At 46.9% G+C, this 230,686-nt stretch carries 236 protein-coding genes, 1 rRNA gene, 5 pseudogenes, 4 riboswitches and 3 other annotated features (2 of these 249 running past the window's edge); of the genes and pseudogenes, 146 read left to right on the forward strand and 96 right to left on the reverse strand.

Going from position 1 to position 230,686, the window contains the following annotated elements; translation table 11 throughout:
* A 23S ribosomal RNA gene (locus tag FO446_RS04490) occupies positions 1–104 on the forward strand; it begins 2,825 nt to the left of the window's first position.
* Positions 105–218: 114 nt separating this feature from the next.
* On the opposite strand, the gene FO446_RS04495 is transcribed toward FO446_RS04490, so the two are convergent.
* The 3 genes from FO446_RS04495 to FO446_RS04505 form a co-directional block, all read right to left on the reverse strand.
* A complete protein-coding gene (locus tag FO446_RS04495; protein ID WP_237900002.1) occupies positions 219–905 on the reverse strand; it encodes a class I SAM-dependent methyltransferase in 687 nt (228 codons plus the stop codon).
* 130 nt (positions 906–1,035) lie between these two features.
* Complete coding sequence (locus FO446_RS04500) at positions 1,036–1,761, reverse strand: hypothetical protein (RefSeq protein ID WP_237900003.1); 726 nt, start codon at positions 1,759–1,761, stop codon at positions 1,036–1,038.
* Between the two features lie 13 nt (positions 1,762–1,774).
* Positions 1,775–2,404, reverse strand: a complete 630-nt coding sequence (locus FO446_RS04505; RefSeq protein ID WP_173611219.1) for a YczE/YyaS/YitT family protein — start codon at positions 2,402–2,404, stop codon at positions 1,775–1,777.
* 121 nt (positions 2,405–2,525) lie between these two features.
* Between FO446_RS04505 and FO446_RS04510 the strand changes: the two genes are divergently transcribed.
* The 3 genes from FO446_RS04510 (at position 2,526) to FO446_RS04520 (ending at position 5,063) form a co-directional block, all read left to right on the forward strand.
* Positions 2,526–3,509, forward strand: coding sequence for a LacI family DNA-binding transcriptional regulator (locus FO446_RS04510; protein WP_221868367.1), 984 nt, complete (start codon positions 2,526–2,528; stop codon positions 3,507–3,509).
* Positions 3,510–3,592: 83 nt separating this feature from the next.
* Positions 3,593–4,462: an AraC family transcriptional regulator gene (locus tag FO446_RS04515; protein WP_237900004.1), complete on the forward strand. Its 870-nt coding sequence runs from the start codon at positions 3,593–3,595 to the stop codon at positions 4,460–4,462.
* 106 nt (positions 4,463–4,568) lie between these two features.
* The gene (locus FO446_RS04520) at positions 4,569–5,063 is read left to right on the forward strand and encodes a GNAT family N-acetyltransferase (protein WP_221868365.1); all 495 of its coding nucleotides are present in this window, start codon (positions 4,569–4,571) and stop codon (positions 5,061–5,063) included.
* Positions 5,064–5,387: 324 nt separating this feature from the next.
* On the opposite strand, the gene FO446_RS04525 is transcribed toward FO446_RS04520, so the two are convergent.
* Positions 5,388–7,484 carry a sigma-54 interaction domain-containing protein gene (locus tag FO446_RS04525; protein WP_221868364.1) on the reverse strand — a complete coding sequence of 699 codons (2,097 nt, stop codon included), beginning with the start codon at positions 7,482–7,484 and terminating at the stop codon, positions 5,388–5,390.
* Positions 7,485–7,701: 217 nt separating this feature from the next.
* Between FO446_RS04525 and FO446_RS04530 the strand changes: the two genes are divergently transcribed.
* Positions 7,702–8,835, forward strand: coding sequence for a M20 peptidase aminoacylase family protein (locus FO446_RS04530; protein WP_237900005.1), 1,134 nt, complete (start codon positions 7,702–7,704; stop codon positions 8,833–8,835).
* 30 nt (positions 8,836–8,865) lie between these two features.
* On the forward strand, positions 8,866–10,278 hold the full coding sequence (locus tag FO446_RS04535) for a YfcC family protein (RefSeq protein ID WP_221868362.1): 1,413 nt from the start codon (positions 8,866–8,868) through the stop codon (positions 10,276–10,278).
* 99 nt (positions 10,279–10,377) lie between these two features.
* Here the strand turns inward: FO446_RS04535 and FO446_RS04540 are convergent, their stop codons facing one another.
* A complete protein-coding gene (locus tag FO446_RS04540; RefSeq protein ID WP_232774761.1) occupies positions 10,378–11,736 on the reverse strand; it encodes a TrkH family potassium uptake protein in 1,359 nt (452 codons plus the stop codon).
* A gap of 396 nt (positions 11,737–12,132) precedes the next feature.
* Here FO446_RS04540 and FO446_RS04545 point away from each other — a divergent pair, with 396 nt between their 5' ends.
* From FO446_RS04545 to FO446_RS04565, 5 genes are all read left to right on the forward strand, one after another.
* Complete coding sequence (locus FO446_RS04545) at positions 12,133–13,884, forward strand: ABC transporter ATP-binding protein (RefSeq protein WP_232774762.1); 1,752 nt, start codon at positions 12,133–12,135, stop codon at positions 13,882–13,884.
* 4 nt (positions 13,885–13,888) lie between these two features.
* Positions 13,889–15,946 (forward strand): ABC transporter ATP-binding protein, encoded by a 2,058-nt coding sequence (locus tag FO446_RS04550; protein WP_232774763.1) that lies wholly within the window; start codon positions 13,889–13,891, stop codon positions 15,944–15,946.
* Between the two features lie 73 nt (positions 15,947–16,019).
* Positions 16,020–16,346 carry a DUF1904 family protein gene (locus FO446_RS04555; protein ID WP_232774764.1) on the forward strand — a complete coding sequence of 109 codons (327 nt, stop codon included), beginning with the start codon at positions 16,020–16,022 and terminating at the stop codon, positions 16,344–16,346.
* Between the two features lie 237 nt (positions 16,347–16,583).
* Positions 16,584–17,156, forward strand: a complete 573-nt coding sequence (locus FO446_RS04560; RefSeq protein WP_173611230.1) for an RNA polymerase sigma factor — start codon at positions 16,584–16,586, stop codon at positions 17,154–17,156.
* Positions 17,137–18,111 carry a hypothetical protein gene (locus FO446_RS04565; RefSeq protein ID WP_237900006.1) on the forward strand — a complete coding sequence of 325 codons (975 nt, stop codon included), beginning with the start codon at positions 17,137–17,139 and terminating at the stop codon, positions 18,109–18,111. The genes FO446_RS04560 and FO446_RS04565 overlap by 20 nt, the downstream gene beginning before the upstream one ends.
* Positions 18,112–18,251: 140 nt before the next feature.
* On the opposite strand, the gene FO446_RS04570 is transcribed toward FO446_RS04565, so the two are convergent.
* The gene (locus tag FO446_RS04570; RefSeq protein ID WP_237900007.1) at positions 18,252–19,175 is read right to left on the reverse strand and encodes a DMT family transporter; all 924 of its coding nucleotides are present in this window, start codon (positions 19,173–19,175) and stop codon (positions 18,252–18,254) included.
* 109 nt (positions 19,176–19,284) lie between these two features.
* Between FO446_RS04570 and FO446_RS04575 the strand changes: the two genes are divergently transcribed.
* The gene (locus FO446_RS04575; protein WP_237900009.1) at positions 19,285–20,712 is read left to right on the forward strand and encodes an aminotransferase-like domain-containing protein; all 1,428 of its coding nucleotides are present in this window, start codon (positions 19,285–19,287) and stop codon (positions 20,710–20,712) included.
* A gap of 53 nt (positions 20,713–20,765) precedes the next feature.
* Here the strand turns inward: FO446_RS04575 and FO446_RS04580 are convergent, their stop codons facing one another.
* On the reverse strand, positions 20,766–21,479 hold the full coding sequence (locus FO446_RS04580; protein ID WP_173611234.1) for an alpha/beta fold hydrolase: 714 nt from the start codon (positions 21,477–21,479) through the stop codon (positions 20,766–20,768).
* 178 nt (positions 21,480–21,657) lie between these two features.
* On the opposite strand from FO446_RS04580, the gene FO446_RS04585 reads away from it, so the two are divergent.
* Positions 21,658–22,317: a Crp/Fnr family transcriptional regulator gene (locus FO446_RS04585; RefSeq protein ID WP_237900011.1), complete on the forward strand. Its 660-nt coding sequence runs from the start codon at positions 21,658–21,660 to the stop codon at positions 22,315–22,317.
* A gap of 179 nt (positions 22,318–22,496) precedes the next feature.
* On the opposite strand, the gene FO446_RS04590 is transcribed toward FO446_RS04585, so the two are convergent.
* From FO446_RS04590 to FO446_RS04600, 3 genes are all read right to left on the reverse strand, one after another.
* A complete protein-coding gene (locus FO446_RS04590; protein ID WP_007721941.1) occupies positions 22,497–22,697 on the reverse strand; it encodes a cold-shock protein in 201 nt (66 codons plus the stop codon).
* Between the two features lie 214 nt (positions 22,698–22,911).
* Complete coding sequence (rluF, locus tag FO446_RS04595; RefSeq protein ID WP_237900013.1) at positions 22,912–23,598, reverse strand: 23S rRNA pseudouridine(2604) synthase RluF; 687 nt, start codon at positions 23,596–23,598, stop codon at positions 22,912–22,914.
* Between the two features lie 15 nt (positions 23,599–23,613).
* The gene (locus FO446_RS04600; protein ID WP_237900015.1) at positions 23,614–24,264 is read right to left on the reverse strand and encodes an MOSC domain-containing protein; all 651 of its coding nucleotides are present in this window, start codon (positions 24,262–24,264) and stop codon (positions 23,614–23,616) included.
* Positions 24,265–24,409: 145 nt separating this feature from the next.
* On the opposite strand from FO446_RS04600, the gene FO446_RS04605 reads away from it, so the two are divergent.
* The 10 genes from FO446_RS04605 to FO446_RS04650 all read left to right on the forward strand — a co-directional run bounded on the left by FO446_RS04605 (position 24,410) and on the right by FO446_RS04650 (position 34,627).
* The gene (locus tag FO446_RS04605; RefSeq protein WP_173611238.1) at positions 24,410–25,858 is read left to right on the forward strand and encodes a nicotinate phosphoribosyltransferase; all 1,449 of its coding nucleotides are present in this window, start codon (positions 24,410–24,412) and stop codon (positions 25,856–25,858) included.
* A 197-nt stretch (positions 25,859–26,055) separates the two neighbouring features.
* On the forward strand, positions 26,056–27,315 hold the full coding sequence (locus FO446_RS04610) for a Glu/Leu/Phe/Val family dehydrogenase (RefSeq protein WP_221868353.1): 1,260 nt from the start codon (positions 26,056–26,058) through the stop codon (positions 27,313–27,315).
* 142 nt (positions 27,316–27,457) lie between these two features.
* On the forward strand, positions 27,458–28,378 hold the full coding sequence (gene metA / locus FO446_RS04615; RefSeq protein ID WP_106785588.1) for a homoserine O-acetyltransferase MetA: 921 nt from the start codon (positions 27,458–27,460) through the stop codon (positions 28,376–28,378).
* 132 nt (positions 28,379–28,510) lie between these two features.
* Positions 28,511–29,701, forward strand: a complete 1,191-nt coding sequence (locus FO446_RS04620) for an ROK family transcriptional regulator (RefSeq protein ID WP_229087956.1) — start codon at positions 28,511–28,513, stop codon at positions 29,699–29,701.
* Between the two features lie 93 nt (positions 29,702–29,794).
* Positions 29,795–30,907, forward strand: coding sequence for an Ig-like domain-containing protein (locus FO446_RS04625; protein ID WP_237900016.1), 1,113 nt, complete (start codon positions 29,795–29,797; stop codon positions 30,905–30,907).
* 111 nt (positions 30,908–31,018) lie between these two features.
* Entirely contained in the window at positions 31,019–31,915 is an 897-nt protein-coding gene (locus FO446_RS04630) for a LysR family transcriptional regulator (RefSeq protein WP_232774773.1), read from the forward strand.
* Between the two features lie 114 nt (positions 31,916–32,029).
* A complete protein-coding gene (locus FO446_RS04635) occupies positions 32,030–32,419 on the forward strand; it encodes a CidA/LrgA family protein (RefSeq protein ID WP_173611242.1) in 390 nt (129 codons plus the stop codon).
* A complete protein-coding gene (locus FO446_RS04640) occupies positions 32,397–33,095 on the forward strand; it encodes an LrgB family protein (RefSeq protein ID WP_173611243.1) in 699 nt (232 codons plus the stop codon). Before FO446_RS04635 ends, FO446_RS04640 begins: the two co-directional genes overlap by 23 nt.
* A 96-nt stretch (positions 33,096–33,191) precedes the next feature.
* Complete coding sequence (locus FO446_RS04645) at positions 33,192–33,617, forward strand: GNAT family acetyltransferase (RefSeq protein WP_221868350.1); 426 nt, start codon at positions 33,192–33,194, stop codon at positions 33,615–33,617.
* 98 nt (positions 33,618–33,715) lie between these two features.
* Positions 33,716–34,627 carry a DMT family transporter gene (locus FO446_RS04650; RefSeq protein ID WP_232774775.1) on the forward strand — a complete coding sequence of 304 codons (912 nt, stop codon included), beginning with the start codon at positions 33,716–33,718 and terminating at the stop codon, positions 34,625–34,627.
* A gap of 171 nt (positions 34,628–34,798) precedes the next feature.
* Here FO446_RS04650 and FO446_RS04655 read toward each other — a convergent pair whose 3' ends face one another.
* The 3 genes and pseudogenes from FO446_RS04655 to FO446_RS29070 all read right to left on the reverse strand — a co-directional run.
* Entirely contained in the window at positions 34,799–35,188 is a 390-nt protein-coding gene (locus FO446_RS04655; protein ID WP_106785582.1) for a hypothetical protein, read from the reverse strand.
* Positions 35,189–35,348: 160 nt separating this feature from the next.
* A complete protein-coding gene (locus tag FO446_RS04660; protein ID WP_237900017.1) occupies positions 35,349–36,392 on the reverse strand; it encodes a hypothetical protein in 1,044 nt (347 codons plus the stop codon).
* A gap of 216 nt (positions 36,393–36,608) precedes the next feature.
* A pseudogene (locus FO446_RS29070) lies at positions 36,609–36,970 on the reverse strand (IS4 family transposase); the annotation flags it as partial.
* A 450-nt stretch (positions 36,971–37,420) separates the two neighbouring features.
* Between FO446_RS29070 and FO446_RS28995 the strand changes: the two are divergent.
* Both FO446_RS28995 and FO446_RS04670 read left to right on the forward strand, forming a co-directional pair.
* Positions 37,421–37,693 carry a GNAT family N-acetyltransferase gene (locus FO446_RS28995; protein WP_330873239.1) on the forward strand — a complete coding sequence of 91 codons (273 nt, stop codon included), beginning with the start codon at positions 37,421–37,423 and terminating at the stop codon, positions 37,691–37,693.
* Positions 37,694–38,375: 682 nt separating this feature from the next.
* Positions 38,376–39,206: a protein-glutamine gamma-glutamyltransferase gene (locus FO446_RS04670; protein WP_237900018.1), complete on the forward strand. Its 831-nt coding sequence runs from the start codon at positions 38,376–38,378 to the stop codon at positions 39,204–39,206.
* A 56-nt stretch (positions 39,207–39,262) separates the two neighbouring features.
* Here the strand turns inward: FO446_RS04670 and solA are convergent, their stop codons facing one another.
* On the reverse strand, positions 39,263–40,402 hold the full coding sequence (gene solA / locus FO446_RS04675) for an N-methyl-L-tryptophan oxidase (protein ID WP_237900019.1): 1,140 nt from the start codon (positions 40,400–40,402) through the stop codon (positions 39,263–39,265).
* A gap of 176 nt (positions 40,403–40,578) precedes the next feature.
* Between solA and FO446_RS04680 the strand changes: the two genes are divergently transcribed.
* A complete protein-coding gene (locus tag FO446_RS04680) occupies positions 40,579–42,306 on the forward strand; it encodes a methyl-accepting chemotaxis protein (protein ID WP_232774780.1) in 1,728 nt (575 codons plus the stop codon).
* A gap of 132 nt (positions 42,307–42,438) precedes the next feature.
* Here the strand turns inward: FO446_RS04680 and FO446_RS04685 are convergent.
* Positions 42,439–43,769, reverse strand: a protein-coding gene (locus tag FO446_RS04685) for an IS1182 family transposase (protein WP_237901043.1) whose coding sequence is annotated in 2 segments (ribosomal slippage) — positions 42,439–43,229 and positions 43,229–43,769 — 1,332 coding nt in all. Because the reading frame shifts where the segments join, the coding sequence is not laid out codon by codon here.
* A gap of 349 nt (positions 43,770–44,118) precedes the next feature.
* Between FO446_RS04685 and FO446_RS04690 the strand changes: the two genes are divergently transcribed.
* From FO446_RS04690 to motB, 7 genes are all read left to right on the forward strand, one after another.
* A complete protein-coding gene (locus FO446_RS04690; RefSeq protein WP_237900020.1) occupies positions 44,119–44,898 on the forward strand; it encodes an ankyrin repeat domain-containing protein in 780 nt (259 codons plus the stop codon).
* A 103-nt stretch (positions 44,899–45,001) separates the two neighbouring features.
* Positions 45,002–45,604 (forward strand): flavin reductase family protein, encoded by a 603-nt coding sequence (locus FO446_RS04695; protein ID WP_221868345.1) that lies wholly within the window; start codon positions 45,002–45,004, stop codon positions 45,602–45,604.
* Between the two features lie 110 nt (positions 45,605–45,714).
* Positions 45,715–45,957 (forward strand): helix-turn-helix domain-containing protein, encoded by a 243-nt coding sequence (locus FO446_RS04700; protein WP_173611252.1) that lies wholly within the window; start codon positions 45,715–45,717, stop codon positions 45,955–45,957.
* A gap of 4 nt (positions 45,958–45,961) precedes the next feature.
* Positions 45,962–46,477 (forward strand): peptide deformylase, encoded by a 516-nt coding sequence (def, locus tag FO446_RS04705; RefSeq protein WP_173611253.1) that lies wholly within the window; start codon positions 45,962–45,964, stop codon positions 46,475–46,477.
* Positions 46,478–46,575: 98 nt separating this feature from the next.
* On the forward strand, positions 46,576–47,307 hold the full coding sequence (locus FO446_RS04710; protein ID WP_047073459.1) for a ZIP family metal transporter: 732 nt from the start codon (positions 46,576–46,578) through the stop codon (positions 47,305–47,307).
* Between the two features lie 91 nt (positions 47,308–47,398).
* Positions 47,399–48,214 (forward strand): flagellar motor stator protein MotA, encoded by an 816-nt coding sequence (gene motA / locus FO446_RS04715; RefSeq protein WP_173611254.1) that lies wholly within the window; start codon positions 47,399–47,401, stop codon positions 48,212–48,214.
* Positions 48,207–49,016, forward strand: a complete 810-nt coding sequence (gene motB, locus FO446_RS04720; RefSeq protein WP_173611255.1) for a flagellar motor protein MotB — start codon at positions 48,207–48,209, stop codon at positions 49,014–49,016. Before motA ends, motB begins: the two co-directional genes overlap by 8 nt.
* A gap of 574 nt (positions 49,017–49,590) precedes the next feature.
* On the opposite strand, the gene FO446_RS04725 is transcribed toward motB, so the two are convergent.
* Positions 49,591–49,971: a winged helix-turn-helix transcriptional regulator gene (locus FO446_RS04725; RefSeq protein ID WP_012684609.1), complete on the reverse strand. Its 381-nt coding sequence runs from the start codon at positions 49,969–49,971 to the stop codon at positions 49,591–49,593.
* 203 nt (positions 49,972–50,174) lie between these two features.
* On the opposite strand from FO446_RS04725, the gene FO446_RS04730 reads away from it, so the two are divergent.
* Positions 50,175–50,993: an alpha/beta hydrolase family protein gene (locus FO446_RS04730; protein WP_173611256.1), complete on the forward strand. Its 819-nt coding sequence runs from the start codon at positions 50,175–50,177 to the stop codon at positions 50,991–50,993.
* A gap of 26 nt (positions 50,994–51,019) precedes the next feature.
* Here the strand turns inward: FO446_RS04730 and FO446_RS04735 are convergent, their stop codons facing one another.
* The gene (locus FO446_RS04735; RefSeq protein ID WP_173611257.1) at positions 51,020–51,490 is read right to left on the reverse strand and encodes a low molecular weight protein-tyrosine-phosphatase; all 471 of its coding nucleotides are present in this window, start codon (positions 51,488–51,490) and stop codon (positions 51,020–51,022) included.
* Positions 51,491–51,558: 68 nt separating this feature from the next.
* On the opposite strand from FO446_RS04735, the gene atoS reads away from it, so the two are divergent.
* The 6 genes from atoS (at position 51,559) to FO446_RS04765 (ending at position 58,397) form a co-directional block, all read left to right on the forward strand.
* Positions 51,559–53,382, forward strand: coding sequence for a two-component system sensor histidine kinase AtoS (gene atoS, locus FO446_RS04740; RefSeq protein WP_237900021.1), 1,824 nt, complete (start codon positions 51,559–51,561; stop codon positions 53,380–53,382).
* Entirely contained in the window at positions 53,382–54,785 is a 1,404-nt protein-coding gene (locus FO446_RS04745; protein WP_232774428.1) for a sigma-54-dependent transcriptional regulator, read from the forward strand. The genes atoS and FO446_RS04745 overlap by 1 nt, the downstream gene beginning before the upstream one ends.
* A 166-nt stretch (positions 54,786–54,951) precedes the next feature.
* Positions 54,952–56,277, forward strand: coding sequence for a short-chain fatty acid transporter (locus FO446_RS04750; protein ID WP_237900022.1), 1,326 nt, complete (start codon positions 54,952–54,954; stop codon positions 56,275–56,277).
* Between the two features lie 80 nt (positions 56,278–56,357).
* Positions 56,358–56,461: riboswitch (guanidine-I (ykkC/yxkD leader) on the forward strand.
* Between the two features lie 140 nt (positions 56,462–56,601).
* Positions 56,602–56,955, forward strand: coding sequence for a DMT family transporter (locus FO446_RS04755; RefSeq protein ID WP_173611261.1), 354 nt, complete (start codon positions 56,602–56,604; stop codon positions 56,953–56,955).
* Complete coding sequence (locus FO446_RS04760; protein WP_173611262.1) at positions 56,952–57,266, forward strand: DMT family transporter; 315 nt, start codon at positions 56,952–56,954, stop codon at positions 57,264–57,266. Before FO446_RS04755 ends, FO446_RS04760 begins: the two co-directional genes overlap by 4 nt.
* Before the next feature lie 153 nt (positions 57,267–57,419).
* Positions 57,420–58,397: a cation diffusion facilitator family transporter gene (locus FO446_RS04765; RefSeq protein WP_221868342.1), complete on the forward strand. Its 978-nt coding sequence runs from the start codon at positions 57,420–57,422 to the stop codon at positions 58,395–58,397.
* 72 nt (positions 58,398–58,469) lie between these two features.
* Here FO446_RS04765 and FO446_RS04770 read toward each other — a convergent pair whose 3' ends face one another.
* From FO446_RS04770 to sspK, 5 genes are all read right to left on the reverse strand, one after another.
* Entirely contained in the window at positions 58,470–59,807 is a 1,338-nt protein-coding gene (locus FO446_RS04770) for a hemolysin family protein (protein WP_237900023.1), read from the reverse strand.
* A gap of 217 nt (positions 59,808–60,024) precedes the next feature.
* Complete coding sequence (locus FO446_RS04775; protein WP_173611265.1) at positions 60,025–61,137, reverse strand: site-2 protease family protein; 1,113 nt, start codon at positions 61,135–61,137, stop codon at positions 60,025–60,027.
* Between the two features lie 68 nt (positions 61,138–61,205).
* Complete coding sequence (locus FO446_RS04780) at positions 61,206–61,508, reverse strand: iron-sulfur cluster biosynthesis family protein (RefSeq protein WP_173611266.1); 303 nt, start codon at positions 61,506–61,508, stop codon at positions 61,206–61,208.
* A gap of 143 nt (positions 61,509–61,651) precedes the next feature.
* A complete protein-coding gene (locus FO446_RS04785; RefSeq protein ID WP_173611430.1) occupies positions 61,652–62,008 on the reverse strand; it encodes a DUF3905 domain-containing protein in 357 nt (118 codons plus the stop codon).
* A 127-nt stretch (positions 62,009–62,135) separates the two neighbouring features.
* A complete protein-coding gene (sspK, locus tag FO446_RS04790) occupies positions 62,136–62,267 on the reverse strand; it encodes a small acid-soluble spore protein K (protein WP_007724732.1) in 132 nt (43 codons plus the stop codon).
* A gap of 96 nt (positions 62,268–62,363) precedes the next feature.
* Here sspK and FO446_RS04795 point away from each other — a divergent pair, with 96 nt between their 5' ends.
* From FO446_RS04795 to FO446_RS04805, 3 genes are read left to right on the forward strand one after another with little or no spacing between them, the layout of a single operon-like run.
* Complete coding sequence (locus FO446_RS04795; protein ID WP_173611267.1) at positions 62,364–62,639, forward strand: DUF3886 domain-containing protein; 276 nt, start codon at positions 62,364–62,366, stop codon at positions 62,637–62,639.
* Entirely contained in the window at positions 62,639–62,785 is a 147-nt protein-coding gene (locus FO446_RS04800; RefSeq protein WP_173611268.1) for a hypothetical protein, read from the forward strand. Before FO446_RS04795 ends, FO446_RS04800 begins: the two co-directional genes overlap by 1 nt.
* 48 nt (positions 62,786–62,833) lie before the next feature.
* A complete protein-coding gene (locus tag FO446_RS04805; protein WP_007724726.1) occupies positions 62,834–63,010 on the forward strand; it encodes a hypothetical protein in 177 nt (58 codons plus the stop codon).
* A 95-nt stretch (positions 63,011–63,105) separates the two neighbouring features.
* Here the strand turns inward: FO446_RS04805 and FO446_RS04810 are convergent, their stop codons facing one another.
* From FO446_RS04810 to FO446_RS04820, 3 genes are read right to left on the reverse strand one after another with little or no spacing between them, the layout of a single operon-like run.
* Complete coding sequence (locus tag FO446_RS04810; protein WP_173611269.1) at positions 63,106–64,293, reverse strand: ABC transporter permease; 1,188 nt, start codon at positions 64,291–64,293, stop codon at positions 63,106–63,108.
* Entirely contained in the window at positions 64,290–65,009 is a 720-nt protein-coding gene (locus FO446_RS04815; RefSeq protein ID WP_047073491.1) for an ABC transporter ATP-binding protein, read from the reverse strand. Before FO446_RS04815 ends, FO446_RS04810 begins: the two co-directional genes overlap by 4 nt.
* 26 nt (positions 65,010–65,035) lie before the next feature.
* Positions 65,036–66,313: an efflux RND transporter periplasmic adaptor subunit gene (locus FO446_RS04820; protein WP_232774426.1), complete on the reverse strand. Its 1,278-nt coding sequence runs from the start codon at positions 66,311–66,313 to the stop codon at positions 65,036–65,038.
* 210 nt (positions 66,314–66,523) lie between these two features.
* On the opposite strand from FO446_RS04820, the pseudogene FO446_RS04825 reads away from it, so the two are divergent.
* The 10 genes and pseudogenes from FO446_RS04825 to FO446_RS04865 form a co-directional block, all read left to right on the forward strand.
* Positions 66,524–67,873 (forward strand): annotated as a pseudogene (locus FO446_RS04825) (glucose-6-phosphate isomerase); the annotation flags it as partial.
* Positions 67,874–67,888: 15 nt separating this feature from the next.
* On the forward strand, positions 67,889–68,113 hold the full coding sequence (locus FO446_RS29000; RefSeq protein ID WP_307723640.1) for an excisionase family DNA-binding protein: 225 nt from the start codon (positions 67,889–67,891) through the stop codon (positions 68,111–68,113).
* A 64-nt stretch (positions 68,114–68,177) separates the two neighbouring features.
* A riboswitch (TPP riboswitch) is annotated at positions 68,178–68,294 on the forward strand.
* Between the two features lie 629 nt (positions 68,295–68,923).
* Entirely contained in the window at positions 68,924–70,027 is a 1,104-nt protein-coding gene (gene thiO, locus FO446_RS04830; RefSeq protein ID WP_221868798.1) for a glycine oxidase ThiO, read from the forward strand.
* Between the two features lie 88 nt (positions 70,028–70,115).
* A complete protein-coding gene (locus FO446_RS04835) occupies positions 70,116–70,910 on the forward strand; it encodes an LSm family protein (RefSeq protein ID WP_173611273.1) in 795 nt (264 codons plus the stop codon).
* 151 nt (positions 70,911–71,061) lie between these two features.
* Complete coding sequence (locus FO446_RS04840) at positions 71,062–71,460, forward strand: YugN-like family protein (protein WP_173611274.1); 399 nt, start codon at positions 71,062–71,064, stop codon at positions 71,458–71,460.
* Positions 71,461–71,556: 96 nt separating this feature from the next.
* Positions 71,557–72,006, forward strand: coding sequence for an NUDIX domain-containing protein (locus tag FO446_RS04845; protein ID WP_173611275.1), 450 nt, complete (start codon positions 71,557–71,559; stop codon positions 72,004–72,006).
* 100 nt (positions 72,007–72,106) lie between these two features.
* Entirely contained in the window at positions 72,107–72,904 is a 798-nt protein-coding gene (locus FO446_RS04850; RefSeq protein WP_173611276.1) for an NAD kinase, read from the forward strand.
* A gap of 24 nt (positions 72,905–72,928) precedes the next feature.
* Entirely contained in the window at positions 72,929–73,666 is a 738-nt protein-coding gene (locus tag FO446_RS04855; RefSeq protein WP_221868797.1) for an MOSC domain-containing protein, read from the forward strand.
* Positions 73,663–74,151, forward strand: a complete 489-nt coding sequence (locus tag FO446_RS04860) for a YbaK/EbsC family protein (protein ID WP_173611278.1) — start codon at positions 73,663–73,665, stop codon at positions 74,149–74,151. The genes FO446_RS04855 and FO446_RS04860 overlap by 4 nt, the downstream gene beginning before the upstream one ends.
* Positions 74,148–74,711 (forward strand): hypothetical protein, encoded by a 564-nt coding sequence (locus FO446_RS04865; protein ID WP_237900024.1) that lies wholly within the window; start codon positions 74,148–74,150, stop codon positions 74,709–74,711. Before FO446_RS04860 ends, FO446_RS04865 begins: the two co-directional genes overlap by 4 nt.
* Positions 74,712–74,779: 68 nt before the next feature.
* On the opposite strand, the gene FO446_RS04870 is transcribed toward FO446_RS04865, so the two are convergent.
* From FO446_RS04870 to FO446_RS04910, 9 genes are all read right to left on the reverse strand, one after another.
* Positions 74,780–76,033, reverse strand: coding sequence for an MDR family MFS transporter (locus tag FO446_RS04870; protein WP_173611280.1), 1,254 nt, complete (start codon positions 76,031–76,033; stop codon positions 74,780–74,782).
* Between the two features lie 225 nt (positions 76,034–76,258).
* Entirely contained in the window at positions 76,259–76,750 is a 492-nt protein-coding gene (locus FO446_RS04875) for a GNAT family N-acetyltransferase (RefSeq protein ID WP_237900025.1), read from the reverse strand.
* 54 nt (positions 76,751–76,804) lie between these two features.
* Positions 76,805–77,512 (reverse strand): exonuclease domain-containing protein, encoded by a 708-nt coding sequence (locus tag FO446_RS04880; protein ID WP_221868794.1) that lies wholly within the window; start codon positions 77,510–77,512, stop codon positions 76,805–76,807.
* Between the two features lie 11 nt (positions 77,513–77,523).
* A complete protein-coding gene (locus FO446_RS04885; protein ID WP_330873252.1) occupies positions 77,524–78,537 on the reverse strand; it encodes a DUF294 nucleotidyltransferase-like domain-containing protein in 1,014 nt (337 codons plus the stop codon).
* Positions 78,538–78,586: 49 nt separating this feature from the next.
* On the reverse strand, positions 78,587–79,921 hold the full coding sequence (locus tag FO446_RS04890) for an ammonium transporter (protein WP_173611283.1): 1,335 nt from the start codon (positions 79,919–79,921) through the stop codon (positions 78,587–78,589).
* Between the two features lie 125 nt (positions 79,922–80,046).
* Positions 80,047–81,294, reverse strand: a complete 1,248-nt coding sequence (locus FO446_RS04895; RefSeq protein WP_173611284.1) for an MFS transporter — start codon at positions 81,292–81,294, stop codon at positions 80,047–80,049.
* An 80-nt stretch (positions 81,295–81,374) separates the two neighbouring features.
* On the reverse strand, positions 81,375–82,559 hold the full coding sequence (locus FO446_RS04900) for an MFS transporter (protein WP_173611285.1): 1,185 nt from the start codon (positions 82,557–82,559) through the stop codon (positions 81,375–81,377).
* A 77-nt stretch (positions 82,560–82,636) separates the two neighbouring features.
* On the reverse strand, positions 82,637–82,927 hold the full coding sequence (locus FO446_RS04905; protein ID WP_173611286.1) for an ArsR/SmtB family transcription factor: 291 nt from the start codon (positions 82,925–82,927) through the stop codon (positions 82,637–82,639).
* A 48-nt stretch (positions 82,928–82,975) separates the two neighbouring features.
* On the reverse strand, positions 82,976–83,134 hold the full coding sequence (locus tag FO446_RS04910) for a hypothetical protein (RefSeq protein ID WP_173611287.1): 159 nt from the start codon (positions 83,132–83,134) through the stop codon (positions 82,976–82,978).
* Positions 83,135–83,268: 134 nt separating this feature from the next.
* Between FO446_RS04910 and FO446_RS04915 the strand changes: the two genes are divergently transcribed.
* On the forward strand, positions 83,269–83,628 hold the full coding sequence (locus tag FO446_RS04915) for a toprim domain-containing protein (RefSeq protein WP_237900026.1): 360 nt from the start codon (positions 83,269–83,271) through the stop codon (positions 83,626–83,628).
* Between the two features lie 64 nt (positions 83,629–83,692).
* Entirely contained in the window at positions 83,693–83,899 is a 207-nt protein-coding gene (locus tag FO446_RS04920; RefSeq protein WP_173611289.1) for a hypothetical protein, read from the forward strand.
* 33 nt (positions 83,900–83,932) lie between these two features.
* On the opposite strand, the gene FO446_RS04925 is transcribed toward FO446_RS04920, so the two are convergent.
* Positions 83,933–84,712, reverse strand: coding sequence for an undecaprenyl-diphosphate phosphatase (locus FO446_RS04925; RefSeq protein WP_221868792.1), 780 nt, complete (start codon positions 84,710–84,712; stop codon positions 83,933–83,935).
* 190 nt (positions 84,713–84,902) lie between these two features.
* Between FO446_RS04925 and FO446_RS04930 the strand changes: the two genes are divergently transcribed.
* Positions 84,903–85,832: a CvfB family protein gene (locus FO446_RS04930; protein WP_221868791.1), complete on the forward strand. Its 930-nt coding sequence runs from the start codon at positions 84,903–84,905 to the stop codon at positions 85,830–85,832.
* Between the two features lie 75 nt (positions 85,833–85,907).
* Here the strand turns inward: FO446_RS04930 and FO446_RS04935 are convergent, their stop codons facing one another.
* The 3 genes from FO446_RS04935 to FO446_RS04945 are packed head-to-tail and all read right to left on the reverse strand — an operon-like array spanning position 85,908 to position 89,402.
* Positions 85,908–87,854 (reverse strand): TRAP transporter permease, encoded by a 1,947-nt coding sequence (locus FO446_RS04935; RefSeq protein WP_237900028.1) that lies wholly within the window; start codon positions 87,852–87,854, stop codon positions 85,908–85,910.
* Positions 87,855–88,388 (reverse strand): DUF1850 domain-containing protein, encoded by a 534-nt coding sequence (locus FO446_RS04940; RefSeq protein ID WP_173611293.1) that lies wholly within the window; start codon positions 88,386–88,388, stop codon positions 87,855–87,857.
* Between the two features lie 6 nt (positions 88,389–88,394).
* Positions 88,395–89,402 carry a TAXI family TRAP transporter solute-binding subunit gene (locus tag FO446_RS04945; protein ID WP_237900029.1) on the reverse strand — a complete coding sequence of 336 codons (1,008 nt, stop codon included), beginning with the start codon at positions 89,400–89,402 and terminating at the stop codon, positions 88,395–88,397.
* A 167-nt stretch (positions 89,403–89,569) separates the two neighbouring features.
* Between FO446_RS04945 and FO446_RS04950 the strand changes: the two genes are divergently transcribed.
* From FO446_RS04950 to FO446_RS04960, 3 genes are all read left to right on the forward strand, one after another.
* Complete coding sequence (locus tag FO446_RS04950) at positions 89,570–90,853, forward strand: sensor histidine kinase (protein WP_221868789.1); 1,284 nt, start codon at positions 89,570–89,572, stop codon at positions 90,851–90,853.
* A 4-nt stretch (positions 90,854–90,857) separates the two neighbouring features.
* Positions 90,858–91,796, forward strand: a complete 939-nt coding sequence (locus FO446_RS04955; RefSeq protein WP_173611296.1) for a response regulator — start codon at positions 90,858–90,860, stop codon at positions 91,794–91,796.
* Positions 91,797–91,919: 123 nt separating this feature from the next.
* Positions 91,920–92,975, forward strand: a complete 1,056-nt coding sequence (locus FO446_RS04960; RefSeq protein ID WP_221868787.1) for a tetraprenyl-beta-curcumene synthase family protein — start codon at positions 91,920–91,922, stop codon at positions 92,973–92,975.
* An 11-nt stretch (positions 92,976–92,986) separates the two neighbouring features.
* Here the strand turns inward: FO446_RS04960 and FO446_RS04965 are convergent, their stop codons facing one another.
* Positions 92,987–93,160: a YlaF family protein gene (locus tag FO446_RS04965; RefSeq protein ID WP_007722723.1), complete on the reverse strand. Its 174-nt coding sequence runs from the start codon at positions 93,158–93,160 to the stop codon at positions 92,987–92,989.
* A 119-nt stretch (positions 93,161–93,279) separates the two neighbouring features.
* Here FO446_RS04965 and FO446_RS04970 point away from each other — a divergent pair, with 119 nt between their 5' ends.
* Together FO446_RS04970 and FO446_RS04975 are read left to right on the forward strand one after the other, a co-directional pair.
* Positions 93,280–93,900: a PilZ domain-containing protein gene (locus FO446_RS04970; RefSeq protein ID WP_173611298.1), complete on the forward strand. Its 621-nt coding sequence runs from the start codon at positions 93,280–93,282 to the stop codon at positions 93,898–93,900.
* A 339-nt stretch (positions 93,901–94,239) separates the two neighbouring features.
* Positions 94,240–95,358 carry a PQQ-dependent sugar dehydrogenase gene (locus FO446_RS04975; protein ID WP_232774408.1) on the forward strand — a complete coding sequence of 373 codons (1,119 nt, stop codon included), beginning with the start codon at positions 94,240–94,242 and terminating at the stop codon, positions 95,356–95,358.
* Here the strand turns inward: FO446_RS04975 and FO446_RS04980 are convergent.
* Genes FO446_RS04980 through FO446_RS04990 form a run of 3 tightly spaced genes read right to left on the reverse strand, consistent with a single transcriptional unit; the run spans position 95,330 to position 99,507 of the window.
* Positions 95,330–96,586, reverse strand: a complete 1,257-nt coding sequence (locus FO446_RS04980) for an MFS transporter (RefSeq protein WP_232774407.1) — start codon at positions 96,584–96,586, stop codon at positions 95,330–95,332. The genes FO446_RS04975 and FO446_RS04980 overlap by 29 nt on opposite strands.
* Before the next feature lie 57 nt (positions 96,587–96,643).
* Complete coding sequence (locus tag FO446_RS04985; protein WP_237900030.1) at positions 96,644–97,783, reverse strand: winged helix-turn-helix domain-containing protein; 1,140 nt, start codon at positions 97,781–97,783, stop codon at positions 96,644–96,646.
* Entirely contained in the window at positions 97,774–99,507 is a 1,734-nt protein-coding gene (locus tag FO446_RS04990; protein ID WP_237900031.1) for a sigma-54 interaction domain-containing protein, read from the reverse strand. Before FO446_RS04990 ends, FO446_RS04985 begins: the two co-directional genes overlap by 10 nt.
* 201 nt (positions 99,508–99,708) lie before the next feature.
* Here FO446_RS04990 and FO446_RS04995 point away from each other — a divergent pair, with 201 nt between their 5' ends.
* The 7 genes from FO446_RS04995 to FO446_RS05025 all read left to right on the forward strand — a co-directional run bounded on the left by FO446_RS04995 (position 99,709) and on the right by FO446_RS05025 (position 107,186).
* Complete coding sequence (locus FO446_RS04995) at positions 99,709–100,629, forward strand: proline dehydrogenase family protein (protein WP_173611303.1); 921 nt, start codon at positions 99,709–99,711, stop codon at positions 100,627–100,629.
* A 74-nt stretch (positions 100,630–100,703) separates the two neighbouring features.
* The gene (locus FO446_RS05000; RefSeq protein WP_237900032.1) at positions 100,704–101,633 is read left to right on the forward strand and encodes a DNA-3-methyladenine glycosylase family protein; all 930 of its coding nucleotides are present in this window, start codon (positions 100,704–100,706) and stop codon (positions 101,631–101,633) included.
* 119 nt (positions 101,634–101,752) lie between these two features.
* Entirely contained in the window at positions 101,753–103,087 is a 1,335-nt protein-coding gene (brnQ, locus tag FO446_RS05005; RefSeq protein ID WP_237900033.1) for a branched-chain amino acid transport system II carrier protein, read from the forward strand.
* Positions 103,088–103,281: 194 nt separating this feature from the next.
* Entirely contained in the window at positions 103,282–103,980 is a 699-nt protein-coding gene (locus tag FO446_RS05010) for a response regulator transcription factor (RefSeq protein ID WP_304502556.1), read from the forward strand.
* Complete coding sequence (locus FO446_RS05015; protein WP_237900034.1) at positions 103,980–105,416, forward strand: sensor histidine kinase; 1,437 nt, start codon at positions 103,980–103,982, stop codon at positions 105,414–105,416. Before FO446_RS05010 ends, FO446_RS05015 begins: the two co-directional genes overlap by 1 nt.
* A gap of 170 nt (positions 105,417–105,586) precedes the next feature.
* The gene (locus FO446_RS05020; RefSeq protein ID WP_173611307.1) at positions 105,587–105,958 is read left to right on the forward strand and encodes a hypothetical protein; all 372 of its coding nucleotides are present in this window, start codon (positions 105,587–105,589) and stop codon (positions 105,956–105,958) included.
* 208 nt (positions 105,959–106,166) lie between these two features.
* Positions 106,167–107,186, forward strand: coding sequence for a S66 family peptidase (locus FO446_RS05025; RefSeq protein WP_237900036.1), 1,020 nt, complete (start codon positions 106,167–106,169; stop codon positions 107,184–107,186).
* Positions 107,187–107,241: 55 nt separating this feature from the next.
* On the opposite strand, the gene FO446_RS05030 is transcribed toward FO446_RS05025, so the two are convergent.
* From FO446_RS05030 to FO446_RS05040, 3 genes are all read right to left on the reverse strand, one after another.
* Complete coding sequence (locus FO446_RS05030; protein WP_237900037.1) at positions 107,242–108,201, reverse strand: DMT family transporter; 960 nt, start codon at positions 108,199–108,201, stop codon at positions 107,242–107,244.
* 147 nt (positions 108,202–108,348) lie between these two features.
* Positions 108,349–108,867, reverse strand: coding sequence for a GNAT family N-acetyltransferase (locus FO446_RS05035; RefSeq protein ID WP_237900038.1), 519 nt, complete (start codon positions 108,865–108,867; stop codon positions 108,349–108,351).
* On the reverse strand, positions 108,864–109,319 hold the full coding sequence (locus FO446_RS05040; protein ID WP_237900039.1) for a DinB family protein: 456 nt from the start codon (positions 109,317–109,319) through the stop codon (positions 108,864–108,866). The genes FO446_RS05035 and FO446_RS05040 overlap by 4 nt, the downstream gene beginning before the upstream one ends.
* 140 nt (positions 109,320–109,459) lie before the next feature.
* Here FO446_RS05040 and FO446_RS05045 point away from each other — a divergent pair, with 140 nt between their 5' ends.
* The gene (locus FO446_RS05045; protein ID WP_173611312.1) at positions 109,460–109,870 is read left to right on the forward strand and encodes an acyl-CoA thioesterase; all 411 of its coding nucleotides are present in this window, start codon (positions 109,460–109,462) and stop codon (positions 109,868–109,870) included.
* Between the two features lie 5 nt (positions 109,871–109,875).
* On the opposite strand, the gene FO446_RS05050 is transcribed toward FO446_RS05045, so the two are convergent.
* Positions 109,876–110,151, reverse strand: a complete 276-nt coding sequence (locus tag FO446_RS05050; protein ID WP_237900040.1) for a hypothetical protein — start codon at positions 110,149–110,151, stop codon at positions 109,876–109,878.
* 99 nt (positions 110,152–110,250) lie between these two features.
* Here FO446_RS05050 and FO446_RS05055 point away from each other — a divergent pair, with 99 nt between their 5' ends.
* Positions 110,251–110,955: an HAD family hydrolase gene (locus FO446_RS05055; RefSeq protein ID WP_173611314.1), complete on the forward strand. Its 705-nt coding sequence runs from the start codon at positions 110,251–110,253 to the stop codon at positions 110,953–110,955.
* Positions 110,956–111,031: 76 nt separating this feature from the next.
* Here FO446_RS05055 and FO446_RS05060 read toward each other — a convergent pair whose 3' ends face one another.
* Genes FO446_RS05060 through FO446_RS05075 form a run of 4 tightly spaced genes read right to left on the reverse strand, consistent with a single transcriptional unit; the run spans position 111,032 to position 113,044 of the window.
* Complete coding sequence (locus FO446_RS05060) at positions 111,032–111,193, reverse strand: hypothetical protein (protein WP_173611315.1); 162 nt, start codon at positions 111,191–111,193, stop codon at positions 111,032–111,034.
* Positions 111,194–111,223: 30 nt separating this feature from the next.
* Positions 111,224–111,421, reverse strand: a complete 198-nt coding sequence (locus FO446_RS05065; protein ID WP_232774401.1) for a hypothetical protein — start codon at positions 111,419–111,421, stop codon at positions 111,224–111,226.
* Positions 111,411–112,331 carry an ABC transporter ATP-binding protein gene (locus FO446_RS05070; protein ID WP_232774400.1) on the reverse strand — a complete coding sequence of 307 codons (921 nt, stop codon included), beginning with the start codon at positions 112,329–112,331 and terminating at the stop codon, positions 111,411–111,413. The genes FO446_RS05065 and FO446_RS05070 overlap by 11 nt, the downstream gene beginning before the upstream one ends.
* On the reverse strand, positions 112,331–113,044 hold the full coding sequence (locus tag FO446_RS05075) for an ABC transporter permease (RefSeq protein WP_173611317.1): 714 nt from the start codon (positions 113,042–113,044) through the stop codon (positions 112,331–112,333). Before FO446_RS05075 ends, FO446_RS05070 begins: the two co-directional genes overlap by 1 nt.
* Before the next feature lie 109 nt (positions 113,045–113,153).
* Here FO446_RS05075 and FO446_RS05080 point away from each other — a divergent pair, with 109 nt between their 5' ends.
* Together FO446_RS05080 and FO446_RS05085 are read left to right on the forward strand one after the other, a co-directional pair.
* Positions 113,154–113,870 (forward strand): response regulator transcription factor, encoded by a 717-nt coding sequence (locus FO446_RS05080; RefSeq protein WP_173611318.1) that lies wholly within the window; start codon positions 113,154–113,156, stop codon positions 113,868–113,870.
* Complete coding sequence (locus tag FO446_RS05085; protein WP_237900041.1) at positions 113,867–115,606, forward strand: sensor histidine kinase; 1,740 nt, start codon at positions 113,867–113,869, stop codon at positions 115,604–115,606. The genes FO446_RS05080 and FO446_RS05085 overlap by 4 nt, the downstream gene beginning before the upstream one ends.
* A 53-nt stretch (positions 115,607–115,659) precedes the next feature.
* On the opposite strand, the gene FO446_RS05090 is transcribed toward FO446_RS05085, so the two are convergent.
* The gene (locus FO446_RS05090; protein WP_173611320.1) at positions 115,660–116,154 is read right to left on the reverse strand and encodes a GNAT family N-acetyltransferase; all 495 of its coding nucleotides are present in this window, start codon (positions 116,152–116,154) and stop codon (positions 115,660–115,662) included.
* Between the two features lie 310 nt (positions 116,155–116,464).
* Between FO446_RS05090 and FO446_RS05095 the strand changes: the two genes are divergently transcribed.
* From FO446_RS05095 to FO446_RS05105, 3 genes are all read left to right on the forward strand, one after another.
* Complete coding sequence (locus FO446_RS05095; protein WP_232774399.1) at positions 116,465–118,270, forward strand: hypothetical protein; 1,806 nt, start codon at positions 116,465–116,467, stop codon at positions 118,268–118,270.
* Positions 118,271–118,286: 16 nt separating this feature from the next.
* Entirely contained in the window at positions 118,287–123,662 is a 5,376-nt protein-coding gene (locus FO446_RS05100; RefSeq protein ID WP_237900042.1) for an RHS repeat domain-containing protein, read from the forward strand.
* 873 nt (positions 123,663–124,535) lie between these two features.
* On the forward strand, positions 124,536–124,688 hold the full coding sequence (locus tag FO446_RS05105; protein ID WP_221868780.1) for a hypothetical protein: 153 nt from the start codon (positions 124,536–124,538) through the stop codon (positions 124,686–124,688).
* Positions 124,689–124,789: 101 nt separating this feature from the next.
* Here the strand turns inward: FO446_RS05105 and FO446_RS05110 are convergent, their stop codons facing one another.
* Entirely contained in the window at positions 124,790–125,671 is an 882-nt protein-coding gene (locus FO446_RS05110; protein WP_173611324.1) for a YitT family protein, read from the reverse strand.
* Positions 125,672–125,912: 241 nt separating this feature from the next.
* On the opposite strand from FO446_RS05110, the gene FO446_RS05115 reads away from it, so the two are divergent.
* From FO446_RS05115 to FO446_RS05125, 3 genes are all read left to right on the forward strand, one after another.
* Positions 125,913–126,398 carry an SRPBCC family protein gene (locus tag FO446_RS05115; protein ID WP_221868779.1) on the forward strand — a complete coding sequence of 162 codons (486 nt, stop codon included), beginning with the start codon at positions 125,913–125,915 and terminating at the stop codon, positions 126,396–126,398.
* A gap of 83 nt (positions 126,399–126,481) precedes the next feature.
* Positions 126,482–126,808, forward strand: a complete 327-nt coding sequence (locus tag FO446_RS05120) for a YnfA family protein (RefSeq protein WP_047073594.1) — start codon at positions 126,482–126,484, stop codon at positions 126,806–126,808.
* A gap of 19 nt (positions 126,809–126,827) precedes the next feature.
* Positions 126,828–127,472 (forward strand): DUF2625 domain-containing protein, encoded by a 645-nt coding sequence (locus tag FO446_RS05125; RefSeq protein ID WP_221868778.1) that lies wholly within the window; start codon positions 126,828–126,830, stop codon positions 127,470–127,472.
* 37 nt (positions 127,473–127,509) lie between these two features.
* Here the strand turns inward: FO446_RS05125 and eutH are convergent, their stop codons facing one another.
* The 4 genes from eutH to FO446_RS05145 form a co-directional block, all read right to left on the reverse strand.
* Positions 127,510–128,781 (reverse strand): ethanolamine utilization protein EutH, encoded by a 1,272-nt coding sequence (eutH, locus tag FO446_RS05130; RefSeq protein ID WP_173611328.1) that lies wholly within the window; start codon positions 128,779–128,781, stop codon positions 127,510–127,512.
* 376 nt (positions 128,782–129,157) lie between these two features.
* The gene (locus FO446_RS05135) at positions 129,158–129,358 is read right to left on the reverse strand and encodes a cold-shock protein (RefSeq protein WP_048031362.1); all 201 of its coding nucleotides are present in this window, start codon (positions 129,356–129,358) and stop codon (positions 129,158–129,160) included.
* 247 nt (positions 129,359–129,605) lie between these two features.
* The gene (locus FO446_RS05140; protein ID WP_237900043.1) at positions 129,606–130,205 is read right to left on the reverse strand and encodes a nitroreductase family protein; all 600 of its coding nucleotides are present in this window, start codon (positions 130,203–130,205) and stop codon (positions 129,606–129,608) included.
* Between the two features lie 333 nt (positions 130,206–130,538).
* Complete coding sequence (locus FO446_RS05145; RefSeq protein WP_221868777.1) at positions 130,539–131,324, reverse strand: class I SAM-dependent methyltransferase; 786 nt, start codon at positions 131,322–131,324, stop codon at positions 130,539–130,541.
* A gap of 149 nt (positions 131,325–131,473) precedes the next feature.
* On the opposite strand from FO446_RS05145, the gene FO446_RS05150 reads away from it, so the two are divergent.
* Both FO446_RS05150 and FO446_RS05155 read left to right on the forward strand, forming a co-directional pair.
* Positions 131,474–132,136, forward strand: coding sequence for a futalosine hydrolase (locus FO446_RS05150; RefSeq protein WP_237900044.1), 663 nt, complete (start codon positions 131,474–131,476; stop codon positions 132,134–132,136).
* Positions 132,133–132,978 (forward strand): 1,4-dihydroxy-6-naphtoate synthase, encoded by an 846-nt coding sequence (locus tag FO446_RS05155; RefSeq protein WP_173611332.1) that lies wholly within the window; start codon positions 132,133–132,135, stop codon positions 132,976–132,978. The genes FO446_RS05150 and FO446_RS05155 overlap by 4 nt, the downstream gene beginning before the upstream one ends.
* Positions 132,979–133,043: 65 nt before the next feature.
* Here FO446_RS05155 and FO446_RS05160 read toward each other — a convergent pair whose 3' ends face one another.
* Positions 133,044–133,580 carry a superoxide dismutase family protein gene (locus FO446_RS05160; RefSeq protein WP_237900046.1) on the reverse strand — a complete coding sequence of 179 codons (537 nt, stop codon included), beginning with the start codon at positions 133,578–133,580 and terminating at the stop codon, positions 133,044–133,046.
* Between the two features lie 157 nt (positions 133,581–133,737).
* Here FO446_RS05160 and FO446_RS05165 point away from each other — a divergent pair, with 157 nt between their 5' ends.
* From FO446_RS05165 to FO446_RS05190, 6 genes are all read left to right on the forward strand, one after another.
* The gene (locus tag FO446_RS05165) at positions 133,738–134,415 is read left to right on the forward strand and encodes a response regulator transcription factor (protein ID WP_173611334.1); all 678 of its coding nucleotides are present in this window, start codon (positions 133,738–133,740) and stop codon (positions 134,413–134,415) included.
* Positions 134,412–135,851: a sensor histidine kinase gene (locus FO446_RS05170; protein WP_173611335.1), complete on the forward strand. Its 1,440-nt coding sequence runs from the start codon at positions 134,412–134,414 to the stop codon at positions 135,849–135,851. Before FO446_RS05165 ends, FO446_RS05170 begins: the two co-directional genes overlap by 4 nt.
* A 114-nt stretch (positions 135,852–135,965) precedes the next feature.
* Complete coding sequence (locus FO446_RS05175; protein ID WP_237900048.1) at positions 135,966–137,054, forward strand: Fe(3+) ABC transporter substrate-binding protein; 1,089 nt, start codon at positions 135,966–135,968, stop codon at positions 137,052–137,054.
* A gap of 2 nt (positions 137,055–137,056) precedes the next feature.
* Complete coding sequence (locus FO446_RS05180; protein ID WP_237900050.1) at positions 137,057–138,712, forward strand: ABC transporter permease; 1,656 nt, start codon at positions 137,057–137,059, stop codon at positions 138,710–138,712.
* Complete coding sequence (locus FO446_RS05185) at positions 138,709–139,350, forward strand: ABC transporter ATP-binding protein (RefSeq protein WP_237900052.1); 642 nt, start codon at positions 138,709–138,711, stop codon at positions 139,348–139,350. The genes FO446_RS05180 and FO446_RS05185 overlap by 4 nt, the downstream gene beginning before the upstream one ends.
* A 135-nt stretch (positions 139,351–139,485) precedes the next feature.
* Positions 139,486–140,211 (forward strand): DsbA family oxidoreductase, encoded by a 726-nt coding sequence (locus FO446_RS05190; protein ID WP_173611339.1) that lies wholly within the window; start codon positions 139,486–139,488, stop codon positions 140,209–140,211.
* Between the two features lie 138 nt (positions 140,212–140,349).
* Here the strand turns inward: FO446_RS05190 and FO446_RS05195 are convergent, their stop codons facing one another.
* Positions 140,350–140,682, reverse strand: a complete 333-nt coding sequence (locus FO446_RS05195; protein ID WP_064203004.1) for a hypothetical protein — start codon at positions 140,680–140,682, stop codon at positions 140,350–140,352.
* Between the two features lie 321 nt (positions 140,683–141,003).
* Here FO446_RS05195 and FO446_RS05200 point away from each other — a divergent pair, with 321 nt between their 5' ends.
* From FO446_RS05200 to FO446_RS05210, 3 genes are read left to right on the forward strand one after another with little or no spacing between them, the layout of a single operon-like run.
* Entirely contained in the window at positions 141,004–142,530 is a 1,527-nt protein-coding gene (locus FO446_RS05200) for a YcdB/YcdC domain-containing protein (protein WP_232774394.1), read from the forward strand.
* Between the two features lie 16 nt (positions 142,531–142,546).
* Positions 142,547–143,086 carry an RNA polymerase sigma factor gene (locus FO446_RS05205; RefSeq protein ID WP_173611341.1) on the forward strand — a complete coding sequence of 180 codons (540 nt, stop codon included), beginning with the start codon at positions 142,547–142,549 and terminating at the stop codon, positions 143,084–143,086.
* Positions 143,070–144,632: a YcdB/YcdC domain-containing protein gene (locus tag FO446_RS05210; RefSeq protein ID WP_232774393.1), complete on the forward strand. Its 1,563-nt coding sequence runs from the start codon at positions 143,070–143,072 to the stop codon at positions 144,630–144,632. Before FO446_RS05205 ends, FO446_RS05210 begins: the two co-directional genes overlap by 17 nt.
* 82 nt (positions 144,633–144,714) lie before the next feature.
* Here FO446_RS05210 and FO446_RS05215 read toward each other — a convergent pair whose 3' ends face one another.
* Positions 144,715–145,287 (reverse strand): hypothetical protein, encoded by a 573-nt coding sequence (locus FO446_RS05215; protein ID WP_232774392.1) that lies wholly within the window; start codon positions 145,285–145,287, stop codon positions 144,715–144,717.
* A 16-nt stretch (positions 145,288–145,303) separates the two neighbouring features.
* Complete coding sequence (locus tag FO446_RS05220) at positions 145,304–146,095, reverse strand: aminoglycoside adenylyltransferase domain-containing protein (protein WP_237900054.1); 792 nt, start codon at positions 146,093–146,095, stop codon at positions 145,304–145,306.
* A gap of 161 nt (positions 146,096–146,256) precedes the next feature.
* Here FO446_RS05220 and FO446_RS05225 point away from each other — a divergent pair, with 161 nt between their 5' ends.
* The 3 genes from FO446_RS05225 (at position 146,257) to FO446_RS05235 (ending at position 148,640) form a co-directional block, all read left to right on the forward strand.
* Complete coding sequence (locus FO446_RS05225; protein WP_237900056.1) at positions 146,257–147,180, forward strand: GNAT family N-acetyltransferase; 924 nt, start codon at positions 146,257–146,259, stop codon at positions 147,178–147,180.
* 166 nt (positions 147,181–147,346) lie between these two features.
* Positions 147,347–148,090: a suppressor of fused domain protein gene (locus FO446_RS05230; RefSeq protein WP_173611346.1), complete on the forward strand. Its 744-nt coding sequence runs from the start codon at positions 147,347–147,349 to the stop codon at positions 148,088–148,090.
* 88 nt (positions 148,091–148,178) lie between these two features.
* Entirely contained in the window at positions 148,179–148,640 is a 462-nt protein-coding gene (locus FO446_RS05235; protein WP_237900058.1) for a GNAT family N-acetyltransferase, read from the forward strand.
* 83 nt (positions 148,641–148,723) lie between these two features.
* On the opposite strand, the gene FO446_RS05240 is transcribed toward FO446_RS05235, so the two are convergent.
* The 9 genes from FO446_RS05240 to FO446_RS05280 form a co-directional block, all read right to left on the reverse strand.
* Positions 148,724–149,644 carry a hypothetical protein gene (locus tag FO446_RS05240; protein WP_237900060.1) on the reverse strand — a complete coding sequence of 307 codons (921 nt, stop codon included), beginning with the start codon at positions 149,642–149,644 and terminating at the stop codon, positions 148,724–148,726.
* Between the two features lie 142 nt (positions 149,645–149,786).
* The gene (locus FO446_RS05245; RefSeq protein ID WP_173611349.1) at positions 149,787–150,317 is read right to left on the reverse strand and encodes an RNA polymerase sigma factor; all 531 of its coding nucleotides are present in this window, start codon (positions 150,315–150,317) and stop codon (positions 149,787–149,789) included.
* 111 nt (positions 150,318–150,428) lie between these two features.
* Positions 150,429–151,013 carry a hypothetical protein gene (locus FO446_RS05250; RefSeq protein ID WP_173611350.1) on the reverse strand — a complete coding sequence of 195 codons (585 nt, stop codon included), beginning with the start codon at positions 151,011–151,013 and terminating at the stop codon, positions 150,429–150,431.
* Between the two features lie 149 nt (positions 151,014–151,162).
* Positions 151,163–151,954 carry a TatD family hydrolase gene (locus tag FO446_RS05255; protein WP_173611351.1) on the reverse strand — a complete coding sequence of 264 codons (792 nt, stop codon included), beginning with the start codon at positions 151,952–151,954 and terminating at the stop codon, positions 151,163–151,165.
* Positions 151,955–152,112: 158 nt separating this feature from the next.
* Positions 152,113–152,505, reverse strand: a complete 393-nt coding sequence (locus tag FO446_RS05260) for a DUF1259 domain-containing protein (protein ID WP_173611352.1) — start codon at positions 152,503–152,505, stop codon at positions 152,113–152,115.
* Between the two features lie 95 nt (positions 152,506–152,600).
* Positions 152,601–153,038: a hypothetical protein gene (locus FO446_RS05265; RefSeq protein WP_173611353.1), complete on the reverse strand. Its 438-nt coding sequence runs from the start codon at positions 153,036–153,038 to the stop codon at positions 152,601–152,603.
* 168 nt (positions 153,039–153,206) lie between these two features.
* A complete protein-coding gene (locus FO446_RS05270; RefSeq protein ID WP_173611433.1) occupies positions 153,207–155,531 on the reverse strand; it encodes an ABC transporter permease in 2,325 nt (774 codons plus the stop codon).
* Between the two features lie 2 nt (positions 155,532–155,533).
* On the reverse strand, positions 155,534–156,238 hold the full coding sequence (locus tag FO446_RS05275) for an ABC transporter ATP-binding protein (RefSeq protein ID WP_173611354.1): 705 nt from the start codon (positions 156,236–156,238) through the stop codon (positions 155,534–155,536).
* 253 nt (positions 156,239–156,491) lie between these two features.
* Positions 156,492–157,199, reverse strand: coding sequence for a DNA alkylation repair protein (locus FO446_RS05280; RefSeq protein WP_173611355.1), 708 nt, complete (start codon positions 157,197–157,199; stop codon positions 156,492–156,494).
* A 145-nt stretch (positions 157,200–157,344) separates the two neighbouring features.
* On the opposite strand from FO446_RS05280, the gene FO446_RS05285 reads away from it, so the two are divergent.
* The 4 genes from FO446_RS05285 (at position 157,345) to FO446_RS05300 (ending at position 159,982) form a co-directional block, all read left to right on the forward strand.
* Complete coding sequence (locus tag FO446_RS05285; protein ID WP_012684714.1) at positions 157,345–158,154, forward strand: TrmB family transcriptional regulator; 810 nt, start codon at positions 157,345–157,347, stop codon at positions 158,152–158,154.
* Positions 158,155–158,236: 82 nt separating this feature from the next.
* Positions 158,237–158,971, forward strand: coding sequence for an AzlC family ABC transporter permease (locus FO446_RS05290; RefSeq protein ID WP_173611356.1), 735 nt, complete (start codon positions 158,237–158,239; stop codon positions 158,969–158,971).
* Positions 158,962–159,294 carry an AzlD domain-containing protein gene (locus FO446_RS05295; RefSeq protein WP_173611357.1) on the forward strand — a complete coding sequence of 111 codons (333 nt, stop codon included), beginning with the start codon at positions 158,962–158,964 and terminating at the stop codon, positions 159,292–159,294. The genes FO446_RS05290 and FO446_RS05295 overlap by 10 nt, the downstream gene beginning before the upstream one ends.
* Before the next feature lie 106 nt (positions 159,295–159,400).
* A complete protein-coding gene (locus tag FO446_RS05300) occupies positions 159,401–159,982 on the forward strand; it encodes a type 1 glutamine amidotransferase family protein (RefSeq protein WP_173611358.1) in 582 nt (193 codons plus the stop codon).
* A gap of 107 nt (positions 159,983–160,089) precedes the next feature.
* On the opposite strand, the gene FO446_RS05305 is transcribed toward FO446_RS05300, so the two are convergent.
* Both FO446_RS05305 and FO446_RS05310 read right to left on the reverse strand, forming a co-directional pair.
* Positions 160,090–160,659 carry an SF0329 family protein gene (locus tag FO446_RS05305; protein ID WP_173611359.1) on the reverse strand — a complete coding sequence of 190 codons (570 nt, stop codon included), beginning with the start codon at positions 160,657–160,659 and terminating at the stop codon, positions 160,090–160,092.
* 56 nt (positions 160,660–160,715) lie between these two features.
* A pseudogene (locus FO446_RS05310) lies at positions 160,716–160,991 on the reverse strand (hypothetical protein); the annotation flags it as partial.
* Positions 160,992–161,003: 12 nt separating this feature from the next.
* Between FO446_RS05310 and FO446_RS05315 the strand changes: the two are divergent.
* The 3 genes from FO446_RS05315 (at position 161,004) to FO446_RS05325 (ending at position 162,809) form a co-directional block, all read left to right on the forward strand.
* Positions 161,004–161,534: a GNAT family N-acetyltransferase gene (locus FO446_RS05315; RefSeq protein ID WP_221868766.1), complete on the forward strand. Its 531-nt coding sequence runs from the start codon at positions 161,004–161,006 to the stop codon at positions 161,532–161,534.
* 343 nt (positions 161,535–161,877) lie between these two features.
* On the forward strand, positions 161,878–162,288 hold the full coding sequence (locus FO446_RS05320; RefSeq protein ID WP_237900062.1) for a YjdF family protein: 411 nt from the start codon (positions 161,878–161,880) through the stop codon (positions 162,286–162,288).
* 251 nt (positions 162,289–162,539) lie between these two features.
* Positions 162,540–162,809 carry a hypothetical protein gene (locus FO446_RS05325; protein ID WP_106778455.1) on the forward strand — a complete coding sequence of 90 codons (270 nt, stop codon included), beginning with the start codon at positions 162,540–162,542 and terminating at the stop codon, positions 162,807–162,809.
* 311 nt (positions 162,810–163,120) lie between these two features.
* Here the strand turns inward: FO446_RS05325 and FO446_RS05330 are convergent, their stop codons facing one another.
* From FO446_RS05330 to rlmD, 3 genes are all read right to left on the reverse strand, one after another.
* On the reverse strand, positions 163,121–163,753 hold the full coding sequence (locus FO446_RS05330; protein WP_221868765.1) for a restriction endonuclease: 633 nt from the start codon (positions 163,751–163,753) through the stop codon (positions 163,121–163,123).
* A 29-nt stretch (positions 163,754–163,782) separates the two neighbouring features.
* The gene (locus tag FO446_RS05335) at positions 163,783–164,679 is read right to left on the reverse strand and encodes a glycerol kinase (protein ID WP_221868764.1); all 897 of its coding nucleotides are present in this window, start codon (positions 164,677–164,679) and stop codon (positions 163,783–163,785) included.
* Between the two features lie 170 nt (positions 164,680–164,849).
* Complete coding sequence (rlmD, locus tag FO446_RS05340; protein ID WP_221868763.1) at positions 164,850–166,232, reverse strand: 23S rRNA (uracil(1939)-C(5))-methyltransferase RlmD; 1,383 nt, start codon at positions 166,230–166,232, stop codon at positions 164,850–164,852.
* Positions 166,233–166,401: 169 nt separating this feature from the next.
* Here rlmD and FO446_RS05345 point away from each other — a divergent pair, with 169 nt between their 5' ends.
* The 3 genes from FO446_RS05345 (at position 166,402) to yhfH (ending at position 168,842) form a co-directional block, all read left to right on the forward strand.
* Positions 166,402–166,743 (forward strand): hypothetical protein, encoded by a 342-nt coding sequence (locus FO446_RS05345; protein ID WP_048031397.1) that lies wholly within the window; start codon positions 166,402–166,404, stop codon positions 166,741–166,743.
* Positions 166,744–166,895: 152 nt separating this feature from the next.
* Positions 166,896–167,155 (forward strand) — a binding site (T-box leader).
* Between the two features lie 96 nt (positions 167,156–167,251).
* Positions 167,252–168,499: a threonine ammonia-lyase IlvA gene (ilvA, locus tag FO446_RS05350; RefSeq protein WP_221868762.1), complete on the forward strand. Its 1,248-nt coding sequence runs from the start codon at positions 167,252–167,254 to the stop codon at positions 168,497–168,499.
* A 181-nt stretch (positions 168,500–168,680) separates the two neighbouring features.
* Positions 168,681–168,842 (forward strand): protein YhfH, encoded by a 162-nt coding sequence (gene yhfH / locus FO446_RS05355; RefSeq protein WP_173611374.1) that lies wholly within the window; start codon positions 168,681–168,683, stop codon positions 168,840–168,842.
* Positions 168,843–168,959: 117 nt separating this feature from the next.
* On the opposite strand, the gene FO446_RS05360 is transcribed toward yhfH, so the two are convergent.
* Positions 168,960–169,325, reverse strand: a complete 366-nt coding sequence (locus FO446_RS05360) for a hypothetical protein (protein WP_229087959.1) — start codon at positions 169,323–169,325, stop codon at positions 168,960–168,962.
* Positions 169,326–169,420: 95 nt separating this feature from the next.
* Here FO446_RS05360 and FO446_RS05365 point away from each other — a divergent pair, with 95 nt between their 5' ends.
* From FO446_RS05365 to FO446_RS05375, 3 genes are all read left to right on the forward strand, one after another.
* Positions 169,421–169,993: a hypothetical protein gene (locus FO446_RS05365; RefSeq protein ID WP_221868761.1), complete on the forward strand. Its 573-nt coding sequence runs from the start codon at positions 169,421–169,423 to the stop codon at positions 169,991–169,993.
* Positions 169,994–170,087: 94 nt separating this feature from the next.
* Positions 170,088–170,651: a biotin transporter BioY gene (locus FO446_RS05370; protein ID WP_237900063.1), complete on the forward strand. Its 564-nt coding sequence runs from the start codon at positions 170,088–170,090 to the stop codon at positions 170,649–170,651.
* A gap of 108 nt (positions 170,652–170,759) precedes the next feature.
* On the forward strand, positions 170,760–172,100 hold the full coding sequence (locus tag FO446_RS05375; RefSeq protein ID WP_173611378.1) for a cytochrome P450: 1,341 nt from the start codon (positions 170,760–170,762) through the stop codon (positions 172,098–172,100).
* A 191-nt stretch (positions 172,101–172,291) separates the two neighbouring features.
* Here the strand turns inward: FO446_RS05375 and FO446_RS05380 are convergent, their stop codons facing one another.
* Together FO446_RS05380 and FO446_RS05385 are read right to left on the reverse strand one after the other, a co-directional pair.
* Entirely contained in the window at positions 172,292–173,677 is a 1,386-nt protein-coding gene (locus FO446_RS05380) for a sensor histidine kinase (protein WP_221868759.1), read from the reverse strand.
* On the reverse strand, positions 173,678–174,397 hold the full coding sequence (locus FO446_RS05385) for a response regulator transcription factor (RefSeq protein WP_007721564.1): 720 nt from the start codon (positions 174,395–174,397) through the stop codon (positions 173,678–173,680).
* A gap of 191 nt (positions 174,398–174,588) precedes the next feature.
* Here FO446_RS05385 and FO446_RS05390 point away from each other — a divergent pair.
* Positions 174,589–175,919 (forward strand): IS1182 family transposase gene (locus FO446_RS05390; RefSeq protein WP_237901043.1). Its coding sequence is split into 2 segments (ribosomal slippage): positions 174,589–175,129 and positions 175,129–175,919, totalling 1,332 coding nucleotides; the frame shifts between segments, so codons are not numbered across the junction.
* 262 nt (positions 175,920–176,181) lie between these two features.
* On the opposite strand, the gene FO446_RS05395 is transcribed toward FO446_RS05390, so the two are convergent.
* Entirely contained in the window at positions 176,182–176,703 is a 522-nt protein-coding gene (locus tag FO446_RS05395) for a C40 family peptidase (protein ID WP_221868758.1), read from the reverse strand.
* 4 nt (positions 176,704–176,707) lie between these two features.
* Positions 176,708–176,847: riboswitch (cyclic di-AMP (ydaO/yuaA leader) on the reverse strand.
* Positions 176,848–177,165: 318 nt separating this feature from the next.
* Between FO446_RS05395 and FO446_RS05400 the strand changes: the two genes are divergently transcribed.
* From FO446_RS05400 to FO446_RS05430, 7 genes are all read left to right on the forward strand, one after another.
* Positions 177,166–177,570 carry a LiaF transmembrane domain-containing protein gene (locus tag FO446_RS05400; RefSeq protein ID WP_173611382.1) on the forward strand — a complete coding sequence of 135 codons (405 nt, stop codon included), beginning with the start codon at positions 177,166–177,168 and terminating at the stop codon, positions 177,568–177,570.
* A 64-nt stretch (positions 177,571–177,634) separates the two neighbouring features.
* Positions 177,635–178,330, forward strand: a complete 696-nt coding sequence (locus tag FO446_RS05405) for a PspA/IM30 family protein (RefSeq protein ID WP_173611383.1) — start codon at positions 177,635–177,637, stop codon at positions 178,328–178,330.
* A gap of 94 nt (positions 178,331–178,424) precedes the next feature.
* Positions 178,425–179,003 carry a class I SAM-dependent methyltransferase gene (locus FO446_RS05410; RefSeq protein WP_173611384.1) on the forward strand — a complete coding sequence of 193 codons (579 nt, stop codon included), beginning with the start codon at positions 178,425–178,427 and terminating at the stop codon, positions 179,001–179,003.
* A 14-nt stretch (positions 179,004–179,017) separates the two neighbouring features.
* Positions 179,018–179,908 carry a cell wall-active antibiotics response protein LiaF gene (liaF, locus tag FO446_RS05415; RefSeq protein WP_232774579.1) on the forward strand — a complete coding sequence of 297 codons (891 nt, stop codon included), beginning with the start codon at positions 179,018–179,020 and terminating at the stop codon, positions 179,906–179,908.
* A gap of 13 nt (positions 179,909–179,921) precedes the next feature.
* Positions 179,922–181,070, forward strand: a complete 1,149-nt coding sequence (locus tag FO446_RS05420; protein ID WP_173611386.1) for a HAMP domain-containing sensor histidine kinase — start codon at positions 179,922–179,924, stop codon at positions 181,068–181,070.
* A gap of 7 nt (positions 181,071–181,077) precedes the next feature.
* On the forward strand, positions 181,078–181,707 hold the full coding sequence (locus FO446_RS05425) for a response regulator (protein WP_007721557.1): 630 nt from the start codon (positions 181,078–181,080) through the stop codon (positions 181,705–181,707).
* Positions 181,708–181,881: 174 nt separating this feature from the next.
* A complete protein-coding gene (locus FO446_RS05430; RefSeq protein ID WP_173611387.1) occupies positions 181,882–182,706 on the forward strand; it encodes a bis(5'-nucleosyl)-tetraphosphatase PrpE in 825 nt (274 codons plus the stop codon).
* Between the two features lie 14 nt (positions 182,707–182,720).
* Here the strand turns inward: FO446_RS05430 and FO446_RS05435 are convergent, their stop codons facing one another.
* The gene (locus tag FO446_RS05435) at positions 182,721–183,497 is read right to left on the reverse strand and encodes an N-acetylmuramoyl-L-alanine amidase family protein (RefSeq protein WP_232774580.1); all 777 of its coding nucleotides are present in this window, start codon (positions 183,495–183,497) and stop codon (positions 182,721–182,723) included.
* A 160-nt stretch (positions 183,498–183,657) separates the two neighbouring features.
* Between FO446_RS05435 and FO446_RS05440 the strand changes: the two genes are divergently transcribed.
* Both FO446_RS05440 and FO446_RS05445 read left to right on the forward strand, forming a co-directional pair.
* Positions 183,658–183,888, forward strand: a complete 231-nt coding sequence (locus FO446_RS05440; RefSeq protein WP_047073685.1) for a YneF family protein — start codon at positions 183,658–183,660, stop codon at positions 183,886–183,888.
* Positions 183,889–183,909: 21 nt separating this feature from the next.
* Positions 183,910–184,089, forward strand: a complete 180-nt coding sequence (locus FO446_RS05445) for a hypothetical protein (RefSeq protein WP_232774581.1) — start codon at positions 183,910–183,912, stop codon at positions 184,087–184,089.
* Between the two features lie 48 nt (positions 184,090–184,137).
* On the opposite strand, the gene FO446_RS05450 is transcribed toward FO446_RS05445, so the two are convergent.
* Positions 184,138–185,019: a LysR family transcriptional regulator gene (locus FO446_RS05450; RefSeq protein WP_232774583.1), complete on the reverse strand. Its 882-nt coding sequence runs from the start codon at positions 185,017–185,019 to the stop codon at positions 184,138–184,140.
* A 149-nt stretch (positions 185,020–185,168) separates the two neighbouring features.
* Here FO446_RS05450 and FO446_RS05455 point away from each other — a divergent pair, with 149 nt between their 5' ends.
* The 5 genes from FO446_RS05455 (at position 185,169) to FO446_RS05475 (ending at position 192,694) form a co-directional block, all read left to right on the forward strand.
* Positions 185,169–186,536, forward strand: a complete 1,368-nt coding sequence (locus tag FO446_RS05455) for an MFS transporter (protein ID WP_237900064.1) — start codon at positions 185,169–185,171, stop codon at positions 186,534–186,536.
* An 81-nt stretch (positions 186,537–186,617) separates the two neighbouring features.
* Positions 186,618–186,886, forward strand: a binding site (T-box leader).
* A 49-nt stretch (positions 186,887–186,935) separates the two neighbouring features.
* Positions 186,936–187,170, forward strand: a binding site (T-box leader).
* Positions 187,171–187,234: 64 nt separating this feature from the next.
* Positions 187,235–188,779: a 2-isopropylmalate synthase gene (locus tag FO446_RS05460; RefSeq protein ID WP_232774587.1), complete on the forward strand. Its 1,545-nt coding sequence runs from the start codon at positions 187,235–187,237 to the stop codon at positions 188,777–188,779.
* 233 nt (positions 188,780–189,012) lie between these two features.
* Positions 189,013–190,542 (forward strand): YcdB/YcdC domain-containing protein, encoded by a 1,530-nt coding sequence (locus FO446_RS05465; protein WP_237900065.1) that lies wholly within the window; start codon positions 189,013–189,015, stop codon positions 190,540–190,542.
* 66 nt (positions 190,543–190,608) lie between these two features.
* A complete protein-coding gene (locus tag FO446_RS05470; protein ID WP_173611393.1) occupies positions 190,609–191,166 on the forward strand; it encodes an RNA polymerase sigma factor in 558 nt (185 codons plus the stop codon).
* Entirely contained in the window at positions 191,135–192,694 is a 1,560-nt protein-coding gene (locus FO446_RS05475; RefSeq protein WP_173611394.1) for a hypothetical protein, read from the forward strand. Before FO446_RS05470 ends, FO446_RS05475 begins: the two co-directional genes overlap by 32 nt.
* A 58-nt stretch (positions 192,695–192,752) precedes the next feature.
* Here FO446_RS05475 and FO446_RS05480 read toward each other — a convergent pair.
* Together FO446_RS05480 and FO446_RS05485 are read right to left on the reverse strand one after the other, a co-directional pair.
* Positions 192,753–193,046: pseudogene (locus FO446_RS05480) on the reverse strand (c-type cytochrome); the annotation flags it as partial.
* Positions 193,047–193,589: 543 nt separating this feature from the next.
* On the reverse strand, positions 193,590–194,360 hold the full coding sequence (locus tag FO446_RS05485) for a sulfite exporter TauE/SafE family protein (protein WP_047073690.1): 771 nt from the start codon (positions 194,358–194,360) through the stop codon (positions 193,590–193,592).
* Between the two features lie 191 nt (positions 194,361–194,551).
* Here FO446_RS05485 and FO446_RS05490 point away from each other — a divergent pair, with 191 nt between their 5' ends.
* From FO446_RS05490 to FO446_RS05505, 4 genes are all read left to right on the forward strand, one after another.
* Positions 194,552–195,160 carry a superoxide dismutase gene (locus FO446_RS05490; protein ID WP_047073692.1) on the forward strand — a complete coding sequence of 203 codons (609 nt, stop codon included), beginning with the start codon at positions 194,552–194,554 and terminating at the stop codon, positions 195,158–195,160.
* A 172-nt stretch (positions 195,161–195,332) separates the two neighbouring features.
* Positions 195,333–196,127 carry a dioxygenase family protein gene (locus FO446_RS05495; protein ID WP_221869248.1) on the forward strand — a complete coding sequence of 265 codons (795 nt, stop codon included), beginning with the start codon at positions 195,333–195,335 and terminating at the stop codon, positions 196,125–196,127.
* On the forward strand, positions 196,127–197,014 hold the full coding sequence (gene sigJ / locus FO446_RS05500; RefSeq protein ID WP_221869247.1) for an RNA polymerase sigma factor SigJ: 888 nt from the start codon (positions 196,127–196,129) through the stop codon (positions 197,012–197,014). The genes FO446_RS05495 and sigJ overlap by 1 nt, the downstream gene beginning before the upstream one ends.
* A gap of 72 nt (positions 197,015–197,086) precedes the next feature.
* Positions 197,087–197,533: a carboxymuconolactone decarboxylase family protein gene (locus tag FO446_RS05505; protein ID WP_221869246.1), complete on the forward strand. Its 447-nt coding sequence runs from the start codon at positions 197,087–197,089 to the stop codon at positions 197,531–197,533.
* Between the two features lie 55 nt (positions 197,534–197,588).
* Here FO446_RS05505 and FO446_RS05510 read toward each other — a convergent pair whose 3' ends face one another.
* Both FO446_RS05510 and FO446_RS05515 read right to left on the reverse strand, forming a co-directional pair.
* Positions 197,589–198,134, reverse strand: coding sequence for a pyridoxamine 5'-phosphate oxidase family protein (locus tag FO446_RS05510; RefSeq protein WP_221869245.1), 546 nt, complete (start codon positions 198,132–198,134; stop codon positions 197,589–197,591).
* Positions 198,135–198,275: 141 nt separating this feature from the next.
* Positions 198,276–199,265 carry a metal-dependent hydrolase gene (locus FO446_RS05515; RefSeq protein WP_173611399.1) on the reverse strand — a complete coding sequence of 330 codons (990 nt, stop codon included), beginning with the start codon at positions 199,263–199,265 and terminating at the stop codon, positions 198,276–198,278.
* A 159-nt stretch (positions 199,266–199,424) separates the two neighbouring features.
* Between FO446_RS05515 and FO446_RS05520 the strand changes: the two genes are divergently transcribed.
* Together FO446_RS05520 and mutY are read left to right on the forward strand one after the other, a co-directional pair.
* Entirely contained in the window at positions 199,425–199,715 is a 291-nt protein-coding gene (locus tag FO446_RS05520) for an MFS transporter (RefSeq protein WP_173611400.1), read from the forward strand.
* Between the two features lie 21 nt (positions 199,716–199,736).
* Positions 199,737–200,843: an A/G-specific adenine glycosylase gene (gene mutY, locus FO446_RS05525; protein WP_173611401.1), complete on the forward strand. Its 1,107-nt coding sequence runs from the start codon at positions 199,737–199,739 to the stop codon at positions 200,841–200,843.
* Between the two features lie 40 nt (positions 200,844–200,883).
* On the opposite strand, the gene FO446_RS05530 is transcribed toward mutY, so the two are convergent.
* The 3 genes from FO446_RS05530 to FO446_RS05540 form a co-directional block, all read right to left on the reverse strand.
* Entirely contained in the window at positions 200,884–201,576 is a 693-nt protein-coding gene (locus FO446_RS05530; RefSeq protein ID WP_330873253.1) for a Cof-type HAD-IIB family hydrolase, read from the reverse strand.
* A gap of 84 nt (positions 201,577–201,660) precedes the next feature.
* Complete coding sequence (locus FO446_RS05535) at positions 201,661–201,819, reverse strand: YrzI family protein (RefSeq protein ID WP_106654267.1); 159 nt, start codon at positions 201,817–201,819, stop codon at positions 201,661–201,663.
* 137 nt (positions 201,820–201,956) lie between these two features.
* Positions 201,957–202,109 (reverse strand): hypothetical protein, encoded by a 153-nt coding sequence (locus FO446_RS05540; protein WP_170831582.1) that lies wholly within the window; start codon positions 202,107–202,109, stop codon positions 201,957–201,959.
* Positions 202,110–202,636: 527 nt separating this feature from the next.
* Between FO446_RS05540 and FO446_RS05545 the strand changes: the two genes are divergently transcribed.
* Positions 202,637–204,604 (forward strand): methyl-accepting chemotaxis protein, encoded by a 1,968-nt coding sequence (locus FO446_RS05545; RefSeq protein WP_221869244.1) that lies wholly within the window; start codon positions 202,637–202,639, stop codon positions 204,602–204,604.
* A 49-nt stretch (positions 204,605–204,653) separates the two neighbouring features.
* Here FO446_RS05545 and FO446_RS05550 read toward each other — a convergent pair whose 3' ends face one another.
* Complete coding sequence (locus FO446_RS05550; RefSeq protein WP_237900066.1) at positions 204,654–204,878, reverse strand: hypothetical protein; 225 nt, start codon at positions 204,876–204,878, stop codon at positions 204,654–204,656.
* 196 nt (positions 204,879–205,074) lie between these two features.
* Between FO446_RS05550 and fabL the strand changes: the two genes are divergently transcribed.
* The 6 genes from fabL to FO446_RS05580 all read left to right on the forward strand — a co-directional run bounded on the left by fabL (position 205,075) and on the right by FO446_RS05580 (position 211,376).
* Positions 205,075–205,833, forward strand: coding sequence for an enoyl-[acyl-carrier-protein] reductase FabL (gene fabL / locus FO446_RS05555; RefSeq protein ID WP_012684763.1), 759 nt, complete (start codon positions 205,075–205,077; stop codon positions 205,831–205,833).
* 111 nt (positions 205,834–205,944) lie between these two features.
* Positions 205,945–206,358 carry a GNAT family N-acetyltransferase gene (locus tag FO446_RS05560; RefSeq protein WP_016742780.1) on the forward strand — a complete coding sequence of 138 codons (414 nt, stop codon included), beginning with the start codon at positions 205,945–205,947 and terminating at the stop codon, positions 206,356–206,358.
* 48 nt (positions 206,359–206,406) lie between these two features.
* A complete protein-coding gene (locus tag FO446_RS05565) occupies positions 206,407–206,943 on the forward strand; it encodes a DUF402 domain-containing protein (RefSeq protein ID WP_007729805.1) in 537 nt (178 codons plus the stop codon).
* Between the two features lie 57 nt (positions 206,944–207,000).
* The gene (locus FO446_RS05570; protein ID WP_232774592.1) at positions 207,001–208,782 is read left to right on the forward strand and encodes an ABC transporter ATP-binding protein; all 1,782 of its coding nucleotides are present in this window, start codon (positions 207,001–207,003) and stop codon (positions 208,780–208,782) included.
* A gap of 24 nt (positions 208,783–208,806) precedes the next feature.
* On the forward strand, positions 208,807–210,027 hold the full coding sequence (locus tag FO446_RS05575; protein ID WP_173611407.1) for an MFS transporter: 1,221 nt from the start codon (positions 208,807–208,809) through the stop codon (positions 210,025–210,027).
* A gap of 119 nt (positions 210,028–210,146) precedes the next feature.
* Complete coding sequence (locus FO446_RS05580) at positions 210,147–211,376, forward strand: MFS transporter (protein WP_221869242.1); 1,230 nt, start codon at positions 210,147–210,149, stop codon at positions 211,374–211,376.
* A 131-nt stretch (positions 211,377–211,507) separates the two neighbouring features.
* Here FO446_RS05580 and FO446_RS05585 read toward each other — a convergent pair whose 3' ends face one another.
* The gene (locus FO446_RS05585) at positions 211,508–212,371 is read right to left on the reverse strand and encodes a LysR family transcriptional regulator (RefSeq protein WP_221869241.1); all 864 of its coding nucleotides are present in this window, start codon (positions 212,369–212,371) and stop codon (positions 211,508–211,510) included.
* Between the two features lie 172 nt (positions 212,372–212,543).
* Here FO446_RS05585 and FO446_RS05590 point away from each other — a divergent pair, with 172 nt between their 5' ends.
* From FO446_RS05590 to FO446_RS05605, 4 genes and pseudogenes are all read left to right on the forward strand, one after another.
* The gene (locus FO446_RS05590) at positions 212,544–213,713 is read left to right on the forward strand and encodes a 2-methylaconitate cis-trans isomerase PrpF family protein (protein ID WP_237900067.1); all 1,170 of its coding nucleotides are present in this window, start codon (positions 212,544–212,546) and stop codon (positions 213,711–213,713) included.
* Positions 213,714–213,840: 127 nt separating this feature from the next.
* Positions 213,841–214,875: a Bug family tripartite tricarboxylate transporter substrate binding protein gene (locus tag FO446_RS05595; RefSeq protein WP_173611411.1), complete on the forward strand. Its 1,035-nt coding sequence runs from the start codon at positions 213,841–213,843 to the stop codon at positions 214,873–214,875.
* 84 nt (positions 214,876–214,959) lie between these two features.
* Positions 214,960–215,088, forward strand: a pseudogene (locus FO446_RS05600) (tripartite tricarboxylate transporter TctB family protein); the annotation flags it as partial.
* A 44-nt stretch (positions 215,089–215,132) separates the two neighbouring features.
* Entirely contained in the window at positions 215,133–215,753 is a 621-nt protein-coding gene (locus FO446_RS05605; RefSeq protein ID WP_330873241.1) for a methyl-accepting chemotaxis protein, read from the forward strand.
* On the opposite strand, the gene FO446_RS05610 is transcribed toward FO446_RS05605, so the two are convergent.
* From FO446_RS05610 to FO446_RS05630, 5 genes are all read right to left on the reverse strand, one after another.
* On the reverse strand, positions 215,750–216,118 hold the full coding sequence (locus tag FO446_RS05610; protein ID WP_237900068.1) for a MoaF-related domain-containing protein: 369 nt from the start codon (positions 216,116–216,118) through the stop codon (positions 215,750–215,752). The genes FO446_RS05605 and FO446_RS05610 overlap by 4 nt on opposite strands.
* Positions 216,119–216,268: 150 nt before the next feature.
* Entirely contained in the window at positions 216,269–217,120 is an 852-nt protein-coding gene (locus FO446_RS05615) for an NAD(P)-dependent oxidoreductase (protein ID WP_221869237.1), read from the reverse strand.
* A gap of 23 nt (positions 217,121–217,143) precedes the next feature.
* Positions 217,144–217,959, reverse strand: a complete 816-nt coding sequence (locus tag FO446_RS05620) for a pyrroline-5-carboxylate reductase family protein (protein ID WP_237900071.1) — start codon at positions 217,957–217,959, stop codon at positions 217,144–217,146.
* Positions 217,960–218,055: 96 nt separating this feature from the next.
* On the reverse strand, positions 218,056–218,736 hold the full coding sequence (locus tag FO446_RS05625) for a zinc metallopeptidase (RefSeq protein WP_048031441.1): 681 nt from the start codon (positions 218,734–218,736) through the stop codon (positions 218,056–218,058).
* A 443-nt stretch (positions 218,737–219,179) separates the two neighbouring features.
* Positions 219,180–220,466, reverse strand: coding sequence for a glutamate-1-semialdehyde 2,1-aminomutase (locus FO446_RS05630; RefSeq protein WP_330873242.1), 1,287 nt, complete (start codon positions 220,464–220,466; stop codon positions 219,180–219,182).
* A 165-nt stretch (positions 220,467–220,631) separates the two neighbouring features.
* Between FO446_RS05630 and FO446_RS05635 the strand changes: the two genes are divergently transcribed.
* The 6 genes from FO446_RS05635 (at position 220,632) to proS (ending at position 227,344) form a co-directional block, all read left to right on the forward strand.
* The gene (locus FO446_RS05635) at positions 220,632–221,474 is read left to right on the forward strand and encodes a protein phosphatase 2C domain-containing protein (RefSeq protein ID WP_237900072.1); all 843 of its coding nucleotides are present in this window, start codon (positions 220,632–220,634) and stop codon (positions 221,472–221,474) included.
* Between the two features lie 89 nt (positions 221,475–221,563).
* Positions 221,564–222,574, forward strand: a complete 1,011-nt coding sequence (locus FO446_RS05640; RefSeq protein ID WP_237900074.1) for an ABC transporter ATP-binding protein — start codon at positions 221,564–221,566, stop codon at positions 222,572–222,574.
* The gene (locus tag FO446_RS05645; RefSeq protein ID WP_007729824.1) at positions 222,567–223,361 is read left to right on the forward strand and encodes an ABC transporter permease; all 795 of its coding nucleotides are present in this window, start codon (positions 222,567–222,569) and stop codon (positions 223,359–223,361) included. Before FO446_RS05640 ends, FO446_RS05645 begins: the two co-directional genes overlap by 8 nt.
* 3 nt (positions 223,362–223,364) lie before the next feature.
* Positions 223,365–224,162 (forward strand): ABC transporter permease, encoded by a 798-nt coding sequence (locus tag FO446_RS05650; protein ID WP_370646715.1) that lies wholly within the window; start codon positions 223,365–223,367, stop codon positions 224,160–224,162.
* Between the two features lie 402 nt (positions 224,163–224,564).
* Positions 224,565–224,719, forward strand: a riboswitch (FMN riboswitch).
* A gap of 232 nt (positions 224,720–224,951) precedes the next feature.
* The gene (locus tag FO446_RS05655) at positions 224,952–225,563 is read left to right on the forward strand and encodes an ECF transporter S component (protein ID WP_173611419.1); all 612 of its coding nucleotides are present in this window, start codon (positions 224,952–224,954) and stop codon (positions 225,561–225,563) included.
* Between the two features lie 314 nt (positions 225,564–225,877).
* Positions 225,878–227,344: a proline--tRNA ligase gene (gene proS, locus FO446_RS05660; protein ID WP_173611420.1), complete on the forward strand. Its 1,467-nt coding sequence runs from the start codon at positions 225,878–225,880 to the stop codon at positions 227,342–227,344.
* 52 nt (positions 227,345–227,396) lie between these two features.
* Here proS and FO446_RS05665 read toward each other — a convergent pair whose 3' ends face one another.
* Entirely contained in the window at positions 227,397–228,035 is a 639-nt protein-coding gene (locus tag FO446_RS05665; RefSeq protein WP_173611421.1) for an HAD family hydrolase, read from the reverse strand.
* A 63-nt stretch (positions 228,036–228,098) separates the two neighbouring features.
* Positions 228,099–228,716 carry a winged helix-turn-helix domain-containing protein gene (locus tag FO446_RS05670; protein WP_173611422.1) on the reverse strand — a complete coding sequence of 206 codons (618 nt, stop codon included), beginning with the start codon at positions 228,714–228,716 and terminating at the stop codon, positions 228,099–228,101.
* Between the two features lie 156 nt (positions 228,717–228,872).
* Here FO446_RS05670 and bcp point away from each other — a divergent pair, with 156 nt between their 5' ends.
* The 3 genes in view from bcp to FO446_RS05685 are tightly spaced (at most 35 nt apart) and all read left to right on the forward strand, a layout consistent with a single transcriptional unit that may run on beyond the window.
* Complete coding sequence (gene bcp, locus FO446_RS05675) at positions 228,873–229,343, forward strand: thioredoxin-dependent thiol peroxidase (RefSeq protein ID WP_237900075.1); 471 nt, start codon at positions 228,873–228,875, stop codon at positions 229,341–229,343.
* A gap of 35 nt (positions 229,344–229,378) precedes the next feature.
* Positions 229,379–230,431 carry a M42 family metallopeptidase gene (locus FO446_RS05680; protein ID WP_237900076.1) on the forward strand — a complete coding sequence of 351 codons (1,053 nt, stop codon included), beginning with the start codon at positions 229,379–229,381 and terminating at the stop codon, positions 230,429–230,431.
* A 9-nt stretch (positions 230,432–230,440) separates the two neighbouring features.
* Positions 230,441–230,686: the 5' end (the start) of a class I SAM-dependent methyltransferase gene (locus tag FO446_RS05685; protein ID WP_237900077.1), read on the forward strand. 516 nt of this gene lie beyond the right edge of the window; 246 of the gene's 762 nt are visible here — the first part of the coding sequence; the start codon lies at positions 230,441–230,443; its stop codon lies beyond the right edge, outside the window.

Consider the following 230,686-nt stretch of genomic DNA (forward strand, 5'->3'; position numbering starts at 1 on the left):
CAAGCTGGTAAGACCCCTCATAGACGATGAGGTTGATAGGTTCGGTGTGGAAGCGCGGTAACGCGTGGAGCTGACGAATACTAATCGGTCGAGGACTTATCCACACATTCTTAGCAATCATGCGTATTCAGTTTTCAGGGAATGAGATAGCCATCCGAGCAGGATGGCTTTTTTGTGTGTTTTTATTCCATGTGGGGCTTCCGTTGGCCTTTTTGCAATCATACCTCCAGCCACCAAATCCCCGCGCATTCCGGCAAAGTTACTAGCTTCTCTACAACGACTTTGTCCGCAAGTTCATCTCCAAAGAAAAATCTTGCTAGCCGTTCTGCTTCTTCCAAGTTTGCAAATCGATAGTCCAAGCGAATCCATTTGTGAGAGAAACCGTATTTGCTTTCTAACAAGGAATAATACTGCGTAAGAAATTCGGGTGGATGAGGTGTTTCATATCCAGTCCCCATCGTCTCCATGATGACGATCGTGCCACCAGGACGAAGCACGCGCTTCATCTCCAGAATGATCTTTTCAAGATTGAGCTCGTTGTTGGGAACTTCAGAACTGGTGAGGTAACAGACCGTCCACCCTGCTACGATGACATCCGCGCTGTTATCGTCCGCGGGAATATTTCGATGATCCGCTACGCTGGTTTTCCAATTGGAAAGACCGGCTTGCGTCAGCTGTTGTGTATTCACTTCTAGCATGGAAGCGGAAGCATCCAGAGCCAGAATGGAATTGGCATGAGGGGCAAGCACAGACGTAAGTCTACCTGAGCCAGCTCCCAGATCGATCACGTCCTGTCCTTTGATAGGGGTGATTTCTTCGATGACAGCGAGCAGACTAGATTGTCTGGAAATCATCAAATCGTACTGTTCCGCTTGAGTTTTGTAAATTTGTTCGTGGTTTGGCATCGTTCATCCTCCAGTTACTTGATCGTACTGGAAAATATGGTAAAGCCTCACGCCACGTGAAGGTCAAGAGATAGAAAAAAGGATTCCGCCTGCAAGTCTTATGAGCGACAGGGGAATCCTTCTTTTTCATTTAGGAACGGACAGAAATTAAATCTTTCGCCAGCGCTACCATTTGATCATGAAGGGTAGGGTCCAGTTGATTGCTTCCGGCGTGGTACGCGAGATGATACAAGATTCCTTGATCATAGAACTCCATCTCATGGGCGTTTGTGACGATCAGATTTACTGCGTGATTTTTATCATCATATTTGTAAAAGTTATACACATAAGAGCTGTTTGTCGTAATGATATGATGATAGAAAGTGATATCGTCGGTCAATGGCTCGACGCGCATGACGTTCCCAAACGAATCCAGTCCAGAAGCAGATGGCTTCACATGGGCCAAGGGGTTTTCATCTGTCTCCGTCATACGTACGATGAAGAAGTCTTGCGTAAGAGGGACTTCGTTATCCTGCGCGTATGTCAGCTGTAGCTGGTGTCGTATTTCTTTTTCGGAGCCTGAGGAGAATGAGACGAGATAGGCCAACTCTTTTTCGACAGGAAAAGGCAGCTTCGTTTTATCCAGTTGCTTGATGCGGCTTTGGAGAGACGAAGGCAATAGCGGTGTTATTTCCTGAATACTCATCGGCTGGTAATGCTTCACGTTTTCAGGATCTTGGGTCAGTCTGTGAATTTCGCTCTGGGCAAAAACATCTCCGCCAGCTTTTACGAGACCAGTGGAAGAGGAGCAACCGCCAAGCAATAGAAACAGGCTCACTGCAAGCGAACACACAGCTTTTGGTCGAAAATTTCTCAAGGCTTTCCTCCTATTACGCCTCCGCCCCCTTCGTTTGATTGACGAGACGAAGCATTTTATTCCCGACGTTGATTGCTGCTTGAATAATGTAGCCAGTCGTAAACGACAGCACGACTGTTCCGTAATAAATCGGGCCATCTAACAGGAAGCTTGCGCTAAGAAACATGCACGCCAGCAAAATTTCTGTCCGTCTGAATGTCCACTTTAATCTTTTCGACATAACCAGTACAAATGCCTCTTGGGGAGCAGTGCACACTTGTGTACACACATACAACCCGATACCGCTGCCGATGCAAATGTTTCCGAGTGCCATGGTCAGAAGCGGCGGCAATGAACGGATAGCAGCCATGAGCCCATCGATGGACCCAATCAAATCGACAAAGACGGAGATCAGCACCATGACCAAAATGGCACCGACAGAAATATAACTGCGATCCATGAAAAGGACGATGATGACAAAGGTCAGGTTAATGGCAAACATCCAGAAGCCAATCGATATCCCGAAGTTTTGATACAGGGCAATAAACAGAGAATCATACGGGCTAAGACCAAAGGATGTAATGGTCGTCATCATGTTGATCCCGAGCGCCAAAATCAATAAGCCTACGATAAACAAGAGATATTCAAATTTTAAGCGAATCACAAAACACGACTCCTTTCATTCTACATAAGGAGAGCATAAGATGTGGAACGCTTTTCAGAGCAAGCGGAATGTGTTTTGATGTATGTAATTAGTACTGATCCGACTTCGAGGAGTAATCTGAGTGGCTAACATAAGAGAAATCGCAAAATTGGCAGGTGTATCCGTTTCAACCGTTTCCCGTGTGCTAAACAACCATCCGTACGTGAATGAGAAAAAACGCGCGGAGATTCTCAAGATTATTGAAGAACAAAATTATGTTCAAAACAGTAATGCGGTGCACCTTTCTACCGGAAAAACGATGGTCATCGGTGTGACATTGCCTCTCGTCAATAACCAATACTACAGCTCCATTATTGAAGGGATAGCAGCAGAAGCAGCCCAGCATCATTACAAGCTGATGGTGTGCCAAACGAATAACAATCCCGAGCAAGAACGCAGCGTTTTACACTTGCTCAAAAATAAAAAAATCGACGGGCTCATCATGTGTTCCAGATCCAGCTCTTGCGAAACGCTCAATGAATACGCAGGATACGGACCTATCATCACGTGTGAAGCAAATGATACCACATCTGTTTCGAGTGTTCATATCGACCACTATCAAACGTTTCTGATCGGGATGGAGTATCTGATGAAGAAGGGGCATCGCCGGATCGGGTATTGCATCGGCAGAAAGAACAGCTTTAACAGTCAGCATCGCAAACGTGCCTATTACGAAAAGCTACATTCGATTGACGTGACACCCTCTCCTGAGTGGTCATTTGAAGAGTGTTTAACGATCCAGGACGGCAAGGATGTCGTGAGGAAATTGCTGCAATCAAAAGAGCGGCCGACAGCAATGATCGTATCGTGCAATCATATAGCGGCAGGGATCATCAAAGAAGCCAGCAGATGGGGGATTCGCGTACCGGAAGACTTAGCCGTAGTCGGTTGCGATGATCAGCCAATCGGAGAATTACTAGAGATCACCACTGTATCCAGCTCCAGCATGTCGATGGGAAAATACGCATTTGAGATGCTCCATGAGCGGATTTGGACACAGCAGTTGGATGGGAAAAAGGAAGAGAAGGAACTGTCGCCCGAATTGGTAGAGCGGCTGACGACGTAAAGCCAGAAAGATAGCACAGTTGATCAAAAAAACGCTCGGGATCTCCCGCATAATAAAGAAAAAATAGGTGAAGGAAGTCAAAGATGGACACGTACAAGCGGATTCAGGACGCGATTGATTTTGTTGAAGAGCATCTTCAGGAAGAAATGAACATCACTGATATTGCTTCACGGGCGCATTTCTCTGCGTTTCATTTTCAGCGGCTGTTTCAGGCAATCTCAGGCTTCAGCGTACAGGAGTACATTCGCAAGCGCAGGTTGTCGGAAGCTGCACTTGCGCTAAAACAGACAAGTGAGAATGTGCTCGAAATTGCTGTGGCCTATCAATACCAGTCGCAGGAAGCATTGACTCGCGCTTTCGAAAAGCAGTTCGGGATTACACCTGGAAGATATCGCAAAGAAAATCATTCGCTGCCTTATCTAGCCAAGATGGACTTCTTGGCCTTTCGCCAAACGATCAAAGGAGAGATCACGATGAACAAACCGACGATCACGACATTGGATGAAATTTTAATCATTGGGCGCAGATACCGAACGAGTTTGCAGGAGGAAAAGTATTTCACGGACATCCCGGGCTTCTATCAAGCGTTTGGCAGCAATCAAGATTTTTTGCGGATTCCCAATAAAGCGGCGGCAGACATGTCGTACGGAATCTCCTGCGAATTTGAGGATGACGGTAGCTTTTCCTTTGTTGTAGGAGAGGCTGTGCATGGCTTTCCAGAAGAACTGCCTGAGGGCTTCATTTCACTTGCGCTGCCTTCGGGGAGATATGCGGAGTTCAAGGTGAACGGGGAGGTCGATCTTGTGCAAAACACACGCAGGTACATTTACGGGACGTGGTTGCCGAATTCGAATTACGAGAGAGGCGAGGGACCCGATTTCGAAGTGACAGATGTGTGGGGCTCTCGCTTCCCAGATGCGATAAAGATGAGCATCTATATTCCGCTAAAATAGCCACTGGCTCGCGAATTTTACATGACCTTCACACGCCATCCATTCCAGCTTTATACCTGTTTGCTATAGTGTAAATGTAAGAGCGAATGTACAGGAGGCGGGTAGGGTGGAAGTGCGGATTGAGCGCGTCGTAAGAGATGATTTTGCGGAAATGATTACGTTGGCGGATATGACATTACCCGATCGAATGAACTTGCATGAGCTGAAAAAGTATATGGAGCTGTTTCCTGAGCTGATTTTCAAGGCGACATACAACGGCCAGCTCATCGGTTTTAGCTGTGCCGGAATTGATATGTATCAGACGACTGGCTGGCTTCTGTTCAGCAATGTGAGCAAGGAGTTCCAAGGGCAAGGCATCGGCAAGCGGCTAATCGAAGCCAGACTGCAAGCCCTGCGCCAGTTTCCAACACTTCGTACCGTGCAGGTTACGGTGAGTGAAACGAATGCATCCTCTATTCGTGCGCTGTCTGCCTATGGCTTCCGTCTGGCTCATGCTGAGCAGAATTACTACGGGCCGGGCAAGCATCGGAATTTGATGGAGCTGCCTATTTTGCCTATGATTCAACCAGAAAAAATAGAGACGTCCATTGTGACTACTTAGATGGATTCATGAAAAAAGCGGAGGAGCTAAAAACTTGCCGCTTTTTTGTTTTTCATATGCTGTATCGATGCCGTAGTGGAGGGAAGAAGTGCATTTCCAGTCTGCGCTTCGGCCTACGCCCCGCAAAGGGGATTGACTGGCCGCTCCGAAATGAATAGCGGGAGCGCTTCAAACGTTGAAGTTTCGAGGAAGTATCTCATAAGTGAAGCTGAAATTCCCCTCTATTCATTTCTACGCTGGGTAGGGCTCCAGAGGCGCTTGGACTGGAAATGCACTTCTTCCTACGGGGCTTCGGGCTCCACATCTGTTGGAAGACAACAATAATTACCGCTTCGTAGCAATCAGCAAAGCAGCTAACACCTGCTGCCCAAACGCAGTAATCTGCGTCCCTTGCTTCTTAACCCCAATCGAGACGCATCCAGCTCGATCCAGAACGGTCAGCTTGTGTCTGATTTGGGCTTCAGTCATGGAGGGACCCTCCATTCTCGCGAGCAGGGCACTGCGTCCAATCCGTTCCTGACGCTGATAGCAATCGGACAGTACTTGCAGGATCGCCGCGTAGTCTACCAAGGAGCCTTGCCTGGATAAATACCGGATTGTATCTTCCAACTTATCATCCCGGTGAGAGAGAAGTGGCTGAGTAGAGACATGTCCCGCAAAAAAACGCTCTGGCAAATGAGACAGCTCCACCTGATTCCCCTCTGCGATGACGACTGCATAGTGAATGAAATTTTCCAGCTCGCGAATATTGCCTGGCCAATCGTAACGGAGTAGCTGTTCCGTCACTTCTCGTGAGAAGGACAGACGCTGCTTTTTTTTCTGCAAGAAATAATCGATCAGCACCAAAATATCATCGGGACGATCACGCAGGGGCTGGATGTGCAGAGGCAGAACGTTCAGTCTGTAGTACAAATCCTCGCGAAATGTCCCTTTTTTGACCATTTCCATCAAGTTGCAATTCGTAGCCGCGATGACGCGGACATTGACTGGAATGACGCGATAGCCCCCTACGCGCATGACCTGCTTTTCCTGGAGAACGCGAAGCAATGACGCCTGAATGCTAAGCGGGGCATCCCCAATCTCGTCCAGAAAAATGGTTCCGTTGTGAGCCAGCTCGAATAGCCCCATCTTTCCGCCTTTTCGTGCCCCTGTAAAAGAACCCTCCTCGTACCCGAACAATTCGCTCTCTACCAAGCTCTCGGTCAGCCCTGCAAAATTGACGGGGACGAACGGACCGTCACGGCGCGTCGAGTGTTGATGGATGGCTTGGGCAAAAACTTCTTTCCCGGTTCCGTTTTCCCCTGTAATGAGAATCGTAAAGTCACTTTCGGCAAGCTTGGTCGCGACTCGCTTGTTGGCCTGAATAGACGGGCTTTTGCCGATGATATTGTCAAACGAGTACTTGGTCATTAGTCCGAGATTGGCACTCTTCGTCCGTATTTCCTGTTCGATCTGCTGTACCTTCGTCACGTCCTGAAAGGTAATGACAGCGCCAAGAAACTGATCATCCAAGAACGTGGGAATCTTGGTAACCAAGAGGTACAAATCGCGGTATTCCAATACTTGCTTCGTTACTTCCGTGTGTGACTCGACTACTTCCAGAATAAGAAATTCAGGAATGACTTCTGCTACATTTCGCCCGATGCAAGTTGCTTCAGTCATATGCAAAATTTTCTCGGCTTCCTTGTTCAGCACAGTGATATTCCCTGCGGCATCTGTACCAATAATGCCTTCATGAACGGCATTTAAAATGGAGCTCAGCTTTTCATTCAGCTTCCGTTCATTGTGTACCGAGTTGGTCAGCTTGCGCCCGATATGGACGAAATCACTGATGAAGTCAGCCGTGTACAGGTTTGCCTTATCTGGAGACAGATCAAGCAGGCGCGAAATATCAAAGATCGTCGTCAAATCCAAAGGGCGGTGCCCCAACTCAATGACGTTTTCGAAATGAGCAGGAATCAGCTCCCTGAGCCCATGACAGACAGCGACATCTATTTGGTCTTTTTCAGGGAGCGGAGTCTCGGTATCGGGTACGTAGGGTACAAATGTCAGATGAGAGAATCCGAGATGAAACAGTAGCTCGATCGCGCCTTCTACCATTTCGATAGAGTTGGAAACAAATAGACAGCGCGTTCCTGGCGGCAAGTCCATGAGTTGATCCAATTTGTTAATGTCAATCGTACGCCTTGCTAGCAGCACGGGGATGTCTGGTTGAGGAACTGGCTGATCTTGCAAAAGACTGGTATCAGAAACAAGGATGAGATCAACTTCATCGTACACACTCGGGTGAAGCCGTTCTTGCATGTGGTTTCGAATGATGGCCAAGCGGTTTCCGAAAAAAGACGTGAGCGTGTTTGCAAACAGCAAGCTGATCGTCTCCAGCCTGGTCATCAACAAGATGCATGGTTTCTGTTTTATCATGATGCGACTCCTTTATATCTGCCGAAAAGCTTTTAGATTTGGGTGAAAATATTGGATCAGATATCCGTAAAAACAACCTATATTATAACCTAAAAATCCTTAATTGTTCAGAAATGCTTAACTTTTATAACAATATGGTTTTGGCACAAATCTTGCTATACATTCGGTAGAGCAAACCAGATACTAGAGATAGACATCAGGGAGGATGATGAATCGGATGAATCCGTTCTTATACATGGACGAGCATCGCGACGAAATAGTGCGAACATACAAAGATTTGCATCAATTGGCGGAGCCGAGCTGGCACGAGGAGAAAACGGCGAGATATTTGCGGGAACGCATGGGGGCGGCCGGTATTGCCGTCACAGGCTTCGAGGGGCACCACGGCTTTTATGCGGAGATTCCTGGAGAGAGTGCTGAAATCGTGGCATTGCGCGCGGATATGGATGCACTTGTGCAGGAAGTGGACGGCGTGGTGAGACCGAATCACTCATGCGGACACGATGCTCACTCGACACTTGCTCTCTACAGTGCCCTGGCTATTCAAGCAAGCGGGGTGGTGCCGCCGAAAACGATGCGCTTTCTATTCCAGCCTGCTGAGGAGAAGATGGGCGGAGCCTTGCAGATGATGAAGGATGGTGCCCTCGAAGGCGTGACAAAGCTGATCGGCGTCCATCTGCGCCCGGAAATGGAAGTCCCGTATGGCAGCGCTGCTCCAGCGATTTTGCATGGATCGTCTAGCTCCATCAGGGGGACGATTACAGGTCTACAAGCTCACGGAGCACGTCCGGCGCTCGGAAAAAATGTCATCGAAGCCGCTTCGTTTTTGGTTCAGGCGTTGCAAAACATTCGTTTGGAAGACGGATGCTCTTTTTCCGTGAAGATGACTCAATTGCAAGCAGGGGGAGAAACGGTGAATGTCATCCCTGATCGAGCGACCTTTAGCCTCGATGTACGTGCACAGTCCAATGAAGGCATGGCCGAATTGCGAAGAAAAACCGAGCATGCCATGAGTCAGACAGGGGCTTTGATGGGCATGGATGTCGAGTGGGAATGGTCGGGAGTCACACCCGCTGCGGTCGCCAATGCGAGCATGATCCAAGTAGCGCAAAAGGCAATTGGGCAAGTGCTGGGTGAGGACAAAGTTGCCGATATATGTGTGACGCCAGGCGGAGAGGACTTCCATTTTTACGCGATCCACCGCCCTGAGCTGGCTACCACGATGATTGGTCTGGGGTGTGGGCTCACACCTGTTCTGCATCATCCACAGATGACTTTTCAGACGGATGCCTTGATTTATGGGGCAAAAATCATGACAGCTGCGATTTATGAAGCAGCCCAACATTCTTAGAGAAGCGCTACACACGCAGGGGGTTACCTTATGACAGAGAGCAAGCAACTAAAAAAGAAAAGCTTACTTCGGCTAGACGCCTACGTCCTTTTGTTTTGCATTTTACTCCTATGTGCGTTGGCTACCTATGTGGTCCCGACTGGAGAATTTGAGCGTGTAAAAAACGGCAATGTTACCACGGTTGTACCGGGTAGCTATCATGCGGTGGAGCCAAATCCTACGGGTTTTATCGAGTTTTTTACCGCGATCCAGACAGGGATGGTCAAAGGGGCGCCGATCATCTTCCTCGTTTTGTTCACAGGCGGTGCTTTAGCTGTTTTGGATAAGACAGGTGCACTCAACGCAGCGATTTTGACTATGGTCCGAAAACTGGGAAATAGAGAGTGGCTGCTGGTTATTTTGATCACTTCCGTCTTTTCCGTACTGGGTACGTTGGGTGTGATCGTCAACTCCGTCATTGCCTTCGTTCCACTCGGCATCATGATTGCGAGAGCGATGAAAATGGATGCAATCTTCGGTGTGGCTCTGATTTATCTGGGGGTGTATGCCGGATTTAATACGACAATCGCTTTTCCGGGAACACTGGGCTTGTCCCAAGAAATTGCGGAGCTGCCGCTGTTTTCGGGTATCGGATACCGCACCATCATTTATGTTACGTTTGTGACCGTTACCATCCTGTACATCGGGCGTTACGCGCGTAAGGTTCGTCAAAACAACAGTATCTTGGAGGGTGAGCTCTTTCCTTCCGATAGTGGTTCAACCACGATGGAAGTAGACACGAAAAATGTTGATTTTACTACTCGTCACAAATTGATCCTTGCGTTTACGGGGATCGTTCTGATTGGTTTTATCGTCTGCACGATCTTGTTCAAATGGGACGTAAACGAGATGTCCGGAATCTTTATTTTTATTGCGATCGGGGTAGGCTTGCTCAACAAGATGAGTGGCAACGATATCGCCAAAACGTTCTTAAAAGGCTGTCAAGGGCTGATTTATGGGGCTTTGATTGTCGGTATGGCACGTGCGGTCACGGTCATTTTGGAAGATGGGAAGTTCCTCGATACCATCGTGTACGGGCTTGCTACCGTTCTGGAGCCGCTTTCCCCGATGGCTGGGGCAATTGGGATGTTCCTCGGAAGCGCCGGGCTGCACTTCTTGATTTCGTCCGGTTCAGGTGAAGCCGTTATGTTGATGCCGTTGTTGGCACCATTGGCTGACCTGATGGGCATTACGCGCCAGGTAGCAGTCGAGGCACTGATGCTCGGAGAAGGTGTGGTCAACTGCATTAACCCGACCTCAGGTGTTCTGATGAGTATTTTGGCGATGAGTGGCATTTCTTACGGCAAGTGGCTGAAGTTCATGCTTCCACTCACAGCGGTATGGACAGTCCTCTCCATCGTATTTATCGTGATCGGGGTCCTGATTAACTGGGGCCCGTATTAATCCAACATTCGATGACAAGAAAGACCTGTCCTCTGCCAGCTTTCTGATGCTAGAAAAAAATCCCCCAACGGCTACTAGCTTTGGGGGATTTCCTTTTCTCTATTGACCAATGATAATGCGTTCTTTCGGATAATGGTAGCGTACGATTCGGTCATTGCGCTTCAAGAAGAGGAGCAAATTGATAATCCCGATACGTCCGATCATCATCGTAATAATCAGAATGAGCTTGCCGCCTATGCCCATCTGAGCCGTTATCCCGGTAGACAATCCGGTCGTACCGAATGCAGAGCAGACCTCGAACAAGACGTGCTGGAAAGGTAAATCCTCCAGCCAGACGAGTAGCATGACCGCTGTGAACACCAGGATGATCGCGATGAAAAAGACAGTGAAGGAGCGCTGAATGTCCTCATCAACGAGTTCTCTTCCGAACACCTTTACTTCCTTGTAGCCACGCATGTTGGCAAAAACCGAGGCAATCAGGACGAAGAACGTCGTGGTGCGTATCCCACCGCCCACGCTGCTCGGCGAGGCGCCAATGAACATCATCCCGGAGAGCATGATGAGTGTTGTGGTCGACAAGAGGCTGATATCCATCGTAGCCAAGCCGCCGCTTCGCGAAGAGACGGAGTGAAACAACGAATAGAACAACATTTCATGCCAGGTCTTATCGGCCAAAAACTGATTTCGTTCAAAAACGAAAATGAGCAGGGCACCAATGGCGATCAAGGAAAAGAACGTCAGTGTCGTAATCTTGGTGAAGAGCGAAAAGGTGAAACGCACTTTTGCACGGCGATAGGAAAAGTACGTTCTCAGTTCCACGAGGACGGGAAACCCGATCGCTCCACAAATAATCAAGATCATCACGATAGTCTGAAACACATAATCGTGGGTAAAGTCGAGCATGGAGTTTCCGTGCAGGTCAAACCCGGCATTCGTAAAAGCACTGACAGAGGCAAAGTAACCGTGGTAGAACGCGGTGTACCAGTCGTCGTAGTAGCCGGCGTAAATAAAATGACTGCCTAACAGGATGGTTCCCGCTAGCTCGATCAAGAGTGCAATCACGAGAATATTGCGCATCAGGTCGACCAGACCGGACAATGTGGAGCGGTTGTGGTCCGTCGCGATCCAGATGCGCTGTTCCAGACCGATTTTTTGGCCCATGAGGATCCAAATGAACGTTCCCAGTGTCATGATTCCGACCCCACCAACCTGGAAGAGCAACGTAAGAAAGAGAATCCCCCACTGGTTGAAAACCTCATGAATCGTAATGACAGTCAGCCCGGTAACGCTGATGGCACTCGCCGCGGTAAACAAAGAGTCAATAAAAGAAAGAGAGGCTCCCGGCAAGTGAAAAAACGGCAATGACAGAAGAAACGCTGAGATCAGAATGAGCCCAACGTAGGCGAACACGATGATTTGAACAGATGTCAATCGACGCTTTTGATTGGATGATAACAAAATAAATGGCCTCCTGAATAAGCTTCATGAGGATTATCATACCAAATAAATGAAGGGAAGCAAAAGCACGGAAAAGATCAGTTGACAATGTATCCGCAATAATGGTAAAGTTCAGAAGTATTTATTGGAAATTCAAAATATTAATGGAAAGGTGGGCTAGTCATGAAAAGAATTGTACGCATGGGTCATCCATACAAGGGCATACATGACGTAACCCCACCATTGATACGAGCGTAGTATCGTTTTTTTGATCTCGTTAACATGGCGTAGGTTACCTTTTGTAGCCTGCGCCTTTTCTATTTTTGTTGAGGAAAAGGCATGTTGCTCACGGGCGATGTGTCTTTTTTGTCCCTAAAAAAGGCACCCAGCCAGCTAAAGAGAGGGGAGAAACAAAAGATGTTCTCGGTTTTGGCAAAGCTTGATTGGTTTTTCAAGGAGCATTGGAAACGTTATACGGTCGCTATTCTGCTATTGATTCTAGGCGGCCTACTGGAGATTATCCCTCCAAAAATCATCGGGGTGGCTATTGATGAGATTCACCTGGGGACGCTAACTGGAGAGCGGCTGGTATCCATTTTGCTGTTTTTCGGCGTATTGTCTGTCGCGATTTATTGGGTCAATTTTATCTGGATTCGCCAGCTGTTCGGGGGAGCGTTTCTGGCGGAACGGACGTTGCGTTCGAAGCTTATGACGCATTTTTTGCGGATGACGCCAACGTTTTATCAGCGCAATCGTACCGGTGATCTGATGGCGCGAGCGACAAATGACCTCAAGGCTGTCTCAATGACGACAGGCTTCGGGATTTTGACGATGGTGGATTCGCTATCTTTTACAGGGGCAATCGTGCTGACAATGGGCTTTTTGATCAGTTGGAAGCTGACCTTAGCGGCGATCCTTCCATTGCCGTTCATGGCCTATATCATCAAGCAGTATGGGAAAAAAATTCACGAGCGATTTTCAACCGCACAATCCTCGTTTGGCGAGCTAAACGATCGCGTACTGGAATCTGTCTCTGGTGTTCGTGTGATTCGAGCTTACGTACAGGAAATGGCGGATCAGGAGCGCTTTCGTCAAAAAACACATGAAGTGTATCAAAAAAATATCGATGTAGCGAGAATCGATTCGTTGATTGAGCCGACCGTCAAAATATTGGTTGGGATCAGTTATATGATCGGCTTGATCTACGGTGGCTATCTTGTGTTTCAAAGAGAACTGACCTTGGGAGAGCTGGTCTCGTTTAACGTCTATCTCGGGATGCTCATTTGGCCGATGTTTGCGATTGGCGAATTGATCAATGTAATGCAAAGAGGAAGTGCCTCGCTGGATCGGGTCAATGAAACCTTGGCTTACGAAGCCGATGTGACGGATCACGACAGACCGGTTCATATTGCAGTACCAGAAGTCATTCGATTTGACTCCGTGACATTCCGCTATCCATCTGCGCAGGTTGACCAACTAGTGGATGTCTCCTTTACCCTTGGTCGGGGGCAAACGCTAGGAATCGTCGGGCGTACGGGAAGCGGGAAATCCACGCTGGTGCGACAGTTGCTTCGCGAATTTCCGGTAGGACGGGGAGCTATCAGTGTTTCGGGAGAGGCGCTAGAACAGATCAGCCTGGATAACATCAAGAGTTGGATCGGCTATGTACCGCAGGAGCAGATTCTGTTCTCGAAGACAGTCCGCGAAAACATCCTGTTCGGGAACAACGAGGCAACAGAAGAACAATTACAGGAAGTATTGAAGCAGGCAGCGTTTGCTAGGGATGTGCAACTACTGCCTGAAGGCTTGCAAACGCTCGTTGGTGAAAAAGGCGTAGCCCTTTCTGGCGGGCAAAAACAGCGGGTCTCGATTGCCCGGGCTCTTTTGGTCAATCCGGAGATCTTGATTCTCGATGATGCCATGTCAGCCGTGGATGGAAAAACCGAAGCGGAGATGATCGCCAATATTCGCCGGGAGCGTGCAGGTAAAACAACACTGATCACCACACATCGCTTATCGGCCGTCCAGCATGCAGATTGGATTCTCGTCATGGACGAAGGGCGAATCGTCGAGGAAGGTACACATGCACAGCTAGTGGAGCTGGGCGGTTGGTATAAAGAACAATTCGAGAAACAGCAGATTGAAGCGACGCTGACAGAAAGCGGGTGAATGAATGACGACAGGGAAAAGGCTAGTCCATTATGCATCCATTTTTAAAAAGACGATCCTTCTGGCGATATTGATGCTGTCCATCTCGGTTGGGGCAGAACTGACGGGACCGTTTTTGGCAAAAAAAATGATCGATACGCACATCATGGGCATTGAATTCCCGTGGTATGAGACGGCACAGCGCGAGGATTCCGTGTTATACAAAGGGAAGTACTACACGAGACAGGACCACTTGGCAGCAGGGGAGAGCACAGGTGGGGAAGTTCGTGTTTTACAAGTAGGACGCGACTATTATTTCTTGAATCAGGCGATTTCGTATGATGGGCAGCGCTCCATTGAGGATGGGAAGCTCGTCATTGTCAAAGGTGCGGATCGAGCGGAGTACCAGGCCACTCTCTTAAGCAATCAGGAGATATTCGAATTTTTTCGGCCAGAGACAAGCGGATTGCTCACACTGGCAGCTCTCTATTTCGGATTATTGGTAGTTGCCTCACTTTTCCATTATGGACAAAAATTTTTATGGCAAAAATCAGCGAATCAGGTCATCGAGAGACTTCGTATTGACGTGTTCGCGCATATTCAACGATTACCGATTCAATATTTCGATCATCTCCCTGCCGGGAAGGTGGTTGCTCGTGTCACAAACGATACGGAGGCAATCCGTGAGCTGTTTACGAATGTGCTCGGCAACTTTATTACGAGCGGGATTTATTTAGTCGGTATTTTCGCAGCCCTGTTCTTGCTTGATGTACGGCTCGCGCTCGTTTGTCTGGTCATTTTGCCAATCATGGTCGTGTGGATTTACTTGTACCGCAAGTACGCCTCTGCATTCAACCATGTCATACGGGCACGCATCAGTGACATCAACGGAATGATCAATGAGTCGATCCAAGGGATGCCGATCATTCAGGCATTTCGCAGAGAAAAGGAAACGATGCGGGAATTCGGCGAACTAAACGAAGAACTGTTCACCTATCAAAATAAAATGCTACGGCTCAATGCGACCGCTTCGTTTAACCTGGTTCAGTTCATCCGCAATATCGCGTTTGTGTTGTTCATCTGGTATTTCGGCGGAGCGTCCCTCGGTATAGGTACACTGCTCTCGCTTGGTGTCCTCTACGCATTCGTCGATTATCTCAACCGCTTGTTCCAGCCGATGACACAAATCGTCAACCAACTGGCGAACCTGGAGCAATCTCTCGTTGCGGCATCACGTGTTTTTGAACTGCTGGATGAAGAAGGCGTTGACGTTGATCCTGTAAAGGTTCCGTGCTATCAGGGGAATGTCCGTTTTGACGATGTTTCTTTTGCCTACAAAGACGACCAATATGTGTTGAAAAACATTTCATTCGAAGCTTGGCCAGGAGAGACAGTGGCACTGGTTGGTCACACAGGCTCGGGAAAAAGCTCGATTATCAATCTGTTACTCCGCTTCTATGATGTTAACAGAGGAGCGATTATGATTGATGGGCGCAATGTCCAGTCGTTTTCCAAACAGCAGCTTCGGCAGCATATGGCTATTGTTTTGCAGGACCCGTTTTTGTTTACAGGAACAATTCGTTCCAATGTGAGTCTGGATGATCCGTCGATTTCGCCGGAAAAAGTGGAGAAGGCCTTGTGTGATGTAGGGGCAGACCAACTGTTCCGCAGTCTTCCGCAAGGATTCGATGAACCTGTTATCGAGAAGGGCAGCACGCTTTCACTCGGACAGCGTCAGTTGATTTCGTTTGCGCGTGCTCTCGCGTTTGACCCGGCTATCCTTATTCTGGATGAAGCGACTGCCAGCATTGACACGGAAACAGAGGGCATTATTCAAAATGCACTTGAAGTGTTGAAAAAAGGGAGAACGACCTTCATCATTGCTCATCGCCTGTCTACGATCAAAAATGCAGATCAAATTCTCGTACTGGATCGAGGCAGAATTGTAGAGCGAGGAAAGCATGAAGACTTGATGGAGAAGCAAGGCAGGTACTATCAGATGTATCAATTGCAGCAAGGGAACAAAGAAGTGCGGGTGCAAGAGGCAGTAGGTAAGCACGGGAGCGCCGCAGCTCTTACCTAGTTTTTTCTACTCTTTTCGCTTCTTGAACGGTAAGATAGAGCATAGAAGTATGGACTTTTCAGGAGGGATCATCATGCCACATCTTATCGTTCGAGGCATTCAAGCTGAACAAATGGCTACGATTAGCGAACCGCTTGCAGTGGAGCTTGCTGCACTCTGCCAATGCGGTACAGACAATTTCACAATCGAATGCTTGCATACAACAGGCGTTTTTGGCGGGAAGATCGTGGAGTCGTTTCCTTTTATTGAAGTAGCATGGTTTGAGCGGGGACAAGAAATTCGTGACCAGTTTGCCCAAATTGTAACGAAGCATGTCTTATCTCTTGGCATCCTAGAAGTGGAAATGGCATTTGTCGCTTATCAAAAAGAAAGCTATTACGCCAACGGAGAGCATTTCTAAAGAGCAGCCGACAGGTGCTGTCGATTTCCCGGGAAAGAATAAAGACATTCGACAAAAGTATAGACAAACAAATGAATGCAAGCATGGAATAAGGGTGTTCCTTCCTGTAGTACGAGGTTCTTCGTACGAGACGGGTGGAACACCCTTTTCATTTTATTAGCAGAACCAAAAATTTCTAAAATAGGTGTCACAAACAAAAGATGCCAGTTGTTATTCATAGTGAGAGGAGGGCAAACCGTGGAAAAAACAGAGATAGAGCGCCTGCTGATCGAAATAAAAGCGGGTTCTCTTGAGCAATACGAACTCATCATCGATCACTATCAACAACCGATCTTTACATACTGCTATCACATGCTCGGTCATCGCCAAGATGCGGAAGACGCTGTCCAGGAAGTTCTGTTTCGTGCCTACGAGCATCTTGACCAGTATACGTACTCGCTGTCATTTTCTGCATGGCTGTACCGGATCGCTTACAACCATTGTGCGAATGTACTAAAGCGCAGGAAATTAAGTCGCGTGTTGCCCTTTTTGTACAACCGTGATCAGGATGGACGCAATTATGTCGAGGAGAGCATCGACAGCAATTATCTCGGAGAGCCGATCGAGCGTATTTGGAAACGGCTGTCCGCTGAAGAACGAACACTCATTTTCCTGCGTGTGCTAGAGGAAAGAGAGTACGAGGAAATATCGGAGCTGATGGACAAAAATCCTGCGGCTCTGCGCAAGCAATTCGAACGCGTTTTGAAAAAGTGCAAACGTTATTTGCCAACGATGGAAGGGGTGGCCGCTAATGGACAAAAATCCGTTTAATCGCATGCAAGACATGCTGAGAGCGAAGCCAGTCCCGAAAGTCGATGTCAAACATAAAGTCATGGCAGCAATTCGCGCCAAGGAAAACAAGGAGGAGAAAGTCGTGAAAAAGAAAATAGGTTTGCTAGTCACTGTAGGTATGCTCGTCGGAGCGTCTTCTGTATGGGCAGGAGTAGAAATGATTCAATTGAAAAATGAGAAGGGCGAAGTAGTGCTAAAGCTTAAACAAATGAGTATGGAAGAACAGCAACAAAAGATGCAACAGCTCCCCCCTGACATAAAGGATCAGATCAAGAATCGAAATGCAGAGATTTTTAAACAGTTGGATACGGGGGAACAAATCGTCAATGGATTAAAACCTGGCGAAGCGGTTGCCATTTATTGGCCGCTGACAAAACTTCAGTTGGAATCAAATCCAAACAGTACTCCGTTCGTAGATGTTCGATCCAAGCCTTTTACCTATACAACGTGGAAGAACATGGAACAAAAGGTTGGCCATCTGTTCAAGGTACCGGCAGAGCTGGGGATGGATTTCAAGTTTGTAGCAGGTGAAGCGATCTATCTTCCAAGTGACAAGTATGATGAGAAAGCGATGAAAGAGGAACAAGAAAGAACGAAAAAAGAATACGTGGTACAACCAATTCCATTATCAGACAAGCTTCGTGATGCAGAGATTGAGTACAAGGGCCAAAAAGGAAGTGCTTTCTTAGAAGTCTCCATCCTGGGTGACAACAATAAAAGTGGAGGTACACTTGCGGAGAATTTGGAGAAAGTCATGATTGACGACAATGAAGCCGTGTACTCCACTTTCGTACCTGAAAATGGGGACACCGTTCACTCTTTGGATTGGGTGAAAAATGGGACAAAGATTAACTATAGCTTGAGAGCCAAGATGAGTGTAAGTACGAAAGTAGAGCTGCTGAAAATGGCGGAACAAATCAATCAAGCAAAATAATGAGAAATTCCTTCAGAGAAAGTGGCATCCAAAGACGAGTTGATCAAAACACCGAGCAGATCAACGATACGAAATAACCATATTCCTAAAAGAGGAGTACCACAAAGCACAGTTTGGCTTGTGGTACTCCTTTTCTTTCGCTAATTGCTTACATCACGTAGCTTGTTTGCCTTTTTGCCCATCAACTGTTTCAAGCCATCCATATTAATCAGGATAATCCCGACAATAATCGTGATTCCCCCTGCTAACGACAGGAGATAAAGCGGTTCATTGTACAGGATGACGCCCAAGCTTAAGGCAATCAACGGAGAGATATAGAGCCACGTGGATGGAAACACAGGGTTGGTTTTGGCAACAAGCCAATAGAAAATGGTGTGCCCCATCATGGAACCAACGAAGACCAAGTACAGGAGCGAGAGGATCGCATTAGCCGTGAGCATCGATTCGATATGCACTTGCTCTGTAAATAACGATAAAACAAGCAGTATGGCTCCTCCATACATCATCTGTGCCGCATTCAAAGCGATGGGTGAGGTATCTTGAAACCGTTGGATGACGCTCCGGGAGTATACTGCACCAGCAGAATAAAAGATTTCCCCGAATACGACTGCCATGCACCCTGCAAGCCAAAGGAGACTGAATGAGATGGTCACACCGGGTAAAATCAGCAAAAAGACACCGACAAAGGCAACCAAGCAACCCGCCAACGCAATACCGGGGGGCTTTTGCCGAGTAATACCGGTCTGAAGCAGCATCACCATGAGAGGGCCTGTTGCAGATAATATCGCTGCAATTCCTGAACTTACATGCTGCTCTGCCCAATACAAGGGGGCAAATGTCCCGAACGTCAAACCGATACCGGTAAGGAGCATTTCTTTATGAAACAGCAGCGAGAGACGCGCCTGTTTTTTCCAGAGCATAAATGAAAACAAAATGACACCTGCCAGAAAGAACCGAAGTCCTCCTGAGAAAAACGGCGGAGCTCCAGCATCGATCCCGACTTTGATTGCCAGAAAAGTCGTTCCGAATATCAAGCACATGACCACATAATTAAGCAGTACCATTATGATTCCTCCCTTTTCCTCATCATAAGGGGAAGGGAATAGAACAGATGAAATAGAATAGAACAGATACAAAGATCCATCCATTATCATGGGGGAAGGGGGGAGCGGCATGAAAAGGAAGGCTCTTTCAAACAGTCATTCTGATAAGCTGTTCGAACAAGTGTATGATTATCTTCTGGACCGAATCAGACGCGATGAGTGGAGGGCACATGAAAAGCTCCCATCTGTTCGAACGTTGGCGTTGGAATTGAATGTGCATCGCCTGACGGTTTTTAAAGCATTTCAATTATTAAAGCAAAAACGCCATGTGTACGTGAAGGATAAGTCGGGGTATTATGTACAACCGAGCAGCCTGTTGCCAGTGGAGTCGATGAATGATCCAATCGTTTCTGCCTATGTGCACAAGAGTTATCTTTCGGAAATTCATCAGGTGCAGGCGACCTATCAATTTTCCAAAGCATTGATCGAACCTAATTTATTGCCGAATCATTACTTTTCCGAGTACGTGAAGAAAGTGTTTGATCTGTATCCAAAAGTGCTGGGTACCTACTCAACCACACAGGGAGATCAGGAGCTGCGGGAAGCACTGTGCAGCTATTATGTTAGCCGTAATCATTTTCACCTGACCCCCGATGAGCTGATGATTACATCTGGTTCGCAGGAAGCGATTGATTTGGTTGCCAGAGTCCTTGTAAAGCCGCGTGATGTCGTGTTGATTGAGAGACCTACGTACAGTCCGGCCATCGATGTATTCGGAAGACAGGGCGCCAACATGATTTCCATCGAGATTTCGCCGGATGGCTATGATTTGGAGCAGGTTGAACTGTTGATGCAAAAAGAAAAACCACGCCTGTTTTATCTCAATCCGACCTTTCATAATCCGACAGGGTATACGGTTCCCGCTGAACAACGGAAGAGACTGGTGGAGCTGGCTGCGAAGTATCAGTGTCTGATCGTAGAGGATGATCCGTGCCGCGATATTTACTTCGGTGACGAGCCTCCACTGCCGTTTTTTTCTTACGACACGGCAGGCTATGTCATCTATCTGCGAAGCTTTAGCAAGTACATCGGGCCGGGGTTGAGTATTGCGACTGTGGCATGCCGTCCATCTATTATGAATTATTTGATTCAGGCGAAATCACTGTCCGACAGTGGGGCGCCCCTGCTGAATCAAAAGATTTTTTTGCATTATTTCTTCTCCGAACGGATGCAGCAGCATTTGGCGAAGCTGCGGATTGCATTGGCCATTCGCCGGGATATCATGGAGGAAGAGCTGTCTGTGACCGACTGGGAGTGGTCCAGTCCACCAGGAGGCTTTAATTTATGGGTGAAGCTGCCTGATTCCGTCCCGATGGATAGTCTTTTGGCGAAATGCATAGAACAATCGATTACGTTTGTGCCCGGTGCGATCTGTGATCCGCTGCGGGAGTTAAGCTCTTGGATACGCATCAGTTATTCCTATTTGAATGAACAACAGTTGCGGGATGGAATGCAAAGACTCGTCAGTACGGTTCGTCAGTTGAATATAGAGGAATAGGAATGAAGCAAGGCTGCCGACATTGATGGTCGACAGCCTTGTTTTTGGTGATTTTATAATTTGCTGACTAGATCGAGATGATTTACCAGCTCTTCTGGCTTCGACAAGAAAGGCGCATGATCGGCTTCCATTGTAAACACCTTGCTGCAAGGTGTTTCTGTATTCATTCTTCGTTGGAAATCGATTGGAATTGCGTTGTCTAATGTTGTTTCAATATAGATGCGATCGACACTTCCGAATTTCTCTTCCGTAATTTGTACTGGTTGTGTAAACGGCGCGAGCGCTTGGGGACGGCAACGCTTCATCGAAGCCAGCCGCAGTGTCTCATCCTCAACCGCGTTGAAAAATGTTTCTTCTACAGTCTCGAGCTTTGGAGCCAGTGTCATGTCGGCTTCATTCAATTCGAATTCCGGGCCTTTTTCTCCTTCTGACTTGCTTATGAGACTTTCCCCGTTTTTCGGCAAGAATGCGCAAAGGTAGACGAGCTTATCAATTTGGTCATGTGCTTTTTCAGCGGTTTGCGTAATGACTACGCCACCCATGCTGTGTCCGACAAGGATTACTTTTTCGTTTTGTTGCTTGATCAGGTCGGATACTTTCTCTACGTAGAGATCCAGTGTCACTTGCTCTGGAGGTGTCATGTCTTGTCCACTTCCAGGTAAGTCCAATGTCGCGACCTTGTGTCCCAATGCTTCCAGCTCAGGTTTTACTTTTTCCCATACCCATTCACCTTGGCATGCTCCATGAACCAATACATACGTACTCATATACATACATCTCCTTCGTTTCATGATGATCGTTCGTTAGTGTTAACGAAGCGATTTCTGCTTAACCAGCGTGTTCTTGTGTTCGTGCCTCTTGAGTGCAATAATAATAAAAATCTGTATCGGTAATCTGTGACTTTGTCACCAAGTTATTTTTTTCACAAGGAGGTTCTTCGTCCATATGCAAAAGGAGCAGATTGCGGAAGTCCTTGCACGTTTTCCAAGTCTGGCGGGACTTACTCCAGAAGAATGGCAAGAGGAGGGAATCTCCATCACTACGGTTCCAGCCAACTTTACCATTGATGAAGGCGAGTTTTTGGAGAATGCGCCATTAATCTTGGATGGGTTGGTTCGTATTTTTAAACTGAGCAGCGATGGGAGAGAGGTTACCTTGTACAGGCTATCGGCTGGCGAATGCTGCCCACTTATCGCGTCTAGCATATTGGGAGAAACAGTGTATGAAGCCTCGGCTTGTGTGGAGAAGCCGAGTATGGTCCTGAACGTCCCGACGAAGATTTATAAGAAATGGATCGAGAAGCATCAAGGCTTTCGCCAGTATATTTTTCAATCTTTTGCGCGGCGATTGATCATCATGTCGAACTTGATTGACGACATTAACTTTAAGTCCATTCGAGTGCGGATTTGCGAATATTTGATCGAGCATACAAGTGCGGAGAATGATTCGCTCGCCATTACCCATGATCAGTTGGCAATTGAGCTGGGGACTGCTCGTGAAGTGATTAGCCGGACACTAAAGAAAATGGAAAAAGAAGGGCTACTGCGTGTTGCACGGGGACAAATTACGGATATTCAACGTTTTAGACTGCCTATAGTCGAATAATCCCTATTTGAAAATATAAAAATTTTAGGAAGCGACATGTACTGTGTTATACTGAGTCTACCATTTACTGTTCTGTAGCATTCCCTACTCGATTTACGTGAGTAGGGTTTTTTATTTGTGTCTCAGACAACAAAAAAACAGACACCCTTACAGGAGTCTGTTTTTTGTGTTTGGTTAAATTAAACTTTTTGAACGTTAGTAGCTTGTGGTCCGCGTTGGCCTTGCTCTACGTCAAAAGTAACTTTTTGACCTTCGTCAAGGGATTTGAAACCGTCGCCTTGGATAGCGGAGAAGTGAACGAATACGTCTTCTTTTCCTTCGCGCTCAATAAAACCAAAACCTTTTTCTGCGTTAAACCATTTTACTGTACCTTGTTCCATTGTTATTGCCTCCTAGTGTGTTACACACATATATTACTATCCTTGCTCTCAGGATCATCTAGACGAAAATTTGCTATCTACGCTATCCGTTGCTTCGAACAAAAATAATTCTCTATTAGCATAACAGGATATTGAAAGGATAGCAAATTATTCGCGTAAATTTATGAAAGAAAATATAGATGAGCCACTATACTAACTTCAACCCGTCCTGATTTCATAAGCTTTTATTCAGATCAGTCAATTCCTTGGGCGTCAGATTGCGCCATTGCCCCAATTTCAAATTCCCCAGAGCAATGTTCATGATGCGTACCCGCTCAAGCTTTCGCACCTGATAACCAAAAGCCTGGCACATCCGTCTGATTTGTCGATTCAGTCCTTGTGTCAGCACAATATTGAAGACGCGGTCGCTGACTTTGGTTACTTTGCAAGGCTTTGTAGTCGTTCCGAGAATACGTACGCCGTTTGCCATTCCGTGCAAGAAATTCGCTGTGATGGGCTTGTCTACGGTGACGATGTACTCTTTGTCATGATTGTTCTCGGCACGCAAAATTTTGTTTACGATATCCCCGTCATTGGTTAACAGGATGAGGCCTTGCGAATCCTTATCCAGACGCCCGATAGGAAAAATCCTCTCCGGGTGATTCACGAAATCGATGATATTGCCTTTGACGTGCAGTTCAGTGGTACACGTAATTCCGACAGGCTTGTTCAGGGCGATGTAGACATCTTTCTTTTTGATACCGAGCGGCTGCCCATCGATGCGCACGTCATCTCCTGACGCAACCGTACTTCCCAGTTCCGCGAGTTGGCCATTGATCGTCACGCGCTTGGCCTCGATTAATTTATCGGCTTCTCTTCGCGAGCAAATGCCGGTTTCACTGATGAACTTATTAATTCGCATGAGACGTTCCTTTCGCTATTGCTGCTGCTTTTCCAGTTTTTCAAGTAGTTTATTCCGCCAAGGAAGGGCCAATTCCTCCACCTCAAGCATACGCTGTATCGTCTCTTGGGAAGGTGACTTGTCGTGGAAGTATAAGTGATGGATGGAAGCCACACTGACTTGCTTCGGATGAGCAGAGATTAGGGTAATCTCTGTATCTGGCTTGATCGTCCCTTCCTGCAAGACGCGGAAGAAATAGCCCGTATAGCCCATTTCCACCACCGCTTTGAGCAACTGGTTATTGTTGTTGCGCTTGTTGATCGTCGCGCAAGGAAATCTGCCCTGGGTCACTTGCAGGATGGTATCACCGAATTGGTACACATCCCCGATACAGACCTGCTCCTCTGTCATGCCAGCGAGCGTGAGATTTTCTCCGAATGCCGCAATGGTCAGAGGCTGGCCGAATAACTTCTCCCAATGGGCATAATGTTCAAAAGGATACGCACAGACGACGCGGTCTGGCCCACCGTGGTACTCTGGATTCGCGATATCGTCGTCAGCAATTTTCTCGGAACGGACAACGAGCTCGTCTGCTTCTTCCTTCCAAATTCCGGAGAGATATTCCTTGCCGTTGTACATATTACTTTTAGGTAATCCTTTACTAATTGTAACGATTTTTCTGCTCAACTAATGCTCACTCCCAGCCTGTACGATTGCTTCTCTTTTTATCCCCATACTATACCACATTCCCTAATATCCTCCACAGCGGATGGGCACCAGCGGACGCTTCTGGTATGATGATAGAAAGGAATACACAGGAGGCCTCAGTGACATGCAATCATTTGGTGTGGCACTACACACAGATAAATATCAAATCAACATGATGTACGCCCATTGGGTAAACGGAACACACAATCAGAAGGTCGTTTTCGAAGCATTTTTCCGCAAGCTGCCTTTTGGAAACGGGTACGCTGTATCTGCCGGATTGGAACGAATTGTTTCCTATATTAAAAATTTGCGATTTGAAGAAAGCGATCTCAAGTATTTGAGTGAGCAGGAGGAGAACTACGATCCGAAGTTTTTGGAAGAGCTGCGTCAGCTTCGTTTTAACGGCTCGCTCTACTCCGTGAAGGAGGGAACCGTGGTTTTCCCGAATGAGCCGTTGATTCGCGTAGAGGGGCGTGTCATGGAGGCACAGCTGGTTGAGACGGCCCTGTTGAACTACATGAACTACCAGACGCTGATTGCGACCAAAGCTTCGCGGATTAAAAACGTGGCGGGCAATGATGTTCTTATGGAGTTCGGAACAAGAAGGGCGCAGGAGGCAGATGCCGCGCTGTGGGGGACGCGGGCAGCGTACTTGGCTGGATTCGACGCGACCTCGAACATGCTGGCAGGGAAAATGTTTGGCATTCCGACAAAAGGGACGCACGCTCACTCATGGGTACAGAGCTTTGAGAGTGAGGAAGAAGCATTTGAGCGCTTCGCAGCAGCTCTACCAGGACAGGTAACCTTGCTGGTCGACACTTACGATACGCTCAAAAGCGGCGTACCGAATGCAATTAAGGTCGGAAAACGCCTGGAGAAACAAGGCAAAAAGCTGACGGCGGTGCGCCTTGACAGTGGCGACTTGACGTATTTGTCCTGCAAGACGCGCGAAATGCTTGATAAGGCGGGCATGACCGATGTGCAAATTGTCGCTTCCAACGATCTCGATGAGCACACGATTATGAATCTGAAGGTACAAGGAGCACGCGTCAATAGCTGGGGAGTAGGAACGCAGCTCATCACGGCAGCGGATCAGCCGACACTCGGAGGCGTATACAAGCTGGTGGCGCGCGAAGGCGCTGACGGAAAATATCAGCCGACCATCAAAATCTCCGGGAATCCGGAAAAAGTCACAACGCCGGGCATCAAAGATATGTACCGATTGATTGATCCGGAAACAGGGAAAGCGATTGCTGACTACATGTGCTTCCCACATGAAACAACGGTCGATGATGGAGCCCCTCTCCATTTGTTCCATCCGAGCCATACGTATTTGAGCAAGAATTTGGAGAACTACCAGGCAGAGTCGCTGCTCATTCCGATATTTATGGATGGGGAACTGGTTTATGAACTGCCGACCCTCCAAGAGATTCGCAACTACCATCGTGAGCAACTCAAGCTGTTCTGGCCTGAATACTTGCGCATGCTGAATCCGGAGCATTACCGCCTGCACATCAGCGAAGAGATGTGGGAGACGAAAACAAAACTGATGAAGGCGTATTTGAAAAAATAGGGAAAAACGTCTGATGTGTCGTGAGGATGCATCGGGCGTTTTTTATTTGTTTGCCAAAAATAACACAATAATGTGAAAACAAGGAAAATAAATTGTCTGAATTTACTTTCATCGTATATAATTACTCCATTCATCCTTTAGCTCTGCGCCAAGGTGATGTAGAAAATGCATGCGAAAAGTATTGGGGAGGAAGAGAGATGCTAAATACTGTAGAGAAAGAAAACCTGAATCCATACGAAATTGTGCAAAAACAGATTGATGCTGCAGCGGCATTGTTGGGTTTGCGTAGCGATGCTGTAGAAATTTTAAAGCGACCCAAACGCGTATTGGCCGTCAGCTTTCCTGTCAAGATGGACGATGGCAGCGTGCGTGTCTTTGAAGGCTACCGATCACAGCATAATGATGCGGTAGGACCGACCAAAGGCGGGATTCGCTTTCATCCTGATGTGACGATGGATGAAGTCAAGGCGCTCTCCATGTGGATGTCATTCAAATGTGGCGTGGTTGGTCTTCCTTATGGTGGCGGAAAAGGCGGTGTCATATGTGATCCTCACGAGTTCAGCAAAAATGAGCTGGAGCGAGTCAGCCGCGGCTTCATGGAAGCTATCGCTGATATTGTCGGACCTGAGACAGACATACCTGCACCTGATGTGTATACGACCCCACAAATCATGGGCTGGATGATGGATACGTACAGTCGATTAAAAGGCAGCTATTCTCCGGGAGTGATCACGGGAAAACCGCTCTCGGTCGGCGGCTCCAAGGGAAGAAACGAAGCGACTGCCCGTGGATGTGTCTTTACAATATTGGAGGCGTTAAAAGATTCTGGGCGCAAGCCGGAACAAACAACAGTCGCGATTCAAGGCTTTGGCAATGCGGGAAGAATAGCAGCGAGGCTTTTAACAGAGCTGGGCTTCAAAATCGTGGCGGTCAGTGACTCACGCGGAGGAGTTTATGATGCTGCCGGCTTGGACATTGAAAAGGTAGGCCAGTTAAAGGACAACACCACTATATTGGAGTATGCAGGTGGTACGGTCATCTCCAATGAACAGCTGTTGGAGCTCGAAGTGGATATTCTGATCCCGGCCGCGTTGGAAAATGTCATCACAGCAGCGAATGCCCACAGCATTCAGGCCAAGTGGATTGCAGAAGCGGCTAACGGACCTACTACACCCGATGCAGATGCCATTTTGCGGGAAAAAGGGATTACCGTGATCCCGGATATTCTCGCCAATGCAGGTGGCGTAACCGTTTCTTATTTTGAATGGGTGCAAAACCTGATGAATTACTACTGGTCCGAGGTTGAGGTAAACGAAAAGCTGCAAACGACCATGATTAACGCTTATCGGGCCGTGAAAGAGCTCTCAGATCAATACAAGGTGGACTTGCGCACGGGAGCTTATATGATCTCGCTTTTGCGAATTACGGAGGCGATGGAAGCGCGCGGCTGGATTTAAGGGAAGAGACCTCTTGCAACTTGCTTGCAAGGGGATTTTTTCATTTTCCCCTGCGGGATTAGCAGGAAGGCAAGTATTTTTGTCGAATTTGTCGGATTATTGTTTTTCTACCTGTGTTCAAAGGATGGAAAGGGGGATCTTTATGCCAATCAAATTGCCCGACGAATTGCCTGCAACGGAAATACTCGCCCAAGAAAATATTTTTGTGATGAAGGATAGTCGTGCTTTCACGCAGGACATACGACCGCTCAGGATCGTCATTCTCAACCTCATGCCCGTGAAGGAAACAACGGAAACACAGTTGCTCCGTCTCCTGGGGAATACACCGCTACAGGTGGAAATCGTGCTATTGCACATGTCCAGTCATACATCCAAAAATACGTCGGAAGAACATTTATCGATGTTTTATAAAACGTTTGAGGAGATCCGTGACCAGCGATTTGATGGCATGATCATCACCGGAGCGCCAGTCGAACAGCTCGAGTTCACAGACGTCACGTATTGGCAGGAGCTAACAGAAATTCTCGATTGGAAAATGGAGAACGTCACGTCGACCCTGCATATTTGTTGGGGAGCACAAGCAGGTCTTTACCACCACTTTGGCGTTCCGAAGCATCCTTTGCCAGAAAAAATGTTCGGAATCTTCCCTCATACACTCAATAAGCAAAATGTGAAGCTGTTCCGCGGATTTGACAACTACTTCCACATCCCGCATTCCAGGCATACCGAAAATCGCAGGGAAGACATCGAGCAAGTGCCTGAACTGGAGATTTTGTCCGAGTCTGATGAAGCAGGGGTTTACATCGTAGCGACGAGGGATGGCAGACAAATTTTCGTGACAGGACATTCCGAGTACGATCCGACGACCCTGCAAGATGAGTACCAGCGGGATGTGAACAAAGGCTTGGATATAGCTGTTCCGCGTAATTACTATCCAAAGGACGATCCAAGCCGCGAGCCCATCGTCACTTGGCGCGCACATGCGAATTTGATGTTTTCCAACTGGTTAAACTATTACGTTTACCAAGAGACACCGTATGATTTGAACAACAACAAGCGATAGCAACGCAGCAGCCATCCGAGGTGATTCGGATGGTTTTTGTTTGGCCCGGTTGACGTAATAAATGGCGACAGGTAGTGTGAGAATAATCGCGCAGGAATACTACCGGGAATTCAAGCAAGATGGGAGTTTTGTATGATGAAAAAAATCATGAAACAAGATCAGGACGTCACCAAGCAGCATAACAAGCAAATGATCCTCGACATTATCAAAAAGCAAAGACCGATATCGCGTGCGGAAATCGCCAAAATTACGCGGATGAGTGCCACCTCGATTGGCAGATTTGTCAGCGAGCTGTGCGAAGAAGGACTGATTCGAGAGACAGAGCTTACCTCATCAGGTGTGGGCAGGAAGGCAATCATGCTCGACATCGAGCCGGGAGGCATTTATACAATTGGCGTGGATATGGCAAAAAAACGCATTAGCTTTGGGATCATGGACTTTAGCGAAGCGATTATTGCACAGCACCGGATGGATCATAAAACACAGGATTCTACACCGGAAGAAACGGCTGAACTGATTTGTAACGAGATCGAAGGGATGCTCAACCAGACCGGTATTCCGCTAGAAAAAGTGGTCGGGATCGGGATTGGAATGCCTGGGGTGATCAATTATGAGCGAGGGATTGTTCAGCTATCCACTACGCTGGACTGGAAGGACGTAGCGTTCGCCAGCCTGATTGAAAAAAGGCTGAAAATCAAAACCGTTATCGACAACGATTTGAAGGTGAAAATTCTCTCGGAGTACTTGTACGGATCTGCCAAAGGCTCGAACAAGACAGCCCTGATCGGCATTGGCACGGGTATCGGTTCTGCGTTGATTATCAATGGCGAAGTGTTTCGCGGGGGCTCCAATAGCGCAGGAGAGCTGGGGCATACGACGCTCGATCCGAATGGGAATCTGTGCGAATGCGGAAAACGAGGATGCCTGCAAACCTACATAGACGAAAATTCTTTGATCATAGAAGCGCGTCGGGTGAAGGATGTCAGTGATGTCCGACAGGTTTTCGCAGCGGCGAGAAACGAAGAGCGCTGGGCGAAGGAAATTGTCTCACGTACTGCGTTGTACCTCGGAATCACGATTAACAATATTGTGTGCATGTACAATCCAGATACTGTGATAGTAAGCGGTGATTTGGTAGAGAATTATCGCGAAATCATTGACTTGGTCGAGGAGCATAGCGATCAAGTGATCTGGGAGCCATTCAAGGGGAAATTCCGTGTCATCCCTTCTGAATTGAAGGGGGAGGCGATCGTGATGGGAGCAGGAGCATTGGCGATGCAACACTTTGCACCCTTGGCAGGGAGATGGGCAGAAGAATCATGACTTGCTTGGCCATTTTGTATTCAACAAGTACGGCTGTTTAGCCGATATAGGAAATGGTGGAAAAGTAGAGAGGAAAAGGAGAGGGATGTGAGTATGAAAAACTGGCAAAAAGGGATGCTCGCTACGGCTGTTACCGTTGGGCTAATCTTTTCCGGTGTCGGTCAAGTACCGGCGTTGGCAAATTCTTCGACGACAAGTACGCAGAAGAAGATTTCCAAGCTTGTGGTTGATACAAAGACAGTAAAGTTGAAAAAAGCGGGGACACAGCAGTTGAACGTCCGCGTTCAATACACAGATAAAACAACGGAAGACGTCACACAGCAAGCGGAGTGGACTTCCTCTGACAGTGACATCGCAAGCGTTGACAAGGGCTTGGTTACAGCAGTTAGTTCCGGGAAAACAAGAGTGAAAGCAAGCTTTGGGGGCAAAAGTGTGAATGTCCCTGTTGAGATCGATGTGATTTCCAAGCTCACAGCTGACCAGAAGAAACTGGCTCTCGGCGTGGGAGGCACGAAACAGGTAAACGCAACTGCGACCTTCTCTGACAAGTCTACTGCTGATGTAACGGCTCAGGCAGAGTGGGAAAGCAATGATACAGAGATCGTAACGGTAGCGAATGGATTGGTTACGGCAGTAAGCTCGGGCACAGCGAAGCTCAAAGTAAAGTACGGTGGAAAAAGCGTATCCATTCCAGTAGAGGTGGATGTCGTCTCCAAGCTGGACAGTGATAAGAAAAAGCTGTACCTGCGTCCAGACACTACCCAGTCGATTACGCTGCTGGCTACCCTGTCTACCAAAGAAAAAGTCGATGTAACAAGCAAAGCCAAGTGGACATCCGACGATGCAAAAGTCGCCATAGTTGAAAACGGAGTCGTGACAACTGTAGGCTCAGGCAAAACGAGAATCAAAGCAACTTACGGTGGTAAGACGATCTCGATCCCTGTAGAGTCTGCTGTCATCTCCAAATTGGAATTTGACATGAAAAAGGCCGATCTCAAAGTCGGCGAATCAAAAGACTTGAAGGTATCTGTTATCTATACCGACAAAACCAAGGTTGACGTCACAACCGATGCAGACTGGATCTCTACGAACAGCTCCGTTGTGACTGTAGCGGATGGCAAGATCACGGCTGTAAAAGCAGGTCGTGCAACGATTGCGGCGACGTATAATGGAAAAGTTGTAAAAATACAAGTAACCGTGAAGTAACTCACGCTGGAGGAAAAGCCAGGGCGCGACTGCGTACCTGGCTTTTTCGCATACTCTAGCCTGTGGTAATCTGTAGCTAACGCTTTTGATTGGACGAAGACGGAGGGCATCATGGATATTCGACAGCTGCAATACTTTGTGGAAGTAGTTAAACATAAAAACTTTACGAAGGCCGCGCAATCCCTTCACGTCTCCCAGCCTTCTATCAGCAAAATGATCAAGGCATTGGAAGAAGAGCTAGAGGTAGTTCTGCTGGATCGGACGGAGCGGAAAATGGATCTGACAGACGCTGGGGAAATGGTCTACAGCTATGCGACCAAAGTGTTGCAGCTTATGGAAGGCATGTCGTCGGCGATTGCAGAATTGCGAAATGTCGAGCGTGGTCGGGTCAAACTGGGTATGATGCCGACAGTGGGTTCTTTTCTCTTGCCGAATGTGATCGCCTTGTTTAAAAAGCAGTATCCAGGCATCGATATCGAGATGAAGGAATACAGCGCCAAGCTGCTTGAAATCCAAATGGAGCAAGGCAGCATCGATGTAGCATTAACCGTTCTTCCAACGGATCAGGAAAAATTTGTGGCGGTTCCCTTGCTCGCAGAGGACCTCGTCGCGATCGTTCATCGGGAGCATTGGCTCGCGGGAGTCGATGAGGTGAGCTTGGAACAGCTCAAGGACGAGGCTTTCATTTTGTTTACCGAAGAGTACGCGATGCATGATGTGGTGCGCCAAGCGTGCAAGCTGTCCGGCTTTGAACCGAAAGTCGCTTACATGAGCTCTTTATGGGATTTTGTCGGAGAGATGGTGGCTACCCAGCTGGGGATCTCACTCATTCCACGATCCATCGTGAGACGCTTGAATAACGGACAATTGCACACTGTCAACATTTCGTACCCGGTGATTGACTGGCAGTATGCCTTGATTTATCGAAAAGAAGGGTATTTATCGCATGCGACTAAGGCTTTTATATCGTTTGTAGAGAAAATGTACAGTCATAACCAAATGGAATAGAAATGATGATTTTTATGTATTGTACGAATGGAATCGGGACGGCTTAGAATGAAGGTAACTCGTTCAAACAGTAACTTTTTGAACAACCTTTGTAGAGCAACTGGGGTGGTCTCGATGAAAAGATGGTTCTCCATCATCGCACAAGTTTTGCTTTTGTTCGGCTTCACCTGGCTTGGGAAATGGGTGAGCTTGTTTTTTCACCTTCCAGTTCCCGGCAGTCTGATCGGACTCGCGCTTTTGTTCATTTGTTTATATACCGGCTTGATTCGTCTACAATGGGTGGAAGCAGGAGCGACTCTGTTATTCTCGCAGATGATCCTGTTTTTCGTACCATCGCTGGTCGGGATGATGCAGTATCCATGGTTATTAGGTATAAAAGGATTGCTGGTGCTTGTGGTCGTCGTGAGCGGTTGTGCGCTTGTGATGATTTCGACAGGTGTTGTTGCTGAGCGCATGTTCAATCGTGGAGAGGTGAAACAGCATGATCCTGTGGAAAACATCTAGCGTGATTCTGACACTCTTTTTCTTCTATGGGGCCAAACGTTTCAATAAGAAAAGACCGTCTTTGCTGTTTTCTCCGGCTGTTTTGGCGCCGATTGGATTGATTCTGTTTTTGCTTTTCGCAGGCATTCCTTATCAGGTGTATAGTGAAGCAACCTCGCTCATTAGTGAGATGATGAGCGTAGTCACAGTGGCGTTTGCGATTCCGCTGTACCGAAATTGGTCGGTGTTAATGGCGCATCGCCGGATGATTTTGACGAGTCTTGCTACGGGTTCCCTGATTGCCATCATTGCAGGAGTATCTACGACGATGCTCGTCGGATTGGGAAAAGAAGCGGCGATTAGCGTCATTCCTCGCTCGATTACTCTGCCTATTGCGGTGAGCGTAACCGAGGCGATTGGCGGAATGCCTACGATGACAGCGGTATTTGGCATGCTGACCAGCTTCGCAGGCGTTTTTCTTGCTCCCAAGATCATCAAGAGAATGAGGCTCCGTCATCCTGTTTCCATTGGCTTGATGTACGGAATGGGTGCACATGCGTTGGGGATGGTAAAAGCGTTTGAGCGTGGGGAAACAGAAGGAAGCAGTGCGACTTTGGCTGTGATCGCCGGAGCGATGATTACAGTAGTGTGGGCGTTTGCCTTGCTGCCCGTGATTATGTCGTGGCTGGCTGTGTGAAGGAAGGGGCTGTTAGATAGCCCCTTTTTGTATTACAATAATCGTATAAAAATAGAATCAAGTGAATAAAAATACACAAGATAGTGGTGAGCAAACATGAGAATTGAATCATTCTCTTTGCAACAATACGAGGACGTCATTCAGCTATGGCAACGAGCCGGATTACAGCTTTCTTGCTCGGATACACGTGAGGGATTGCGTAAAAAGCTGGAGCGAGACGCAGAGCTTTTCTTGGTGGCAATGAATGAGGAGGAAAGGATGATAGCAGCTGTAATGGGCAGCTATGACGGACGGCGAGGATGGGTGAATCATCTGGCAGTCGATCCGGATTTCCAAGGACAAGACATAGGGAGCAGGCTGATGGATGAGCTGGAAAAGCGGCTGGCGAATATCGGGTGTGAAAAGATTAATCTGTTGATCGAGCCGGCCAATCATGGTGTACAAGCTTTTTACAATCAGCTTGGGTATGAGCGTGACGAACTAATTTTCATGGAGAAGTGGATTGCTTCTGGTAAAGGATAAAAATGGAAGTGTATCATGACCGCCCAAATGCTGGCGAAAGGTGTATGATAGAGGACAAATAAAAGCTTCATAACTCTTTCATCTTGGCAGGAGGCAACATGAGACCGCTATATATCGTCCTATTACTCTGTACCAGCTTCCTTTGGGGAGGAAATTTTGTTGTCGGTAAATTTCTTGTCGGGCACGCGTCTTCCTTGACGTTGACCAATTTGCGCTGGCTCATTGCTGTTGTTTGTTTGTTGCCCGTTGTTTGGATACGCGAAAAGCGGATTTTTCCAACGCGAGAAGCACTCCTTCCTTTGATCGTGATGGGAGTAACCGGCGTAGCACTTTTTAATTTATTCATGTTCTGGGCCCTTGAGCGGACAGACGCGACCAATGTCGGGCTATTGTCCACGCTGAATCCAGTTTCAATTGCGATTTTTTCCTTTTTGCTGATGGGCGATAAAATTCGACCGTTGCAGATTGTCGCGATGCTGATTTCGTTTACAGGCGTGCTTGTGGTGATGACCAAAGGAGACTTCGCACACTTGTCCCAGTTGCATTTCAACACGGGCGATTTGTGGATGCTCGCCGCTGTCGCCATGTGGGGGATTTACTCCGTATGCGCGCGGTGGGCGATGAAGACCGTCTCGCCGATGATGTCCACGCTGTACTCGGGGATTTTCGGTGTTGCGCTGATGCTGCCCTTTAATGTCACTACATTTACGATCAGCAACACAGACTGGACGTTCTGGCTGTCGCTGTTCTACGTTGGTGTAATGGCGACTGTCGTCAGCATGGTATTGTGGAATATCGGTGTACAAAAGGTTGGCGCAACCTCAGCAGGTATGTTCCTCAATTTCAATCCTGTTTTTACGGCCATCCTCGCATTTCTTTTGCTCGGGGAGCGTATGACCATCATCCAAGTGCTCGGCAGTGTAATCGTCATTGTCGGCTGCTATATGTTCTCACGCTTAAAGCATGTCACGACTCCGACAGCACATTCAGTCAAACAAGCACAAGGCTAAAACGGAAATCCCTCGTCTGCTCAAACAGGCGGGGGATTTTTTGGTAAATAGGCATTTATAAAAAATAAATTTACCAGAGTGCAAATTAGGCACTCTGCAAATTGCCAAACCCCGCCAAAAGCTCTATCAGAGTCGAGGCGGGGTTTAACGGTATAACGTGCTTTTTAACTTCTATGGTTCCTCATTTGCAAACATCTCCAACGTAGCTATAAGAATGTCTTTCTTTTCAATATAGTAGTCTGCATATGGAGAAGTTATTAGATTCATACCTTCAATCATTGTACAAAAATCCAAAACAGGTATAGGGCGTCCGATTCCTAGGGCAGCACCTACTGTCGATAGTAATGCCAGTAAACGAACCGGGTTCCATTCCCATTCCAAGAGTTGAAGAAGTTGGATGGCACTAGAAGCTCTTTTCGTTTGCTCGAGCGTATATACTTCGGGGAATCGCCCATCCGTCTTGTAGGCATGAAAAAACTCGTTGTAGTAAGCTTCTGCTGCGAAATCGATATCTCGGTACATTTCTCCAAAATCCGTGTAAGGTTGACTTTCATTCTTCATTACTACCCATACCAACCTTTCTTATAGGATGAAGTCATTGTATCAGAAAAAATTGATAGTAATAGAGTAAAAACAAACCTCAACCCTCACAATTATGTGAGCGGAGAGGTTTCAGTTTTTACGAAATGAGAATATTCACTCGGGAGAGTAAGTAGACATCCTAATCAAATGGGTCGTATGGAAAAAAGTGATGACCCCTTAATTTATTATTTAAATTTCCCTCTTCTGTCAAATGGTAATGGGGGAGATTGGCAAGTTGTCCTAGACCGTAATGCGGACCTTCATCATAAAACGAATACCCATCTTGATCAACTACTTGTTCTGCACGACTTTTTCTAACACTAAATGTGTCTTTTCCATTGCGAGCGCGTAATTGCGCAGTACCTAACGAAATGGGATTTTGTACTTCAACTCCACCATAACCATCAAAAGCTAATCTAGCTGTAAAATGTTTAACTCTATTTCTTCTGATTTCATATTTCGCCTCAGAAGTAAGTTCAACTGCTCCAGTAACTCTAGAAACGGCATCTCTCAACGAAACACTTTCAAGAAAATTTTTAATATCATTTAAATTGTCAACATAATTGTCGAAGTGTGGACTAAGAATAAGAGCACCGCCAATTAGCGCAATAAAGTCCCCTACCGGCACTGGACCATCAATAGCAGCAATAGCTCCTAATGTTGCTAATCTTGCAACTAACTGGCTTTCAGTCCATCTAACCCCATATTGCTTTAAAAGATTAAGGGCCATAGCGTTAGTACTTCTTACTGTGAATGACATAGATTCATCTTCCTCAGGGAAGTAACCATTTTGTTCATAAAAATCATAGTTTTCCGAATAAAATTCTTGTGCTGATTCATCTATTCTCGCTAATTCATTTTGAAGTGTTTCAAAATCATCTAAATCCATTTCGCTTTTTGATTGGTTGGTATACTTATCAAGTATCTCATTTACTTCTTGGAGAGGGAGTTCATCGTCTTTAGATAGTAATTCCTCTAATTCACTAACAGTCCTTTCTAAATACGGATCTTGCTCGTAATCTGATTCTGTTAAGGTATCAATGAACTCCCTAACGGTGTCTTTAGTAATTACCTGATCCGTATCAACATTAGAATTGTCGATTCCAGAAGCGAGCGAATAAGCTGGGGTTAAGAAAAGTAATACCATAACTAGAAAAGAACTAATGATACTTTTACGTTTCATAATTATTTGCATACATTTAAAAATGTATGCTTGCCTCCTTTTTATCCAAAATATGTAAATATATGTTAATAATATAATATTAAAGTTTTAATGTAAAATGGTTTTTTAAGCCAAATGTCATAAAACCTACGCTAAAGAGATTTTACAGGTGAATTCTACGAAAAAGTGATTTATAACTCAACTTTCGCAGCACGAAATAGACAGGTAGGCCTTGATTTAATTAGGAAATCCTGACATCCATTGTTGTAGTTGTACTTTGATTAAATTTGTGATTTTTTTTGTTGGCTTTTATGACTGTATATTCTATGAAGTCGAGCAGTGTCTGCAAAGCAATCACCAATTCCAATTGGCTAACTTCATCACTAATTCGAAAATAGTCCGTCTAACGTCCTCGTATCATTGCTAGAGCGGTGTTCCTAAGAGAGTACAATATAGCGTACAAATACAATGGTTGTATGGCTAATTAATAGATCGAAGGACCGACCTTGAAATTCCTTCTGAAGACGCATTAAAGACTTTACCGTTTTAAAGAATACTTCAATACCCCAACGCATCCCGTAGGTTTTTTTGATTTTTTGGTATTCTGTCAAGAGAACTATTTCTATTGAGGTTACACCGTGCTTGCGTTGCTTTCACATCGTCTAATCAGGTGCAAAAGTTGAGTTATAAGTTGTGGTAGGGAAGAAGCACTGTGGACTGAAAAATTAAGTGTTAGACCGGAAAATAAAGTATTAGACTGTCGTGGGCATCACTAAGCTAACGGGTTTAACGATGAAATAGCTGTCGCACCTGCTAAGCAATGATTGTACAGCTTTATCGTGGACTTTACCCTTGTCTTGCAACTAGTGGGACAGCGAATCGGATAATTGGTGAAGGAGAGACCTCTTAGGAATAAAAGCTAAGATGATGAACAGCTTGAAGAAGATACTGTTGAGGATGATTCCAACTATATCGGCAATCCCCATCAAATCATTTATGTAGCGCTCGTAAATTAATCAAGTTGTGGGTCGGATTGTTTTGAAAAGAAATTGGAACAAATATGCCTATGTCAAGATATTAAAGTTGATAAGCAATATAGAGGATACCATGTCGGTAAAAAACTAATCGATCAGGCTAAACGCTGGATGAAGGATGGCGGTATGACGGGAATCATGCTGGAGAAACAAAATAATAATGTCCGCGCATGTAAATTCAACGAAAGTTGTGGTTTTGTCATCGGAGGTTTCGATTCCTACGTCTACACAGGTCTAGATAAAGATAGTGATGAGATAGCAATTTATTGGTATCTCATGCTTGATTAATAAGTGATTGATCCTCAACATATGTCTTAAGAAGCCGAAATAATGGCAGCTTCTTTAAGACATTCCCCAAGGTTAGGAATACATATAGATCGTCATGATCAACAGCACTTTTCAACTATCGGAGAACGTTAGCGCAAAATAAGCAGCCGCAGTCTAAGAATTTATTTTCCAAGTCTTAGTCAGCGGCTTTTTAAATTTGGGTACAAGTCTAAATCTTATTCTGTGAGACTGAAGATTTTTCGTGAAAGAACTCCCGCCATATAAAGGATTCCAGTCTATTACTCTATTTTCAATGAGCACAACGTGCAAGTTTTAGAAGGTACCGATCAACGCACAAGGCTAGTAAGAAGAAAAAGCACAGGACTCGCAGACCTTGACAACGCCTACCCAGTCGGAACTACAAAAAGGAGACCACGCTTGTCGAACACTGCTCCCTTGAGAAACTTCCGCCCGTAGGGTGGCTTTGGCTCGACGGTCCCCTTTTTGTAGTGGAGACGTCCAGTGAATCCCCCCTGCTGGCGTGTCAGAGTCGAAGAGAACTGTGCTTTTTCTTCTTCACCACTATGTTGACTCAATCCAAAAGAAGCTTCCATGCTTCTCTGATGGCTATTCTTAGTCGATCACGTGGACATAGGCTTTCGCATACAAATAAGAAGGACAGTGTGTGAAGGGGAGGTTGTATATGATCGTCATAGCGGGGAGACCAGCTAATCCCGCCTCGTTGGCAGCGGAATGGGGATTAAATCCGGTACAGCGTGAAACAGTAGCGATTATGGCACGTAGTGATGAAACATTTGAATATCCAACTCCTGAGCTCCTGCAATTTGAACTGAACATGCGCGATCATCTGGTGAGGTCTGCCTTGGCACTGCACGAAAGCGGCCTGGCCTTTTCTACTTTTGAAGAATCTCGTGCCAATCCAGCTTACTGGATACGAACAGACCAGGGCGGATTCCGCTTGCGACCCGGAGTACTGCCATCCAACGGGATTATCAATATTTTTCTTGAGGGCCAAAAATACGCCACGGAATGCGCTACAGCGATGGTCATTATTATTTATCATGCAGTCCTACAGTCCATTCGTTTACCGGATTTTGAGAGAATGTTTTCGGACATCTTGCTGTATGACTGGCGGTACGATCAGGATCTGGACTTGCAAACAATCAGGACAAATACCTTCTTGCCTGGTGATGTAATTTATTTTGCCAATCCTGATTACGATCGCGCCACACCACAGTGGCAAGGGGAAAATGCAGTTGTGCTCGGCAATGGCTTGTATTACGGGCATGGTGCGGGGATCAAACGAGCAAATGAGATGGTAGCGTTTTTGAATGAACAACGAAGAGAAGGCGCAATGCGGTCAGCCTATCTGGTCAATCAGGCGACTCGGCCTGGTTTCGCCTACTTGTTTCCCTACGACAACGGTCGTTCTACCATGCGAGCTTTCGGCCATCCCATACAAGCAAGCAGTCGAATTACAGCGCAGATCGGTTCTTTGTCTTGGGAGTGGTAAAACGAACAAAAGCCTCCTGCCAGAAATGCGGCGAGAGGCTTTTTGAACAATCTCTATTAGGGGCAGGAGAATCGCTTCCAAGAAAACATAGACAGGTCAAGGGTAGAGGCTCCCTCTACCAGCAGTTGGCTGGTCGCTTCCCCGATCGCACTGGCGAATTTAAAACCGTGCCCGGAAAAGCCCGCTGCAAATACAAGCTGTGGATGTTGAGGATGACGGTCAATGACGAAATGCTCATCCGGTGTCATCGTGTAGATGCATACCTTGCCTTGGCGCAATGGTCCGGCTGCTTCAGGCATATACGTTTCCAAAAAAGAGCGAACACAGCCTTCGTCCGACAAATAGGTGCCAAAGGTACGTTCCAGTTTATCGGGATCGATGGCGTGTCCTCCGTCATGGCGTCCGATTTTTACACCAGCGCCATCAAAACTGGGAAATCCGTAGAACATGGAGTCATGAAGGCGAAAGATGAAAGCGGGAAAGCCATCCGCACTGTACTGGCCCTCATCTGCACCAAACCAGGCGACCGTTTTGCGTGTAGGCTTAAGCGGGATGGACAAGCCCAATGAGTCCAGGAGCGAACCATTCCAAGCACCGGCGGATAGCAGGACTTTATCGCCGTGGTAGCTGGCAGATTCCGTATGCACGATGAACCCATTTTCTGCTGGTTCCAACTGCGTGACTGGCGTGTTCGTCAACAGTATAGCTCCTGAGGCAAGGGCGAGCTCTCGATAGGCACGAATGCCGTTTTCGCAATAAAGCACACCTGAAGCAGGCTCCAAGCAACCGTAGTAATCAGCAGGCAGATTGATTCCTGGCCAGCGTTGCTTGACCTCATCGGCACTGAGTACTTCCAAGGGAAGGGAGTACTGCTCGGCGCTCTCCCGAATTTCATTCAGGAAAGTACAATTCAAGGGTCCAGCGTTCAAAACACCCGTTTTGGCGAAGATCGGTATACCAGATGCTTGTTCGAGTTCTGACCACAACTGTTGTGCCCGCAATGCGAGCGGGACGTACTGTTTTCCTTCTCCGTACGCATGGCGAATGATACGGGTATCCCCATGATGGCTGCCCATTGTGTGTGGGGGATCAAAGGCATCGATCATGAGTGTACGCACGCCCTGTTTCGCCAGATAGTAGCCAGCCGCCATTCCCATCGATCCTGCTCCCACAATAATGACGTCGTAGTTTTGCATGAACAGTCCTCCATTCCGCTTTAGTTTCATCTATCTTACAGGAGTTTTCTGAATTGTGGATTTTAATTTTTGTGTAAAAATCCATTTTTTTGTGCGCAATAAGGTTTATTCCATCAGTTGGGAGGGAAAAGGAGATTACGCTATCATCATATGTCAAGAAAAGTGGTGTTTACGAAATGAAATGGACGATCGGAAAAAAATTGGGTAGTGCGTACGCGCTGATCCTGGTCATTATGCTGTTTATGGGGATCACGACCATTATCAAGATGGAACAAATGAATCAGAAGATGGTGGAAATGAATACGAACTGGCGCCCAGGTCTGGAAGATATTTTGAAGATCAACATGACGCTGGAAACCGTTTATGGAGTTACGCAAACCATGCTTACGACAGAGAACATGGATGACAAGAACAAGTACGCAAAGCAAGTTGATGAACAATTTGCCTATATGGACGGCTTATTGGCAAGCTATGAAAAAACGATCTTCAGTGAAGAGGACCGTAACAATTTTGAAGGATTGAAGCAGGCGCTGCAAAAATACGAGGATTTCAGTCCGCAATACGTGGCAATCGCCAAAAAGGTCGACATCAGAAGACCAGCTACGGATGCAGACATGGCCGAGCTGGAGCGCATCAAGAAAAAAGGCAGTGAATTGTTTGTAGAACGCAAGAAATATTTGGATGCCATGATGACGAGTAACAGTGAGGGAGCACAACGCGCTGGCGCAGAAAGTGCGGAACTTTATGAGTCAGTCAGGCGGGACCTAAATATTCTCTTGGTTATCTCTATCATTGCGTGTGTGGCGCTAGCTGTCGTACTGACGTCAAGCATCCGTCGACCGATCTTGCGTTTGATGGAAGAGATGAAGAAAGTGGCTGATGGTGATTTGCGTGTGGAGCCATTGGTTGTCAAGAGTCGTGACGAGATTTTGGATCTGGCGAATTCGTTCAATGATATGACTAGAAGTTTAACTACAGTCATTCGTCAGGTAGGCGGAACTTCCGAGCAGGTAGCCTCATCGGCTGAGCAATTGACGGCAAGTGCAGATCAGACCAGCAGGGCCACTGAACAAATTGCTTTTACTGTTCAAGAAGTGGCAGCAGGTGTCGATCGCCAGGTAGCGAGTGTGGAGAATGGGGCGAAATCCATTGATGATATGTCACGAGGAATTCGCCAAATCGCAAATAACGCACAGCAAACATCCAATATGGTGAGCGAAGTCGCCAACATGGCAGGAGAAGGGAACCAGTCGATTCAGGCAGCGGTTCAACAAATGAATGCGATCCACACCTCCATGCGTGAGCTCGCATCCGTGGTAGATGGTCTGGGCAATCATTCTCAAGCAATCGGAGAGATTATTGAGGTCATAACAGGCATTGCGGATCAGACCAATCTGCTGGCCCTCAATGCAGCGATTGAAGCAGCACGCGCAGGAGAGCATGGCCGTGGATTCGCGGTCGTAGCAGATGAGGTGCGAAAGCTGGCGGAGCAATCGGCTCAGTCCGCCCAAAAAATTGCGCAGTTGATCAGTACGATTCAGACAGATACAAAAGTCGCGGTTGAATCGATGGAGTCAGGCACGCGGGAAGTACAAGAAGGAATTCGCGTCGTTCATCGTGCGGGCGAAACTTTCGGTCAAATTCAGAGCTCGATTGGTACAGTAGCTGACCAAATACACGACGTGTCCGCATCTGCCCAGGAAGTGTCTGCCCATTCCGAACAAGTCGTACAAGCGATGGAGCTGGTCAGAGAAGTTTCCGACTTGACTGCTGATGGCACGCAAAACGTTTCCGCTGCTACACAGGAGCAGCTCGCTTCTATGGAGGAAATCGCTTCGTCAGCGACAGCTCTTTCCAATATGGCAGAAGAACTGCAGCACATGATTCGCCGATTTAAGGTGTAGGCTTATAATGTGCAAACGAACGCAAAACGCCAACATGATTGGCGTTTTCAGACTGAAGAGAAACCCCCATTTTGGGGATTTCTTTTTGGTATTGTTCCAGCACGAAGTGCTGAAAAAGAGGATAGCCTGCACCTAACTTGCTTTCGCTAGGTGTAGTGCTATCTTTTTAATGTTTTGAACTGTTGCTGTCATCAATACCTGCTCTTGGACATTTTCACGTCCGCGTAACCTACAATAGCGAAGCCCATGCAGTTCTTTAGCATCTGCAAAGCTTCGCTCTATGGTTTGGTATCTTAATCTATACAAATATTTCCCTGATTTACTTAAACGGTTCTGTCGAACCCATTCCTTACTCTCTTCCCAAACGTGCCTGCTTATCACCTTTTGGTGATTTTTAGATCGGGTACACTCAGTAAGCCTTGGACAAGTTTTACAAATTTCTTTATTGGACTTATACATCCTGTATCCGTTTCGATCAGTAGTCGAATAAGTAAGCTTATGTTTTTGAGGGCATATGTACACATCGGACTCCAGAGCATATTTAAAACGCCATTTAGCAAAAAGGCCTTTAACAGGTGTAAAGGCACGATGACCGATGACAGCAAATACATTTATATCGTGAAGTGCCTTGCAGATTGGAGTAGTTAAGTAACCAGCATCTAATGCAATTGCTTCAATTGTATCCTTAAACCCAAACTTCTCGATTTGGAGATTCAGCCTATCTATGTAAGGAACGGAATCATGGACATTGCCAGCAGTGACATGGACATCGGTAATAATATTGTACTTATGATCGACGGTCCGGTGATCGAGATAGAAAAAGCCTTCGGGCTTGCTGTCTCGAACCATGTAGCCACTTTCTGGATCAGTAGTACTCACCTTGATTTCCTTTTCTTCCTTCACACCCTCTCTAGGCTTTAATCCTTTTTTCCATGTACTTCGCGGTCTTCATTAATTGCTGCCTCTAAATCTTTGAGATAGGCACGACTCGTTTTCTCGATGACATGCTTCTTAAATTTTCGTTTATTCGCATTTGCTTTAAGATGCGTGGAATCACTTATCAATACACGTCCAGCGACCATTCGATGCTGAATCGCCAAACGCACAATTTCATCAAAAATCTCCTGAAAAACATTTGTATTTTTAAAACGGGTTCGACGATTCCAACTGATTGTTGTGTGATCTGGAACTCGATCTGTTAAAGAAAGGCCAAGAAACCAACGGTAGGCGATATTAGTCTGGATTTCTTTTTCGAGCTGCCTCTCTGAGCGGATACCGTAAAGGTATCCAATGAAAATCATTTTAAATAAAACAATAGGATCAATGGAAGGTCTACCGTTATCCTCGCAATAATATTGACGTACTTTTTCTCGGATGAAAGAGAAATCTATATGTTTTTGGATGACCCTTAATAAATGGTCCTCTGGGACCAATTCATCGAGGCACACAAATTCGTAATGCATTTGCGGATTTTTATCATTGGAGGAAAGCACAATTATCACCTACTGTTAAATGTAATTATAAGAATTATAACAAATTAACGCGGTGTCGCTTTAAAATTAAGTGAAACAAAAATGGCTGTCGACTTTCTCGACAGCCTGAAAACGCCAACATGATTGGCGTTTTTTTCTTTTCATTCTCATTTTTTTAGAAAAAGTTAATCTTTAGGAAATAGTTCATTAAGAACAGGTTTAGTAGGAGTTTATCTCTACGGACTACGATGTATTCAGAGGTATAACAGGCAATCTAAGCTCGGTACGCAACCGGGCTTAGGTCTATATCTCAATGACTTACCATGGAGGAAGGTGCCAAATGTACAAACTCATTTTCACTGCAATCCCATTCGGAATGCTGTTGACTGGCTGTGTGGATGAACCGTCCGTAACAGCTCCGGCTGTAACGACCGTACAGCAACAACAACCAGCAACACCACAGCCGTCACAACAACGGTCTCAACCAGGGAAAAAACCAACTCTATCTCAAGAAGAAGTGAAAGAACGGAACAAAAAACTGCTCTCTGCAGCAGCCGAGGGCAAAACCGATGAAGTCAAGGCTAGCTTGGCAGCAGGGGCTGAGATAAACGCACAGGATGATCGTGGAAGAACAGCAGTGATGGCCGCTACACACGGCAACCATGTGGAAACAGTGAAGGTCCTCATTGAAGCAGGAGCTGACATCAATATTCAGGACGACCGGCAAGATAATCCGTTCTTGTATGCGGGAGCAGAAGGATACCTGGAGATATTGAAGCTGGTTATCGATGCAGGTCCAGATACGAAGATCTACAACCGCTTCGGAGGAACACCTTTGATTCCAGCGGCAGAACATGGATATGTGGAAGTAGCGAAGGAAATTCTTACACGGACGGATGTAGACGTCAACCATGTGAACAATCCGGGCTGGACAGCACTGATGGAAGCAATCGTATTGAACGATGGTGGAAAAAAACAACAAGAGATGGTCCAACTGTTAATCGACCACGGTGCTGATGTGAACATCCCGGATAGCGAAGGAAAAACACCCCTATATCGTGCAAATGAACGAGGTTATCACGAGATCGTACAAATCCTGCAAAAAGCTGGAGCACGCTAATTTGCAGAGGTAAGCATACATTCATACTTCGAGCGCGATGGAAATAATCCTCGACTAGAATAAGTCGTAGCAAGATTGATTCTAGTCAAAGGAGGCTATGTTCATGCCAAGCCATACGACCATCCAACCGAAGATTTTGTATTACGGAACCCCCGTTGTCCTGTTGACGACTGAAAATGAAGATGGAACAACAAACATCAGTCCCATCTCATCGTCATGGGCGTTAGGAAATTTTGTCATTCTGGGACTCGGATTTGGCTCGCATGGATTGGAAAATTTGCGTCAGCGGCCGGAGTGTGTTATCAATTTGCCGGATGCCTCGATGTGGCAGCAAGTGGAAGCGTTGGCTCCGCTAACAGGCCGCAATCCCGTACCCGCCTACAAAGAGGAGCTGGGCTTCCGCTATGAAGCGGATAAGTTTCAGGCAGCCAATTTGACTCCTGTTGATTCTAATATCGTTCGTCCAAAGCGAGTAGGAGAATGCCCGCTTCAACTCGAAGCAGTGGTCCGCACCATCCGTTTTCCGGAATATGCCGACATGTTTGCGATCGTGGAGACAGAAGTGCGTCAGGTTCATGCAGACAAACAAATTGTACAAAGTGCTCATCACGTGAATCCTCAAGCATGGAATCCATTGATCTACAACTTCCGTCATTATTTTGGTCTAGGTGATCAGTTGGGAAAAACATATCGATCGGAAACGTAGAACGTCAAAAACGCCAAGTTTTTGGCGTTTTTGTATTCAGTATGAAAAATATGGTATATTAGGTGTTGCCTAATAAAATTAGTTAATACCAAAAAATACGGGGTGAAAAGATGCTTGTCTGGATGTTGCGAAAAGTAATGGCAGAAAGAGGAGTTTGGACGGGGGCCGCTTTAGCAAGGCTGTTAAAAGAGAGAGCAAATTACAGTTTGTCTCCAGCCTCCATCAGTGCTTTACTAACCAGTCAACCCAAACAAATGAAAGCCGAGACACTTGATGCACTCTGTACTGCTCTGGAATGTACACCAAATGACTTGTGGGCGTATACACCGCCTAATAGAGTGAAGGGAGCATAAAAATATGGCAGTGAAACAGATTTTGCCTTTTGGAGACCCAATCTTGCGTAAAGTAGCCAAGCCAGTGGATGAACTGAATGCGAAAACGTTCAAGCTACTGGACGAAATGGCTGAAACCTTATATGCCACGGACGGCCGTGCTGGCCTTGCCGCACCTCAAGTAGGCATTCTTCGCAGGGTGGTTGTCATGGATTGCGGAGATGGATTAATTGAGCTCATTAATCCAGAAATCATAGAAAAGAGTGGCGAACAAATCGGAATGGAAGCTTGCTTATCTTTTCCTGGTTACTTTGGCAATGTTAAGAGAGCCGAGCATGTAAAGGTAAAGACGTTGAACAGACAAGGCGAGGAAATAATTCTTGCAGCAGACGGATTCCTTGCCGTTTGTATGCAGCATGAAATCGATCATTTAGACGGAATTTTATTTGTGGATCATGTTCAGGAAAAATGGCTGTATCATGAAAAAACAAGGCAAAAAGTCGATTTGCTGGATGTGATCCGCTTAACAAAAAAGACCTAACAAAAAGGCGTACCGTCTCCATACGGGAAATATGATAGTAGAAGGCCGTTTGTTCCGGATATCTGAAGAGAGCGGCATTTTTACGTGGAGGAACATACATGGAACAACTACTGATAGGTAGCTTTCTTTCTGCCATGGCTACTGGTGTGGGCGCCTTGCCTATCCTTTTTTTCAAATCGGTATCACATCGATGGCGGGATATATTGCTGGCGTTCACGGCAGGAATTATGGTGGCTGCCTCGACATTCAGTCTGATCCCACAGGCACTTCAGAGCGCGCCATTTATTATCGTTTGTTTGGGAGTGCTTACCGGAACATTGTTGCTTACGGTGTTGGAAAGCATCGTCCCGCATATCGATTTGGAGCATACGAGAATCAACATTTCGATGGATTCGCAATCGCTGCTGATCTTGTCTGCGATTACCTTGCACAATATTCCAGAGGGCTTGTCCGTTGGCGTGAGCTATTCGAGTGAACAGTCTGGCTTGGGTGGCCTGATTTCTTTTGCAATCGGTCTGCAAAATGCACCAGAAGGCTTTCTGGTGGCACTTTTTCTGATCAATCAAAAGGTCAGTCGCTTCAAGGCGTTTCTTTTGGCAACGATGACCGGAGCAGTTGAAATCGTCTCTGGGATCTGTGGCTATTATTTAACCTCTGTTGTTCACGGGCTGGTGCCATACGGGCTTTCCTTTGCCGCAGGCGCGATGTTGTTCATCGTTTACAAGGAGCTCATCCCCGAAAGCCATGGAGATGGTCATGCTCGATCTGCGACTTTTTCGTTTATCCTGGGACTTTTGGTCATGATTGGACTAGTTCAGTCGTTTGGATGAGCGGTTTTTTTCAAAAAGCCTCACAAGTGAGAGCAAAAATTCCGAAACCATATATAGATAGATTTCGATTATGGAAGTAGGGAGTGTCACGATGGAAAAGTCTACCTTGATAGGTATAGTTTTAGGTATTGTCGCAGTAGTAGTCGGGATGATCTTGAAGCATGCAAGTCCGATGGCATTACTGAATCCAGCAGCATTTATGATCATCATCGTAGGTACGATTGCTGCCCTTTTCAACGCATTTCCCATGTCGGAAATCAAGCGTATTCCTGCCCTTTTCAAGATAATTTTTAAAGAAGAAAAGCTCCCTGAAAAAAGAGAATTGATCGGTCAGTTTATGAACTGGGCTTCCATCGCTCGTCGCGAAGGATTGCTTGCACTGGAAAACACTTCTGATGAGATTGAAGATCCATTTCTGCGTAACGGCATGAAGATGATTATTGATGGTGGGGAACCGGATTTTGTTCGCGATGTTCTGAATGAAGAAATTCACGCCATTGAAGAACGCCATCAGGCAGGGGCACTCGTCTTTAGCCAAGCGGGAAGCTACGCTCCGACACTCGGGGTATTGGGTGCGGTTGTGGGTCTGATTGCCGCCTTGGGTAACTTGAGTGACATCGATGCATTGGGTATATCGATTGCGGCTGCGTTCGTAGCTACCTTGCTCGGTATTTTCACGGGTTACGTATTATGGCACCCGTTCGCAACCAAGCTCAAACGGAAATCAAAGGCAGAAATTGAAATCAAAAAAATCATGGTCGAAGGATTGCTTTCCATTCAAGCAGGTGTATCCCCGACTGCGATTGAGCAAAAGTTGCTGGTTTACATTCCATACCAAGAGCGTGCGGAAATGAAAGAAGAAATGAAGGAAGAGAAGAGGGAGGAAGGAGCTGCGGTAAATGGCTAAGCGACCAAAGAGACATGCTCATCATGAAGAGCATATGGACGAGTCTTGGCTAATTCCATACGCGGACTTGCTCACCCTTCTGCTCGCTTTGTTTATCGTGTTGTTCGCCTCTAGCGAGATGGATGCGAAGAAGTTCGACCAAATGGTTCGGTCCTTCAGCGTTGCAATCAACGGCGGTACGGGAGTCATGAACTACCCAAGCCCGGTACCGCTAGACCCGCAGCTTCAGCAGCAAACCTTGCACAAAGGCGCACAGGAAGCAGAAAAACAGAAGACAGAAGAAGAAAAGCGTCTGGAAGAAGCGGTCCGCAAAGAGACAGAGGACTTGAAAAAGCTACAGACAAAGCTGGACGGATACATTCAGCAAAACAAGCTGCAGGACAAGCTCCAGACCAAGCTGACCGAAGAAGGACTGCTGATCACCATTTTGGACAATGCGTTGTTTGACTCCGGTAAGGCCGATCTGAAACCGGAAGCGAGAAAGCTTGCGAGTGAAATGGCAGCGATGCTGGTGCCTCACCCGAAAAAAGTGACGGTAACTGGTCATACGGACAATGTGCCGATTCGCCGTGCTGAGTTCCCCTCCAACTGGGATCTCAGTGCCAAACGTTCCGTTAACTTCTTGAAGGTGCTTCTGGAAAACAAAAACCTCGACCCGACGAAGTTCAGCGCGACAGGCTTGGGAGAATACCATCCGGTAGCGCCGAATACGACGGCAGAAGGCAGAGCGAAAAACAGACGGGTAGAGGTAGCAATCCTGCGTGATCTGGCCTCTCCACCGAAAAATACTGTGAATCCGTAATAAAAAGGATAGCTTCCTCTGGAGGCTATCCTTTTTTGTTTTTGTTTATATAGTAGCTGTAGTGGAGGGGAAGAAGCCCATTTCCAGTCTACGCTTCGGCCTACGCCCCGCAAGGGGTTAGACTGTCCGCTCCGAAATAAATAGCGGGAGCGCTTCAAAAGTAGAGTTTCGAGGATGTATTCGCAGAGGTTGAAGCTGAAAACCCCCGCCATTTATTTCCCCGCTTGGTAGGGCTCCAGAGGCGCTAGGACTGGAAATGTGCTTCTTCCCAAGTAGCTAGTGTTTACAACTTGAGAGTAGCATTCAAGAGGTTTATTCCTTTATTAAAAAAGAAGGTGGAATCACAAAAGTTCGCAGAGGAAACAGGAGAAATAAGCGAAGATCTTTGGACACACCTACCGAGGCGCAGTGAAAAAAAGAGAAACTGCCTTTAGCGTCCACCTCTGAGACACATCCTGAACAGTCGACTTTGGACGCGGTTTCGCTATTTTTCACGGAGCCGGGCACCCCATGCTCCCGCGCAGGTGTTCCAAGAATCTGAGCGTTTTCTCCTGTTTCCTCCCCACCACAACAGCTAAACAGAGTTCTCCCCCAATTCCAGCTTCAACTGCCCCATCCGCATTTCGCCCCACTCATACATCATTTCCACAATGGGCAACAAAGTCATCCCCAGCTCCGTCATGGAATACTCCACGCGAGGAGGGACCTCCGGGTATACTTCCCGGTGAACAATCCCGTCTTCGATTAGCTCTTTTAACTGATTCGTCAGCATTTTATGTGTAATTTTTGGGAATAGCCGTTGCAGCTCACTAAAGCGATGCGGGCCTTCTACCCCTAAATGCCACAGGATCACGACTTTCCATTTTCCGCTGAACATAGACAAGGTCAGCTCCTTGGAACAGGTAAAATCACCGTTTTTTATTTTTTCTAAGGTTTCTTTCCGCAAATCGGACATAGTTTTCTCCTCACAATTCTATCTTCGATGCAACAGCTCTAGCAAAGCAAGCCTTCTTATGTTGCGCCTCGTTTCCTTCCATCATAAACCGTGCAGGATGATTTTTCATTGAGTTTTCCGGTTCATCTTGACAGCGTTCATGAAAATGAAGATAATAATCATAATAACTAAGTAAACAACTCGGAATAGTAAAAATAAAAGAGGTGAGTTCTTTGGAACGGATTTTACAAATACCTAGCGACACGATTTCGTTGACAGCTACCTTGCATGAACCTACATGCACAACAGGCAAGACCAGAGTGAAGTACCCGTTGGTTGTCATTTGCCATGGCTTTATCGGCAGTCGGATTGGTGTGAACCGCTTGTTTGTAAAAGCTGCCAGAGAATTAGCTTCACACGGTTTTGGCGTACTGCGCTTCGATTACGGAGGCTGCGGAGAAAGCGACGGCGATTATGGAGCAGGTGGTTTGGACGTCCTGCTTGCGCAAACACGAGATGTTCTCGACCATGTTTTTACGCTGGAACAGGTAGATCAGGAGCGTGTGTGCCTGTTAGGGCATAGTTTGGGTGGTGCAGTCAGTGTATTGACAGCGAGCCAGGATAGACGAATACACTCGCTCATCCTATGGGCACCGGTTGCACGTCCCTTCGATGATATCGTTCGGATCGTGGGGGAAAAGGAATACAAGGAAGCACTTTCCTACGGTAAAACGGATCATTTGGGCTACGGATTGGAGAAGCGCTTTTTTCAGTCGCTGGGTACCGCTCTTCCGCTGCGTCAAGCCAAGCAGTTTGAGGGAGATGTGTTAATCCTGCATGGCAATCGGGATGATGTCATTGCAGTGGATGCCATGTTCCATTATGAGCGAGAGCTGCATTTGCGGAGACGGGGGAGCTGCGAAACAGAAGTAGTTGTAGGGGGAGATCATACCTTTTCCTCGGCGGACAGCTACAAACGCTTGATTGGGAGTACGAAGAGCTGGTTGAATCGACTGCTTGAGAAGGAGACGGTCGCGGTATAAGAAAAAGGGATGGCCCTGATGACGGGCTATCCCTTTTTGGCGATATTGGCTTTGATTTCGTTCAAGAGCCCGCGGCAACCCGCATTCACCAGGTCATACACATACGTGAATCGCCCCGTATAATAAGGGTCCTCCACGTTTTGTTCCTGGGCAGAATCGGCAAAGTCAAGCAGGCGGTACACCTTTTTCCCTGACGGCGCCATCTGCTTGAGTGCGGACAAATTTTCCTCATCCATGCAGACGATATAGTCGTACTCCGAGAAGTCCTGTGTGACAATTTGGCGAGCACGCAGTGTATCATGCGCAATCCCATTTTCGGTCAACACCTTTTGTGTACCTTTGTGAGGGGGTTCACCTGCGTGCCAGCCACCAATTCCCGCTGAATCGATAGATACTTCCCCTGCCAATCCCTCCGCCTCTACGAGATGGCGAAATACAGCTTCGGCCATGGGCGAGCGGCAAATATTGCCCAGACAAACGAACAAAACGGTTGTCATATGTACGTTCCTCCCTTCCTGTGTGTGATGCTTCTGTATGTTAGAATACCATAAGGAGGCCATTTACAATGAAAACATATCTGTACCGCATACGTTTTGTCGTGGCTGTCATTGTTGTCACCATTTTACCGATTATCGTTACCGGAATCGTATTGGTAAAATCGGCAGAGCAGGCTTTACTGGAGGAAAAGAAACAAAAGCTAATCGCCATCACACAGCAGCTGGATTTTGCGCTGTCGAAAGATTTTGACACAATCGTCGTGGAAGCTGGTTTAGAAAAGGCGGAAAAAGAGCACAAGCTCCAAGCATTAAACGAGGAAATGCAAGCGCTTACAGATCGGATCGCTCTAGCCCACCCGGGAATTGGCGTCGGCTATTATTCCGCAGCTCTCGATTCCATCGTGACGTATGGACCCAGCAGTGAAATGAGCTTGTACATAGGACAATCAATTAGCGAAACCCATCCGGGTCGCAGTGTCATGCAGACGCGGCAGATTGATGTAGTAATCGGCGAACAAGTACGTGGCAACATCATGAACGCCATGGTTCCACTCATTCGCAATGATCAAGTGATCGGCTATGCTTGGGCGAATGAGCTCATGTCTACGATTGATATACAACTCGCGGGAATGCGACAAAGCATTTATGCGATTTTGGGCATTGGCTGTATGATCGCAGCAGCGGCCAGCGGTTTGCTCGTCCATCGCTTTGAAGTGATTCTGTCAGAGATCAAGTCAGGGCTAAAGCGGCTTAGCCAAGACCTTTCCTTTCGATTAAGGAGAATGGACGGAGAGCCTGGAGAAATTACAGGTGCGATCAACAATCTGGCGAGTGACTTGCAGACTAGCCGTAGCCGTACGGAGACTATCATGAATAGTATGGACAGTGGGGTCCTCGCGTTGGATCAGAGCGGGCACCTGATTGCATGGAATGAGACAGCGATACATATGATTGGCTTCTCGTCCAGTCGAGCAAAGGGGATGCATTTCACGGAAGTTTTTACAGAGAGTGAGGCTCTCCTTCATATCCTGTTGGATACGCTGCAAAACGGTCAAGCTATCCGGGATGCTATGTGGCGCCATCAGCATCGGGACAGGGGCGTGCTCTGGCTAAAGGTCAGCTCTTCCATTTGGAAAAATACGGTAGATGAAGTACTGGGGGCTATCGTCGTGCTGGAGGATCGCACACAATGGCGGAGGATGGAGTCAAGGCTGGCTCAAGCTGAGCGGCTTGCGGTCATAGGTGAGTGGGCGACTAGCATTGCCCATGAGGTACGCAATCCGTTAACGGCCATCAAAGCCTTCGCCCAGATCATCGAGGAGGAATGGCCAAAAGATCATGAGTCTCGGGAATACACAGGGATTATTGTGGAGGAAGTCGAGCGTTTGAACCGTTTTGCTGACGAGCTCTTGTTATTTTCTCGTCCCAATGAAGAGTCGAATGTACCTGTGCGCGTGCAAGAGGTAATCCAGCATACGCTCAAGCTGATGGAACATGTCGAGGGCTTTAGCGGAGTGATTGTGGAGCTTGTGTGTAACGAGGATATTCCTGCCGTGATGTCTTCGCCAGAGTTGTTAAAGCAGGTGTTTTTGAATATATTGCACAATGCACTGCAAGCAAAGCCTACGGAAGGTCGTATCCAGATTGAAATCAACAACATAAATAATGATGTGCATGTCCAGGTAACGAATGACGGTCCGCCTATTGCGGAAGAAAATCTGCTGGCTATATTCGAACCGTTTTTCACGACAAAGCAAACAGGTACGGGACTGGGACTGGCGATCTCCCAACGGATTGTGCAAGCGTATGGCGGACATATTGTTGCTCAAAATACCCCCGAAGGCGTTTGTTTCACCGTCGTACTGCCGATTCGGGCAAAAGGAGGATTGTGATGACGAGCAAAGTGCTGATCGTAGACGACGAGGCCAATGTAAGAAAGGCATTGTCAACTACGCTGCGCAAAATGGGATACGAGCTCATGGAGGCTGGCAGTGGAGTAGAGGCTTTGGAACAGGTCGAACGCTTTTGCCCGCAGGTCATGCTTTTGGATCTGCGTATGCCTCATTTAGACGGTATGGATACATTGCGCCGCCTGAACGAGAGAAAGGGAAGAATTCCGAGAGTCGTGATGATGACTGCCTATGGTTCCGCTAGTGACGTCATGGAGGCCATGAAGCTGGGAGCATTTGATTATGTGCAAAAGCCATTCGACTTGGGGCAGGTCAAACAAGTCGTTGCTCACGCACTTACACAGGGAGAGCTGCTTGAGCAAGGCGAAGTCGGAAGAGTCCTACAGGAAGAGCAAGCGAATCCAAACGGAACCAGCTTGATTGGCCTGAGTCTGGCTATGCAAAACGTGTACAAGCTGGTGGGAAAAGTAGCGATGTCTAAAGCCACTGTTTTGATTGAAGGGGAGAGCGGAACAGGCAAAGAGCTCATTGCAAGAGCGATCCATTCCAATAGCCCGCGGGCGGACAAGCCACTCATTCCTGTCAATTGCGGTGCGATTCCTGAAAATTTGCTGGAGAGCGAGTTGTTTGGATATGAACGGGGGGCATTTACAGGTGCCGTTCATCGCAAGCAAGGACTATTGGAGCTTGCGAATGGAGGTACGTTGTTCCTGGACGAAGTAGGAGAACTGAGCCTTTCTTTGCAGGTAAAACTGCTGCGGGTTTTGCAGGATCGCGTATTTATCCGGGTAGGAGGCATCGAGACCGTATCGGTTGACGTCCGCGTGATTGCTGCTACCAACCGTGATTTGCAGGAAAGAATTCGCCAGGAGCTTTTCCGCGAAGATCTATACTACCGGCTCAATGTCGTTCCGATTCGCATGCCGCCGCTTCGTGAGCGAAAAGAGGACATTCCTTTGCTAATCCGTCACTTCCTCGCTAAATATGGAAAAGAGGCAGGGAAGCATGACCTCTGCTTGTCCGCTGCTGCCACGGAAGCGCTAATCGCCTATCACTGGCCAGGCAATGTTCGTCAGCTAGAGAATACGATCGAACGGGCTGTTGTTTTGAGTAGAGGAGCAGTTATCGGTCACGAGCATGTTTTATCCCCTCTTCAGGAAAACAAGATGAGCGAACCAACCCCATGCCTTGGCAAAATCAGCTATGAAGGACGAACCATGCGGGAAATCATTGCCCAGGTTGAGCAGGAAGCAATTGCCCATGCCTTGCGCAAAGAACGCGGCAACAAGCTACAGACAGCGAAAAGGCTGGGCATATCACGGAGGGCACTGCTCTACAAGCTCCAAATGTACGGATTGGATTCGGCAATGGACGAAAGAGACTAGTCACCCGATGTGCGCAAACAAGTGTCATACTGTGCAAAAAGTAGTCAGCATAGCAGAGCAAATGTTTTGAAAGCGCATTCATTCTCCTTGAAAAACAGATTGGCATCCCTCTTGCTATATCGAAAAGCACAAGAACACGAATGCTTTTAGAAAAGGGGATGAAAATGTGTTTCAAGCGTTAACGAATGTTTCGGTCCGCATGGTGCAACGCTATTTGCCAGACGCCTTTTTATTTGCAATCATTTTGACCTTCCTCGTGTTTGTTGCCGGGATCGTCGTCAATGGCAAAACGCCGATGGAAATGGTCAACTACTGGGGAGGTGGCTTTTGGAGCTTGCTCAGCTTTACGATGCAAATGGTCATGATCCTGATTACGGGTCATACGCTAGCCAGTACGAATATTTGTAAGCGTGGCTTGAATGCCTTGGGATCACTGGCAAAGACGCCAGGTCAAGCGATTGTACTCGTCACAGTCGTTTCCTGTGTGGCGAACTGGATCAATTGGGGATTTGGCCTTGTCATCAGTGCACTGTTGGCACGCGTTCTTGCCAATCAAGTGGAAAAGGTAGACTATCGATTGCTCGTCGCCAGCGCATATGGCGGGTTTGTCGTCTGGCACGGAGGGCTTGCCGGCTCTGTTCCTTTGACGATCGCTACGGAAAAGCATAGCCTGGAAAACATCATCGGTGTCATTCCTACTTCGGAAACGATGTTTTCACCGATGAATCTGACCATTGTAGCCGCAATCATGATTGTCCTCCCGATTGTGAACAGATTCATGATGCCTGCCGAAAAAGATACGATTGTATTCAAGGGAGAAGGGATAGCGCAACAAGAAATGGCTGCTGCTACTGAAACTACAATTGACAATACTCCTGCTTCTCAAATGGAAAACAGCCGTTTGATCTCGGTTCTTGTTTCAGTACTCGGAATTATTTATTTGATTTACTATTTTGCTGATAAAGGCTTTAAGCTGAATCTGGATGTCGTCATCATGGGCTTCTTGTTTCTGGGCATACTGCTTCATGGGACACCGCGCAAGTTTTTGGATGCCATGAATGAAGCAGTGAAAACCACGACAGGGATCGTCGTCCAGTTCCCGTTTTATGCAGGGATCATCGGAATGATGACGGCTTCAGGATTGGCGGCGAGTATCTCTCAATGGTTTATTAGCATCTCGACGCCTACTACCTTCCCGCTGTTCACGTTTTGGAGTGCAGGCTTATTGAACATATTCATTCCTTCTGGTGGAGGGCAATGGGCAGTACAGGGACCAATCATGCTGCCTGTTGCCACTGAATTGGGTGTTTCCCATGCAAAAGTCGCGATGGCCATTGCTTGGGGGGATGCGTGGACGAACTTGATTCAGCCTTTCTGGGCATTACCTGTGCTAGCTCTTGCTGGATTGGGTGCGAGGGATATCATGGGTTACTGCTTGATGATGCTGATTGTGACAGGCGCCATTATCAGCTTGGGATTTTTGCTTTTTTAGCGAAGCGCTTACGTTCATTGCCAATCGCGGCGTTTTTTGATATGATAATGGGAGTTACCCCAAGAAAATAACTGCATATGTACGGAGTTTTCTAGGGTTCCGCGGTCAGTCATCTGGCCGGTCAGGACCGAGAGAAAACCCACGACCACGGTCGTGTACACGGAGGGATAAAAGCCCGGGAGGAATATCTGTGATGGTATTCACCCGAGGCTTTTTTTGCATTCGGAAAGCCTGAGCCATCTTGGATGAGTATGTATTTTGGGGAACGATAAAAACGGATACGTCCGTTGCGATGAGCGTAAAAGAAAGAGGAGGGAGCCAGAAATGGGGAAATATTGGTTGATGGTTGTCGTAGCAGCAGTATTTGAAGTCATGTGGGTAGCTGGCTTGAAGCACGCCGACAGCTTTTGGTCATGGGTGTTAACCATTATTGCGATTATTATCAGCTTTGGTGTTTTGGTCTATTCAGGGAAAAAGCTGCCGACGAGTACGGTTTATGCGATCTTCGTCGGTTTGGGTACGGCCGGTACCGTTATTAGCGAAATGGTCCTGTTTGGAGAACCGTTTAGCTGGGCAAAAGTGGGCTTGATCGCGCTTCTTCTGGGGGGAATCCTTGGATTGAAGCTGGTCACACCGGACCATGAAGAGAAGCCGAAGAGGGAGGGTGAAGTAGCATGACATGGGTATCCTTGATTTTTGCGGGGTTGTTTGAGGTCGTAGGCGTGATGGGGATTACACAGGTCAACCAGAAGCCTTCTCTCCGCTCCTTTGCGGTACTGATCGGTGGCTTTTCCCTCAGCTTCTTCCTCTTGTCCTTTGCCATGAGAGAAATCCCTATGGGAACGGCCTATGCGGTTTGGACAGGGATTGGTACGGTAGGTAGCGCTCTTGTTGGGATGTTGTTCTATGGAGAAGCAAAAGACAAGCTGCGGATCTTATGTATCGCCGTGGTGATTATAGCAGTAGCAGGATTGAAATTAGTAGCATAAGGTAGCGGTATTAAGGAAAGGCAAAAGGCAGATATTCCCCTTCGGATGTCTGCCTTTTCTTTGTGTATATGTTCCATTTCTCATAAGGAACACTCCTTACGAATAGGGAATAGTAAAGGAAATCGTCTCGTTCAAGGAGGGAATGGCAACACCATGAGCTCTATCTGGGCAACGCTAAAAAAGGGAAATACGTCCTCGGCGACAGCGGCTTTGGGGAACACAGGGCTTGCTATCGCAAAAGGCTTTGCGGCTGTCTATAGCGGGAGTGGAGCCATGTTTGCGTCGGCGATGCATTCTGTAGCCGATGCGGTCAACCAGTTCTTCGTTTTCTTTGGCAGCGTACTCGCAGAGAAAAAACCGACACCGAGGTTCCCTACAGGCTTTGGTCGTGTCATTAACATTTTCTGTATGGTCGCTGTGATCGTCGTAACCATCATGGCCTACGAAACCATTATCAAAGGCTTGCATCTCATTTCCGAGCCAGCAGAATCCAGCCATTTTTGGTTGAATTTCATCATTTTGTCTCTGGCGGTCATTGTGGATGGATACGTGCTGGTGAAAGTGATGTTCGAAATCGTTCATGAAGCTCGGGTGGAAGCGAAAGGCTTTGCTGTCATCCCTGCAGCCTTTCGAAATGTAGGACGTGCGGCTCCCCCGACACGACTTGTCTTTTACGAAGACATCGTAGCTACACTCGGTGCGTTATTGGCGCTGATTGCCGTTATCATCACTACGTTTACTTCTTTTGCCTTGCTGGACGGGATTGCCACCATTCTGATCGGGATTCTCATGGTGGGCGTGGCATTCAGGGTAGGGTACGACAACATGGTCGGTTTAATTGGTATTGCAGCCCCCAAAGAAATCGAGGATCGGGTAGCCAAAGTCATTTTTGCTGATCCGGATGTGACGGACATCAACAAGCTGCGGATTGTACAGGAAGGGCGTTTTTACCATGTGGAGAGCTACGTCGAGCTGCGGACGGGACTGAGCCTTGCTGTGGCGGACGATATTAAATATCGCATTCGCGACAGCTTGCTGACTGACCCGGATATTAGCGATGTGACAATGGGGATTTTGGAGGACAACGGCGTGGACAACTGGAAGCAACTAACGGACCAGGGAATCACGTAGACAAATAGAAAAAGCCCCACACCAGGTAAGTAAGCAGGTGTGGGGCTTGGGTTTGTGTTAAGGGTGTGATGATTAGGAGACGGTCAACAGTTCTTGTTGCTCCGATTCATCTTTTTCCAAACGCGTAATCAGAACGCGTGTGACACGGTGATGATCCATCTGCTTGACGGTGAACAGGTGGTTTTCCCATTCTACTGTCGCACCAACAGCGATTTCTTCTTCCAACTGGCTGTACAACCAACCGCCAATCGTGTCTACATCTTCGGATTCGAGTTCGAACGGAAGATGGTCATTCAGGTCAGCCAATACGAGCATACCGGATACAGAGAGGCCATTGTCCAGCTTTTCAATCTCTGGTCTTTCCTCATCAAACTCGTCTTGGATATCCCCAACGATTTCTTCCAAAATATCCTCCATCGTTACGAGACCGGCTGTTCCGCCGTACTCGTCGATGACAATCGCGAGCTGTGAACGGTTTTTCTGCATCAGGCGCAATACCGTGCTGATTTCCATGGTTTCCGGTACGGTCAGGACAGGGCGGACCAACGTATCCAGCTCTACGCTTCCGTCTTGCAAGGCAGAAAGGTAGAAGTCTGTCGCATGGACAAAACCAATGATGTTGTCCTTGTCCTCAGCTGCAACCGGAAAACGCGTGTGGCGCTGCGAGCGGATAATCTCCAGGTTTTCTTCAAAGGTATTCGTCGTATATAAGCAAACCATATCAATGCGCGGGATCATCGTTTCCCGAGCGACGGTTTCGGAGAAGTCAAAAACTTGTTCCACAAGAGCCAATTCGGTTTGGTCGATATGGCCACTTTGGTGACTTTGGTTGACCAAAATTCGAATTTCTTCTTCCGTATGTGCCGCTTCATGTTCTGAGATGGCTTCGAGTCCGAGTCGTCTCATGAGAGCGTTGGCGGTTCCGTTCAAGAACCAGATGGCAGGGTAAAGCAATTTATAGAAAAACATCAATGGCGCGGCAACCCACAACGAGGTGATTTCTGCTTTTTGAATGGCCAATGATTTCGGAGCCAACTCACCCAAGACAATGTGGAGGAACGTAATAATCGCAAAGGCTACACCAAAAGAAATCGCGGAGATCGCATATCCAGGCAATCCTGAGGATCCAAGCAAAGGCTCCACAATCATATGGGCAATGGCCGGTTCCCCGACCCAACCCAGTCCCAGCGAGGCGAGAGTGATCCCGACCTGGCAGGCTGATAGGTAAGCGTCTAGCTTATGCGTTACTTTTTGGGCATAGACTGCACGTCTGTTACCTTCATTCACCATCTGTGTCAGGCGCGTCTGCCGCACCTTCACGAGTGAGAACTCTGCGGCTACGAAAAAGCCGTTGAGAAAAACAAGAAATATAACAAGCAGTAGGTTGAGCACTATCGGGACGGTGTCCAAGTAACAAGTCATCCTCTCTGGAATTTTATGAAAGTACTATTTTCTATTTTACTCTGATTGGGTGGAACGCACAAAAGCGATATACCACCGTAGGGGGCGTTTTACGCCCTTTTGGTCGGGAAGAGCGACTCTCAGATAACCGTAGCGCATGTTTTTGCGCTCGGAGAACGCCGCAGATGGGCATCCATTTTTGTCAAGCAACGCAAAGTGCAAGCGGTTACCTGTGCAGTATTTGTTGGGCGTACACGAAAAACGCTGACAAAACAGCAGCTAAACCGAGATAGGCAGCCAACACTTTCCACTTCGTAGAGGCAGGTGCGTCGTAGTACGTAGTGAGCTGGTGCATTTGCTCATCCAGTTCAGCCAGCCTCTCTTGCGCCGCACGTTCTCCATCACGGAGCGCATCCGATGGGATCGGTCGGTTCGGGTCAGAATCGTAATACAGTACAGGCTCTCGTTCCCACAGTCTGAACAGTTCCCATTTTCTGTTCACATACACTTTATCGAGTCGCTTGAAATCACGCTGAAGGCGTTTTTTGTCCTGCAAAAATGGAACATAGAATTTCTTCAAATCTTCCTGATTGATCGCATTGACCTCGGCATTCATTTGCGTGCGAATATCCCATGTCGATTCCAGAGCGGGCCATTTGGCTATGCTTTGCTGGAAGTCTGCAATCTTTTCGCGCTCGTATTGCAGGAGCTTTTGTTGATAGCTTCCACGTAGGCGGTTGTACCACGTAATCAAGCCGATGATGAAAATGATCACAGTAATCGGTCCTGGGTTGGCGAACAGCATAACGCCAAGCCCGACTAACCCGATAAACCAAATCTTCGTCGACAATACCGAAACGATGCGGCCGCCATCCAGCGGGGAGATGGGCAGCAGGTTAAATAAATTGAGCATGGCGCCCAAGTAGATAACCAAGCCCCAGAAAGGGTCCTGCGTATACCAATACAGCGGGAGGGCAGGCAAGAAAGCAATCATCCCCGCCAAGGGTCCGCCGTAGGCTAAGTACGCCTCCGTTTTTGCATCGCGCGGCATGTCTTTCATGGCAATGAAGGCTCCGGCAAAAGGAATGAAGACAGCGGGTGAAGTCGCGATTCCTTTTCGCTTGGCGGCAATCACATGGCCCATTTCGTGGACGAAGATCAGATAGACGAGAGCCACGGCGAATTTCCATCCGTAGAAAACGGCATACGCCCACAAGGTAATCCCCATGGATATAATGGTGGTTCCGAATTTCGAAAACTTCAGTATGCTAAGTATCCATTTTAAATTGGCAAGTAAGAAAGCACCGATCGCCAAAAGGACTGAACGGCTTTTTTTCATCGTTTTTCCTCCCAGAAGATATAGGCAGATATTCCTTCTTACGAATCAAAGAGAGAGAAGTTTCTTTTCTAGTTGCCATCCAGACGAGGGTTGGTGAAGTAAAAGCCGTACTCGCCATGGAGCGGATTGTAGCTCAGATGTCCCCCGTCGAAGTACCAGAAATCAGTCGGACGAATGACAAATCGCAATCCCTCTACTTCAAACACAGCATCATCGGTGAGGGTCTCATCTTTTTCAATCGCATAAAACATGCCACCGGTCCCGGGGCCGCTTGTTCGTACATATAATCGAAGCGTATCTCCCGGAACAAAGCCGGCATAACGTTGATAGGCAAGGGAAAACGCTGGTTCTATCGCAAGTGTAATACTCATGGACTAGCTCCTTTCTGCTACTTGACTTCCATTGTAACACAAGTCAGAGTAGTGTCCCGAGGCTCAAGGTGCAGGTGCAATCCAAAAACACCCGTCCGGTCAGATGTGCCTCTGCCGAACGGGCTTGCATGAAAAAGCTGGTATTAGTCCTTGCCTTTGCTCACATCGAGGGTAGGGTGCATAAAGCGCGCTCTATCTGGTTCTTCTTGATCCTCAAGGAGCTCACGGTTTTCTATCGAGTTCCAGCCAATGTCATTGGTCGGATGTACCCACCGGTCCCCTGCCATGACGGAGGGATCGGTTTCTGTGCTCCAGTTGTGTAAGGGAGATTCCTTGGACTCGTACAAGCTGTCACCGATGACGACTCCGAACTCATTGACGAATGGCTTTTGAATCGTACGGGACGAGTTTTTGAAGTCAGGAGCACTGATTTGATGCGGCAGCGTCCCATCGAGGGAAATATCCTTCGTCTGATCGTTCTTCTGCTTCTCGTTATCCATCATCTGGACCTCCTTTTTTCCCATAGCATGCATCAGTCACTGACCCCTTATTCGGTTTCGGATGGGAGCTTGCGCCTGCCGTCCAGTAAAAATCGCCGAGCATAATGGCTGCCCGGCGGTTTTCTTGTTAGCGGTTTTCTTTTAGCCTTTCTTGTGGTTCACTATTAATGGAGCCGTCAGAGCGGACAGCCTCGGATTGGGCTTTGGGTCCTCGAATTTCAGCGGTTTTTCCAAAATCTTTTTCTTTGTTGCGAACCATGTGATGTCCTCCTCTTTGTGAAAGATGAAGATAGTATGACCCGGATGGGGCCAGAGAATGAGGACAGAATGAGGATAGGGAAAGGGTGGCAATTCAATGGCGAAAAAACAACGAAAACCACAACAGCGTCAAGCAGTGACAACAACTACGGCAGACGCGAAAAGCGGATTGAACAGTTTGAAAGATATGCTGAATGCAGATGCGCTCGGAGCACTCAAGCAGCTTGAAAAAGACATGAAGACAGAAGGCGAGCGCAAAGAAAAGGAAGCAGCCGAACAAAAGCGCCGGGAGCAGGAAGAACGCGAGCGCAACAAGAGCTTTGCTGAGCTTTTGGACGATTACGAGAAAAAAAGCGGAGGCAAGTACAGCTAATGCGGGATGGACGGCAAACGGACCGACCGGATACTTCCAAAAACGGTTTGATGAAGAAGCGGCAACAAGATATCAAGGACGAGTCGATCAAGGAGCGGGGCCGGATGGTCCTCGGCCGATTGGGCAAAAAGGACTCGAAGAAGTGATTTTTTCTCTCCCATTCCCATATAGCTAGGAGTGAGGGGAGGGAGGTCATGGGGACAATCCTGCTCCTGTTTAGCCTCTTGTGTGTGGCAGTAGGGACCTGGAAGTTAATCGGGATCTACAAGGCAGAAAAGGCTGACAGCAAGCCGCTCTGGTGGACAGTCGCGAGCGTGGGGATTGCGCTTTTTTTTCTTTTGAAGCTGGTAACGGATACGTTGCCAACATAAACAAGCACCTGTAGCCAGAGAGCTTACAGGTGCTTGTTTTTTCGAAAAGGCTACACGCCCATTTAAGGAAGGAAAATTGGCTGCACCATTCTTCCTTATTCGTAGCGCAGTGCTTCGATTGGATCGAGCTTGGCTGCCTTGTTGGCCGGATAGAGGCCGAAGAATATACCAATGGCACTGGAGAAGCCGAATGCGATAAATACGCTGTTCCAGGACATTAGCGGCGGCAACTGTGCAAAATAGGCAATGATCGAAGCGATACCAAGGCCGAACAACACCCCGATCAATCCACCGATCAAGCAGACGATGACCGATTCAATCAAAAACTGAATCAAAATATCTCGTCTGCGTGCCCCTAAGGCTTTGCGAATCCCGATTTCGCGAGTACGCTCTGTCACGGATACGAGCATGATGTTCATAACGCCGACACCGCCAACCACGAGGGAGATTCCTGCAATGATACTGAAGATCAGCGTTAAGGTGCCCGTCATTTGATTAAACTGATCCATCGATTCTTGCATGCTGCGAACCCTGTAATGGTCTTCCTTTTGATGCTTGCGGCCTAAATACTGTTTGACCTGCTGCATGGCTGGGTCGACAGAGGCTTTGTCGATCGCTTTTCCCATGATCATTTGAACAGAAGGCTCTTCCTGCAGGCTCATTTCGTAACGGATGGGAATAATCGCTCCATAGCTCGTTGCCATGTCAAACTTGAACTTCTCTTCCGTATACGTTCCGATTACGACGAGAGATTGATTGCCCCAGCGAACTCGCTGACCAATCGGGCTCATTTGACCGAACAGCTTTTGAGCAAGAGGTTCCTCAAGAACGATGACAGCGCGTTGCTCTTTGTCATCTACCTCGTTGAAAAGTCGTCCTTTTGCCACCTTCAAGGTTGATTGCATCGAAAAATAGTCAGCAGTGGAGGCAGTGAGGTTGACGCGCTCTTCTTTTTTCGGCCCCTTCAAATCAATCGTACTGGAGTTGGAAGGCACGATGTATTCGATGGCAGGACTAATCCTGCCGAGCACCTCGGTATCTTCCACGGTCATATCTTCTGCGGCTATCTCTTCTTTTGTCTCCCAATTGATGAAGACGCTAAACGTGTTTTGCCCGAACTTTTCCATCTCTTCATTGATGGCTTTCTGTCCACCTTCACCGAGTGCCGTGACGACAATGACGGAGGTAATCCCGATGATGATCCCGAGCATGGTCAAGATCGAGCGCATTTTGTTCGCCCAAATACCCTCCACGGCGGTGTTAAAGCTTTCCATAAAATTCATGTGACAATCACCTCGTCAGACGGCTTGGAGAATATCCGCTCCGTAACCTTTTCATCGCGAATGATCACGCCATCCTTGAAAGTCACAATCCGCTCAGCGTGCTGGGCGATATCCAATTCGTGGGTAACGAGAATGATCGTAACGCCCTGCGCATGCAACTCCTGAAACATGGCCATGATTTCGACCCCGGAGCGGCTGTCCAGATTTCCCGTCGGTTCGTCTGCCAGCAGGATCGCTGGTTTATTGACCAGTGCTCTGGCAATCGCCACACGCTGTTTTTGACCACCGGATAGTTGGGTTGGCTTATGATCCATACGTTCAGCAAGTCCCACTCGCTTGAGTGCTTCTGTAGCCCGTTTGCGCCGTTCTGAGCGACTGACATTGGCGTACATCATCGGCAGCTCTACATTGTGCAAGGAGGTAGAGCGGGCGAGCAGATTAAAAGATTGGAATACAAAGCCGATCTTTTGGTTGCGAACAACGGCGAGCTCGGTATCTTTCAGGCTGCTGACCTCAATGCCATCTAACATGTACGAACCTGAATCTGGACGATCCAGACAGCCCAGCATGTTCATGAACGTCGATTTCCCTGATCCTGATGGCCCCATGATGGCAACGAATTCGCCTTGTTCCACCAGCAGGGAGACACCTTTTAAGATGGGCAGTACGGTATCACCCGTCTTGTATGCTTTCGTCAAGCCTTCTACATGAAGCATCGTCGGCTGACCTCCTTCTTTACGTGTTACATGCCCATTGGTGCGCCGCCGCCACTCATCGGCATGACTGGTGCTCCTTCAGTCAGGGATTCGACAGGGCCTAGAATCACTTGCTCATCACCGTTCAGTCCGGACTTGACGTGAGTGAACAACTCATTTTCCATACCGGTTTCGACCTTCTGCTTTTTCGCAACACCATTAGCAGATACCCAGACAAAGGTGCTGCCGTCAGCATCTTGCTGTACAGCTTCGATTGGGACTTGCAAGGCATTATCGATTTTTTCGACGGAGATGTTGATGTCCACATGGAAGCCAGGCTTCAAAGCAGAGAGATCTCCAGATGGCTTGAGGGTGACTTTGACGCGTGTTTTTTCACCTTGCCCCGACTTGGTGGCAGTAGTGGTCGCGGTTGGAGAGATGCGAGTAACTTCCGCATTCAGCTTTTTCTTTCCGAGTGTCACGCCTTCAATCGTGGCAGATTGACCGATTTTGAGCTTGTTGACATCGGATTCGTTGATATCTGCTTCAATCAACAGATTGTTCAGATTGGCAAGGGTCAAGATTTCCGTTCCCTTGTTGACGTATTGACCGTTATCCGCTGCAACGCCAACGACGGTTCCATCCATAGGTGCTACAACGACGCTTTGGACACGTTCTTTATTCAGCTGTGCTTTTTCTACGTTCAGCTTGTTGATTTGGGCTTGCTGAGCGGCAATGTCTTCCTTGCGTGGTCCCTTTTGCTTGAGAGCGAGCTGTTGCTTGGCGACATTCAGCGTAGATAGAGCGCTATCCATTTGTGATTTCACCTTGTCCAGCTCTTGCTGGGTAGAAGCGCCAGAAGTGAATAATTGATTCATCCGATCATATTCTCGCTTTGCCGCGTCGTATTCGCGCTGGGCTTGGGAGACACGTTCTTGGTCTTGTGCGACTTCTTCCGGCTCGTTGCCGATTTGTGCCTTGGCGAGGTTGGCTTTGGCCAACTCCATTTGCGCTTCCAGCTCGAGAATTTTGCTATCGACATCGGATGTGTCGATTTTCGCAATCACTTGCCCCTTTTTCACCTTATCGCCTTCCTTGAGAACAAACTCTCGTAAGGTTCCGGTGACGTTGGCGTACTGTTTAAGCTTGTCTTCTACGGTGACGAGCCCTGATGTCAAAACCTTGCTTTCCAAAGCCGATTTCGTTGGTGCGCCGATGTTGACAGGCATTCCCATAGCTTGTTGCGATCCCATCATGGAAAAAGCAACGCCCCCGATGCCCAGGAGGACTACGACGGAACCGATGATCCACCATCGTTTTTTCATGTTCATTCTCCTTGCTTTGGTAAGAACCATATTATTTCATTGCTCGAAAGGGTTTTACGGTAGTGCTGGAAAAAGGTAACATAAAACGCCGAATGTTCACATTTTGGACACATTTAAACGCATTTTGATACGTTTTATCGGGAAGTTCTTTGCCGCCAATTGCCGTGATATCATAGATAAAGATGAGATGACGTTCCTCGGAGGGGAGCTATGAACAAACCGATTCGCTTTGATTACGCCAACGCTCGAGCCTTTGTCAAACAGCATGAGTGGGAGCAGCTTTCTCCAGCGATCGAGATTGCGCATCAAATGCTTCATTCAAGGACTGGACCCGGAAAGGATTATCTTGGTTGGGTCGATTGGCCGGAACAATACGACCGGGACGAGTATGAGCGAATTCGCCAAGCGTCAGCACGGATTCAATCAGATTCTGATGTGCTTCTGGTGATTGGCATCGGAGGGTCGTATCTAGGGGCAAAAGCGGTGCTTGACATTTTAGGTCACAGCTTCTACAATTTGCTGCCGAAGTCCAAGCGTCGTTTTCCAGAGATTTATTTTGTGGGCAACAATATTAGTCCGATTTATATCTCTCATCTGATGGACGTAGTAGAAGGAAAAAATGTGTCCATCAACGTCATCTCAAAATCGGGCACGACGACTGAGCCCGCTATCGCGTTTCGACTTTTTCGGGAATGGCTGGAAAAGAAATACGGACGTGAAGAGGCCAAAAAACGAATTTACATTACGACGGATAAACAGCGAGGAGCCCTGAAAAAGCTGGCGGATGATGAGGGATATGAGTGCTTTGTCATTCCAGATGATATTGGTGGGCGATATTCAGTCCTGACCGCGGTTGGATTGTTGCCGATCGCTGTAAGCGGGGCGAACATGGATGCGCTCATGCAAGGGGCCAAGGATGCACGCGAACGCTACATGGTCATGGATTTGCGTGACAATCCGTGTTATCAGTATGCGGCCATTCGTAATGCACTCTATCGAAAAGGCAAGACGGTGGAGCTGTTGGTCAGCTATGAACCGCAGTTTCGCTACTTTGCGGAGTGGTGGAAGCAGCTCTTCGGGGAATCGGAAGGCAAGGACGGCAAAGGAATTTTTCCGGCTTCAGCCGAGTTTTCAACGGACTTGCATTCGTTGGGTCAATACATACAGGACGGCATGAGGCATTTGTTTGAGACCGTTCTGTCTGTGACAAAGCCCGCTGTGGATTTGACTGTCCAGGAGGACCCCGCTGACGTCGATGGATTGAATTTTTTGACTGGCAAACGAATGGGGTATGTCAATAAAAAGGCTTTCGAGGGAACGGTGCTGGCCCATGTGGACGGCGGCGTACCGAATCTGCTTGTGGAAATACCGGAGGCGACAGCTTACTATCTTGGCGGACTGATTTACTTTTTTGAAAAGGCATGCGGAATCAGCGGCTATTTGCTAGGCGTCAATCCGTTTGATCAGCCAGGGGTGGAGGCGTACAAAGCCAATATGTTTGCCTTGCTGGGTAAACCGGGCTACGAGCGGCAGAAAGCGGAACTGGAGGCTAGATTGCGCGAGAATAAGACGTATTTGACCGTTGAGGAGACAGCCGCCTATTTGGAGCTTCCCGAGACGTTTATTATGGAAAAAATCAAGCAGGGGCGCATCCGTGCTGTCCATGACGGCAATGAGTACATTATCAACAAAGAGCAATTCAATCATCATCTGGAGGAAATTCGCAAGCTCCGGGAGTTCGAGGATGCCGCGCGTCATGAACCGATTCCGGAGAGCTACGATGTGAAGGATGAGGATTAACCAGCGGACGTGCTTGTCAGATGGTTGCAAACAGGACTATACTTACAAAGGAATATCATAATGAACAAGCAACTTGGGGAGTCCTTCATGCGGGGCTGAGAGGATGGAAGCAACTGACCATCGACCCATTGCACCTGATCCGGATCATGCCGGCGCAGGGATACGGTTGCCGGCAGACAGCGCTTTTCGCTTGATTGTTACCTATGCGCATGTAGCCCACCTTTTCCTGCTCGGGAATTGGTGGGCTTTTTGTTATGGAGGCTATGTGTGGCTGTAGTGGAGAGAAGAATATTTCCAGTCTAAGCTCCAGGCTCCGTCCTGCTGGGGGCTGGGACTGCCCGCTCCGAATGGATTCGCGGGGAAACGCAAAAGTGGTAGCCGCTACGTCGTATGGGCACGGTTGCGTTTCTGTTGCCCGCGAATCCCTTCTCCGCTCGGTAGGACTCCACAAGTCGCTACGTCTGGAAATATTCTTCTCTGGCGTAACTGAAGGCATTTTTCATCATTTTTAAAGCTTTAAACTATCGGAAAACAAGGAAAGCTCGTAGAGGAAACAGGAGAAATAAGCGAAGATCTTAGGGACACCGACCGAGACGGAATGCAAAAAGCGAAACACGCTCTTAAGCGTCCACCTCTGATACACATCCTTGAAGATAGCACTTTGGACGCGGTTTCGCTTTTTGCATGGAGTCGTGCAGTCAATCCCCCAGGGGGTGGCCCTAGAAGCTGAGCGTTTTCTCCTGTTTCCTCCACGCCACAACAGCAACGTACAAGTCGTTTTTAGTCAACATGGTGAGGAGAGAGAAAAAGATGAGTGATTGTCTGGTAGTGGGTGGAGGAATTATCGGATTGAGCTTGGCATACGAGCTGTCGCGGCGCGGGGTGAGCGTTACCCTCGTCGAGCAGGGTGAATGGGGAGGGCAGGCGTCTTCGGCTGCTGCAGGAATGCTTGCTCCTTTGAAAGAATTCACAGCACCTGGACCGATGCTCGATTTGGGCATGGAGTCACTTGCGCTATACCCGGAATGGGCTGCAGAGCTGGAAGAATTGACTGGCGGAGATGTACAGCTAAGCCTGGAGGGATTGCTGACCGTCGCGTTAAATGAGGAAGAAGTCCAACAGCTTGCAGACAAGTACCGTTGGCAAAAAGAAGCGGGCCATGCTGTACACTGGCTCTCGACTACAGCACAAGTGAAAGAGATAGAGCCGCTTCTGACCGATCAAGTGCAAGCGGCCATCTATTCGCCGTACGAAGGACACATCAACAATCGAATGCTTCTTCGCGCCTTGGCAACTGCTTGCCAATTGCAAGGAGTGAAGCTGCTATCTGGCTGCGTGGTGAGCGGCATTGCGGTAAAAGGCGGAAAAGTAATCGGGATCGAGACCTCTACAGGGTCACTGCGTGCCGAACAGACCGTGATTGCCTCGGGAGCGTGGGTTGGAATGATGCTGGAGATGCTTGGTATTTCCGTGCCGATTCGCCCTGTTCGTGGACAGATTGCGGCCGTTTCGTCCGTGGGCATTCCATTGCGAACGGTGATTTTCGGAACGACAGGCTACATCACCCCGAAAAAGGATGGAAAAATTGTCATTGGTGCGACTGAGGATGAGAGTGGCTTCCAGCGAGACGTTACAATGGCAGGTTTGGCGAGTATCCTGCAAGGGACCATGCCGTATGTTCCTGCGCTTCACTCCGCTACCTTTCTGGAGGCTTGGGGTGGACTTCGACCTGCGACACAAGATGGCAAGCCGCTATTGGGCCCCGTTCCTGGCTGGGAAGGACTGTCGATCGCAGGTGGACATTTTCGCAATGGCATCTTGCTTTCTCCTGTCACTGCAAAATCGATGGCGGACTTTGTGGAAAAAGGGGAGACGGAGCGCCTTTTGCCATTTTTACCTGCCCGCTTTCTGTAAATTGGGCTAGTCTGGCCTAGAATCCGGTAACCTCCCCATGGGCACTTGTATATGGTAATAAAGAAACACCAGAAGGGGAGGAGTTTCCATGCAGTCTGATTCTGAAAAAAACCTGTATCAGGCTGACATTCAATTTGTCAGCCTGTTAAAGGATATGCGAGAAAATGTGCACAACATCTGCAAGGAGCACGTGGAGAAAAAAGTGCGCATCGAAGCGATTGACGGGCAAGTGTTTGAAGGCGTCATTGTCGATTATGATGATCAGAACGTATACGTAGAAGTTGTGGACCAGGATGCGGAGGAAGAAGAAGTTTTCGATGAGTATGATTATGAGAACTATGATGGCTACAATCCTTATCAAGTAATGGAAGTGGCCAATCGGCAGCCGTACGGAGGATGGGGGCAATATCCTGATTATTACTTTCAGTATGTGAGCTATAATCCGTATGCAGGTTATCCTCCCTATGGCGATCTCAGTCCTTATGGAGGCAATCCATACTATCCGCAGGTAAGTCCTTACGGTGATGGGTACAATCCATACGGTCAGGTCAGCCCTTTCGGCAGTTCCAACAACTCACGGGTTAGCCCGTATAGCAGCAGCAATCGTCCCGCCCCCCAAGTCAGCCCGTATAGCAGCAGTAATCGCCCCGCTCCCCAAGTCAGTCCGTATAGCGAGCAAAATCCGCAGGTAAGTCCTTACGGGCAAAATCTATCGCCATTCCCACCATTCCCGCCGTATCCGCCATTTTTTTGTCCGCCACCACCACCCCCACCGCCATATGTTTTGCCAAGAGTTCAAGGGAGAAGACGTAAAAGATGCCGGAACGGACGTAAAATCATTCCATTGGCGCTCTTTACACTCCTGACAATTGTCTTGATTTAATGGTGGGGAACTTACAAGCCTCTCAAGGCCATCACGGCTTAGGAGGCTTGCTGCTTTTTGTAGACGTGAGAGTACAACTTCGCCTTTTGTCACACACTACGAACAAAACGGTGGACGTTTCTCACAAAATAAATAAAGGCAGGGATTGACGATGCAACACATAAACAGCAATTTGCCAGGCACGCGGGCGACATTCGGTTATTTTCGTGAAGCGCTTCAACCGCATTTTACATTATCCAACTGGGATTATGAGCAAGGGTACTTCGACCGGGCGCTGGATGACAAAAACACGGTCTTTTTGCGCTTACCTGTAAAAGTATTGCAAGGCGAGCTTGATAGCCCAGATGCATGGTTGGAAATCGGGCGGCCGTTTGTGATCCGACATGTGTACCAGACTGGGGTAGAGGAAGATATCGGCTACACGGAGGCGCTCGCTTCGGGCTTGATGAATCAGTTTCAAGAGCCGGTAGACAAGGACGCACAGATTGATTCGAGATGGATTCGAAAAGCAGAAGCGGTTGTCAAAGAGCTGGAGAATCGCCTCGCGTGAGACAGGCCGTTGATAGGCCTGTTTTTTTCTTGTTTATGGCAGGGAAAATATAGGTGGCTAAAGAATGGTAGCACATGGAAAAAGCGAGGTGGAAATATGGCCTGGTACCATACAGTGGCGAAATGGTATTGGAAAATCCGCAAGCCTCTCACCTTGGGTGTTCGTGTCATTGTAACGGATAAAGAAAAGGGAGTTTTGTTAATTCGACATACGTATGTCCATGGCTGGTATTTGCCGGGAGGGGGAGTGGAGCGAGGAGAGTCGTTTGGGGATGCTGCTCGCAGAGAGCTGTGGGAGGAGTGCGGAATACGAGCGGACGGACTTACCCTCTGCCATCTTTTTTACAGTGAGCGGGAAGGGAAACGAGATCATATTGCCTTGTATCATGTCGACCTTACAACTGGCCAAGAATTGCATAAGGATGACAAAGAAGTAGCGGAAATGCGCTTTTTCGCTTGGGATGAGCTTCCTCGGGAAATATCACCAGCTACGAAGAGGCGTTTATCTCAATTTCGCAACCAGTCTTTTCAGAGTGACCGCTGGTGACAAGTGGGATTTTATGCAAGTCGATTTTTCCTATGGTATAGTGAAGACAAACAACAGAGCGTACATGACCGCTTGTAAGGATAAGTGAGGGCAGACCAGCATGAAGATTGCGACTGTACTGCGAAATGACGATTATACACGAGAAGTAGAACAAGCATTAAAAGAAAAGCTGCATGCAGCAAACAGCCCGTTTACTTTTGTGAAGGGACCCGGTGAGCAACCGGATATGGTGTTGTCCATCGGGGGAGACGGGACACTTTTGGAAGCCGTCCATCAATACGGGATCGAGCCGTCTTATGTGGGCATTCATACGGGACATCTCGGCTTCTATGCGGACTGGCGTCCCGAGGAGCTGGACGAATTCGTTGAGCGTTTGATACACGAAGAGCCTCTGATCGCGGAATACCCGACTGTCCAATGCAGGATCAGTACAAGAGATGGAAAGCAGTACGAAAAGTGGGCGTTGAATGAAATGGTTTTGCGTAACGCGAATTTGTCTACCTTGGTGACATGCGTCTATATAAATGGCGATGAGCTGGAGACGTTTCGCGGTGACGGCTTGATCGTTTCGTCACCATCAGGAAGTACAGCCTACAACAAGGCGGTGGATGGAGCGATTGTCCATCCGTCCATTGAGGCGATTCAGTTGTCCGAGATTGCTTCGATCAATAACCAAGCGTATCGGACGATCAACAGCTCGCTCGTATTGCCGAAGCATCATGAAGTAGAGCTGATCGTCATGAATCCCGAGATTATGATCGGCTTGGATCGCGAGCAGGCAGTGTGGAAAGATGTGTGTTCCATTCGTTGCAGAGTGGGACCCGACAAAGTGAAATTCGCTCGCTACAAGCGACTGACGTTTTGGGGGCGGGTTCGCAATTCGTTTATATCCGGATAGGAAAGCGTTGGGGAGGGGAACCGAATGAAAAAAGTAGGAACATTACAGACCATTTTCCGTCATCCTGTCAAAGGAATGCGAGGGGAAGAGCTTGCATCAAGTACGGTCGATGAATTTGGCTTGTATGGAGACCGTGCCTATTATTTTTGGGACAATACTCGTCAAGGCAAGTATCTCAGTGCGGATGTTGTGCCCGCTCTTATCGGATATCATGCCAGCATGAGCGAAGGGACAGGAAAAGAAGCGTACCCGCCGATTCGGATTGAAGCCCGGGATGGCAGTGTACATACGTGGGATGATGCTTTATTTGCCCATGTCGCGGAGACGGTGAAGCGCTCCATTACGCCTATGATTAGTAGTCCGCAAAAAGGCGGCGTGAACTGGGAAGACCACATTCTGCTGGTCACGGATGCATCTCTCAGAGAGATCGCGCGGCAGATTGGGGCAGAACAGGTAGATCCACGACGCTTTCGAGGGAATTTGGTCGTTGTCCTGGAGGATGATGAGCCGTTTGCTGAAGACAAATGGCTGGGCAAACAGATCAAAATCAATGATGTGACCTTGCAAGTCAACAAGCACTGCGAGCGCTGTGTGTATGTCAATATCGATCCAGAAACCTTGGCGATGACTCCTGCCGTATTGAAGGCATGCGTCAAGCGTCATAATAATCACTTTGGCGTTTATGCTTCGGTTGTCAAGACGGGCAGCGTGTCACAAGGCGATGACGTTTTTTTAGTGGAGATTGGGAGTGACGGGGAATGATTGTTAGCCCTTTGGAAAAGGTTCGCAGCTACGTACAACGTTATGATTCGAGTATCGAGCCGATTTTGTTTGAACAGCCGTTGCCTACGTCCGAAGTGGCTGCACAGGCATTAGGTGTCGAGATCGGCCAAATTGCAAAGTCGATCTTGTTTCGGGTGGATGAGCAGTTCGCCTTGTTCGTGGCAGCAGGCGATGTACGCGTCCATCCCAAGCAAGTGAAGGCAGCGTTTGGACAAGGAAAGCCAAAGATGGCTACGCCGGAAGAAGTAGAAAAAATGACAGGTTTCCGTGTCGGAGCGGTTTGTCCATTTGCTTTGCAGGAAGAAGTGCCTGTCTATGTGGATCGGTCCTTGAAACGCTTTTCTGTGGTTTATACGGCGGCTGGTATCGCAGAATCACTTTTGCCAGTCTCTTATGAGGCCTTGTTGGAAATGACAGGGGCAAAGGAAATCGATGCGGCTTCTGCTGAAGGGAGCGCATCATGAAAAAAATTGCAGTCTCCATCGCAGCAGTAGCCATTGTCGTAGTCGCTGGTCTTGCCATCCTCGGAATGTCTAACCAAACGACTGCAATTGAAAACAGCATCTCCCATTCTGCTTCCTCGTTTAAAGAGATGTCAACAGACACGTACCTGAGTCATTACAACAAAATCAAAGAAGATTTAGCTGTGAAAGGAATTCATACCCTTCCTTTTCAGCTTGAGCTAGACAAGCAGACGAATTACTACCGCTTTTATTATCCAAAACAAGAAAACGTGGCAAGTGAAAAAGCAATATGGGTTAGCGTCATGCTGAGCGGTGATCAAAAAACAATAGACGGTATCATGTATGAAGGGGTTTTTGACGTTCATACAGTGAAGGCGATGATCCAAGCTATTGGACTTGCCTGGACTCCGGAGCTGGATCAGTTCATTGCGGTTACGAACATTGCAAAAACGCCAAAAGAAATGGTTGCTTCCGATGTGAAAGTAACGATTGAAGGAACGCCAGCACAGATAAAAGTAATGGTTGACCCTGTGAAGTTAGAAGCTCCCAAAAAATTATAATGCTGAAAAGGAAAAAGTGGTTGGCAGAGGTTATGGCTGCGCAACCACTTTTCGTTTTTTGTTGTCGTTTAGTTGGAAGGAGAGGACTCGCGGTTCTGAACGATTTGGAATAGCTTTACGTAAAGAACGGCACTCAAAAGGGAGCAGAACAGGATAAACCCAAAAACGCCAATCGGTATGATCCACTCCGAAAGAATGACGGTCACGGGAGCGAGGAAGCGGCCAAGTGAGTACTGCAGGTTAGCCGCACCCATGTACTGTCCGCGTGCATGTTCTGGTGCGTATTTGCTGACGAAGCTCTGCTCAACCGGAGTTCTCATCACTTCCCCTACGGTAAAGACGACCACGCATCCGAACAACAGCCAGGCATTCGTCGTGAATCCTACCAAAAACATGCCCATGCCAAATAGCAGGGAGGACAAGAGGAAGACATTCCGGTCGCTCCAGTTCTCAAACCATTTGGTAACAGGCAAAGCGCACAGAACAAAAAGAAGGCCGCTTATTCCCAGCATCCATCCGAAAATCTCCGTACTGCTAAGCGAGAGTGACCAGGCATTCCACGAAAACAGCGTCTGTGCTGGGACGAATTCTTTTACATAGACTGCCAAAAATAGATCGAGCTGCACGATTGCGATCGTAATCAGCATGCCTGCGAAAATATAGATCGCAAAAGCTTTGTCGCGTAGAATGACGGCATAGCTCTGCCATTGCTCCTTCATAACGGAAGGGAAATGGATAGAGGCGACAGAGCTTTTTACGGACTGTGGCAGTGTCTCTCTCACATTGAACCAGATTGCAATCGAATACAAAAAAGTGACAAGCGCACAAGTCCATAGCAGCTCACTTCGGTATTGAAAGAAAAAGATAGCACCCAGAGCGGGTCCCAAAACAGCGCCAATGTTCATGGCTGTAACAAAGGTAGCGAAGACTCTCCGTCTGTCTTTTTCGGAGGTGAGATCAGCGACCATGGCAGAACTCGCCGGGCTGTATAGCGCTTTACCAAGCCCGATTCCTATAAACGCAAGATAATCGATCCAAGAAGAGAGGGAGAAGGCAAACAGCACAAACATGCCTGCCTGCAAAAACGCTCCTGACAGCATGACATATCGACGACCAAATCGATCAGCCAAATAGCCGCCAAAAAGATTGCCGATCGTACTCATAATCGGTGGTACTGCCATGAGTAACCCGGCAACATTTTTGCCAAAGGTATCACTAAAGTGGAGGGTGAGGAAGGGAAAGTACATCCAAAACAATAAGTTGAAAAGCGTCTCGCCGATCAATCTGGTCTTTAGATTCAGATCCCATGACAGCCATTGCACAGCAGGGCTACCTCCTGTTTTTGATTCCCTGGCCAGGTATACCTACTTTAGTGCAAATTTTCAAAAAGATATAGACTTATAATCATCCGTCGGTTACACTAATATCATAAGGGCTAAGGGATTAGACCCTGGCTTAAGATGTGCCACTTTTAGGGATTCGCTTCTTACAAAAACAAATAAGCCGACACTTCCTTGTGGAAAGGGGTGTCGGCTTTTCGTATGTTGTTACTTGACCATCCATTGATAAAAATGAACATCGTGCCATTCTCCGAACTTGAATCCCACCTCTTGAAACTTCCCTGCCAATGTAAAACCGAATTTCTCGTGCAGCTTCACGCTGGCGTCATTGCCGCCTACGATTCCGCTCACGATCGTATGGTATTCGAGTTGTCTGGCGCGCTCCAGAATCGCACTCATCAAGGCAGTGCCGATACCTTTCCCGCTTTTATCGGGGGCGATATAAATAGACAGTTCCGTTGATTTTTGATAGGCGGGCTTCTCGCGGAAAACGGACAGACTGCAATATCCGATCACTTTCCCTTCGGATTCGGCGAGGATGATCGGATGTCTGCCACCGTGTTTGTGAAACCACACTTCGCGCTGGGCCAAGGTCTGTGGCTCCAAGTCAAAGGTAGCAACCAGATTTTCCACCGCGTAGTTGTAAATAGCGAGCATAGCGGGCAGGTCACTCAGAACTGCGTCTCGGATCTGTAGCATGATATTCTCTCCTCAAGTTGGTTGGTAGGACTTGTTAAACGATTCGCATTAATTCTAGCGTACGGCTTCGTAAACCTGCCGCAGGTGTGTATAGCCTTGGGATTGTGCTTTAATCAAATACTTCGCCCAGAGTGTACCAGCGGCAACAGCGTCACAGTAAGCGTGATGCCTGCGTGAGATCGGGATGTCATGGGCCACACAGAGGGCGTCCAGCGAGCCGTTGCCAATCGGATTGCTCAACAATCGGATGAGCAGCATCGTATCCAGCATGCGATGGGTAAATGGACGCCTGCTCGTTTTCCAAAGCCCAGATCGCAAAAATTCACGCTCATGGCGAGAGTGATGGGCAACGAGCGGACGATCTCCAACGAATTGAAAAAAACGGGACAAAGCCTCTACTAGCTCGGGAGCATCGGCAACCATATCATCGGTAATCCCAGTGAGAGAGCGGATGTGTGGAGGAATCGCCCGTCCTGGATTGACCAACGTATAAAAAGAATCACCGAGGAGGAGGTGTTCTCCTCTCATGGCGACTGCTCCCATCGATATAATCGCGTCTCCGTGGTCGGGATAAAAACCGGTCGTTTCCAGATCGACGACAACAACCTCCAGATCGTGTAGAGGAATATCGGCACTGGAATCGACTGGTTTATTCGCTTTGGAGATGGAGCGCAGATAGGCGATGTGTTGCTTATCATCTGCAATACCCGGAACATCGCGGTTCATATGCCAAATGCGACCGAATAAGTCCCATTTTGCCACGCAATCTCCTCCTATCCCCCAAAAACGGAGGGGAGCTTTTCGGTCATTTTTTGCAGGCGGATCGCCAGCTTCATCGACTGTCGCACCATCGCTTGGGTGTCAGGAGAAAGCTCCCCTAGTTTGATATAGCTATTGCTTGTGTATTGCCCATCTTCCCAATGGAGGGGGGCGATCAGTCGCAAACCTTGAATTTGCCGGAAGTATGCGGCTACCTCGTCACAAAAGCTTTTGCTCCAGACGCCTTTTTCGCCGAGTAGATCCAAGCGTTCCAAGGTAGAACTGGCAAAGATTCCATGCGCCAAGGCAAAATGCCGTACGCAATTCACCAGTGGCAAATAAATGCCATACTTCACATTGATGGCACCGCGGAATCGTCCATGGACCTCAGGTAAAACTCTGCCAAAGATTCCGAGCGGCACCCGATAATGCAACGTATTGCTCACCAGTCGATTCAGCAAGAAGACATTCCCTGCAAGCAATTGACGGAAACGATCATGGACGGGAGTAAAAATGGCCGATTCCCCGCATAAGACACGCACATCACTTGCGAGCAGTAAATAACGGGCGTTCTCCCATATGGGGTGAGAGACCCATCTGTCTATTTGGTCCAGCCATTGCTCGGTGCTACCTCGCCATTTTGGTGAGAGGCAAGTCACATTCCCTTGGCAGGGAGGATAACCAGCCACTTCCAAGCCTGCAACGATCGTCGCCCCCAGTAATTGAAAGTAGCCATGTATCTTCTCTTTTTCCTGTTCGCCCAGATGATTTGGCATTTGATAGACGAGACCGTTATCTTGATCGCTGATGAGTGCTTGCTCTGATCGACCGCCACTGCCGAATTGCAGAAAGGCAAAGGGGACGGGAGGGGTACCCAAGCCTCTTTTGGCAAGGTCGTTCACAGCGAGGAGCACCCCTTGTCGGATGAGATTGTCGTGAATCAGATTGACGACGATGGAAAAGGGGGCTAATTCCCCTGCGCGATTTAATGGACGCAACACAGAAGGGTCCAAAAATTCTCGTCGCAATAAGGCAAGCTCGTCAAAGGAGTCAACATTCCGTATTTTTTCCACTTGTTCAGGTGAGAGAGTGAGAGGTGCTGCTTTGGGTAGCTGCAGCCGGTCGTACGCGTTCAGGCTGGAGCAGTTCGGGATAGCCGTATCCCCCGTGTTCGCTAAGGTCAAGACCAACCACCTCTTCCTCTTCAGTGACTCGCAGGCCAATGGTTACTTTTAATACATACAAAATGATGAAGGCTACCACGAAGACGTAGAGCGCGGAGCCAGCCAACCCCAACGCCTGAACCCCTAACTGATGCAGGCCACCGCCATAAAACAGCCCAGGACCGCCTACGCCGACCTTTTCAGCAAGCTCTGGGGTAGCGAATAAGCCCGTGGACAACGTTCCCCATATACCAGCCACCCCATGCACGGAAAAAGCGAAGACAGGATCATCAATCCCCATGCGGTCAAACCAAATGGATGTATAAAATGTGAGAATACCTGACACAGCGCCAATCACGACAGCTGCCCACGGATCGACAAAGGCACAAGATGCTGTAATCGCGACGAGAGCAGCGAGGACGCCGTTGAGCATGCTTGGAATATCTGCTTTTCCCATGACGATCCAGGAGATAGCAAGAGCGGCGACAGCACCCGCTGCGGTAGCGAGATTGGTAGTGACGGCAATATAGCCGAAAAATCCAGATGTGCTGCCTAATGTAGAGCCGGCGTTGAACCCGAACCAACCGATCCAAAGAAACAGGACACCTAAGACAGAGTAGACTTGGTTGTGACCAGGAATCAGATTGGAACTGCCGTCGCGATTGTATTTTCCAATACGGGGCTTCAAAAGGATAGTGGCGACGAGTGCGACGATGGCCCCTTGGAGATGGACAACCGTAGAACCAGCGAAGTCTTGCATCCCGAGCTGCGCCAACCAACCGCCGCCCCATACCCAGTGACCGACGACAGGATAGATGAGGACAGTAAACAGTACGCTGAAAATAAAATAAATGGATAGCTTGGCGCGTTCAGCAAAACCGCCCCAGGCGATCGCGAGTGAAACGGCTGCAAAAGCGAGCTGAAAGAGGAAGAGGATCGAGATAGGGACAGTTGCAGCGGAAAAAGCGGAGAAAGCTTCTTTTTGCATGCCGTCAAAAAAGAATCCGGAAAGTCCGATGAAAGAGTTCCCGTCTCCAAACGTCAGACCAAAGCCAAAGGCCCAGAAGGCAATCGAGCAGATGCCGAAGGTTAGGACTGTTTTTCCTGCGACGTGACCAGCGTTTTTCATGCGAGTAGAACCAGCTTCCAGCAGGGCGAATCCAACCTGCATGAGAATGACCAGAATAGCAGAGACCATGACCCATGTGGCGTCAATGGCAGACGAGAGACTTGCGACAGTAGGTTCCATCCATCCACCTCTTTTCCGTGTCATATAACCTGACACTATTTTTATTTATGTCAGATTATATGACATGAAAAAATCGGTTGCAATTGTTTTTTTGCAAATAATGAGAAAACACCAATCCTTCCGTCTTAAACGGAGGAGGATTGGTGTTGTTCGGCTGGTGCTCGTTTTTCAATCAGGAGGCCTGCGAAGCTCATGGCAGCGAGGAATAGTCCACTGACGAGGAAAAGCTGCTCGACGGGCCATTTGCCCAGCCAGATGGCACCGAGGCTGCTGGACAATGTGCAAAAGAAGGTGAACATCAGCATGTTGATCGCAAAAATTTTGCCTGTGCTGCTGCTGGATGCTTTGATTTGAATAGCAGTCACGGTCGGGATACCAATGAGCGGCCCCCCGATCCCTGCCACGGCTGCTCCGAGGAAGGCAACCCAGTGAACGGTGCCTCCTGTCGTTAGCAACAGGAATCCGACTGCCTGAAACACCCATCCAACCAAAATCACAAATAAATACCGGGTGTAGAACGAGCGAGCCATGTACAGGCTTCCCAGCAAGTTCCCGATGCCGTAGAAGCCCAACAAGACAGCTAATGTACTTCCGTTACCTTGCTGCATGCGTTCTGCCATAAACGGAAAGCCCACCGTGTAAGTAACCTGCCAGACGAGAAAGCCCATATTGCTAAAAAGAAGAATCAAGAACAAAGCGCGATTTTGTTTAAGCTCCCGTAAACCTGAGGCAATATCCCGGGCGTACTGACTGGGTGTCATTTTCGTAGTAGATCCTTGTTGTTGATCAGTCAACGAAATACGAATGGCATAAAGGAACAAGACGGAAATCAAATAGCTGCCTGCATTCACAAAAAACAAAGTAGACAGCGGCATGATCGAAGCGACCAGTCCAATCGACATAGGCGCAATAATCCGAATCGTTCGGAAAGTCGTATCCAAAATGGCATTTGCTCGCCCTAGCTGCTCTTGGGGAACCGCTGATTTGAGTGCAACGGTTCGTGCTGGCTGAAACAGACTGGAGAACAAACCCAACAAGAATTGGGCTGCCAGAAAAAAAGCAAACTCTTCCACACCTATGTAGACCATGATGCCTACCGTGATCGCGACTAGAATTCGCGCAACATCTGCACCCACCATAAGCATGCGTGGGCTGTACCGGTCAGCCATGACCCCGCCGACGAGGTAAAACATGAGACCCGCCACCATTTCCGGGATTGCGAGCAGGCTCAACACCGTACCCGATTTGGTTGCTTGGAGCAAATACCAGAGTAAAGCGAAGCTGTAGCAATGATCTCCGATGCTTGCGGTCATTTGTGCAAGCCAGAGCTTGAGGAACGAACTATTTTTCCATAAAGATGGGGATGAATCCACGTTGACCCTCTCCGTCCTGCTGACTTCGATAAAATGAATTTGACCATAGCGTAGCAAGGCGAAGAGGGAATGTAAAGGACTCATGCTTGTGCGGTTACATTTAATTTACCAGTCCTCCAAACAAAGAGAAAATAAGCGATAAGAAACGTGAATGAGGCGAAGGTGCTGACCCCCGCGAAACCAAAATTAGAATACAAACTGCCTGCGAAAGAAGAGGCAATGAATGTCCCTATGTACATGCAAGCGTTGGCCAAGCTCGATATGGTACCGCGCGAGGTGTCGGACAATGATTGCAAGTAACCCATCAGAACAGGCACGAGTACACCGCCAAAGCAGTACATGAAGAAGAGGACAACCTGCAAAAAGCCGACTCCCGGTATGTAAGGCAAAACAAGATAGAGTAGGGCGCTGCCCAGAAACCCAACGGTCAAAATCGTACTTCTCTTCCAACGCTCGAGTAACCAACCGCTGAGTAAGCTGCCAACGGTGTTGCCAAGCCCGATAACTAAAGTGATCAAGCCAATTTCGGTAACGGATTGCTGATATTGATCGGAAAGCCATACACCATAGAATGAAAAGACTGCATAGACACCCGTCATGAAAACGAAATAGCCGATAAAGCTGCGTGAAGCTTGTGGCAGTCGCAACAGATCCTTGTAACGTGCAAAAATAGCCACTCGGGCGTTGTTTGTTCCAAGCCCGGCTATGGAGGTAGGCGGCAATAAATCAGGAAGTTTTCGGATAATGAGTACAAAAGCTCCGAGAGAAGTAATTCCTACAGCCAAAAAAGGGAACGACCAATGATAAGCTGACAGAAAACTGCCTATAGGGACACCGATCACTTGGGAAACGGAAAGACCAGCCATGACAACTCCCATTGCTTTTCCGATACGTGCAGGGGGAAACAAAACAGGAATGGCAGCCCACACTTGAGGTCCGATAAAGGCAGAACAGATCCCGGCAAGGAAGCGAAAGAAAAGCATCGCGGTGAAGCTAGGTGCAAAGGCACATGCAATTGTGGAAAGTGCAAATCCAAGCATACCGACTGCCATCACATGTTTCCTATTTCGATTATCAGATAGCGGACCAGCGACTAAAGCGGCCAAAGCAAATCCGAGAGCATAAGTTCCGATCAGCCAGGCTGCCTGGCTCGTGGATACGTGATATAACTCTCGCAAGGTTGGCAGCAGTGGGCTAATGATAAATGTGTTCGTGCCAATCAAAAACATGGTGAAGAAAAAGATCATCAAAAATAGGCGCTCCATTATGAAAACTCTCCTCTTTGTTTTATAATCCTATAGTTAAATAACTTTTGAACTACCGGGCAAAAAAAGGATACCAATCACAAGGTATCTAAAAAGCCAGGCAGTATATGATCAAATGTCTCTTTATAGATGCGCATGTACCGTGTTTGCCCCTCCTTTCTGACTTTGATCAGTCCTGCCTCTCGAAGTGTCTTGAAATGATAGGAGGCATTGGACTTGGAAGTATCGCAGGTCAAGCCCACTTCTGTACAACTCAGCTCGTTGCCGGAATGATATAAGGCTTTTAAAATGGCTAGCCTTGTCTCATCTGCCAACGCTTTAAAAATTTTGATTCGCTTTTCGGTTAGTTCAAGTTGTTCAATATTCATAAAACTATCTTACTAAGGAAACTCTATTCAGGCAACCATTTCATTTTTTTATTTTTGATTCTTCCTATTTTCGTTGTTGTATTGATGCTGATGGGAAGATCCTTGGTTGTTTTCTGTATGCGTATCATCCGCAACCGTACTGCTGGTCAGCCCTGCTACAGCTAATCCTTTTTGATTCAGGTTTTTGGCGCTTTTGAATTTGGACATATTACTACCCCCTGTTTGTTAATGGATGCTTCCTTAAGATGCGTTGTTTCGAAGGGGAGTAGTCATCCTCATTTTCCTAGATGGCAGTTGAGGTATACTAAATAAAAATGGTGCGCCAGGGAGGATGGGAGCGGATGGCAGGGTGTGTCATGATCGTGGAGGGGAAGACAGACAAGGAACGCTTGCTTCGAGTGCTGGCTGAGCCTGTTACGATTCTTTGTACATACGGTTCCTACAGTTTGGAAAAAGGAGAGAAATTGCTTGCTCAAACGGAAGCAGCAGATGCAGATGAGGTATACCTATTTACGGATGAAGATGACAGTGGGAAAAAATTGCGAACGCATTTAAGTGAAGATTTTCCTGATGCGATCCATCTGCATACGCCGAAAATATACAGAGAGGTTGCCGACACGCCTCTTTCGGTACTGGCAGAAATTTTGGAGCGAGCAGGCTTTGCGGTTATTGTGCCTCATCCTGATCTTGGAGAGCGGTAAGGGGATAAAACACCGTTTCATCGGCTATAACAGTAGTAAATGGAATGGTGGAGGTGCGAGGCAATTGCGTAGTTTGATGACGTTTTTTAATCGAATGAACATTATGCTGTGGCTGGTAGGTATCTTTGCTGCTCATGCTGCGCTTTATCTGGTGCTGGGAACGGCAACGTGGCTGGCTACCTCGCTTTTGGCAACGGCGTTCTACGGCGTAATTTTATTGGTAGGCAAATTAATTGCCAGCCGTTATCCAGACAAGGAAGAAAGCAGATGAAAGCCGGCGAGCAAGCAGCCGGCTTTTTTCACACTACCAGCCCAAGAGCTGCATGAGTAAAATGAACCCACCCAATACCCAGACGTAGATAGCGAAGCCCTTCATCGACCCTGTACTGATGATCGTAAGCATCCAGCGAATGGCTACATATCCAGCTAGTCCGGCAAACATGGTGCCCACGAGCATCGGGATCAATAAAGCTGTTTCAAGCGGTGTTTCTACGAGCTTGGCTGTTTGCAAGACACAAGCACCCAGAATCGCAGGCAAGGATATTAAAAACGAAAAACGTGCAGCGTCCGCACGGTCGATTCCGCGCAGGAGAGCACCGGCAATTGTTAGTCCTGAGCGGGAAATAGCAGGCAGGATGGCAGCACCTTGCAGTGTCCCGATGATGAGGGCGTCCGTGTAGTTGATTTCCTCAAATTTTCGATTGCCACGGCGCATGGACTCCACCGCCCAGAGGATGGCGCCTGTCGCAAGAAATTCCCACCCAATCGTAATGCCTGTCTGGGAGATTTCTTCAAAATAATCTTCAAAGGAAAGTCCGATCACAGCCGTAGGGATGGTGCCTACGACCAATAGCTTTGTCAGTTTGCTCATCGGATTCATAATAATATAACGAACCTGTGGCCAAAAGACGATAACAACAGCAATCAGCGTACCGAAATGGAGCATCGTGTCAAATAAAAGTCCGACCTCCTGCATACCAAACACTTTGCGAAACAGGACGAGATGACCCGTGCTGGATATCGGTAAAAATTCAGTCAAGCCTTGTACAATGCCGAGAAAAATATGTTCAAGCAACAACAGCATAGGCAAGAGTCACTCCAGTCTTGAAAAAGTAGGGCCAAGCCAGTCTTACTGTCATATGTATGTTCGTGAATGGAAGACTTGCCTATTTCGTTGGGCATCGTTATTTTGTTAGAAAAAAGTTGTGGTATTTTCTCGTGGGGGATGGGTATATTTAGTGTGCACAAAGGTAGAGAGCGAGGAAAAAATACATATGTACAAAAGACAACAGCGTGAAAAACGTGAAAAGCGTGAGCCCCAAATCATTCAGAACGGCAATTTGGCGGCAGGAATGACGCTTACCATGACGGTAGCGCGTAAAACGGAAATCGGCTATTTTTTAAGCGATGGCAAAGATGAAGTGTTTCTCCATGCCAATGAAGCGCATGAGCGTTTACATATCGATGATGAGGTCGAAGTGTTTTTGTACCATGATCACGAAAACCGACTGGCTGCGACCATGGACATGCCTCATGTCGGCATGGGTGAATACGGCTGGCTGGAAGTAGTGGACATTTCTCCGCGCATGGGTGTATTCCTGGACAACGGCATTAACAAGGATCTGCTCTTGTTCATCGATGATCTGCCCAAGCATAGCGATGAATGGCCGCGCCCCAAGGATCAAATGCTGGTAGCGCTGAAGCAAGACAAGCTCGGCAGACTCTTGGCAAAGCCGGTCACTGAAAACGAAATCGTCAAGATCGCAGCAATGGCAGATGAGAGTATGAAAAACAAGTCTGTCGAAGGCACGGTCTACAAAGTGATTCAAGCAGGTGCATTCCTGTTGACGGAGGACGAGCATATCCTTTTCATTCATCGTGATGAAATGGTAGGGCGTCTGCGCCTCGGACAAACTGTGCGCTGCCGCGTCAGCTTTGTGCGTGAGGATGGCCGTCTGAACGGTTCCATGAAAGAGCGCAAGGAAGTACAGTATGGCGAAGATGCGGACAAGCTGCTGCGCTATATGATCAATCGTGACGGAGCGATGCCTTATACCGATTCGACAGACGCAGATGTCATCCGAGAAAAATTCCAAATGAGTAAATCCAGCTTCAAGCGGGCACTCGGCAAGCTGATGAAGGAACGCCGCGTGGAGCAAGTAGATGGCTGGACCAAAATCATTCGAAGTGAACAAGAAGAATAAATGAAGAAAACCCTCCTGGGCAAAAGCTTCCTGACAACAGGAAACGAACGCTTGGGAGGGTTTTTTGTTTGTTTCTTACAGTGTCGTTTGTACAGAGTGCTTTTGCTTCCGGGCTTTGTAATACGACAGGGCAAATACGAGTGTGATCAAAATAAAGCCGGCGATATCCGTTTCAATTCCGGGGATGACCGCGAGCACGCCACCAGCAATGGCCAGGATTCGCTCCAATACGTTTAGCTTGGACATCCAGTATCCGATCAATCCTGCGCCTACTCCGATCATCCCAAGTATAGATGTCAGCATGACCCAGATTGATTCCAGCAAGGTGGTATTAATCAGCAGCAAGGCTGGCGAGATGACGAAAATATAGGGAGCCATAAAAGCGGCGATCGATAGCCGCGTTGATTCTACGCCTGTCTGGATTGGCTTTGACTTGGCAATGCCTGAAGCAGCGAAGGCAGCAAGCGCAACTGGTGGCGTGATGTCTGCGACAATTCCGAAGTAGAAGGTAAACATGTGAGCCGCGATAGCAGGAACGCCCAATTGAATGAGCGCTGGAGCCGCGATGGTCGAAGTGATAATGTAGTTCGCCGTTGTTGGCGTTCCCATTCCCAAAATAAGCGATGCGATCATAGTAAAGAACAACGTAAGCAAAAGCTGGCCGCCAGCCAGATCAATCAGACCATTTGCCAGCTTCAACCCAATCCCTGTCAACGTAATCGTACCGACAATGATTCCGGCACACGCAGTTGCAGCGACGACGCCGAGAGCCATTCTGGCACCAGAGGCAAGCGCTGCAAAAATATCAGCAATAGACATGCGGGTTTCTTTTCGGAAGGCTCCTACGACAATCGTAGAGACGATACCGATAATCGCTGCCCGCTCGGCGGAGATGTTCATCATCAAGGCTGTAATAATGATCACGATGGGGAGGAGCAAGTACATTTTTTTCAAAACTTCTTTTTTGTTCGGCAGTTCTTCCTTCGAGAGTCCGCGCAATCCGAGTCGCTTCGCTTCAAAGTGTGTCATAATCCAGATTCCTACGAAAAATAATATCGCTGGAAGGATTGCTGATTTGGCGATCTCCAAGTAAGGAACGCCGATGAACTCCGCCATCAAAAAGGCAGCAGCTCCCATTACCGGAGGCATGATTTGTCCCCCGGTAGAGGATGAGGCTTCCACCGCCGCGGCAAATTCGGAGCGATAGCCGAGCCGCTTCATCATCGGGATGGTAAAGGCGCCGGAGGTAACGACATTGGCCACAGAGCTGCCGCTAATCGTCCCTTGCAGGGCGCTGGAAAAAACGGCTACCTTCGCAGGACCGCCGATTCGTCTGCCTGCAATGACTAGTGACAAATCGTTAAAATACTCACCGACGCCTGTTTTTTCGAGAAACGCACCAAACAGTACAAACAAAAAGATAAAGGTAGAGGAAACGGCGAGTGGCGTACCAAGAATCCCCTCTAGTGTGTAGTAGCTGTGTCCGATAATCCGCTCGACATCATTGCCGCGATGCTCCAAAAAGCCGGGCATATAAGGTCCGAGGTAGGTGTATAAAAGAAAAATAGTGGCGATGAGAGCGATTGGAATTCCGACGACTCGTCGTGCAGCCTCAAGGACAAGCACGACAGCAATACCGCCGACCACCATATCCAATGTTGTATAGTTGCCTGTTCGGGTCACGAGTCCTTCGTAGTCAATGACCCAATACAATGATACGAAGACTCCAAGCAGGGCGAGAATCATGTTCACGATTCCGATTTTGTGATTGTTCCCTTTGGATGTCCCCGCATATAACAGATAGACAAGTGCTAGCCCGAAAGCCAAGTGGATCGGGCGGTGAATCTGGGGAGGCAATGTAAAGAAAAGTGTGCTGGATAACTGGTACAGGGAGAAGAGGACAAGTAGACCAAAAGAGATCCACTTCATGGGACCCGCGAGCTGGCGTGTGGCTGATTCTTTGTCGTATTGCGCGATCAGCTTATCCATCTCTTGCTGGTTCATATTCGATGCTGTACTCATCTAGTAACCTCCTAACTCGCTCAAAATGGATCGCTTTTCTGCCTGAATCGTGATGGCTTCTCCCGGCTTGTCGATCAAACTCAACGGAATATCCTGTCCAGCGAAAAGCAACGTATGATTAGCCCGTACTTGCCCGATAAATAGCCGTAGGGCAGGAAAAGAACGCTGCATATTGCGAATGTGGAATCGTCCATCGGCCAGAACCAGCTCCTCGCCAGGAGCCAATTCATTTTCCATGCCGATACCGTAGTCGTGAAAGCTCATCTCTGACAAAATAATTTGATTGTCTACAATCCGGTATTGCTCCTCAATTGTGGAGCGATGAATGGAATGAGTCCAGCGGATGCCAAAGACTGCTTCATCCTGTATGTTGGCACTCCAAACTACTTGATTTGACTGTGTATCCCGAATAACCAAAGCGGGAAACAGCGGAGTGGAGATGCCTACATAAATGACAAGGACGAGAAGTAGGAAGGAGAAAAGGCGGAACAACGTCCGCCCTCTTCCCTTTGTTACTGCCTGGATAAAAACCATCTGGCTTTACTTCACGCCTTTTTCGTCGAAGTACTTTTGGGCACCCGGGTGAACAGGGATGCTGACGCCGTTCTTCACGTTCTCCAGCTTGATTTCCTTGGCTTTGGCGTGACCGAGCTTGTCGCTGTTCTCAAAGATTGCCTTTGTTACTTTGTACACGAGGTCGTTACTGAGATCGGAGCGAATCAAAAGCATCGATTTGACGGAGACAGTTGTCACTTCTTCTGGAACGGTTTGATACGTATTGGCAGGCACGGTTGTTTTCACGTAGTAAGGGTATTTGGCGATGATTGCATCGATTTTGTCCGCGTCTATTGGAATGATTTTAACACCAGTTGTCGCTGCCAGCTCCGTGATTGCTGCGGTAGGCGTACCAGCGGTTTGGAAGGCAGCATCTAATTGTCCGTCCTGAATGGCTTTGGCGGAGTCAGCAAAGGAGAGGCGCTGGAGCTTGGTATCTTCAAAGGTCATCCCGTATGCTTCCAAAATTTGCTGGGCGTTCACTTCCGTACCGCTTCCGGGAGCTCCAACAGATACGCGCTTATCTTTCAAATCGGCAACACTTTTAATATTGCTGTCAGCAGAGACCACGATTTGGATGGTCTCATCGTAGAGAGCGCCCAATGCCTGGAAGGAATCAATTTTACCGTCTTGCTGGAACATGTTCGTTCCTTTTGACGCATACTCGGCAATGTCGTTTTGTGTAAAGGCGATGTCCGCCTTTTTATCGCGAAGGAGGCGAATGTTTTCTGCTGAAGCGCCTGTGGCTTGTGCTGTAGCAGTAATCCCAGCGTTTTTCGTAATATGGTCAGCCATGCCGCCGCCGAGTGGGAAATAAGTGCCTCCTGTACCGCCTGTTGCAATAATTAATTGGGAGGGATCGGCGCTTCCTCCTGAGTTGGAGCTGCCTCCACCTGCACCTCCTTGTGCAGAGTTCCCGCCACCTCCACATGCTGTCATGAGCGACATGGACAGAAGCAGTGTGAGCGAGAGAAGAAAATGACGCTTATTCAAGATAATTCCCCCTAGTCTAAATGTTCTGTTTATATGGCTTTCTACGGCATTGTAAGGGGAGGTCTATAAAAAACTACAAAAATCTATAGAAAAATATAGTAAACTAGGAAATAAACGTTGACGAATTTTTTGAACAACTTCTTATGAGGAAGTGCGGGCAACATTTTATGAGAGAAACCATTTCAATCCTGCTGCTTATGCTCATTGCTGTCCCGATTGCCGGAGAGCTCAAATTTCACCCGTTTCAAGATGATTTCCGCATCAGTTTTGGTACAACGGCTTTTTTCTTTTTTTTATTGTGGCTGCGTCCTTCTTTTTTAGCAGGGATAGTAACGGGATTAATTGTTGTTCTATTTCGAATAGTCTTGGATTTTGTGTATGGAGATGTCTTTGCGTTTCTGCCTTCTCTTCAGATGCACTTCCCCGCATTTTGCTATTATGCTACCTTTGCTTGTCTATTCTCGCTCTTTCGCGTTAATATGCTACATCATCGACCGCTTTGGGTGGGACTGTTGGGGACAGTCGCAGAAATAGCAGCGAATCTGGTAGAGCTGTCCTTCCGTGCAGTGTCCTGGGAGGGAGTCTTTCAGTTGGAGGTCGTAGGACCGATTGCCGTCATTGCGTTGATACGCAGTTTTTTTGTACTTGGTTTTTTCAATATAATTCAGCTGCGTCAGGCGAAATGGATGGAAAAGCAACAGCGTAATCGAAATGAGCAGATGTTGATACTCATTTCCAATTTGTACGAGGAATCTGTTCTTCTAAAAAAGACATTGCATCAGGTTGAGGAAATCACGCGCAACTGCTATGAGCTGTATCGCGAAATGAACGAGGTTGAACAAAAGAATGGGATGGGTAAACGATACGCAAAGCGGTTGCTGTCCCTTGCCGGACAAGTACATGAAGTGAAAAAGGACAATCAACGGATATATGCAGGCCTCTCCAAGCTGATTTCTGACGAGAATGATCGAGACTACATGCCACTTGGCGAATTGATAGGGATCATTGTTCAGGGGCAACGAAAGTACGCAAGAATGTTGGAAAAGGACATTCAGTTTGAAACAAATCTGGAGGTGCCGTATCTCGCTTGCCACATTTACACGACACTCTCACTCATCAACAATCTGGTCGGCAACAGTGTCGAAGCCATTCGTGACCGGGGGATGGTATCGATCGTGGCTACGATTGACGAGAGTCGGGAGTGGATTCATTTTCGTGTAACCGATGATGGGCCAGGCATTGTGGTGAAGGACAAGGAGCTCTTGTTCATGCCTGGATTCACGACCAAATACGACGTATCAGGCAGACCATCCACGGGGATCGGACTTTCATACGTAAAGGAAGTGACAGACAGCCTTCAAGGAATGATTGATTTATCCGAGGACTCTTACGGACAAACGACACAATTTTGCATTCGCCTGCCAATCGCAAGTCTGATTCAGAAAGGGTGACCTCATGCGCTACTTCATCGTGGACGATGATCCTGGGATTCGATTCATGCTCGGTCAAATGATTGAGGATGCTGATTTGGGAGAGGTATGTGGGGAAGCTGAGGACGGCTCACAGATAGACCACGATTTTTTGAATTGGAAGCAAGTAGACATCTTGTTGATTGATCTTTTGATGCCGAATCGAGATGGCATTGAAACGGTGCGCCAACTGAGGCGTTTTACAGGCAAAATTGTCATGATCTCGCAAATCGAAACGAAGGAGATGATCGCTGAGGCGTATGCGGCAGGGGTCGAATACTACGTGACCAAACCGGTGAATCGCCTGGAGGTCATCAGTGTCCTGCAAAAGGTACGGGAACGCATATTGCTCCAACAATCCATCGAGGGTATTCAGCGGTCGCTTTCCGTTTTGTCCGGCAGTATGAATGTGACGGCAGCTCCCTCAAAAGAAGCATCGTTTCCGGAAAAAGGCATCTTGTCTTCCGCACGGTTTCTCTTGACTGAATTGGGAATGATTAGCGAAAAAGGCAGCAAAGATTTGCTCGACATGATGGAGTGGCTGTATCGCTGGGAGAAGGAAAGGGATGGAGAAGTAAATCTTCCTCCTTTACGCGATATTTTTTGGGCGATTGCTGCCCGCAAGCTGGGGAAGGGAGTGAATGTCCTGATCCAAAAGGAAACGAAGGCCGCTGAGCAGCGGGTTCGCAGAGCCATTTATCAGGCATTAACCCATCTGGCTTCCCTCGGGCTGACCGATTACAGCAATCCCAAATTTGAGAGCTACGCGACCACATTCTTTGATTTTACCGAGGTGCGAAAACGCATGCTGGAGCTGGAGAAGCAGAAGGAAATGACGATCTCTTCTACTCGTATCAATACTAAAAAGTTTATTTTCGTACTCTATATGGAGTCAAAAAGGCGAATTGGTGTATTTCAGGGCTGACTTTTGGAGTGGGCATCCAAATGTGATAAGATATTTCTATTGGTCATGAGCGAAGGCTTCGATGTAAGCTGGTAAAAGCTTCGGAATGTCTTTCGTTTACCATTTGTTTTGGGAGGGAAATAAGTGAGCGAACTACGTAATCCATGGCAGCTACTATACCGAGTCTATCGTCATGTGCAACCTGTTCTGGAGCGGGAGTTTGCGGCCTGGTACAAAAGAGCACAGGCGATTCCCAATCCCGAGCTGAGAAAACAGGCACAAGACAGCATGAACTCCAAAAAGTTTCACTGCCAAGGGGGATGTGTTTATGCAGCACAAGTCATCCCGCATGTAGAGACAATTGTTCCGCTGATTGTCGCCTATCAAACAATCAGCGACTACTTGGATAATCTGTGTGATCGCAGCACGTCACTAGACCCGCAAGACTTCCGTCAGCTTCACGTGTCGATGCAGGATGCACTGACACCAGACGCACCCTTGCGAGACTATTATTTGTACCGCGAGGATAAGGATGACGGCGGCTTTTTGGCCGGGCTGGTTCAGACCTGTCAACAGCATGTTGCACAATTGCCAGCCTATGAAAAAGTCCAGGCGAAGATACTCGAGTTTTCTTGTTTGTATAGCGATTTGCAAGTATATAAGCACATTGCTCCCCATTTGCGCGAGGATCACTTGTTGACGTGGTGGGATCAGTATAAAGAACGCTATCACGATTTGCACTGGCAAGAATTTGCGGCTGTCACAGGCTCGACCATCGGGATATTCGCTCTTTTTTGCTTGGCGACTGATCCAGATGTAGGGGAAGAGCAAATACAAACGGTAAGTGAAGCTTACTTTCCGTGGCTGTGCGGGTTACATATTTTATTGGACTATTTAATTGACCTGGAAGAAGATAAAATGGGTGGAGATTTAAACTTCGTGAGCTATTACGATTCGGAACGGATAGCGACTGAACGCTTGAAGCTTTTCATAAAACAAGCAAAGGCAAGCGTTAAACGCTTGCCAAATCCTGCATTTCACCGTATGATCGTGGACGGGCTAGTCGCGTTTTATCTCGCGGATCGCAAGGTAAATCGGAGCCAGCCACACATTTATACTATCGCTAGACAACTACTGAAGCAGGCTAAGGGCTTGCCCTCTGTCCTGTTTTATGTGAATAGTTTGCTTGTACGGCGATAACGGAGAAGAGGTTAGCGCATATGCTTGCGCTTGTACGAAAAGCCAAATCCCATCAACGAGAAGGCAACAACGATACAGCCAAGGATACCGAGGGGGCTTTTTTCCCCAATGGCAATGCCAACTCCGATGAGACAGGCGGTTACCAAAAATGCCAAAGCCAGTGTTACCAATTGATAACGATTCATCGGTCTGTAACCTCCTATCTGTCAATGTTCCCATTATACCTTATTTTCCGCGAAAAGCATCCAGGTAAAGATTTCGGAAATCCCGGTAATATATTTGTGCGAAGTGGTGGAGAACGCAGATGGAAAGCATAATACAAATTAGAAAAGGGAATCGAGTGATAGAAGGTCATGTTACCTATGAAGAAGGGGACTTGATCGAAGCCGTATTTCCCGGCCCATTGGAAGTCACAGTAGGGGATCAGATCCCTTGTCTATTGACGGCTGACTATGAAACGATCAGTACGTTTGAAGCCGTGGTCGTGGCTAAAGACAAAAATCGCTTGTTTTTGTTCCACTCTCCAACAGCTGCTGAGTTTCGGGAACAGCGCAGGCGCTATCCCCGTTTCGACATGGAGGTTAAGGGCTGGATCCAGTATCCGACGCAGGAGCCAGACTCATTTTTTTCCGTCTATAGTCAAATGGTGTACTTGGTGAATTTGAGCCTGGGAGGCTTGGCATTCCGCTCAGACAAACAGATGCCTGCGGATCAGCAAATTGTCTTTTCTTTTGAATTGTATGGTCGCAATCGCCCGGATGGGGTAGTGAAAACTGACCTGGTTATCATACATGAACGAATAGAGGGTCCGAACTATTTTTATGGCTGTACGATCAAAGGAATCAATGCACGTCATTTTCACAATTTGCGCAAGTACATTTTGCATCGACAAATCGAGGAACGAAGACGAGTGAATATTGAGTAGGTATTTTTGTGAATTGGTTCAATGGGGACCAATTTTTTTTTTTGTCTTTTTTGGCTAGTGAGATTGGAGGGGCTGGAGGGGAGGGAAGAAGCGGCTTCAGTCAACCATTTGAAAAGGCATAAAAGAGGATGAAATGGCAAAAAAACTAAATAGACTTCATGACGAATGAAGCAAAAGCTCTAAAAGCTGGACATCCGCCTCAGCTTCGGCAACTGCTGGAGGGCATCCAAACCGATTTTTTACGCAGTGAAAAAGGAGCATAAGCGTGCACTAGCGAAACTTTTTCTAGCATGCTTCCTGATTCTTATTGGACAAATCGCGCAGGGAGGAAAACGTGAGATGTGGAAAAAATGGATGGTGTGTGTGCTTACCTTGATCTTGAGTATGCCGGTTGTGGCTTGCGAAGCGAATCCTGCAACAGAATCGCAGCCAGCTCAACAGACTCTTCCCTATCGGATGGAGGTATTGGCTGATCACTTGGATGTGCCTTGGGCCATAGACATAGCCTCGGATGGTCGAATCTTTTTTACAGAGCGACCAGGAAGAGTGCGAGTAATTCAATCAGGCAAGCTACTGCCAAAGCCACTCATCTCATTCCCTGCCCCGTTCATAAGCGAGGGAGAAGGTGGGCTGTTGGGCCTTGTGCTTGATCCCGATTTTGCGAATAATCACTACTTGTACGTTTACCATACATACAGAGAGGGAGACGCCACTTTCAATCGTGTCCTGCGACTGCGGGAAGCAAACAACGCAGCACAGATTGACAAGGTGCTCCTCGACAAAATCCCGGGAAGCTCGATCCACAACGGAGGTCGGATCAAAATCGGTCCGGATCAGCGCCTCTATATCACGACAGGCGATGCGCATGAGCCGATGCTTGCGCAAGATCGGGCAAGTCTCGCCGGAAAAATTTTGCGCGTCAATCTGGATGGAACCATTCCTGCCGACAATCCTTTTTCAGGCTCACCTGTTTACAGTTATGGACATCGCAATCCGCAAGGCATCGCATGGTATCCGGATACAGCGATACTCTATAGCTCGGAACACGGCCAGACTGCACACGATGAGATCAATCGGATCGAGCCGGGCGCCAATTACGGCTGGCCGGTCATTTCAGGTGAACAGCAAAAAGAGGGGATGAAATCCCCCCTCCTGCAAAGCGGTGATGCGACATGGGCTCCTTCTGGCATGACGTTTGTATCCAAAGGGCTGTGGAAAGGACAACTGCTCGTAGCGAACCTCAGGGGTAAGCAGCTTCAGAAAATTAGCTTAGACGTTACTCAACCAGATACGGTGTTGGAGGCTGTTACTCTGTTCCAAGACGAGTTCGGGCGACTGCGCGATGTGGTCGAAGGAAAAGACGGCACACTCTACTTGTTGACCAACAACCGCGATGGTCGCGGAAATCCGAGGGAAGGGGACGATAAAATTATCCGACTCGTTCCGATCCAATCGTAGCGGTAGCAATAGCCACGTCTTTTGTTCGATTCCCCCAAATCCATCGTTGTAGGAGGACAGCGGCTCCGCCAATCAAAGCGATTAACATTCCGACCCATAGAAAAGCGGTATTTGGACCCCAAATGGTCATGATGACGCCACCGAGCAACGGAGCAATAATGAAAGTGGCGCTAGTCATTGAATCGATAATTCCCCTTACGCGGCCCAGTGCTTGCGGAGGGCTTTCTTTTTGTACCAAATAATTGGCGCCGACCGAAGTCAGACCTGTTCCGACTCCAGCCAATATAGCGGGAATCAGAAGCCAATACATGCCATCAGCCGGCTGGAAAAATCCAATCCACGAAAAGCTAATTCCGATGAGCAAAACGCCACCGCCCAGCACCCACCCGTAAGAACGAATCTCTTTTAGACGATGGAGCCAGGTGACGGTCACAAGTGCCCCTAATCCAATGACACTGACCGTAACCCCGAGCATTTCCGGATTGTCGGGCAGCTTTTCGCGGAAAATCACGGGAAGCTGTGTATCCGCCAACTGAATCGCCAACGAGGTAATGGTTGCGAAGATCGTGCTGAACAACAGGATACGGTTTTTCAAAAAGATGCGCCAGCCCTCTTGCCATGCTTGACGGTAAGGGAGAGGTTGCTCTTCTGCGGATGTACGAGACAACGTATTCTCCACTTTGCGAATCGTGAATAGAAATCCAGTAGAGAGAAGGAAGGTCGAAGCATTAATCATCAAACAAATGGCGGGGGCAAAAATCGCCGCTACCAATCCTCCGGCAAGTGGACCGATTAATTTCCCCATCTGGAATACGGCTCCATTCAAAGCAGAGGCCTGTAACAATTGATTCTCGGGTACGATTTGACGTGTCAAGGTCTGTTGCGCCGGATCATTGAAGACAGAAGCACCTGAACGCAAGGCAATGACCACCAAGAACCAAAATGGATTCGGCATGGCAAGCAGGAGCAGAGTGAGAGCAGCCTGCATGATATTCATGGTCATGATCATTCGTACCTTGTTCACGCGGTCTGCAAGTACTCCGGCAAACTGCCCGAGCAAAATGCTTGGAGCTGCATAGGCAACGGGCAGGAGGGCCATCGTCATCGGATCAACCTTCCACACAAACCCCAAGAGGATGGATACCGCAATAAAATCAAACCAATCGCCAAGCGTAGACAGTCCGTACGAGATGAACAGGGTGCGAAACGTTCTATTTTCTTTTAACAAAAAAATCCCTCCATCGATCTGTTAACTCGATGATAAAAGGGATTTGTCAGAGGAATATCAGATAGTTGATGAGATGATGGCCCGAATCTTTTTCTGCAAGTAGTCAAACCGATACTCTTCGGATAATTCCATCCAGATTTTTTGGTATTTACGCTCCCATTCTGCGTCGTAGCCGAAGTCTTTCAAGAACAACAAGATCTTTTGTGCGCCATAAATGAGATGGGGGACGAACTTGGTGCTCCGTAACACCTCCAGACCTTCATCGACCAAGCGGCGCGCCTTGGCAAGCTCCTGTCGATGGTACAGACAAAGGCCGCGCGCAATGGTAAAGCTGCCGAGTTCACGCTGCATAGGGAGTTCTTGCAAGATCTTTTCAGAACGTTGAATAACTTTCTCAGCTTCGTCAACCTCTCCCATGAGCAGATACAAGAGGGCTTCTTCCGCTTGAAAAAAGAGTTGAAAGCCAGGTGAATTGACTCGCGCAACAACCTCCCTGGCAGGAAGCAGCTGTTTTTTGGCTCGCTCCCATTCTTTGGCCTGGGCGTAGACACTGATTGCGGTGATCTGCATCTCATCCTGATAATTTTCAGGCATACTTTTCGCGTTTTTCAGAGCCCATTGTAAAATTTCTACTGTTTTTTGCGAGTCAATTTCTGTCATATGGTATAGATGGAACAAATAAAACAGCTTTTTGAAAATGGGAGTGTTATCCTCGACGAACCAGCCGAAGTCACCGGCAACAAACCGCAAATAGGTAGCATAAAAAGAGTCCATCTGGAAGCCAAGCACTTGCTGATTCGCATAGAGCGTCTGCAAAGCGGCCCCCATACCCATGCCGTGGTAGGTGGTTAGCATCTTCTGGATGTTCTCGGAGAAATCACTGTGTAATGCGGATGGACTAGGCGATTGCTGCTCTTTTAGCGTAAGCCGGTAGCCGACTCCTCGGACCGTATCAATCTTGAGCAGATGAGACCACTTTTGCAGTTTTTTTCGCAAGCGATAAATGTGATCGTCGACAGTACGGTCAGTAGGCTCTTCCAACGGCCAAACGCGATCTAGCAAAACACTTCTTGAAAAGGCCCGGTTTTTCCATGTGTACAGAAATTGAAACAAGGCGTACTCCTTCGGCAAAAGGACAATCGTTTCCCCAGCATAATGGATTTGATACGTATGATCTGACCATGTTATCAATCCCATTTGAAAGACTCCTCGTTAATATTGAACTTCTTCATTTTATTGTAAAGGGTGCCACGAGATACGCCGAGCAGCTCAGCTGCTGCTTTTTTGTTCCCGTACGTACGCTCCAACGCTGCCAGAATGCGCTCTTTCTCGTTCGCAGGTGGAGGAGGGTTTGATGGAATTGATGAACGTATGATTGACGTCGGGGTCGGGGTCGGCTGTGTATACGTTCCCCCCATCGGAGTCAGCATAGAGACGTGTGCGGGTTCTGCGTGACTGCGAATGACAGACGGCAGATGCTCGGGCAAGATAACACCGTTTTCTTGCAGGATCGACAGACGTTCAATGACGTTGCGAAGCTGTCGGATGTTTCCCGGCCAACTGTACTCGAACAACGCCTGCATGACTTCGGGGGAGATGCGTGGTACAGAGTGGTCATGGGCCACCGAATACTCATGAATGAAAATTTGTACGAGCTCTGGCAAATCCTCACGTCGTTCGCGCAGTGGAGGGATCTCCAGAGAAAAGACGTTCAGCCGATAATACAAGTCCTCACGAAAACGACCGTCTGCAACCATTTGCTCCAGCTGTCTGTTTGTCGCCGCTACGATCCGTGTATTGACGGTGATCGGCTCTGTTCCGCCTACACGGTAAAACTGGCGTTCCTGTAAGGCACGTAGCAGCTTGACCTGCAATTCTAGCGGCAGTTCTCCTATTTCATCGAGGAAAAGCGTACCGCCATGCGCCAGCTCCAGCTTGCCAGGCTTGCCCTTTTTCTCGGCTCCGGTAAAAGCACCACCCTGATAACCAAACAGCTCACTTTCGAACAGAGCAGCAGGAATGGCACCGCAGTTGATCGCAATAAAGGGCTTGTCATGTCGGCGACTTGCCTGATGAATCGCTTTGGCAAACAGCTCTTTTCCGACGCCGCTTTCTCCATAAATCAGCACAGTGGCATCTGTCTGCGCCACTTTTTTTGCGGAACCAATAGCGGATTGGATCGAGGCCGAATGCCCCTTGATCGCGTAAAAAGGATCGTCTGCTGCCTGAAACCGACTCATCTCTTGCTGCAAATTGTGGAGATGGGCCGTCGTATGCGCTAATTCTTCATTGAGACGAACCAGCTCGGTAATATCCTGTTCGATGGAAATCGCGCCGATAATCTCACCCTCACGGCGAATCGGTGCCGCATTAATGAGTACATGACTGTCTGGACGAGGAATGTGATAGACACGTTGAACAGATGTCCCTTGACGCAGTGCATCGAGCAGGCGGATCGATTCACTGGCGAAGTGCTCATCGAGCGAAGTTCCGACGACTTGTTCGCGATCGATTTCATAAATCGTTTCTGCTGCCCGATTCCAGTGTTGGACGACATTGCGGGAGTCCACGATGGTGACAGCCTCACTCATCGTATCCATCAAGGTACTGAGCAGGGCAGACTGGTTTTGGGTCAACACGACAAAGGCAGTCATGAGCTGGTATGGCTCGACCATTCCCGTCGGAGTCCCTTGTTCATCCACGATGACGAGTGTCGGCAGATCGGAAACGCCTGGGCCAACGAGAATGTAGCTGATGGATTGTTCGAGCGTGGTTGTAGGAGAGACGATAACGACTTTGCCTCTTCGTTCTTTATCTACCCATTCACCTACAGTTTCACCTGTGCGTATTTTGACAATATCAGGTGGAATCGGAATCGCAAACGAAGAGAGCGTACTGTCCAGCGAAAATAACGGTTTCAAATCGTCACCTCTTATCCAAACTAACAGGAAAAGGGATCGTCCCTGTTGTACATCTAATCAAAAGTGTACAAGAATAAACACGTAATGTACATATGTGTTGAATATGTCGGATAGACATCACGATAGCGCTTACGAGAATAAGTTGGCACGATTCATGCTAATAGAAGTGGACAGAGTACGTTGAGGAGGAGACAGTCAACGATGGAACAAGCTATGAAGGATTTCTTTCTATTTTTATCCAAAAACAAAACCTTAAACTCTGCCGCGAAAAAGTGGGGTCTGCGCTTTGGAGCGAGCCGCTTTGTATCTGGTCAAACCATTGCGGAGGCAATCAATGCTGTACGCAAGCTGAACCAGCAAGGTCTCGTGTGCACACTGGATCATCTGGGCGAATTCGTGTTTAGCGTGGAGGAAGCAAACGAGTCTGCTGACTATTGCATCAAAACGCTGGAAGCGATCCACCAATCCGGTGTCGATTGCAATCTTTCGTTGAAAATGACTTCTCTCGGTCTGGATATTAGCCGCGAGCTTTGCATGGACAACATGAGACGCATTTTGGATTCGGCCAAGAAAAACGGAAACATTTTCGTTCGTATCGACATGGAGGACTACGCACACAATCATGTGACCATGGAGATTCTGAATGAATTGCTGCAAGAGTACAACAACGTAGGAACCGTTATTCAGGCGTATCTCTACAAAGCATCGGATGATATCGATAGCCTGAAGGACAAAAAAGTGAATTTCCGCCTCGTAAAAGGAGCTTACAAGGAGTCTCCTGAAGTCGCTTACCCAAACAAGCCAGATGTAGATGAGAACTACAAAAAAATCATCAAGCAGCATCTGTTGAACGGCGGGTACGCTGCTGTGGCAACTCATGATGACAACATTATTGATTTTGTGAAAAAGCTGGAAAAGGAACACAATATCCCGCGTACACAGTTTGAATTCCAAATGTTGTATGGTATTCGCACGCAGTCCCAAATTGATTTGGCTCGTGAAGGCTATAAAATGCGTGTTTATGTACCTTATGGAAACGACTGGTACGGTTATTTCATGCGCCGTTTGGCAGAAAGTCCGGCAAACGTAAAATTTGTTCTCAAAGGGATGTTTACGAAATAAGTTTTGCGAAGTATACTTGACACCTTCGGAGATTCTCCGGAGGTTTTTATTTTATCTGGAAAGGTGAGAGTCTTGTGAATTGTTCGATTATTTCGCTTACTCCTCCATATTCTTTTGACCGGCTGCTTCGGCGTCTTGAGACACATCCAGATACGCAGTTACGTGTGAATAAAGAAAAAAATAGCCTACAGCGCGTCTATCGTATCGGCTTACGGCCTGTGCTAGTCAGTATGCAATTTATAGGCAGCTTGGAAGAGCCTGCACTACGCTACGAGACACAGGTGATTTTGCCCAAAACAGACCAGCAGCTGCTAGAAAAAATGATCCGCCGTACTTTTAGTGCCGATTTGGATCTATCTGTTATTTACGAGCAGATGAGGGAAGAAAAGGAGCTCGCCATCTTGACTGAACGGTTTCGCGGTCTTCGTCTTATGCTGGATGCCGATTTGTTTCAATGTATGGTCAAGACGATCATCGGGCAGCAGATCAATCTGATCTTTGCAGCCAATTTGAGCGAGAGGCTTGTTACACGAGCAGGCGACCCAGTAGAAAACTCAAACGGCGAAGGCATCATCGCTTTTCCGACGCCTGACGCGGTAGCGAGATTGACTGTGGAGGATTTGCGTTCTCTGCAATTTAGTCAGCGAAAAGCAGAGTATATCATCGATTTCGCCCGCGCCATTGTGAATGAAACGGTAGATTTGGAAAGACTATGGACAATGGAGGATGAGGAAATCATTACTTATCTCACTTCGCTGCGAGGAATTGGACGATGGACAGTAGAGTGTCTACTCATGTTTGGGATGGGGCGTCCAGACTTGTTGCCTGCTGCTGACATCGGTTTGCGAAATGGAATTGTTCACCTTTATGGGATGAAAACGAAGCCAAATGAAAACGACATTCGCAAGCTGGGGGAAAAGTGGGCTCCATGGCGCAGTATCTATTGTCTGTACGTATGGGAAGCAGTGGGGGCGATCAAGAGAAAAGAGGTATTTGACCTGTAAAAACTTTCATTTTTAACAAAAGTTCAATAATTTTAAAAAATTAAAGGTTGAATAGTAAGTTAATTTTAAGTTATACTGATGAAAATTTTATTTTATTAAATAATATTGAGAGGATTCATATGAAAGAACTTTCCACGAAAGAAACAATTACAATTGGTTTGATGCTGTTTGCCCTATTCTTTGGAGCAGGGAACATGATTTTTCCGCCAGCTCTAGGACAAGCTGCAGGAGATAATGTTTGGATCGCGATGGCCGGCTTTTTGATTACTGGTGTAGGTCTGCCTTTACTTGGAATCATTGCAGTAGGATTGGCTGGCGGTAACTTGCAAACGATGGCGTCAAGAGTCCATCCGATGTTTGCAGTCGTGTTCACGTTTATTGTTTATCTGTCGATTGGTCCATTCATGGCCATTCCGCGGACAGGTACAGTAACCTTTGAAATGGGCGTATTGCCGTTTTTGCCTGAATCTATGAAAGACAGTTGGGTACCGCTTTTTGTGACCACAATCGTCTATTTTGCCATCACCTTCTGGTTGAGTCTGAACCCGAGCAAGCTTGTGGATCGAATCGGTAAAATCTTGACACCTGCACTTTTGATCATCATTGGCCTGATGTATGTCAAATCACTCATTTCTCCAATGGGTGAGGTGGCACAACCAATAGGAGCCTATCAGGATACAGCATTCTTCAAAGGCTTTATCGAGGGCTATCTGACGCTGGATGCATTAGCTGCAATGGTATTTGGTCTGGTAGTAACAACGGCTGTTCAGGAAAGAGGAATCATCGATCGCAAAAAAGTGATGTGGTCTACGATTAAAGCAGGAATTCTCGCAGCTACCGGACTTGGACTTGTCTATCTTGCTCTCAGCTATTTGGGAGCGACGAGTGTATCGTTTGCGAAATCGGAAAATGGTGGACAAATTTTGACAGGGGTCGTGCATCAATTGTTCGGTCCGTTAGGCTCGCTTTTGTTGGGAGCAGCTGTTACGCTTGCTTGCCTCACCACTTCTGTCGGGCTCGTCACAGCGTGCAGTCAATTTTTCTCGAGTCGTATTCCTGGCATCTCCTACAAGAAAATGGCTGTGATCCTGAGTGTGTTCAGCGCTGCGGTAGCAAACGTAGGTTTGACACAGCTGATTACCTTCTCTGTGCCTGTCTTGATGGCGATTTATCCGCTGGCGATCGTGCTGATGCTGCTGACGTTTTGTGATCGGATGTTCAAAGGACATCGTGCCGTTTACGTCGGCGCGATCACGGCAACGGCTGTCATCAGTTTGCTGGATGGAGCTTCCCAGCTTGGATTGTCTATCGATTCGCTGACACCATTCTTGGAACAATTGCCTCTGTACAAAGTAGGAATTGGTTGGCTGGTGCCAGCCTTTGCGGGCGCACTGTTCGGGTTGTTGTGGGCTAGCCTCACACGCAGTGTTCCGGTTATAAGAGAAACGAAGTAATGAATGAAGAGCGGGTGGGCTTTAGGTCCACTCGCTTTTTTATTGTTGCAAACCATTTTGTCCTGCTTTTACCAGCTGGATAGGACTTCTATCCGTCCACAACACGGGTGATCTATGTTACCATGGAAAAACGTAAATTGTCTGAACGGCATGTTTCATTATATGTCGTTTTGAAAGAAGGGAGGTTATTGGCTATGTCCACGATGAAAGTCTTGGTTGCCGATGACGATCCAAACGTACGCGAAATTATTCGCCTTTATTTTGAAAAACAACAAATCGAGCTCATCGCAGCAACAGATGGACGAGAAGCTCTTGAGATGATGGAAAAGGAACAGCCGGATGTGGTCATTCTCGATGTCATGATGCCGCAGTTGGATGGCTTTGAAGCATGCAGGGAAATCCGCAAGAAGTGGGATACGCCGATTATTATGCTGACGGCAAAGGATGAGGAGTTTGACCGTGTTCTCGGCTTGGAGCTCGGAGCGGATGATTACGTGACGAAGCCGTTTAGTCCACGTGAAATCGTCGCACGTATCCGCGCGATCATGCGCAGATTGCAGCCAAAGCCAAAAGTAGAAGATGAGGCAGTGGCTCGGACCTTTGTTTTTGAGCAATTGACGATTGATCTGGATAAACGGGAAGTGATCGTTGCCGGGGAAAAAGTGAGCTTTCGCCCGAAGGAGTTTGATTTGCTTGTTCAACTCGTCAAGTCGCCGGGAAGTGTATGGTCGCGGGAGCAATTGCTGGAACAAGTGTGGGGCTTTGATTATTTTGGTGATGTTCGAACGATCGATGTTCATATTAAAAAGATCAGACAGCGTTTAGATAAGCTCCCGTACGAATGTATTCAAACGGTTTGGGGGATCGGCTACAAGTTTGGGGTGGATAACTGATGCTAGGCATGTCGAAAAGTATCTACCGCAGACTGCTGGTCAGCTTTTTGGCGACCGTTTTGGTAGGGTTGGGGATTACAGGGATCGTTCTCTCCTTTTTTACGAAAGAGTATATTTACAACGCTAAAGAAGAAGAGCTTTTGCGAATGGCGAAAAAAGTGAATGCCGCTATCCATAACAGCAATGAAGTCAACAAACGGCTCTTGGACAAGCTGGCAATGCTGGACGAGTCATTTGATACCCGCATCTGGTTATTTGATACAGAAGGAAAAATTGTCGCCACTTCGATGAAGGATGAGATGCTTACGGGCAAGTCCGTGGCAGTTTCTATCGCGGATAACGTGCTGAAGGGAAAAAGCGCGGTAACCGAACTACAAATCGAAGGTCTGGATGACCCGATGTTGTCGGTCTCTGTCCCGTGGGGCGAGGGCGAAAACGTCTATGGCGGAATTATTTTGCACGCGCCGATTGAAGGAATTGAGAAAACCTTTGGGCAAATGCGCGAGTCGATTCTGTGGGCGACCTTGTTTGGGGTGCTTCTATCTACGATCATGGTCTCGTATTTGTCATGGTCAATCTCCCGGCCATTGCGAACCATTGAGAGAACAGCGGCAGAAATTGGTCGTGGGAATTATGCAGAGCGCGTTCAGGTCGATACGTCCGACGAGATCAGCGATTTGGCGCAAACGATCAATACGATGGCACAAAAGCTGGAGAAGGTAGAGCAGGAGCGTCATCATCTGGAGCAAGTGCGCAATGATTTTTTGGCGAATGTCTCCCATGAATTGCGTACGCCTCTCACGGCGATCCAAGGTTTTCTCGAGGCGTTGCAGGATGGCTTGGTAGAAGAAGAAGAGGCCCGACAGAAGTATTACGCTGTGATGTACACCGAAACGATGCAAGTGAATCGCTTGGTGGATGACCTGATGGACTTGATGAAGCTGGAGAACAATGAAGTAAATCTGGTCAAGTTCCCTGTCGATGTGGCAGATGTCATGAATCGGGTTGCTTTTTCCTTCCATCAAGAAGCAGAGGAAAAAGGGCTTCGTTTGGGAGTAGAGGTAGAGGACGAGCTTCCGCGAATTTATGCCGATAAAGACAGGATTGCGCAAATTCTGAAAAATCTGGTGAAGAATGCACTCAAGTTTACGGCTACAGGTGAAATTTGCATGCGTGCTTCGTTGGAAGGAGAATACGTACAGATTCAAGTGATTGATACAGGGATGGGAATTGCAGCAGATGACCTGGACCGCATCTGGGAACGCTTTTTCAAAGTGGATCGGGGACGTTCCAAGAACAATAAGGGAACAGGACTTGGACTCGCGATTGTAAAAGAGCTGGTAGAGCTGCATGATGGCAAATGCAGAGTGGATAGTACGCCTGGTAAGGGCAGTACTTTTACGATATGGCTTCCAAGGATTAAGCCGGAGAACTAAAGTATGATCCGATCAAAATGAATCCGATCAAAATGATCATGGTCATACTTTTTTCATATTTTGATCATCGTTTTTTCCTACTTTCCTTATAGAATGGTTATCTTTACCCGTTACGATATAGGTGTGACAGCGAGAAGGTCACGAAGCCAAGGAATGAAAGGGGAATGAACATGAACAAAAAGTGGTTCTCCATTGCCACTGTCGCATTACTCCTGTCTGGCAGCTTGGTTGCCTGCTCTAACACAACAGGAACACCTGAACCTGCGACACAACCAGAGGGCACGACAAGCGAAACCGCTCCGGGCTCCTCCACTTCTGATAGCGGACAATCGACCGATAGCTCGGTTTCGCAAGATCAGTCCACTCCGGATGCTTCAGCGAACAGCTCTGATGCATCGACGGACACAGGTTCGTCTACGGAAGCGCCTGCGACAGATGCCAAATCTGATGCAAGTACCAGCACTGGATCGCCTAGTGCTGCGGGAACCGAAAGCAGCGGTTCCACTGGTCAGTCTACAACGACTGACGCCAGCAAGAAGTAATCATTCACGAACAGGAAACACGTTCGTTTGAACTCCTCTACTTCCCTCCCGTTTTATATACCTTGATGACGGCTATAGGCCGTCTTTTTTTTGTCCAAAAAACCAGAGGCGCTAGACTGGAAATGCACTTCTCCCTTCGCAGCTTTTAAAAACCAGGGTATGTGGTATGATTATCCAAAATCATACATAGCGAGCGGGAGGGAGAAGCATGATCACGTATCCATCGTTGAAAAAGGGCGCTACGATAGGGGTAACTGCACCATCATCAGGTGTACCAGAGTATTTGCATGAATTAATCAGGCTGGCATGCAGTCGTATGGAGAGCAGGGGGTATTCCATCGTTTGCAAAGATACAGTCTGGACACAGGAAAAAGCCAAGTCAGCACCTGCCATAAACCGCGCAGCCGAATTCAATTCCCTGATGAAAGATGAAGACGTCGATATCATCATCCCTCCCTGGGGTGGCGAGTTGCTGATTGAGATTTTAGACAAGCTTGATTTTGATGCCATGCAACCCAAATGGGTGTTAGGCTATTCGGATGTGAGTGTGCTGTTGCTTGCGATTACATTAAAAACGGGGATGGCTACGGCCCATGGGACGAATCTGGTAGATTTGCGCGGAGCAGCTATGGATGAGACGACGGCTATGTGGGAAACAGTTCTGTCAACGCAAAAGGGCGAGTCGGTCTTGCAGTATTCTTCTCCGAGGTATCAAAAGGAATGGCAGCATACGAATCCTTCGCCGCATATCTTTCACCTGACGGAACCGACTGTATGGAAAACTACAAAGACTACTCCCCACGTAAATATGCAGGGACGGTTACTTGGCGGCTGTATCGATATCATTCGTCATGTGATCGGAACACCATATGGGGACGTGCAAAGGTTTCAAAAAGAACTGATCGGGAACGAAGCAATCATCTGGTATTTGGAAAACTGTGAGCTTTCTACAACTGATCTGCGCAGATCATTGGTACAAATGAAGCTGGCTGGATGGTTCGATCATTGTGCGGGGATCTTGTTTGGGCGCAGTCCAGCGAATCAGGCGGTCGACGGCTATACCGTGGAAGATGTCTATCAGGATCTGGCTGCTGAGCTCCAAGTTCCTGTCCTCTACGATGTGGATTGTGGACATATGCCGCCGCAAATCACGTTTATTAATGGCGCATTTGCTGAAGTGGAGCTGTCTTTCGAGAAAGGAAGCGTCCGGCAATATTTTCGTCCATAAGCAAAAAAAACGAGGGCTTCCCAACGAATGGGAAGTCCTCGTAGCATATAAGCATTTAGCCTTGCTTCTCGTTGTGATGGGAGAGAGGATACGCCTCCATCGATTCACGTTTGTTTTTGGCCGATTCACGTGTACGCAGAGTGGACAAGGCGACACCGAGGAAAATAAATGCGCCACCGGCGAAAAAGCCGACACCCAAATGTTCATGTAGCAACAGCCAGCCTAAAAATGCACCGACAATGGGCTGAACAAAAAAGAACCCGGCCCCACTTCCTGCGGGCATCAGCTCAAAGCCTTTGTTCCACAAATAAAAAGCACCTGCGGTAGAAATCATCCCGATATAGAGGACGCCTGCCCAGATGTCCCAGCCAAATTGCCAGGAGACAGGCGTGACAGACAGCTCCCAAAGCATGAGCGGACTCGTAAAGATGATGCCAAACAATGCAACGTAGGTAGTGACGAGCAGGGAAGAATAGCGCTGCGTTGCCTTTTTGCTGAGAACGGTATACAATCCCCAGCTAATTGCTGCTATGAGCAAAATCAGGTTGCCTGCCAGGGAAGACTGGGCGTCAGCTTGATCTGGAACACCGATGACGATGATGACACCAATCGTCGCTAACAATATACCTATTGCCTGCTTCAGATGGATGCGCTCCTTTAATAGCCAAACCGCAAAAATGGCAATAAAGGCAGGCGATGCAGAGGTTATCAATGCACCCATGTGGGCAGTAGACAGCTTGGTACCGAGAAATTGCGCGGCGATTGAGATCGTGACCCCGATGAAGGCGATGGCCATCAGCAGAGGGTAATCTTTTTTTGTGACACTCTTCTTGCGGGCAATGGTAAATGCCCCCAGTACGACGAAAGCAATGCAAAAACGCAAAATCAATAACGTGAACGGTGGAATCACTTCCAACACGACCTTGCTGACGACATAAACACCGCCCCAGATCGCTGCGGCAAGAGATAGGCAAACAGCCCCTAAAAACATTTGCTTCCATTGTGATTGTGACATAACAAGTCCCTCCCGGAATAATGAATGAATCATTTGAGCGTTATTCCGTAGCCGGGAGGCAGTAAGAGAACCGCATCCTCACCGACTAGGAGAGGAGAGCGGGCACATCATTTTCAAAAAGGCGACGGTTCATGTATTTCACCTCCTTTACTTTGTAGGGGTTAGCCACTTGGCTACCAGGAGCACCGGTTGTGTCAGACGACCGACTGGTGCCTCCACCTGACGATACTGCTCATAGCCAAGCCGCCCCCAGAAAAGAAGGGCGGGTTCATTATACGCGATGACACCGTGATGAACATGCTGACTGCCATGTTGGATACAGAAAGCTTCTATGAGCGTCACTGCTTCCTTTCCGAAGCCCTGCTGCTGATAATTGGCATGCAGAAGCAAGAGACTAATCCAGCTTTTTGGATCGGTTTCACTGGAGAGGACGATATGAATGACTCCAATGATCGTACCTTCACGAGTAATGGCGAGCCAATGCCCGGAAGGTATGCTTATGGTGGCGTCATATTCGGCTTCCAGTTCGGCAAGACTTACTGTGCTGGTGCCGTTTCGAAGCTGATTGTACTTTGGATTACTGTTGTAGGCGGCGAGTAAGTCGGTCAAGTCCTCGCGCAGCAATTCGCGAATGATGAGTCGCTCACCTGTCAGAATGAGACTCATTGAGGTCCTCCGTACTTTCGGATAAGTCCAATCTGCCCGCCGTGGTAGCCCATATGATAGATCAGTCGACCAAGTGCCTGACGGGGAGTCAGTGTGGCGATTGGTGCTTTACAGGGGATGTCCCACGCGTCTTTTGGCAGAGCAGCGAGAGAATCCACCAAGTGGTGATAGGCAGCATCTTTGAAAGCAAGCAAGGCAGACAAGTCGGTAAAGTTTCCTTCATCCTTTACAGGTCCAATTGTAGTGAGGGTGATTTCGGGCGGGATTGTTTTTCCGAAAAACATCATACAGAATCGATATTCGACTTCCGCGATATGATGAATCAAAAATCCGATGGAATTGGAGCCCGGAGCCAGCTTCCAGCCTAGCTCGGCTTCATCCAAATGGACGAGTGCATCCTGATACCGGGATCGAGCTGTTTGTAAGGTCGGCAATAGTTCTTGTTCGAACATCCAATCTTCCTTTCTGGTGTTTATTTTTATTATAGGAAAAAGATCAGGAAAGAACAGCATGATCATTCGGAATATTTTGAATGAGTGTTCACTCAGCGACTTGAATTCGTTATACTGAAGAAAAACAAGGAGTGAGAACGATGGCTCATCGCTATCATCTAACGGTTCGTTCTACTGACATTGATGTAATCGGACATGTGAACAATGCCAAGTATTTAGAGTACATGGAGTGGGCGCGTTTTGAGTGGATATGGGAACAAGGATTTACGCTGGATGAATTGAGGCGACGGGCCATCATGCCGGTAGTGGTCAATATCAACATTAACTACCGCAAAGAGTTGAAGATGCGTGAAGAGGTAACGGCGATTACTACAGTGGTCAAGGTGGGTGAAAAAAGCTTCGTCATCCGCCAGGAGCTGTACAATGCTGCAGATGTATTAGTGGCGGACGCCGATGTGACAATGGTCATGATCGATGCGAACACACGCCAATCTATTTCTTTGCCAGTTGAGTTGAAAGAGGCACTACTTGTGGAATTGCCTAAAAGCTAAAGGCATTAGGATGATTTGCGAATGAAGTCGAGGCGGAAATTATTCCATTCGAGAGCACGCAGCGCCAATGTCTCCAAGATACGCTCATGGCGATCTTGACCTTCCTTTAACTCAGCAACATCCTGCTTCAGTTCGGCAACATCTGCTTTTAACTGGTGAACGTGCATAGTCAAAGCTTCCATCTTGGCATCGAATTCGTCTTGCCGATCCATTAGAGCATGAGCAACCAAACGCAACTCATTCATACCCTCTATCAAAATATCGAGTCTTTCGTTAGACATGTTTCCACCTCCTTTTTCCGTTACAATGATCATAACAAAAGACAGAGTCATATGCACAATGAAAACAGCAAGAAAAAAGGAAGGGGAGGCAACTCAGCCATGTCCAAATTTACAACAATCCTATTTGATCTCGACGACACTCTCTTCGATTTTTCAGCTTGCTGGGAGAAAGGGATGCAGCAGACGATTGCGACCCATGCACTTACAGCAGAACTGGACCAAGCGAAATTCCTTGAGGCTCTGCGGCGCCACGGAGATGATTTGTGGGTCGATGTTATTGCCAAGCGCTACGATTTTACACAATACAGAAGGTTGCGTTTTCAGCGAGCCATGGCTGATTGTGACCGACAGATTGAAGTGGAGCAAGTCGACGATTTTCAACGCTCCTATCAAGCGGCATGTTTGGATGCAATCCAGCCAGATGGCACTGTTCAGTCTACGATCGCGAGGTTGGCAGAAGAGCATACACTGGGGATTGTCACCAATGGTCCTGTCGATATGGCATTTACCAAGCTGGAGCGGCTGGAATTGTCTGCGTATTTTCCGCGGGAGCGTGTGTTTCTCTCCGAAATTATCGGACATCATAAGCCTGATCCACGAATATATGAACATGTTCGCGAAAAGCTCGGAGTCGAGAGCAAGCAGGTGTTATTTGTCGGAGATACGTGGGAGGCAGATGTAGCAGGCGCGATGGACGCAGGCTTCTCAGCTGTCTGGATCAATCCACGAGGGAAAAAGCCTACTTCCGAGCATCAGCCACTCGCTGTCATTGAACGACTCGATCAGCTTCTCGAAATCTTGTAGAAAAAAGCAGCCAATTGCCCCATAGCCGCATATTTGCAGGCTGTTTTCGGTGGCAATCAAGCTGCTTCTTTTGTTCCTAGCGTTTTGCGTACTGCTTTCTCATAAAGAGGATGAGAGAAACGAAAATCATCCCAATTAAAATCCCGATAACTCCTGGTGTAAGACTATCTCCCCAAAAGATTCTATACAGCAAAACCCCTGTCAGGATAATGGCAAACTCCAGATACCTACTGGCCATGCGAATCTTCCCCCATTTATATGAGCCTGATTATCGCTCGTATCTACTAACCTGATCTTTCATTTTTTCATGCTGACTCTTCCTGTACTTTGTGATGAAAAAGATGAGATTGAGGACGATCAGGCCAATTGTGATTGACATACTTCCGATGGTCATGCTTTTTCCTATCGAGATGTTAAAAAGCAGCATCCCGGATAGGAGCAGGACAAAAACGAGATTAAGCATCATGAGACTCTTCCCCCATAAAAATTCGTTCGAGCGAAGGGACTTCAACGTTCACGCCATAAATATCTACGCGTGCCTGAACAAGAGCACGAACGAGGGTTGCCACTTTTTGATCGTCATCGACCTGGATCAAGAGACGACCGTCTTCCCAAATCGTATTGCGCCCGAGGGACTCGATAAAGTTGCGCAGGTTTCCAGAATCGTCCGTAGCAAAAGCCGAGTGACGTACGTTCACAGATCGCCATGCCTGATGGGCAGCTTGCAACTCATCGAGAGTACCGAGTGAACTGATTTTTCCGCTTTTCATGATGGCGATCCGGGTACAGATTTTCTCGACTTCATTCAAATTGTGCGAGGTCATGAAGATCGTTTTTCCTTGTTGATGGAGCTTGCGCAGCAAACTTTGAATATGCAGGGCTGATTCGACGTCTACGCCAGAAGTAGGTTCATCAAGGAAGATGAGCTCCGGATCTCCGACTAAGGCTTGGGCAATGCCCAGCTTCTTTTTCATCCCGAAGGAAAACGTTTTGGCTTTGCGGGATGCATGCTCCTCAAGCTCAACGGCTGTCAGGATGCGCCTACAGTCTTCCTTTGTGAGTGTGACGCCTTTTACCCGAGCGAAATAATGCAGGTGCTCCGCAGGAGATAAATGGTCGTAGAAGGTGGAGTAATCTGGCAGTACACCAATTCGTTTTTTCCACCCTTCTGTATGGGCATCCTCTCCAAACATGCGAATGGTGCCCGCTGTCGGAATCAGAATGCCTGTCAGCATATTGATAAAGGTCGATTTTCCAGCGCCATTTCGACCGAGGAATCCGAAAATCTCCCCGCTGTGCACAGTAAGACTGACGTCATTCACGACCGTGCGATTGCCAAAGCGCTTGTTCAACTGTATGGTCTCGATCATTGCCATTAACAATCCCTCCGTCGGAATAAGTACATAGAAGCGATCAGGAATGCTGCCGCATAGAGCCAAATGAAGCCGGTCCAAGCGCCGCCTTTTTCCATAAATGAAAAGGGTGTCAAATATTTAATCCATGGTGCTGCCGAGTGACTGGAGAAGGTGCTCCACAGCCCGAGACCTGGCAAGATCAGTGCGATCACAATTCCCAAAAACATCGAGTAGCTGGGGCGAGGTATCACGAGCGAGAGCAGCAGTGCCAGCGAGATGCAATAGATAAGCAGGGATATGCAGAGGTAAAAGGTCTTCGCGTCAAACGTTTGCACAGTGGCGAAAACTACACCAAACGTAATAATCATGCAGGTTAGCCAGAAGAACGCGACTCCGAGAAATTTCCCCAAAATAATCTGATTGCGTGAAGTCCGGGTGACGAGAAAGCGAATCGTCCTGCCCGCTAGCTCACGATTTATGACATCATGAGACAGGCTGAATACAAATAAGGGCCCGAACAGCATGATGAGTACAAAGATACCAAGCGCATGTCCCTGCGCCAGCTCATTTTGTGGGAAAAAGCTTGCTGCCTGATTGACGAGGTCAGAAACCAAGTACGAGATGCCTACGATAAAGGCAACGGTAATTAACGATTTAATGCTTTTAAACAACCGAAAAAATTCGTGCTGGCAAATAGCCCACATAGGTGAATCCGCTCCTTTCTCCTTCATCATAATAGCCAGACCTTTCCCCTACTAAAACGCTACCTTACCATTTCCTTATCTTTTTTTGTTGGCGTCATTTCTCATGGTAGAATGAATGACAGCAAGGGAGGGAACGGCCATGGAGAAAGAAGCAAGAATCTTGCTGGTAGATGATGAAGAAGCAATTTTGCAGATGCTCCAAACAGTGCTGAAAAAGGAAGGCTTTGTCCAGATCGATACATGTACGACAGCAAGAGAGGCGATTCGTCTCGTGGAGGAGAAGACATACGACTTGTTGATACTGGATGTCATGCTGCCTGATAAAAATGGATTTGAGCTGTGCGGAGCAGTGCGCCAGCGAACGAAGGCACCGATCTTTTTTCTTACAGCAAAGGGCACAGATTTTGATAAATTAAGCGGATTTGCTTATGGAGCGGATGATTACATAACGAAGCCATTTCATCCACTAGAGGTCGTTGCCCGGATGAAGGCTCATCTGCGCAGAACCTTGGGGGGATCTGCTCCATCGCAGGAAGAAAAGCGCTTTGATTTTGGACGTTTTCAAGTAAATGTGGAGGCAGCCGAGTTGTTCGTGAACGGAGAGCGAGTGGACTGCCCGGCGCAAGTATTTTCATTGCTCGTCTTTTTCTGCCAGAATCCGAACCGGGTATTTACGAAAGAACAAATTTACGATCATGTATGGAAAGACGAGTACGGGATGTTTGATGAAAATACGGTCATGGTGCACATTCACAAGCTGCGTCAGCGCATAGAAGAAAATCCGGGACAGCCAACGCTTCTGCTCACAGTAAGAGGGCTGGGTTACAAGCTGGTTAGTCCGGCAAGACAGTCATGAATTTGCGGAACAAGCTGATTTTTCAATATGTCCGACAACTGTTTGGGTTTCTCCTCGTCTTGCTGCTATTTCTGATTATCGCGATGCTGGGGTTAGGCTGGCGCATTATGAACGAGCAGTTGTCCACCGATTTGTCCAGACTGAATGCATCTGATTTGACGTTGAAGATTGATTATGAGGCGGAGCGTGTTCACGTCAATCCGGAAATCGAGAAAAGTGTGGCGAGACATCAAGGCTGGTTGCAGATCATCGACAAGCACGGCAAAATTCTGTACAACTATCGGACACCTGCTGACGTTCCCAGTCAATTTGGGCCAGGAGAGTGGATTAGTTATGTTGAAGACCGTGATGCTTCACGCTATCACGTAACGCACTGGGTTATAAACCAAGCTGACGAAAATATAATCATCCTCTATGGAACACCCGCTCCAGAAAAAGAAATGATGCAGCGCCTGATCGCAGCAAAAACAGGAACAAGCAAGGAGACATGGGACGAGTTGAACAAAAGCTTTTCCCAAGAAAAGGCATGGTACTTGGTGTACGATCGTAAGGGGAAACTCATCCATCAATGGAATCATCCGAACGCTTCTGCCCAGTTAGACATGACGGAAGCTCTTCAGAACGGCGAGACAGCAAATAATGTTCCTGTCCGTATCACGAGTCGATATGACACAAAGAGCGAATTGACGTACATAGTGGGCACTCCGAATCCAACCTATCAGTCTGGTGTCCAAGAAACATCTGAGGATGCCATGGTCAAGGAAACGTTCCTTCAGATCGGTATTCTTTTGATCCTGGTCGTTCTATTCGCAGGCAGCTGGTATGCGTGGCGGGTAGGCAAGCCGCTCTTGCACATGGTGAATTGGCTGGAAAGACTGGCACAGGGCCGCTATGAGGAGCCCATCGGAAAAAAGGGGAAACCAATCGGAAGGAATTGGCGAGGGAAGGAAAAGAAGTCATTTCGTGTTTTCAAGGATGTGTTTGACGCTCTCCGGCATCTGAGTGAAACCTTGCGCTCCAACGAAAAGCTTCAGCGAGAGATCGAGCAGACGCGAGAGGAATGGATTACCGGGCTCTCCCATGATCTCAAGACACCGCTGAGCTCGATTTACGGTTATGCTACCTTTTTGGAGTCGGAACAATATGAGTGGGATAGAAAGGAAGTCAGTGAATTTGGGAAAACGATTCGGGAAAAGTCTGACTACATGAACGGGCTGATTGAGGATTTGAATTTGACCTATCGACTCAAGAACCAAGCTTTGCCGATGGTCAAACAACCTGTCCCGATCGTGGAAACCATTCGCAGAATTGTGGTGGATATGGTGAACGATCCGAGCTCGTCTTTGCATGACATCGAATTTTCGACGAATGTCCAATCGATAACGGCCGAGGTCGATCCAATCTGGTTTCGCCGCATCATCGTCAACATTTTGACAAACGCGATCAAGTATACGCCAGCAGGTACACACGTGCTCGTAGAGGTCCAGTCGATTGCAGCCGATCAGTTTGTGGTCAAAATTGCGGACAATGGTCCAGGCATGGATGAGACTACACTGGCCAATCTGTTCGAAAGATACTACCGAGGCGGGCATACAGGGGAGGATACCAGTGGAACGGGGCTGGGTATGGCGATAGCCAAGCAGCTCATTTTGGCTCACGGGGGAGAGATTACCGTGGACAGCAAGCTAGGTGGCGGAACGGTTGTCGTGATGACCTTTCCTGCGGTTATCAGCTAGTTGTTTTTTAAATAAAAGCCAAGGGATTTGCGCTGTCCCTTGGCTTTTTTCTGCTATGGTTTCGAAAGGAACGTTTGTATGACTTTGCCATCCACTTGACGCTCTTGATAGTGATTGGCTGTGTAATCGCGGATGCTGGCACGCCAAAAGCCGATGGCAGGCACGTTGTTTTCCAATTGAAAGACTTCCCAGGCACCCGGGAACAATTTGAAGATTTGATGAGAGGCCGCTTTTCCGATCCCTTGCCGACGGTAGCGTTTCATGATGAAAAATTCGGCAATGGAGTGGATGGATGGCAAATCCGGATCAGAGCTTGTGAGCATGCGGACGAGGACAAACCCGGCCAGCTTTCCATTAACCTTGATAAAAAAGGGATGGCGTTCTGGTTCGACCCAATACTTCTCAAAGTAGTCATAGCCAAACAAGCCGTCGTCATCTACTTCGAAAGGCTCAAACTCAGTGAAGTCGTACGTATACAGCTCCAACAGTTGCTTGAGAGCGTGCTTCTGTTCAAAAGGGACGCGCTCTATCGAGAATGCTTGATTCACTGAGAAAACCTCCTTTTTCCATGAGATATAGGAGTATCGTACTCTATTTTTTACGTTGTGGAAACATATGGTAGACACTTCTTTACAGAAGCTCACACAAGCGTTCATTTTGCCCGAGATAGTTCCAGTCAGGCTATACTAGAGTCAAACGAAAGAAATCAATACGAAGCAAGATAGCAGCCATCCGGTGATCAGCCGGGTGGCTGTTTGCGTTTGGTGGTTGGTTTCATCGTTTAACAAAACCAAAAGAAAGGGGTACAGGAATCACATGAAAAGGAAGCATCTTATTTTTTTCTTGGTTTGTTGTCTCATGTTGCAACCCGCATCGATTATTGCAAAAGAAAGAGACAATCCTTCCAAAAAGGCTTTGCCAATGGAGGCGACAGATCGGTCTATCCAGCAAATAGATCGTGAGTGGGTCCATTATCAAAATGAATGGGAGCTGCTCATGAAGCTTTCCGTCAAAAACAAGGATCTCGAACTGGCAAAAAAATTGAATCGGGAAAGAAACGAACTTCTCGCAAAATGGAAAGACAAGAGAACAGGAGGTTCACTTGAGAAATACCAAGCTGAATTGAAAACGGCACGGATGCAATTAACGAGTCCGCCTGTGAGGTCTTTTGCTGCTGCAAAAGCAATTTCTGTAGCTTCTGTCGATCTATACGAGCCGAATGATGAGGTTTCACAGGCTTCTCCGGTCAGCATTGGGAATTCAATCGAAAGTTACCTGTCGTACTCAGGCGATCAGGACTTTTATTGGTTCGAGGCCAAGAAAAATGCTCCGATAACAGTCAGCCTGCAAGTTCCTTCTGCCATGGATTATGACGTCTATGTCCTTGATGAGCTTGGGGAGGTAGTAGCAAGCAGTGCCAATGGTACAGGTGAAGAAGAAATGGCTTCGTTCCAGGCAACGGCCGGAAGCAAGTATTATCCAGTTGTGTATGGGTTTGATTTTTCTACCGACGAACCGTATCAACTACGGCTGGCAGAAGATCAGTTATATGTCTTTCAGCCATACGATGTCAGTCTCCCTGAAGGAGTCGATCAGGTTTTTCAATTAACACCGACAACCGATGGAGTCTTTCGGATTTATACAGGACCATATGGTGACGTTGGCCCGGAAAATGACACGATGATTGAGTTGTATTCCAATTCGAGTCTGACAGATTTGCTCGCAGACAACGATGATGTTTCCGACCTAACACGCTTCTCAGAGGTAACGTCACATTTGGTTGGAGGTCAACCGTATTTTGTCAAACTAAGTGCTCTCAGCGGAAATCTTCACACGCGAATTCGGGCAGAGCTCGACCCGCAATCGTATCCAGAACTGAAGACGAACAATCCTCTGGACGTCACGCTGGAAGGCGTATCAAGAAATGTATACAAATTTACGCCTGATGCTTCGGGATATGTAAAATTTTCCACAAGTCCTTTTGGCGAAGGGGATATGGTTGTGGATACTGTACTCGAACTCTATTCTGACGAAAATCTGACGAATCAAATTGCCACGAACGATGACAATGGAGAATCGCTGTTTTCAGAGATTCAGATGTATGTAACATCCGGTGAGACTATCTATGTTGTGCTTTGGGCATATAGTGATGATTTCTCTTTTGTGAGGCTGAATACGAGTGCTGATCCTTCAGCGAGCCCTACGATTTCAGTAGGATCTGCGGTTATCCAGGAAAACTTGCTCAATGACGGAACCATTACGGCTACACAGGTTGTTACACTTGCCAATGGAACATTTGTTCATGACATGTCTTCCGGAGTCACTGTGAATAACTTACCCGCAGGCTTAGGTCTTCAGGTTACAAGGGTAAGTGACACACAAATATTTATTGCATTTACGGGCAAGGCAATGAATCATGCGAACGTAAATGACGTATCGAACGCAACTGTATCTATTGATCCCGCAAAAGTAGTCGGTGCCTCTACCAATCTTACGAGTAATCCGTTTCGTTTTGATTTCATCGACACTGTCAGCGGAGGTTCATTCCAATATGTTTACAATAACCGGAATCAATTGACTCAAATTTATGAGAACGGGACTCTAATTATCGAGATCACCTACGATGAAAACGGGAACGTGTTAACAAAAACAAGAGTGAATTAAAGGAGGGATAACCATCATGAACTTACAAAAATGGCTAACGTCATTTGTAACAGCCGCTTTGGTCACGACCGCGATTTTTCCAAGTATGGCCTATGCGACACCAACCAATAAGTCTGTAAAGAAGGATACGAAAGAATGGGTCATTGAGAAAATCAATAACGTCCCATCTAAAAGCCCTCAGGAAACAGACGCTGCTCAAGTGCCAGTGTTGACACAAGCGGAGCTGAAGGAACTGTCATGGGACCCGCTCTCAGTTGAGACAGTGACCGAAATGACGAAAACATTTGATCGCAAATCGATGCAGATCGCCTCTTACTTCTATCCGAAGCTGCGAAAGCTGTTGAGCAGCAAGGAAAAGGTAGAGCAAAATACATGGAACGATAAAGTGGTCCAAGATTTGCTGAAAAGTGTAACGACTAGTCAACGGGAACAATTAATGACCCACGTTCCTGACATTTTTACGTTTGAGAAAAAACAGGAAGTAGCTGAATGGAGCAAGCAGACAATGGGGCTCGCACTTGCAGCTGAAGACGTCCAATACTCAGTAGGACAAATGGCGCAGTATTACACGAAAACGTACTCGGGCAAACCCGTAGACGAGTTTTATCGTGCTGCGAATCTGGTTGAGACAGACTTGGCTTTGTCAGGGAAGAACGGAATGGATCTGGTCATTCAACGGATGTACAACCAGTTGGATAGCAAAACGAGAGAACCTGTATTGAAATACGATAGTAGAAATGAAACGTGGGAAAATCGCAGGGAAACTAAGTTGTTTAAAAACGAGTTCATTCCCTTTGCAACAGGGTGGACCTTCAATATTCCGATGTTTGAATATTATGACGAGATTACAACAGAAGAAGTCAGTCTCTTTACGGAAAATGGGGAGGAGAAAACGCAATATCGTTTAGCTGTTCGGGAGGACGAAGCGGGCAGAAGCGTATCGCGCTATGTTTTTCATCTGGAAGACGGTACGACTCTCATCCGGGAAGGGAATAAGTGGGTGAATTATCCCTATGAAGGAATCTCCTTTACCGAACAAGCAGAGGGACGAGATGTTGAATTAATTGTCAATGGATTTCGTTATACGTTTGAGCGATCTGGCAGTGAGCTGTTGGTCACAAAACGCAACCCATTTGGCGATACGATCCGATATCGAATGGATGAACAAAATGACTCTGTCGTCGAAATCGAGGATACCTATGGACGCTTTGTAGTGATGGAGCGTGATACGGCAGGCGGAATTAAAAACCTGAAGCTGTACAGAGATGAAACAGATAAAGATCAGGATGAGCCAATCAAAACGGTTGACTATGATGTCGTGTACAGCAACAATACGAATCCTGAACGCAGCACATCTGCTGAGTTGGTTTCCGTTGAACAAAACAATGAAGTCGTTGCTACCTATGAGTATGAAATGAGGGAGGCAGAATTTAACCTTATTAGCGATTATACCTTCAGTCGTGATGATTCCTTTGCTTTTGAGTCGTACGATTACTTGGATCAGGATAACGAAAATCGCAACAAAAATTTGGATTACATGCTGTTGCGATCGGTTCATTATCCGATCAATGGGTTAACGATGACCTATTACTATTCCATCTATCAGGAAAATAAAGTGGCACAAAGCCGTGGAGTTGTTCGACTTTACCAGGATGACAATATTCTGTCCTATGTCAGCTATCATCCAGTAAGTATGGTTGATTTCAGTTACATTCCGTACGGAAAGACAGAAGAAGAAGTCATGTACAGCTTGGAATACAGCATAGGGAAAATGTGGGAAATCTGGAAGAAGCCAAGAAGCTGGTCGTTCCATCGATTGATCGACGCAGATGAGCGTTTCGGCGATATTGTTTCTACGATTGAATATGATTCCTTTTTACATGGAGTTGAGAAGACCTTTGAGACTGATGAAAGCGGGAACCATCTAGTAAAGCGGATTCGAACCAAAACGCTGCGGAACAATCCAGATTTGCAAATCAGCGACGGTAATACAACCTACAAATACAACCCCATCCAATATACAACCTATGCCTATCAGAATAAAAAGCCAATCTATCAATTCAGTTTTATGGACGGTGTCCCCAACGAAACGGTTCGTGAGTTCTTGATGGACCCGCAAGTAGATGCCGATGGTTCTTTGCAAATTGATTCTGCGACCGAAGAGATTTTACCCAATTATGCAAAGATCTCAAAGTTCCGCTATAACGACTTCGGAGATATCACTGAGCATGTTGACGCCAGTGGCATTGTGACGAAATGGAACTATGAGTTTTTTACCGTATGGGGAGAAGATCGAGCATATCGCCCTGTTGAAAAGATTACCAAAAAATCAAGTGACAACACGTTGGTACAGACTAATTCGTTCACCTTTAATGCCGATAGGCTGATTGATCAGGAAACAGAAGAACGAACCTACCCAACCAGTACAGGTGAAAGAACAGATACGGTTATCCGTAATCTGGAGTACAACACTGACGAACAGGTTTCGAAAATAGAAGAGATCACTTCTACGACTGATCCTGCGATTTCTGATAGCTATTTGGTGACAACATTTGATCAGTACGACAATTATGGACACGTGATCGAAAAGGCTATCAAGGAAGTTGATTTGGGCAATCAGACTACCGATCTTGTTTTTCACTATGAATATGTGAATGGTCTGGATTTGTTAGAGACACAAACTTTCAGTGATGGCAGTACAGTTCACTACTTCTATGACAATCTGGATCGTCTTAACGAAGAAGTTTTTGATCACGACGGACAGAAAAAGACAGTTGCGTATACCTTCGACGATGCTTCGCGTAAAGTGACCAAAGAAGTATTTACGAATGGAGAAGCAGACCCTTATGCATTGAAACAGGTTACGTACTATACCGTTCATGGTGATGTGGAATTACAGGAAGAAGTGAGTGACAGCGGTGCAAGATCGCTGGTTGCCAACGAGTATAGCAGAAGCTTGTTTGACGGCAGACATGTTCGTTCCACTACCCCGAATGGAATGGAAGAACGTAAGCTGGAATATGACTACTATACGGATGGCAGCCTGAAGTCTGTTACGAATTCAAAGGGAGAAACAACGTCTCATTCCTATGCGAACACAGCAGTAACTGAGGACAGCTATTTGCCACAAGGAGCCACTGTTGCCCAGCACCCGAATGGCTTGCAAACTGTTCAGTTGTTTGACCAATTCGGTTATGTACAAGTGGAGCAGGCAAAGGACCTCAGTCAAACGCGACGGATCGAATATGACTATGACGGATGGGGCAGGCTCTCGGCGAAAGAAGTCTATGGCTACGATGGAGAAGTCCGTCATTGGAACTATTTGTACGATGTTTCAGGAAACCTTGTATATTTAATTGATCCACTAAATCAAGAGTATCGTTATGATTATGATCTTCAAGGTAACCTCGTCAAGGTAACGGAAAATGGCACAGAGACTAGACAGTATGCCTATAATAATCTCTCCTGGAAATTGGGAGAATCCGATATCCAGGGGAATCAAAGTGAAAGCATACGCTATCAGTTGAACGGTGAAATTGATTCGGTCACCGATAAGGCAGGAAATGTTCATCAATACAGCTACACGCCGTTTTATGAAATAGCCGAGTTACGTGTAAGCAAAACGGATGGCACCACTGTTTATACGAGTACAAATGAGTATGATGCCATTACTCGCCAGATCATCAGACAGTCAAACAGCGATGGGCAGGAAATCGCATACAGCTACGATGCATATGGCCGCTTGAAAAACCAGACAGCATTTAACCGCAACTACACGATTGGCTACGAAAACGACGATAGTGCCATGGATTACCTGACATATCCAGATGGTACGAGAGTCAACTATTCTTACGACTATGAAGGCAGAATCAAGAGCGTCGATAGTACACTTTCCGGGTTGATCACCTATCATTACACACGCAGCTCCTCTGGTGACACGGAGACGGTTCGCTATCCGAATGGCGTAGAGGCTCGGAAAGAATACAATTCCTTTGGGGAAGCCATCACAACAGGGCATACGCAAAATGGTGCTTCCGTGTGGTCGGAACAGTTACGCTATGATGCATTTGGCAACAAAACAGAGATTCAGCAAAACGGAAAGACCTATCGCTACGAGTACGATCAGATTGATCGAATCGCTACAGAGTCGAATCCGCAGGGGGAGCGCACCTATCGTTACGACACAAGAGGCAATCGGGAACATGTGGAAGGCACCGAGCCACATACAAGAGACAGCTATACATTTACCTATGATGGATTGAACCGCTTGAAAACCTATTCGAAACAGAATGGGGACAGCGGTTCTTTCGCGTACAATCCGGATGGATTACGTGCTGTGAAGGAATCCAATGGGGATGCTACGAAATATGTTTACGTAAATGGGTATGTGATAGAAGAATTAGATCAAAACGGAAATGTGAAAGCCCGAAACATCTGGGGCAACGGCATTTTATTCCGCAAGCTCCAAAGTGGCGGGCAGCAAGGTGGCTATTACCTCGGAGACAGTCTGGGCAATGTCAAAAAGATCGTAGACAGAAACGGACAAGTACTCAACACCTACGAATACGATATTTGGGGTAACGTTGTTGCGAAGTCGGAGTCTATGGAAAATCCGTTTATGTATACGGGCGAGATTTACGACTCGGAAACAGGGCTGTATTATCTACGTGCTAGGTACTATGATCCGAGTGTTGGGCGGTTTATTTCGGAGGATGCGTATAAGGGTGCGGTGGATAATCCGCTGACGCTTAACAGGTATACGTATGTGGAGAATAATCCATTGAGATACACTGATCCAAGTGGACATAGAAAAAGAGGTATAGATTTTTCGTGGTCATTTTTTACGTATCAATATGGGATTCACGATGGCACGTACGTAGATGCTTGGTTCGACGGAGATATTACAGACTCAGAATTTCTGAAAGGTGTAGGTATTAAACATTATGGCTGGAGAAGCGGGGATGATAGAAGTCGAGGGGACATAATTGGAAGCCTGAATGACTTTGATAATGATGAGAAAAATGTAGTGGAGAACTTGTTGGAAATGGGGCATGATGTAAAGCCTATTCCAAGGATAAAAGGTCAAAAAACTTACGATTTTGATGTTGATGGTGTCCCTACAGAGTTAAAAACAGCAAACCCTCAAAATGGTCTACTGAACATTAATTCAGCAAGTGACAAGATACGTGAAGGTCTACTGAAACAACAAGCACATGTTGTAATTTATGATATGAGAAAGTTGAAAAGTGATCCATCAGTCTTCAATATTTATGAGGTTATTTATGACACAGCTAGAAAAATGAAAGATCAAGTATGGGGAAAGGAAGTCCATATTTGGACTAAAGACGGGATTTACAAATTTAATTATGGTTATCCTGAAAATATGACATAGGAGATGAAAAATAAATGGCTGGAATGCAATGTAAATGTGGAAAGATACTTTCGAACACCAGTTCTCCTAATGAAGTTCAACTAAGGGTGTATTCTGATCTAGAGTACGAAGAAATTCTTGGGTTATCATCAATCAGAGATATATTTCCACCAAAAAATGATGTCTGGCGATGCAACAATTGTGAAAGAATATACGTATTTGACGAAGAAGATAATCTTGTAAAAACCTATGTATTAGAGAAAGACTAATGTTATAAACCCCAGACGAGCATATGCTTGTCTGGGGTTCTTTGTGATATTTTGCTCTTGAGGAAGAGAAAAATAGCTCCGACCCAAATGAACCGTTTTATCCCTAATAGGTAACATCACCCTTTTTGAGATTTTCTTATTAGAATCGGATTCATGCGAACCGGTCAAGGTGAAAAATGCGGAGCTAAGCGAAGGAGTGAAGGTTTCTTTTTTTGCTTGAATTATTATTCTTATTTCAATAACAGTCTATTGAACATGTAAGACCGGGAGACAACTGACAAATCACTCACAAAAACATCACAGAATAGGATGATGATGTAAAGTGGAGGTACTTGGTCAATTTTTTCTGATGATGATATAGAGGAAATATCCGTTTTAAAAGATCTATGTAATGGAATTAGTGTAAATGGTAGCCTTTTTATATGTTTTGAGGTACTAGATGGTATTTTTCAGGAACGAAATATCTAGTAGATATGAACAGAATTGTTTAGAAAGAAATGATGTCAACGAGCCTGATTAATGAGTAGAGGGAAATACCCAATGCGTTAAATTTAGTGACAGGTGAAATTAACTTAGAATAACAAATGATCAGGGTATCAGTAGTATAAGTTGAGGTGAAAAATCCATGAGTAAATTTCAAATGCTAACCGATGAGCGCTCTGAGGAATTTTTAGAGTTGATTGCTAATGATATGGTCGAGCTATTTCATATTACGTTAGAAGAGGCAATAGGTAGAATGAACCGGGAGTGGAGAGTCCTTTGGGGTTTATTCATGTAAAAAGCATTCTTACAAAGAAAATTTGTACTCGTAATTACAAAAAAATACCCTATAGACAGACGTTCCCCAACGCCCACTCTATAGGGTACACTTTTTTCCTTTTAATGAATCGCGTTCTTCTTAAACTGCCCACCGCGCACATCGTGAATATTGCCCACAGCCAGGAAGGCATTCGGGTCCACTTCTTCCACGATCAGCTTCAGCTTGGCTTCTTCCAAACGCGTAATAATGCAGAAAATCACTTTCTTGTCGTCTCCGGTATAGCCGCCTTCCCCATTCAAATAGGTAACGCCACGACCCAGACGAGCAACAATCGCATCTCCCAAATCCTTGTGATTGTCGCTAATAATCCATACCGCTTTCGACTCCTGGAAGCCTTCGATGGTCAGATCGATCATTTTGAATGCAATGTAATAGGCGATCAGCGAGTACATCGCGCGATCCCAACCGAATACAAATCCGGCACTGCTCAAAATGAATAAGTTCATAAACATTACGATCTCACCAACGGAGAACGGAGATTTCTTGTTAAGCAGTACAGCGACGATCTCTGTACCGTCCAGAGAGCCTCCATAGCGGAGAACGAGTCCTACGCCAATCCCTAGAAGTATGCCGCCAAAAACAGCTGCAAGCAGGGGATCATCCGTTAGCCCTTTGACAGGGTGAAGGAGTGTCGTTCCAATTGACATGATCGTAACCCCAAAGAGGGTTGAGAGTGCAAACGTTTTTCCGATTTGCTTATACCCTATAATTAAGAAGGGCAAGTTAAGCACGAACAGGAAAACGCCAAGAGGCAACCCAGACAGATGCGAGGTAATAATCGAGATACCTACGATTCCACCGTCAATAATATTGTTCGGTACGAGAAAAATCTCGAGCGCTACCGAAAACAGGGAAGCACCAATCAGGATACCGAAGATCCTCTTGAGCAATTTTCCAATGGGTAATTTCTGATGAGCCGATTTAGCAAGTGGTTGTTCCATCGTTCCTCTCCCCATTGTGAAATTTTTTACTTACTTAGCTATTATAGCATTCATTCTTATGCGATTACTGCACAATTACACTTTTTAGTAAAAAATATTCCATTCAGACTTATTCAGACTCATTTTTACACTTGAAATCTCGCTCGGACGTGAGGTTGGAAGTAGCGAGTGTTCTGTATTGACTGGCTATACAGAAATTGCTATTTTCAAACTGTTAGGAAAATAGTTGGGGGGAAGCATAATGGGTTTCTTGAAAGCGGAGATAGAAGTATCATCATCTATAGAGCTGGTTTGGTGGGCATGGACACGAAAGGAACGGCTTGTGCAGTGGTTTGCGCCTGATGCAACGATTGAGCCGTACCTGGGCGGAGCGTATGAATTGTACTTCCATCCAGCCAATCGCGACCAGATGGGGACGAAAGGCTGCATCATTACCCATTTTGAACCGAAGGAGCGCCTCGGCTTTACATGGAAGGGACCGGATGAATTCGCAGATACCATGAATCACGAGGATGCTTTGACTTATGTGCTTGTCACTTTGTCTGAAGCAGGGGGGAAAACGCAAGTATTGGTCGAGCATTTCGGTTGGAAAGAGGGAGAGGAGTGGGAAAAGGCTCGGGGTTGGCACGAAATGGCTTGGTCTCATGTTCTGGGGAGCCTGAAATCTGCACTTGAATCGGGCGAAGGAGATTTGTGCTGCTTTCCACAAGCTGCCCATCAAGGATAGATTTTGAGGATTTGTCCGTCATGGCGAGCCAATAGACGTGATCTTTGCGCTTACTCGTTTTGATAGGAAAAGAGGAGACATGAATGACAGCATCGATACTCTTGTTTATTTTGGCGGGATTGGCGGAAATCGGCGGGGGATATTTGGTATGGCTGTGGCTAAAGGAGTCCAAGCCGTACTGGTACGGTATCGTTGGTGCGCTGATCTTGGTTTTGTACGGAATCATTCCTACGCTTCAAAGCTTCCCTTCCTTCGGGCGGGTATATGCCGCCTATGGAGGGGTTTTTATCATTCTTGCGGTTTTTTGGGGATGGTTGGTGGATAAAAAGACACCCGATTTGTATGATTGGGTGGGCGCTATCATCTGCTTGGTCGGAGTGAGCGTCATCTTATGGGCGCCGCGCCAATAGTTTGGGAGTGGAGGCAGAAATGAAAAGCTTCGAGGAATTGTACTGCAAAAAGGATTCAGCGTTGGAAGAAATAAACAAATGGCAGTCAGCATCAGACCGGAAAATTACCCTTCTTCCATCTGAAAAGGAGAAGGGGAAAAAACAGCTTGTTGATCTACAAGTGACGACGAGGTCAACTCTAGGTGCTGTTGCTTTTGAAACAGGCGGGATTCTGATACACCAAGGCTGGCTACGGATTCTAGGGTCTGGCCATCCTTATTTACCCCGTTCCATCACTTCTTGGAATCAGCAATGTGCCTTGAACGGGATGCTGCTGGTAGCAGACGATGTCATAGGGGGGTTCTTTGCGATCAATGGTGGAATGTTTCCGGATTCGATAGGCGGTATATGGTATTTCGCTCCGGACAGTCTTGCGTGGGAGGATCTTGAAATTGGCTATACCGACTTTTTGCAATGGGCAATGACCGGGGATATCCATACGTTTTATGAGACATTTTTCTGGAAGGATTGGGAGAAGGACGTTTCCAAGCTAAAAGGCGATGAAATGTTTGCAATCTATCCTTTTTTGTGGTCGAAGGAAGCTCGTGAATTAACAATGGAGGGGTGCTCCAAAAAGCCGGTACCTGCATTGGAAATTTGGGAGATGAGCAAGAAAGTTGAGTAAAGGAAAGAGCGGCCCTCGAAGGACCGCTCTTTTGCTTTTATTGTTTGGTTGCTGCAACTTCAGCTTGAGCGCTGTGATGATCCAAGTACTCATCTGGACCGATAATTCCCGCAGCACGATCTTGTTTTTCCAGTTCAAGGGCTTTCGGTACGGAGAGCCAGTAAGCGAAAGCAATCCCGATAATACCTGCACCCAATTTACCAAGCATGACCGGCAAGATAATGTTTGGTTGGAAGTTTGCCGAGAAGGACAAGTGATCACCCAACAAGAAAGCGGAACAAACCCCGAAGGAAATGTTGATCACCTTGTCTTTTGGCGGCATGGAACGAATGAGACGGAACATCGCCAGGATGTTCGCGCTCGTTGCGAGCAAGCCTGCACTACCAGAAGGGCTCATGCCTAGCTTATTACCCAATACTTCGAGTGGCTTCGCTGCATATTTACGCAGCATGTAAACCATTGGGAACGCACCTGCGAGCATGATACCGATGTAACCAGCGGTCTCCAACGCACGGTATTGGTCGGTTGGATCGGCGATGATCGGATCGAAGCCCCATGCTCCGAAAATCTTTGTAAAGATACCAGTAAAGTGTTGCACGATCGAGAATACGAGTACGAGCTTGATAGCTGCATCCATTGTCTTTCCGAAAATCATGAAGCCTTTAATCATCAAGTCTGGCAGGAAGCGCAGACCAGCAGCAATTGCTAATACGAAGAACAAAATTGGTGAAAGGTTCAGAAGTACCTGTCCGAAGCCAATGGCAAAAGCATAAGTCGATTCAGCATTCGTCGAGATTTCATTGCGAACCTCTGCATTTGTCAAAACCAGAATGGCACTGGAGATAAAAGCACCGATCGGAACTGTCAAAATTCCGGACATTACGCCAAGCGCCATGTATTTATGGTCGCGCTTGTCCAACATAGCAAGTCCCATTGGGATGGAGAACACGATCGTAGCACCGGCCATCAGACCGACGATCATCGCCATAATCCAACCTTCCGTGGAGGTCTTCAGGAGGTTTGCCAACTGATAGCCACCCATGTCAGATGCGAGAATCGCAGTTGCCGCAATCGCAGGATCTGCTCCAATTTTGTTGAAGATGGGTGATACCGCTTTTTCAACGAACCAAGAGATGTACGGGAGGGATGCCATAATACCGGCAGCAGGAACGAAGATGTAACCTGTTGAGTGAATCCCTTCCATGAACTCCTTACCGAGACCCTCATCGCTGTTGCGGATCGCGGCAATGGCACCAATTACTGCACATAACATGATGATGTAAATAATAACGCTTCCAATGTGCTCCATGGATATCCCACCTTTTTGCGGATGTAAACAATAAAAGCACTTAGGATCTCATTAAATAAATGAGATATACCCTAAGCGCCTTTGCTTACTTGTATGAACTTGTTTACAGGTAATGGTAATAACAGCCAACTGGAACCGCTTTCATAGCTCGCTAAAAATAAACGGAAAATACATGTCGCGTTTATTCCATATGTGTACATTCTGAATATCTTATGCTAGAAAGCGCCGTTGCTTTACTCTGCATTATAAAGAGATTATATGGGGAGGCATGGCTAATGTCAACTGCCCTTTAGGAACAAAGAACGAATTATGTGAGGAAAAAGTGCTGGAAAAAAAAGCCGCCCTTGTTATTCGCAAGGGCAGCTTTATGTGTAATTTACAGTTTTACTACGTTCTCAGCTTGTGGACCACGGTTGCCTTCAACCACGTTGAATTCTACGCGTTGGCCTTCTTCGAGGGTTTTGAAACCGTCGCCTTGGATTGCGCTGAAGTGAACGAATACATCGTTTCCGCCTTCAACTGCGATGAAGCCATAACCTTTTTCTGCGTTGAACCATTTAACTGTACCTGTTTGCATGGGTGTTACCTCCAACAAAATAAAATGAATATGTAACTTTTATTTATATAAAATAAAATTCACACATTGTAAAAGGTTCAAACATAAGTGTAAACCCTTTACAATATGTGAACGCTTTAAATAAGAATCTTTTGTTTAAGCTAATACTATCACAGACGACAGAGGAAAGCAATCGCTCAATACACGAAAGGACGGCCCGAATAGGAAATTCTGAGCCGTCCATTACAAACATGGAGCAAAATGTTACTTAGGAAAAGAACTTCACTCTCTCATCCAACGATTGGAATTGTTTTTCTCCTGGTTGAGCGGTTGGCTTGCCAAAAGGCATCTGTGCTCTCAGCTTCCATTCGCTAGGGAGCTTCCACGTTTGTTGGACTTCTTCATCGATGAGTGGATTGTAATGCTGCAAGGAAGCACCGAAGCCCTCGATTTCCAAAGCAGTCCATACAACATACTGAAGCATTCCGGAAGATTGCTCGGACCAAATCGGGAAATTATCTTTGTACGCTTCGAATTGCTGCATGAGGTTTTGGACGACGCTTTGGTCTTCAAAGAAAAGAACAGTGCCGTAGCCGCTACCGAAGGAGTTCATTTTTTCTTCCGTGGCTCCGAAATTTTCAGCGGGAACGATTTTACGCAGCGTTTCTTTGGTAATGTTCCACAGCTTATCGTGCTCCGCACCCAAGAGGACGACAACGCGAGCGCTTTGGGAGTTGAATGCGGATGGTGTGTACTTTACTGCTTCCTGTAAGATTTCTTTAATGCGTTCATCAGAGACAACATTTTCCTTGCTGATCCCATAGTACGTTCTTCTGTCTTTTACGGCTGCAATAAAATCCTTACCCACTTTGCATTCCTCCTGCAACTTGTTTTTACACTAACATGATGCATTATTAGGGAGAAGCTTATTCAATGTTTTGTTTCTTACATTTCGTAATTAAATATAAATTTCCGTGCAACTATTGTCAACTTCTGGGTTTGCTAATAGCGATAAGTAAACTTTTTTTCGGTTAAAATGGGATGAGAAGGTTCGAATTAGTAAGGAGGATATTATGATTACCAAAATGGCGGGGACCTATGCGACTTTTCAGGATGAAGACGGCAACAGCTATTTACTAAAAGGATAAGCGAAGTGACGACCTCGGGCCAAATGCGGCTGGAGGTTTTTTAACAGGACGAATCAAACAATCGCGCGTACGAGGTAATACATATGCGTAGTAGGCAGACCGTCAGAAGTCGCATAGCGGTCAAAAATCGGCATAACACTCTCCATGTGTTGTTCGATGGCGGACGTGAGAATAGTGGGACTTTGCCCAAAGCAACGCATGCGAATGACATCGAGCGGGGCCTGAAAATACTCGGTGGCAATCACGGTCTGAATATCCACTCGCTGGAAAGCGGCTTGTCTGAGTCTCTCCTGCAGATTTTGCAAGATCGGGGTGTCTGCTGTACGTGAACCAAATAAATGAGGAAACCATTCGAATAATTCGGCGGACAACTGATCGCCCGGATGTAATCCAATGAATGAGCCTCCTCTTTTGACGACGCGTGCTATATCTGGATAGGCGGAGGTAGGTCCCTTGCGATTGTAGGCGCAATCGAACGTATCGTCATGGAAGGGGAGGGTATATTTCGTATTGGTGACAACGAAGGAGACGTTTTCGGGTGTTTGCGTACGGGTCTTTTGCACAAAGTTTTCTGTCACATCCAAGCCGACGATTTCTTTGGCGGAACGGCTCCAGTGCAGTGTGAATGCGCCATGCCCGCAGCCGATGTCAAGAACGGATTGACTCGGAACGATACGACTAATTTCTTCCATAAAAAGCGACTCGCCATTCGGTTCTGTAATGGTAGAGCGCCATGGGTATACGTATTCACCCGTCATTTTGCCCAACTGTGTGTACCAGGCCAAAGAGTGGGGAGCAAGCCAGTCGGGATGGGTGTTCGGATTCGGTGGATGAAGCATGATCGGTCACCTCTCATCTAAAGGAAATGGACAACAGGATTCATTGTAAGTATTTCCCTGTCTTTTGACAAACTTTTTAAACGGCTTTACATAGACAAAAAGTAGCGATAACGTGGAAGGTGGAAAGCGGTTGAAAGGAGCCAGGGCAAATGATTTTGTCACAACAATATAGAAGCATTTTGGTCGTGACCTCCGTTGACGCAGAACGGGATGCAGTGATGCGCGGCCTTCAAGGAGATGAGCGATTCATTGTTATCGCTGGGGGAGTAGGGCCGGCAGCAGCCGCAGCGAGTACGGCCAGAGCACTTGCAATCGCGGACTACGATCTCGTCATTTGTGCAGGTATATGCGGTGGATTCGTGGGACAAGCAGAGATTGGGTCGCTGGTTGTCGCAACTGAGATTATTTGTGCCGATTTGGGTGCAGAAACGCCTGAGGGCTTTTGCAGTGTGGACGAGCTCGGATTTGGATCAGCTCGGGTAAGTGTTGATCAGGAGTTGGTCGAACAGCTGGCCAATTCCATGAAAGAGGCAGGCTTGGTCGCCAAAAAAGGCATCATCCTCACACTATCCACCGTGACGGGAACAGCGGAAACAGCGACGGCTTTGGCACAGCGGATGCCAGAAGCACTAGCTGAAGCGATGGAGGGGTACGGCGTTGCGACTGCTGCCGAGTCTGCTGGACGACCTGTTCTGGAAATTCGCACGGTATCGAATGCAATTGGACCGCGGGATAAATCCGCTTGGCGGATAAAAGATGCGTTGGAATCTCTGGAAAAGGGAAGCTCTGTACTACGGGAGGTACTATCATGAAAATTGCATTTTCACCATGTCCGAATGACACTTTTGTTTTTCATGCCTGGGCACATGATTTGATTCCGGGAGCGCCAAAGCTCGATATTATGTATGCAGATATCGATATTACGAATACGCTTGCTGCACAGGGAGAAGGCCCAGAAGTAATGAAAATCTCCTATGCGGCATTGCCATGGGTGATGGACAACTACTCGTTGCTCCCTTGCGGTGGTGCACTGGGCAGAGGATGCGGGCCACTCGTTTTGACGCAAGGAAATTCTGGCCAGAGCGCGAATGATCCAGCACGCCTGTCCAACAAACGGGTAGCGGTTCCGAGTGAGCGCTCCACAGCTTATCTACTGTTCCGGCTCTGGGCTGCACAAAATGTCCCGGGTGGTGTAGGGGAGATCGTCGTCATGCCGTTTCATGAGATTATGCCTGCTGTACGTGACGGCAAGATCGATGCAGGACTCGTAATCCACGAGGCTCGTTTTACGTATCAAAACTACGGGCTGTCTCTCATGACTGACTTGGGCAACTGGTGGGAGTCTGATACCAATCTGCCGATTCCACTGGGTGCCATTATTGCGAAAAAATCAATGGACATCGAGGCTCTGACCAATTGGACGCGCTCCTCTGTGGAATATGCGTGGGCGAATCCAACTGCGTCACAAGAATATGTCATGTCCCATGCCCAGGAGTTATCCCTGGAGGTAGCGCAAGCGCATATTAACTTGTACGTGAATGAATTTACGAGAAATTTGGGTAACGATGGTTATGCAGCTGTCGAGGCGTTGCTCGGTCGTGCAGCCGAAGAAGGGCTTGTACCGGCATTTGATTTGTCGACATTACGGCGCTAGCTAATTCAATAATGCGAGGGGGGCAGCTAACCATGGTTGCCCCCTTTTCCTGTTCGAGGGAAGCGTTATCCAGCGTAGATCAATCCACATGCCAGGCGTTTTCCGCTATTTCCTGCCGGCTGTGAATGGAAGTCATCCGGACTTTGATGGATGATCAAGCTTCTGCCGACGACATCTGCTGCACTGATTTTGTTTGTGAAAAAAGTCATTCGTGCATAGCCGTCATTGGAAAACAGCACGGGGAAGTCGCCGACGTGGTTGCCATGTGGTTGTTGTGTAGGGTTCCAATGACTGCCTGCTGCGGTAAAAGGATCTTCCCGATTTCCTACCGTGCAGACGCCATGCTCATGCAAATGAAAACCAAATGGCCCGATTTGCTGCTGATTGCCAGTGGCTGGCTGGAAAGCGGGGAGGCCGCTGACTTCGACGAACACTTCGGTGCCGTAGGGGACATCGGTAAAAACAACGTAGCCGTGCAGGTTCGGTGCCAGTGGACCACCCTGAATTTCGGCAAAAGATTGTCCTGTTCTCCGTCCATGTTGGGAGGACACGGCTCGCAAGTCATGTTCATATGGGTATTCATAAGGCTGATATCCATACATGTTATACACCACCTTACTTCATGAACCAGTTTGACATATTTTATGTAAGTGATGGGCGTATGGTTACTGGGCTGGGTAGGAGAACATTGACGTTGATAATTATTTTCATCTACAATCAGGTGGAATTCCCCGGCATGGGCAAAAGGGTGGGCAAAACGTGAAAAGAGTGTTGCTGATAGAAGATGAGATCAATATGGCCCGATTTATTGAACTGGAGCTGCGCTACGAATCGTTTGCGATTACAGTCGCGCATGATGGACATAAAGGACTCGAGCTCGCTTTGCAGGAAGAATGGGATGTCATATTATTGGACGTCATGCTTCCGGGGCTTGATGGTATTGCGGTTTGTCAAAAAATACGCAGCGTGAAAAAAACGCCGATAATTATGCTGACAGCCAGAGACAGTATTACGGACCGCGTCTCAGGCTTGGACAGTGGGGCCGATGATTATATTCCGAAGCCATTCGCGATTGAGGAGCTGTTGGCACGCATACGCGTCGTGTTCCGCCGTCAGGAAGAACAGGAGAATGTCCCCCGAACCATGCTCGCGCATCGAGGGCTGGTGGTCCATATGGAGGGACGTATCGTCACCAAAAATAATCAACCTGTCGAGCTGACCAAACGGGAGTACGATTTGCTCGTGACGTTTATGAAAAACATCAATCGAGTCCTGCCTCGCGAGGTGCTGCTCGATACTGTATGGGGTTTCGAGGCGGCTGTCGAGACCAATGTTGTCGATGTATATGTTCGGTATTTGCGCAATAAAATCGATTCCCCCAATGAGGACAGCTATATCTCGACTGTACGCGGGATTGGCTACGTGATGCGAAAATGAGAGGACCATCGAGATTTTTAAAGCTCCCGATCAAATGGAAGCTGACACTCTGGTCGTCGCTTCTGCTTTTTCTTGTATTCATTGGCTATAATGGCTTCCAATACTTTTTTGTAGAGAAGTGGATGTTTAATCAGGAAGAGCAGGTTGTGCAGCAGACAATGCGAGAATTTCTTAACTACGCATTGGAAAAAGAGCAATCTTTTGAGGGCGAGGACCTCACAGAGCTGCGCAGCTTCCTGGAGAAAATCAATCAACGAAACCAGATGATTCGTATTCTGGACGAAGAGGGTAATCCGATTGTTGTCGTATCGGAAAATTTTCAAGATATCACACTGCCACCGCTTCCGCCTGTTCAGTCGATTCGCACCCAGACCCAAGAAGTGCGTGGTGACCTATTGATCATGAGCAGTCCGCTTACGATCTTTCAATTTAACGGGACAGTGATGATTCTGAAGAATATGAAAGAGTTTGGGCAGTTGAGTGGTGCGCTCTTTCAGGTCATGGCTATTGGATGCTTCACTGCTGTGATTATAAGCGGTCTGGGTGGCAGATTGCTCGCGAGGCAGTTACTTCGACCCCTGCAATCGATGAATGAAACGATGAGCAACGTCCGGCAAAAAGGATTCCATGAACGTGTGCAGTTTCACGATAATCAGGATGAGATTGCGACCTTGATGAAAATGTTCAATAAAATGATGGATCAGGTGGAGCGTTCCTTTTTGCAGCAGAGACAATTCGTCGAAGATGCCTCACATGAGCTGCGGACGCCGATTGCGATTATCGAAGGGCATCTGGGAATGCTCCGGCGCTGGGGTAAACATGATCCGGCTGTTTTGGAGGAATCCTTGCAGACATCGGTTCAAGAGCTCGCCAGATTAAAAGGACTGGTGCAGGAGCTGCTCGCTTTGACGAGAGCGGAGCATGTGGAGGTAGAAGAGGATGTCGCGCTCCATGAGCCGGATCGAGCTGTCTATCACATCGTCAAGAAATTCGCCATGATTCAGCCGACATTTACGATTGAGCAAGAACTTGCGCCTTTGGCTGGAGAAATTCTGGCCATATCGGAAGAACACTTGGAGCAAGTGCTACTGATCCTTTTGGATAATGCGGTCAAGTATTCCGGGGAGAGCAGGAGAGTCTGCGTGAGGGCCAAGGTGGAAGAAACGGTAGCCTGTATGGAAATCATCGATGAAGGAATCGGCATACCCGAGCAGGATTTGCCGTATGTCTTGGACCGGTTGTATCGGGTAGACAAAGCAAGAAGCAGCGGGGAGAGCGGGTATGGACTCGGACTTGCCATCGCCAAACGATTGCTCACGCGTTACAACGGTATCATAACGATTCAGAGTGTGGAGCAGAAAGGGACGACTGTGTCTATTTTTGTGCCGCTTCGTTCAGCGAATTTCAACCGATCCGCATCTCAAATAAAAAATTGAGGATGTTTTTTTATTTTCACAGCATTTTCTCATTTTTGTTCGATACAATAAGCCTTGTCAATTGGCAATGATATTCATTATCAATAATCAGTGCGATAGAGAGGGAGAATCAAAATGAGAAAAAAATCGATGCTGGCGGTCATGCTGAGTACGATGCTGACGATGCCTTTACTTGCTGCATGCGGAAACGGCGCGAATACTGCCCAGCCGCAAACAGAAGCGCCAAAGGCACAGGAGCCGGCTGCCACAGAGCAAGTCGTGAACGTATTTACTGCGCGTCATTATGATATTGATAGCAAATTGTTCGCTGAATTTACCAAGCAAACAGGCATCAAGGTAAATGAAGTGAAGGGCACAGCAGAAGAGCTGGTTGAGCGCTTGAAGCGTGAAGGGGAGAGCTCCGAAGCGGATTTGTTCATCACGGTTGACGGTGGAGTTCTGAACTACGCGAAGCAAAATGGCGTTCTGCAACCGATTCAATCTGCTGAAGTAGAGAAAAAAGTACCGAAAGAGCTGCGTGATCCTGACAACCAATGGATCGGTATGGCTACCCGTGCGCGAGTAATCGTCTATGCGAAAGATCGCGTGAAGCCAGAGCAGCTGTCTACGTATGAAGATTTGGCTACAGATAAATGGAAAGGCAAAGTATTGGTACGCTCTTCTTCCAACCTGTACAACCAGTCACTCGTTGCTTCTTTTATAGAGCTGAATGGCGAGCAGGCTGCTTTGGATTGGGCAAAAGGTCTTGTAAACAATTTCGCGCGCAAGCCTGAAGGTGGAGATCGCGATCAGGCAAAGGCTGTCGTTGCCAAAGTCGGTGACGTTGCGATCATGAACACCTACTATGTTGGGCAAATGCTGAACTCCAAAGATGCAGAGGAAGTAAAAGTCGCGCAAAACATCGGCGTTTTCTTCCCGAACCAAGAAACGACAGGCACACACTTGAACATCAGCGGTATTGGTTTGACCAAGCACGCGAAAAACAAGGACAATGCCGTGAAGTTGATTGAGTTCGTCACAGGGAAAGAGGCTCAAACGATGCTGACAAACGGAAGCTACGAGTTCCCTGTCAATGCAGAGGCTGACAAGCCTGCTCTTTTGAAAGAGTGGGGAGAATTCAAAACGCAAAAGCTCGACTTTGCCAAGCTCGGTGAGTATAACAAAAAAGCGGTAGAACTGCTGAATCAAGCAGGTTGGAAATAAGCATGACGGGGGCACTTTTGCGTAGAAGCCTGAGACGAAAACTGAACGGGTGGGTAACGCTGAGCGTGATAGGGGCCTTTTTGGCCCTTCTCCCGTCTCTTTATATTTTTTTTGGACTCTTTCAAAAACAGAATGAAAACTGGCAGCATATCCAAGAGTACATGCTGCTGGATTACGCGCTGCAATCGTTATGGCTCGTGCTCGGTACCGGAGCCTGTACGATCATCGTAGGTGTGACCTTGGCCTGGCTGGTCGCTGCTTACGATTTTCCATTGCGTCGCTTTTTTTCATTTGCTTTCGTGCTGCCGCTGGCGATTCCTCCGTACATCGCAGCATACACGTACGGCTCCATGCTCAGCTATACGGGGAGTATCCAGACGTTTTTGCGCGATGCATTCGGATTGACGCTCGATCAACGCTACTTTGACATCATGTCGATGAAGGGCGCTATTTTTATTTTTACGTTGTTTTTGTTCCCGTACGTCTATTTGATTACGAAAACCTTTCTTGAAAAACAGAGTGCTGTGTTCATTGAAAATGCCAGATTGCTCGGAAAAAACCAAACACATATCTTTTTTCGCATCGTCCTGCCTATGTCGCAGGCAGCCATCGTCGGTGGAGCCAGTCTTGTGGCATTTGAAGTGCTCAATGATTTTGGAGTGACGAAGCATTTTGGGATTCAGTCTTTTTCAGCGGCGATTTTCAAGACGTGGTTTGGCATGTATGACGTGGAATCGGCCATTCGTTTGTCCGCCTGGCTCATGACCTTGATTATCGGGATCTTTATCGTTGAGCGACTCGTGCGTAAGCGGAAAAAATACAGCTCGCCTACGAACAGGAGCACGCCGCTTACACGCAGAAAATTGCGCGGAATCACGATGTACGCTGCCGTAATCTTCGGATTGGTTATTGTTTCATTTTCGTTTGTGATCCCTGTTGGGCAGTTGATTGTCTGGGCGACGTGGACGTATGGGGAAGTGTTGAACGAGACCTTCTGGAAGCTCTTGAGCAATACGCTGTTCATCTCTTGTATCTCGATCACCATCTTGATGCTGCTCGCGGTAATCGTTGCGAATGTCATCCGATTCTCCCGAGGCTCGATATTTGCTGTGGCACTGACGCGCTTGATTTCCATGGGCTATTCTATTCCGGGCGCAGTCTTGTCTATTGGAGTAATGGCGGTGATGATGTCCGTAGATAAAGAACTGAGTTCCTTCTATAGCTGGCTGGGCTTGGGCGCAAACAAGCTGGTACTCAGCATGTCTTTGTTCATGCTGACGTTTGCCTACATCATCCGCTTCCTTGCAGTTGGATTCAATGCAGTCGAAGCGGGGTTTGAGAAGACGGGAAACCGCTATTCAGAAGCGGCACGTATGCTCGGGATGAGCATGACACGGACCTTTTTTAAAGTGGATTTGCCTTTAATCAAAGGGGCTGTACTCACCGGTTTTATCTTGGTGTTCATGGAAATCGTGAAGGAATTGCCGCTTACCTTGCTTCTTCGTCCCTATAACTTCGAGACGCTGGCAACAAAGGCGTATCAATATGCGAGCGACGAACAAATTCACCAGGCCGCGATTCCTTCGCTCTGTATCATTGCGGTGGGAATCGTCTCCGTTATTTTCTATCACTGGTTAGGAGAGAGACAGGCAAAATGACTTTTTTTGAAGTGAAAAACCTGACGTTTGGTTATGCAAGCGGGAATGGCAGCGTCATCCGGGATTTTTGCTTGCAGATGGAGCAAGGGGAAGTTGTTGGGCTACTCGGAAATAGCGGTTGTGGAAAAAGTACATTGCTTCGCTTGATAGCCGGACTGGAGTCCCCGAAGAGCGGGCGCATCCAGATCGATGGAAAAGTATTGGTCGATCAGGGGCAGTTTGTGGAGCCAGAGCAACGCGGGATCGGCATGATTTTTCAAGACTATGCGCTGTTTCCGCATTTGACTGTCGAGCAAAACATCTTGTTCGGTCTGCATCGATTGTCCAAAGCAGAGCGTCTGGTTCGTTTGAAAGAGATGCTGGCACTCGTGCAGCTCGAAGGCTACGGCAAGCGATATCCACATGAGCTGAGCGGGGGACAGCAGCAGCGTGTCGCATTTGCGCGTGCACTGGCGCCTAGGCCGGCGATCTTGCTGATGGATGAGCCATTCAGTAATCTGGATGCCGAGCTCAAAACGAAAATACGCGATGACTTGAAGCGAATGCTGCGAGCTGCCAAGATGACGTCGATCCTGGTCACACATGACAAAGCAGATGCGGAAACGATTTGTGATCGCATCATTCGCATGACTTGCTAAGGGCAAAGTGCAGCTTTCAGCCTCCAAAGTGCATAGTCGTACCGTGTGTTGTTGTATAATGTGCGTACGACGAAATTTGCAGTGTGCGGTTTGCTGTCTTTTGGTCAGCTCCGTTCAAATAGAGGAGGATGTAACATGAAAATTGAAATTTGGTCTGATTTTGCCTGCCCGTTTTGCTATATCGGAAAGCGCCGTCTGGAAGGAGCGCTGTCTCAATTTCCGCATAAGGATCAAGTAGAGGTCGTATATCGCAGCTTCCAGCTCGACCCGCAGATGGAACGCGATACCGATATGGACATGCATGAAGTACTGGCAGCCAAGTATAGCATTCCACTCGCACAAGCGAAGGGGATGAATGACCAGGTTACCCAAATGGCAAAAGGTGTGGGTCTTGATTATCATTTTGACACGATGATCCCGACCAATACATTTGATGCGCACCGCTTGACGCACTTTGCCCACGCTCATGGAAAAATGAAGGAAATGAAGGAGCGACTGCTCAAGGCGTACTTTACCGAATCACTTCATCTCGGTGACCACGAGGTGCTGGCACAGCTTGCTTCTGAGGTGGGCTTGGACAAGGAAGCGACGCTCGCCATGCTGGCAGGAGACGAATACAGAGAGGAAGTACAAGAGGACAAACAAAGAGGCAACGATTTGGGTGTCACGGGCGTACCGTTCTTTGTCATCAATAACAAATATGCAGTCTCTGGCGCGCAGCCAGGTGAAGTCTTTTTGGGAGCATTGAACCAGGTATGGGAAGAAGAAAGCGCAGCTCCTGCTCTGAAATTCGTGCAGAACGACGAGAAAAAAGATGAGCAATCCGGCGACAATTGCGCAGATGGCTCCTGCAAAATATAAGCGACGCAAAACGAATAACTCAATGTTAGACCCTTAATGCTGTAAATTGGTTATGTTGTTGGTGCTACCCTTACAGCAAAATCTCAAAAGCCGATCCTCCTTAAATGAAGGGGAATCGGCTTTTCTCATCGCTTGAAATCACTGAATAACGAGATTATTTCCTAATACTGTGAACTGTTTACCAATATTAGAAGCAAATAGGGATGAAGCAGCGCTAACGCTTCCAATTTGCTTGCCAGAGCTGAAGTCATGACTTCCTTGTAGAGTAATATTCTCGAGACCAAAAAAGAAAAGTGTCAATGTGAGCATTGCCGTATTCTGCGCTTCAGTTCCCTGATGCACGGTTCGCTTCGTACTCGCGTAATTGGCTACATGGTTATTTCCCTCAAAGACTTTACCACCTTCATATTGCCACCCACCAGCAGAGTCATCCACATTCGTCAGACTGAGTCGATTTAATGTCAGGTTCATATTAGTTACCTCCCGTAGTCGCCTTGTGCCTTGTTTCTACTGGTCATCATATGCCCTGGGTGCCCAAAGTTGTCGGTATAACATGCCTATTTCCATATAACTCATCATTTGTTATTAAATGGATAATTTTAATCCCCTTTCAGGTCTCACTATCTGCTCCGTTTCTTTGGTGGGCCCTAACAACTCGTTATAGTCTATTTTCGTTGGGAAAATTTTCTTTCCATCTGAAACAAAAAGGGAACTCATTCGAATAATGGACAGAGCGAAAAATAGCTGGGGCCCCAGCATCACTATCCAAAAAGAGTGAGGAATGAACGAACCATGAATAAATGGACGAAAAGCGTATTGGCAATCATGACAGCGAGTCTGGCTGTTACGACACCCATCAGTTCTATGGCGGCAAAAGAATCGAGCGTAACGGTGCAGGGAGCGAGCAAAGGTGATGGTGCAATCGATGAGAAGCTGATCAGGAAGATCGAAAAGTCTGTTGAGAGACTCGTTCAAGTTGTGCCTTATCTAAGGAACTACCCGATCACCGAATTTGAGATGAACGCAGAAACATCCCGGATTGAAGTGAAAAAGTATCAAACGAAGGAAAAGAAAGCTCCCTTTGTGAGAATGCATGTCGATCAAAATTCAGGTGAAGTAAAATTTTTCAGCCACATCACAGGCAAAGAAGGTTTCTCTTCCACCTACCCCCTAGAGGATGCGAAGAAAAAGGCAACGGAGTTCATGAAGCAATGGTATGGCGAGGATATGGCGGACTATCAGTTGGATCAGGAAGCCTCTAATCGTAATTCTTCGATTTTGTTTCGCAAAATGGTAAATGGGATTCCGTTCCGCAATGACACACTGAATTTCGCCATCAATAGCGAAGGGCAAATTCAGCATCTGGCCAAAGGCGACGGGGATGCAGATCCAATGGAAATGGAACAGGATATCAGCAAAATTCAATTCGCTGATCCCAATAAGGTGCATCCAAAAGAAAAGGTAGAAGCGATGTTTGCATCTGCTATGAAGCCTTACTACGGACAAAGTGCAGATGGGCAAAGCTACAGGTTCTTATACACCCCTTCTTTCGAGGAAATCAATGCGAGCACCGGAGCTGAACGGTCAGCCAAACCAAATGAAAAAATCATTCAGTTCCAACCAAAAGCAAAGCAAACAATCATCAAATCAAAAGAAGAGGCTGTAGCTTTCTTGACAGCTAAGACAGGATACAATCCTACAAAAGGGCGTGCAACTTTTCAGGAAGAGAGCAATCCGAAAACCGGAATCACCAACTATTTGTGGATGACGGAGGAGGAGGTCATCGCCAATATTTTCTTCGAAACCAAGACAGGAAAGGTCACGAATTATCAAGTATTGGATACAAAGCGGAAAAGTGAAGCAGACAAAAAGCTGAACGAAGAGCAGGCGCTAAAAGCTGCCGTGGAAGCCATGTCTGAGTTCCTTCCTCTTACCGATAAAGAAATGGCCGTCACTGCGAATCGATATGAACCCGATCAAAATTTGTACAACTTTGACTTTACCGTGCTTCATCAGGGGTATCCGGTAGATGGTATGCTTCGACAGGCGCACGTAGATGCAGCTACGGGAAAAGCAACTTTACTAGATTGGAGAGTCTCTCAAACGATCAAGCTCCCGGATATCAAGAACGCTATGACAAAAGAGGAAGCAGCCAAGAAGTTTCTTAAAAAATATCCGCTGAAGCTGTATTACTCCTTAAATGAGGAAAATAAAAACATGGCCGAGCTCGTTTATATTTCTCCACTCGTTTCTAACGAAGAAATCGATGCGCTAACCGGCGAATTCTACACCTATGGAGAAGAGATAGAAACCGAGTAAGAAAGGGGGAAGCCTGTTGTCTGGGGAGTTGGCGGAACGAATTGGGGTTATTTACGAGGCTCACTATGATGACATCTACTATTTTTTGCTCTACTTTACGGGCAGACAAGAAGATGCAGAAGACATGGTGCAGGAAGTATTTTCACGACTGTTAAAAATTTTGCCGAGGTACGATGGTCGGGTCGCCATGAAGACATGGCTATTTTCCATCGCCAAGCATGTCGCGATTGATCATTACCGCAAACAAAAGTGGCAGCGTTTGTTCTCAGACAACTGGTTGGCCCTCATGAAGTCTACGGAGGGCCTTCCAGAAGAGGAGCTTGCGACAAAAGAAGAGATGCATAGTATTCAACGGGCATTGCAACAGTTGAAGCCCGATCAGCGCATCATAGTAATTTTTCGCTATATAAAGGAGTACAGTGTCAAGGAAACAGCCGAGATTTTGGCGATTCCAGAGACAAAAGTGAGAGTGGACTGTCACAGGGGACTAAAAGCGTTGCAGAAAATACTCGGCAACGTTTGCGAGGAGAGGATTGCTAATGAGTTTGCCAGATGAAAACCACATAGTTGAATTACTGAATCACGTCAGGCAGGAGAGCAACCCACCTCGTCAAGTGTGGAAGCAGATGGGCAAGGAGAGACTCATTCGTGAGGCGTATCGAATGGAGCAAGCAGCGAAGATCAAGCGAGTTGTCGCGGGAGCTGGTTCCCTTGCAGCAGCCGTATTCATGGGTGTTTGGCTGAGCTATGATTCAGCGCAGAAGCCATCTGTTGATACGCAAACAACCATCTCACCTCCAGCCGTCATAACAGCTACGCCACCGCTTGCTACGCCTTCTCCTCCAGTGGAAAGCAAGGCTAAGCCACAGCAGGAGCAGGAAGCTATCCCAAAAGCAGGCAACAAAATCGTTCAAAACCAAACGGCTACACGTGATACTCTACAGCCGCAGTCCGTAGCCGAGGAGCCTGCAAGGAACCCAACAGATAGGAGTCAACCCACATCAACACGTGAGAAATCACCATTGGAAGATCAGGCAGTGGCCTATTTGCAAAAGAAGCTGGGAGCACAGAGCAAACAGTTTGAAGTGGATTATGTTCACTCGAATTTGGCCCAGGGAGAAGTGGCTTTTCGCAAAATCATCAATGGCATTCCTCTTCAGGAGAATAGTGCGACAGTTCGTATCTCCCCAAAAACGGGGGAAATGACCTTGCTTCTTTACCCTGATCTCGAAGATAGTGGCGTAGCATCACAGCCTGCCAATCGTGAAGGGACAATCGACAAGAAGAAGGCTGCCCAACAGCTGGGGAGTACGCTTCGCCTCGTTTATGCAGGAAAGAAACAACCAGAGCTTCAATATGTAGTAGCATCAGATGTTTTTGTGCAAGCGAAAACAGGCAAGCTGATCAGCCAAGCGGGAGCAGAGAAAAAGTCCGTTGCTGTTTCAGGACAAGGAAAACCACTCGTGCTGAAAACTTCTGGTGAGGTGGCAAAGCTGCTTGAGCGCAAGTTGGGCATAAAGGTGGAACAAAAAGCATTCATCGGTGTAAATCCGCACGGTATTTCATATTCCTGGAACGATGGGCAGGGCAACGGCGTTTCTGTTGAGACGACAGATGACGGAGCATTTCTCGGGTATTCACGGATGACTACAGATGAACGTAAGTACCAACGAGAAACGACCTACGAACAGGCACAAGCAATGGCGATAGCCCACCTGGAGAAATTCCTCCCCGCCAATGTTCGTGAGCTGTCATTGGAAGCGTCGCAAGAGTCACCTAGCACCATTCAGTTTACCTTTGCACCGAAGGTCAACGGGATTCCCGTCATGGATCATCCTTATAAAGTGGCTGTCGAGCTGGCTAGCGGGCTTGTTACCGAGCTTACGGGCAATTTTTCGGATTTATCATGGGTACAAACCGATCAGACAGCAAAAACGCTCTCCAAGGAAGAGGCACTTGATCAATTTGTGCAACATGCTCCATTGGAACTCGTGTACTTGCCCGCGGAAAAAGGGGCAGAGCCAGTACTTGCTTACCAAATCCGCCGGGATTCAGAACAGCCATGGGCAATAGAAGCCTCGACAGGTAAGGTCATCAACTAAAAAGCAAGCAACTTATCTCCAGAAAAGATGCTTCATGGAGGTAAGTTGCTTTACTGGTTCGAGAACGGTCGATGCGAAGCCTTTAGCGGGACAGCAGGGGATAACTCGCGTGCACATGTTGTTTGAAGCTTTCATAATCCGAGGCATGTATATGAGAGTCGTGGTCGCTTATACATACATGCTTCATGCAAAGGCGCTGAGCGAACCGATTGCCTGCTTCTGTGATATTATCCATGATGATCGATTGGATACGGCAGCCACTCTGCTCGACATGAGCCAGTACATCGAGATAATGATGTAGCATCATGCGCAAGGCAGGGCTTTTCCGATAAGAATGATCGACAATGACACAGGACAGAAAATAATAAACTTGCTCGGGAGAAGTCGTTAAATCCTCGATATCCGCGGTCGTCATCAGGCTGTCTTTAAATGTCCCTTGTGCAATTTGCAGGTAAATATGCGGCTTGACGGGAAGCAGGTTCATAAAAGCAATGATGCGCCCATTCTCTTCGATCGCAACGACCGAATCGGGACGAAACAAATACCAATTGTAGCTCTCTTGGTACGGTGTAATAAATTCAGCATCGTAGTATTGAAGCTCGAGTTGTTCCATTTGTTTAAAATGCTCAAGCTGCAAATGCTCCATGATCTTCATAAGCCAATCTCCTTCTTTATTCCGTATGACTAGGCGACAATTCACAGATATAGCGAATAAATCTCTGGGTTTCCTTTGCCCGCTTGAATCTGTTCGAAAATAAAGATGGTTCATTTGGGTGGTAGCGTATTCGCAAGGATTCTTTCAGCAAGGGATGCCATTCACTGGGAAGCTCTTGCAAAGCCTGTTCTACGGCTTTTCTTTTCGGAATAATGCTCTCATGGATGAGCGCGTAATAGATTCGGCTTAAGGTGAAAACGGCGAATTCTACCCACTCATCGAGCATGAATTTTACCATGCTTTTTCCTTTCGGCGCCCAATAATCATGGACATTGTATTTCATCGTTTCCCCGACATCCAACCATTGGGTAGGGATGTGTAATGCTTCAACACTTCTCCCCATAACGGTAATGCCCCGTTGCTTGAGGATCCACCACGTCACATGATTGACATCATAGTGGCCGGATGATTTGAATGTCCCATTGTCAACGTAAGGATAAGGCTCCAGGGATGGATTGGCTTTTCCGACGTCATCCAGCTGGATATACATGCCGTCCATTCTTTTAGCGAATGGGTTGGTGTTTTGCAGAGCCTGATGAATGTTCTTGAGCGTTTCTATTTCAGCATTCGTTAATCCTCTATGCAAAAGTGTTACAAAATCAATATCGCTGTTATCTTCCTCGAAGCCAGATAGAGCAATAGAACCATACAAATACACACCGTAGATGACAGTAGGCAGTTCAGTCATAAGTCGTTGCGTATAGTCGTGTACGAAAGGTCTAATGCTTTCCGGGATTCTCGTGTCCATAAGCAAGCTCCTTTTTGAAGATCAAGATTAGCTGAACTCGCTAGGTATTTCCATCGTTTTCATACCCCAGTATAATCCATATGACAACAACTGTTAAAGGAGGCGTTTATTGTGATGGAGCAAATGCTAACAAAGGGCAAAATTTTGAAAGGGGTATAAAGGTGAGGCAATTTTCAACTGACGTTATTATTCGGAATTTTCAAAAGGAAGACTTCCCGTTACTTGGCGAACTATATCAAGCTGTTACTGCAAAAGAAAACGCGACGTTTTGGTGGGTCGGTGAAGAAGCAAATTGGTGTAATGTTTATTGTGCATTTGAAAATGGAAAAATGATCGCGAAGGGGCAAGTCAGTATCATAAATACGATCCCTCCCGGACGTTCAGAAGAAAACAAGCATTCAATCTACGTGAATCTAAAAACGCTCCCGGAACGAGACGATGACGCCGAATTGCTAGAAAAGGTGTACCAGCATCTTCTGCAAAGAGCTCTGCAATTAAAAGAAACGTTGCCAGCTACGTACCAAACGATGCTATGTGTCGGCAACGATTCATCTGAAACAAAGAACAACCGATTTTTCACTCAAATGGGCTACAAGCATTTGAATAGCTTGTATCAGATGAAACGCGATTTACTAGAACCTATTCCTGTGTTAACGCTGGACGAAGGCTTTGATTTTTCATATTGGAAAATGGAGAGCTCAGGGGAAGAAAAAGATTACTTGAATGTGGAAGCCACGATCTGGCCGGATGCTCCGTTAGGACATGAACGATTGTCTGAATACAAGAGTAAAGCGCTCTGGACATCAATGGTGATTCGTTATAACAATACGATAGCTGCGGGCTTGATGGCATGGCGAGAGGAAGAAGATGGAGTAATCGAGGATGTTTTCGTACAAGAACCTTGGCGGAAGCGTGGATTTGCGAAGTTTTTACTGGCACAAGCATTGGAGTATCTAAAATCGCATGAGCTGAAATCCGCGTATCTCATGGTTGAAACGAGGAATATATCAGCCTTGTCTCTATACAAATCGGTTGGATTCAAGGTAGATAAAGAAGAGATCAGGTATTATACAGAATGGAAATAAGAAAGACGAAAAGAGGGAGCGCTAGCGAGGCTTCCCTCTTTTTTATGCAAGTTGATTCGGAATTCTCTTGCAAGAAATACATAGATAAGGTAAAACATGGGTGTATCTTAAGCCGATACAATAGAGAGGACCAAGCGTCTGAATGATAAGAAGGTGAGGATCTGCGATGAACTTTTTCAAAAAGCTATTCGGCGGTACAAACAACGGAGAAAAGTCAAAAGACGGTACTACGATTTACACATATAACGAACAAGCTGATTATGAACCCCCAGCTCCCATGGAATATGTAGAAGAAATCGTTGCCCACTTTGAAAAGGTATTTGCCGGAAGAGAAAGCAATGTTTTTCACGAAATTATTTCCGATACGATCCATATTGATGTGAATGTGATGAGCCCTACAGAAGAAGAGCCATTTTGGGTTCTGTATACGAATGGGATGAGTGATCTGCCGATGACGATCCCGGATGAAATACAGGAGCAGATGGAAGAGAATATTGAGCGAGCAGAACTGATGATATTTTTGCCGGCTTCCTGGGAACTGACACAAGAGTCGCTAGAGGATGAAAATAACTACTGGCCAATTAGACTGATGAAAATGCTGGCACGGTTTCCTCACCAGTACAATACATGGTTGGGATACGGGCATACGATACCGAATTATCAGGAATATGAACCGTATGCGGATGGCACGGGTTTAAATGGAGTCGTTCTGTTTCAGCTATCAGAGGAAATCAGTGTCATTCCCACCAAGGACGGGAACAAGATTCATACCTATTTCTTGATTCCTTTGTATAAAGAAGAGATGGAATATAAATTGGAGCATGGCATGGATGCGCTTTTGGATAAATTGTTTGAGCTGGAAGATGATGCGCTGATTTTGAATCCGAATAGAAGAAATACGTGCAAGTAAAAATATACGAATTCCCGACCCCTTTTTACTAAAGGGGTTTTTTGTAAGATGTTACAATAATCACACAAAAATCAGTTGGAGGCAAACGATGATTCATTTTCGAGTCGCAACAGCAAAAGACCTGAATAGAATTGTTCAAATGCTTGCGGATGATGAATTAGGCAAGACGAGAGAGCGTTACGAAACTCCGCTACCAGAAAGTTACATAAAAGCGTTTGAATCCATTGACGCAGATCCCAATAACGAATTGATTGTGGCGTGCCGGGATGAGGAAATTATTGGTGTCCTTCAGATTACGTTTACTCCTTATCTGACACATCAAGGTAGCTGGAGAGCGACGATTGAGGGGGTTCGGATAGCATCTACGGAAAGGGGTCAAGGAGTTGGGAGCGAGTTAATTGAATGGGCGATTGAACGGGCGAAAGAGAGGGGCTGCCATCTGTGTCAACTAACGACAGATAAACAACGAGAAGATGCGTTGCACTTTTATGAACGCTTAGGATTTAAAGCGACGCATGAGGGGCTGAAAATGAAGCTGTCCATCGACTAACAAAAGTACGATGGAAAAGGAAAACGGGTTCCATATACGTAATATAGAACCCGTTTTCCTCTGCTATGACCGAGCCAAGTCGCCTATTCGATTTCAATTCGATTAATATCACCAACATCCAAATTTCCAAGCTGTATGGAGAAACTTGGTTTCCCCGGACTTCTCAAAATATAGCCGCCCCAGTCCCGACCGCCGTAAGCCGTATATCCAGAGATATCTACGCCAAAAATGTCCTGAATAAGTGGCTTGGTTACAGGGATGACTTCATTTAGTGCTTTGATTTTATAGTTTTCTGCTCCATGGCTCACTTCATACACTTGACCTGTTTTTGCCCCGATCATTACTTCATATTTCTTTTGTTTATTCATGAGCAACCATTTCTCTTCACGTTCATCTGAACGTTTTTGGGCCTGGGTAAAGGAAAGATTTTTTTCATTGGATAAACGGGTCAAAGCTGTTTGCGCCATGGAGATGATCTTTTGATCGACGTCTTCTAGGTTGTAATATAATATGAAATCAGACACTTTATTTGTTGGGAGATCGACTATGACATATTGTTTGTCATCTGTCCAAAAGGAAAAATATGCTTCCTTCTCACTTTTGAAAAAACCGGTATTTTGGAAGGTAACCTGTTGCTTCGTATCCTTAAATGCTTCTTGTGCAGTCTCTACATATGTATGATAGGACTTCGGTAATTCGTTGATCGCAAACCTCGCAAAGACGGTAAGAACCTCAGTGGTACCAGGCTTAAAAGTGACGATGGCTTCTCGGGTTTCTTGATTCTTTGCCTGTACCCTATAGGAGTCTGCGCCTTTCTCAATCTCTCCAAATGAGAAGGTCTTTTGAATGCCACTCGCATCTTGTACGGCTTTTTGAGCAGCTGCAAAATACGTTTGTTCTTCAGGATTCAAGGCTGAACTGCTCGTTGATTCTGCTGGTGCAGAAAATGGTTTCAACCAGAAAAAACCGAGCAATAGGCCGCAGGTGATCAGCCCTTTTGCCATCCATCCATAGTACATTTTTCGTTTGTTCACTTTTTGAAGTTTACCTCCTTCTTCTCGCACACCTTCTAATATTGCTTGGCTTCGTTCTCGGGAAAGGATTTGCTCCGGGAATTGATTCAATTCTTCCAGAATGATCTGCTCCTCACATGATGGCATCGTTCATCACCTCCGCAATCGAAACATTTCGTTTGTTTTGAATCGACTTTATCGCTCTATGCATCGTGAGATTGACCTTGGATTCGCTCCAGCCCAACACCTCTGCAGTCTCCTTGCTCGATAGTCCTTTGATCCCTCTTAGTATCAACACATCCCGATAAGAAGACTTTAATTGATTGATCATTTCATAGAGCAAACGCTTATTTTCACTTAACATCAGCGACTCTTCCGGAGTTTTGTCGTGCGAAACGAGATGCTGCAAGAAGATTTCCGGCAACCATCTGAGTAGCTTTGTTTTGCGTCTTTCATCAATGGCTACGTTTCGTGCTATGGCAAACAGCCACGTTTTGGGATTCTCAACCTCTGTTGCCTGCATAGCTTTGAGGGCACGAATAAAGGTCTCCTGCACCAGATCGTCGATGTCTGTTCGTCCTGTATAATAGACCAGGAAACGATAAACATCTTGGCTGTATGAGTGAAACCATTGCTCAATTCGTGCGCCAGTATGATCCTCCACTGGTGTTCCACCTCCTTGTCACTGTATAGACGGAAAAGCTGCTGACAATCTTTCACTTTCAAAATAAAAAAGTGGAACGCAGATAATTCGCGTCCCACTACAATAGTGGTCCTAGCCCATAAATGTGATTTCTATTCGCATGTTAAACCGATCGGTAACGACCCAGCCTGCTGGAATCTGTTGATTATACCTGATCCATAGCTTCGCTCCCTTTGGCGCTCTTTGAATGCTCGTAATTTCAAATTTATCCGTCGTACTATCTGTAATGACCCATCCTTGCGGCACGATTTGATTGTTCCGCATCCACAGTTTATCACCGTAACCTGCGCCTTGTGTATAAATCATTTGAAGAGAAGTACCACTGCTATCTATAACAGCCCATCCATCAGGAATCCGTTGGTTGTACTTGATCCAGAGTGTCGCTCGGTACGTAGCCCCAATCACGCATGTAATTTCGAATTGGGTACTAGTACTGTCGGTAATTACCCAGCCTTGTGGGACTAGTTGATTGTTCTTGATCCACATTTTCGCTCCATAAGAAGAGCTCGCTGATAAGGATTGCTTTAGTGATGCATGGGATGAAATATTTTGTTCGGACGATTTCAAAAGCGTTGGTTCTGCAGCCTGAGTAGGAAGTGTGAAAGACATCACAACGAATAAAAGACCGAGACTTGAAACCATACTTTTTTTTAGCATAAACAAACCACCTCTCTTTTCTGATATCCATTATTTGTAATTTAAATCTATTTTTAACAATCGTAAAGCGGCGTTTTTGTGAAATGCTCTCTATTCACTGCCTTGTCACAAAATGAAAAAGAGGGCATTAGCCCTCTTTAGAAAACTACCTATACGTTAAAAAATTCTTTCGCAGTCTTGGTAGTAGCGCTGGCCACTTCTTCAGGGCTCAATCCCATGCATTGTGCGACCGCGTGCAATATATGTCTCAAATAAATTGGCTCATTCCGGCCATCCACAGGCTTTTCTTTCAAATCACGAGGGGTTAAAAATGGCGCGTCTGTTTCAATCATCAAACGATTCAGGGGAATCTTTCTGACAAGCTCTCGAAGATGCTTCCCGCGTCGTTCATCACAAATCCATCCCGTAATCCCGATATGGAAGTCCATCTCTAAATAGGTTTCCAATTCCTTGGAGGTTCCGGTAAAGCAGTGTACAACCCCACGATTGATATTTTGACGATGCTCTTTGAAGATCGAGACAAAATCAAGGTGAGCATCGCGTTCATGTAAAAACAACGGCAGTTGAAGTTCTGTGGCCAGGGAGATTTGTTCGATGAACCACTTTCTTTGGATATCACGCGGGGAGAAGTCGCGGTTATAATCCAGCCCGCACTCTCCAATCGCTACCACATGGGGAAGCGATGCCAGTTCTCTCAATTTCTTGATCGTCGATTCATCACAGCTTTTTGCATCGTGAGGATGAATACCTGCCGTAGTGTACAGCTTTCCTTTGGAGCGACTCGCATATCGTGAGGCATCCAAACTGTTTCTCAAGCTTGTCCCTGTCAAAATTAACGGGTATATTCCTTGTTTCTCTGCTCTCGCAACGACCTCATCGCGGTCTTGGTGAAAGGAGCGGTGCATCAGGTTTACGCCTATATCGATGATCTGTGTATCCAAGAGAATCCATCCTTCCTAGTAGGAGGTTTGAGTGAGTACTGATTTTTCACTAAAATCCCTATTTTTGGTTGTTTTTCATTATAGCTGATGGAGCAGTTAGGTTCTATAGACGAAAAATCCTCCCTGCCGTGACAGAGAGGACTCGTTTCTTTCTATTCTCATGAAGGAATGGCATCCAATGCTCGCCTTACTTTTCTTGCGAAAGCCAGAGGTCTATCGACTGCTTCTATATTTACATAAATCAAGCGGGGACGATCGAATAACCATTCATTATGGATAGACGAGACTTTTATGCCTTGCTTCCGAATGGTTGTAATGAACGGATTGACTTCTTTCTGCAAGAAGGCAGCTCTCCCTAAGCAAAGCGCTTTGCCCGTTTTTGGATTCAAGGATTCAAATGAAAAAGAAGAAGTTACGCGAAATCTTTTCCCCAAAATAGTCGATTTTATTTGATTGCGATTGATGGTTGAGACACATTTTCCGCCGGCAAAACCGGATTGCCCCCTAATAATTCTGGAGAACTGCTCACAAAGCGAGACTTTTTTGGGCATTCCTCATTTCCTCCCTGTTTTTGTTTATCGTATGAAGACAGGTCCAGGATGGAAACGGATGACGGCCTATTACCCAAAGTATAAGATTTTATAGCTCAACCAAAAATCTGCTTATAAATCAAATCAGCATTCTCTTTCTTTACAAACTTTCGAACCTTGCCTTCTTTATCGATAAATGCCCAACGATAGCCCCATTGTGCATCTTCCTCTGGCGTTGGTTTGTATGCAAACACTCCTTTGTTTGAGCCTTTCCAATCAGATTCCGGTCCATATTGATTGTATTGCATCAATGCATGTTCTTTATAAACGTACTTTCTAAGAGTCTGTTCTTTATCCAAAAAGGCCCAGCGGTAACCCCATTGCGCTTCTTCCTCTGGCGTCGGTGTGTAAGAAAATACTCCTGGTGGATAAAGATTTAAATGACTTGTAGATTCACTTATCTTTGCTGCTGCTGTAGGTACTGTATAACTTACGACTCCTGTTGCTACCATTGTAGCTAGGAACATTGCGCTCATGGCTTTTTTGTTAATCATAGAAATCCTCCTTTGATAGTAAATGTAAAATATTGGACATACGTATAATATAATAGAAATAAAAGGGAATTAAAACAGATGAATCCATATTTTCGAATAAATCACACAGCTTATCCTTTAACATAGATCAGACATAAGACAGGCGTGTAAAGCAGTTGGTCAATAGCTTTAGTCCACTCCCTTTAATGATTCAATCATATTGATGTTGGATACTTTTCTTTGAAGTAGCAAGTTGGACAGAATCGTAAGCAAGTAGGCAAGAACAACAGAAACCAACAGGCTAGGAATCGTTAATTGATCCGGGATTTGTTGATGGGTACTGGACAGTGCCTTGACGATCATGGAATAAACATAACCACTTATCGGTAAAGCAACAAGAATCGCAAATGTAGTGAGTATCAGGTTTTCAAAAAAGATGAGTCGGTTTATTTTATGTTTTTGATAGCCTAATACCTTAAGTGTTGCAAGCTCGCGACTCCTTTCATAAATGTTGATGGAAGAGATCGAGTATATCGCGCCAAAAGAGAGGATGACGGCACAAACAATAAACATGATAAATACAAAATTGTTTTGTTTCAAAATATATTCAGCGGTTTTCTTTAGATCATCGCTATCTGAAATGGTTTCAACATGAGAATCTTGCTCAAAGAAGTTACGAACACTTATAAGATCTGCAGAGCTATTTGCTTCAACGAAAAGTGAGGTTGGACTGTAGTCAATGCCAAAGCTCTTTAAATAGTCTGGTGTGATATAAAACGAAGGGTTCGAATACTGCGTAGAGATATGGAAAACCTTCATGTCTACAGTTTTATTTTTATGCTCGGGTGTATCGAACGTTATTTGGATGGTAACTCCTGCAGCAATGTGATATTTGTCTGCGTAGGATTTTGGTACGAGCACACCGTTGTTTTCCAAAGTGATCCGATTATCATTTTCGTCAAAGTAATGAATGAGCGTGTTTTCTTTTTCGGTAACAACGAGAGTGGCATTATTTTTTTCATCACCTTTTATGAATTCAACAGGAAAGGTGGATAAATAATAATGATTTTTCATGCCAGAGGGGAGTTTTATCATATCCATAGATGTTCCCAGTGTATAATCGACTCGTAAATCATACGTATAGACATCTTCAATTTGGCTAGCTACTTTTTGCAACGCGGATTGAGTGCCAAAAGCGGTGATCAATAGGACCGTGCTTACAACGACACCAGTGGAGCTCGCTAAAGCTTTTTGTTTATTGAGGAAAATATTTCTCAAAATGAGTTTGTAGCTATAGGAGATATGACTCCAAATACCCGGAAATCTTTCTATCAGTAGCGTTTTCATCTTCTTTGGCGGTTTAGGACGCATAGCCTGAGCCGCACGTTCTTTTAATATGGTTCTACCACTTACGTAACACGCTAGGATTCCAAATGCACTCGAGAAAATAATGGGAGGAATAAAAGAATAGAAAGAAAGGGAGTAAGTAATGCCAGGCAGAGAGTAGGCTCTTGCACTCGATGCCGTTACGAATGGGACAAATACAAGAGCGGCAATTGCACAACCGATGATGGAGCCTATGAGGCCTGCCAGCACAGGGTATCCCATGTAATGAAGCATGATGTAACTGTTTTTGATACCTAAAGCCTTCATAATCCCTACTTGAGTTCTTTGAGAATCAATCATTCTCGACATGGTAAGAAACAGGATAATAGCGACAATCAAAAAGAGAACGAAAGGGATGACCATACTCATCAATTTATTATTCTGGATCGTTTCATTTATTTTCGAATAGCTGAAAGTCCGTTCTTTGCTTACTTGATTTACATAAGGAAGGTGTTTGGATTGTGCTTCAATGGATTGACCTAATTTGTCAATATCGTAGCCTTCTGTAGCATCGATCATGATTTCATTATAGGAAAGGTCACCGAAGATTTCAGAAATGGTCTCTTCGGCAATATAAGCGACTCCGAAGGTTTTATGGTCTTGTATTTCGTTCTTTTTGGCATGTTCGACATTCTCACCCAAGCCGCTAATGGTAAATGTAAAATTTTTTTCATTCGCACGAATACTGATTTCATCACCGACTTGAAAAAGATGTTCTTTCGCATAACGAGAATCCAATAATATCTCATTCTTTTTGGTCGGGATTTTGCCCTCAATCATAGCAATCGTGTTAATTTCGTTTTTGATAGGGATGGAATGAATTTTCAAAGAAGCTTTATCACCTTCAAAGGTTTGTGTGGCATCAAAAGTATAGCGTCCTTCTATTTTTTTAATGCCTTCTATTTTACTTAAAACAGCGACATCATTTTGGGAAATTTGATCGTAATATACATACAGGTCGCTTAGGTTATGTTCTTGAAAATAGCCTTCTGTATAAGCACTAAGATTATTGCTATAAGTTACGAGCCCCCCATAGAAAAAGGCTCCTACTGCGATAACCAAAACAAAGGCGATGAATTGCCCGATCGATTGTTTGATATCCCTTACTACTTTTAAAAATAATTTCATCATCACCACTCAATCCCTTCCACACTTTGCTTTTCACGATTAATGGTAACGCTTTCAATCATTCCGCTTTTCACCTTAATGATTTTGTCAGCCATAGGAGCAATGGCGGAATTATGTGTGACCAATACGACGCACTTTTTTGTCTCTTTGTTCAAGTCCTGGAGAAGCTTTAAGACGGATTTACCTGTCACATAATCCAAAGCTCCGGTTGGTTCATCACAAAGTAAAAGCAAAGGATTTTTGGCAACAGCTCTTGCGATGGCAACTCTTTGTTGTTCGCCGCCAGAGAGCTGAGAAGGGAAGTTTTTCATGCGATTTTGTAATCCAACTTTATGTAAAATCTCTTTCGCATCCAGATGGTTTTTGCATACTTCCGTGGCGAATTCAACATTTTCCAGGGCGTTTAAATTCGGAATTAAGTTATAGAATTGAAAGACAAAACCGACTTTCTCACCGCGGTATTGTGTTAATTTTTTTTCGTTGAATCGGGTGATTTCTTGATCACCAACAAATACTTGACCTGAGGTAGCCGTATCCATACCGCCTAGCACATTCAAAATCGTACTTTTACCAGCCCCACTCGCCCCCAAAATAACGACGAATTCTCCCTCTGCTATGGAAAAATCAACACCATTAAGCGCTTTGATTGGCACTTCTCCGATTTTGTATTCTTTCGTTACTTTTTTGAATTCAATTAACGTCTTCACATACTACATCTCCTCGTATCTTATTTTCGAAAGCTTAGGTACCATAATATACCAACAGAGAGTAGTTACATCCCGCAGTCGATGTATTTTGACCTCGGTCTTCAGAAGGAGTTTGTTCGCGCTTGTCAGAAAAATCGCTACACGTCCAGTATCGCCTGTAAATTCGTCTACTATTACCAATAGGAGGAATTCGACTTGCTCGCAAAAAAACGGAGCAACCTCTAAAAGGATACTCCGTTTGAACATGACGGGGTTAACACCTCACATGTTTCCGTTTGAAGCCAAGCTGCCCTTTACTTACTGCCTTTTGAATATTATCGAGAGCGTTTAGGAACTTGCTTTTTGCTTTGTCTTTTTGGACTTCTACAGGTCCTACTTCCTTTGCAATTTCGACCGCCTTATCGTGGAGTGGCAAATAGGAGGTTGCCACGGTGTAAATAAATTGATTCATAGCGTATTTCGTTCGTTCGGGAGAATCGTGAATCGCATTTTTTACAGTTTCAAGCATACTGGCAATTTTGCTTTCGGAAAATTCACGATCGGGGCGATTCCCCAAAAGCCAGCAGTAACAACTCCAGCCAGCAGACATTCTGAGCTCTTCGCCGCTTGTGATCCATTGATCGGCAACTTCTTGGGCAATATCTGCTTCAGATAAGGTGACTGCCACCACATAATCGGACAGCATATAAAAATAAGCGGAATCCATCCATCGATCAAAATCCGCCTTGGTCATTGCTTTTGGATCTGCGATCACACCGGCAAAGTACATGGCGTCGTAGTTCCCGGTAGCGTAAAGCTGCTCCGCCAAGGGCTGATTGATCTTGATTTTTCTCGCCATGGGCTTCATAGCGCCTGTAGCCACGCCAAAAAGTGGTTCGTGAGCGCCATTGGATAGATAAATTTTCTTGGTTCGTTCCTTGCCGAGAGCTTCAAGCTCTTGCATGACCATCTCTAAATCCATCGTATATCCCTTCTTTCGTTGTTTTCTCGGCCATCAAACGCAAAGTATCATTAAAATGATTGACGATATGATTAGTGATTATTATAATAACCACCATAGAACTTAGAGGTTATAACAATAATCACTAAAAAGGTGCTGGTTTTCTTTGGATGAAATCTATAAAGAACTTCAGAAATTGGGATTTTCACAATATGAATGCAAAGCTTATATCGGACTCTTGAAGCAGTCTCCTATAACTGGATATGAGATTAGTAAAAGATCGGGTGTACCGCGTTCCATGATTTATGAAGTATTGGGCAAATTGTTAGATAAAGGAGCAGTTTATACGGTACCATCTGAACCTCTGACCTACTCTCCTTTGCCCGCTAAAGAATTAATCACGCGATTGCGCAATTCCTTCGAGCAATCATTTGATTATCTTGAAAAAAATCTATCTGCCTTAGAAAGTGAACAGCAAGTAGACGTGGTTCGACGCATTAGTACTGATGAACTGGTTATCACAGAAATGGTCGATATGATAAACAAAGCCCGAGAAGAACTATGGTTATCGATTTGGCAACCACAGATTTCTTTTATTAAACAGGACGTAGATAAGCGGGTAAAAGAAGGTGTTCCTGTATTTTCTATGTTGTTTGGAGCACCCGATACCGAGTTAGGGGCAACCACTCATCATGATTACATGTCTCCGAAAGTAGCAGAGGAACGTATGAGTGGTCGTTTAACCATTGTCTCCAGGGACAATGAAGAAGTATTAATAGCAAATTTCGCTCCAAATACCGCTGCTTGGGCTATAAAAACACAAGACCCAGCACTTGTATTAGTAGCAGTGGAGTACATCAGGCACGACATTATGTTTGCGCAATTAGTTAAGGAAGTTGGACCCGAGAAAGCCGAAGCTGTCTGGATTAACCATCCTGACCTGTTCCACGTGGTTACAGGAAAACGGTTCAAGTAATTTGAACCGTATTTTCTTTCACTTTTTCATAGTAGTTATCACAATAACTCCCTGAATGTAAATAAGACTAAGGAGGGATAAAATGGGACTGGCAAATGACCAAATCGAAACGGTGGCAGATTCAAGAGATAACGATACTTTTCGCCAAGGTGTAAAGGATTGTGTCCCTACGCTACTCGGTTATTTAAGTATTGGATTCGCTGCTGGTGTGATCGAAAGGACAGCGGGTCTGAGTATAACTGAAATAGCCCTGATGTGTTTAATTCTTTATGCTGGCTCAGCCCAATTTATCGCTGCCGGAATGATGGCAGCAAGCAGTTCGATTACCACCATTATTATTACCATTTTCTTTGTTAATCTTCGGCATCTTTTACTTAGTGCAGCCCTGGCACCATATTTTCGGCATCTTTCTCCGCTTAGAAACATGCTAGTAGGGTCTCTACTTACCGACGAGTCGTTTGGAGTTGCGATCAACGAAGCTGCAAAAAAGAATTACATTAGTGAAAAATGGATGCACGGTCTAAATGTAACTGCTTATCTAAACTGGTGCGTAGCCAATATAGCGGGAGCATTCTTGGGACAATGGATTTCAAATCCCGAAACATTAGGTTTGGATTTTGCTTTGACAGCGATGTTTATTGGACTTCTGGTACTTTCGATGTTAAGTCGAAAGAAAATCAGACGTGATGTGGTTGTCGCGATAATCGCAGTTGTTATTGCTGTGGGAGCCAGTTCGGTATTGTCTAGCAGTATGGGAGTTATTGTTGCTACAATTTTTGCTTCAACGATAGGGATGGTGATGGAAAAATGGAAGTAAGATTGGATGTTTTTTTGATGATTGTAGGAACAGCAATTGTTACATTCATCCCAAGAGTCCTTCCTCTTATGGTATTGAGTCGTTTTCAATTGCCAGATTGGGCAACACGGTGGTTAAGCTATGTCCCCATATCTGTTATGGCTGCTCTAGTAGCGCAAGAGGTATTTAAACATGGTGAAAATATTTCTTTTTCTACAAACAATGTCGAACTTCTAGCAGCCATACCAACCTTTTTCATTGCGATAAAAACACGTAGCTTATTGGTAACTGTACTCGCAGGCATTATTGCCGTGATGGTTTTACGTTTTTTGTTTCCAGCTTGATCGCTTCAAAATGTTCATGTGATTTCCGTTTTCTTTCCTGACCATAACTGTCAGTGAAGTTGTTTTACAATTCATTTGTACATGAAGTTACAGGGAGGGAATCACTTTGAAGGAAGTGCTCATTTTTATTACGGATGGTTTTGCTGATTGGGAGGCAAGTTACGTCAGTTCAGAGTTGAACAAGCCAGGAACAGGATATCGTGTAAAGACCATCGCCATTGATCAGGAACCTAAAGTTTCGATGGGTGGTTTAACGGTCCTTCCAGATTATAGCGTAAACGCATTTAACCCGATTGAGGACATCGCCATGTTAATCATACCTGGCGGAACGGGATGGAGAGAAGAAAAGAATCAGATAGCAAAAGTAGTGGTTGATTATTGTGTGAGCAAGAATATTCCTGTCGCAGCCATCTGTGATGCTACGACTTTTTTGGGGAATCACGGATTTTTGGACAATCATAAACATACAGGCAATACGTTACCTTATTTGAAGGAAGGAGCTCCCAACTACAGAGGAGATCAACATTATGTAGAGGGTCAGTCAATCCGGGACGAGAATCTCATCACTGCGAATGGAAGCGGTGCATTGGAGTTTTCAAGGCATATTTTGGAGAGATTGGGTGTTTTGGAAGGCGAGGAATTGAATCAATGGTACGAAATATTTAAAAAGGGCTACTTTCCCTCCTAGCGGTTTGGTAGACACGATATGCCCCCATCAAATGAAAAGCCGAAGACCTGAATCGAAAAGGGTCTTCGGTTTAATAATGACAACGAATTTCCTGACATATTTATTTTTCATAATGTACTAAGCCGTAATTCATAGAAATACTGCACAATTGGATGCTTTAACTTCATCTTCTCGGCCATATTCAAAATCCTCTTTTTCCCAACTCTTCTGTCCACCAAGGCTAGAATATTCAATAGGATATCATTGCTCTCTATGCTTTCCTCTATAGAAATAGATAAAAACTGATTAGCCACAACGATAAAATTTGATTTACTTAATGTTGCCTGTGCTGACAAAAGCTCCTTTGCATATTCGGATATTTTTCTATTTCTTGCAATGACTTTTAGACGATCCTCCGGAACGTTCCCCTTGGTTTCATTTCTGACTGCTTCCATTTCTTCATTGGTGATAGGAATTTGGATATCTGAATCATTCTTAATTTCCTGCTCCGTCTGATACCATCGGATTGAGCCAGTTATATCACTCATAGTAAGTACGTTCTTTTTATCTACGGAAATATAACAAATTCCGGATTTATCAGGTAAATAACGGTAACCGGTTGCACGGTATTCGACCCTTCCATTTAGCGCAGGACAGAGAAAGCTCTCCAGTTGTTTCTTCACTTTGCTCCAGGACATGTATCCTCCTATGTTCTCAAGGTCTTCTACCGGTATTTGCGGCAGTTACTCTTTTATTAACAATTATGCGTAACTTCTAGCTTATTATTGGCATAGATTGTTCCGTATGTAGCACAAAGTAACATACCACCACAAACCTCGTTGCTCACTTGAAAGTTTATGTTGTCTTTCTATGTGTCTATGCTATCAGCTCTAATTGTATCGACAAGCTTTTTGAAATGAAAATACTTTGCTATCATATCATAACTTGATAAATTATCTTTATTTGTGTAAGGATTATATGCTTGGATGTCTTTATAAATCGGACTTGGACTATTTGAATCATGTTTCAAAGGGGGAGAACGATGTACATATATTTAGAGTTTGAAAACAAAATGGTTGATGAATTAGTAGAATTTTTAACATCAGAAACATGGAGTTTTCATGGACAGGAGAATCCTACTGAGGAGTCTATAAGAGAAAAGGTAGCCAACGGAAATTATAACGAAAACGGGAACCAAACATTTTGGATCATGGATAATCATACAAAAATTGGTTTAATAAGAGTGTTTGATTTAGAAGATCCCATATGTTTATTCGATTTGCGATTGAAAGAAAAGTTTAGAGGCAAAGGAATAGCAAAGGATGTCCTTAATTGGTTAAGTACATATGTATTCAATAAGTACACTCATATTATTAGAATCGAAGGTCATACCAGATATGATAATTTTGCGATGAGAAAAACGTTCTTTCATAGCGGATTTGTAAAAGAATCTTATAACCGTAGATCATGGAGACAAGGCGGACAATTATTTGATTCTGTTGGGTATGCAATGATACGAGAAGACTGGGAGAACAATACCAAAACAATAATAGAAGATACCTTTCCATACTAACTTAAAGGAAGCATAGGTGAAGAAGAATTCTGAAATGTAATATATGATCTTCAGTTTCCAAAACATCCAAGAAATGGTGGATGATAGAAAAATACCTTCCTGTCAAAATAAAGGAAAGGTTTTAACGAATGAAGGCGATATTAAGTCGTGTATTAGGGCGGCGTTTTCGTGGAAGTTTCAGGGAATGAATGATACAATATGAGCCAGTAATATTGCAACGGGAACGAAAAAACACGGTTCGGTTGGTAGTCCGAACGCATGGTCATAATTTTGGCCATGTCAGTAACCTTCCCCCCTCGGGATGTCCATCGTTACTCGTAATACTTTTTGAGGGGGAATATTTATGAAGCTGACTGTCTACTATGATGGTCAATTTTGGGTAGGTGTTGTAGAGGAAAATGATTTCGGTAAGTTAAAAGCAGGCAGATATTTATTTGGTTCTGAACCAAAGGATAATGAAATTCTGGAGTTCATCCAGAAAAATATTCATGAAGTCACAAACAAATTATCACAAGAGGTGGATATTAATACCTCTTGTGACCGAAGGGTTAATCCAAAGCGTTTAGCCAGACAAGTGGCTCGCGAGCTAAGCATGAAAGGAATCTCTTCTTATGCTCAAGAGGCTTTGAAATTGGAGTATGAGAAGAGAAAAATAGAGAAAAAAGTATGCACTCGTCAGCAAAGAGACGAAATGAAGGAACGAAAAAGAGAATTAAGACTTCAAAAAGCTAAAGCTAAGCATCGTGGTAAATAATTTGGATAGTTTTTTATGCAAGTACGTGGGCTATCACCATCTTTTTTTAGTGGTGTAGCCCCACTTCTTTTTTATATAAAAAACCCTGTTTATAAAGCTTGATAGAAAGGAGAATTTTGACATGCAGGGGCAAACGACTCCTGTAATTGTCCTTGCCTTGTGCTTCAGTAGACTGTCTCAAAGTAGGGGTTCATTTCCTATGACTTAACTTCTGATGTAATGAAAAGATAATTTTAAGGAGGAAGAAAGTGGTGAATAATCAATGTAATTTAAAATGGGCTGATTTAAGCGATCCAGTTAAAACGATAATAGAACACATTGATACTAATTGTTGTGATGAAGATTTTCAAGTTGGAACGAAGCTAAATATACCGTATTTTAAGGGGAGATTCACTCAAGAAATGGCAGATGCAATTCTCGAATATCAATATTCAACTGAAAATTTAAACGAAAATTGTTATTCTGCCGAACTGCAAGATGGTGTATTGATGATAAAGTTCGTTAAGAGTTCAGAGAGATAGTTCGTTATGTCCAATTTTATAACCAGGAGCGCCCTCATCAATCTCTAAATGAAGCAAAACCCGATCAATTTTACGCCCATACTATCGAAAAATCGCATCTTAAACACTAGGACTACGAAAAGGAGGACATAACTTATTCCTCAAAAAATCGTGTCTTGACAACGGAGAGCATTACACCTCCATACTCTTATTTATAAAGTCAATGGCATTATCATAAAGTCTTAGCGCTAGTATAGTTGTTTTATCCCACATAGTTTTCTTTTTCAATTCCCATAACACTTTATTAAATTTCTATTGTTTATTTGAAGTGTTTAATAGCTACGTAATAATATTTCAGCCTTTTTATCTTTTTTAATTTCGCGATTGTGATCATTGTATTCTGACCAAGAATCTAAGATTAATCTTGGCTCGCCTTCAATTATGTCTTTTACCTTATTTAAGTTTCCCTGCTTGAACAAAGCTATTATTTCAATTAAGTCTTGACGATCTAGCAATTTAACGTGATTTATTCCTGCCAAAGTCTCACAAGACGTAGTGAAGCTTGAAGTCCCTATTACGATAGACTTCTTAGCTTTGTAAAATCTCATGGAGGAATAAACTTCTTGAATGGCACTAATCCCAATTGGATTATTTTCACTATAACGTTTAGCTTGGATGACGTTCCTTGTTCCAGAGCGATCATTAAAAACTAGATCGGCACCGAAATCTCTACTCCCAACTGTTTTGTATACACCTGAATAGCCTAGTGCTAAAAATAGGCGATAGAGATACATTTCAAACTCTGACCCGTCTTCCATTTTGTCAATTTGATTAATGTCAATACTTAGAGGATCGAAATCTTGTGTTTCCAATTGAACGTTTTTTGAAAATATTGCTTTTTTCTTAACTAATACAATAATGAAGGTCAAGACTATTAGTGTTATAGATATGCAAATATAAAGCATTTGTATCCTCCTAGAAATTCTCTTTGTACCTAATAAGCCTGAATTCCAAATCTCAGTAATTTCTTAGGAAATACATCATCTAAGTTTTGGATATCTGTATCTGTTAGTTCAATAAGGTTAAATCCATATTTCCGATATATTTCTAGTTTTGATTTTTTCCTCTCAATATACTTTGAATCATTTTCAAGTCCCCAGTATTCAATGTAGACTTTTCCTACAGGAAGATAAAAATCACAATAAACATCTTCTTCAATGGGTAACTTTCTCTCATAGGCATGGACTATTTCCGACATATAGAGCCAATTATCAATAAGCATTTCGGCTTTTGATCTTACAACGTGCCCATCGGCGGCTCTATGCTTTGCTGGAAATTTATCTCGAAAACTTGTATCGACTTCATTGGACGTTTCGTTTCTCTCATCGAAGAACTCTCCATTTATTTGTTTAAACGTCTCGATAAGGCTTTTATTATTCAGAATGCTTTCCGGCCAGGTTACATAAGGAATACCGGTTTTTTCATACTCTAATTGTTTTCCACCAATATTTTCACCTAAATTAGTCAATACCCACCCTTTTCTATCTCTCTCTAACCAGCCTAGTTCGGAAAGGATTGGATTTATACGCAACTTTGACACTTTAAGAATCTGACTCAATACAGTTGCATTTAAATATTTAGTATCTGTAGTTTTTGAGCTAATCATCGATTCAAGTTCTCGAATTATAGTGTCAGGCCATACAACCCAAGTTCCCCGTAATGAATCTGATTTATATTGTCCACCTTTATTCGTACCGGTATTTGTTAGTGTCCAAGCATTTTCAACTCTTTCCATCCATCCGATTTCTTGTAAGTATGAAAAAAGATCACTCGTAGAAACATGCAACAATTTTGAGAGTGCAGTTGTAGAGATGTATTTCTGATTACCCATTTTTACCTCCTGAAAAACGAAACTATTTTGTAGCTAAGTAGTTCAAAATACCTTATTTCGCCAAATTATTTCCAAGACCTCCGAAAAGCGACAAAAAAGAAACCTACTATTTCAAATGAGAAAGGCTAAACTCCCATTGCATCAAGGGAATTTAGCCTTTTCTTTAACACCTATTTCAACGTCAAGAGCGTCACTGACTCCACATGCGCCGTATGCGGGAACATATCCACCGGCTGCACACTCTTCAACTCATACCGCTGCATCAGCTTCCCAACATCCTTCGCCAATGTAGAAGGATTACAAGACACATACACAATCTTCTTCGGCTGCACATCCAACAAGGAACGAATCAGCGCATCATCCAGCCCAGTCCGCGGCGGGTCGACTACGACGACATCTGGGCGAGTCCCTTGCTTGGCCCATTTTGGCATCAAGACCTCGGCACGCCCCACGTGAAAGCTGGCATTCGATGCTTGGTTACGCTCTGCATTGCGATTGGCATCCTCGACAGCCTCAGGAATCAGTTCGATCCCGCGTACCTCGCGGGCATAAGGAGCGAGCCATAAGCCAATCGTCCCTGTACCACAGTACAAATCGAGTACGAGCTCTTTTCCGGTCAGTCCAGCAGCCGTTTTCACTTGATTGTACAGCTTTTGCGTCTGCTCGGGATTCAATTGGAAGAAGGCACGAGCCGACAAGTCGAAGGACAGTTCACCCAGCTTTTCAGCAATGGAAGCTTTGCCCCACAACGATACGGTCTTGTCACCAAAAACGAGCGATGTTTTTTGCGTATTTACGTTTTGCGCGATTCCTACCAGTTCAGGCAGTCTCGTGCGGAGCTCCAAAAGCAGCTCTTTCACTCGTGGAATTTCTGGGGTAGCCGTAACAAGCGTTAATTGCGTTTCGCCCGTAGCAAAAGCGACGCGAGCTACGATTGTGCGGATGACGCCCGTCCGTTTTTTCTCGTCGTAGATCGGAATCCCGAGCTCCTCGATGATTTGCTTCGCTGTTTGGACAATTTTTGTTGTTGCTTCATGCTGCACCTGACAGCCTTCCAGGTTGACGAGCTTGTGGCTCCCTGTTTGATACAGTCCAGCGATGAGCTTGCCTTTTTCCTTGCCCACCTGAAACTGCGCTTTATTTCGATACGACCACGGGTTATCCATACCAATCGTAGGGGCGACGGGTGGTTGATTCAGTCGAGCGTACTTGCGCAGTGATTCGATGACGATTTCCTGCTTGCTCGCGAGCTGTGCGGCATAATCCATGTGCTGCAAGCTGCATCCGCCACACTCCGCATAGACCGGACAGGGGGGATTCGTGCGAGATGCTGATTTTTCAACAACTCGCAAAAGACGCGCGGTCGCGTATTTTTCTCTTGCCTCGGTCACCTCTGCATGGACGACCTCTCCAGGGAGGGCACCCTCTACGAAGACGATTTTTCTTTTAAAATAGCCGATCCCTTCGCCATTAATGCCCAAACTCTTGATCGTGAGCGTCATTTGCTGGCCGACACGGATGCTGGCGTCTTGTTCTTTTTTATGCGTTGTCATCTGTTCCGTTCTCCTCAAGCAATTCAGTATTTCCCTATTATAGAGCATTACGGAAGACGTTGCATGTATGCGAGAGCTTCACGGGTGCCAGTAAGATAATGGCAACTTCCTGTCCAGCGTTGTTTTTGTTATAATAGTTCGGAGAATAATGAGGGAGTTGTGACGCTAGATGCAAGATCTATTTGAAAAAATGAAAGAATATCTCAACATGGATACTGAGATTTCTTTTGACGAGTTTGATGGCTACTACAAAAAGGTAACTGCGTTTCTAAATGATAGCTGGCAAACGCTGAACGAGGAAGATACCATGCACATGCTGTTCATCCTCGACAACCTCAAGTCAAACGGTGAAGATCGCTCCAAGCGCAAAGTGAAGGAAGCGAAAAAATACGCGAAAATGGCGCAGCGCACTGAGATTTGGGCGAATGCACTGATTGGCCGTCTGCGCGAAGCTGGTTTGACTGATGAAGAAATCGGCAAGCGTTACGAAGCAATTTACGAAGCAGTATAGGATGTATTGAAGAGAAAAACGGGTCCCGTTTTGAGTGCAGTAGCTCGAAAGGGAACCCGTTTTTTTGTCATTGCTTTCCTGCTAATTAACAAGAAGATTGACAACTTGTGGGTTTCGGCGTAGAATGTTTAACTAATTCGAATAGTTCGTATCTATGAGCGTTGAAAAGGAAGAGTAGAAACAGTAAGCAGTGTGCAGAGAGCCGTTCCCCGTGCTGAAAGAATGGCCGCCAGCCTGTTTTGAAAATCACCTTGGAGCATTGTCCTGGAAAATCAGCTTGTTTAGCCAGTGAGTATAGGACAACGAATTCGTCCTCGTTATCGGACGGGAGTTTCATAGTGAACTGCCAAAGTCTGTTTTTCGTGAGGAAGACAGAGAAGCTGAGTGGTACCGCGATGCCCTCGCCTCAGCCAGCCGTACGCAAATTGTGCGTAGCTGGTTTGGGGCGGGGGCTTTTTGATTTGGTCTGGTCCTTACTACAATTGAGAAACTTGGGAGGAACATATACATGCATACGGTCAGAGTGGAAGACATCGTAGTAGCCAATCACGCATTGAAAGACGTGGTGGAGAAGACACCTTTGCAAAAAAATAAAGTACTGTCTGAGCGCTACGGCTGCAACGTGTATTTGAAAAGAGAAGACTTGCAGGTCGTTCGTTCCTTCAAAATCCGCGGTGCTTATCATTTTATGCGGAATCTTTCCACAATGGAGCGGGAGCGTGGTGTCGTCTGTGCGAGTGCGGGCAATCATGCGCAGGGTGTAGCCTATTCGTGTAACCATTTGCAAATCAAGGGCACGATCTTTATGCCAGCGACCACCCCGCGCCAAAAAATATCGCAGGTCAAGCTGTTTGGCGGCTCCTATGTAGAGGTTGTATTGATCGGTGACACTTTTGATGATTCTTTCGCAGAGGCGATGAAATATTGCATTCAGGAAGATCGGACCTTTGTCCATCCGTTTGACGATCCATTGGTGATAGCTGGACAAGGAACAGTCGGTCTGGAGTTTATGAATGACATGGAAGAACCAGCTGATTTCGTCTTTATGAGTATCGGCGGAGGTGGATTGGCTGCGGGTGTGGGCACGTACGTAAAAGGCATCAGCCCGCACACACGGATCATTGGTGTGGAGCCGGCAGGAGCAGCTTCGATGCAAGCCGCTCTGGAGCAGAACGATGTTGTCACCTTAGATGAAATTGACAAGTTTGTTGATGGTGCAGCCGTCAAGCAAGTGGGGCAGCTAACGATGAGTATTTGCCAGGAGCTACTGGATGACATCGTGCTCGTCCCAGAAGGCAAGGTGTGCACAACCATTTTGGAGTTGTATAACAGCAATGCCATCGTTGTAGAACCAGCAGGTGCCCTGTCGATTGCCGCTCTCGATTACTACCGGGATCAAATCGCCGGGAAAAACGTAGTGTGTGTCATCAGCGGGGGAAACAACGACATTGACCGGATGCAAGAGATCAAAGAGCGATCGCTGCTGCATGAGGGCTTGAAGCACTACTTTGTCATCAATTTCCCACAGCGTGCCGGAGCCTTGCGAGAGTTTATGGAAAAAGTATTGGGGCCACACGATGACATCACACGCTTTGAGTATACGAAAAAGAACAACAAAGACAATGGTCCAGCACTGGTTGGCATTGAAATGAAATGCAAGGATGACTATCAGCCATTAGTCAGTCGGATGAAGCAGCATGGTATCCGCTATGTAGAGATTACGAATGATCCGTATTTGTTCAATCTGCTGATTTAGGCCTTTGTGTTACAACAGATGCGGAATTTGCAAAAATGTATGAATACAGCGAAAAGAGGAGCAATAAAGAGAAAATGAGCGAGAGAGAAAGATAAATCGGCGTAATGTATTATAACAAACTTTTATAAAACAGATGCTGTTGTAATACAATACAGATAATAACACACGGGGGGTTTTAATCATGACGCCGATCACTAATTTCTTTCGCAATCTCGAAGCAAAATGCTGTGCTGCCTGCGGTCAAATGATTCACGAACAAGCTGAATCGTATGCAACAGAATGCGCACCTTGCCAAGAGCAAGCATCCTTTGACGCTTACAAACACTATCATCAAAAACGCTAATACAAACATGAATACCGGATAAAACAGGTGTACCACAGGGCATGAGCCATGGCAGGTATACCTTTTTTTTGATTCAAAGAAAAAGCCGCTGTTCCATAACAACGGCTTTTTCGCATGTCAGCGCGGTTTATCGGCGTGCTTTGCAGCTTCCTGCTTGACGTAATCAATCAGCCCCAATTGAAAGCCTTCCTGTGCAAGAAGTCGTTTGGCTTCATACGTACTCGCATAGTAGGCTTGGACATGCGGGTCGTTGTCCAGAACGTAACGACACGCCTGATCACGAGACAGCTCCTGGTACCAGTCTGTCTGTTTGATTTGGTCGACGAGATCCTCATACGCAGGTTCTGGCTTTTTCCATGGATTCAAACGATGAATAATTTCACCAAGGATTGCAACAACGATTAGAATTCCAATTAAAAACATGGCTGTCACCTCAAAGGTTGGATCACTCTCATGGTACCACTCTCCTGAAGGCGTCGCCATGGGGAAGTCGGTCTGCTTGCAAAACAAGGAGAAAGCAGGCATGCTATATACTGTAAAAGAAAGGGCCCGAATGCCTGGGAAAAGGAGGGCGCGAGATGTTTCATCCGCTTGTTTTTGACAATATCAGGGTTGTGTTGGAAGGTGCGGTATACGACCGGGACTTCGAAGGGGCAATCACGATTACGAACCGTTCGGATGTCATGGATATGGCTACGTTCCATCGACAGTTTCAGATCGAATTCAAATTGGCTGATCAACATGATTATACCGCAGCTGTCCGTGCTGAGATGCAGCTTCGTACCCAGTTAGCTGATATTGCAGCCGAACAGCTGGAACAACCGTTGACAGAGCATATCGGATGTACGATTTGCATCCATTTTTACTTGCAGCTGGAAAATTACAGAGATGTGCCGGCAGAAGCGAGAGAAGTCACATCGATTCTTAATGACATTTGGGGGCAACGGCCGTATATTACACAGAAAGTATCGGCCAAGTTAGAGGAGCATCGAATCGATTGGCCGCCGAAGCAAATCACCAACCAGGTAACGCTGGATTTTCATCGGAAAATTGATGAAGGCAACATCGATGACCTGAACGAATTAATCGATCATACGGTTCAGTCACTTCAAAAGCTGCAGTTACACATGAATCAACAAGCAAAAAGGTAAGCGGGCAGAACGGGGATTTACAAAAGGGCAGATGCGTATTATTATTTTGTTAACCTTATCATATTTTTAGTTAACAAAACGGAGGCTAGTACGCATGAGAAACGAACGCTTGAGATGGCTATTGCTCTCTGCCATTTTTGCTGCAATGACTGCGGTATTGTCGCAGGTGACGATTCCCTTGCCGTTGATTCCGATTACTGCGCAGACGTTAGCAGTAGGACTGACGGCGACCATTTTGGGAAGAAGATACGGGACACTGGCTCTGGTTATTTACGTTTTGCTCGGTGCAGTCGGATTGCCTGTATTCAGCGAGGCAAAAGGCGGCTTGCAGATATTGGTCGGAAAATCCGGCGGGTACATATTTGGGTTTATTGTCACCGCTTATGTGACCGGGCTCTACTTGGAGAAAACAAGATTCAACCTGAAAAACGCCATCATCGCCAATATCATTGGCATGTTTGTCACACTCGCTTTTGGTACTGTACAGCTCAAATACGTTATGGACATTCCATGGGATAAAGCTGTTGCTTTTGGTGTAACGCCTTTCCTCATTGTAGGGGTTGTCAAAGCAGTTCTGGCTTCTCTAATTGGCATCAAGGTACGCGAGCGACTGATTGCTTCTCGTCTGTTGCGCACAGAGCAACCTGTTCCACGATAAACAAAATGATTTCGTCAGCCATCCGAAGTTCGGGTGGCTTTTTTCGCATAATCTCCTTATCGTGCCGGATACTATCGGTAGGATTTGCAAGTAAAAAGGAGGAGACGTATGAACATCACGATCACCGGCCCAAAGGGTCTTCCAATCTCAGGGAATTTGATGGCATTTCGCCGATCGCCGCTTCAGTTCATCCGCGACGCTGCAAAAGAGCATGGGGAAGTCGTTCATTTTCGCTTCGGTCCTTCCCGCCATATTTATCTGTTAACGAATCCGGATCACATCAAAGAGGTTTTGGTCAGCAAACAGGCGCATTTTCGAAAAGGGAAAGGACTACAGGTTGCGCGAGCTGTTGTAGGAGATGGAATTCTTACCAGTGAAGGAAAAAAGCATTTGCGACAACGGCGGCTTATGCAGCCAGCTTTTCATCGAGATCGTATCGCCACCTACGGAGACGTGATGGTCCGGCAAGCCGTTGATCTCATGTCGGATTGGAAAACCGGGGAGCTCCGCGATATTCACTCGGACATGATGAAAGTAACACTTGCGATTATTACGGAGACGATGTTTGGCAAAACCGTCAAGGAAGGGGCCGATCAGATTGGACATGCCATCGATGTCGGTTTGAAATACGTGGCAAACAAAGGCTCCTCTTTTATCGACATTCCGTTGTCCGTACCTACCAAAAGCAATCGGGAGTTCCTGGAGTCGAGTGAGCTGCTGGACAAAACGATCTACTCTTTGATCGAAGCTCGGCGCAATAGCGAAGGAGAAGAGCATAAGGACTTGTTGGGGATGCTTTTGGCAGCGCGTGATGAAGATGATGGGGAAGGAATGACAGACGAGCAGGTTCGCGACGAGGTCATGACCATTTTTGTAGCGGGCCATGAGACGACTGCGAATACGATGTCGTGGATTTTCTATTTGCTGGCTACTCATCCCGAGGTGGAGAAAAAGCTGCATGACGAGTTGTCGACCGTACTGTGTGAAAAGCTGCCGACGGTCGAGGATATTCCGCAGCTGAAGTATACGAATCTCATTGTACAGGAAACGCTGAGGCTCTATCCTGCGGCATGGACGATAAATCGGGAAGTGGTAGATGAGGTTGAGATCGGCGGTCACACGTACAAGCCTGGAGAAACACTGATGATGAGCCAATATGTCATGCACCGTGACCCACGCTATTATGACCAGGCTGAACAATTCATTCCAGAGCGTTTTGACAGCGACCTCTTAAAAAGAATTCCAGCCTATGCTTATTTCCCGTTTGGTGGCGGGCCGCGTGTTTGTATCGGGAATAACTTTGCTTTGATGGAGGCAGCTTTGCTACTGGCGACGATTGCACAGCGATATCGACTAAGACTGGCTGAACCGAATCAGGTAGTGGAGCCCGAGCCGTTGGTCACCTTGCGTCCCAAGAACGGACTGCCGATGCGTTTGGAAAAGAGATAGAAAAAAATGGAAGTTGAGGGGCAAAAAAAGAGGCATCTTATCACTACGGTTTCGCCGATTGTGTCAGATACCGAACTGGGGGTTATTTATCACTGAAAGCAACATGCTTACAAAAATTATTTTACTAGTAAAATATAAAGAAATAATTAACTGAGAATAAATCTATATAAAATAAGGGTAGCTTGTGAAAGCTACCCGTGGAAGAAGGGGATGGTGAAGGAGAAACTGCTTCCCATTCCCAATTCACTGTTTACCATCAGATCTCCGCCGTGAAGCCGGACGATGCTCTTGCAAATCGTCAAGCCTAAGCCTGTACCGCCACTGTTTCGATTTCGTGATTTTTCCGCCCGATAAAACTTGGTGAAAATTTTCGGTAAATCTTCAGCGGCGATTCCTTCTCCTTTGTCGATCACAGTAAAAAGGACATGCCCTTCTCGCTGATCACACGTAAGGTAAATGGAGCCATCCGGTTTGTTGTAGTGGATAGCGTTGTTTAACAAATTTTCCATGACACGCCGCAGCTTGGTCTCATCTGCTTCGATGTGTAGTTCATTGGAGATGCGTAGCTTCCATTGAAAGGTGAGACCTGCCTCTTTGATTCTTGGCAAATAGTCCTCAATGATTCCTCTCAAGAAGCTTTTGACATGAATGCGGTTAATACTGAGTCGAACTTCGGAGCTTTGAGTGGTGAAGTCCTGCAGCTCATCCAGCAGCTTTTCCAAGTCCGTCGTTTTTAGCTCGATTTTGCCCATCTGTTTCTGTATTTTGGTCATATCCGTCACACGACCAGAGCCGATATATGACGCATACCCTTTGATCGTGGTGAGAGGTGTGCGGAAGTCGTGGGCGATCGAAGCGATCATTTCTGCCTGTCTTTCTTCCGCTAAGCGAAGCTCATCCACCATTTCCCCGAAATATCGAAAGAGTTGCCCAAATTCATCATGCGATCGATACGTAAATGTGACCAGACGCTTCCCTTCCTGAATTTCTTGGGTGACGCGCGATAATTCGTTAACCGGCCTTAGTATCCAGCGAACGAACAAAGCGAGCAGAACCAATCCCACCAGACTAATGCTTCCGTAAATAAACCAGAGCATCATGGAAACCCCTGTTGTAGCCATCATGTCGTAATCATCTGTGTAGAAATAAACAACGATCTCCCCTGTACGCGGTGGCTCCTGCTGAAAATGGTACTCAGCGACCACTTTGAGGTCACTTTGTTTGGCAGAATCGCCACGACTTGATGCGGAGGGGGAAGGCATTTTCAAATTATAGGCGCGTGATGTTTTGCTGTAGATGGTGTTTCCATTGGCATCCTTTACGAGCATGCGGTACATCACGTCGTCTGGCAACTGCTTTTCAAGCTCCAAACGTTCGATTGGGTCCTTGAAATTACTGACGAGAAGCAATTGATTGAGCATGACCTTCTCTGCGGCTTCTTTCTCAGCCTGGTACTGATTATGCCGATCATTTTTGAGTTGAGCGACAATAATGTCTTGAAAAACAAATTTAAACAACAAGATGTTGAGTGTGATCAAGGCAATGAAGGAGAGCAAAACTTTATTGCGTAAGCTCATTTAAAGCTTCTCCCCGATAAATACGTAGCCTGTCCCCCATTGTGTTTTAATGAACTGACGTTCTGTTTCCAGCTTTTCACGGAGGTTTTTAATATGGACGGTCACTGTATTGAGCGAGCCATATCCATATCCCCAGACACGGTCATAAATTTGCTCTCTTGTAAAGACGATGCCCGCATTTTCTGCGAGGAAGGTGAGTAGTTGGAATTCCTTGGTAGATAGCTCAATCTTTTGATTGCATACATAAACGGAATACGTTTCTTTATGGATTTCCAGGTCCTTGAATTTCAAAACCGTAATCGGAGAGGAGGCCGTTTCCTTCTCAGGCTGCTCTTCGGTATGCTTGCGAATGCGCTCATAGCGACGAAGGTGGGCACGAATGCGAGCGAGCAGCTCTTCTGTATCAAAAGGCTTCGTGATGTAATCATCTGCGCCGATTTCGAAGCCGACTACTTTATCTACCGCTTTTCCTTTTGCACTGAGAAACAGTATAGGCAAATCCCACTCACGGCGAATTTGAGAGCAGAGCTCGTAGCCACTCATGTTGGGCATCATAATATCCAAAAGGATCAGGTTGGGACGCTCTCCTTGGCTGAGCAGCGAGAGTGCATCCTCTCCGCTCTCTGCGGAGGAAACGGTGAAGCCCTCGTTCTCCAAAATGTCTTCTAGCAGTTCAATAATCTCCAGATTGTCATCGACAATTAAAATGTGATCTTTCACCGGAACAACCCCCAGTTACTTCTATTAATAAGGAATACCATTCAAAGAATGGGCAGGCTGTCGAGAAAGTCGACAGCCATTTTTGTTTCACTTAATTTTAAAGCGACACCGCGTTAATTTGTTATAATTCTTATAATTACATTTAACAGTAGGTGATAATTGTGCTTTCCTCCAATGATAAAAATCCGCAAATGCATTACGAATTTGTGTGCCTCGATGAATTGGTCCCAGAGGACCATTTATTAAGGGTCATCCAAAAACATATAGATTTCTCTTTCATCCGAGAAAAAGTACGTCAATATTATTGCGAGGATAACGGTAGACCTTCCATTGATCCTATTGTTTTATTTAAAATGATTTTCATTGGATACCTTTACGGTATCCGCTCAGAGAGGCAGCTCGAAAAAGAAATCCAGACTAATATCGCCTACCGTTGGTTTCTTGGCCTTTCTTTAACAGATCGAGTTCCAGATCACACAACAATCAGTTGGAATCGTCGAACCCGTTTTAAAAATACAAATGTTTTTCAGGAGATTTTTGATGAAATTGTGCGTTTGGCGATTCAGCATCGAATGGTCGCTGGACGTGTATTGATAAGTGATTCCACGCATCTTAAAGCAAATGCGAATAAACGAAAATTTAAGAAGCATGTCATCGAGAAAACGAGTCGTGCCTATCTCAAAGATTTAGAGGCAGCAATTAATGAAGACCGCGAAGTACATGGAAAAAAGGATTAAAGCCTAGAGAGGGTGTGAAGGAAGAAAAGGAAATCAAGGTGAGTACTACTGATCCAGAAAGTGGCTACATGGTTCGAGACAGCAAGCCCGAAGGCTTTTTCTATCTCGATCACCGGACCGTCGATCATAAGTACAATATTATTACCGATGTCCATGTCACTGCTGGCAATGTCCATGATTCCGTTCCTTACATAGATAGGCTGAATCTCCAAATCGAGAAGTTTGGGTTTAAGGATACAATTGAAGCAATTGCATTAGATGCTGGTTACTTAACTACTCCAATCTGCAAGGCACTTCACGATATAAATGTATTTGCTGTCATCGGTCATCGTGCCTTTACACCTGTTAAAGGCCTTTTTGCTAAATGGCGTTTTAAATATGCTCTGGAGTCCGATGTGTACATATGCCCTCAAAAACATAAGCTTACTTATTCGACTACTGATCGAAACGGATACAGGATGTATAAGTCCAATAAAGAAATTTGTAAAACTTGTCCAAGGCTTACTGAGTGTACCCGATCTAAAAATCACCAAAAGGTGATAAGCAGGCACGTTTGGGAAGAGAGTAAGGAATGGGTTCGACAGAACCGTTTAAGTAAATCAGGGAAATATTTGTATAGATTAAGATACCAAACCATAGAGCGAAGCTTTGCAGATGCTAAAGAACTGCATGGGCTTCGCTATTGTAGGTTACGCGGACGTGAAAATGTCCAAGAGCAGGTATTGATGACAGCAACAGTTCAAAACATTAAAAAGATAGCACTACACCTAGCGAAAGCAAGTTAGGTGCAGGCTATCCTCTTTTTCAGCACTTCGTGCTGGAACAATACCAAAAAGAAATCCCCAAAATGGGGGTTTCTCTTCAGTCTGACCATTCAAAGAATGGGTCTTGTCTATCATAACATGCTTTGACCTGATCAGGGGAAGAAACCCCGTAAGTTATTAAGTTGTTCTAATATGTGAGGGTACCTCTTTAGACCAGGTACTAAATTTCGTCAGAAAAAGCCAGAGACGTAGTGTCCCTGGCTTTTATTATTTTGCCGAATGACTATTTTTTAGCTGGTTTTTCCGGCAACGATGCAGCTTGCACCGCTTTTTCCTTATTCGGAGTTTCTGCTTTCGCTAGAACAGGAACGCTGAGACGCTTGGCGCCTACATAACGCTTGCTCCAGTAGTATGGATCGCTCAACTTGGTGTTGACGACTCCACGACCAGATTCCGAGTGCACGAATGTGCCGTCTCCGATGTAGATACCCACGTGAGAAATGCTGCGACCGTTCGTGTTGAAGAATACGAGATCGCCTGGCTGCAAATCTTTTCTGGCTACCTCTGTACCTAATTCGTACTGGGAAGCAGAATTGTGAGGCAGGTCTACACCTAACGCATCAAATACGTAGCGCGTGAAACCGGAGCAGTCAAAGCCCTTTTTGGACGAGCCGGAAGATTTGTAAGGGGTACCGTACAAGTCACTGACTACTTCATTGAGAGTATTCTCCTCAGCAGCCTGTGCAGTGCCTGCCCCCATAGCAAGCAATCCAGCCATAAATAAAGATAAAACCATCTTGCGCAAAAGAAACTGCTCCCTTCGTGAGCCTACGAGGTTAGCTGAAGGGTTCGGTCGAAAGGACGCCCTAGGCTGCTAGGAGTAGCAACCATTCACCCCAAAAACGTGGTTCCCCCGTTTCCGCCAAGCGGAATTCGGCTATTTTTCGATGTTTTTTTACACGCACTCTTACGAAGATTCTACGCCAGTCCTTTATTTCCTTCTTTTTATCTGTTCGTTCACATATTCGTCACAAAGATGCCGTCAAATGCTGTAACGTTTTCGTTCGACAGTGCAAGCCGCCTTTCGACGCGTGCTTATTCTGTCTTGCGGGACAGCTCGTCCGATTAGGGCAGGAAATTGTCTCCGTCCAAGGACGGAGGGAAAAACCAACCGCACGCCCGTTATGGGAAGCCTATACCGAGGGCTACAATAAGGGCATAACGTTCCACAAGCACCACATGCAAAACGAATGGAGGTAAGCGAGTAATGAGCGAACGGTCTGGCAAAGTTCTACTCGGGCTGGTTCTGCTGCTAGTCGGTGGGTTGGTTCTTCTGGATCTGGTGGGTATCGATATCGGAGACTTGCTCGGGTTTATCATTCCCGGCGTGATCATGATATACGGTGCCAAAAAGATCATGGGACAAACCGGTTCACGTTTTTGGGGAATCCTGGTCTTCCTGTTCGGGTTCCTGATGTTGATTGGCAAGCTTGACCTACTGTTTCACGCGCTTCTGGCCATTGGGGTGATTTATCTGGGATATCGCTTACTGCGTCCCAGCCAAGAGCCAAAACAAGCGCCTCCTTCTTGGGAGCGTGAATGGGCCCAAAAAGTATTAAAGGAAGATACGCTGGACACTTGGGAGAGAAACGTAAGAAGACGCCCGCAGTAACGCCTATGTCGCAAGAGTCTTTTGGATGAACAATATGATGTGATATGATGAGGAGGAAAAAATAATGAGTATCTTTAAACGTTTGCGTGACCTGACAGTAGCTTCGGTAAATGATGCATTGGATTCCATGGAAGATCCGGTAGTAATGCTGAATCAATATATGCGTGACATGGAAGTAGAAATCGGACAAGTTGAAGTCGCGGTTGCCCGTCAGGTTGCACTGGAAAAGAAATTCCGTCAGCAATTGGATGAAGCCAATGCCCTGATCGAAAAACGCGATCGTCAAGTCAAGCTCGCCTTAACTGAGGGAGAAGACGAGTTGGCACGTCGAGCACTCGCTGACAAGAAGCAGTACGAAGGCCGGGCAGCGGAATATGAAACTCTCTACCTGTCAGCATCCGAGGCGGCTACACAAATGCGCGAGAAGCTGGCTGAGCTGAAGGAAGAGTTCTATAAAATGCGTGCGAAAAAGTTCACACTGATGGCACGTGCACAAGTAGCTCGTACACAAAAGCAAGTCAATCAAGCAGTTGTTGGTATCGGCAATCAGTCCGCAGGCCGTGGCTTCGCCCGCATGGAGGAAAAAGTCATGCGCATGGAAGCAGAAGCGCAAATGAGTGGGCAATGGCGCCAAACGAACCGCGCTTGGGAGAACGCTTTGTCTGACCTGGAAAAGGATGATCTCGATGCAGAACTTGCTAGCATCAAAGCATCCATTAATGAAGCAAAAACACCGGTAGCCAAACCAGTACAATCCTAATTCAACAGGAACTGGGGGACAAGGTGTAGAATAGATTGGGTCAATTCGGCAGCCTGTGTACATCAGGCTGCTTTTCCCCTAGGAGGTACGATTCTTGCAGGACTTCTTGGTCTTTTTGCGGCGGTTTATCGCTGAGCCTGGACGCGTCGGTAGTATAATCCCCAGCTCTCGTTTTTTATGTGAGCAAATGTTGAAAAGCGTCGATTGGGCTTCAACCGATGTGATCCTGGAGCTGGGACCTGGTACAGGGGCATTTACCCAAACGATCTATCAGCGCTTGCGTCCCGGCACACAGTACGTGCTTGTGGAACGAGATTCCCAATTTCGCTCTATGCTTCAATCACGTTTTCCCGATCTTCCTATCAGGGAGGAAGCGACTAAACTTAGGTCTTACTTGGAGGAGCAGGACCTTGTAGGTGCAGATGTCATTATCTCAGGTCTGCCATTCGCCAATTTTCCACAAGAGCTGCGGGCAGCAATTCTGGACGAAGTTCAATCTGTACTGAAGCCAGGGGGCCTATTTATTACATTCCAATATTCGCTACAACTCCAGGCTGAGTTGCAGGATCGTTTTCCCCGGGTTGAGATCGACTTTACCCTGTTGAACATTCCGCCTGCATTCATCTATACATGTCGTAATGGTCAAAGTGAAAACGATCAGCATGGGGCGTGAGAGAGGAGACTTTTGTGAAACTGTCCCGTTTGCACAAAATGTTGGCTGGTGTCCTGATTATTTTTACGGGAATCGGTCTTTTGTTAGACAGTTTGGGTATCATTTCGTTCGGTCTGTTTGATTTGTGGCCGATGGTGCTTATTTATTTCGGCCTTCGTTTGTGGGGGAATAAAAATCGGATTGGCGGAGGAATTTTATTCTCGCTGGGGACCATCATCGCGATGGATATGTGGTTTAGTGTCGGGATTGATGATTTGTTCCAGATTGCAGTGCCAATCGTGTTTATTTATTTCGGGTTTCAGTTGATTCGGGGCAAGAACAGCAGACGAGATCACCGTGTGAATCAGCCATTAGGCGAGAGTGGGACCCCATCTGCTGCGGAGACGATTTTGACTAGTGATGCGAGTATCCCGAATGACGTGAACGTTTCAACAGCGGAGCGCCCTTGGCTAGACAGCTGGAACAAATGGAAGCATGTTGGTGGAAAAATTCCTCATCACGAAAGCATGTCTTCATCCCCTGACGACATGCTGCCAAAAGATTCCCGCAGTTCTCTGATTGGGGATTATCACCTGACTTCCGGGCGTTTTGAACTGAATCACTTGCATGTCTGGCATGGAATCGGGGATGTTGTGATTGATCTTTCCCGGGCAGTGTTGATGCGGGATGAAGCGGTTCTTGTCGTAGAGGGCTGGGTAGGCGATGTGACGATTTATGTACCGGTCGATCTTCCTGTATCGGTAACGGCAGGGTTAAGTATTGGTGACCTGGAGGTGCTAAGCCACCGTCAGGGGGGGATCAACCGCAGTGTTAAGATTCGTTCTGATCAGTATGATGAAGCATTGCAAAAAGTAAACTTGCATATCTCGCTGCTTGTCGGCGATATAAAAGTCAAGTACATCTAGGAGGTACTGGCGGATGCGTCGACAGCGATTGGCAAGTATTCAGTGGCAATACGTGCGCTATGGCATGTTACTGGCCGTCAGTGCAGTTACTGCCGCGTTTATTTGTTTCTTTTGGCTATACTTTTTATGGAAAGATCACCCGGGGATTCATCGGTGGTACAACGAAGTAATCAGCGACCGCAACTTCGTGTGGTGGCTTGAAGAATATATAGGAATCAATCTCCCTGCCGATCCAGAGGGTTTGATTCAGCTTGCTGCTTTTGTTGTTTCTTTGCCTGCAGGTGTCTTAGTGGCATTGATCATTTCCTATATCGTCGGCAATTTGTTGAAAAAGAGACTCAGTGTACTGTGGGAAGCTGCCATGAAGCTTGGGCGCGGAATGCTGTCGTATCGGGTTCCCGAATTGGGCGTCGATGAAGTAGGCGAATTGGGATGGCAGATCAATCGCCTGGCTTCGCAATGGGAAGAGCAAGTAGCATCTTTGCAGCGGCTGTCGAACCACAATGCGGCTCTCGCAGAACAATTGAAGCATGCAGCGGTAACAGAGGAGCGACAGAGATTGGCGAGAGAACTGCATGACGCAGTCAGCCAGCAGTTGTTCGCTATCGCCATGACGACTGCGGCGATGAAACGGCTTGTCGAAAAAAATCCTCAACGTGCAGCCCAACAGATTGAATTGGTCGAGGAGATGGCAGCAGCTGCACAAGCGGAGATGAGGGCGTTGCTCTTGCATCTTCGCCCGGCTACGTTACAAAACAAGTCATTGAAGGAAGCCATTCTGGAACTTTTAGATGAGCTGACGCGTAAAAATACCATGCAGCTGGCGTGGGAGATCGAAGACGTAGAAGGCTTGCCGAGTGGAATTGAGGATCATCTGTTCCGCATTTTGCAGGAGTCCTTATCCAACACATTGCGGCATGCCAGAGCTACCCAGATTACAGTGAAGCTGTTTACATTGCAAGAGCAGGTTCGCCTGCGAGTAACGGATGATGGTGTTGGTTTTGATCCAGATGGGGAGAAAATGACGTCCTACGGTCTGCGCAGCATGCAGGAGCGCGTAGCAGAGGTCGGAGGCTCCATGGAGATTTACTCGGCGATTGGGAAAGGGACGCAAATTGAGGTGCGTATTCCTCTAATGTCACAGACGGAACGGGAAGGGTGAAGGCTCAGTGATTCGGGTACTTCTGGTAGATGATCACGAAATGGTTCGGATGGGTCTGGCTGCTTATTTGTCTACGGAGGACGATATTGAAGTCGTAGCAGAGGCAGGCAGTGGGGAAGAAGGGGTGCGAATGACGCAAGAGCTGCGCCCAGATGTTGTTCTGATGGATTTAGTCATGGAAGGCATCGGCGGTGTGGAAGCGACTCGGCGTATTCGTGAAAGCTGTCCATCCAGTAAGGTTATTGTCTTGACTAGCTTTATTGATGACGAAAAGGTATACCCGGTCATTGAAGCCGGGGCATTCAGCTACTTGCTGAAGACTTCGCGTGCAGCCGAGATTGCAAAGGCAATTCGCTCTGCTGCGGCGGGTGAGCCAGTTTTGGAATCGAGGGTAGCAGGAAAAATCATGGCCCGTTTCCGTCACGGTCAAGAGTCCCATCCCCATGAGCAGCTAACGCCGCGCGAGTTGGAGGTTTTGAAGCTAATCGGTCAGGGCAAGTCCAATCAGGAGATTGCTGATGAGCTCATTATCGGGATCAAAACGGTCAAGACTCATGTCAGCAACATTCTTGCCAAGCTGAACGTGGAGGATCGCACGCAAGCGGCCATTTACGTGCATACGCATAGCTTAGGTTAATCACATCGCATCATGTATAGGTAAACGCGCCAAATAGCTCCTCAGTAAACAGGGGCTCTTTCGCGCGTTTACTTGTTTAAACCGTTTTCTTGTACGCAAACCGTGAGTTTTTTTCGTAGATGTGGTAAAGATAGTAAGTAACGAATGAGAGATAACGGAAAGGAGGGCCGGGCTATGAGGCACAAACCTCAAACACGCTCCAAGGTGCTTTCGGCTGACAATGGTGTGGATATCGTTGGCGATGTTCACGGCTGTTACGACGAATTTATAGAATTGCTCAAACGCTTGGGATATGAACGAACCCCAGACGGTACATATCGCCATCCCCATGGCCGAAAGCTCCTTTCCCTCGGTGATATCACGAGTCGTGGACCTTACTCAATCAAAATGCTGCAATTTTTTCACCAACATGTCACGGCAGGCCTGGCTGAGATGGTAGATAGTAACCACGGGTGGAAAGTAGCTCGTTGGCTGGATGGTAGACCGGTAACATTGGCTCACGGAGATGAAAAAGTAGAAGAGGAAATTCGGCTGTATCAGCAAGAATATGGACCGAAGAAGGCCTCCTTGCTGCGTGAACAGAGCCGTAGATTGCTATTTTCTTCTCCTTCGCACATGATCATCAAACAAAATGAAAAAATAGTGGCGGTCGCCGTTCATGCGGGGATTCGCGACGATTACATAGGGATGGATTCGCCTGCGGTCTACACATTTTGCCGATATGGCGATGTGGCAGGGACGGGACCGGATGGGCGCCCGATCCGCAGAGAATGGGCAAAAGAACGAAAGGTGACTTCGCCCATAATCGTATGGGGACATGATCCGCATCCAGAGCCAAAACGAAAAAATGGCACCATCAACATCGACCAAGGATGTGTGTTCGGCGGAATGCTAACCGCCTACCGTTACCCAGAGGACGAACTGGTGAGTGTGCCAGCAAAAAGAAATTATTCGGGCTTAACGGATACGCCGCTGACCCGTTTTAAGGCAGACGATTAAACCGAGACGTTCTGTTACGTTTTGAGCTTTTCGAATAGTCGCTTCAGGATGACAGCCTGTGCCCAAAGTGGCAGAGGTTGGTCAGGCTTCTGACGCCATTGTTCATCGGTTAATAATCCTTGATCGTACAGCCAGTTGACGGCTTCCTGCTTCCAGTCAGCTCCGTTCCCAGGAGAAGTGGTGGGAACAAGGGTTGGTGCTACAGTCGGTTTCGGTGTAGAAGTAGGAGTCGCAGGGGGCTGATAGGGAAGTTTAGCGTACGTGCAAAATGCCCGGACTACGCCTTCCGCGAGATCTCGCCAATCCTGCTGTAGCTTATTTGCGTCCAATGCATTGTCGGCAAAGCCATACTCGACAATTACCGTCTCCACGCTGCCAGTCTCCCGGTGCATGAAGTAGTAATCAAGCCGCGGATTATCTGGCAGTGTCCGCGTAAAAATGCGTCGATTCGGCATCCCTTCCGCTGCCAGGGCATCCTGGATCAATTGGGGAAAGGTTGGGGAGCCGTAAATCGAGTAAAGGACCTCGGAGCCTCGGCCGCCACCTGAGTTAATATGGTTGGATATACAATAGCGAGCACCACTGTTTCGAACGAGAGCAGTCCGAGCCTCACTTGTCACAGTTACATCGGTTGTCCGTGTGATCGCAGCAGGAATATTTAGAGCCAAAAAGCGATTATATTGGTAGAGCGTTATTTGCAAATTCATATCTTTCTCGGTAAATTGCGTGTTGTTGCCACCGCCTGGGTCACTGCCACCGTGTCCAGCGTCCAGAATCACAATTGGAGCCATGTTGTTTCACCTCTTGCTATTAGAATATGCTTGAGACAAAGATATTGTTGAGGGCAGTGTTCTCATTTTCCAAGTTTTCTAATCACAATTTACAGAAGATAGCCCAACTATGGTACAATAAAAGAGTTCATAATTACGTATAGAGGATGGTAATGTATTGATGGCTTGGTACAACTGGGTAATTCCAATTGTCACATTGTTAATCGGTCTCGCTGGTGGATTTTATGGAGGGACTTATTTATTGAAAAAACAAATGTCCAACATGCAAATGGACGAAAAGCAGCTTCAAGCCATGGCCCGTTCAATGGGGATGAATCTTAACCAAAAGCAGCTCAAGCAAATGAGCCGTACGATGAAAAACATGAAAATGCCAAATAAATTCGGGAAGTAGCGTGAAAGGGAGTGTCGTTTGATGGGGGCGACCCGGCTGCGCTACACGATGATCGGTTTTATTGTCGGTGTGTTTATCGTGTATTTGAAAGACCTGCCGCTTGCTGAAGGAACTCGGTTTGCGGCCCCTTTTTACGGAGCGGGGATTGGACTGCTCATTGACGGCATTATTTTACGTTTGAAAAAAAGAAAACAAGAATAGAGGAGGAGCCTGGCGAATGATGCCAGGCTTTTTCTGTTGGAAAGGGGCTTATTTTTCAAGAGACTCTGCAAAATACTGGACGATAAAATCACAGAACTTGCGTGCAGCCAGGGAGAGATATCTTTTTTCGTGCCGAATCATTTGAAAATGTCGCTGGCAGATCGGGTGTTTGATCGGAAGCATGACAAGGTGTGGGTCTTGCTCTCGACTGATACAGCCGTAGAGGGCGATGCCAAGGCCTGCGCGGACGAGCTTTTGGATAGAGCCGGGATCATCTACCCGACAAGCGAATTTAGGGGTAATCCCTGCTTTTTGAAAGAACTGATCGTACAGCATTTGGATGGGAAAGTCCTCCTTGTAGCCGATAAAGGACTCCTCAGCCAAATCGCTTAGGCGAACACTGGTATGTTTGGCTAAGTGATGTGTGCGCGGGACAGCTACGTGAATATCTTCTTTCAATACGGGTGTAGTCAAAATATCCGGCAGCTTGATCGGCAAATGGGTGAAGCAAATATCCACTTCGCCTGACTCCAAAAGGAGTGCCATTTCTTCAATGGTGGCTTGCGTGATTTGGAAATGCACATCGGGATGGAGGGCGAGAAATTTGCCCAACGGTTCTGATAACAAATCCAAGGTCGACGTTGCCAGATGTATACGACCATGCTCCATTCCGGCCAGATCCGATACGACTTTTTGACCTTCCTCCAACAAGTTCAATGCTTTATCTACACGTTCCAAATACGCCTTTCCAAATGTATTCAGCCGAATACGTCCTCGCTCGCGGTCAAATAACGGAACCCCGACATCCTCTTCCAACCGAGCAATGGTCTTGCTGAGAGCAGGCTGAGCAATCCGCAGCTCTTGGGCGGCTTTCGTCATATGCTGCCACTTGGCCACTGTTCGGAAATAGTGCAATTGCAACAATTCCATTCGATTCAACTCCATATACTTAGGTATATCAACTGCATGTCAAAAGATATATTTTCGTTTATTTTAAAATCATTATAAACTACAACAAGTAAGGCAAACAATCACCTTCCCGGGAAGAAATCGGTGATAACGAGAGGTGTCTTTCCAATATGCAAACCGAATCACAACAACAATCTGCTGAAAAAGTTCTTCGCGTACTCGTGTTTACGCTCATGATGACAGTGATGAGTGCTACGATGTTCAATATCGTGTTACCGCAAATCAGGACAGAATTTCATTTATCTTTTAGCAAGGTTAGCTGGGTGACGTCTGCCTTTTTGTTAATCTATGCGGTTGGAACCGTGATGTACGGCAAGCTAGCCGATTCCTACAAGCTCAAACATTTGCTTACATTCGGACTGATTCTGTTTGCCATCGGCTCCCTTGTCGGATTTTTCGCCCATAATTATGGCATGGTGCTTTTGGGGAGAATTGTGCAGGCAGCAGGAGCTGCAGTTGTTCCGGCGACGTCTTCGATTATTCCGGTGCGTTATTTTCCCCCAGAGAGTAGGGGGCGAGCTTTAGGGATCTCTATGACCGGGATGGCAATCGGTAGCGCATTAGGTCCCGTTCTTTCGTCTTTGCTGGTCAGTCTGCTCGATTGGAGATGGCTGTTCTGTATGCCGTTGTTCACGCTCTTTGCCGTGCCTTTTTTCCGTAAGTATTTGGAGGAGGAGGAGCGGGAAGCTGTCAAAATGGACTGGATCGGCGGAGGGCTTCTCGCCATAACGATTACATTGCTTCTACTGGCTATTACGAATCAGAGCTTGCTGCTCGCACTCGGGTGCATCCTCTCATTCCTTCTGTTCTTGGTAAGGATTCGGACGACCGCAGAACCCTTTATTCGCCCTGACTTATTCCGGAGTAAACGCTACTCGCTCGGGCTGGTCATTGCCTTTTTGATGATAGGGAGTGGCTATTCGTTCGCTTTTCTTAGTCCGCAGTTGTTGGCCGATGTGAATCATCTGGCACCGGGGCTCATTGGCTTTGTCATGGTACCTGGGGCGATTGTGACCGCGTTCTTGGGGAAAAAGGCCGGGATTCTTGCAGATAAGAAAGGGAATTCGTATTTATTTTACACAGCGTCTGCGCTACTTTTGAGCAGCTTTGTCCTCTTCTCTTCCTTTGCGGGAGTGTCCCCGTTCTTCATTGCTGTTTTCCTGATTTTTGGCAATGTCGGACTATCGTTTATGATGATTTCGATGTCAAACGCAATCTCGCAGTCGCTACCAAAGGAACAGATCGGCGTCGGTATGGGACTGATGGCAATGCTGAACTTTATTGCAGGTGCACTTGCAGCTACTTTGTACGGCAAGTCGATTGATGGAGGAGCTGCTGTGAGCTGGAATCTGCTCAATAGCTATCCAGGAGCGTCGGTTTATAGCAATATTTACTCCGCTTTAGTGCTCGTGATACTGGGGCTCGCTTGCCTTTATTACAGACAGTTCGGCCGCAGCTCGGTGAGAGGGCTCAATTAATTGGATTAGTAAAATTATTTTTATTGCTAGCTTCCATTGACAACCAGATGTAAACCGAATAAAATTTCAAACAATAATAACAATAACGCGAAGAACGGGAACAGTAAGTGGTCTGATCTGTTTAGAGAGCTGCGGGACGGTGCAACGCAGTCAGAGAAACCATTGAAGCTCGCCCGGGAGCGGCAGGACTGAACAAGATGTAGCGCTGCATCGAGCAGTAAGTTCTGACGGTTAACCTCCGTGATCGGGTTGTGCTGGTCGATCAGGATCAGTACATGAGGTGGACTTCTGGCGAGCAGCTGGGGTCAACGAGAGTGGTACCGCGATAGACAAGGTCTGTCGTCTCTTCGATAGAGACGGCAGGCCTTTTTGATTTTCTGATTTTCACAACGACATAGAACAAACGCGAAGAACGGGAGCTAGTAAAGCGAATTTCTTGTCCAGAGAGCTGCGGGTAGGTGCGACGCAGTCAGGAAATGCTCGAATCTCACCCGGGAGCGGCTAGGTTGAAAACGTTCAGTAGACCTTGACGGATCGTCCCACGTCATCGGGACAGCGAGGTGGATTCTCTTTTGACAAAAGAGGGGATCAACGAGAGTGGTACCGCGGCAGCCAAAAGCCTGTCGTCTCTTGTATATGGAGACGCCGGGCTTTTTTTATTACGGTTAAAACGACTAAAAATTGAGGAGGCATTACCCATGACAAAACGAATCCATATTTTTGATACGACACTGCGTGACGGAGAGCAAGCGCCAGGAGCGTCTCTTTCGCCTGAGCAAAAAATCGTGATTGCAAAGCATTTGGCAGACCTCGGCGTGGATGTCATTGAACCGGGCTTCCCGATCTCCAGCCCCGGTGACTTCATGGCGGTACAACGTATTTCACAAGAGGTGCACGGCGTAGAAATCTGTGGCTTTGCTCGTGCGGTGAAGGAGGACATCGATGCTGCTGTCCGGGCTACACAGGCGGCAGAGCGACGCAGACTCCACATGTTCCTGTCATCCTCTAGTATTCATCTGGACTTCCAACTCCGCAAGTCGAGAGAGCAGGTGATAAAGATCGCCCGCGAAATGATTGCGTACGGCAAACAGTTTGTAGACCGGATCGAATTTTCCCCGATGGATGCGACTCGCACAGGCGATGAATTCCTGTTTGAGATGATCGAGGCAGCGATTGAAGAAGGCGCAACCATTATCAACATCCCCGATACGGTAGGGTACGCACTTCCAGAAGAGTATGGGGCTATGTTTACTCGTGTTATGAAAAACGTCCGTGGCAGCGACAAGGTAGAGTTCAGTGCACACTGCCACAATGACTTGGGACTCGCAGTTGCAAACAGTTTGGCAGCGATTCGAGCGGGGGTCACTCAAGTCGAGGTAACGGTCAACGGGGTCGGTGAGCGGGCAGGGAACTGCTCTTTGGAAGAGCTGGTGATGGCAATTGAGACGCGCAAAGAAGCGCTGGATGCCGAAACTGGCATCAGACCGGAGCACATTTACACCACTTCACAAAAGGTGAGCCGTGCCATGAGCTTCCCGATTGCTTTCAACAAACCAATTGTCGGTCGCAATGCCTTTCAGCACGAAGCGGGAATTCATCAGGACGGTCTCTTAAAAGAGCGCAGCACGTACGAAATCATGGACCCGGAGAGCTTGGGCGTTCCTCGCAACATGATCATTCTCGGAAAGCACTCCGGCCGTCATGCCATCAAGCACCGCGTAAACGAATTCGGGATACAGTTGACTGACGAACAGATGGAGGCCCTGTACGTCCAATTTAAAGAGCTGGCTGACAAGCAAAAAGTTGTCCAGGATCATCAATTGCTTGAACTGGTGGGACATACCGTGAACGCTGTACTGGAGCCATTCACACTGGTAAACGCTCAGGTGCTCACCGGCACATCCGGACATCGCATGGCTTCCTGCACGATTACGAACAATGTAACGGGAGAAGAACAAGCATACTCTGGCACCGGAGAAGGACCTGTTGAGGCATTGGTGGCAGGCATCAAGCAGGCACTGCCGTTCGACGTGGAGTTTACGGACATGGAGCTGTATTCATTGTCGTCGGGAGAGCATGCGACAGGTGAAGCGATCGTGACGGTCAGTGCCAACGGAAGTCATTTTAAAGGAGTTTCCGAGCATCGAGATGTACTGATGGCGGTCGCGCAGGCGTTTATGGCGGCGAGCAATCAGGCGGTACGTGATCATCAAGCAAAAACTGTAGCAGTCGGGGCTAGCTAAAAGCCAAACCATAAAAAGTCAGCCTGAAAACCTTGCTGTTTTACACCATAGCAAGGTTTTTTTGTATGTTTGTAACCATAGTTTGACCGGGGAAACCGATTGTTTGACGGATAGTCGCTGTTCAGATGATTGTCTTTTTGTGGAGGAAACTGGAAATCAAATGTAACCTTTTGTAAGCTCGTGCGAATAATGCAAATGAGAAGCAGGAAACAAATCTGAGGAGGAAAGAACAGATGAAAAAATGGAATCGGGCAGTTATGTCTGTCATGGCGGCAACTCTTCTGACAGCCACGCCAGCATGGGCGGCTCAAGCTGGGAAGACTTCAGCCAGCCATACGGGAGTGGTGGTGGATGCGACAGCGCAGGCCATGGCCCAAAAAACAATCGACAAGCTGTCAGAGCTACTGCCATATATGAAAGAGCTCACTGTTCAGAAAATGGACATAGGAGAAACAAGCGATGTTGTAATGGTAGAACGAAAAAAGGGAGACGGCAAAAAAAAACCCGTGATGGATATTTATCTGGACAAGAAGACAGGGGACATCAACAGCTTTGGTTATGAGACAGATGAACCGGATGACAAGGAGCTTCCGTTGGACGTCCAGAAGGAAAAAGCGGATGCATTTTTGAAAGCTTTACTGGGAGACGCTGCGAAGATGTACCAATATAATCCGCAAAAGTCAGAGCAATTGGGCGGTCCCGCATATCGGTTAGTCATAAACGGGGTTCCGCATCATGATGAAAAAATGTCTTTGGGTCTGAATGGGAATGGGGAGGTCGTCTCTCTGATCAGCAACGTTGGGCAGATCTCCAAGCAGATTGATCCTGCTTCCCTTCCGAAACCAGAAGAAGCGATGTCTTTAGAAGAGGCAGAAAAAGCAGTCGTAGGACTGATGACACCCGTTTATCGTTCGAATAAAGACCGCAGTGGCTTGATGTTGACCTATCAAGTCTCCTGGTCCGGATTCTTGGATGCCAAGTCGGGTAAATCAGTCGAGACCGAACATGCGAGATTTTACCGAGAACCCAATCTTTCAGCTCCTGCTATTCCAGTTTCGCCGCAGGGCCAAAAGTTGACTGCAAAGGATAAGGATGAAGCTGCGAGCCATTTGAAAAATCTTCTTGGCTTTGACACAACCGGAGCTACTTTTACTGAAAAGGTCCCCGAAAATAAGCCAAATGGGGATGTGAAGGAGTTTCAATGGAAAAAAGGGGATCAAGTCGCCAGCGTACGGGTAAAAACAACGAATGGTCAAGTCGTTGCTCTGTATTTGGAAGACGATTCTAAAGAGCCTAGCAAGAAGGTATCCATCGAAGAAGCTCAAAAGACAGCCCTGCAAGTGCTACAAACTTATTTGCATACCGATACAAAAGCTGTGACAATGGACAAGGATTTTCGACTGAAGCAATCCGATCATTACATCTTCAATTATTTCAACACGATAAATGGCATCCCGGTTGAGGATCAATCCTATAGGGTTGAGATTAACAGTGAGACAGGCAAACTCATGGGCCTGTTTGGAGAATTCGATCCCAGCGCAGTCACTTATCCCGATCTGGCCAAGGCAGTCTCACCAGAGAAAGCTGCCAAAGAGTATCTGAAGCATCATCCATTGGAACTGATGTACTATGCTCCAGTCATAGACCGTGAAAGTTCGGAGTCCACGATACTGGTTTACAAGCCACAAGAGAATGACTATATGTTAGAGTACGTAGACGCCCTGACTGGGGAGTCTATCCAAAACCCAAGAAAGAAGAAATAAGGGAGTGCCGTGCTTGCTTTCAATTATGGAGCAAGCACACTTGTTTTGTGTAAAGGAGGGAAGCAGATGTATGGGAGCTATGAAGAGCGGATTCAGGATCTTGTCGAAACCTATTATCAGGACATCTATTATTTCCTCTATCACTTTATCGGGAACAGAAACGACGCGGAAGATATTACCCAAGAAGTATTTACACGGGTGTTGCAGGCATTGCCTCGGTATGACGGAAGAGTGCAGATAAAAACATGGATATTTTCCATTGCCAAACATGCTGCCATTGATCTTTATCGACGCAAAAAATTCCAGAGAATATTCGCGGATATTTGGTTTAAAGAGCTTCCAGCCAAGGATGGCTTGCCAGAAGAGATTTATATGGAAAAGGAGCGAGACCGCCAGCTTAGAGATGCGATTCTCTCGCTTCCTCCCAAGTATCGCATGGTTGTGATTTTACGTTCTATTGAGGGGCACAGCGTGAAAGAGACAGCAGAGCTCCTGGGTATCTCTGAGTCCAAAGCCAAGGTAGACTATCATCGGGCCATCAAACTCGTTCAACAAAAAATGGAGGAAAGGGGACGGAAGGAGGGGGGAGCACATGTATTGGAAAGACGTAGATATCCTACATGAGAGAATGAAAGAATTGAATCAATATGCTCCAAAACCGCAAATGGAAGCAAAGGAACGGCTAAGAGTGGCTTTAGCGGCAAAAGCAAGGAAAATGGATCAGCAGTCAATCGCCAGCAATCGAATGATCAAAAGTGTTCAGGCTGTTGCCTTTTTTCTGTTGGTTGCCTGGGGAGCTTCACTCGCTCTTCCTTCAACTGACGTAGAAGAACCAAGGCACTCGTCACCAGAACAGTTGTCTCCTCCGAGTTTTGAACCGATGACTGTTACAAAAATAGCTCCTGAAAATACCAAGGAAAGTGTACCGGTACCTCCTGCGGTTGGGGTGAAAAAAGAACAGATAGCGGGGCCAGAAAAACGAGTCACTACAAAAGAGTCGAGAATAGGAGAGAAATCTTCTAAGGAGAGCTCTGCTAAGACAACAACGGCTCCCTACAGCAAAACGACCTCGACTACCCTGCATGACCAAGCAGCTGCCTATCTCAAACAAATGGTTGGACAGGATAGTCGCTCCTACCAGTTTGTAGATTCCTTGTCGGATACAAAGCAAAAGCAATTTGTCTTTGCGCGTACCGTAAACGGGATTCCGTTCATCAATGATCACTACATCGTGATGCTAGATGAAGCCAACAACGGAAAATCTGTACTTGCTAGCCAGATTCAGATAAGAGAAAGAAATGAACAAACCTTTCCTGATCCATCCCGTACGATTTCTAAAGTAGAGGCGGAGTCCATTCTAGCCGACGTCATGTCGCTTTTCTATTCAGACACGCAGAACATCAGCTACAATCCTGACCTGATGGGTTTTGTAGATGCCAAAGATGGTCAATTGATTGGAGTCGAGAGGGAATATAACCAATTGCGTGGCAAGAATTACAAGGTGAGTGGCGTTGGAACGAGAATGATTGCTATGAATAAAGAAGAGGCCATGAGAATATTGGAAACGAATTTTGATTTCACGGTAGAAGGAGAAAGCTTGTGGAAAGTGGAGGGCGACAAGGGTACGACTACCTATCATTGGAAGGTGGGTAAGAACAGTTCTGTTTCTCTTCAGGCGAACGATTTGACAGGTGAGGTCACTGGATTCGAGTATGTGAATCCGCCAACATCTCCTTCTGCTGAAGCGAAGGATGCTACTGTTGTGACCGATACAGCCGTTTCATTCCTTCAAAAATATCTGGATTCCGAAACTACGGGGCTACAAGTGATCAAAGTTGAACTCTATTCACCTACATACCACATCTATTTCAAAGCTCTGTCTGGAAAAAAGCGTCAGGAGAATCATGTACAAGGGTACACAGTTGACATCGACTCCAAAACCGGAAAGGTGATCGGCTTTCAGAAGGATTTATCCAGCAACACTTCAAGTGCGCAGACTGACGAGCAAGAGATGCACCCAGAAAAAGCAGCGAGAGCCTACTTGAAAAACCATCCTGTAGAGCTGGCTTATATATGGGTGAAAGGCCAAGAGACCCCTTCGCTAGTCTATGTGCCTTTGGAACCAAAGGCAATGGCGAGCTATCTTGATTAAACAAACGGTGCAGGATAAGAATGCGTCATTATCTCCAGTGCGGGACGAATCACACATGCTAGCCGAAAAAGGTCCCCTTTGTACAGGTGACCTTTTTCGCTATGCGCGTATCATTTTTCATGAGCCAGGGTCGATTTGTAGCGATGTAAGTAAGATGAGCGACCATTGCCCGCATTTCATCACTGTTGTATGGCAATGGTTTACCATTCATGCATCGTTGAAAAAAGCCGTTGATCCGATCCTCAATTGTCAGTACCTTGTCAGAGCGGGCGATGTACTGCGGATAGACGGTGGTAACTCCTGTCAATGACGAGGTCGAATCCAGCCCGGCATTGCCATGGCAGCTTGAGTAGGAGAGTTTGTTATCACTTGCTTATGGCTGTAGTGGGGAGAAGAATATTTCCAGTCTAGGCTCCAGGCTCCGTCCTGCTAGGGGTTAAGACTGCCCGCTCCGAAGTGATTCGCGGGGAAACGCAAAAGTGGTAGCCGCTTCGTAGCGCGAGCACGTTGCGTTTCTGTTGCCCGCGAATCACTTCGGAGCTCGGTAGGACTCCACAAGTCGCTACGTCTGGAAATATTCTTCTCTGTCGTAACTGATGATATTTCTTCATTCATATAAATCTTTAAAAGCTCGTTTAAACATGGAAAGCTCGTAGAGGAAACAGGAGAAATAAGCGAAGATCTTAGGGACACCGACCGAGACTCCATGCAAAAAGCGAAACACGGTCTTAAGCGTCCACCTCTGAAAAACTTCCTGAATGGACTACTTTGGACGCGGTTTCGCTTTTTGCATGGAGTCGGGCAGTCAATCCCCCAGGGGGTGGCCCTAGAAGCTGAGCGTTTTCTCCTGTTTCCTCCCCACCACTACAGCAGCGTACAAGTAGGGCTTTTTAATTCAAGCAGTAAAAATCAACTCATACACCATCTTCACGATCAAAGTAATGGATACGACCAAAAATAACGGACGAACATAACGTACCCCCGTTTTGATAGCCATTTTGGCTCCAAGGTTCGCACCCAACAGCATCGCGATCCCCATGATGAGACCAGTCATGAAGACGACCTTGCCCTCCATTGTGAAGACAAAAAGCGCTGAAATGTTACTGGCCAGATTCAAAATTCGGCCATTGCCGGCTGCAATCACAAAATCATAGCCAAACAAAAGCACCATCAGAAAAACAAAGAATGAACCGGTTCCAGGCCCGAAAAATCCATCGTAAAATCCGATTAAAAAGGTAAAAGGAATCCCGATGCCGAGCGTGAATTTGGTCAGTCCTTTGTAGTTGGAATCTTGACCGAAACGCTTGTTGAAAAGGGTGTAAACAAAAATAAGTGCCATCATAATAACGACAAGGATCTTCAAAAACTCCTGAGGAACGAACAGAACTGTTTTCGCCCCGAAATAAGCACCGATCAGCGAGACAGGAAATAAGATCAGCATGAGCTTCTTGTCAAATTTACCGCTCTTGATAAAGGTGTAGGAGCTGGTGGCAGATGAAATCGTGCCAGCCAATTTGTTCGTGCCAAGAGCAAGATACGGGGGCATTCCTAGACCAAGCAGGGCGGGGAGGGAGATGAGTCCACCTCCACCAACAGTACTGTCGATGAATGCTGCAACGAATCCAAAGACGGCGAGAAGTACGATCGTTGATAAGTCCATTTCCACTAGATATCACCTGATTCTATTCGTTTGTAATAATCCAAGTCTAGCACGCTCCTTTTCGTTTGCAAGATAGAAATCTTTGAAATAATAAATAGATTAATATACTTTGCATACCGATTTGTTGAAAAACTTTTTACCTTGCAGTATAATGAACTCGTAAGCTTGACCTACATAATTTGAGGAGGAATGTTACAATGGCACATCAACTTCCTGCATTGCCTTATGCACACAACGCTTTGGAACCACATATCGACGCGCAAACCATGGAAATCCACCACGGACGCCACCATGCTACTTATGTTAACAACCTGAATGCAGCTCTGGAAGCACACGCAGACCTGCAAGGTAAAACTGTAGAAGAGCTCATCAGCAATCTGGATGCTCTGCCTGAGTCCATCCGCACTGCTGTTCGCAACAACGGTGGAGGCCATGCTAACCACACACTGTTCTGGGAAATCATGAGCCCGAATGGTGGCGGCGCACCAACTGGTGAACTGGCTGACGCAATCAACGCGGCTTTCGGAAGCTTTGACAACTTCAAAGCAGAATTTGCAAAAGCAGCTACTACTCGTTTCGGTTCCGGATGGGCTTGGTTGACTGCAGAAGGCGGAAAAGTAGCAATCAGCTCTACTCCTAACCAAGACAGCCCAATCATGGAAGGTAAAACACCTATCCTTGGTCTGGACGTTTGGGAGCATGCTTACTACCTGAACTACCAAAACAAACGCCCTGACTACATCGGCGCGTTCTGGAATGTTGTAAACTGGGATGAAGTTAGCAAGCGTTTCGCAGCAGCGAAGTAATTGTAACTTTACCAGCCAAAAGGCTTGTCGTTCTTTAGGAGCGGCAAGCTTTTTTTGTTCAGAGCAAAGAAACGGCATCGATTCTGGATACACTTGTAACCGAGATGATTATGCGATATAATACTTACAAAAAGTAACTAAGTTTAAAAAGTATAGAGGAGAGTGTACGCATATGATGCCGTCTTTTTTCATTGCACATGGTGCCCCGTTACTTGCCATAGAAAACAACGCCTATACAGAAGCACTGAACCAATTGCCTAGCCTGCTTCCACGCAAGCCGCGTGCTATCGTCATATTTTCCGCTCACTGGGAAGCACATGATCAAATGGTGGGAACGATGGACACCTTCCCGACTATTCACGATTTTGGCGGTTTCCCGCAAGCGTTATACGAAATCGAGTACCCGGCAAAAGGAGAGCGTGAAGTAGCGGATGAGACCATCCGACTTCTTCAGGAAGCTGGTATTCCTGTCGCTCTGAACACGACGAGAGGCTTGGACCATGGACACTGGGTTGTTTTGCGCCATATTTATCCGGATGCAGACATTCCTGTTGTTGCTTTATCAGTTAATCCGAACCTGACTGTAAAGGAGCAATACCAGATCGGCAAAGCACTCAGTCCCCTACGCGAAAAAGACGTTCTGATCCTCGGCAGTGGCGGAACTGTCCATAATTTTTCCTATATGAACCCGAGAGAGTCCGATGGTGCTACCTTTGAGTGGGCGGAGCAATTCGAAGACTGGCTGCAAACAACCTTGACTGACTGGAATGTCGAGGATCTCGCCAACTATCGCGAGCTTGCTCCACATGCCGAAAAAGCTGTTCCCGCGTATGGAACCGAGCATTTTGTTCCGCTTGTGTACGTCATGGGAGCTGCTGACGATGAACGTACAGCGAAGCGCCTGCATATGAGCATCCGCTATGGAAGTCTCAGTCACACCCTTTGGCAGTTTGGTGATTCGAAATAATGACCGTGCACATGGAGGATGTTTATCGGGAGTATAAATCATTACTGTTTTCCCTTGCTTACCGGATGACGGGCTCGGTAACGGAAGCGGAGGACATTGTTCAGGATACATTTCTTGCATTGGCAGGTACCGACATCCAAGACATTCACCATGTGAAAAGCTATCTGTGCAAAGCTGTGACCAATCGCTGTCTGGACTTATTAAAATCTGCCCGTTGGAAGCGGGAGCAATATGTAGGGGAATGGCTGCCAGAGCCGATGCTGGACGCTTCGGAAACCAATGATCCCTTGCATACGGTGATTGCCGAAGAAGCAGTCTCATATGGCTTGCTTGTTCTCTTGGAGAATTTACCGTCGACACTACGGGCCGTTTTTGTGCTCCGAACAGCACTCGGCTACGAATACAGTGAAATTGCCACGATGCTCGAAATGACCGAAGTAAATTGCCGGAAGAAGTTTAGCCTCGCAAGAAAAAAGCTGGCTGAAGCAGGATATCAGGCGATCATCCCTCAGTCGAATCGGATTTCGAGCCTGGTAGAGCAGCTAATGCAGGCCATCTCCAAGTCAGATGCGAAGGCATTGATCGGCCTTTTGACAAAAGATGCTGTGTTTGTCAGCGATGGTGGCGGGAAAGTCCGTGCGGCTATTCATCCCGTCTTCTCAGACGAGCGGATTACGGCCTTCTGGATGGGGGTATGGCCAAGGTGGGCTTCTCATGCTACCATGCAAATTCGCTCGATCAATGGCCAGGATGGAATCGCTGTCTACTCCGAAGGTCAGCTGAAAGCGATCATGCAGATCACAATGAATGAAGAAGATCGCATTGAAAGTTTGTACATGATAGTCAATCCAGATAAGCTTGCCCATTTGCAAAAAGAAAATGGATGATTCGTCACAAGAACGATACTTCACTCGTCTTTGAGGTTGAAAGCAAATTCGAGTGGAGAGGAAAGATGAATCATGCAAGCTAGAATCAATCATCGTACAGTGAATCCCGAAGCGTATCAAACCATGCTCAAGCTGGAAAAATTCGTGAATGAAAGCGGCTTGGACAAAAAACTGATTGAGATGATCAAAATTCGTGCTTCCCAAATCAATGGCTGCGCCTTTTGCATGGATATGCATACGCAAGATGCGCGCAAGCTCGGTGAGACAGAGCAACGAATTTATTTGCTCAGTGTATGGAGAGAATCAGCGGTTTACACAGAGGCAGAGCGGGCCGTCCTTGCTTTGACAGAAGCTGTCACGGTCATTACAGCTAACGGTGTTTCAGAAGAGCTCTACCAGCAGGTTCGCGAGCATTTTGACGAGAACCAGTACGTTGCCTTGATTATGGCGATCAATACGATCAACAGCTGGAACCGAATCGCGATTTCGACAGGAATGAGTGCTCCATATAATAAGTAAAGATCAGTCAAGCAAAAGACACGCCTCTTATAAAAGGAGCGTGTCTTTTTTCGGGCTATACATCCATTCCGATTTTTCTGCCCGGATAGAACTGTTTCTCTTCGGAAAGGGGATTACCTTTGGCAGTTAGCGCGGTAGGCGTAATCCGGAAGATGGCGGTTGTACTGCCCATCGAAGAACGATACTTGATGACATGCTGCAAAGGCAACGGTTCTGAATAATAGCCGGGTACGTACTTGTCGATCATGGATTGCATCGCATCGCGCATCTCTTCAGGTTCGGAAACACGCTCAATGGTCCCAGCGATAAACACACTCATGTAAGCCGTATCGATATGGGCAGGCACAGGCGAGGCGATTGTGCCGTACTCCTCGCAAACACTGAAACATACGCGGTTGTTGCCATTGATCATTTCGATCTTTCTGCCAGAATCCGCGCCGTGAAAATAAATACAGCCATTCCACCAAGCAAAATTCAAAGGCAGGATGTACGGCTCGATTTCATTGGACAAGCCGAGATGGCCGACCTTTGCCACTTGCAAAAACTGGTCAATTTGCTCCTGATCAGTGATGGTACGCTTGGAATAACGAATTGGTATCATGTCGAGTCCCCCAGTCTGTCGTTGTTATTTTGATCGTAATGGGTATTTGACTAGGAGAACAGGTGCAATTTTGGTGAAAATGAGCGGGTCAGATGACAAAAAATAACCGCCCTCTACTGACAGGGGCGGCAGTCTCGTCGATTACGAGCGTTTTGAATCCAATTTTTTGGTAAGCTGTTCTTCTCCGCGGTGGATCCAACCGACGAAGGAATCACGGATGGTCAGGTCAAAGTTGAGGTAGACCACGGCGACGAACATGTAGTGACTTTTCCCTTGAAAACGCGAGCGGTAGCGTAGATCAATCCATTTGACCTCGTAGCCAAAGGAGCGCTCCTTTGTTTCTACGTGCACATGATGGGTAAAAGCAAGAAAGGACTGGACTTTGTAACTTTTCTTGGCTGCCGCAATCCGCTCATTTTCCGGTTTGATGGAGAAGGTGTCCAAGATGACGACGTCTCCCGAAATGACTTCACCTACATACCAATGCTGGTCTGTCTTGGCGACGAAGGTCCAATACGTCCAGGAAAGAGTAGGAATGATGGTGAAAGTACCAGCTTTGCCGATTCGCTGACGAACCAGCTCGGTCGTTCGTCTTTGCACCTGACAACGCCAGTAGTAGTACCCGGCAATGATCACGTATATCCATAAAAAGACGTGTCCAGGATGCGCACCTGCTGCCCATAGCATAAAGCCGACGAGATGAGCAGCGAAAATGAACGGATCGAAAATGAAAATGGCGTTGAGCGCCACCCATTTGTCGCGAAACGGGTACAGGCCCTTTGTGCCATAGGAATTGAACAAATCAACGAATACGTGTAAACAGACGGCCAGGAATATCCAGCCGAGCAAATGCAGCCAATGGTGCTGTGGCATTATGGCCTGGATGAGAACGAAAATGGCTCCAGTCCAGAGAAATAAAGCGGGAACCGAGTGAGAAACGCCTCGGTGGTTGCGAATGTAGGCAGCGGTACCACGAAGGCGGACTAAGCCATCCAAATCAGGTGCCTGCGAGCCAATGACCGTTCCAATCATGACGGCCATTGCAAGTGACGGAGTAGAAGCTACGACAGGATCAAGATAGGCGAGCCCGGCCAATCCAAAGCCCATGGCAAAATGTGTGGCTGTATCCATGGAATCGTTGTCTTCCTCCCTTCCTTCCACTTTTATTGTTTATTATAGCGTTTGCCTAAGGTTAATTCCCGCCCGTTCTGAAAATATTTGTGTGCTTGTTCGCACGGGGTGGGAAGGGTATGATGAAAGCGTTGAATCGGTAAAGGAGGAACATGTCGCATGCTAACGGTTTTCATTGAATATAAGCTGGATACTGAAAAACGAAGTCACGCTCTGAGATTGCTCACCAAGATGGCTGAGCGAATGGAAGCGATGGGTGCACGTCAGTATCGCTCAATGGAGGGCTTGGATCAGCCCGGTCTGTTTGTCGAAACGTTTGAGGTCGAGACTGTTCACGTATACGAAGAAATCAAGGCAAACCGATTGGCAGACCAAGACTTTTGCGACTGTATTTCCGGCGGAGCTGCGAAACTGCATGTGTGGGCGTTTCGTCCCGCGGAACTGGGTTGAAAAGGAGTAGAAGAAAAGGAAATGGCAAGAAAAAAAGAAAGCTTGAAATATACACTTCCTGAACAATTTCATGTGTTTGGCTTTGCACAGGATTTGCTGGCCTGGTACGACTCACAAAAGCGGGATTTGCCTTGGCGGATCAACAAAGACCCCTATCGCATCTGGGTATCGGAGATCATGCTTCAGCAAACACGCGTAGAGACCGTTAAACCTTATTATGCGAATTTCATGGAGAAATTTCCGACGGTGAGTGATTTAGCGAAAGCGCCCGAGGATGATGTCTTAAAAGCGTGGGAAGGACTCGGTTATTACTCCCGCGCGCGCAATCTTCAAGCCGCAGCCCGCGAGGTAACGGTTCGCTATGGAGGAGTTGTGCCGGATACACCAGAAGAGATCGCTACACTAAAAGGTGTCGGGCCGTATACAGCAGGTGCCATTCTTAGCATTGCCTATGAAAAGGCGGAGCCGGCTGTGGATGGAAATGTTATGCGTGTTTTTTCACGCCTGCTGTATTTAACCGATGACATTGCCAAGCCTGCCACAAGAATCAAAATCGAGCATCTCGTACGCCAGGTCATTCCAGAGGGAAGAGCGGGAGATTTTAATCAGGCTTTAATGGAGCTGGGAGCGATGGTTTGTGTGCCGCGCACTCCGCAATGCTTGACCTGTCCGGTGTTTGACTACTGTATGGCGCGTCAGGAGGGAGTGGCAGAAGAGCTGCCGGTCAAAGGCAAAGCCAAACCTCCACGTCCTGTTGATCTGCAAGTAGGCATTATCGTTCGCGACGGCAAAGTCTTGATGAACAAGCGTCCCGATCAGGGGCTTCTCGCTGGCATGTGGGAATTCCCTACTGTTGAAACTGAACAGGAAAGTGATGCTGCCAAGCAGGAGGCACTTGCAGTTGGTTTGCGTGAACGATTCGGAATCGATGTAGAAGTCATGCAGCCGCTGGGTACGGTTCAGCACATCTTCTCCCATTTGCAGTGGAACATGCAAGTATGGTCCTGTGACTGGATCGAAGGGGAAGAGCTCTCCGCTCATGCAAGATACGTAGCTTGGGAGGAATTAGATGCTTACACCATCCCGATGGCGCATCAAAAAATTCGCGAACTATTGGGACAAAAATAACAAGTAGGCAAAGCTGTCGGGCATTTCTCGGCAGCTTTTTTTATTTTATCAGTCCGATATAACGCAAGCCGTGAGATATCCCGCCATCATCGACGTGTCGCGTTACGTAATTGGCATACGGCAATAAAGCTTTATGCGCATTGCCCATCGCGATCCCCATCCCGACATAAGAGAGCATTTCTTTGTCATTCAGACCGTCTCCAAAAGCAACTGCCTTGCTTGGCGCAAGCCCGATATGCGAGAGGAGCGCTTCAATACCAAGCGCTTTGGAACCGCCTTTCGCAAAAACATCTATACAATACTCATGCCAGCGTATAAACGAGAGAGCGGGAATCTCTTCTCTGTACCGCTGTTCATGCGCATCTGGCGTAAACAACAGCGCCTGATAAATATTTTCAGAATAGGCGAAGTCCGCATTGTGATCGGGGGAATCAAGCTTCAATTGCTGAAAGGTCCAATCCAAATAAGGATGCTGCTGATGGGTAGAAAAGCCCGCCGTACTGCCTTGAAACACGATGGGATGGTCGTGCTGGGCCGCGATCTGTTGCAATTGATCGAGTGTTTTTGGCGGGATGGGGCGATCATAAATGGTTTTTCCTTGATAGACGACATATGCGCCATTGCAACTGACATACGAGTCGATGCCGCACTGCTGGGCAAGCTTGTCAAAATAATAATGAGCTCTGCCTGTTGCTAAGACGACCTCGATCTTGTTTCTTTGCAGCTCTTGAATGGCCTAAAGCTTCGAGAGAGGGGGAGAGGAGTGGAAAATAAAAAGATCATGCCCCCGCAGACATGATCTTGGTAAAACCGTTTTTTATCGAATCAAAAACTCTGGAAATTGTGTCACGATCTGATGCTTTTGTTCTTCCATGCGTTTCAGCGCTTGCTGTTGCATGTATTTTGCTTCAATTTGCTTCGGTGTCAATTTTCGTTTCTCAATAATGATCGTGAAGAAAATCATTGGAATGTACATGAGTGTATCCCTCCCATCCCGTTAGTTTGGTGCAGTCAGCTACCATCTATCGCTTTGACTCCTGTAAACCTCATCATCTGACGCCGTTGTTTGTTTTTCATACCAAAATCCCTCCCGTAGTCAAGTAGTGGTGTCCATTAAATGCGGCTTACAAATTGTGCAGCTTCAAAAGCATGTTCTTCGGCGCGTTCTTCGAGATAGCGACAGCGAGCAGATTCCGTGAAAAGTTTCTCTGCTTGTTCCTTGTTGCGTTCAATCTTGACCGTGAAAAGCAAAAAGTTCAGTACCATTACCAATCACCCCCTTTCAAGGTGGAAAATGTTAATTGTCGAGAAAGAAAAAGACCACGGGCGAAAGCCTGCGGTCTTCTGGCAACAAAAACGGACATGCCGCTTTGAAGCACATAGAAAGACCACAAGCAACAACGCCTGTGGTCGGTAATAGACGAAATGGAAACGTTGAAGAGTACGAATACTACTGGAATTCGTCGACCCAGGAGGCGCTGCTATATTTAGTTGGAACATCCACAAGACGATCAAAAAGAGCTGAATTTAGATTCATTGCTATCATCATCATGGTGCTGCCTCCTTTCTTTCCGTAGTAGTAGTGTGTGGAACGTACTCTTAGAATATGGCATTTTTTTCTTGTTGTAAAGCGATTTTTTACCTATTTATAGAAGAAAGTATATTCTGAATATAATAAAAAATAATAAATAATAAACAAATGTGTAGTCCGGTGAGCAAAGGAAGGTTTACAATGAGACATATAACGGGTAACAATATAGGACAATCAACACGCAGAAAGGTGATGCTAGCGAATGAAAACACCCGGACTCACTGTAAGATCCAAGCTAATCGCTACATTTTCCACAATATTAGTAATCCCCATGCTTTTGCTCGGGTTGCTTTCATATCAGAGTGCCAAGGCAGAGTTGTCAGATGAATTGCTTACGACTGCCTCTGAAAATGTTCGATTGATAGATGCGCTTTTGAATCACACATTGCTGGAGCAATCGAGAAATGTAGAATGGATTGCCTCTGATATTGTACGCCAAGACATCTTAGAAGAGAACAAAATGAAAACGAAAAAACAATTGCAACGTTTTCTCGCGATGAACCCAGAAGTGAGTGAAGCGTATATCGGAGACGAAAATGGTGGCATGTTGACCGCGAGTGATTCGAAGCTTCCAGAGGGATTCGACCCGCGAAAAAGGGATTGGTACATAGCAGCTATGAAGCAACCCGGCAAGAGCATCATTGTGGACCCATACGTTGATGCCATAACGGGGAAAGTCGTGTTGGGAATGGCGATGTCCTTGCCAGATAAATCCGGTGTTCTGGGAATTGATATTCAACTGACAGCGCTGGACGCGACGGTCAAGCAAGCGAAAATCGGTACCCAAGGTTTTATGGCGATTTTGGATAAAAACCGAAAAATGCTAGTCAATCCAAATGGAGAGTCTGGCGTGGAGGTTACAGAGTCTTGGGCGGATACTGTATATGCAAAAGAGTCAGGTCGCTTACAATTTCAGCATGAAGGAAACCCCGTCCAAGCCGTGTTTACTACGAATGAAAATACGGGCTGGAAGCTGGTAGGCGTGATGTATGAAAGTGAAGCAGTAGAAGCAGCAAATCCGATTTTTTACACGATGCTCGTGATTATAATTGCTGCGCTGGTGGTAGCTGGCGGAGTCATTTACCTGATTTTGCGCTCCTTACTCCGTCCTCTGCGCATGTTGACAGAAGCGGCGGAAAAAATGAGCCAAGGCGATGTGACACAACAAGTAGATATTCGAAATGACGATGAGCTGGGTACGTTGGGCAAAGCCTTCAATCATATGGCGGAATCTCTTCGGTCCTTGCTTCATTCTGTGAATGATTCTGTTCAGCAGCTAGCTTCTTCGGCGGAGCAGCTCGCAGCAAGTGCGGATCAGACGAGCAAAGCGACAGAACAGATTGCAGAAACCATGCAAGAAATGGCGGAGGGAACCGAGCAGCAAGTCTCTCATTCGCAGGAGGGTAATGCAGCAGTCGAACAAATGTCGGCAAGAATCGGTCAGATCGCAGAGTATACACAAAATGTATTCACTGCAGCCAAGGAATCGTCACACTTGGCAGTGACCGGAAACAAATCCATTCAATCGGCTGTGCTTCAAATGAACGCATCCAGCGAATCGATTCACAGTCTGGCAGAAGTCGTGGATAATCTGGGGACGCGTTCCCAAGAAATCGGAAACATCGTGGATGTGATCACTGCCATCGCAAACCAAACCAATCTGCTCGCACTAAATGCGGCAATCGAAGCGGCTCGAGCTGGGGAGTCTGGACGAGGCTTTGCTGTAGTGGCTGATGAGGTACGCAAGCTGGCAGAGCAATCTGCAAGCTCGGCACAACAAATTAGCCAGCTGATCACCGCGATTCAAGCGGAGACAAACCATGCAGTGATTGTTATGGATCAGAGCAAGCGTGAAGTAACGGAAGGTATTGAAAAGGTGAACGAAGCTGGCCAATCCTTCGAACAAATTCAGTCAGCCGTCAATGAAGTGGCAGAGAAAATCGGTCAGGTATCTGAAGCGACACGTGATTTCTCCACGAGGACACAGCAAGTGGTTGAGATTATTGGTCATATTTCCGAAGTGACACTGCAAGCGTCAGATGGAACGCGGAGTGTATCTGCAGCTGCGGAAGAGCAGCTAGCCTCTATGGAAGAAATCGCTTCCTCAGCCGTTTCTCTCGAACATCTCGCGGAGGAATTGCAAAACCAGATCGGCCAATTTCGTATCTAAAAATAAGCCCGGCGCCGTGTTTGCATTCACGAGCAGCCGGGTTTTTTACTTAATCGTAAATAGGTGACGAGGAATGATCCCATCCCCCGCTGTCTCCATTCACTGGCCCACGGGATTCAAGCTCATGGATGACTTTGACGTGAAGAGAGGCTCCTTCTGCACTGAGGTAAGCTGCCAATTGTGAAAAATTGTGATGGTAATAAAGCAGCTCAGTCATTTCCCAATCAGCTAGTGGCATCATGGTTAATTCGGACAATTCCCGACCTATGTACACCCTGCCATTCCTCCTTATGTGGTAGTGGTTTGCCTGATACCGCGAGCTTAGTATGGCTATAGTTGAGAGGATCAAGTCATGCCGAGATTTTTTCCGTAGGTAGAAAAAGCGCAGGTGGAGTTGTATAATGAATAAGTGATTTTTACATATTAGTACCTGCTATTAATAGTTGGTCAGGTTGGGAGGTAATCTTTTTATGAATACAACGAAAAAAGTTGCACTGGTTACTGGCGGGACGCGAGGAATCGGGAAAGCGATTGCTCTTCAATTGGCAGAACAGGGCTATGACCTGGTGCTGAACTATTTGCGTAACCGCACTGCGGCAAGAGAAGCGGCAGCAGAGCTGGAAGCAAAGGGCGCTCGTGTCCATCTGATCAAAGCCAATGTAGGGGATGTAGCAAAAATCAAAGAATTGTTCGCAGAAATTGACCAGGAATTCGGTCGCCTGGATGTCTTTGTAAACAATGCGGCATCGGGTGTATTGCGTCCGCTGATGGAATTGGAAGAAAGCCATTGGGACTGGACCATGGAAATTAACAGCAAGGCGCTGTTGTTCTGTGCCCAAGAAGCGGCAAAACTAATGATCAAGGGCGGCAACGGCGGAAAAATCGTGAGCTTGTCCAGCCTTGGGTCCATTCGCGTTCTCGACAACTATACAGCGGTTGGCGTATCGAAGGCAGCTGTAGAAGCGATTACTCGTTATTTGGCAGTCGAGCTCGCACCGCATAATATTGTAGTAAACGCTGTATCTGGCGGAGCGGTGGATACGGATGCACTCAAACATTTCCCGAATCGTGAAGAATTGCTCGGCAGCTCAGCAGAGCGTACGCCAGCAGGACGCATTGTAGAGCCGGAAGATTTGGCTAATGCTGTGATGTTCTTGCTCTCCGACAAAGCGTGGATGGTTCGCGGACAAACATTGATTGTAGACGGCGGTATTTCTCTTTTGACATAATGATTTATTGTAGATGGAGTAGGGAGTTGGAGACTTTGTGGTGTGGCGACACAAGACAAAGTTGTCCATGTGTTGTACAATAGAGGAAGAAGGTTACGAAGGAGGCAACACATGCTGATTCGTCCGTTTCGACTCGGTGACTATTCGGCTATCACACGTATTTGGCAGGAGACGGGGTTGGACCAATCGGACAAAGAGTCATTGAACGATTTGGCCCAGCATTTGGCTTGGGACAGCGATCTGGTAATGGTTGCAGAAATTGAAGGCAGAGTGGTAGGGGTCGTGGTTGGCACGATCGACGGAGCACGTGCCTATTTCTACCGATTGGCTGTACTTCCAGAGATGCAAGGCTCAGGTATTGGTCGCGAACTCGTTGAAGCAATTGAAAAGCGTTTCAAGCAACGAGGTGTCAATAACGTCTTGATCATGGTCAATCAATCAAATCCGGAAGTCCTTCCGTTTTACCTTTCACTTGGCTATGAAGTACAAAAATATGTTACACTTTCCAAAAAGCTCTCTTCTTAAAGGAGGCTTGTCCCCATTCAAATAGAGAAGAGAAGAAAGGGGAGAGTCATGTCACCAACTCCGGGCTCCAATATCCGCATAGAAAGTTATAAACATGACCATTCGTTGCACCGCATATGGGACAAATCTACGTTGATTCATACCAGTGATGCGGTGGTGATTGGGGGAAATGATCGGGTCAAGGTGACAGAAGCAGACGGGCGGGAATGGCGTACGCGTGAACCGGCCATTTGTACATTTGGTAGAGGCCAGTGGTTCAATACCATTGCCATGATTCGTGATGACGGTATTTATTATTATTGCAACATTGGTTCGCCCTTCAGCATGAAGGGACAATTGCTAAGCTACATAGACTATGATCTCGACGTAAAAGTGTTTCCCGATATGACGTACTCAATTCTCGACGAAGAGGAGTTTCTTTTGCATAGCAAACAGATGAACTATCCTCCATTTGTTGTGGAAAGAGTGCAGACAGCATTGCGAGAGGTGCTGGATTGGGTAAGCGCACGACGCGGCCCTTTTCAAAACGGCTTCGTCCAACGTTGGTACGAGCGTTATCTTTTAGTGCGAGATGATGAGGAATAATCCCTTTCCCGTATGACCGGGGGAGGGATTTCCTTGTTTGCAAAGGAGGTATGACGGTTGAGCATACGCCGCTATTTGGCTTATGTCCTGCCCTATTGGAAACAAATATTGGGGACTATATGTATTGGGATTATTAAATTTGCGATCCCACTTGCTCTGCCGCTTCTTATCAAATACGTCATTGATGACCTGCTGCCGAGCCCGCTTCCTCAAGAGGAAAAGCTGAAACAGTTATTTTGGCTGATGCTCGGGGCCTTTTTGTTATTTACCGTTGTTCGCACCCCTGTTGAGTACATCCGGCAATACTATGCACAGTGGGTATCCAGTCGTATCTTGTTTGACATTCGCAATCAATTGTTTTCTCATTTACAACGACTGTCGATGCGTTACTACAACAATACAAAAACGGGTGAGGTCATCTCTCGGGTCATTAACGACGTGGAATCCACCAAAAGCTTCGTGGAAACGGGCTTGATGAATCTCTGGTTAGACCTGATTACGATTACGCTGACGATGGGGATCATGCTCTATATGGACGTGGAGCTGACGATTGTCGCCATTATTGTTTTCCCTTTGTACAGTATCTCTGTCAAGTTTTTCTACAAGCGCTTGCGTCAATTGACGAAGGATCGTTCTGCTGCACTGGCGCGTTTACAAGGGTATTTGTACGAACGCGTGAACGGCATGTCGCTCATCCGCAGCTTTGCATTAGAAAAGCAGGAGAGCAAGGAATTTGCCAAGGAGAACAATCAGTTTTTGGATAAAGCGCTGGCACATACGCGGTGGAACGCCCGAACCTTCGCTGTGGTCAATACGGTGACAGATATCGCACCGCTCCTGGTTATTGCCTATGCTGGCTACCAAGTCATCGGCGGGAGTATGAGCGTAGGGACACTCGTGGCATTTTATGCTTATTTGGAGCGTTTGTACACGCCGCTGCGACGTCTGGTCAATTCCAGTACAGTACTGACTCAGGCAATTGCCTCGATGGACCGGATGTTCGAGTTTATCGATGAATCGTACGATATCGTCGACAAGCCAAATGCAAGGGAGTTGCCAGTAGACCCTGCAACGAAACGCATTCGTGGAGAAATCCGCTTTGAGAATGTGTCCTTCCGCTATCGGGAGGAAGGCCCTCTCGTCTTGAACAATGTAAATCTGAGCATCTCTTCTGGTGAAACAGTTGCGATTGTCGGGATGTCAGGCGGCGGAAAATCTTCTCTGATCAGCTTGCTGCCGCGTTTTTGGGACGTGACCGAAGGGAAAATTACGATTGATGGCATCGATATCCGCGATGTGAAGCAGCAAAATTTGCGACATCACATCGGGATGGTGCAGCAAGATAATATTTTGTTTAGTGAATCAGCAAAAGTGAATATTTTAATGGGCAATCCGGATGCAGATGACAGTGCTGTGCAAGAAGCTGCGAAGGCGGCCAATGCCCATGACTTTATTAGCGAATTACCGAATGGCTACCATACGGAGCTGGGAGAGCGTGGCGTGAAGCTCTCTGGCGGGCAAAAGCAGCGAATCGCGATTGCGCGAGTTTTTCTGCGTGACCCGGGTATTCTGATCCTGGATGAGGCGACGTCTGCACTCGACTTGGAATCAGAGCACACGATTCAGGAATCTTTGTCCAGATTGGCAAAAGGAAGAACCACGCTCATCGTGGCCCATCGACTTTCGACGATTACCCATGCGGACAAAATCATTGTCATGAAAGAGGGACAAATCGTTGAGGAAGGCACCCACGAGCAATTGCTGGAGAGAAAGGGAGTATACTATGGCCTGTGGAGTGTGCAAGATTTAGGAAGTACATCCGACCTGCAACAGGGATAAGCAGATGGGATTGGAGGAAATCCGATGGAGATATGGCGCCGTAATTTATATGTGCTCTGTGGATCGTTGTTTTTCGTCATGGTGGCGATGAGCATGATCATGCCTTTTTTACCGCTTTACATTCAGCAGGATTTCGGAATTGAAGACCCTCACCAAGTCACGGCTTGGGCGGGGATTATTTTTGGAGCCAACTTTTTGACGGCGGGCCTCGTCTCGCCTATCTGGGGAAATTTGGCCGATAAGCACGGGCGCAAGATCATGATTTTGCGCTCGGGATTTTTCATGTCTATTACCATGGCAATGACCGGTTTTGCGGGAAGCCTGTGGCAGCTTCTGGCTCTTCGTCTGCTCAATGGACTCGTAGGGGGAATCATCCCAGCCAGTACCGCATTGGTAGCATCCTCTGTCCCAAAAGAACGAATTGGCTATGCAACGGGATTGCTTCAGTCTTTTATTACGGCCGGAACGATTATGGGACCGCTGTTTGGCGGGGTTCTCGCGGAGAAGATCGGCTTTCGGATGATTTTTGTGATTACCGGTTGCGTATTATTATTGGCCACCTTGGTCATTACGTTTACGGTGAAAGAGAACTTTGTTCCACCTGAAAAAAAGGAACGGTCGAGTCTACGGGAAGATTTTCAGATGATCTTTTCTTCCAAAGAACTCCCGGCGCTCTTTTTTGTAACCGTAATGATCCAGTTTGCGTTGTTTAGCATTATCCCTGTGTTGCCGATCTACATTTCGCAGTTGCTCGGTTCGGAAGGGGCAAAGGTAGCGCTGTGGGCCGGAATTGTCCAGGCTTGCATGGGGGTAGCAAACGTCTTTGCCTCCCCACAGCTGGGGCGTTTAGGAGATCGGTTCGGTTCGCAAAAGGTGCTCTTGTTCTCGCTTTTGGCTGCCGCAATCATCTTCATTCCGCAAGGTCTCGTACATACGGTATGGCAATTGGTCGCGCTCCGGTTTTTGTTAGGCTTGTCGCTGGGAGGACTGCTTCCATCCGTCAATGCTTTGCTGCGAAGAGCAACACCTGTACATATGGTCAGTCGTGTTTATGGCTATAACAACAGCTTCGTCAGTATCGGCAGCATGCTTGGACCGATGATTGGCGGTTTTTTGGCAGGCTATGTGAGCATTAGCGGAGTCTTTTACATGACGAGTGCTTTCTTGTTTATTAACGCAGGCTGGGTGTACTACAGCTTTTTCCGAAACAAATCTGTACAGCATCCTGATTCTGGAATAGAATAAAAGGTAATTTTCGCGAAAAGAGGTGCACCTCCATTGTGATGGCGAGTCGGTGTGAATAACTTCATATTCCATCAGGACGACGTATAGGCTGGTCCTGAACCGACAGGAGGGTGCGCTTCATGTGGCATCGACGCTTTATTTGCCTCTGGGCGGGTCAGACATTGGCCAACCTTGGGGATGTATTTTATATTGTTGCGTTTATTTCGGTCATTTACGCTGCAACTGGCTCTGTCATGTACACGTCGTTTATACCGGTTGTCATTGTGGCATCGCAGTCTGTGAGCAGCTTGTTGGCACCGCTGGTGTTTCAGCGATTGTCGTTGACGGGCATGCTCGTGCTGTCGCAAGGCTTGAAGACGATACTTTTGGCTGGAGCCTCCTTAGCCGTCAGCAGCGGTGTAGGAGAGCAGGGAGAGTGGATCTGGCTGTTGTTCGGATTGGGGTCAGCCATCGCCTTTATGGATGGCTGGGCAAACCCTGCACGCAATGCCATGGTGCCGCAGTTGGTCGGACGAGAAGATCTCATGCGAGCGAATGGGCTGCTTGCCACCTCGGATCAAACCGTTCATTTTGCAGGCTGGGCCGCAGGAGGATTACTCGTTTCTTGGTTGGGAGCAAGTATCGTTCTGTGGGGAACGGTTGGTGCCTATGTAGTGGCAACGATCGCGATGACAGGCATTGCACCGGCGAAGGAAAAGCTGAGCGAAGAACAGGGGGCCAGGGCGGCAACAGACTGGCTCACTGGATGGAAAACCATTCGCGATGTGCCTGTACTGCGATTGCTGGTCGCAATGGATGTTGTGATCGGCTTGTCCGGGGGTGTGTGGATCGCTGCGATTATGCTGCCATTTGTCCTCGATGTGCTTGGACAAGGAGAAGCATGGTGGGGCTATATCAATGCCGGTTACATGCTTGGAGCTATTGCGGGTGGGACGCTGCTATTGATGTATGCGGAGCGGATGCGTCGCCATTTATTTCGCTGGATCGTTTGCGGTACGATTGGAGTCGGTTTTTTTACCTTTTGTTTTGGTAGCAGTACGAACGCTCTGGTGGCACTGTTGTTTTCCTTTGCGCTGGGCCCGTTTTTGGAAATGGTGCATGTAAGCAAGCAGACTCTTTTGCAACAAGAGACGGAGGAATCGGCACTGCCCTATGTCCTGTCAGCAAAAGGTACGATTGATTTACTCGTTTTTGGAGCTTCTGCCTTGGTGATGGGTGCTATCGCTGAATGGCAGGGAGTCCGGGCTGTTTATTATGTCTCTGCTGGATTGTTACTCATCGCTTTCCTTTTTGCGTTGCGCTTGCAAAAAAAGCAGACGGAGCATTCCAGTGGGGTTACCGTAGATTAAAACACGAGCAGGCTGTCTTATCCGTAGACTTTTCTACTGGTAAGGCAGCCTTTTTTGATGATATGCTTCTTGATCATAAGAAGGTATATGTATTTTTTATCTATTTCCATAAAAAAAACTTATCGCAGTAGTTACATCAGCTTCCTCTCTTTAATAAAATCAACAAATGCTTTTAACAAAGAGATTTGCATCGATTCCTTCCGATAGATCATCCACGATTTGCGCAAGATCGGCTCTCCGTGCTTCGTCCGCAATTGAATCCGGTAAAAGTCTTCACTGCCCGTCAGGACAATCTGCGGGATGATCGCATAGCCAAATCCACTCAAGACCATCTCCTTGCACGTCTCCATGTGATCCACTTCCATCGTGATCGATGGCGGCTTGGAAAACGTCTCCTTCCACCAGTTGTCAAACAAGTTTTCTAGCGAGATATCCGTTTTGTACATGATCCTGGGGAGCCCAGGCAGCTCAGGAAGCGAAATCTCCCGCTTGGATACAATCCAGATGTTTTCTGTCATGATGAGATGCTTTTCCTCCGGCCAGTTGTAATCTCCGCGGATGAACCCGATATGCACATCCTGTTTGTACACGGAGTTCGTCAGTTCTGAGCTGCGGCTCGATGTTACTTTGAACTCCACGTCCGGGTATTGTGTATGGAATTGCTTTAAGATATGCGGTAACTTGTAGCGGGCCAGGCTGCTCGCTGTGCCGATTTTTAATGTGCCTGATATTTTATTGTCCATGCTTAACAGAAATTCTTTTGTCCGCTGCAACTGCTGGAGCATCTCAATCGCATACTTCACCAAATACTCGCCCTGCGGGGTGAACTCCACGCCTCTCCTGCCCCGATGCATGATCGTAATCCCGAACTCTTTCTCTAGCTGCTGAATGCGATAGCTGAGCGAGGGCTGGGATACATACAAAACCTCCGCTGTTTTGGTCATATTTTGTTGCTCATAGAGTGTTTTCAAGAGCAGCCAATCCTTTTCGTCCACGTCATTTTCACTCTCCCTGCACGCTTTGGTTTTGTACCTTTATTGTAGTAGCAATTGAATGAATCGTACAAAAAATTTATGGAAAATGATAAAACATTCGTATTTCTTTTTATATTCACGGATGTGGTACCTTAATGGCACAGAATCAAAAAAACATTCATGGAGGCAGCAGATGTACGATTTTGGCCAAGTTCACAAAATCCCAACCGTGATCATGAGGGGGGGCACCAGCAAGGGATTGCTTTTACGTAGATCGGACCTTCCTTCAGATCCAAAGCTGCGTGATGAAGTCATTTTACGCTTGTATGGGAGTCCTGACAGTACGCAGATCGATGGATTGGGCGGAGGCACCTCGCTATCCAGCAAGCTCGCCATAGTCGGACCGTCCCTTCAGCCTGATGCGCATATTGACTACACATTTGGTCAGGTCAGCCTGGAGAAAAAGGTCATCGATTACAACGTTACATGCGGTAACTTTGTCACGGCAGTCGGCTTGTATGCAGCAGAGGAAGGATATGTGCTGTTACAGGAGCCGGTTACCTACGTACGCATTTACAACACCAATATCAAAAAGATGATCGTGGCCGAAATTCCTGTGAAGGATGGGCAAATCGAGTACGAAGGAGACTTTGTCATCGACGGTGTACCCGGCTCATCAGCAAAAATCATGATCAATTTTCTCAACTCCGGCGGTACCTTTACAGGGAAGACACTGCCTACCGGACATGCTACCGATACGATCCGCTTGCAAGATGGAGGTCAGTTCAAAGTGTCGATCATCGATTGCGCCAACGTTGTGGTGTTTGTGCGAGCAGAGGATGTGGGCGTGCAGGGAACAGAGCTGCAAGCTGAGGTCAACAACAATAAAGGGCTCATGTCCACATTAGAAGCAATTCGAGTCGAGGCGGGCATTTTAATCGGAATGATTCAGCCAGAAGACAGAGAGAGAGTATCGCCATCGTCACATGCACTGCCAAAGATTGCGATGATTGCTCCGCCTCAAGTGTATAGCACTTCCGTTCATCGCAGAATTGAAGAGAATGAGATCGATCTGGTTTCACGCTACATTTCTATGGGGAGTCTTCATCGTGCTTATGCAGTAAGCGGAGCCATTGCAGTGGCAGCGGCGGCGAAAATCCCGGGAACTATTCCGAATGAAGTGGTCGCCACACAAAACAAAGGAATTCGCATTGGGCATCCGTCAGGAGTGATCTATGTAGAGTCTACAGTGGAACAGCATGGAACTAACTGGATTGTGAGTCGGGCAGCCAATGGAAGAACAGCCCGTAGGCTGATGGAGGGCTATGCACATGTGCCCGTATCCGTCTTACGTAATAAATAACTGATTATTCTGCCTTTATTTAAGGAAATGAAGAAAGTCTGTGCAGTGGCGAAATACCCATTACGGGCTTTGCCACTCACAGAATAATGTAAGCGTTTTACTAAACGAAACAGTAGGAGGAATTGTCATGCAAAGAAGAACGAAAAAATGGATGTTGGCTGTTTTGTCTACAGCACTGACGGTCAGTTTGGCTGCTTGTGGCGGGACCAAGGAGACTGGAAAAGGTCAAGCGACCGCAGCTGCATCCAACTATCCGGAAAAAGCGATCACGCTCGTTGCTCCCAACGGGGCAGGCGGTGGTTTGGATAAAACGGCAAGACTTCTGGCAAAAGGTTTGGCTGACACGAAATTGGTAACAAAAACCGTCCTGGTCGAAAATAGACCTGGCGGGGGAGGCAGCGTCTACATGGCGGAATATGCCACCAAAGAAACCAAAAACCCGTACAAGCTGCTGGTGAATTCACCGCCAGTGCTTTTGAACAACCACAAAAAAGAGGGAAATAGTCCATACGGCTACAAAGATACAACTCCGCTGGCGCAGTTAACGCGAGATTACGGCGCGATCTCCGTGCCTGCTGATTCCAAGTACAAGGATCTCAAGTCTCTCTTGGATGACATCAAGGCAGACCCTACACAGGTGACAATCGCTGGCGGTTCCTCACCGGGCAGCATGGACCATGTGATTGCAATGCTTCCGATCTACAAGTACGGTCTTGATCCGAAAAGGGTCAAGTATGTCGCGTATGAGGGTGGTGGAGAATCGATCACCGCGCTGCTCGGCAACCATGCACAAGCTGCGGCCAAGCCTGTATCGCTGGTACTGCCTTATTTGGAAGCGAAAAAAATCCGCGTGTTGGCCGTGACTTCGCCTGAGCGTCTTGGCGGTATTTTGAGCGACGTGCCGACTATGAAGGAACTTGGTCTGGATGCGGAATTTACGATCTGGCGTGGCGTATTGGGTCCAAAAGAGATGGGAGAAGCCGAGGTCGCATACTGGGATAAAACCTTCAAGGCATTGAGTGAAAAAGAAGAATGGAAGCAATTGTTGAAGGCGGATGGCGTAGAGGGCGATTACAAGAACTCGAAGGATTTCAAAGCATTCCTGGACGAGCAGGATAAACAGATCGAGGAACTGTTGAAGGCGATCGGGATTCATAAATAAAGCGGGACACAGAGGGAAGGGGCAAGACCTCTTCTCTCTTTCACTCGCCTCGCAACAGATTTTCAACAGGGAGGGAGAACAGCCATGAGTAAAACATTTGATCGCTATGCCAGTCTGGCTTTCCTTGCGTTGGGTGCCGGAGTTGTCTACCAGAGCCAAACTATTAGCCAAAGTGCTTACGGAAGCAATGTCGGGCCGAATATTTTTCCGATGCTTTTCAGGAAGGCAAGGAAGCTGTATTACAGGCGTCAGCCAAAATGAATATGGTTCAAAATCTGATGAACCAGAGCATGGAGTCTATGACTGAGTTGCATGGCCAATCAGAGCGAATCGGGCAAATCTCTACCATGATTTCGTCGATTTCCAACCAAACGAAACTATTGTCGTTAAATGCAGCGATCGAAGCAGCGAGAGCGGGTGAAGCGGGCAGGGGATTTGCGGTGGTAGCTGATGAAATTCGCAAGCTGGCTCAGCAGACAGCCGATTCGACGCAAGACATTCAAGGGATTATTGATAACATCCAGTCGCAAATCTACCAGTTCATGAAGCGTTCAGAGGAAGGGCATGGAGTGATTAAGGAGGGTGTCAGAATCGTCGGGCAGACTGGCGAAACGTTAGGAGATTCCGTGGAGCGGGTACAACAGACCGTTGCCTCCATTGACGATATTAAACAGCGGATGGATGAACAGGCCAAGCTGTCTAGGCAAATGGTCGATGCCGTTTTAGAAGTAACGGCTCTTTCTGAGGAAACATCGGCTGGCTCAGAGGAAGTGCGCGCTGTTGCCGAAACGACACTGGGCGATATGGACAGGCTGACGCAATCTGTGACAGAACTGGATAAAATGATCCGACAGTTTGAAGCGTTGGTGAAGCATTAGGAGGTGGAGCTGTCTAGTTCGGTAATGGTACCAGAATGGAACAGACTTATTCGAACACCCTGTGCATCATAGGTATAATGGGTATAGACCAGCATCTTATGAAAATCAGCAACTTGGCTGACCGTATAGACTTCTTCCAGCCAATACATAAAGTATACGCAAGGGGCTATCTCCACGTAGTTGAATGTATAGTAACCATTGAATCCTTTATGCATCCCAGCAATCCCGACATCATGCCGGTGAGTAGCGTCAAAGAAATCGATGATAAATATATTGCCATCATCATAATCATAGCGAAAGGACTTACCAGCATATACTGGGAGCCGATGACTGTATTGTATATACGGAAAATTGGGATGATGCATAGCCTACTCCTCCTTTTGTAAGCAATATATGTCAAACATAGGCGTATGCTCTCCGTGGAATACAAAAAACAGCGGCCATTCCAAGACTTTCTTTTTCAGGTCTTAGGTAGCCGCTGTTTCACTTATATTGGGTCAGTCAAGGCACTATGCTTATTTTCCGCCAAGGTGACGCAGGATCGCCATCAAATCGAGCTCTCCCAGTCCTGATTCCAGTGCATGGCGATAGGTGGCATTGACGGATTCCGCCAATGGTGTAGAAACGCCTGCTTCATGCGCTAATCGAAGGTCCTTGGCCATATGCTTCAGCGCAAAGGCAGCCGGATAGTCGTCAGCGAGAATCGAGGCTGCTTTTCCGCGAATTAACGGGGTTCCCACGGCGCTCTCGGAAATGATGTCCAGCATCTGTTCTGTGCCAATGCCGAGAGAGCGTGCGAACAGCAATGTCTCTGAGACACCTTGTACCGTAATGCCAAGCAACAGATTGATCGCCAGCTTGGCAGACGTGCCAGCACCGTTTGGGCCCAAATAAAAGGCTGCTTTGCCTAGCTTGTCCAGCATCGGCTTGACTACCTCATAATCCGCCTTCTCGCCGCCTACCATGATGACGAGCTTCCCTTCTTTTGCAGGTCCTACACTGCCAGAGACAGGCGCATCGAGAAAGCGCAGCCCAGCTTGTTTGGCTTGCTCGGCAAGAAAACGGGAAGTATCCGGGGAAATAGTGCTCATGTCCACCGCCAGCTTTCCTTGCACAGGAAGACGCAAGAGGCCATCTGAGCCTGTATAGATTGCTTTTACAGCATCATCATCACTAACCATGGTAAAAAGTACATCGCTTTGTGCCACGAGCTCAGACAAAGTCGCAGTCTCTTTCGCACCCAATGCCACTAATGGTGCAGCTTTTCCCGGCGTACGATTCCAGACACGTACGTCGTAGCCTGCAGCCAGCAGATTGCTAGCCATTGGTATACCCATGTTACCCAAACCAATCCAACCGATGATCATCGTGTTGTTCTCCTATCCGCGATTTATGCTTTTATTTGTTGTTGAACAAGTATCTTCAAAGCAGCGTGCTTGGATTCTGTCATGGCAAACAACTCGTCAAACCCTGAAGGAAGCGTCTTGTCAAGCACACGCAAGCCTTCCTCGGTAATGCCACCTTTGGTAGCAACACGCTCGATCAGCTGGTCAAAGCTAAGCTGTTCGTTTTTGAGCAAAAGAGCGGTTCCCAGCATCGTTTCCACCAGCATGCTTCTTGCAGTATCCAAGTCAAGCTCCGGTGTTTTGCGAACGGCTGCCTGCGCGAAGGAATCAAGAATCCCTGCGATCAGTCCTGGTGCGCTGCTGGTGAGAATCGTCGCTGTTTCGATCTCGACCTCGGATACTTCCTGTGATTGACTAATGGAAGACAGGAGAGCGAGAAGCTCATTGCGATCCTCTGCACTTGTTCGACTGCTGCATGTAAACAGAGACACACCATGCAGCTCTTGCGAAGTGACTGTAGGAATTACCTTGCTTACGGCACCTGTATGGACGGATTCCAAATCATCGATGCTAACACCTGCTGCTACTGAAACGATATGTACACTTTTGGGGATCGACAACTCACGCAGTACAGGCAGGATATCCAGTGGTTTTGTGCAGAGAAAGACCAGCTTTGCCTGATCGCACACCTCTTGCGCACTTTCGGCTATGAGAATGCCATGTGATGCTTGCAGATTTTCAGCCTTTTCTCTTGTTCGATTGAAGACGGTTATTTGCTCGGGCTGGATCACACCGCTTTTACAGAGTGATTTCACCAGCATTTGTCCCATACTGCCTAATCCAATGATTCCAATTCGCATGTGCAAAACCCCCCGCCTTATTGTAACGTAGCCTCATGAAAAAAGGTACAGCCTCCCATATGAGGGAGCTGTACCTTTGCCGTTTCGTTTAACGGATTAGTCGTCAGAGCTTCGGAAAATCATGATGTATTTCGCCAACTCCAGAACAGAGATCAGAGCGGCAGCTACGTACGTCAGAGCGGCTGCGCCCAGTACTTTGCTTGCGCCACGTTCTTCTTCATTCCGGATGAAGCCCATTTTGAGCATCAGTTCTTTCGCGCGGCTGCTTGCGTTAAACTCGACAGGTAGTGTGACGAGCTGGAAGGCAACTGCTCCGGAGAAGAAGATAATCCCGATGAGCAGGAGTCCAGCCATTTTGAAGAAGAAACCAGCCAACAGCAGCAATGGCGCCACACCGGACACCAGGTTGACTACCGGGAAAATGCGATGGCGTGCTACTAGCATCGGGTACGAGACCTTGTGCTGAATCGCATGGCCTACCTCGTGACAAGCAACGGACAGAGAGGCAATCGAGTTGCCGAAGTATACGGGATCAGACAGGCGTACGACACGGTCAGTCGGGTCGTAGTGGTCAGTCAATGTACCTGGGATATGTTGAACAGGAACGTTCGTCAAGCCGTTCGCATCGAGCATGCGACGGGCTGCCTCTGCACCGGTAAGACCGGAGGAGGTAGGAACTTCGGCGAATTTGTTAAAAGTTCCTTTCACACGGAACTGTGCCCAGAGCGACAGTCCGAATGCAATCAGAATCAGGAAATCCATAGGATGGAAAAACATTCCACACTCACTCCTCATTGTAATCTATGAAAACGAAATGTTGCTAAGCCATACATGTAACCTTACTACTTCATTCTGTCCCATATTCATGTATACGAATAAGTCCTATGACAGTTTCACTATTTTATTGTACAATCTCTGACCATTATTGACAATGTTGCCGCATGCGAAAAAACAGACACATTCCTCGTCAGTATGATTGGGAATGTGTCTGTTTTGATGCTCATCTGTCGTGATTTTGAGTTTTATGATGCTCGGTTTTTCGCGGGTTTTGAAAGCCCTTCACTTCGAGCATCTTACTGCTCATTTTGGAATCCAACGTCTTTTCAGGAGCCTGCGGATATGATTTTTCACCTTTGGACACCGGGATATCCTCCTCGAAAACATAATCGCGAACAGGCTTATTATTTCCTCGGACGGATACGAAAGGACGTGGGAATGGTTTACAGCTGAGAAAAGGCGCGGTCTACAGCCGAGATGGTGTATTGAATGTCTTCTTCTGTATGAGCTGTCGTCACGAACCAAGCTTCATATTTGGATGGAGCCAGGCATACACCTTCATTCAGCATCAGCTGGAAGAAGCGGGCAAAAATTTCTCCATTCGCTTTCTGAGCTGCATCGTAATCATGAACAGGCTCGTCCGTAAAGTAAACAGCCAATGCCCCTTTTACACGATTGAGCTGAATGGTCACGCCGTGTTTGTTTGCCGCTTCGATGATTCCGTTCGCCAGCATAGCGCCAAGTCGTTCGAATTCATCGTACACGCCCGGCTGCTTCAATACTTCCAGGCAGGCAATACCCGCACGGATAGAAGCAGGATTACCAGCCATTGTTCCTGCTTGATACGCAGGGCCGAGTGGGGCGACTTGCTCCATGATTTCCCGACGACCTCCATAAGCGCCGATTGGCAGACCGCCACCGATAATTTTGCCCAATGCAGTCAGATCAGGCTCGACTCCGAGGAGGTTTTGTGCGCCGCCATAGCAGAAGCGGAAGGCCGTGATCACTTCATCGTAGACGACAAGGGCGCCAGCTTCGTGCGTAATGCGGTTAACCTCTTTCAGGAAGCCAGGCTCAGGTGCCACGATACCGAAGTTGCCGACAATCGGTTCAACGAGGACGCAAGCCGTTTCGCTTCCCCATTTGCTCATAGCTTCTGCGAATGCTTCGATATTATTAAAAGGGACGGTAATGACTTCGCTGGCAATGCTTTGCGGAATACCTGCACTGTCTGGAATCCCCAGAGTAGATGGCCCCGAGCCGGCAGCAACGAGCACCAAATCAGAGTGGCCGTGGTAGCAGCCTGCAAATTTGATGATTTTGACACGTCCGGTATAGGCACGTGCTACACGAATGCAGGTCATGACTGCTTCTGTACCGGAATTGTTGAAGCGAATGCGCTCCATCGAAGGGATTGCTTCGCGGATCATGTTTGCAAAGGTAATTTCCCATGGAGTAGGCGTACCGTACAGGGTTCCATAGGCAGCCGCTTCGCAAATCGCTTTGGTCACATGTGGATGTGCATGGCCAGTAATGATGGGACCATATGCTGCTAAATAGTCAATATATCGATTGCCGTCCACGTCCCAGAAATACGCGCCCTGGGCACGTTCCATCGTTACGGGTGCTCCCCCGCCTACGGCCTTGAAAGAGCGGGAAGGGCTGTTTACCCCGCCTAGAATGACGTCGAGTGCTTGCTCGTGCAGTTGCGCGGATCGTTCACGTTTCATGCATATTCCCTCTTTTCTTTTGGAACTACCTCTTTTGGAAAAAGTCCTTCATTATCTTACCACAGCTGTTCAACAAGTGGATATGAACGGAGAGCTATAGATGAAGGAAAGGAAAAATGATACAATTTTCAAGCAAATCACTCCAAGGGTAAAGGCGTGGTCATCATGAAACTTGAGTGCATCTCCATGAAAGGAAGCGGCAAAAGCAATGAGGACGCCTATGTGATTCAGCAGGTCAAGCATGTGTATGCGGTCATCGATGGCACTACGTCGCTGATCCCGTATGAGAACGAAGCAGGGCAGACAGGAGGAGCTATCGCGGCTGACCTTGTAAAAAAGCAGTTGGAAGCAATGCCGGAGGATGCAGCTTTGCACAATTATTTGGGGACGATAAACGAAACCCTTCAGGAGCAGATGCGGCAAAGTGGCATCAATCTTGAGAAAAAGGAAGCATTATGGGGAGCGGCCTGTGCAGTCGTTCGTGTAGGAGATGCCCATATCGAGTATGCGCAGTTGGGTGATTGCATGATATTTGCCGTTTATGATGATGAGATGGTAAGACCCCTGACTCACACGCAAGTCAGCCATTTGGAACAGGCCGCCTTGGCGAAGTGGGAAGAAGGAATCAACGAAGGATCGTGTACCCGAACAGAGCTGTACGAACGATGTATGGACATCCTGATCCATAACCGCTATCAGGCGAATGGACCAGGAGGCTACGGCGTGTTGAATGGCGATGTTGCCTGTCGGGATTTTATCGAGTATGGACGCATGAATCGAGTTGGCGTGAAGGCATTGGTGCTGGTAACGGATGGTCTTTTCATGCCGAGAGCTATAGGTGGAGCACAGCCAAAGTGGGAAGAAACGGTGCTGCCGATTGTACATAAAGGGCTGCAACGTTATACAGACGAGCTGATCGCTCTGGAAAACAATGATCCCGAATGCATCCACTATATCCGCTTTAAAAAGTCAGACGACAAAACGGGCATGATTCTTTATCTTCAATAACAGTTTGGTGCAGTTTGCCTTTTGCACAATTCGATTGGCTCATATACACTACAAATGGTATTTAAGCGAAGAAAAAAGGACGGTTTTCCATGATTCAGGTAAATCATTTACAAAAGGATTTCCGCATTCATCAGTCCAGACCGGGCCTTGGTGGTGCTTTTCGTGATTTGTTCAGTCGAGAGTACAAGACAGTAAAAGCGGTGGATGACCTTTCCTTTACAGTAGGGGAAGGGGAAATGTTCGCGCTGATTGGGGAAAATGGTGCCGGAAAATCAACCACGATCAAGATGCTGACGGGTATCTTGACCCCGAGCGATGGCGAAATCGTCATCAACGGCTATGTGCCTTTCAAGCAGCGGGAAGAGTACGTTCGATCCATCGGAGTTGTTTTCGGGCAGCGCTCTCAGCTTTGGTGGGACTTATCTCCGCTAGAGTCCTTCCGCCTGTTGAAAAGCGTTTATAAGGTTAACGAAGTAGAAGGAGAAAAATGGCTGGAGCGTTTGATTGAGGAGCTGGAAATTTCACCGTTCGTCAGTCAGCCAGTGCGCAAGCTGAGTCTCGGACAGCGGATGCGCTGTGAAGTGGCTGCTTCGTTGATTCATAAGCCACGCCTGCTGTTTCTCGATGAACCGACAGTTGGACTCGATGTCCTCGTTAAGCAAAAAATCCGTGAGTTTCTCCGCAATCTGAACGAGACGGAAAATATGACGATCTTGTTGACGACTCACGATGTGTCAGACATCGAAGCACTCTGTAAACGGGTGCTTGTCATGGACAAAGGAAAGCTGATCTTCGATGGTCTACTGAATGACCTCAAGGAAAAATGGGGCAATGGCACAGAAGTGTCCTTCCAAATGAAAAAGCGCACTTCAGCAGCAGATCTTCGTCAGGCATTGGGCGAGATGCCTTGTGAGATCGAGCAAATCAATGACTTTACCCTCAGTGTAAAAGTAGCGCGAAGTCAAGAAATGTTGCCCTTTGTGTTGTCGACGGTCATGTCCTCCTTTGAAGTCAGCGACGTGAAAATCGAGGAGACGAGCACAGAGGATATCGTTCGCAACATTTATTCCTCAGACCAAGAGGTAAGAAGCCATGCGTAAGCTTTATATGGAACTCATCCGCATGAGGTTTTTGACGATGCTTGCCTATCGTGTGAACTATTACAGCGGGATCATTATCTACGCGATCAACATCGGTGCATACTACTTTTTATGGGGAGCGATCTACGGAGGTCAGCAGCAGCTGGGCGGGCTTACGGTGGAACAGATGACTTCCTATGTTGCGATTGCTTGGATGTCGCGGGCGTTTTATTTTAACAACATCGATACGGAAATAGCCCAGGACGTCCGAGAAGGCAAGGTCGCGATTGAAATGATACGCCCTTATAATTACTTGTCCGTGAAAACGGCGCAGGCTTTTGGGGAAGGGATCTTTCGTTTTCTCTTTTTCGCGGGTCCAGGCATTTTCCTTATCAGTCTGATCATTCCGTTCAGCTTCCCTGCGACAGCAACTGGGTGGGGACTGTATTTGATCAGCTTGATGTGTGCGTTTTTGATCAATACACAAATCAATCTGGTGACAGGCTTGCTTACTTTCTTCCTGTTCCGAAACGATGGCATGATGCGAGCCAAGCGGGTCGTGGTGGATCTGTTGTCTGGTCTCGTGCTGCCGATCAGCTTTTTCCCCGGTTGGGCGCAAACGGTAATGGGGTATCTTCCATTTCAGGCGGTCAACTACTATCCGAGCTTAATCTTCACAGGTGCGATTACAACGGAACGCTCTTGGGAATTGATCGGTTTTCAGGTGATTTGGATGTTTGTCATACTGGTTCCCATCTTGGTGATGTGGCGTCTTGCCCGCAACAAGCTGGTTGTGCAAGGAGGGTAGAGCATGCAAGACATGAGACATATTTTCAGTATTTTTGCCGACTACCTGAGCCAGTACTTCAAGACGAGACTTGCCTACCGAACAGATTTTCTCGGGGATTTTGTGTCCAATCTGGTTTCTGAGTTGATCAATCTTGTCTTTATTGTTGTTGTGTTCACCCATGTTCCGCTGATGGGGGATTGGACGCGTGACGAGATTATCTTTATCTATGGGTTCTTTTTGGTTCCATACGCATTATTCTCGATGTTCTTCGGTTTTTGGGACTTCAACGAACGGTACATCATCCGGGGCGAGATGGATCGCATCCTGACGAGACCGATCCACAATCTGGCGCAGGTGTGCCTCGAGTCGATTGCGCCAGACCGCATTTTTGGCGTCATAACCGGGATCATCATCATGGGGTATGCTGCCATTCAACTCGATTTGTCGTTTTACTGGTACGACGTGTTCATCTTTATCGGGCTCTCGATCAGCGGGGCACTGATTTACGGTGGCGTGTATACCGCGATTGCTGCTGTTAGCTTCTTTTCCGACTCGCGGACAGGGATTGCCCCGATGATATACAACATCCAGCAATACGGGCGCTATCCGGTAGACGTGTACAACAAGGCTATTCGCTTTGTGCTCACCTACGTGCTGCCGTTTGCTTTCGTAGGTGTTTATCCTGCGGCTTACTTTTTGCGCAAGGAAGTTTGGTACACATATGCGGCAATGACGCCGGTAGTGGCTGTTATTTTCTTCGGGATTGGGCTGTTGGTTTGGAACTGGGGAGTCACGAAGTATCGGGGAGCGGGTTCTTGATGATTTATAATCCGAAGTCGTTGTGAGGTAAAAAAAGACCATCCCGGCTGCAACCGGAACGGTCGGTACAATAGGCGCTTCCCGCAAAGGGGTGCGGCTCAATACTATGTCGCGAAATAGACCGCAGAGCTGTCAACTCAAGGGCGGTCTATTTCTTTTTGGTCAAGGTAACAACCAAGCCGATCTCCCCCCTTTCTATGGGGATGAGCCGCGACCACCCTTGAGGAGCCGATTCTATTGTGCAAGCGAATGATAGCATAATGTGCTCTCTAGTTAGCAAGTGTCTTTTTTATTCGCTATTCGCACTAAACACATCGGAAAAATAAATAAGAAGTGTCGCTTTGGCAGTTTCCTCTATTGTCAAATCAAAAAACAGCAGTATAATATGCTGTATACAACTACACATTCCTTCGGGGCAGGGTGAAATTCCCGACCGGCGGTGATCATGCTTTACGCATGTTAAGCCCGCGAGCCTCCCGAGCGTAAAGTTGCGACGGAGTGCAGGATCTGGTGTGATTCCAGAGCCGACAGTACAGTCTGGATGGGAGAAGGATGACGACAGTACGTTTATCACACGTGCTTGTTTACCTGTGCAAACGGGATGAGAACGTAGAGGCCAGCCCTCTTGTTTCTTGTACCTTTTATTTGCGCATGGTTTTGTCATACGCTTGCAAATGCCCTGTGGAACATAGCCACAGGGTTTATTCTGTTTGTGTAACAAGACGTGTGAGCATACAACGACTGTTGCCATTCCTCAAGAAGGAGTAGAAAAATGAGGAGATGGTAAACATGAAAGAAACAGCGCTGCATTCTTCGCGCACACGTGCAACCCAAAAGCTGGTGACGATTCCCATGCTGGCGGCCGTTGCATTTATTCTGCAGTATCTCGAGGTTCCCGTACCACTGATGCCAAGCTTTTTGAAGCTCGACTTCAGCACACTCCCGGCATTGATCGGGGGACTCATGTACGGACCTGTAGCTGGCATTATTATCGAGGTACTGAAAAATACACTGCACATGCTCTTCAAAAATACAGATGGCCTTTTGATCGGTGAACTCGCAAACGTCGTAGCAGGATCAAGCTTTATTTTTGCGGCTGTCTACATGCAGCGTCTGGGCCAAGGCAAAAAAGGCTTCCTGACTGGTCTCGCTCTGGGGACGGTTTTGATGACGATCGTAATGGCTGTGGCAAATGCATATGTGCTGTTGCCTGCGTACGCTGTGCTTTATCAAATGCCGATTGAACAGCTCTTGACTATGTTCAACGCGACAAGCATCTGGTCATTGGTTCTGTACGGAATCGTGCCGTTCAATCTCTTCAAAGGTGTTATGATTTCAGTGGTCGCGTATCCGATCTACGTGAAGCTCGGCTCCAGAATCGCTGCGCGTACCAACAATTGACAACCACGACATGACTCGCTAATATGTTAACTTAATAGAAAGTTTCAAAAGGCTATGAAAGGACCCGCAGATATTCCCACGTTACAGAGAGTCGGCCCTAGTCTGGAAGGCTGATACGTAAAGGATAACTGCATCCCATCCTGAAGCCGCTGGTGAAGAGCTTAGCCGGATGCCCACCGTTATCGGGTTATCGAGAGGACTATGGCGTATTGCTATGGTCAATCAGGGTGGTACCGCGGAAGTTAATCCTCCGTCCCTTTTTGGGATGGGGGATTTTTTGCATTTTACGTAAGAACAAAAAGGAGCGTAGACGGATGAAAGAGGACAAAGCGTTTGTAAAAGAAATTACACCGCAATCGGAGGATTTTTCGCGTTGGTACATCGATGCCATCAAAAAGGCGGATTTGATGGACTACACGCCGGTGCGCGGCTGCATCGTTTTCAAGCCGGATGGCTTTGAGCTATGGGAGCGAATTCAAGAGGCGATGAATAAGCGCTTCAAGGAGACAGGGCATCGCAATGCCTATTTCCCGATGCTGATCCCCGAGTCCTTCTTTCAAAAAGAAAAAGAGCATATCGAGGGCTTCAATCCAGAGCTGCCTTGGGTAACAGAGGCTGGGGGCGAGCCGCTAGAGGAAAAGCTCGCACTACGTCCAACCTCCGAGACGATCATCGGGCATATGTACAGCCAATGGATTCAGAGCTATCGGGACCTGCCTGTATTAATCAATCAGTGGGCAAACGTGTTTCGCTGGGAGAAGCGGACAATGCCGTTCTTGCGGACATCGGAATTTCTCTGGCAAGAAGGCCACACGGCACATGCGACAGAGGAGGAAGCTCGTCAGGAAACGATGCAAATGCTGGAAATTTACCGAGAGGTCGTTGAGCAGGAGCTGGCCATTCCGGTTTGGAAGGGACAAAAAACACCAAGTGAACGCTTTGCGGGTGCTGTTGACACGTATTCCATTGAAGCGATGATGAAGGATGGCAAAGCAGTGCAGGCGGGCACCTCGCACTATTTGGGCGATAAATTCGCGCGCGGTTTTGAAATCAAGTTTTTGGATCGCGACAATCAGTTCAAGTACGTTCACACCACATCATGGGGCACCTCTACGAGACTGATTGGTTCGATGATCATGGTGCATGGCGATGACCGCGGTCTCGTGTTGCCGCCTCGCATGGCTCCGACGCAGGTGATTATGATCCCGGTCGGTCCGATGAAGCTGCGCGAGAAAGTCATGGAGGCGTTTGATCCGCTCTTTGACGAAATCAAGGCCGCAGGAGTGCGTGTCCGTGCTGATCTTCGCGAAGAAACACCAGGCTGGAAGTTCAATGAGTGGGAAATGCGCGGGGTTCCTCTGCGTCTGGAGCTCGGCCCCCGTGACGTGGAAAATGGTCAAGTGATTTTGGCTCGACGCGATACAGGGGAGAAGGTGACGGTCTCACTTGAAGGTATCGCGCAGACCGTTGTTCAACTGTTGGAAGAGATTCAGCAAAATATGTTCCAAAAAGCACTAGCATTCCGTGATGAAAACTCACATCTGGGGATCGACACACTGGAGCAGCTATCCGCTCATATTGCCAAAAACGAGAGCGAAAACAAAACGAGCGGATGGGTGTTAGCTGGCTGGTGTGGGGATGACGCTTGTGAATCGAAGATCAAGGAAGAAACCAAGTTCACCTCTCGCAACATCCCGTTTGAGCCTCCTGTACAAAAGAAAGTTTGCCTTTGCTGCGGCAAAGAGTCACAGCATAGTGTCTGGTTCGGACGGGCGTATTAATCAAAAAAGGGTGTGTCCACGCTTTTGCGGCAGGGGCACACCCTTTTTTCAACTAGCGTCCGAGAATCCAATCGGTAAAAGCTTGCACATCCGTAAAGTGGTAGTCAGGCTCGGGATCGAATTTTCCCGACTTTTGTGTAACCAAAAGCCAATCCACACCGACTGTTCGCAAACCAGCGGCACGACCAGCCAAAACATCAGCATCACTGTCACCTACGAAAATGGTTTCCGCAGGAGTTGCGCCTAGCTGTTTCATAGCAGTAAAAATACCTTCTGGATGAGGCTTTGGATGTGTGACCTCATCCCCTGTAATCACGACGGAAAAATACGAATCTAATCCCCATTCTCGAAGGGAGATGTCAGCGCTTTTTCGTCCTTTTCCTGTTACGATTCCCATTTGGATATCGGCTGCGTGAAGTTCGTCGAGCATCATTCGGATATTTTCCGGATTTTGTACGCGGGAGTGTTCATCTGTGTATACACGATAAAAATGTGCGAAGGCGTTGTCATGCGCATGTGGGGGAAGCTTGCTTTGCAAGATGCCTGTCTCTGTGGGGCCAAAGAGAGCTACAATCTGCTCGTCCGTATAATGCTCTTGTAAAAACTGCTGAAAGGTGGAGCGAAAAGCGGTGAAGATCAAGGGGAGGGTATCGGCAACTGTGCCGTCGAAATCAAACAAGATCGTCCGCATTGGAGTCCTCCTTTGATTAGAAAATGAAAGAAAACCATCGTATCTGATGGTTTTCTTGGTGACTTACTCATCCGAATCATCAAAAGGATCATCTGAATCATCTGTTGGATCAGCCGGAGTCAATGGGAACAAGATGTCGAAAAACTTGAATTTTCGACGGCCAGATTCCTTTTTGAACCCTTTGTACTTTTGCAACAGCTCAGAGATGTCTTCCACAAATTGATTACGTTCTTCTTGACTCAAATAAAATTCAGTCAAATTAAAAGCGAACGTATTTTTGTATTCCTTCCGAACATCCTGGTCGCTTGCGACGAAGCGATTGAGCGTTCGCATGAGGTCCTTTTCCGTAGTACGAAACGGAGTAAACATGACATCACTTAATTGTTGAGCGTTTTCTTCAATCATCAATTGAAGCTTGACCTGAATGACCTTGGCAACAGGCTCATAATATTTCTCCACAATGGAGCCTTTTACCCGGGTATCCACTTGCTCGAGCAGTCCAACACGCACGAGCTCTTTCACATGGTAATGTAGCCGTGCTGCATTTTCGCCTAGTTCTGTAGCGATTTGTTTGGCCGTTCTGGGCTCCAAATCTTCAAAGAGTTCCAAAATTTTAACCCGTTCCGCTATAGCAAGCGATTTTAGCGCTTCTGGATCTGTTACTTCAAAAAACTCTTTCATGCGAATTCACCATCCAACTGACTAGGCAAAATTTTATTTTTTTTAATTCTATCCTTTTCTGAATCAAAGCGCAACTTGTATGCGGATGAAGTGACTACTAGATTGTGGTAAAATGGGACCAGCGAAAACAGGATATTATCGAGAGGAGGGAAAAGTTTGACGGCAGTAGGACAAGCTGCACCTGCATTTACTTTGCAGGCGAGCAATAATCAGACCCTCTCACTTTCCCAATTTCATGGTCAAAATGTAGTGCTTTATTTTTATCCGAAGGACCAAACGCCAACATGTACCACAGAAGCATGCGACTTCCGTGACTTCCATTCAGGCTTTGCCGAGCTGAATACAGTTGTTCTCGGAATCAGTCCGGATTCTGTGAAATCGCATGATAAATTTATCGCGAAGCACGAATTGCCTTTTCCGCTTCTGGCAGATCCAGATCACCAAGTGGCAGAGGCTTATGGCGTGTGGGTGTTGAAAAAAATGTACGGACGAGAGTACATGGGCATTGAACGCACGACGTTCGTCATCGACAAAGAAGGCAACATCGCAAAAGTATGGCTAAAAGTAAAAGTCAAAGGACATGTGCAGGAAGTGCTTCAATTTATTAAGGAAGAGCTTCAATCCTAACGTTTATTTCGCAATGGGCGAATGGAGGAAAACAGATGAGTGTATCCACGGAATATGTTGTACAAAGCTTTTGCCAATTGGCGAACATCCCAAGTCCATCCGGCAATACGGAAAAAGTAATGGCCTGGGTTGCACAAGAATTAGAAAAGCTTGGCGTTTCCTATAAACGGACAAACAAAGGGGCACTCGTTGCAACAGTAGCGGGGGCCCATAACGAAAAGGCAAGACTCTTGACCGCTCACGTCGATACACTGGGCGCGATGGTAAAAGAAATAAAGAGCAACGGGCGCTTGAAGCTGACTTTGATCGGCGGCTTTGCATTCAATGCGATTGAAGGAGAGCACTGCGTTGTAGAGACTAGTAGCGGTCGTCTTGTAACCGGTACCATTTTGTCCACCAAAGCTTCCGTGCATGTATACAGCTCAGAAGCGGGGAAAGCTGAGCGCAATGAGGCGAACATGGAAGTCCGACTGGATGAAAAAGTCACAAACAAGGAGCAAGTCCTTGCGCTTGGGATTTCCGTCGGAGATTTCGTCTCCTTTGATCCGCGGGTGACGGTAACGGATAGCGGCTTTATCAAGTCCCGCCACATTGATGATAAAGCAAGCGTAGCTGTGCTCTTGGGGGTTCTGAAGGAGCTGAGTGAATCCGGCGTGAAGCTGCCTTACACCACGCACTTTTTTATCAGCAATAATGAAGAGATCGGCTATGGCGGCAATTCCAGCATCCCTGATAACGTGGTGGAGTACCTGGCTGTCGATATGGGCGCGATTGGGGACGGACAGACGACAGATGAGTATTGCGTGTCCATTTGTGCGAAGGATTCCACTGGACCTTACCACTACGGATTGCGCAGCCATCTGACCAAGCTCGCACAAGCGAACGGTCTGAACTACCAAGTGGACATTTATCCCTACTATGGTTCCGACGCAAGTGCTGCGCTGAGAGCAGGATATGACGTTGTCCATGGTTTGATCGGACCGGGAGTAGATGCATCCCACTCTCATGAACGTACACATAAAGAAGCGCTCGACAACACGGCGAAGCTCGTGATGGCCTACCTTCAATCAGAAGAAATGCAAGCATAGGAGGGCCGTATGAGCAATATGTATCAATGGGCTGACTACTATGATCTCACGCAGCGCGGTGTCGCGGGTGATGTTGACTTCTATCTGGAGCAAGCCAAGCAAGCAGGCGGAAAAGTGCTGGATCTTGCTTGCGGCACCGGAAGAATCAGCATTCCGATGGCGCAGGCTGGCATCGACGTTACCGGAATTGACCTTTCCCAGGATATGCTGGCGAGGGCTCAGGCAAAAGCAGAGGAACAAGGTGTGACATCCGGC

The organism is Brevibacillus brevis (assembly GCF_022026395.1).
Lineage (GTDB): Bacteria > Bacillota > Bacilli > Brevibacillales > Brevibacillaceae > Brevibacillus.

Coding starts and splice junctions, on each gene's coding strand:
- FO446_RS04495 (WP_237900002.1), bottom strand. CDS start 905: ATGCCAAACCACGAACAAATTTACAAAACTCAAGCGGAACAGTACGAT.
- FO446_RS04515 (WP_237900004.1), top strand. CDS start 3,593: ATGGACACGTACAAGCGGATTCAGGACGCGATTGATTTTGTTGAAGAG.
- FO446_RS04525 (WP_221868364.1), bottom strand. CDS start 7,484: ATGATAAAACAGAAACCATGCATCTTGTTGATGACCAGGCTGGAGACG.
- FO446_RS04530 (WP_237900005.1), top strand. CDS start 7,702: ATGAATCCGTTCTTATACATGGACGAGCATCGCGACGAAATAGTGCGA.
- FO446_RS04535 (WP_221868362.1), top strand. CDS start 8,866: ATGACAGAGAGCAAGCAACTAAAAAAGAAAAGCTTACTTCGGCTAGAC.
- FO446_RS04545 (WP_232774762.1), top strand. CDS start 12,133: ATGTTCTCGGTTTTGGCAAAGCTTGATTGGTTTTTCAAGGAGCATTGG.
- FO446_RS04550 (WP_232774763.1), top strand. CDS start 13,889: ATGACGACAGGGAAAAGGCTAGTCCATTATGCATCCATTTTTAAAAAG.
- FO446_RS04555 (WP_232774764.1), top strand. CDS start 16,020: ATGCCACATCTTATCGTTCGAGGCATTCAAGCTGAACAAATGGCTACG.
- FO446_RS04565 (WP_237900006.1), top strand. CDS start 17,137: ATGGACAAAAATCCGTTTAATCGCATGCAAGACATGCTGAGAGCGAAG.
- FO446_RS04570 (WP_237900007.1), bottom strand. CDS start 19,175: ATGGTACTGCTTAATTATGTGGTCATGTGCTTGATATTCGGAACGACT.
- FO446_RS04575 (WP_237900009.1), top strand. CDS start 19,285: ATGAAAAGGAAGGCTCTTTCAAACAGTCATTCTGATAAGCTGTTCGAA.
- FO446_RS04580 (WP_173611234.1), bottom strand. CDS start 21,479: ATGAGTACGTATGTATTGGTTCATGGAGCATGCCAAGGTGAATGGGTA.
- FO446_RS04585 (WP_237900011.1), top strand. CDS start 21,658: ATGCAAAAGGAGCAGATTGCGGAAGTCCTTGCACGTTTTCCAAGTCTG.
- FO446_RS04590 (WP_007721941.1), bottom strand. CDS start 22,697: ATGGAACAAGGTACAGTAAAATGGTTTAACGCAGAAAAAGGTTTTGGT.
- rluF (WP_237900013.1), bottom strand. CDS start 23,598: ATGCGAATTAATAAGTTCATCAGTGAAACCGGCATTTGCTCGCGAAGA.
- FO446_RS04605 (WP_173611238.1), top strand. CDS start 24,410: ATGCAATCATTTGGTGTGGCACTACACACAGATAAATATCAAATCAAC.
- FO446_RS04610 (WP_221868353.1), top strand. CDS start 26,056: ATGCTAAATACTGTAGAGAAAGAAAACCTGAATCCATACGAAATTGTG.
- metA (WP_106785588.1), top strand. CDS start 27,458: ATGCCAATCAAATTGCCCGACGAATTGCCTGCAACGGAAATACTCGCC.
- FO446_RS04620 (WP_229087956.1), top strand. CDS start 28,511: ATGATGAAAAAAATCATGAAACAAGATCAGGACGTCACCAAGCAGCAT.
- FO446_RS04625 (WP_237900016.1), top strand. CDS start 29,795: ATGAAAAACTGGCAAAAAGGGATGCTCGCTACGGCTGTTACCGTTGGG.
- FO446_RS04630 (WP_232774773.1), top strand. CDS start 31,019: ATGGATATTCGACAGCTGCAATACTTTGTGGAAGTAGTTAAACATAAA.
- FO446_RS04635 (WP_173611242.1), top strand. CDS start 32,030: ATGAAAAGATGGTTCTCCATCATCGCACAAGTTTTGCTTTTGTTCGGC.
- FO446_RS04640 (WP_173611243.1), top strand. CDS start 32,397: ATGATCCTGTGGAAAACATCTAGCGTGATTCTGACACTCTTTTTCTTC.
- FO446_RS04645 (WP_221868350.1), top strand. CDS start 33,192: ATGAGAATTGAATCATTCTCTTTGCAACAATACGAGGACGTCATTCAG.
- FO446_RS04650 (WP_232774775.1), top strand. CDS start 33,716: ATGAGACCGCTATATATCGTCCTATTACTCTGTACCAGCTTCCTTTGG.
- FO446_RS04655 (WP_106785582.1), bottom strand. CDS start 35,188: ATGAAGAATGAAAGTCAACCTTACACGGATTTTGGAGAAATGTACCGA.
- FO446_RS04660 (WP_237900017.1), bottom strand. CDS start 36,392: ATGAAACGTAAAAGTATCATTAGTTCTTTTCTAGTTATGGTATTACTT.
- FO446_RS04670 (WP_237900018.1), top strand. CDS start 38,376: ATGATCGTCATAGCGGGGAGACCAGCTAATCCCGCCTCGTTGGCAGCG.
- solA (WP_237900019.1), bottom strand. CDS start 40,402: ATGCAAAACTACGACGTCATTATTGTGGGAGCAGGATCGATGGGAATG.
- FO446_RS04680 (WP_232774780.1), top strand. CDS start 40,579: ATGAAATGGACGATCGGAAAAAAATTGGGTAGTGCGTACGCGCTGATC.
- FO446_RS04690 (WP_237900020.1), top strand. CDS start 44,119: ATGTACAAACTCATTTTCACTGCAATCCCATTCGGAATGCTGTTGACT.
- FO446_RS04695 (WP_221868345.1), top strand. CDS start 45,002: ATGCCAAGCCATACGACCATCCAACCGAAGATTTTGTATTACGGAACC.
- FO446_RS04700 (WP_173611252.1), top strand. CDS start 45,715: ATGCTTGTCTGGATGTTGCGAAAAGTAATGGCAGAAAGAGGAGTTTGG.
- def (WP_173611253.1), top strand. CDS start 45,962: ATGGCAGTGAAACAGATTTTGCCTTTTGGAGACCCAATCTTGCGTAAA.
- FO446_RS04710 (WP_047073459.1), top strand. CDS start 46,576: ATGGAACAACTACTGATAGGTAGCTTTCTTTCTGCCATGGCTACTGGT.
- motA (WP_173611254.1), top strand. CDS start 47,399: ATGGAAAAGTCTACCTTGATAGGTATAGTTTTAGGTATTGTCGCAGTA.
- motB (WP_173611255.1), top strand. CDS start 48,207: ATGGCTAAGCGACCAAAGAGACATGCTCATCATGAAGAGCATATGGAC.
- FO446_RS04725 (WP_012684609.1), bottom strand. CDS start 49,971: ATGTCCGATTTGCGGAAAGAAACCTTAGAAAAAATAAAAAACGGTGAT.
- FO446_RS04735 (WP_173611257.1), bottom strand. CDS start 51,490: ATGACAACCGTTTTGTTCGTTTGTCTGGGCAATATTTGCCGCTCGCCC.
- atoS (WP_237900021.1), top strand. CDS start 51,559: ATGAAAACATATCTGTACCGCATACGTTTTGTCGTGGCTGTCATTGTT.
- FO446_RS04745 (WP_232774428.1), top strand. CDS start 53,382: ATGACGAGCAAAGTGCTGATCGTAGACGACGAGGCCAATGTAAGAAAG.
- FO446_RS04755 (WP_173611261.1), top strand. CDS start 56,602: ATGGGGAAATATTGGTTGATGGTTGTCGTAGCAGCAGTATTTGAAGTC.
- FO446_RS04760 (WP_173611262.1), top strand. CDS start 56,952: ATGACATGGGTATCCTTGATTTTTGCGGGGTTGTTTGAGGTCGTAGGC.
- FO446_RS04765 (WP_221868342.1), top strand. CDS start 57,420: ATGAGCTCTATCTGGGCAACGCTAAAAAAGGGAAATACGTCCTCGGCG.
- FO446_RS04775 (WP_173611265.1), bottom strand. CDS start 61,137: ATGAAAAAAAGCCGTTCAGTCCTTTTGGCGATCGGTGCTTTCTTACTT.
- FO446_RS04780 (WP_173611266.1), bottom strand. CDS start 61,508: ATGAGTATTACACTTGCGATAGAACCAGCGTTTTCCCTTGCCTATCAA.
- FO446_RS04785 (WP_173611430.1), bottom strand. CDS start 62,008: ATGGATAACGAGAAGCAGAAGAACGATCAGACGAAGGATATTTCCCTC.
- sspK (WP_007724732.1), bottom strand. CDS start 62,267: ATGGTTCGCAACAAAGAAAAAGATTTTGGAAAAACCGCTGAAATTCGA.
- FO446_RS04795 (WP_173611267.1), top strand. CDS start 62,364: ATGGCGAAAAAACAACGAAAACCACAACAGCGTCAAGCAGTGACAACA.
- FO446_RS04800 (WP_173611268.1), top strand. CDS start 62,639: ATGCGGGATGGACGGCAAACGGACCGACCGGATACTTCCAAAAACGGT.
- FO446_RS04805 (WP_007724726.1), top strand. CDS start 62,834: ATGGGGACAATCCTGCTCCTGTTTAGCCTCTTGTGTGTGGCAGTAGGG.
- FO446_RS04810 (WP_173611269.1), bottom strand. CDS start 64,293: ATGAATTTTATGGAAAGCTTTAACACCGCCGTGGAGGGTATTTGGGCG.
- FO446_RS04815 (WP_047073491.1), bottom strand. CDS start 65,009: ATGCTTCATGTAGAAGGCTTGACGAAAGCATACAAGACGGGTGATACC.
- FO446_RS04820 (WP_232774426.1), bottom strand. CDS start 66,313: ATGAAAAAACGATGGTGGATCATCGGTTCCGTCGTAGTCCTCCTGGGC.
- thiO (WP_221868798.1), top strand. CDS start 68,924: ATGAGTGATTGTCTGGTAGTGGGTGGAGGAATTATCGGATTGAGCTTG.
- FO446_RS04835 (WP_173611273.1), top strand. CDS start 70,116: ATGCAGTCTGATTCTGAAAAAAACCTGTATCAGGCTGACATTCAATTT.
- FO446_RS04840 (WP_173611274.1), top strand. CDS start 71,062: ATGCAACACATAAACAGCAATTTGCCAGGCACGCGGGCGACATTCGGT.
- FO446_RS04845 (WP_173611275.1), top strand. CDS start 71,557: ATGGCCTGGTACCATACAGTGGCGAAATGGTATTGGAAAATCCGCAAG.
- FO446_RS04850 (WP_173611276.1), top strand. CDS start 72,107: ATGAAGATTGCGACTGTACTGCGAAATGACGATTATACACGAGAAGTA.
- FO446_RS04855 (WP_221868797.1), top strand. CDS start 72,929: ATGAAAAAAGTAGGAACATTACAGACCATTTTCCGTCATCCTGTCAAA.
- FO446_RS04860 (WP_173611278.1), top strand. CDS start 73,663: ATGATTGTTAGCCCTTTGGAAAAGGTTCGCAGCTACGTACAACGTTAT.
- FO446_RS04865 (WP_237900024.1), top strand. CDS start 74,148: ATGAAAAAAATTGCAGTCTCCATCGCAGCAGTAGCCATTGTCGTAGTC.
- FO446_RS04875 (WP_237900025.1), bottom strand. CDS start 76,750: ATGCTACAGATCCGAGACGCAGTTCTGAGTGACCTGCCCGCTATGCTC.
- FO446_RS04890 (WP_173611283.1), bottom strand. CDS start 79,921: ATGGAACCTACTGTCGCAAGTCTCTCGTCTGCCATTGACGCCACATGG.
- FO446_RS04900 (WP_173611285.1), bottom strand. CDS start 82,559: ATGGAGCGCCTATTTTTGATGATCTTTTTCTTCACCATGTTTTTGATT.
- FO446_RS04905 (WP_173611286.1), bottom strand. CDS start 82,927: ATGAATATTGAACAACTTGAACTAACCGAAAAGCGAATCAAAATTTTT.
- FO446_RS04910 (WP_173611287.1), bottom strand. CDS start 83,134: ATGTCCAAATTCAAAAGCGCCAAAAACCTGAATCAAAAAGGATTAGCT.
- FO446_RS04915 (WP_237900026.1), top strand. CDS start 83,269: ATGGCAGGGTGTGTCATGATCGTGGAGGGGAAGACAGACAAGGAACGC.
- FO446_RS04925 (WP_221868792.1), bottom strand. CDS start 84,712: ATGCTGTTGTTGCTTGAACATATTTTTCTCGGCATTGTACAAGGCTTG.
- FO446_RS04930 (WP_221868791.1), top strand. CDS start 84,903: ATGTACAAAAGACAACAGCGTGAAAAACGTGAAAAGCGTGAGCCCCAA.
- FO446_RS04935 (WP_237900028.1), bottom strand. CDS start 87,854: ATGAGTACAGCATCGAATATGAACCAGCAAGAGATGGATAAGCTGATC.
- FO446_RS04940 (WP_173611293.1), bottom strand. CDS start 88,388: ATGGTTTTTATCCAGGCAGTAACAAAGGGAAGAGGGCGGACGTTGTTC.
- FO446_RS04950 (WP_221868789.1), top strand. CDS start 89,570: ATGAGAGAAACCATTTCAATCCTGCTGCTTATGCTCATTGCTGTCCCG.
- FO446_RS04955 (WP_173611296.1), top strand. CDS start 90,858: ATGCGCTACTTCATCGTGGACGATGATCCTGGGATTCGATTCATGCTC.
- FO446_RS04965 (WP_007722723.1), bottom strand. CDS start 93,160: ATGAATCGTTATCAATTGGTAACACTGGCTTTGGCATTTTTGGTAACC.
- FO446_RS04970 (WP_173611298.1), top strand. CDS start 93,280: ATGGAAAGCATAATACAAATTAGAAAAGGGAATCGAGTGATAGAAGGT.
- FO446_RS04975 (WP_232774408.1), top strand. CDS start 94,240: ATGTGGAAAAAATGGATGGTGTGTGTGCTTACCTTGATCTTGAGTATG.
- FO446_RS04985 (WP_237900030.1), bottom strand. CDS start 97,783: ATGGGATTGATAACATGGTCAGATCATACGTATCAAATCCATTATGCT.
- FO446_RS04995 (WP_173611303.1), top strand. CDS start 99,709: ATGGAACAAGCTATGAAGGATTTCTTTCTATTTTTATCCAAAAACAAA.
- brnQ (WP_237900033.1), top strand. CDS start 101,753: ATGAAAGAACTTTCCACGAAAGAAACAATTACAATTGGTTTGATGCTG.
- FO446_RS05010 (WP_304502556.1), top strand. CDS start 103,282: ATGTCCACGATGAAAGTCTTGGTTGCCGATGACGATCCAAACGTACGC.
- FO446_RS05015 (WP_237900034.1), top strand. CDS start 103,980: ATGCTAGGCATGTCGAAAAGTATCTACCGCAGACTGCTGGTCAGCTTT.
- FO446_RS05020 (WP_173611307.1), top strand. CDS start 105,587: ATGAACAAAAAGTGGTTCTCCATTGCCACTGTCGCATTACTCCTGTCT.
- FO446_RS05025 (WP_237900036.1), top strand. CDS start 106,167: ATGATCACGTATCCATCGTTGAAAAAGGGCGCTACGATAGGGGTAACT.
- FO446_RS05030 (WP_237900037.1), bottom strand. CDS start 108,201: ATGTCACAATCACAATGGAAGCAAATGTTTTTAGGGGCTGTTTGCCTA.
- FO446_RS05035 (WP_237900038.1), bottom strand. CDS start 108,867: ATGAGTCTCATTCTGACAGGTGAGCGACTCATCATTCGCGAATTGCTG.
- FO446_RS05040 (WP_237900039.1), bottom strand. CDS start 109,319: ATGTTCGAACAAGAACTATTGCCGACCTTACAAACAGCTCGATCCCGG.
- FO446_RS05045 (WP_173611312.1), top strand. CDS start 109,460: ATGGCTCATCGCTATCATCTAACGGTTCGTTCTACTGACATTGATGTA.
- FO446_RS05050 (WP_237900040.1), bottom strand. CDS start 110,151: ATGTCTAACGAAAGACTCGATATTTTGATAGAGGGTATGAATGAGTTG.
- FO446_RS05055 (WP_173611314.1), top strand. CDS start 110,251: ATGTCCAAATTTACAACAATCCTATTTGATCTCGACGACACTCTCTTC.
- FO446_RS05060 (WP_173611315.1), bottom strand. CDS start 111,193: ATGGCCAGTAGGTATCTGGAGTTTGCCATTATCCTGACAGGGGTTTTG.
- FO446_RS05065 (WP_232774401.1), bottom strand. CDS start 111,421: ATGATGCTTAATCTCGTTTTTGTCCTGCTCCTATCCGGGATGCTGCTT.
- FO446_RS05070 (WP_232774400.1), bottom strand. CDS start 112,331: ATGGCAATGATCGAGACCATACAGTTGAACAAGCGCTTTGGCAATCGC.
- FO446_RS05075 (WP_173611317.1), bottom strand. CDS start 113,044: ATGATGAAGGAGAAAGGAGCGGATTCACCTATGTGGGCTATTTGCCAG.
- FO446_RS05080 (WP_173611318.1), top strand. CDS start 113,154: ATGGAGAAAGAAGCAAGAATCTTGCTGGTAGATGATGAAGAAGCAATT.
- FO446_RS05085 (WP_237900041.1), top strand. CDS start 113,867: ATGAATTTGCGGAACAAGCTGATTTTTCAATATGTCCGACAACTGTTT.
- FO446_RS05095 (WP_232774399.1), top strand. CDS start 116,465: ATGTTGCAACCCGCATCGATTATTGCAAAAGAAAGAGACAATCCTTCC.
- FO446_RS05100 (WP_237900042.1), top strand. CDS start 118,287: ATGAACTTACAAAAATGGCTAACGTCATTTGTAACAGCCGCTTTGGTC.
- FO446_RS05105 (WP_221868780.1), top strand. CDS start 124,536: ATGAGTAAATTTCAAATGCTAACCGATGAGCGCTCTGAGGAATTTTTA.
- FO446_RS05110 (WP_173611324.1), bottom strand. CDS start 125,671: ATGGAACAACCACTTGCTAAATCGGCTCATCAGAAATTACCCATTGGA.
- FO446_RS05115 (WP_221868779.1), top strand. CDS start 125,913: ATGGGTTTCTTGAAAGCGGAGATAGAAGTATCATCATCTATAGAGCTG.
- FO446_RS05120 (WP_047073594.1), top strand. CDS start 126,482: ATGACAGCATCGATACTCTTGTTTATTTTGGCGGGATTGGCGGAAATC.
- FO446_RS05125 (WP_221868778.1), top strand. CDS start 126,828: ATGAAAAGCTTCGAGGAATTGTACTGCAAAAAGGATTCAGCGTTGGAA.
- eutH (WP_173611328.1), bottom strand. CDS start 128,781: ATGGAGCACATTGGAAGCGTTATTATTTACATCATCATGTTATGTGCA.
- FO446_RS05135 (WP_048031362.1), bottom strand. CDS start 129,358: ATGCAAACAGGTACAGTTAAATGGTTCAACGCAGAAAAAGGTTATGGC.
- FO446_RS05145 (WP_221868777.1), bottom strand. CDS start 131,324: ATGCTTCATCCACCGAATCCGAACACCCATCCCGACTGGCTTGCTCCC.
- FO446_RS05150 (WP_237900044.1), top strand. CDS start 131,474: ATGATTTTGTCACAACAATATAGAAGCATTTTGGTCGTGACCTCCGTT.
- FO446_RS05155 (WP_173611332.1), top strand. CDS start 132,133: ATGAAAATTGCATTTTCACCATGTCCGAATGACACTTTTGTTTTTCAT.
- FO446_RS05160 (WP_237900046.1), bottom strand. CDS start 133,580: ATGTATGGATATCAGCCTTATGAATACCCATATGAACATGACTTGCGA.
- FO446_RS05170 (WP_173611335.1), top strand. CDS start 134,412: ATGAGAGGACCATCGAGATTTTTAAAGCTCCCGATCAAATGGAAGCTG.
- FO446_RS05175 (WP_237900048.1), top strand. CDS start 135,966: ATGAGAAAAAAATCGATGCTGGCGGTCATGCTGAGTACGATGCTGACG.
- FO446_RS05180 (WP_237900050.1), top strand. CDS start 137,057: ATGACGGGGGCACTTTTGCGTAGAAGCCTGAGACGAAAACTGAACGGG.
- FO446_RS05185 (WP_237900052.1), top strand. CDS start 138,709: ATGACTTTTTTTGAAGTGAAAAACCTGACGTTTGGTTATGCAAGCGGG.
- FO446_RS05190 (WP_173611339.1), top strand. CDS start 139,486: ATGAAAATTGAAATTTGGTCTGATTTTGCCTGCCCGTTTTGCTATATC.
- FO446_RS05195 (WP_064203004.1), bottom strand. CDS start 140,682: ATGAACCTGACATTAAATCGACTCAGTCTGACGAATGTGGATGACTCT.
- FO446_RS05200 (WP_232774394.1), top strand. CDS start 141,004: ATGAATAAATGGACGAAAAGCGTATTGGCAATCATGACAGCGAGTCTG.
- FO446_RS05210 (WP_232774393.1), top strand. CDS start 143,070: ATGAGTTTGCCAGATGAAAACCACATAGTTGAATTACTGAATCACGTC.
- FO446_RS05215 (WP_232774392.1), bottom strand. CDS start 145,287: ATGAAGATCATGGAGCATTTGCAGCTTGAGCATTTTAAACAAATGGAA.
- FO446_RS05220 (WP_237900054.1), bottom strand. CDS start 146,095: ATGGACACGAGAATCCCGGAAAGCATTAGACCTTTCGTACACGACTAT.
- FO446_RS05230 (WP_173611346.1), top strand. CDS start 147,347: ATGAACTTTTTCAAAAAGCTATTCGGCGGTACAAACAACGGAGAAAAG.
- FO446_RS05235 (WP_237900058.1), top strand. CDS start 148,179: ATGATTCATTTTCGAGTCGCAACAGCAAAAGACCTGAATAGAATTGTT.
- FO446_RS05240 (WP_237900060.1), bottom strand. CDS start 149,644: ATGGCAAAAGGGCTGATCACCTGCGGCCTATTGCTCGGTTTTTTCTGG.
- FO446_RS05250 (WP_173611350.1), bottom strand. CDS start 151,013: ATGCTAAAAAAAAGTATGGTTTCAAGTCTCGGTCTTTTATTCGTTGTG.
- FO446_RS05260 (WP_173611352.1), bottom strand. CDS start 152,505: ATGCCCAAAAAAGTCTCGCTTTGTGAGCAGTTCTCCAGAATTATTAGG.
- FO446_RS05265 (WP_173611353.1), bottom strand. CDS start 153,038: ATGATTAACAAAAAAGCCATGAGCGCAATGTTCCTAGCTACAATGGTA.
- FO446_RS05270 (WP_173611433.1), bottom strand. CDS start 155,531: ATGAAATTATTTTTAAAAGTAGTAAGGGATATCAAACAATCGATCGGG.
- FO446_RS05280 (WP_173611355.1), bottom strand. CDS start 157,199: ATGGATTTAGAGATGGTCATGCAAGAGCTTGAAGCTCTCGGCAAGGAA.
- FO446_RS05290 (WP_173611356.1), top strand. CDS start 158,237: ATGGGACTGGCAAATGACCAAATCGAAACGGTGGCAGATTCAAGAGAT.
- FO446_RS05295 (WP_173611357.1), top strand. CDS start 158,962: ATGGAAGTAAGATTGGATGTTTTTTTGATGATTGTAGGAACAGCAATT.
- FO446_RS05305 (WP_173611359.1), bottom strand. CDS start 160,659: ATGTCCTGGAGCAAAGTGAAGAAACAACTGGAGAGCTTTCTCTGTCCT.
- FO446_RS05315 (WP_221868766.1), top strand. CDS start 161,004: ATGTACATATATTTAGAGTTTGAAAACAAAATGGTTGATGAATTAGTA.
- FO446_RS05320 (WP_237900062.1), top strand. CDS start 161,878: ATGAAGCTGACTGTCTACTATGATGGTCAATTTTGGGTAGGTGTTGTA.
- FO446_RS05330 (WP_221868765.1), bottom strand. CDS start 163,753: ATGCTTTATATTTGCATATCTATAACACTAATAGTCTTGACCTTCATT.
- FO446_RS05335 (WP_221868764.1), bottom strand. CDS start 164,679: ATGGGTAATCAGAAATACATCTCTACAACTGCACTCTCAAAATTGTTG.
- rlmD (WP_221868763.1), bottom strand. CDS start 166,232: ATGACAACGCATAAAAAAGAACAAGACGCCAGCATCCGTGTCGGCCAG.
- FO446_RS05345 (WP_048031397.1), top strand. CDS start 166,402: ATGCAAGATCTATTTGAAAAAATGAAAGAATATCTCAACATGGATACT.
- ilvA (WP_221868762.1), top strand. CDS start 167,252: ATGCATACGGTCAGAGTGGAAGACATCGTAGTAGCCAATCACGCATTG.
- yhfH (WP_173611374.1), top strand. CDS start 168,681: ATGACGCCGATCACTAATTTCTTTCGCAATCTCGAAGCAAAATGCTGT.
- FO446_RS05360 (WP_229087959.1), bottom strand. CDS start 169,325: ATGGCGACGCCTTCAGGAGAGTGGTACCATGAGAGTGATCCAACCTTT.
- FO446_RS05365 (WP_221868761.1), top strand. CDS start 169,421: ATGTTTCATCCGCTTGTTTTTGACAATATCAGGGTTGTGTTGGAAGGT.
- FO446_RS05370 (WP_237900063.1), top strand. CDS start 170,088: ATGAGAAACGAACGCTTGAGATGGCTATTGCTCTCTGCCATTTTTGCT.
- FO446_RS05375 (WP_173611378.1), top strand. CDS start 170,760: ATGAACATCACGATCACCGGCCCAAAGGGTCTTCCAATCTCAGGGAAT.
- FO446_RS05380 (WP_221868759.1), bottom strand. CDS start 173,677: ATGAGCTTACGCAATAAAGTTTTGCTCTCCTTCATTGCCTTGATCACA.
- FO446_RS05400 (WP_173611382.1), top strand. CDS start 177,166: ATGAGCGAACGGTCTGGCAAAGTTCTACTCGGGCTGGTTCTGCTGCTA.
- FO446_RS05405 (WP_173611383.1), top strand. CDS start 177,635: ATGAGTATCTTTAAACGTTTGCGTGACCTGACAGTAGCTTCGGTAAAT.
- FO446_RS05420 (WP_173611386.1), top strand. CDS start 179,922: ATGCGTCGACAGCGATTGGCAAGTATTCAGTGGCAATACGTGCGCTAT.
- FO446_RS05430 (WP_173611387.1), top strand. CDS start 181,882: ATGAGGCACAAACCTCAAACACGCTCCAAGGTGCTTTCGGCTGACAAT.
- FO446_RS05435 (WP_232774580.1), bottom strand. CDS start 183,497: ATGGCTCCAATTGTGATTCTGGACGCTGGACACGGTGGCAGTGACCCA.
- FO446_RS05440 (WP_047073685.1), top strand. CDS start 183,658: ATGGCTTGGTACAACTGGGTAATTCCAATTGTCACATTGTTAATCGGT.
- FO446_RS05445 (WP_232774581.1), top strand. CDS start 183,910: ATGGGGGCGACCCGGCTGCGCTACACGATGATCGGTTTTATTGTCGGT.
- FO446_RS05450 (WP_232774583.1), bottom strand. CDS start 185,019: ATGGAATTGTTGCAATTGCACTATTTCCGAACAGTGGCCAAGTGGCAG.
- FO446_RS05455 (WP_237900064.1), top strand. CDS start 185,169: ATGCAAACCGAATCACAACAACAATCTGCTGAAAAAGTTCTTCGCGTA.
- FO446_RS05460 (WP_232774587.1), top strand. CDS start 187,235: ATGACAAAACGAATCCATATTTTTGATACGACACTGCGTGACGGAGAG.
- FO446_RS05465 (WP_237900065.1), top strand. CDS start 189,013: ATGAAAAAATGGAATCGGGCAGTTATGTCTGTCATGGCGGCAACTCTT.
- FO446_RS05470 (WP_173611393.1), top strand. CDS start 190,609: ATGTATGGGAGCTATGAAGAGCGGATTCAGGATCTTGTCGAAACCTAT.
- FO446_RS05475 (WP_173611394.1), top strand. CDS start 191,135: ATGTATTGGAAAGACGTAGATATCCTACATGAGAGAATGAAAGAATTG.
- FO446_RS05490 (WP_047073692.1), top strand. CDS start 194,552: ATGGCACATCAACTTCCTGCATTGCCTTATGCACACAACGCTTTGGAA.
- FO446_RS05495 (WP_221869248.1), top strand. CDS start 195,333: ATGATGCCGTCTTTTTTCATTGCACATGGTGCCCCGTTACTTGCCATA.
- sigJ (WP_221869247.1), top strand. CDS start 196,127: ATGACCGTGCACATGGAGGATGTTTATCGGGAGTATAAATCATTACTG.
- FO446_RS05505 (WP_221869246.1), top strand. CDS start 197,087: ATGCAAGCTAGAATCAATCATCGTACAGTGAATCCCGAAGCGTATCAA.
- FO446_RS05510 (WP_221869245.1), bottom strand. CDS start 198,134: ATGATACCAATTCGTTATTCCAAGCGTACCATCACTGATCAGGAGCAA.
- FO446_RS05515 (WP_173611399.1), bottom strand. CDS start 199,265: ATGGATACAGCCACACATTTTGCCATGGGCTTTGGATTGGCCGGGCTC.
- FO446_RS05520 (WP_173611400.1), top strand. CDS start 199,425: ATGCTAACGGTTTTCATTGAATATAAGCTGGATACTGAAAAACGAAGT.
- mutY (WP_173611401.1), top strand. CDS start 199,737: ATGGCAAGAAAAAAAGAAAGCTTGAAATATACACTTCCTGAACAATTT.
- FO446_RS05535 (WP_106654267.1), bottom strand. CDS start 201,819: ATGTACATTCCAATGATTTTCTTCACGATCATTATTGAGAAACGAAAA.
- FO446_RS05540 (WP_170831582.1), bottom strand. CDS start 202,109: ATGGTACTGAACTTTTTGCTTTTCACGGTCAAGATTGAACGCAACAAG.
- FO446_RS05545 (WP_221869244.1), top strand. CDS start 202,637: ATGAAAACACCCGGACTCACTGTAAGATCCAAGCTAATCGCTACATTT.
- fabL (WP_012684763.1), top strand. CDS start 205,075: ATGAATACAACGAAAAAAGTTGCACTGGTTACTGGCGGGACGCGAGGA.
- FO446_RS05560 (WP_016742780.1), top strand. CDS start 205,945: ATGCTGATTCGTCCGTTTCGACTCGGTGACTATTCGGCTATCACACGT.
- FO446_RS05565 (WP_007729805.1), top strand. CDS start 206,407: ATGTCACCAACTCCGGGCTCCAATATCCGCATAGAAAGTTATAAACAT.
- FO446_RS05575 (WP_173611407.1), top strand. CDS start 208,807: ATGGAGATATGGCGCCGTAATTTATATGTGCTCTGTGGATCGTTGTTT.
- FO446_RS05580 (WP_221869242.1), top strand. CDS start 210,147: ATGTGGCATCGACGCTTTATTTGCCTCTGGGCGGGTCAGACATTGGCC.
- FO446_RS05590 (WP_237900067.1), top strand. CDS start 212,544: ATGTACGATTTTGGCCAAGTTCACAAAATCCCAACCGTGATCATGAGG.
- FO446_RS05595 (WP_173611411.1), top strand. CDS start 213,841: ATGCAAAGAAGAACGAAAAAATGGATGTTGGCTGTTTTGTCTACAGCA.
- FO446_RS05605 (WP_330873241.1), top strand. CDS start 215,133: ATGAATATGGTTCAAAATCTGATGAACCAGAGCATGGAGTCTATGACT.
- FO446_RS05610 (WP_237900068.1), bottom strand. CDS start 216,118: ATGCATCATCCCAATTTTCCGTATATACAATACAGTCATCGGCTCCCA.
- FO446_RS05615 (WP_221869237.1), bottom strand. CDS start 217,120: ATGATCATCGGTTGGATTGGTTTGGGTAACATGGGTATACCAATGGCT.
- FO446_RS05620 (WP_237900071.1), bottom strand. CDS start 217,959: ATGCGAATTGGAATCATTGGATTAGGCAGTATGGGACAAATGCTGGTG.
- FO446_RS05625 (WP_048031441.1), bottom strand. CDS start 218,736: ATGTTTTTCCATCCTATGGATTTCCTGATTCTGATTGCATTCGGACTG.
- FO446_RS05630 (WP_330873242.1), bottom strand. CDS start 220,466: ATGAAACGTGAACGATCCGCGCAACTGCACGAGCAAGCACTCGACGTC.
- FO446_RS05635 (WP_237900072.1), top strand. CDS start 220,632: ATGAAACTTGAGTGCATCTCCATGAAAGGAAGCGGCAAAAGCAATGAG.
- FO446_RS05640 (WP_237900074.1), top strand. CDS start 221,564: ATGATTCAGGTAAATCATTTACAAAAGGATTTCCGCATTCATCAGTCC.
- FO446_RS05645 (WP_007729824.1), top strand. CDS start 222,567: ATGCGTAAGCTTTATATGGAACTCATCCGCATGAGGTTTTTGACGATG.
- FO446_RS05650 (WP_370646715.1), top strand. CDS start 223,365: ATGCAAGACATGAGACATATTTTCAGTATTTTTGCCGACTACCTGAGC.
- FO446_RS05655 (WP_173611419.1), top strand. CDS start 224,952: ATGAAAGAAACAGCGCTGCATTCTTCGCGCACACGTGCAACCCAAAAG.
- proS (WP_173611420.1), top strand. CDS start 225,878: ATGAAAGAGGACAAAGCGTTTGTAAAAGAAATTACACCGCAATCGGAG.
- FO446_RS05665 (WP_173611421.1), bottom strand. CDS start 228,035: ATGCGGACGATCTTGTTTGATTTCGACGGCACAGTTGCCGATACCCTC.
- FO446_RS05670 (WP_173611422.1), bottom strand. CDS start 228,716: ATGAAAGAGTTTTTTGAAGTAACAGATCCAGAAGCGCTAAAATCGCTT.
- FO446_RS05680 (WP_237900076.1), top strand. CDS start 229,379: ATGAGTGTATCCACGGAATATGTTGTACAAAGCTTTTGCCAATTGGCG.